Below are 227,867 nucleotides of genomic sequence, written 5' to 3'. Positions count from 1 at the left end.
CTGCCGGTGCGCCGCCCGATGCGCCCGTCTCCGCCGCCGATCCCGCCGTGCCAGCTCCCGCTCCGACAGTGGCCAGTGCGCCGTCAGTGCGTAAACGGCTCACCACCGCCCTGGTGTGGGGACTGTTCCTGTTGGCGCTGGGCACCTGCGTGGCGCTGGTGGCGCTGTCGAGCATGGAATCGCGGCCGCCGGTCAACAAGGCGCGCCTGTTGCTTAATCCGCGCGATATCGATATCCACCTGGTGAATGGTAACTCCTGCACCAACTGGTCGTCGCAGCACTCCTACGCGGTCGGCCTGGCCAGCCTGATCACCACCTCGCTGAACACCTTCTCGACCTTTATGGTGCATGACAAAACGGACTACAACATCAATGAGCCGAGCAGTTCCGGTAAAACGCTAACCATTGAGTTCGTCAATCAGCGCCACTACCGGGCGCAGCAGTGCTTTATGTCGGTACAGTTGGTGGATAATGCCGACAGCTCGACGATGCTCGATAAGCGCTACTTTGTGACCAATGACAACCAGCTCACCATCCAGAACGATCTGATGAACAGCCTGTCGGATGCCCTGACGCAGCCGTGGCCGGCGCGGATGCAGGCGATGCTCAGGCAGTATCAACCCTCGCAAAGCGTGGCGTTAACCTATTTCTACCAGTCGCATCAGCTGTTAATGAAGGGCGATGTTGACTCATTAAGCAAGGCCAGCAGCCTGCTGGATGACGTGATTAAACGGGCGCCTGATTTTATTTATGCGTATGCCGAAAAGACGCTGGTGGATGTATTACGCCATTCGCAACAGCCGCTGGATGATAAACAGCTGGCAGCCCTCTACAGCGAAGTTGAGCGGGTAGGGGAGATGCCAGGTATTAAAGACATGGCGATTTATTATCAAATAAAAGCGGTGGATTTGCTGGGGAAGGGCAAAGTCGATGAAGCGAATACCGCGATTAACAGTGCGATCGATTTAGAGATGTCGTGGCTGAATTATGTGCTGTTAGGCAAAGTCTATGAGATGAAAGGTGAGAACCGGCTGGCAGCAGATTCTTACATTACGGCGTTTAATTTACGCCCCGGGGGAGACACATTGTACTGGATTGAAAACGGGGTTTTCCAGACGTCGGTCAACCGGGTGGTTCCGTATCTCGATAATTTCCTCTCTTCAGAATAAGTAAACCCTCATCGTGTACAAGGTTTTGGGCATGATGAGGTTAAATTTATGTTTCTCATGAAGCCTCTTGTTGTTATTTGTATTTAGCATTCAGGAGGCTTTAAATAACAGTTCGGCAACACACTGCATCTGGTTTAAGTGCATGTAAAACAACAATGTTTATCTTTTTATGACACCCTGTTGTCATGTTTATATGTTAAGCGAAAAAGGTCAAAATATCATTTGTCTGATGTTTGTTGTTATTTCACTTTATCTTTAGGACTTATCTCGTACAAATCAGTAATCTTGTTGGCAGTTGGTCGGGTCAATTAATGGTTCTGTATCATGATCTGTACCTCCCAAATAAACTTAGGAGAAAAACAACCATGAGTTCTGCCAAGAAGATCGGGCTATTTGCCTGTACCGGTGTTGTCGCCGGTAATATGATGGGGAGCGGTATTGCATTATTACCTGCGAACCTGGCCAGCATCGGTGGTATTGCCATTTGGGGCTGGGTGATTTCAATTATTGGTGCGATGTCTCTGGCTTATGTTTATGCCCGACTGGCCACTAAAAACCCGCAGCAGGGTGGCCCAATTGCTTACGCAGGGGAAATATCTCCGGCATTCGGTTTCCAGACCGGTGTGCTTTATTATCATGCAAACTGGATTGGTAACCTGGCTATCGGGATTACCGCGGTTTCTTATCTGTCTACGTTCTTCCCCATTTTAAATAACCCGGTGCCAGCAGGGATTGCCTGTATTGCCATCGTGTGGATCTTTACTTTCGTTAATATGCTCGGCGGGACCTGGGTCAGCCGTCTGACCACTATTGGTCTGGTGCTGGTGCTTATTCCAGTGGTGATGACCGCGGTCGTCGGCTGGCACTGGTTTGATGTCGCTACCTATCAGGCGAACTGGAACACCTCCAGCACCACCGATAGCCACGCGGTCATTAAAAGTATCCTGCTCTGCCTGTGGGCCTTCGTTGGCGTAGAATCCGCCGCCGTGAGTACCGGGATGGTGAAAAACCCGAAACGTACCGTACCGCTGGCTACCATGCTGGGTACTGCGATGGCCGGTATCGTCTATATCGCCGCGACTCAGGTTATCGCCGGTATGTATCCTGCTTCTCAGATGGCCGCGTCGGGTGCGCCGTTCGCGATTAGCGCCTCTACTATTCTCGGCGGCTGGGCTGCGCCGATGGTATCCGCTTTCACCGCCTTTGCCTGCCTGACTTCTCTGGGCTCGTGGATGATGCTGGTTGGCCAGGCCGGTGTCCGCGCCGCCAACGACGGTAACTTCCCGAAAGTGTATGGCGAAGTTGATAGCAACGGTATCCCGAAAAAAGGCCTGCTGCTGGCCGCAGTGAAAATGACCGCGCTGATGGTACTGATTACCCTGATGAACTCCGCCGGTGGTAAAGCCTCTGACCTGTTCGGCGAACTGACCGGTATCGCGGTACTGCTGACCATGCTGCCTTACTTCTACTCCTGTGTTGACCTGATTCGTTTTGAAGGCATCAACATCCGTAACTTTGTCAGCCTGATTTGTTCGGTACTGGGTTGCGTGTTCTGCTTCATCGCGCTGATGGGCGCAAGCTCCTTCGAACTGGCCGGCACCTTTATCGTTAGCCTGATTATCCTGATGTTCTACGGTCGCAAAATGCACCAGCGCCAGAACAACACATCGGATAGCAACAGCCCCGCTAACGCGCACTAATCAGTAACCCTTTTTCCTGAGGCTCCTTCCATCACCTGTCATAGCGCGACGGGAGGGGCTTTCTACATCTGGAGATTTGACTATGAACGTTATTGCAATCATGAATCACATGGGGGTTTACTTCAAAGAAGAACCCATCCGTGAACTGCATCGTGCTCTCGAACGCCTGGACTTCCGCATTGTCTACCCGAACGACCGTGACGACTTATTAAAACTGATCGAAAACAACTCTCGTCTGTGCGGCGTGATCTTCGACTGGGATAAATACAATCTCGAGCTGTGCGAAGAAATCAGCAAAATGAACGAGTACATGCCGCTGTATGCGTTCGCTAACACCTACTCCACGCTGGACGTTAGCCTGAACGATCTGCGCATGCAGGTTCGCTTCTTCGAATATGCGCTGGGCGCTGCGGAAGATATCGCGAACAAAATCAAACAGAACACTGACGAATATATCGACACCATTCTGCCGCCGCTGACCAAAGCGCTGTTCAAATATGTGCGTGAAGGCAAATACACCTTCTGTACCCCGGGCCACATGGGCGGTACCGCCTTCCAGAAAAGCCCGGTAGGCAGCATCTTCTACGATTTCTTTGGCTCCAACACCATGAAATCCGATATCTCGATTTCGGTTTCTGAACTGGGTTCCCTGCTGGACCACAGCGGCCCGCACAAAGAAGCGGAAGAGTATATCGCTCGCGTATTCAATGCTGAACGCAGCTATATGGTGACCAACGGCACCTCTACCGCCAACAAAATCGTCGGTATGTACTCCGCGCCGGCCGGCAGCACCGTATTGATTGACCGTAACTGCCACAAATCGCTGACTCACCTGATGATGATGAGCGACATTACGCCGATCTACTTCCGTCCGACCCGTAACGCCTACGGCATCCTCGGCGGTATCCCGCAGAGCGAATTCCAGCACGCGACTATCGCCAAGCGTGTGAAAGAGACGCCGAACGCGACCTGGCCGGTACACGCGGTGATCACCAACTCGACTTACGATGGTCTGCTGTACAACACTGACTTCATCAAGAAAACCCTGGATGTGAAATCCATCCACTTTGACTCCGCGTGGGTGCCTTACACCAACTTCTCGCCGATCTATGAAGGCAAATGCGGGATGAGCGGCGGCCGCGTCGAAGGGAAAGTGATTTACGAAACCCAGTCCACGCACAAACTGCTGGCGGCGTTCTCTCAGGCGTCGATGATCCACGTGAAAGGCGACGTTAACGAAGAGACCTTTAACGAAGCCTACATGATGCACACCACCACCTCTCCGCACTACGGGATCGTGGCGTCCACCGAAACCGCGGCAGCGATGATGAAAGGCAACGCCGGTAAGCGCCTGATCGACGGCTCTATCGAACGTTCCATCAAGTTCCGTAAAGAGATCAAACGTCTGAAAGGCGAGTCTGACGGCTGGTTCTTCGACGTATGGCAGCCGGAACATATCGACGGCCCTGAATGCTGGCCGCTGCGCTCCGACAGCGCATGGCACGGTTTCAAAAACATCGATAACGAACACATGTACCTCGACCCGATCAAAGTCACGCTGCTGACTCCGGGGATGAAGAAAGACGGCACCATGGATGACTTCGGTATTCCGGCAAGCATCGTGGCGAAATATCTCGACGAACACGGCATCGTGGTGGAGAAAACCGGTCCGTACAACCTGCTGTTCCTGTTCAGCATCGGTATCGACAAAACCAAAGCGCTGAGCCTGCTGCGTGCGCTGACCGACTTCAAACGCGCGTTCGACCTGAACCTGCGGGTGAAAAACATGCTGCCGTCGCTGTACCGTGAAGATCCTGAATTCTATGAGAACATGCGTATTCAGGACCTGGCGCAGAACATTCACAAACTGATTGAGCACCACAACCTGCCGGATCTGATGTTCCGCGCCTTCGAAGTGCTGCCATCGATGGTGATGACCCCGTATGCCGCGTTCCAGAAAGAGCTGCACGGTCAGACGGAAGAAGTGTACCTCGAAGAGATGGTCGGCCGCGTCAACGCCAACATGATCCTGCCGTATCCTCCGGGAGTGCCGCTGGTGATGCCGGGTGAAATGATCACCGAAGAGAGCCGTCCGGTGCTGGAGTTCCTGCAGATGCTGTGCGAAATCGGCGCCCACTACCCGGGCTTCGAAACCGATATCCACGGCGCCTATCGTCAGGCGGATGGTCGTTACACCGTTAAAGTGCTGAAAGAAGAGAATAACAAGTAATAGACGCACACCAGGGAAGTGGCTTGCCACTTCCCTTTTTCACGCTGCAAGGAGAACACATGAAAACACCCTCACAGCCGCGCGCGATTTACTACATCGTTGCGATCCAGATCTGGGAGTACTTCAGCTTTTACGGCATGCGCGCCTTACTCATCCTCTACCTCACCCACCAGCTTGGCTTCGACGACAGCCACGCCATCAGCCTGTTCAGCGCTTACGCATCTCTGGTTTACGTTACCCCTATTCTCGGCGGCTGGCTTGCCGACCGCCTGCTCGGCAACCGCACGGCGGTGATTGCCGGGGCGCTGTTGATGACTCTCGGCCACGTGGTGCTGGGCGTTGAGTCGACCTCCGCATGGAGCCTGTACGTCGCGCTGGCGATCATTATCTGCGGCTATGGCCTGTTCAAATCCAATATCAGCTGCCTGCTTGGCGAACTCTACGCCCACGACGATCCGCGTCGCGACGGCGGCTTCTCGCTGCTGTACGCCGCCGGCAATGTCGGCTCCATCGCCGCGCCCATCGCCTGCGGGCTGGCGGCCCAGTGGTACGGCTGGCATATCGGCTTCGCCCTGGCGGGAATCGGTATGTTCATCGGACTGATGATTTTCTTAAGCGGCAGCCGCCATTTCCGGCATACCCGCGGCGTCGATAAACCGGCGCTGCGGGCGGTGAAATTCGTGCTGCCGACCTGGGGTTGGCTGCTGGTGATGCTATGCCTTGCGCCGGTGTTCTTCACACTGCTACTGCAAAACAACTGGTCCGGCTATCTGCTGGCGATCGTCTGCTTGTTTGCCGCCCAGATGGTGGCGCGGATCATGATCAAAGCGCCCGAGCATCGTCGCGCGCTATGGCAGATCGTCCTGCTGATGCTTGCCGGGACGCTGTTCTGGGTGCTGGCTCAGCAGGGCGGGAGCTCGATTAGCCTGTTTATCGACCACTTTGTTAACCGCCGCCTGCTGAACTGGGAGGTGCCGACGGCGCTGTTCCAGTCGGTTAATGCGGTGGCGGTGATGGCGGCCGGCGTGGTACTGGCGTGGCTGATGCGCCCGGAAGGCAGCGTACGTTCGGTGCTGCGCGTCTGGTTGAAATTCGCTTTCGGCCTGCTGCTGATGGGCGGCGGCTTTATGCTGCTGGCGCTTAATGCCCGCCACGGCGCCGCTGACGGTCAGGCCTCGATGGGCATGATGGTCGCCGGGCTGGCGATGATGGGCTTTGCCGAACTGTTTATCGACCCGGTGGCGATGGCGCAAATCACCCGCCTGAACATGCCCGGCGTCACCGGGGTGTTGACCGGGATCTACATGCTGGCCACCGGCGCGGTGGCCAACTGGCTGGCGGGCGTGGTCGCCCAGCAGACCACCGAATCGCAAATCAGCGATACGGCGATTGCCGCCTATCAGCATTTTTTCTCGCAGATGGGCGAATGGACCCTCGGCTGCGTGGCGGTGATGGTGATTATCGCCTTTGCCGCAGCCTGTAGCGTCGGCAAACGCCGCGCGGCGGCTGGCGAACTTCCCGGCGGCGGCGCCTGATGCGCGTCCCGGCGGGCTATCGGCCAGCGCGATTTATCGCCCCGGTAAGCGCAGCGCGACCGGGGGTATTCCATCAACAGCGGAGCGCAAAGCCGCTCCTTGCACAGCGTAGTGAACAGGAGGAGGATATTCTGGCAGGCGCGGAAGCCAACGATAAAAAATACCGTTAGTGAAGGCATAGCTGAGTGAGATCAGCTTGAAGTGAAGCCAGATTCGTTACTCTTGTTCTTCGGTGTAAAGCCGGAGACAGGCCGCGCGGAAGGGTGACCTGGTTCAATTTATCGAAGCTAGTTTGAAAGCAAGGTTATGAGGAACCCATATGTCTGAACAACAAGCACAAGGTGCCGATGAGGCCATTGACCTTAATAATGAACTGAAAACTCGTCGCGAAAAACTGGCTGCGCTGCGTGAGCAGGGCGTAGCTTTCCCCAACGATTTCCGTCGCGATCATACCTCTGACCAATTGCACGCTGAATTCGATGCGAAGGATAACGATGAACTCGCTTCCCTGAACGTTGAAGTTGCGGTGGCCGGCCGGATGATGACCCGCCGCGTGATGGGCAAAGCCTCCTTCGTCACCCTCCAGGACGTCGGCGGCCGTATCCAGCTGTACGTGGCCCGCGATGACCTGCCGGAAGGCGTCTACAACGAACAGTTTAAGAAATGGGATCTCGGCGACATCATTGCCGCCCGCGGCAAGCTGTTCAAAACGCAAACCGGCGAACTCTCCATCCACTGCACCGAGCTGCGCCTGCTGACCAAAGCCCTGCGCCCGCTGCCGGATAAATTCCACGGCCTGCAGGATCAGGAAGTCCGCTATCGCCAGCGCTATCTGGATCTGATCGCTAACGAAGAGTCGCGCCATACGTTCCGCATCCGCTCGCAGATCCTCGCGACCATGCGTCAGTTCATGGTGGCTCGCGGCTTTATGGAAGTGGAAACCCCGATGATGCAGGTGATCCCTGGCGGCGCGTCCGCCCGTCCGTTTATCACTCATCACAACGCGCTCGATCTCGATATGTACCTGCGCATCGCGCCGGAACTGTATCTGAAACGTCTGGTGGTCGGCGGTTTCGAACGCGTGTTTGAAATCAACCGTAACTTCCGCAACGAAGGGATCTCGGTACGTCATAACCCAGAGTTCACCATGATGGAACTGTACATGGCGTACGCGGACTACAAAGACCTGATCGAACTGACCGAGTCGCTGTTCCGCACCCTGGCGCAGACGGTGCTGGGCAAAACCGAAGTGCCGTATGGCGACCAGGTGTTTGACTTCGGCAAGCCGTTTGAAAAACTGACCATGCGCGAGGCGATCAAAAAACATCGTCCGGAAACCAACATGGCGGATCTGGATAACTTCGACGCGGCGAAAGCGCTGGCGGAATCTCTCGGCATTCAGGTAGAGAAAAGCTGGGGTCTGGGGCGCATCGTCACCGAAATCTTCGATGAAGTGGCGGAAGCGCACCTCATCCAGCCGACCTTCATTACCGAATACCCGGCGGAAGTCTCCCCGCTGGCGCGCCGCAACGACGTGAACCCGGAAATCACCGACCGCTTCGAGTTCTTCATCGGCGGCCGCGAAATCGGTAACGGTTTCAGCGAGCTGAACGATGCGGAAGATCAGGCGCAGCGTTTCCAGGATCAGGTCAACGCCAAAGCGGCGGGCGATGACGAAGCGATGTTCTATGACGAAGACTACGTCACCGCGCTGGAGTACGGCCTGCCGCCGACCGCCGGTCTGGGCATCGGTATCGACCGCATGGTGATGCTGTTTACCAACAGCCATACCATCCGCGACGTAATCCTCTTCCCGGCCATGCGTCCGCAGAAGTAATCTGTTGCACTCCCTCCCGGCCCGCGCCGGGAGGTCTCCCCGCATGCGTCACATCACATTGCTTGCCTGGCCGGACGAACCGGTCACCGCAGTCTATCGGCATGGTGTGCCCACGCTGGGGAGCAGGGAGTTTACTCTATTTTTTGCAACGTGCCGCGCTGGCTGCCGTTTGTCCAGTTGCCGTTAAAGGCGTCGTTGAGAGTAAAGGTTGAGTTTTTCACCCGGAAAGTCAGCTTACCCTGGCTCGCTTTCGCGTCCTCCGCCAGATGACCATGAGTTTTCACCGTTTTAGCGGTGACGGTAATCTCATCAATTTTATCGCCATATTCAGTATAAACATACCAGGTGCCCAGCCAGGGGCCGAAGCCGCTGCTGGCCTGCTGCGCGGCGGCGGCATTCTCGGCTTTGGTTTTATGAATATCGCAGGTGGTCCCGTCGGTCATCTGCGTACAGCCGGAGCGTTCAAGCTGCTCCCGGTATTTCGCGCTAATGGCGTGGGCCGGCGCGGCGGCGACCAGCGCCAGGGTGAGGGTGGTGAAAAGCCAGGTCTTATTCATCTTATTGTTTCTCATTGCGATAGCGGCGCGCATTGTCATAAAGGTTGATACACATTGGTGTATTCTCCGGGGGCGTCAGAATAAATATAACCGCAGCCATTCCTGTCAAATAATGAGCAGAAAGGCGAAGGGTTATTTATTTGTAAAAACATCATTACCCTGATTTTATTTATCACCGTATCTTCCCGCTGCTTGTCATATTATTGCAGAGAGAATGTTAAGTAATTGATGTTTTAAAAGCGATTATTTGTCACTTACGCAAATAACAGCAGGCCAGGCCTGGGCGCAGGGCTAAAGCCCGCGCTGGTGCGGTATTGAGTTTTTTTCATATTGCTATCATCATATTTCGAATGAAAGGGATAACCTCTGAAACGGGTTATTAAGCCAGTAATTTTTATCTGCAAAATAAGCCTGCGGCAAGCATTATTTCCATTAATTTTTCAGGGCTACTGGCGACAACGGATATTCCGCCCGCGGCAATGATGGATTTCCATCATTTCTCCGTTTTCATCGCTGGTCGTCGCCTGCTTATAGTGACGGCACACCAGACGACTGGCTGAAAAGGAGATAAACATGGCGACAGAGCACCTGCAGTGGGGCATTAGCCCCCTGTGCTGGACCAACGATGTGCTGGAGGATTTAGGCGGCGATATCCCTCTCGACACCTGTCTGCGCGAGGCGCGGGAGGCGGGATTTCAGGGCATTGAGTTAGGGCGCAAGTTTCCCCGCCAAACGGAGACGCTGGGGCCTCTGCTGGCGGCGGCTGACCTGCGGCTGGCGTCCGGCTGGTACAGCGGCTTACTGGCTGACCGCAGCGTGGAAGCGGAGCTGGAGGCGGTGCGGGGCCACGCGCAGCTCCTCCAGCAGCTCGGCGCCAGGGTCATGGTCTATGGCGAGTGCGGGCAACTGCCCGGTGAAACGCCGCTTGATGAGCCGATCTCGCTCTCACCGCCGTTAAGCCGCGTCAGTCTGACGGCGTATTGCCATAAGCTGAATACCTTTGCCGACCTGCTTCTGCGGGACTACGGTCTGCGGCTGGCCTATCACCATCACCTGATGATGCTGGTGGAGCACGACGATGAGCTGGAGCGGTTTCTGTCACAGACCCATGACAACGTCGGGCTGGCGTTTGATACCGGACACGCCTTCGTCGCCGGGGTCGATATCCCGCGCGTGCTGGAAAAATATGGTCACCGTATACGCCATCTGCATCTGAAAGACGTCCGTCCGCAGGTGCTGGGGCGCCTGTATCGCGAAAACCTGAGCTTTAACGAGGCGGTGCGCGCGGGGCTGTTTACCATCCCAGGCGACGGCTGCATCGACTATGCGCCGATCCTCGACTTTGCCCGCGACAGCGACTACCGCGGCTGGCTGATTATCGAAGCCGAGCAGGACCCGGCGATGGCGCCGCCGTTGGCCACCGCCCGCCGCGCCTTCGCCTGGCTGGCACACCATTTCTCGTCCCCTTCATCATCAGAGGAGCACGCATCATGAGCGCGCGGTTAAATATTGGTCTCATCGGCTCCGGTTTTATGGGCCAGGCGCACGCCGACGCTTACCGTCGCGCGGCCATGTTCTATCCCGATCTGCCGAAGCGCCCCTATCTTTACGCGCTGGCGGATCAGGATCAGGCGCTGGCCGAACGTCATGCGGTGAAGCTGGGGGCGGAGAAGGCTTACGGTGACTGGCGCGAACTGGTGAACGATCCGCTGGTGGACGTGGTGGATATTACCTCGCCGAACCATCTGCACTACACGATGGCGATGGCGGCGATCGCGGCGGGTAAACATGTCTATTGCGAGAAGCCGCTGGCGGTTAACGAGCAGCAGGCGCAGGAGATGGCGCAGGCGGCCCGGCGCGCGGGGGTGAAGACCATGGTGGCCTTTAATAACATCAAAACCCCGGCGGCGCTGCTGGCAAAGCAGATTATCGCACGGGGCGATATTGGCGAACCGGTGCGCTTTCGCGGCACCTTTGATCAGGGGTTTTATAACGACCCGAACCTGCCCTGGTCCTGGCGCTGCTCGAAAACCCTCGGCGGCAGCGGGGCGCTTGGCGACCTCGGCGCCCATACCCTGTCCGTCGCCCAGTTTTTGATGGGCGGGATCCGTGAAGTGACCGCCAGCGCGCAAACCTGTCTGCGCCAGCGTCCGGTACCGCAGACCGATGCCGGGTATGCCAGCCGGGTCGCGGCCGATGCCGAGTGGCGGGAAGTGGAAAATGACGATCAGGTTCAGTGTCTGGTCAATTTTGACAGCGGCGCCGCGGGGGTGATTGAAGCCTCGCGCATCGCCGCCGGGCGCATCTTCGGCGTCTTTTGGGAGGTCTCCGGCACCGAAGGCACGCTGTATATGGACGGGGAGCGCTTTAACGAACTGCAGGTCTATCGCTTCCGCGATGACAAACACGACCGCGGCTTTAAAACGCTGTATGCCGGGAGCCAGATCCCGGCCTATGCCGGCTTCTTCGGCTTCGATTTTGGCGGCGGCGGGCTGGGCTATTTTGACGTCAAGGTGATTGAAGTGCATGACCTGGTGCAGGGGATTTGCGGGGACGACGACTGCTATCCCAGCTTTGAATTTGGTTTACAGAATCAGCGTGTGCTGTCGGCGATTGAAGCCTCGATGGTCAGCCGTCGCTGGGTTAACGTGGTTAAGGATTAAGGAGCCGCTATGTTTCCCTCACAATTACCGACCCCGCGCCGCCCGGCGGCGCAGAGCATTCCCTCCCTGCGCTGGGGCATCATCGGTCCAGGCTGGATCGCCGAGCGCTTTGTGCACTCATTGAAAACCCAGAGCCGGCAGCAGGTGGTGGCCGTTGCCTCCCGCAGCCAGGCGAAGGCCGACCGGGTAGCTGCGGAATGGGGGATCCCCCAGGCTTACGGCCATGTGGCGGAGATGCTGGCGCGTCCGGATATTGATGCGGTGTATATTGCGACGCCGCACAACCATCACTTTCCCGACGGCATGCAGGCGCTTAAGGCGGGCAAACACGTGCTGATTGAGAAGCCCTTCGCGCTCAACCTTGGCGAAGGACGTGAACTGCAGGCCGAAGCCGCCCGCCAGGGAAAACTGGCGCTGGAGGCGATGTGGTGCGATTACGCGCCGAAGTATGATGTGATCCGTCAGCTGCTGGAGGATGGGGTACTCGGCGACCTGCATACCCTGCTGGCCGATCACGGCGAGTATTTTACTACTGACCACCGCATCTTTAATGCCGACCTTGCCGGCGGGCCGATGATGGATCTCGGCAGCTATCTGACCTCGTTTGCGCTAATGGTGGGCGGTATGCCGCAGGAGATAGTCGCCCGCGGCAGCGCGACGGCAGAGGGGCTTAACGGTCAGACGTCGATGCTGTTCAGCTGGCGGAACGGGATGCAGGGGCTGTTAAACACGACGTTGTTCAGCAACACGCCGGGCGGGGCGGTGGTGGCCGGACGCCAGGCGACCCTGACGATCGACGGTCAGTTTTACGCCCCCGGCGGGTTCACCCTCGCTGCCAGCCAGGGCGGGCAGGCGCTGCGCTGGGAAGAGCCGCGCAATCGCTACGACCAGCTGTTCTGGCAGGCGGAGCATTTTGCCTGGTGCGTCGGTCAGGGGCTGCAGGACTCGCCGCTGCGGCCGCTCAGTCGGGTGCTGCAGAATCTGCAGGTGATGGATGAGGTGCGGCGCCAGGTGGGCGCGGTGTTTAACGAAGAACGCTAAGGGGCCGGCCGGGCTTTGGTTTGCAGGCAGCGCGAGCGTGTCCGCCATTGCCCGGCAGCGGGACGCGCACGGTGCCGGCTGTCCTTGCCCGGCGGCGCTGCGCTTGCGCGGGCCTGGGATATCTATGCAACCATTTGATATTAAAGCAGATTAATGCCTGTGTTATGTAGGCCGGGCAAGGCGTTGCCGCCGCCCGGCATAAAGGCAGGTTCAGAGCCTGATAGCTGGTGCCACGCAACCCCTCATCGACAGTCGTCGACGGCGACAAACTGGCCGCGCTGCAGAGACTGAACCGCCGCTTCGGCAATCGCCTGCGCCTGCAGGCCGTCCACCAGGCCGGGCAGGTCGGCCACGGTTTCGCCATTCAGAGCGCGGATAAAGGCGTCAAGATGCTGGTAATAAGATCCTTGCACCCGGCTGAACCAGTCCGGCCACAGGCCTGGCTCAATGCGCTGATTGCCGCGCCACAGGGTAGGGCCCACCGGCGACTGGCTGCCGGACTCCAGCGCGCCCTCTGCGCCCAGCAGGGTGATCCGTTCATCATACCCGTGGCCGGTGCGGCGGGTGTTGTCCAGCTGCGCCAGCGCGCCGCCGCGCATCTGCATCATCAGGATGGAGGTGTCAACATCGCCAAATTCGGCGATTTCCGGCAGGGCCAGCGCCGCGCCCATCGCCGCCACGGTATGCACTTCATCGCCGGTGAGAAAGCGCAGAAGGTCGAAGAAGTGAATCGCCTGATCGCGCATCTGACCGCCGGAGCTGCGCAGATAGTCGAGCGGCGGCATGCTGGAGGCGCGGCAGACCATCTGCACCAGCTCCACCCGACCGATCGCGCCCTGCTCCAGCTGGCGGCGGAGCTGCTGATGGCTGCTGTCGAAGCGCCGGTTAAAGCCGACGGTGACCGGCACGTTCAGGGGAAGCACCCGCTCCACCACCTCGCGGGCGCGCGCCAGGGAGAGGTCGATCGGTTTTTCGCAATAGACCGCCTTGCCCGCCCGGGCGGCGGCTTCCAGCAGTTCGGCATGCGACGGGGTCGAGCTGGCGATCAGCACAGCGTCGATGGCGTCGCTACGGAGAGCCTCGCTCACCGTCACCGCCCGGGCGCCATAGCGGGCGGCCAGCGCCTGGGCGCGCTCCGGCGCGACATCGGCTACCATCGTCAACTCGCTCCCGTCATGACGGGCGAGGCTGGCGGCATGAACCTGACCGATAAAACCACTGCCTACCAGGGCAAAACGTTTGCAATTCATTATTTTTCTCCAGAATGGCGAAGGGACGGTGCCCACCATAATCGGTTTGCTAAACTCACTGACACTGCCGTTTTGATGTATTTCCATCATTGAAGAGAGGGGCGATGAAAAACATGTCACTGGCGATGCTGGCCAGACAGATTGGCGTCGGCGTGGCCACTGTGGACCGGGTGCTGAACGAACGCGGCGGCGTATCGCCGCAGACCACGCGCAAAGTGCTGCAGGCGGCGCGGGAGGCGGGGCTGAAGCGGATCCTGCCGGAGGAGCACCGCTTTCCGTGGCAAATTGAGCTCTTTCTCAGCAGCAATGACTCGTTCTTTTTTCCGCAGCTGGCGCAGGATTTCGCCGCCGTCGCGGATAGCCTCGGCTATCGCCGTCTGACCCTGCACCGCACCTTTGTCCCGGAGTCGCAGCCGGCGACCCTGGCCCGGCGCATTATGCGCAGCTGCCAGCAGCGTCAGGGGATCATCGTCTTCGGCAATGACCACCCTGTGGTGCATGACGCGCTGCGCCGCTGCCGGGAAGCGGGCGTTCCCGTCATCACCCTGGCGACGGATCTGCCCGGCGCCGACCGGCTCTGCCACGTCGGGATCAATCAGCTGCAGGCTGGCCGCACCGCGGGATTAATGATGGGGAGAATGACGCCGCGGCCCGGGGAGGTGCTGATGGTGAGCGGCCGGGAGGATTACAGCGCGCATCGCCTGCGCATCCAGGGGTTCCGCGAGGTGCTGAGCCAGCGCTTTCCCCACCTGCAGCTTAATGAGGTGCTGGCGGGCGAGGAGCGGCGGGAGCAGATCACCCGCCTGCTGGAGCAGGCTCTGTGCCGCAGCCGGCATATTGTCGGGATCTATAACACCGGGCTTGGCAATACTCAGATTGCCGAGGCGCTGGCTCGCCACCGCCGCGAAAGCGACGTCTGCTGGATCACCCATGAGCGCTACAATACCACCCGCCAGCAGCTGGCCCGGGGCAGCCTGGCGTTAACGCTCGATCAGAACACCCGCCAGCACGCCCAGCTGGCGATCGACCTGATGCTGCGCCATCTGGAGTCCGGCTATCAGCCGCAAACCTATGCCGACGGGAAAGTCGACTTTATCCTCTACAGCGCCGAGAACGTGGACTAAGGCGTGCGGCGCCTCCCTTCCTGACAACACGGATTTCCCCGGCGGGTAAATGCCAACCCCGCCGGGGGCGATCGCTTTAAAGCGTTGTCTGCCTCTCATTTTTCGCTCATTTATGCAGCAATGTTAGATGTCTGTCAAAATTCTGTTACTGCATAGTTTTAAAATTTTCATTTCAGTTATTTACTTATAAAAGTTTCAAATGTCTTGTTAATGAAATAAATGGTCTGGAATTCACGGTGTGGCATAAATGGACTGATGTTTCAAAAAAGTGATGATAAAACAGCCATTATTTGTGATTCCGATCACGACGAAATGCGGAAAACCCCGCAGCGCCGTCGCCGTTACAACAGACATTTGTCGCAACCTGACTGAAATTAATTTTTCATTTTGTTTCATTCACCGGCGTACCTACAAAATCAAGGATCAACTATGAATATTAAGAAAACGATTGTTGCCTCTTTGTTAGCCTGCATGCTGCCTGCGGTGGTTATGGCAAAAGATGTCTCCATTGGCGTCTCGATGGCGCTGTTTGACGATAACTTCCTGACGATCCTGCGTACCTCGATGCAAAAAGAGATGAAAAAAGATGGGGTGAAATCGCAGATCGAGGACGCGAAAGGGGATGTCTCCCAGCAGCTGCAGCAGGTGCAGAACTTTATCGGCCAGGGGGTGGACGCCATTATCGTTAACCCGGTGGATACCAATGCGGTGAAACCGATCATGGATCAGGCCACCAAGGCCGGGATCCCGCTGGTATTTGTGAACCGTCGCCCGCAGGCGGAGCTGACCGACAAGATGGCCTATGTGGGGTCGGACTCGATTCTCGCCGGCCGTCTGCAGATGGAAGCGCTGGCGAAAGCGATGAACGGCAAGGGCAATGTGGCGATCCTGCTCGGCGACCTGGCGAATGAATCCACTCGCGACCGCACCAAAGGGGTGGAAGAGGTTGTCGCCAAATACCCGAACATCAAAATCGTGCAGAAGCAGACCGCGAAATTCACCCGCAATGACGCCGTGGACGTGGTCAGCAACTGGATGACCAGCGGCGAGGATATCCAGGCCATCGCCTCCAACAACGATGAAATGGCGATCGGCGCCCTGCAGGCGCTGGGTAAAAACCCGAACCATATTCTTATCGCCGGCGTGGATGGCACCCCCGATGCGCTGCAGATGCTGAAGAGCGGCAAGATGATCGCCACCATCTTCCAGGATGCGAAAGGCCAGGGTGAGGGCGCCGTAGACGCGGCCATCAAGCTGGCGAACGGTGAGAAAGTGGAGAAAATCATCGACGTGCCGTATCAGCTGATCACCAAAGAGAACATGGCTGAATTTACCAATCGTAATCAGAAATAATCCTGGCCAACCCGCTGTACGGAGGTGGATGTATGAACGCTTTTGCCCTTGAAGCCGAAGGTATCAGTAAGTTCTTCCCCGGCGTGAAGGCGCTCGATAATGTCTCATTACGCGTGCGCCCGGGAACGGTGCACGCCCTGATGGGTGAGAACGGCGCCGGTAAATCCACGCTGATGAAGTGCCTGATCGGTATCTATCGCCCGGATAAAGGATCGATTCGCGTGAAAGGTGAGCCGGTGGAGTTTACCGACACCATGGATGCGCTGCGCTCGGGGATATCGATGATCCACCAGGAGCTGAATCTGGTGCCGCATATGACGGTGGCGGAGAATATCTGGCTGGGGCGCGAGCCGATGAAGTACGGCTTTGTCGACCACGGCCAGCTGACCCGCCAGACCCAGGCGCTGCTGGATAAGCTGAATATTCGCTTAACCGCCGACCGGCTGGTGGGCGACCTGAGCATCGCCGCCCAGCAGATGGTGGAGATTGCCAAAGCGGTCTCATGGAACGCGGATATTGTGATCATGGATGAGCCCACTTCGGCGCTGACCGAAGGCGAGGTGGCTCACCTGTTCACCATCATCCGCGACCTGCGGGCCCAGGGCAAAGCGATCATCTATATCAGCCATAAAATGGATGAGATCTTCGCTATCACCGATGAGATCAGCGTCTTTCGCGATGGGACCTGGGTGGGGAGCAAAAACACCACCGAATTTACCCGCCAGTCGCTGATCACCCAGATGGTGGGCCGCGAATTAACCCAGCTGTTCCCGAAATTTAATAACACCATCGGCGAAGAGGTGCTGACGGTGCGCAATCTGACGCGCCAGGGCGTGTTCCATGATGTCAGCTTTACCGTGCGTCGCGGCGAGATCCTCGGCGTGGCTGGGCTGGTGGGCGCCGGGCGCAGCGAGGTGATGGAAAGCCTGTTTGGCATGGAACGCTTCGACAGCGGCGAAGTGCTGATCGACGGGGCGCCGGTGACCATTGATTCCCCCTCCGTGGCGATTGAAAAGGGAATGGCGTTATTAACCGAAGACCGTAAAAAGTCGGGCCTGTTTCTGGTGCTGTCGGTGCTGGAAAATATGAGTATCGTCAAAATGCCGGAATATATCGGCAAGAGCGGTTTTGTCCAGCACGTGAAAATGGCCGAAGACTGCATGGAGCAAATCCGTCGGCTCAATATTAAAACGCCGACGATGGATCAAATTATTAATAACCTGAGCGGGGGGAATCAGCAAAAAGTTCTGATTGCGCGCTGGCTGTTAGCGCAACCGAAAATCTTAATTCTCGATGAGCCGACCCGCGGCATCGACGTCGGGGCGAAGGCGGAAATTTATCATCTTATCAGTGAACTGGCGAACCGGGGGGTGGCGGTCATTATGGTCTCCTCTGAGCTGCCGGAAATCCTTGGCATGAGTGACCGGGTCATGGTGATGCATGAAGGCCGTATCACCGGCATCCTGGAAAAAGACGAAGCCGACCAGGAAACCATTTTGTCGTTGGCATCCCATTGAGGCACAGAGAATGAGTAATATGAAATTAACGGCGGCTCCGGCCAGCGAGGGTTCCTCCTTCTTCGCTAATTTGCGGCATAAAATGCCGAAAGATACCGGCATCTTTGTGGTGATGCTGGTGATTGCCCTGACCTTTGAAATCGCCGGCTGGTATGTTCGCGACCAGTCGTTCCTGCTCAATACCAACCGCCTGGTGCTGATTGTGCTGCAGGTGGCGATCATCGGCATCATCGCCGTCGGCGTCACCCAGGTGATCATCACCACCGGGATTGACCTCTCCTCCGGCTCGGTTATCGCCCTCGCGGCGGTGGTGGCGGCGAGCCTGGCGCAAACCTCCGACAGCCTGTCGCCAATGTTCCCGGCGCTGGTCAACCTGCCGGCGGTGATCCCGATTTGCGCGGGGATCGGCGTCGGCCTGCTGTGCGGGCTGACCAACGGTTTCCTGGTGACGCGAACCGGCATCCCGCCATTTATCGCCACCCTCGGGATGATGGTCTCGGCGCGCGGTCTGGCGCAGTATTACACCCAGGGCAATCCGATAAGCTTCCTCTCCGACAGTTTTACGGCGATAGGCCAGGGGGCGATGCCGGTGATCATCTTCTTCGTGATTGCCGCAGTGTTTCACATTGCGCTGAAGCATACCCGGTATGGCAAATATGTGTATGCCATCGGCGGCAACATGACCTCGGCCAAAGTGTCCGGCATCAACGTGAATAAATACCTGGTGATCGTCTACACCATCGCCGGGGCGCTCTCCGGGCTGGCTGGGGTAGTGCTGGCGGCGCGCGTCAGCAGTGGCCAGTCGAGCATGGGGATGTCCTACGAGCTGGACGCGATTGCCGCGGCGGTGATCGGCGGCAGCAGCTTAATGGGTGGGGTGGGGCGCATTACCGGCACCCTGATTGGCGCGATGATCCTTGGCCTGATCAAGAGCGGCTTTACCTTTGTCGGCGTCGATGCCTACGTGCAGGATATTATTAAAGGGATCATTATCGTCGCGGCGGTGACCATCGACATGCGCCGCAACCGGAAAAAACGCTAATCTTATCAACTGGCGGCAACGGCGAAGCGCGTCGTTGCCGCCAGCCCTGTCCAGAAATAAACAAAATACGTCCCGCCAGGCGCCGGCTGTCTATTTTTCCCGCGCTGCGCATCCTGTACAGTTTCGCGACTTTTGTTGTCCATTCGCCAGGGGGCCACGCCTTGCCCCCTGTTTCTGGAGTCGTATGAATACACCATCCTTAATCAAATCCTCGCCGCTCTCGCGACCGGGGAGAAGGGGCATTATCGTCAGCCTGCTGGCGGGACTGGCGATCCTGATCCTCAGTCGGGGCGTGAACCTGCCGGCCAGAGAGGTTTACCGTGAGATGCATACCCGGCAGCTGGAGGAGGATGCGCGGTGGGTGGCGGAACGACTTGAACAGCGGATGAACACCCCCGCTCCGCAGCGGGAAGCGACCTGGCCGCTGGCGGTGATGCGCGCCGATCTGCATACCCTGGCCCGGCAGCGGCATTATCGGCTACTGCTGGTGAATGGCGACGGGCATCTGCTGGCGGCATCGCATGCGCTGCCGGCCAGCGTGCTGGCCCAGGTGCAGGCACAGTTCCCGCGGGAGATGCAGCCGCCGCTGTTCGGCAGCCATTACCAGACCATTCAGCCCTTCGCCCCGCATCAGCGGATGTTAAGCCGGGCGCTGAACGGCAATGCCGGCCTGGCGGGCTGGAATCTCGTGATGCTGGCGCCGGACGGCGGATTGCCCTCGCTGCTGATGGCTTACCGCTGGCAGGTAACAATTGGCCTCGGCGTGGTGCTCGCCAGCGTGCTGCTGACGCTGAGGCAGGCGGCGCGCGCCCGGCGAAAACGCTAATCGCCGCCGGCGCCGTCAGGCATGGCGAAACTGCAGGGTAGCGGGCAGATAGCGCTGGAGCGGCTCCGGCGCCTGGCCGTCGATCAGCTGGCTGAGCAGATCGTAGCAGTGCCAGGCCAGCTGGCGATTATCCTGCTGCACGGTATCAATGCGCAGGGAAAGTGAATCGTACAGATAGTGATCGTCGAAGCTGGCGAGATGAATATTGGAGTCCAGCAGATGGTGCTGGCTCATATAGCGCAGGACCCCTTCCAGCAGGCCGCAGGCCGCGGTGAACAGCGCCTTCGGCGGCCGTCCCAGCCGCGCGCAGAGCGCGGCGAACATCTCGTAGCCGGAGCTGGGGTGATAGTTGCCGTTGATCACCCATTCGGGACGCAGCGTAACCCCCGCCTGAGCCAGGCCTTGGGTGAATCCCGCCAGCCGGTCGCGCGAAGGCGATAGCCGCGGCTGGCCGCCGAGAAACCAGAACTCGTCCGCATGCTGAGGGGCGATGCGGGAGATCAGTTCGGCCGTTGGGGTGACCGAGTCAGTCATCACCAGCGGCAGGGCGCTGTCGCTGGGGGAGCGGTCAAACAGCACCACCGGCAGCTGTTCGCTGAGCTTCAGGTAGTCGGCATCGCTGTGCATGCACGAGGCGACGATCAGGCCGTCGACCTGGCGGGCAATCATGTTATTGACCACCACGCTCTCCTGGCCGGGGTTTTCGTCGGTGCAGGAGATAAGCAGCTGCACGCCGGCTTCCCGGCAGAGCGTCTCAAGCTCATGGGAGAAAACGGCAAACCCGTAGTTGGTGATTTCCGGCACCACCAGGCCAATGGTATGGCTGCGGTTATCACGCAGCGAGCGCGCGTGAATGCTCGGCTGATAGTGCTGCTCGCGGGCGATCGCCAGCACGCGCTCGCGCGTCTCCTGCGCCACGCGCAGCTCTTTGCCACGACCGTTGAGTACCAGGCTGGCGGTCGCTTTGGAGACGCCCGCCAGTTCGGCGATATCTTTGATAGTTACGCGTTTGGTTTTCATCAGCACTCGGGAGCCTGAAAGCAAAACGCTTATTCTACCATGCATGGCCGCAGCAGCCAGCGGCAGAATGCCACCGGCGTCGCACCGCTGAAGATGAGCTGCCCCGGATAGCCCGGGAAGAAGCGGCTGCTCATTACCCCTTCGCCATCGTTGATGAAAATTTCCACACTGGAGCGGTCGATAAAGATCTGCAGCCGCCGCGCCTCGCCGCGCCAGTAGCGATGATGCATCTCCGCCGTCTGCAGGCCGCGGCGCGACAGGCGCAGGCCGTCGCGGTTGACGGTGAGCTGCAGGGCGCCGGCAAAATCCAGCCCCAGCGTGCTGTTGGGGGCGATGTCAAAGGCCAGCTCCATCGGGGCGAGGGGCAGGGTCTGCCCGCGCCAGCCCTGGGCTTCCCCGCGCAGGGCGGTCAGTTCGCGCAGCGGACGCTGATACAGGGCACCCGACCGCCACTCCAGTTCGCGCACGCAGGTCATCTGGTGGATCCATCCCTGCGCGCGTGTGGGCTGATGCATCTCTTCCCCGTCCGGGACGCCCATCCAGCCGACCAGCAGGCGGCGGCCATCTTCGGCCAGCATGGTCTGCGGCGCGTAGAACTCAAATCCGCTGTCCAGCTCGTGCAGCGGGCCATGGTCGAAGGCGCCGCGTTCGGCGTCGAAACGGCCTGCCATCCACACCGCAGGATAGGTATTGAGAAAACGCTGTGCTTCGCGGGCCAGCCCCTGCGGGCAGCAGATCAGCAGGTGGGTGTCCGCCAGCGGAAACAGGTCCGGGCACTCCCACATGTAGCCACCGTTCGCCAGGCCGTTAACGTCATGCCCGGCTATCTCGCCCACCAGGCGCCAATCCCGCAGGTCGCTGGCGGTAAACAGCAGCACTTTGCCGCGCTGGTGCACATCCTGCGCCCCGAGGACCATGTACCAGCGCCCGTCCTGGCGCCACACCTTAGGGTCGCGTACATGGCCGGTGTAACCGTCAGGGAGCGGCAGCACCGGCCCCAGCTTGCGGAAGGTGCCATCGGCATTCTCTGTCGCCAGGCACTGCCAGGCGGTGCGCCCGCCGTCGGGGAATTTCACGTTGCCGGTGTAGCACAGGGTCAGGGTACCCTCGAACTCGACTGCGCTGCCGGAGTAGCAGCCGTTGCGGTCATACTCTTCATCCGGCATCAGGGCGATAGGTTCATGCCGCCAGTGCAGCAGGTCGGCTGAGCTCCAGTGTCCCCAGCACTTATAGGTGTGGTCGCAGGCGAGCGGGTTCCACTGATAAAACAGGTGATAACGCCCGGCGACCTGGCAAAAGCCGTTGGGATCGTTCAGCAGTCCGCTGACCGGCGCCAGATGCCATTGCGGGTAATGGTCGTCGGCCAGCGCCTGCGGCTGGCCCTGCATAACGGCCTGCAGGATCGCAGGCAGGCGTGACGGTAATGACATTATTCAGCGTCCGTTTTGTATTTCAGCGTCAGAGAGAGTACGAATGCCACGGCGAAGGCGATCGCCATCCCGATAATGTAGTTCAGCAGCGAACTGGCCTGCACGATGGCCATTCCCGGGATCGCCGTCAGGCCCACCGCGGTCATGTAGACGTGCATCGACACCACCCAGGCGCCGCCGGCGGCACCGCCCACCAGCGCGGCGATGAACGGTTTCACAAAGCGCAGGTTAATCCCGAAGATCGCCGCCTCGGTGATCCCCAGCATCGCCGAAAACGCCGACGGCAAGGTAATGGCTTTGATTTTGGCATCTTTGGTTTTAAACCACACGGCAAAGCAGGCGCCGCCCTGAGCGACGTTGGCCATCGCCCAGATAGGCAGCAGGAAGTTGACGCCGATCGACGGATTGCCGAGCAGACCCGCCTCAATGGCATGGAAGCTGTGGTGGATACCGGTAATGACGATCACCGAATAGAGGCCGCCGAACAGCAGGCCCGCCAGCCAGCCGGCATGGCTGATAAGCGTGCTGAGGATAAACGAAATGCCGTCGCCGAGCGCGCGGCCGGCCGGGCCGATCAGCAGCAGGGCGATAAAGCCAGAGATAATCACCGTCAGGAACGGCGTGAGGATCAGATCCAGCGCGTCAGGAATAACGCGGCGCAGCCGTTTTTCGACAAGGCTCATAAACCACACCGCCAGCAGCACCGGGAAGACCGTGCCCTGATAGCCGATCATCGCCACTTCGATGCCGAAGAAATTCATGGTGTGGAAGCCGGCGGCGACGCCCCAGGCGTTGGTCAACGCCGGGTGGGTGAGGATCCCGCCGAGGGTCGCGCCCAGATAAGGGTTACCGCCAAATTCGCGGGCGGCGGTAAAGCCGATCAGGATTGGCAGAATAATAAACGCCGCCGAGCTGCACATATCCAGCATGATATAGATAGCGTTGCCCGGGTCGACCCAGCCGTAGGTTTTCACCATCCCCAGCAGGCCCATCAGCAGGCCGGAGGCGACGATGGCGGGAATAATCGGCACGAAGATGTTGGACAGCAGGCGGGCAATGCGCTGGAACGGGTTCAGCTTTTTCGCCGCCAGGTCGGCGGCTTCGGATTTGCTCGATTCGCTGATGCCCGCCGCCTGGATAAAGGCAGCATAGACTTTATTGACCACCCCGGTGCCGAAGATGATCTGCATCTGTCCGGCATTACGAAAGCAGCCTTTCACGCCGTCGATTTTGCCAATCGCCTGCTGGTCGGCGAGCGCGTCGTCGACCAGCACCAGCCGCAGCCGGGTGGCGCAGTGCGCGGCGCTGGCGATATTTTCCTTGCCGCCCAGCAGGGGAAGCAGTGAGCGGGAAATCTGTTCAAAATCCATAGTACCCTCTGAATGCATGATGATATGGCGTGGGCGGCGCCGGCCATGGCTGGCACCGCGAACCTTATATTTATGTTTTACTTACCCTGTCGCCCGGGTTCACGTCAGAACCAGGTCTCCATTTGCATACCGAACGACCATTCGCCGCCCGATTTGAACCCGTTGCTGCCTAACGCGTCGTCGTTGGCGTAGTTATCCAGCTTTTTGCTCCAGTCCATCCACGATGTATAGAAGCGGATCTCCGGGCGCGAGAAGAAGTCGCCGATGCTGCCGACCTTGAAGGTCGGGGCGAAGGTCAGCTTGTAGAAGCTGCCATTGACCGCATGGCGATCGTTGTAGCCTTCAGGCTGCAGATCCATGTACTGATAGCTGCCCTCCCAGGCGAGGGCGAAGTTCTGCGTCACTTCCTGAATCAGACGCAGGTTGAGAGTGGCCCACTGATAGCTGTCGCCATCGACATAGCGATCTTTACTGCTCTGCGCCAGCACGGCCGGGGCAATAAACCAGCGATCGCTCAGCGGGGTGGTGCCGTAGCTGGCGAAACGCCAGGTGTTGGCTCCCGGACGCAGCGCGCCGTCGGAGCCGATGCCTTTGACCTCGGCGCCCAGGCCGTGACCGTACAGCAGGGCCGTTTTGCTGGTCCCGTCGCGCAGGCCATAGAAGCTCTCATTGTGCAGACCCAGCAGGGCATGAACCCCGGTGTTAGCGGCATCGCCTTTCACCAGATTGCCGTTTGCGTCCTGGCGGTCGTCATTATCTTTCGCCCGCATCCCGCTGACCATCATCTGCACCGGGCCGGCAAAGTTATTCATGCTGACGATATAGTTCTGCACGCTGTTGCTGCTGTCGGCGATATCGCCAAAGTTGCGGCCGTATAACGAGAAGTTGCTGCGCAGGCTGTCGTTCCACTTCACGTCGTAGATCCCGCCGCCGGTCCCGGCGAGGAACACCACATCCGAGTCAATCCAGTGGATATCGAAGTTGTCGCGGTCAAAGCGCTTCCCGGCCCACAGGGTCGAGCCTTTGAACGGACCCTCGAAGGTCGGCAGGTTGCCCAGCTCGACGAACGCCTGGCGCACGTTCAGGTCGCTGCTGCTCGCCGTCCAGTCGTTATAGGTGGTTTGCCCATCGGCCACCATCACTTTGAACCGGGTGGTCGCCCCGTTGTCCAGGGTCTGCTTATGTTCGAGGTTCATTTCCACATAGGTATCGGCCTGGTTGCCCAGACGACCAATGGCGCCGCCGGTTTCCCCGGCGGGGGTCATATAGGCCCCGGATTTCGTGCTGGCGGCGGAGTCGTTCATGATCACCCCGGAGCGGGCGTAGCCGTGGAACTCAAAGCCGCCGGGCCGTTCGGCTTTTTCTTCCAGTTGGGTGGTGCGTTTGGCCACCTGCTGGGTGGTGGCCTGGGTTTGTTGCTGCTGCTGGGTTAGCTGCTGAACTTTCTGCTCCGCCGAGGCGGCGCGGCTTTCGGCAGTGCTGGCGCGAGTCTCGGCATCCTGCAGACGTTTTTCCAGGGCGGCGAGACGCGCTTCAATGCTGTTCAGGTCTGTCTGCCCATGGGCGGCGGCGGCGCCGGTTAGCAAAGCAATAAGAATGGCTAACTTCCGTTTTTTATACATGTTGGTGACATCCAAAGGTAAATCAGTGAGTGTGCTAACGTTTGCTAAACCGGTTTAGTTAATATGGTAAACATGTCGGTAATGCGGTGAAAATAAAAATTGCTAAACCGGTTTAAGAATTGTGATGTCGCCAGCAAAGTGGGCCGTTAGCCGGCCCAACGGGATCACAGCGAGCGCTGAAGATCGTCCCTGTAGGGCAGGGCGGTCATGGCGCCTTTGGCGGTGGTGGCCAGCGCGCCGCAGGTTTGCGCCAGCGTGAGGTCGGGAGCCAGGGCGGCGAGGTTGTCAGGGATACCATGGGCGGCGAGTCCGGCGAGCAGCCCGGCGACAAAGGCATCGCCGGCGCCGGTAGTATCGACGGCGACCACCGGGCGGGCAGGGAAGTGGCTAACCTGCCCGCGCAGCGCGGCCTGCACCCCCGCTTTGCCCTGGGTCACCAGCAACAGCGTCGGCTGGTAGCGGGCGTTCAGCCGGGCGATGCCGCTGACGATGTCGTCGCTGCCGCTGATAAAAGCCAGCTCCTCTTCCGAGAGTTTTATGGCGTCGGCGAGGGCCAGCGCCCGGTCGAGACAGTCGCGCAGTTCCTGCGGATCCTGCCACAGGTCGCTGCGGATATTGGGGTCGAAGCTGACATAGCCCCCGGCGCGCTTTATCGCCTCCATCGCCGCGAATGCCGTGCTGCGGCTCGGCTCCGCGCTGAGAGCGATAGAGCAAACGTGCAGCCACTGACCCGCGGAAAACGGCGGAAGATCCTCAGGCGCAAGAAACAGGTCGGCGCTCGGACGGACCATAAAGGTAAAGGTGCGCTCCCCGTGGCGATCGAGATCGACCACCACCGTGGAGGTGCGCTGCGCCGCATCGAGGCGCATATAGTTCACATCCACCTTCTCCTGCGCCAGGGTGTGACGCATAAAGCGGCCGAAGGGATCGTCGCCGACGCGGCCGATAAACCCGCTATCGCCGCCGAGCCGCGCCACGCCGACCGCGACGTTGGCCGGCGCGCCGCCGGGGCATTGCAGCAGGCGGCCCTCTCCGTCGGGCAGGAGATCGACGACCGCATCGCCGAGTACCCAGATTTTACCATTCATAGGACTAGTTCCTCTTAGCTAAACTTTGTTAAACCGTTTTAGCTAATTAAAGCACAGCCTGGCGGCAAGCGGAACGATTGGCGGACGAAAGGGCGGGGCGAGGGTGAAAAATGTGAGCCAGGCGGAATATTTCGCCACTCCAGATCTGGACTTTTCCTTCCTGACCCGCTTAGGTATAGTTCCACAGGCCGCGGTTAGCCCCGCCGCGGTGATAAAAGGTGAAGGAGTGCGTAGCGCGATGAACCCCAGTTTTGGCGATATTTACGATCGGTACCAGAAGCTGACGCTGACCACGCACCTGCCGGCGGTGATCGCCTGCAGTGAAACCCTGAGCCTGAGTAAAGACCAGCCGTTTCTGCCGCAGCCGGGCTATCTCTATTTTTTGCTGCAGGGGCAAATGACGCTGGCCTTTGGTGACGAGCAGAACCTGATCGGGATTGTTATCGCGCATATGCCGTTAGGGTTGCTGGAACATTATTGTCCGTCGGTGGCGCTCTATTATCAGTGTCTGGGCGAATGCCAGCTGGCGAAAATATCCGCCAGCGATTTTGAACGGATATTCTTTCATTCGTCGCCGGGCTATATGCAAGAGCTGACCACGATCCTGGCCTATATGGGTATATTTGCCCTTGATGCCCACTATGAACGCGGCAGCCAGACTAGCTTTCAGACTATTAAGTCGATGCTGTCGCGCTATTTATATCGCGGTGAAATCGATGGTGGGCAACATGAAAGTCTGTCGGCATTTATTATTAAACGGACCAATCTCTCGCGCAGCTATGTTTATCAGGTGCTGGCCGCCCTGCGCGAGGGGGGATATATCACGGTGAAAAAAGGCAAACTGATTTCCATCGACCGCCCTATTCCTGAGAAATTTTGATTCAGATTCGTCGGTTCCCCGACATAACGTCGCTAAAACCCGCCCGGGGAAAGCGCTAAGCGCGCGTTTTCTCCCGGCCCTGCTACGCCTGAATCTGGCCGTTTTATTTATTTAACCTTGCACTCTGGAGTTATTTTATGACCCTGGACTATGTGGCGCTGGCGATTCTGATCGCCGTGGCCTTAATACTTTTTTATGGCGTGATTGTTATTCACGATATTCCTTATGAAATCGCCAAAGAGCGGCGCCATCCTCATCAGGATGCGATTCATTATGCCGGCTGGGTCAGCTTATTTACCCTGCATGCCCTGTGGCCCTTGTTGTGGATCTGGGCGACGCTGTGGCGCGAAGACCGCGGATGGGGGATGCGCCGCATCGCCGACGACCAGCAGGTGCTGCATCAGCGTCTGGAAACGGTGGTCCAGCGGCTGGAGCAGGTGCAGCGCGAAGTGGACCTTCTGAAAGCGAAGGAGGCAAAATAATGGAAACGTTAATGTTGCTGACCTACGCCGCGCTATGCATCGTGGTGTTTAAAGTCTTCCGCATCCCGCTCAATAAGTGGACCGTGCCGACGGCGGTGCTCGGCGGTATCGCCCTGATTGGCGCGGTGATCTTCGGGATGAATTACAACTTCCCCTATACCGACGTCGGCAATCAGGTGTTTCGCACCGTACCGATTGTGTCGCAGGTGCGCGGTCGGGTGCAGAGCGTACCGGTGAGACCTAACCAGAGGCTGCATAAGGGCGATGTGCTGTTTACTCTCGACCCGACGCCGTTCCAGGCAAAGGTGGACGATCTGCAGGCGCAGATTAAAGCGGCCAGCCAGGATGCGCTCTCCCTCAACGCCGCGTTAAGCCAGGCGGAGGCCGAGCTGAGCAGAGCGGTGGCTCAGCGCGACCAGTCGCGGCGGGAGTATGCCCGCTTTCGGGAGGGGCATGCCCAGGGCGCCTTCTCCGATCAAATGGTCGATACCCGTCTGCAGACGTGGAAAGCCGATGAAGCCAGCGTCAGCGCGGCTCAGGCGAAAGTGGTTCAGGCGCGTAACGCGCTGGACTCGGTGGTGAAGGGCAAAAATACCACCGTGGCCTCCCTGCTGGCGCAGCTGCAGAAGGCGCAGTTTCAGCTGGATAACACCGTCGTCCGCGCCCCGGAAGACGGCTATGTCAGCACCGTCGGCTTACGCCCTGGCACCATGTCCACCGCGCTGGGAATGCTGCCGCTGATGACCTTTGTGCCGTTGGAGGGCGACGCCTCGCGGGAGTATGTCGCGGCATTTCGCCAGAACGCCCTGCAGCGTCTGTACAAAGGCGAGCCCGCGGAGCTGATGTTTCCGGCCATCCCGGGCACCGTCTTCCGCGGGGAAGTGGCCGATGTGCTGCCGGCGATTGGCGAGAGTCAGTTTCAGGGCCAGGGCAAACTGCTGACCACGGACGCGCTCAATACCCATGGCCGGGCGCTGGTGGTACTAAAGGTGACCGATCCACGTTTTGCCGAATACGCTCTGCCGCAGGGTGCTACCCTCGAGGCGGCGGTCTACTCAGATCACCTGAAAGAGCTGTCGCTGATCAGGAAGATCCTGATCCGCATGAAGAGCTGGGAAAACTACATCTATCTCGATCACTAAGCTGGCGGGCGCGGGGAGGACCAACCATCCCCGCGCCGCGGTCAGGCCTCGCGGTCCACCAGCCCGTCAATAATCACCTGCCGTACCCCCTGCGAACAGGGTTCAATACGGCCGCGCACGCCATAGACGGCCGCCAGGGTCTCAGGGGTGATGACCGTGGCCGGGGTGCCGTCGCCGAGCAGCTGGCCCGCTTTGAGCATCAGCACGTGGTCGGCGTGACGCAGGGCAATATTGATGTCGTGCACCACCACCAGAGTCACGATGTTGCGCCGCCGGGTCTCCCGGCGCACCAGATCCATCACGTGAAACTGGTAGTTGAGGTCAAGCGCGCTGAGCGGTTCATCGAGTAGTAGCAGGCGCGGCTGGCGAATCAGCGACTGGGCGAGACCCACCAACTGTTTTTGCCCGCCGGAGAGCTGATCGAGGTAGCTCATCGCCAGGTGGGCAATTCCCAGCTGTCGCAGCAGCGCCATCACCTCTTCCTGCTGCTGGGCGCTGTGGCGTCCCCCGGCGGCGCGCTGGGCCACGATAATCGACTCCAGCACATGCAGATGCACGCCGGCGGGCAGCGTCTGCGGAAGATAGACCACCTGTTCTGCGCGACGTGAGAACGGCTGCGTCAGCAGATTTTCTCCCTCCAGGCGCAGCTCGCCGCGGCAGGGGCCCAGTCCCGCCATCGCTCGCATTAACGTCGATTTACCGCTGCCGTTTGGCCCCAGCAGCGCGGTGATTTTCCCCCGCGGCAGATGGGGAACTGTCAGGTTCTCGATCACCTTACGTCTGGGGTAGCCAGCGCTGAAGTGAGACAGCGACAGCCCGGATAACGTCTGGTCGCTCATACTTGCCCCCGGTGACGTAAAATAATGCTCAAAAAGAACGGGACCCCTACCAGGGAAGTGACGATCCCCACCGGAATAATGGCCCCCGGTATCAGGTTCTTCGAGGCGATGGAGGCCAGGGAGAGCACCAGGGCGCCGATCAGCGCGCTGGCGGGCAGGTAAAAGCGATGATCTTCGCCGAAGAGCATCCGCGCAATATGCGGCGCCACCAGGCCGATAAAGCCGATTGGCCCGACAAAGGCCACCGAAAGCGCCGACAGAATGCTGATCCGCAGCAGCGTGGTCAGGCGCAGACGGCGAACGTTAATGCCAAAGCTGATGGCCCGGTCCTCGCCCAGCCTTAGGGCGGTCAGCGCCCACGCGCTGCGCAGCGACAGGGGCATCACCAGCGCCAGGGCGACCAGCAGGATGGCGACTTTGCTCCAGGAGGCGCGGTCGATGCTGCCCATGGTCCAGAACACCAGCCCCTGCAGAGTGTCTTCATTGGCGATGAACTGCAGCATCGAGACCAGGGCGTTAAAGGTAAAGACCAGCGCGATGCCGAACAGAATGACGCCGGAGGTAGCCACCTGGGTCCAGCGGGTAATGCCATCCAGCAGCAGGGCCGCCAGCAGGGCGAAGATAAAGGCGTTGGCCGAGATAAACCACTGGCCGGGAATACCGGGCAGACCAATACCCAGCACAATCGCCAGCGCGGCGCCAAACGCCGCAGCCGAGGAGACGCCCAGGGTAAACGGGCTGGCCAGCGGGTTATTGAGGATGGTCTGCATTTCGGCACCAGCCAGTCCCAGCGCCAGACCGACGATAATCGCCATCACCGCATAGGGTAGGCGGATATCCCAGACGATGGCGCGAATGCCCGGATCGGCGCTGGCCGGATCGGTTAACGTCTGCCACAGGCTCTGCAGCGGCAGTCCGGAAGGGCCGAGCATAAAATCGAACAGCAGTGAAGCGACAATCAACAGCGCCAGCAGCAGCAACAGCAGCAGGCGGCGACGCACGATATGGCGATAATGATCCATCACGCCAGAAGTCCCGGCGGGCAGCTCGTCGAGCACGGAGTCGGAGGTTAAACGCATGCCGGATTACTCGCTCTGCTGCCAGGAAAAGACGAACGGCTGGTCCGGCAGGTCGGTGAAGTGACGCACGATATAATGGTAAGTCTCATCGGGGTTGAGATCGCGGAAGGCCTGCGGATAGATATCTTTCGCCAGATATTCCATGCCGACAATATTCCACGGATGGTTATAGAAGTGGTGATAGACGCCATAGGCCCGCTTTTCCTGCACCGCCGGGATCTGGCTGACCCCCGGTCGCGCCAGCAGCGTCTGCGCCTGGGCTTTCACCGCCTCCGGCTTAACCTCATAGCCGAGGGGCAGCACCTGGCTGTTTCCGCGCTTCGAGCCGGTCATGATCCAGGCGTCGGGCTTCATGCTGATGATTTTCTCCAGCGAGACGAACCCGGAGGCGCCCGGCAGCAGCTGCGAACCGATATTGTTCGCCCCGACCGCCTCCACCAGCCCGCCCCAGCCGCTGTGGCCGTGAGTAAAGCAGCAGGCGTCGCTGTTGCCGGCCAGCGCTTCCACGAAGACGTTGGCCTTCGGCGTGATGGTCGCGGTTTTCTGGCGAATCGACTGCAGCTGCTGACGATAGTAATCGGTAAAGGCTTTGGCCTGGCTCTCGCGGTTGAGGACTTTGCCCAGCAGGTCGATGCTGGGAGCGGTATCTTTCGCCGGGTCGATCTCATAGTCGACAAACAGCACCGGAACGTGCAGGGCGCTGAGCTTGTCGATGACGCCGCTCTCCATCAGCGCTGGCCTGGCGCGCAGCTGGGCGATCATCAGATCCGGCTGGCGGGCGATGACGCTTTCAAGATCGACATTCCCCTTGTCGCTGAAGCCCATGTCAAGGATCGTGGCCGACTGCGGCCACGTCGTTTTCAGCATCTGCCAGGTGGCAACGTCCTGCTTTTTCGCCAGATTATTCCATGCCACCAGCCGCTTAAACGGATTGTCCCGGTCCAGCAGGGCGAGGGTCATAATGTCGCGGCCATCCTGCAAAATAATACGCTGCGGCTCTTTAGCCAGGGTGACCTGCCGGCCGTCAAGGTCGGTAACCGTCAGAGGATATTGGGTCGCATAGCTGAGGAAGGGAGTCGCGATCAGCGCAGTAAGCAACAGCGATCTTACTGATTTTCTTGCCATAAAATGAGTTCCGTTTGCCAATTTATAAATATAATGATTCTGAGAATTATTCTCGAGTAAACGTCAACGGCAAGTATATCAAGCGCAAATTTCACGAAATGTAACAAACATGATGGAAATTATGCCAACGCCGACAGGGTGCGCAGCGGCAGCATTTTCTGCCATGGTTGCAGGTCGAAGACGTTTTTCAGGCTAATTCCTAATGTCATCCCCGGTTCGTTGTGCCATCCTGAATACGACTCATAACACGACACGTGAGAGAGGATATTATGAAAAAAGCAATGATTGCGTTATCGGCTATTCTGGTTGCGGCTCCGGTTTTTGCTGCGACAACACATGCAACAGATGATACCGTCGCGGCGGCCAATGCCAACGCCAACACCGCCAAAGAGAAGCTGCATCAGGCCCAGCACGAAGGTGAAGAGCAGCAGCTGAAGGCGAAACATGCGGCCGAAGGCAAACAGGATAGCGTCGGCAGCCAGGTGAGCGAAGGCGCGCAGAAGACCTGGAACAAGACCAAAGAAGGGACTGAGAAAGGTTGGGATAAGACCAAAGAGGTCAGCGAAAAAGGCTGGAACGCCACCAAATCCGGCGCAGAAAAGGGCTGGGATAAAACCAAAACCGGCGCTGAAGAGTTAAAAAATAAAGTGACTGAGTAAGTCCTGATATCAGTCTGAATAAAGGTCGCGAGAGCGGCCTTTTTTATTGCTCGTACTCCCCCATAATGCCTTCCCCGACAGCAGAAACCCCAGATGCCAGGAATCGTCCTGGTTAAGCGGATACTCACTCTTTCTTCACATTTTCCCGTTACAAAGAACTTCAATCAGGAGGTGTACGATGAAAAAGATGATTTCTCTGGCGGTAATATTATCCACTGTGCTGAGCGTCCAGGCCTTTGCCGATGGCCCAAACGACGGCCATCGTCCGGGGCAGCCAACGGTGTGGCAGAACGGTTCGGATCATCATGGGCATGCGCCGCAGGGCGGACCTGACGCGCATCATCAGGGTGACCATGACCAGCGTGGCCCGGATCGTGACGGGCATGACAAACGCGATCAGGCACGGCATGAGCAGGACCATTTCGCCTGGCGCGGTAACGATTTCCGCAAAGGCCACCCGGCTCCGGCGCCGTTCCGTGGCGATGAGTATCGCGTCCGTGACTGGAGCGACCGCGGCCTGCCGCCCCCGCCGGAGGGCCATCACTGGTCCTATATCGACGGTAACTATGTGCTGATCGCCGCGGCGACCGGGATCATCACCTCGATTCTGGTGAGCGGCGCCCTCGGCCACTAAATGCACGTCTCCCAACGCCGGGCAGGGAACACCTGACCCGGCGATGGATCACCGCCGGGGCTACGGGTTCAGTTCGTCATCCGGCCAGTATTTATAGCCATTGACCATCGCCTGGGCGGCCAGCCCCTTGTCGGTGATTTCATAGACGTTCACTTTTGACGGCAGCGAGGAGGTGTCCTTCGCTACGCCGTTCGCGGAGGCGGCGATCGGCGCGATGCCTTTGTCATCATATTTCGCCGCGGCGTTCGCATCGGCGCCGACCATATATCCCTGGCGGATAAAGGTCTCCAGGGCCGCTTTATCATGGAAAACCAGCACCGTGCGTTGCTGTTTAATCCCCATCCCCAGGCCGGCGCCGCCCTGGGCCATTTTCATATAGGTGTCCTTCCCGGTGGCCTTATCCCGCACCACGCCGTAGCCGCTGCCAAATCCGAACAGCAGGATCTTGCTGCTGTTGTTGGCGAAGACCGCATAACCCTTCGCATGCTGAATATCGCTGCGGGCCTCGGGCTGCAGGGTGTAAAGTTTATTGAGGGTTTCGTTGCGCATCTTCTGAATACTGGCCCGCTGCTGGCTGGCGGTATCCCCCTGCGCGCTGCAGCCCGCCAGCGCGGTCATGGCGACGAGGAAAAGCGTCTGTAATCTCATAGAGTTTTTTTATTTAAATCTGAATACGGCCGGAAATAGTAGGGTAAATAACGGTTAATCCTCCATAAAATAAACGTTTATTTTTAAATTTCACCGTTTCGAATGCTTTTTTCACTGCCGCGAACGCATTATTAAATAAGATGCCGTCATTTCCGATATTAGAAATCCTGCTTGCATAAAGTTTTCACCACGCTACCGTGTTAAGTCCTTACGATATTTCCCGGAGAGCGGCATGAGTGATTATGTAATTCCAGAAATTAAAGCGACGGAAGCGGAAATGATTTCTCTGCGTCATTATTTACATGCCAATCCGGAATTAAGTCTGGAAGAGTTTAATACCAGCGAACTGGTCGCCAGCAAGCTGACCGAGTGGGGCTATCAGGTGACGCGCGGCCTCGGCAAGACCGGGGTGGTCGGCAGCCTGAGCAAAGGCGATTCGCCGCGCACCATCGGCCTGCGCGCCGATATGGACGCACTGCCGATCGAGGAAACCACCGGTTTACCCTGGGCCAGTACGGTATCGGGGAAAATGCATGCCTGCGGTCATGACGGCCATACCACCATTCTGCTGGCGGCGGCGAAATACATCGCCTCGCCGGCCTGTCAGTTCAATGGCACGGTGCATCTGATTTTTCAGCCGGCGGAAGAGGCTATCGGCGGCGCCGATTTAATGATTAAAGACGGCCTGTTTGAGCAGTTCCCCTGCGAACGCATTTTCGGTCTGCACAACATGCCGGGGTTGCCGGTGGGTAAGCTGGGCTTCTATGCCGGCAACTTTATGGCCTCGGCGGACACCGTCAAAATCACCCTTACCGGCTACGGCGGCCACGGCGCCCATCCGGAGCGCACCGTCGACCCGATCGTCGCCGGCGCGGCGCTGGTGATGGCCCTGCAGAGCATCGTGGCGCGCAACGTGCCGCCGGGCGAAACGGCGGTGGTCAGCGTCGGCACCTTCCAGGCCGGTATCGCCTCCAACGTCATTCCGGAGAGCGCGGTGATGGAGCTCAGCGTGCGGGCGATGAAGCCGGAAATCCGCGACCTGCTGATCAAACGTATTCACGAGCTCAGCGAATTTACCGCTAAAAGCTATGGTGCCAGCAGCGCGGTGGAGGTTTACGACTCCTACCCGGTATTAACCAACAGCCCTGAAGAGACTGACTTCGCCCGGGCGCTGGCTCTGGAGGTGTTTGGCCGCGAAGGGGTGCTGGAGTCGGTCTCGCCGATGAACGCCAGCGAGGATTTCGCTTTTATGCTGCGCGAACGTCCGGGCTGCTACTTCCTGCTGGGCAACGGCGAGAAGGGGGAGAAAGGCGGCTGCATGGTGCATAACCCCGGCTACGACTTCAACGATGACATTATCACCACCGGCGCGACGCTGTTCGCCCGTCTGGTGGAAAAGCACTGCCGTTAACCTCTGGAGAAGAACTGGAATGAAAAAATCACTACTGCTATGGCTGGCGTTAATGGCGTCGACGTCGGCGCTGGCCGAAGGGGGAAAGGCGATCCGCTTTGGCGTCGACCCGACCTTCGCGCCGTTTGAATGGAAGGATCCGCAGGGCAAGCTGGCGGGGTTTGATATCGATTTAGGCAACGCCATTTGCCAGCAGCTGCAGGCGAAATGCGTGTGGGTGGAAAGCAATTTCGACGGCATTATCCCGGCGCTGAAGGCGCGGAAATTCGACGCCATCCTTTCCGGGATGTACATGACCGAGAAGCGTAAAGCGCAGATTGCCTTTAGCGACAAGCTGTATAACGGGCCGGTGTTCCTCGTGGCGCGTAAAAATACCCTGAAAGGCAATACGCCGGAGCAGCTGAAGGGCAAAACCATTGGCGTCGAGCAGGGCTCGGCGCAGGAGACTTACGTTAATCAGCACTGGCGTCCGCAGGGGATCAACATTGTGGCCTACCAGGGGGCCGATAGCGTGGTGCGCGATCTGGAGTCCGGGCGCATCGACGGCGCGGTGCTCTCCGGCATGATGGCCGACTACAGCTTCCTGCAGCAGCCGCAGGGTAAGGAATTCGCCTTTGTCGGCGGCCATCTGCAGGATGATACGCTGTTTGGCGCCGGGGCGGCTATCGGCTTACGTAAAGACGATGAGGCGCTGCGTCAGGAAATAAACGGCGCGATTGCGAAGATCCTTGCCGACGGCACCTATAAAAAATTAGCCAGCAAATATTTTAGCTTTGATGTTTATTCCGGGACATAATGTCTGAGTGTACCCGCGGGCATGGATCGCCCGCCGTAAGATTCCTTTTCTGATTATCCAATCGACCTCCTCTCCTGACCCCTGTGGTTACCTGAGGGAAGCAGAATATAAGCTAAGGAGTACTCGGCATGATGACACGTCCCTTGGGCAAAACCGGATTTTCCATCGCCCCGTTAGTGTTTGGCGGTAACGTCTTTGGCTGGACCATTGATGAAAAAACCAGTTTTGCCCTTCTTGATGCTTTTGTTGACCACGGCTTTGACGCTATCGATACGGCGGATGTTTATTCCCGCTGGGCAGAGGGCAACCAGGGCGGCGAATCCGAAACCATTATTGGCCGCTGGCTGCAGGCGCGCCCCGGCATGCGCGATAAAGTCAAAATTTTCACCAAAGTCGGCTCCGATCTCGGCCTTCCCGGCCATAAGGGACTCAGCAAAGCCTGGATCCAGCAGGCGGTAGACGACTCCCTGCGCCGCCTCAATACCGACTACATCGACCTCTACTTTTCCCACTGGCCGGATCCGCAAACACCGGTAGCGGAAACGCTGGAGGCTTTCCACAGCCTGCAACAGGCGGGGAAAATTCGCGCGATGGGGGCCTCTAACCTCGATGCAATGCAGCTGGCGGGGGCGCTGGAGGTAGCGCGCAAGGGCGGCTTGCCTGCCTGGCAGGTGCTGCAGCCGGAATATAACCTCTATCACCGCTCCGCGTTTGAAGGCGCGCTGTGCGATCTCTGCGTCAGCCGCGATATCGGGGTGGTGACCTACTACAGCCTGGCCTCGGGATTTTTAACCGGTAAGTACCGTCAGCCGTCGGATCTGGCGCAGAGCCAGCGCGGAGGGGGGATTGGTAAGTACCTGAATCCGCGCGGGATGCGGATTATCGATACCCTGGTGGCGGTCGCGGATGAGCAGGGGGCGAAGCCGGCGGAAGTGGCCCTCGCGTGGCTGATCGGCCGCGAAGGGGTGACCGCGCCGATCGCCAGCGCCACCAGCGTGGCCCAGGTGGAAAGTTTTGCCCGCGCGGTGGCGCTGAGCCTGAGCGCGGAGCAGGTGGCGCGACTGGACAGCGCTAGCGCCTGAGTCACGCCCTCTTCCCGGCGGGGAGAGGGTGGACAAATGGCGCGGACCGCAGGTCGGGTAAGGCGCAGCCGCCACCCGGCGAAATAACGGCACAATCGTCAATTTCCCTGTTTGCAATGCGCCTGGCAGGGCTACAACTTCTATGTGATTTCCGGACAGATTGCGCTCCCGATATGTCTTTCATGGCGCAGGGAGCGCACAGGGGGCGGCCAGTCGCCGCCGCCCCCTGTACCCCCGGGCTCCGGCCAGCAAAATCGCCGCTGCGCGGTCCCTTCGACTTATCCCTGCAGGCTTCGGGTCGGGCCGAGGCAGCGTCCGTGCAAAACACGGCCCTCAGCCCGCATCCATGCGGGCTGCCCCGGCCTTCCGGGAACGTCTCAGCGATTTTGAGGCCGTCAGCACTGGCAGTTTCAGTCGTGCAAGTGGGTAAATCAAGGACAGGTCGCACGAACCCTGTAGGCCGGGTAAGGCGTAGCCGCCACCCGGCAACATGACGGGCAGGGGGCCTGAAAGCGTGCCCGGCGGCGGCCCTTTATTCCTGATGGCGGGTGAGATTGAGGATCTTCGCGCTGGCGCCGACCGGGAAATTGCTGAGGGCGCCGAAGTCGCTGCCCTGATAGCCCATGATCTTGCCGTCGGTGCGCATCTGCTGAAGATCGATGAGGATCACCCCCAGCGTGGGAATGATTTTCTCGCGCCAGACGAACAGATAGAGATCCTCCGCCACCTGCACGTAGTGGCAGCGGTCGACATCCGCCAGCCCCTTTTCCACGCCGTCCAGACACTGCCAGGCGTAAAAATTATCGTTGAGATAGATGTGCTCATAGCGCTCAGTCGGGCTGTAGGTGTACTGATTGCGCATGCCGACCAGCGCATCGGTAAAGCCCGGCAGCGGCCCCGGCTGCGCATCCAGGCGGGCGAAGACAAAGCGCGCTTCTACCGCGGTCAGCGGCAGGCCTCGCTCTACCCGGCTGAAAGCGTCCAGCCGCGCGGCGGCTTCGTCCGGCAGCTGGCCGTAGACCAGGGTGGCGTTGCGCTGCGTCAGGTTGCATACCGCGCTGACGCTGGCGTTATCCCGCTCCGGGTCAAGGAAGTCGATAAACAGAATATCCGGGCGCAGGGCGGTCGCCCGCCAGGGGGCGCGCTTGCCGTTCCAGCTTAGCGTCTGCTCATCTTCGATGATCAGCTGCTGCGGCTCACTTCCGGCGACATAAAAGGTAAAGCGCTCGCCTGCGGGCAGGCTGGCGGTGGCGAGTAAATTACCGTGTGGCGCAAAACCATCGGCCAGCGCGCCGACCTGGATAAATACGGCTTCTGAAGTCATAGGGGCTCCTGAACAGAGTAGGGCGTTAGGCAAACGCCAGAGTGGGAACATCGACGATACTGGCGCCGCCGTCGGCGACCAGCGTGGCGCCGCTGATGATGGCGGCCTGCGGCGAACAGAGAAACTGACAAGCCTCGGCTATCTCCTCGGGGCTGGCGGGGCGGCGCAGCGGAACGTCGCGACAGACTCGCTGATAAGCCTCAGTCAACGATAGCCCTTCCGCCTGCATCAGCGGGAGCATCTCTTCATCCGCCATCGGCGTGGTGACCCAGCCGGGGCAGACGGCGTTGGCGCGCACCCCCTGGGGACCGTAATCGCGGGCGACGGAGCGCATCAGGCCGATTAAGGCGTGTTTGGCGGTGACGTAGCCGCAGGCCTGCGGACCGGCGGCCAGCGAGGCGATGGAGGCGACAAACAGCACGTTGCCACGGCGGGTAATCAGCGAGGGCAGGCAGGCGCGAACGCTGGCGAAGGCGCTGGTGAGATTGCCGTCCAGCGCCTCGCGCCACTGGCGGTCGCTGGTCTCGGCGGCGGGGCTGTTGCCCATCCCGCCGGCGCTGCAGATGAGGACATCAACACCGCCGCTCTGGTCGAGAATGGCCGGCAACAGCCGCTGGCGCCACACCTCGCCGTCGGCGGCATCGCCCATCAGCGCCGTGGCGCCGGTCTCATCGGCGACAGCCTGCAGCGGCGCCTCGCGCCGTCCGGTAATAAACACCCGGTCGCCCGCGGCGCGCATCAGCCGCGCGCAGGCGGCGCCAATTCCGGTTCCGCCGCCGGTGATCACCACGACTCTCGCCATTCGCTCTCTCCTGTAATGGGGTTTCCGATTACCTTAAAAAGCGCGTCAGCTCCCGGCTATCGCCCGGAAGAACGATAGCCGCGGGGTTAATGGATCTCGCTCACCGGGATCGCCTGCGGCGCCGGAACCGGCTTCATGGTGGCGGGATCGACCGCCAGATAGCGCCCGGTTTTGCTGTCGATACCGACGTAATCGATCATCTTGCCCTGCGCCCGGGTGACCATGGTGCGTCTGGCGAACGCCTCGTAGGCCTCGCTCATCGCTTTGACCCGATCGGGATGTTGGGCCGCGACGTCATGGGTCTCCAGCGGGTCGTCGTGCAGATTAAACAGCTGCCACGGCGCGTCACCGGCAGTGAGGCCCCGCGGCACCAGCCGCCGCAGCTTCCATTCACCATCGACCCACGCCGCCTGATGGTGCAGCTCAACGCCGTATTTCCCGCGCGGCGGCGCCTGTACTTCGCCGGTGAGATAGCGCTTAAAGCTGACGCCGATCATCGGCAACACCGGCTTCTTCGCCAGCGATTTGTTCGGATCGATACCGGCGAATTCATACAGGGTCGGCGCTACGTCGTACACCGCCATCGTCGAGGCGTCGATGTGACCGTGGCGCGTGATCCCGGGACCGGCGATCATAAAGTCGGTGTTAATCCCGCCCTGGGCGCTGGTGGTCTTATGGTAGTTGGCGTAGGGGGCGTTGCTGACGTTGGCCCAGTGCGGGCCGTAGGAGACAAACGAGCCTTTGCGGCCGATGTTGTCATAGCGGTTATCGAACTGCTTCCAGAATTCCGGGGTAGATTCGTAGTAGAAACCCTGCGCCGGGTTGGCGCCGTTATCGGTTAAAAAGACCAGCAGGGTATTTTTATCGCGCCCGGTTTGTTTCAGCGTCTCCATCAGGGTGCCGATTTGCGCGTCCATATTGGCGATCATCGCCGCATACACCTGCATCACTTTCGCCGTATATTTCTGCTGCTCTAGCGTTAGCGCCTCCCACTCTTTATCCAGCTCCAGATGCGGCAGCGGGGTATCGTCATGGATAATTCCCAGCGCTTTCAGGCGGGCGATGCGCTGGCGATAGACCTCGGCGTAACCCTGCTCATACTGGCCTTTGAAGCGCTTAATCCACTCGTCGGGGGCCTGCAGCGGGTCGTGCGGGGCGGTGAAGGCCAGCCAGGCGAAGACCGGTTGTTCCGGCGGCGTATCTTTAATCCAGCTATTCATCTGCCGGGCGTAGGCCTCGCTGGAGTAGAAATCGTCCGGCAGGGAGACGCGCTCGCCGTCGCGGGTGTAGTAGGTGTGGAAGGCTTCAACGGTCCCGAGCGGGACGGCGTCGTTAAAATGGCTGGTGCCGCCGCCCATAAAGGCGAAGGAGTGGTTAAAGCCGCGGTCCTTCGGCGTGGCGCCGGGAACAAAACCGAGGTGCCACTTGCCGGCCATCAGGGTGTTATAGCCCGCGTCTTTAAAACGCTCGGCCATGGTGGTGACGCGGTCGGTCAGCCGCAGCTCGTAGCCCTCCTTGCCAATGGTGCTGTCGTACCACCACATACCGCCCATCCCGGCCTGCTGGTTGCTGTTACCGGTGAGCAGCATCGAACGCGCCGGGGCCGACATCGGCGAGGTGTAATACTGGCTCATGCGCATCCCCTGCTCGGCCATCGCCTGCAGGTTGGGGGTGGGGATTTCGCCGCCGAAGGGGCTGATGTCAGAGTAGCCCATATCATCGGCGATAATCACGATGACGTTCGGACGCTCTTGCTGGGCGGCGTGCGCGCCACCGGCGAGGATCACACTGACCGCCGCGGCCATGGCTGTTTTATTCACAACGGATTCTCCTGTTTCTGCGGGTATCACTTTCAGAGCAATGGGCTACGCCGGATGCGCGGCCCCGACAAACGCGGCCCGCCAGGCTTGTAGCCCTTGAAGGTCGCGGGAAAAGGGGCGCACGGGCGCCAGAATTTCGCTAAAGAAGCGGTAGTAGCCGCCGCAGAGGCGGTTGTTGCCCGCGGCGTTCAGATGCGCCGGGCAGCCGCCCTGGCAGACCATTTTGACCGCGCAGGTCTGGCATTCGCGGCGCAGGCTTTTCTGCTGACCGAAAGGCAGCTGCACCGAGGCGTCGACCGCGTGCGCCAGCGTCATGTCGTCAAGGCGGCCCAGCCGATGTTCGGCGTTGATCAGATGGTCGCAGGCGTAGAGCTCTCCGTCGGGCTCCATCACCAGATTGCTGCCGCAGCGGGCGCTGTGCACGCAGCTGCCGCTGGTGTGAGTGAAGTACTGCGCCCACGCCTGCTCGATATTGATGACGAACACCCGCCCCTTGTCGCAGCGCTTCTGCCACTGCCGCCAGATGCCGACCATAAAACGCCCCCAGTTATCGGCACTCAGCTGATAGCCCTCGCGCAACGCTGCGCCTTCGCTCATCAGCGGCTGAAACTGTAGATAGCGCGCGCCGAGGCTGACCAGCCGGTCATAAATCGCCGCCGCGTGGGCCGCCATCTCGTTATGCACCACCACCAGCAGGTTAAAATCCACCTGATGCTGGTGGAGAAAGCCGATGCCGCGCAGTGCCGCCGGCCAGCTGGCCCGGCCGCGTTTATCCGGACGATGCTGGTCCTGTAGCGCTTCGCTGCCTTCGAGGCTCAAGCCGATAATAAAGCGATGCTCGCGGAACAGCCGGCACCAGGCGTCGTTGATCAGCGTGCCATTGGTCTGCAGACTGTTGCTGATGGTGACGCCGTCGGGGGCATAACGCGCCTGCAGGGCGAGCGCTTTTTTGTAAAAGCTCAGGCCGGCCAGCAGCGGCTCACCGCCCTGCCAGACAAAGTTGATTTCCCGCGCGCCGACGGGCTGGGCCGCGATGTAGCGGCGGATAAACTGCTCCAGCCGCGCCTCGTCCATCTTGTTGACCGGCGTTTCATCCTGGGGGTAATAGCAGTAGCGGCAGGCGAGATTGCAGGCGGGGCCAATCGGCTTCATCAGAATATGAAACGGCACCGGCGAGCGCGGCTCAGCGGCCAGCGGAATTTGCTGCTGGCGCAGGGCGGCGATATTCAGCATCGGCTTATCCTCGGTTAATGACCGGCGCTGTTGCTATTATTTTGGCAACAGCGGGTCAGGCGTAATCACATGATTAAGCCGCGGCGAAAATTAATGGCATCCTGTTAAGGGTATAAGTGAAAAAAAACAGAAATCCATCGTTCTTAAGGATGAGAGAGACGCGTCCGGGATAGGGTTTTTTTATCACCAGAGGCAGGTACGCCGGGTATTAATCTTTTTTGTTTATGTTTTAACGCCGCTATCGTAAGGCATGGCGAGTGTGTTTTTTAAATGCTTTATATAACAATGCATTGCTGAAAATTTTGTAACGGCTATCACATTGTTAATATGTTAATGATTGTGTTACTTAAATGTGAAATGTATGCTTCAATTATCGGTAGTCATCCATGTGTCATGCACCATCATCTCGACGGGGAGGCCCTATCATGTCTGCTTTGTTAAAAGCCAGCCGTAATGATGCGATAATAGCCCGTTGTTTACAGACTATTTCTCAGTTAATTCCACTGACTTCAGCGGTGTTTTATCGAGTAAATAACCGGTTAAAACCCGAAAACTATATATTGCATAATATTTCCGATAATACGCACCAACAATATCTGGAAAACTTCCAGCCGCTGGATCCGCATTTACCGGCGCACTTTAGCCACCAGAACACCACCGTGGCGGCGATGACGCCGCGGCTCTGCGATCGCAACCGGCATTATTATCATGAATTTATGTTGCCGAATAACGTGCGTGACATGACCGAGATCTTCATCCGCCGCGAGCGGCGGATCATCGCCGGTATCTCGCTGATGCGCGACGTGCCTTTTTCCAGCGAAGAGCGTCATCGGGCCCAGGCGGTGCTGCCGCTGGTGGAGTTGGCGATCCGCGACTGCCTGCAGGAAGAAGATGACCTGCCCGCTATCCTGACCGCCAAAGAGCGGGAAATCGTCGGCATGGTGCGCGAAGGGGCCAGTAATAAGCTGATTGCCCGCCAGCTGGATATCTCGCTCTCGACGGTGAAAACGCACCTGCGCAATATCTTCGCCAAGACCGAAGTGGTCAATCGTACCGAACTGGTTTCCCGAACCTGGATGCCGGCTGCTCAGCGTACGCTGCATCTGTGATCTGACTTTCACATCCCGCGCGCGCCGTGGCAACACGGCGTTTTCCTGATGCCTGTGGGTATCACTCCCTGGAGGATCCTCCGGGGGGAGGCTTTTTTGACCGGAGCACGCCCTACGATGTCGAGTACACCTGTCACTGATAATGCGCTTTCCCGGCCCGCCGGGCTGGTGGTGTCCCTGCGTTTGCTGGCGGCGATTGTGATTTTTGCCGCTATTGCGCCGGGTATTCTGATGACCGCGCCGGCGGTGGCGGCGCAGCTGGCCAGCGAATGGCAGCTAAAACCCGGGCAGGTAGGCTGGCTGTTCTCAGCGGAGCTGGGGGCGATGAGCCTGGCGACGCTCCCGGCGTGGTGGTGGATGAGTCGCCTCGACTGGCGGCGGGTCGCCCTGATGGCCGGGGCGGTGTTTCTGACCGCCAACCTCGCCTCGGCGGTGGTCACCCAGTATGAGACGCTGCTGGCGGCGCGCTTTATCGCCTCACTGGCGGGCGGCACGCTGATGATTCTGTGCATCAGCTGCGCGGCGGGAACGCCGAACCCGTCGCGGGTCTACGCCTTTTGGGTGCTCGGGCAACTGCTGTTGGGGATGCTTGGCCTGCTGGCGCTGCCCGGCCTGTTCGCGACCTTTGGCCTGAAGGTGGTGTATCTGATCCTCGCCGCCATCATGCTCTGCTGCCTGCCGCTGGTGTCCGCTTTCCCGCCGCGCTTTCAACCGCTCTCTGCCTCCCGCCAGCAGCCGTCGACGGCGCTGTGGCGTCAGGCGCTGGCGGTGCTGGCGGTGCTCACTTTCTATATCAGCCTCAGCGCAGTGTGGACCTTTATCGGCACCATCGGCAGCACGGCGGGGCTGAGCCCGACGCAGGTGGGGCTGGTGCTGGCGGCGGCGACGGTTTGCGGCATTATCGGCGCCGGCGGCGCGGCCCTGCGCGGCACCCGGCGCGCCGATCGCTTACCGGTGTGGTTGGGCTATGGGCTGCTGATAGTCAGCGTCGGGCTGCTGGTTGGCCAGCCGCTGCTGGCGCGCTACGCCATCGCGGCGCTGCTGTTTAAGTTCACCTGGACCTTCGTGCTACCCTTTATTCTCGCCCGCGTCGCCGGGCTCGATAACAGCGGTCGGCTGATGAACAGCATCAATCTGGTGATCGGCGGCGGCATGGCGGCCGGCCCGGCGCTCGCGGGGGCCTTACTGCAACACTTCGCCAGCGCCGACCCGCTGCTGGCGGCGGCAGGTGTCTGCGCGCTGCTGTCACTGATTTTAATTGTGGCGGCTTCCGCCGCCGGGAAGGGTTAGCCCACGGGAGGATAGAGTGAAAAGAAAAACCGGTTTCTTCTTTGATGAACGTTGTTTCTGGCACAGTACCGGGCTGCACGCAGTGACGCTGCCGGTGGGCGGGTGGGTACAGCCACCCGCCGGCGGCGGTCATGCCGAATCGCCGGAGACCAAACGGCGGATGAAAAACCTGATGGATGTCTCCGGGCTGACGCCGCAGCTGGCGCTGCGCAGCGCGGCGCCGGCGAGCCTTTCGGACCTGCGGCGGATCCATCCCGACAGTTATCTGGAGCGCTTCAAGGCGATAAGCGATAACGGCGGCGGCATGCTCGGCAAAGAGGCGCCGCTGGGGCCGGGCAGTTATGAAATCGCCTGTCTTTCCGCCGGGCTGGCCTGCGCGGCGGTGGAAGCGGTGCTGAAGGGAGAACTGGATAACGCCTATTCGCTGTCGCGTCCGCCCGGACACCACTGCCTGCCGGACCAGTCGATGGGCTTCTGTTTTCTCGCCAATATCCCCATTGCCGTGGAGCGAGCGAAAGCGCTGCTCGGGCTCGGCAAGGTGGCGATCATTGACTGGGACGTTCACCACGGCAACGGCACCCAGCATATCTACCTGCAGCGCGACGACGTGCTGACTATCTCCTTGCATCAGGACGGCTGCTTCCCGCCGGGCTACTCTGGCGAGGAGGATCGCGGCGTGGGGGCGGGGGAGGGTTACAACATCAATATTCCGCTGCTGGCCGGCGCGGGGGATGACAGCTGGCGCTATGCGCTGGAAACCATCGTTATTCCGGCGCTGGCGCGCTTTGAGCCGGAGCTGATTATCATCGCCTGCGGCTATGATGCCAACGCCATGGATCCGCTGGCGCGCATGCAGCTGCACAGCGACAGCTTCCGGGCGATGACTGAACAGGTCCAGCAGGCGGCGGATCGCCTGTGCGGCGGGAAACTGGTGATGGTGCACGAAGGCGGCTACGCCGAATCCTACGTGCCGTTCTGCGGCCTGGCGGTGATGGAGGCTCTGAGCGGCATCCGCACCGAGGTCCAGGATCCGCTGCGGGAATTTATTCAACAACAACAGCCGCGGGCGGAGTTTGCGCAGTTCCAGAGGCAGGCTCTCGATCGGCTGGCGCAGCAGTTTGGCCTGCAGTAGTCGCTCCCGCTCACGTTGATCCCTAAAGTCCCAATATGGGACTTTTACTTTGCTTAGTCCCGAAATGGGACTAGTCTCTGCACATGAAGATAATCTCAGTGAAAACCTTAAGGGACTTCTGGGCGGAGAATCCCGACGCTGAACAACCGCTAAAGGCCTGGGTAGACGAAGCGACAAAAGCCGACTGGAAAACCTCGGCGGAGATAAAGGACCAATACCGCAGCGCAAGTATTCTGAAAAATAAGCGGGTGGTATTCAACATTAAAGGAAATGATTACCGGTTAATCGTAGCCGTTGCTTATCTGCGGGGGTGGGTGTTCGTTAAGTTTATCGGTTCGCATAAGGAATTTGACGAGATAAACGCTGAGACGATAGAGAGGAAGTAAATGATGAATGTGAAGCCTATCCGCACTGAACAAGATTACGAAGCCGCGTTAAGCGCGGTCGAACCTTTTTTTGATAATGAACCTGCGCCGGACACGCCGGAAGGGGATTTTTTTGAGGTGATGTGCCTGCTGATTGCTGAGTATGAAAAAAAGCACTATCCCATCGAGCCGCCGACGCCGATAGAGGCGATCAAGTTTCGCATGGAGCAGCAGGGGCTGACCGTCAAAGATCTGGAGCCGGCGATTGGTAAATCTAATCGCGTGTATGAAATTCTCAATGGTACGCGTAACCTGACGCTCCCGATGATTCGCCGACTTCACGCACAGTTCGGCATTCCTCTGGAGAGCCTGATCGGCGCGTGATGGCGCGGGCATCCGGCTCATTCATGCATCCACTGACTTACCGCCTGATTAATCATCGCCAGCACGCTGAGCAGCAGCATCCGCTGCTGCGCTTCCAGCCGCAGATAACGGCGCAGCGGCGGCATTTTACAGACCACTTCGCTGGCGGCCAAGGGTTCAATGCTGCAGCGCCAGCCGCGACCGTTAAAGGTCAGCGAAAAGCGGCGGTAGTCCAGCTCGCTTAAGGTCTGCTGGAGATTAGGGAAACCATTGAGATAGCCGGCGAGTGCCTCGCTGCCTTTGCCGCCGATAAAGCGGATCGGCTGGCGTTTCCACCAGCCGGATTGATGGGCGCGAATTTTACCGCGTACGGGCCGGGTCACCGGCCCCTCGACGACAAACTCGCAGCTGTGAATGCTGGCCATAAACAGCCGCTTCTGACGCACGCTGAAGGTCACGGCGGTGGCGTTGTTCAAGCGCAGCAGCGCGCTGCGCTCGCTCAGCTTTTCGCAGGGCCAGCCGGCCAGATCGCGCTGCACCGCGTTCATTAACGGCGTTTCAAACCAGGGGACGGAGGACATCTGGCGTCATCTCCCCGCGGGTCTGTTTTTCGTAGTTGTTGATGGCGCGCTCCACTACCTCTTCCACCACCAGCGGCTTGAACGGATTGACGCGCTGCACGCACACCGTCCAGAACAGGGCGTAGGCGGCGGTCAGGCCGAGCATAATGCCGAACGGCACCAGCACCTGGCGACTGTCCATCCCCGGCGGGGTGATATTGACGATAGCGATGATAATGCCGACGCTGGAGATAATCTGCGGCAGTGGGAACCACGGCGAGCGGTAGGCGCGCGGCAGGTCCGGGCGGCGAATGCGCAGCATCACCACCGACAGCGTCACCAGCAGATAGGCGACGCCCCAGGCGCAGACCGCGGCGAGGATCAGCGGCACGATGCGGTCCAGATCGCCGTTCAGATACCAGGCGTGCAGGCAGGGGATCGCCACCCCGATGGCGATGGCGATTACCGGCGTTTTAAAGCGCGGATGCAGCCAGGTCAGGAAGCGGGGCAGCGCGCCGTCCAGCGCCATACCGTAGATAATGCGCGGCACGGCGGCCATCAGCGTATTGATGGTGGCGCAGCCCGCCAGCAGCAGCCCGACCCCCAGCCAGTACTGGCCGGCGTGGCCCATCACCCGCTCGGCGAAGGCCGGGATCGCCATCGGCGTATCCAGCAGATGGACGTTGTTGGCCGCGTCGAGCACGGTATTCTCCACCTGGCGGTTGATCGCCGCACCGTAGATAAACATGCAGCTGGCGACCCCCAGCAGGCCCAGCGCCATCGCCCGCGGTATGGTGCGGTGGGCCTGTTTGATCTCCGGCGCCATCGGCGTCACCAGTTCGCAACCGACGAACATAAACATCGCCATGCCGATATAGCCGAACAGGCCGTTGATATCGCTAACGTTCAGCGGCGTGCCGAACCAGCCGGAAAGATGAGTCACCGGCGCCATAAAAATGCCGCACAGGCCGAAAATGGTCAGCGTGGTCCACATGCCGAAGGTCAGCACCACTTCGACCTTGCCGAAGATTTCCACGCCGATGGCGTTCAGCAGGCCGAAAATCACCACCATGCCGACGCCCACCATCCAGGTGTTTTGGTGAGCGGCCATTTGGGCGTTGATCGATTCGAAGTTCACCAGCGCCATAATGCCCGCCAGGATCGTCTCCGCCGTCCCGGCGAAAATATGGACGATCAGATAGGCGCACAGCGCGCCGGTGATAGCGAAAAAGCGGCCCATGCCGCAGGAGATATAGTCGTACACCGAACCGGTGGTGGGAATGAGCGTCGCCGCCTCGGCAAAGGTGGTGACCTGCGCCTGCATCATAATAAAGGCCAGCAGCACCGCCAGCGCGAAGGTATCGCCGCCCATGCCGAAGCCGCTGGTCACCGTCAGGATCACCGGGCTGGCCATAATCAGCCCGACGGAGCTGGCGAGGGTGGTCGGGAAGCCGACGACGCCGCGCTCAAGATGGCTGGCAAGTCTGTTACTAAACATAGTCAACCTCTGCACAATAATGGGGTAGGGCAGGGAATAGCCAGCGCCACTCCCGGATAGTCATAATTTAGGCGGGCATCCTGCTCAACGAATATCGTCCGGAAGGTGGAGGGTGGCGCATGATTCTGTGACGCAGTCCATGAATGTGAGGGTGGATAAACAAGATGACCCCGAAAACCGGGGCCATCCGTCTTGCCACGTTGCGCCTGTTTCTGCCGGGTGGCGGCTAGCGCCTTAGCCGGCCTACGGTCCGCGCGGCCTGCCTTTAATGTATTCACCATGCTGACTGAAACTGCCGGTGTTGGCGGCCTCAAAACCCCCGGTGACGCTGCCGCTTACCGGGGCTACAGCGCTGTGCGATTTGGTAGCCCGGAGAAGGCGCAATGCGCCGCCTCCGGGGCCCCCCCTGCGCCGCCGGGCAGTATCAGCGCGTTAGCGCGTCTCGACGTTCGCCAGGTAGTGCTTCACAAAGCGCGGCGTCAGGATTTTCCACTCCACTTCGGTGCCCTGTTTAACAAACCAGCTATCGCCTGGCGCAAAGCGCTGCGGTTCACCGCCGGCGACGGTCAGCTCTACTTCGCCTTCCAGCACGGTGGCGTGTTCGGTAAACGGATAGGTCATGGTAAAGCTCCCCTCAGTGGACGAAAACAGTCCGCAGGTAAAGGCATCCTGCGGCTCGCCGTAGATCATCGCCCCGGCCACCTGCGGGTCGCCGGCGGTCGGCGTCGCGCCGAGCAGGCTGACGCTGCCGATTGGCTGCAGGTCGGGCACCGGGTGTTTAAGTTTAAAAGCGTGCATAGCGTTCTCCTGGTTAACTCCGGCCTTTCCAGAAACCGGCGGTTTGATGCATCAATTTTCCGGCGGTGACCAGCAGCAGGCGCAGGCTGTCACGGCCGTGGATGGTCGCGTGGGGGATGCTGCTCAGCAGACGATAGCGGTCTGAACCGCCGTTGATCCCTTCGGCGAGGATTTTGCACACGATGTGCGATGGGGTGACGCCGAAACCGGAGTACCCCTGGACGTAAAAGACGTTGTTGTGATCGCGTAGCGTGCCGATCTGTGGAAACAGGTTGGCGCTACAGGCCATTGGCCCGCCCCAGGCGAAATCGATCTTCACATCCTTCAAATAGGGGAAGACCTCCGCCAGCAGGGTGCGGTTCCAGGCGGCGAAATCGTTCGGCGTATACTCCACAAAGCGGGTGGCGCTGCCGAACAGCAGGCGGTTTTCCCGGGTGACGCGGTAGTAGTTAATCACCGGGCGAATATCGCTGAAGGCGCCGCGCAGCGGGCTGATGCGCTCGATCAGTTCATCGGAGAGCGGCTCGGTCGATACCTGATAGGAGTAGGTGACCAGCGTTTTGTTGTAGATCTCCGGCTCCATATTGTTGAGGAAGCTGTCGCAGGCCCACAGCAGTTTGGCGGCTTTGACGCTGCCCATCGCGGTACGTACCCGCACCTGTTTGCCGTAATTCACCTCCACCACCGGCGAGGATTCGAAGATCTTCACTCCCAGCGAATGGGCGGCCTGCGCCGAGCCGAGGAGCATATTGAGCGAATGGATCTGGCCGCCGCCCATATGTTTCAGCGCGCCGCAGTAGACCTCGGAGCCCACCACCTGCTGCACCTCTTTCCCGGTATACAGCTCGATCTCTTCATCCGGGGTGGCAGCCTTAAACTCCTTCTCCCACTGGCGCAGCGTTTTCAGTTGCCGCTGGTTATAAGCGAGATAGCCATAGCCGGGGACGAAATCGGCGTCGATATTATATTTGCGGATGCGTTCGCGAATGATGCCCGCGCCAAGGTTGGCGATTTTAAACAGCGTTTCCAGCCCTTCTTTGCCGACGTGCTTTTTCACCGCTTCGATGTCGTGACCGATACCGGCCATCACCTGGCCGCCATTGCGCCCGGTGCCGCCATAGCCGAGATGGCGCGCTTCCAGCACCACCACGTTGGTGATGCCCTGTTCCGCCAGCTCAAGGGCGGTGTTAATACCGGAGAAGCCGCCGCCGATAATCACCACGTCGGCTTCAATATCTTCCCGCAGCGCCGGAAAATGGAGGTGGTATTTCTTCGTCGCGCCGTAGTAGTTCAGCGCATCGATTTTGATGTTCATCGCGTTACCCTGTGGTCTTGCCTCGCTCAAGTGCCTCATCACAGCACGCCGCGCGGGCGTTGAATATCGTCCGGAAGAATGACGTTCTTTAGAACGATAGGCGGCGGCGGGAAGCCGTGCTGTGATGGGCCAACGTTGCTGAAAAAACGGGTACTGACGATGAGCGAGATAACCTTACTGGCGGAAGTGACCGCCTTTTTACGCCAGCCGCACGGGCAGTTTATCGCCGGTGAGCGAGAGGCGGGCCGCGGCGCGCCGTTTGCGGTGATCAACCCTGCCACCGGGCGGGCGATCGCCGAGGTCACCGCGGCGGATAGCGACCAGGCGGATCGCGCGGTAGAGAGTGCCCGCCAGGCGTTTAATCAGTGGCGCGAAATGCCGACGCTGGCGCGCGGAACCTTGCTGCTGAAGCTGGCGGATGCCCTGGCTGAGCATCGCGAAGCGCTGGCGCAGCTGGAAAGTCTCTGCTCCGGCAAGACCATCACGCTGGCGCGCATGCTCGAGCTGGATCAATCGGTCGCTTTCCTGCGCTACTTCGCCGGCTGGGCGGGGAAAGTCACCGGCGAAACCCTGAATGTGTCGCTGCCGTCGATGGCCGGGGAGAAATATACCGCCTTCACTCGCCGTCAGCCGCTGGGGGTAGTGGTGGGCATCGTGCCGTGGAACTTCTCCATCATGATTGCCGTCTGGAAGCTGGCGGCGGCCCTGGTCTGCGGCTGCACCATTGTTCTCAAGCCGAGCGAGTATACGCCGCTGACGCTGCTGCGCGTGGCGGAGCTGGCGAAAGCGGTAGGTATTCCGGACGGGGTGATTAACGTGGTCAACGGCGCCGGCGGCGAGATTGCTCAGCGGCTGATTACCCATCCGGCCTGCGCCAAGGTGAGCTTCACCGGCTCGGTGGCCACTGGCGAGAAAGTCCAGCGGTCGGCCAGTGCGTCAGGTAAACGGGTGACCCTTGAGCTGGGGGGCAAAAACGCCGCGCTGTTCCTGGATGATCTGACGCCGGAGGCGATGGTCAACGGCATTCTGGAAGCCGGCTACCTGAACCAGGGGCAGATTTGCGCCGCCGCGGAGCGCTTTTATCTGCCGCAGGGTAAACTGGATGCGGTGCTGGCGCTGCTGAAAGATAAGCTCAGCGCCTTCGCGCCGGGATCGCCGCTGGATGAGCGCACGCTGATGGGGCCGCTGGCCAACCGCCAGCAGTATGACAAAGTGTTGCGGCTCATTCAGACCGCGCGCGACGAGGGCGATACCATCGTCTGCGGCGGTGAAGCCCTGCCGGGGGAGGGCTATTTCCTGCAGCCGACGGCGGTTAAAGTGCGCAGCGAAGAGAGCACTCTGATGCGCGAGGAGACCTTCGGTCCGGTGTGCAGCTTTATCGGCTATCACAGTGAAGACGAAGCGCTGGCGCGGATCAATGCCTCGCCGTATGGCCTGGCGGCCAGCGTCTGGTCGGATAATATTCGCCTGGCGCTGCGCTACTCGGAGGCGATTGAGGCCGGCATCGTGTGGGTCAATATGCATACTTTCCTCGACCCGGCGGTACCGTTCGGCGGCATGAAGGGCTCGGGCATCGGGCGCGAATTCGGCAGCGCGTTTATCGATGACTACACGGAGCTGAAGTCGGTGATGGTGCGCTATTAAGTTTTGTCGGTGGAGGTAGCCTTAACCGGGCTTCAGGCGTCTGCGTAGGCCCGGTAAGCGCAGCGCCTCCGGGCAAGGACAGCGGATGGACAGCCGCGAATGTGCCAGGCGACGACGGCGCCTTGCACGGCCTGAGTCCGTGCAAGCGAAGGTTAATGTCGCCGCCGCCATAACCCCTCGCAACTTGCGACAATCCCCCCTTAGTGATAAAAGGTGCCCCTTCGCAAAAACACACAGGGGAACGACGTGAAAGACGCGTCAACGTCGTCGGATGCCGTAGAAGAGAGCGGCCCGACGCTTCATCGCGGTTTACAGAACCGACACATTCAACTTATCGCCCTTGGCGGCGCGATTGGCACCGGGCTGTTTCTCGGCATTGGTCCCGCTATCCAGATGGCCGGTCCGGCGGTATTACTGGGTTACGCCGTTGCCGGGATTGTCGCTTTTCTGATCATGCGCCAGCTGGGCGAAATGGTGGTGGAAGAGCCGGTATCCGGCTCCTTTGCCCACTTTGCCTACAAATACTGGGGCCCGTTCGCCGGCTTCCTTTCCGGCTGGAACTACTGGGTGATGTTCGTGCTGGTGGGAATGGCGGAGCTGACCGCCGCCGGGATCTACATGCAGTACTGGCTGCCCGACGTCCCGACCTGGATCTGGGCGGCGGCCTTCTTCCTTATTATTAACGCCGTCAATCTCGTCAACGTGCGCCTGTATGGCGAAGCGGAGTTCTGGTTTGCGCTGATAAAAGTGCTGGCGATTATCGGCATGATTGCCTTTGGCCTGTGGATGCTGTTTGGCGGCCACGGCGGCAGCAAAGCCGGGTTCGACAACCTGTGGAAACACGGCGGCTTCCTCGCCACCGGCTGGCACGGTCTTATCCTGTCGCTGGCGGTGATCATGTTCTCCTTCGGCGGGCTGGAGCTTATCGGCATCACCGCCGCTGAAGCGCAAAACCCGGAAAAGAGCATTCCAAAAGCGGTCAACCAGGTGGTTTATCGTATCCTGCTGTTCTATATCGGTTCGCTGGTGGTGCTGCTGGCGCTCTACCCGTGGGTGGAGGTCAAATCCGACAGTAGCCCGTTCGTGATGATTTTCCATCATCTCGACAGCAACCTGGTGGCCTCCGCGCTGAACTTCGTCATTCTGGTGGCCTCGCTGTCGGTGTATAACAGCGGCGTGTACTCCAACAGCCGGATGCTGTTCGGCTTGTCGGTGCAGGGCAATGCGCCGACGTTCCTCGCCCGCGTCAGCAAGCGCGGCGTGCCGGTGAACTCTCTGCTGCTCTCGGGGATTATCACCTCACTGGTGGTGGTGCTGAACTACCTGCTGCCGCATGAAGCGCTGGGACTGCTGATGGCCCTGGTGGTGGCGACGCTGCTGCTGAACTGGATCATGATCTGTATGGCGCACCTGAAGTTCCGCGCCGCCCAGCGCCGCAAAGGGCGTGAATCGAAGTTTAAAGCGCTGCTGGCGCCCGCCAGCAACTACTTCTGCATTGCTTTCCTTGGGCTGATTCTGGCGCTGATGTGCACTATCGACGGGATGCGCCTGTCGGCGATCCTGCTGCCGGTGTGGATCCTGTTCCTGTTTATCGCCTTCAAACTGCTGCGCCGCCCGGCGTAAGCGAGATGCCCCGCCGTCCGGCGGGGCTGCCTGGCTTTTTATTGTGATCCTCTTCGCAGGTGGGGCATTTGCCTGGCGATCTTCTTTTTGTAATCGATTACTTTTGTTTGGAGCGATTTTGTAATCGATTACTTTTCTGAGGGCGAGCAACATGGTCACAACAACAGAAGGTCGGGAAAGTGTCCGCGTGAGCCACCGTTTTCTGGTGCCGCGGCTGTCGTTAATGATGTTTATGCAGTTCTTTATCTGGGGCAGCTGGTCGGTGACCCTGGGGCTGGTGATGACCCGCTATGAGATGTCATTGCTGATCGGCGATGCGTTCTCCGCCGGGCCGATCGCCTCCATCCTGTCCCCCTTTGTGCTAGGGATGCTGGTGGATCGCTTTTTCGCCTCGCAGAAGGTGATGGCGGTGATGCACCTGGCCGGGGCGGCGATCCTGTGGTTTGTCCCCCAGGCGCTGGTGGCGCAGAATGGCGCGCTGCTGATTGGCCTGCTGTTCGGCTATACGCTGTGCTATATGCCGACCCTGGCGCTGACCAACAATATCGCCTTCCACAGCCTGGCTAACGTCGATAAAACCTTTCCGGTGGTCCGCGTGTTCGGCACCATCGGCTGGATTATCGCCGGGATCTGCATCGGGGTGACCGGCATCTCTGACACCACCGGCATCTTCACCGTGGCGGCGCTCTGTTCGGTGGCGCTGGCGATCTACAGCCTGACGCTGCCCCACACCCCGGCGCCGGCCAAAGGCATGCCGGTTCAGTTTCGCGATCTGCTGTGCGCGGACGCCTTCGCGCTGCTGAAAACCCGCCATTTCCTGATTTTCTCCCTCTGCGCCACCTTAATTTCCGTGCCGTTAGGCACCTATTACGCCTATACCGCGTCGTATCTGGCGGATGCCGGCGTTAAGGATGTCAGCACCGCGATGTCCTTCGGCCAGATGTCAGAGATCGTCTTTATGCTGGTGATCCCGCTGCTGTTCCGTCGCCTCGGGGTGAAATACATGCTGCTTATCGGCATGGCGGCGTGGTTTGTTCGCTATGCCTTTTTCGCCCTCGGGGTCAGCGAAGAGGGGCGCTTCCTGCTCTATCTGGGTATTTTGCTGCACGGCGTGTGCTATGACTTTTTCTTTGTCGTCGGCTTTATCTACACCGACCGCGTGGCGGGCGAGAAGGTCAAAGGCCAGGCGCAGAGCATGATTGTGATGTTCACCTACGGGATCGGCATGCTGCTGGGCTCGCAGATCTCCGGCGCGCTGTATAACCATCTGGTGGCCGGCCAGAGCGTGCCGCAGGCCTGGGTGACCTTCTGGTGGATCCCGGCGGTGGCCGCCGCGGTTATCGCGCTGATTTTCCTTTTCTCTTTCCAGTACAACGAGAAAGAGCCGCACTAATTTTACAGGAGGGGGTATGAAAACGATCAAGGGACCGGGCATTTTTCTGGCGCAGTTTATCGGCCCGCAGGCGCCGTTCAACACCCTGGCGGGGATGGCGCAGTGGGCCGCCGGCCTGGGGTACAAGGCATTGCAGATCCCCTGCAACCACCCGGCGATTTTCGATGTCGAGCGGGCGGCGGCGAGCCAGACCTACTGCGACGAGGTCCGCGGCACCCTGGCGGAGCATGGGCTGGTCATCAGCGAGCTGTCCACTCATCTTGAAGGACAGCTGGTGGCGGTGCATCCGGCGTATGACGCGGCGTTTGACGCCTTCGCCCCGGCGGCGCTGCACGGCGATCCGCAGGCGCGCCAGCGCTGGGCGGTGGAGAAAGTGCGCCAGGCGGCGGTGGCCTCCGGCCGCCTGGGGCTGCAGGCGCATGCGACCTTTTCCGGGGCGCTGGCATGGCCCTTTTTTTATCCGTGGCCGCCGCATAATCAGTCGCTTCTGGATGAGGCCTTTGCCGAGCTGGCCCGGCGCTGGCGGCCGCTGCTGGACCTCTTCGACGAGCAGGGGGTCGATGTCTGCTATGAGATCCACCCCGGCGAAGACCTGCACGATGGCGTGACCTTTGAGCGTTTTCTCGCGCGGGTGGATAACCATCCGCGCTGCAATATGCTCTATGACCCGAGCCACCTGCATCTGCAGCAAATGGATTACCTGACCTATATCGATATCTATCATGCGCGTATTAAGGCGTTTCACGTCAAGGACGCCGAATTTCGCCGCAACGGGCGCAATGGCGTCTACGGCGGCTATCAGCCCTGGCAGCAGCGGGCTGGCCGTTTCCGCTCTCCCGGCGACGGGCAGATCGACTTCAAAGGGGTGTTCAGTAAGCTGACCGAATATGATTTTGACGGCTGGGCGGTGCTGGAGTGGGAGTGCTGCCTGAAGGATGCCGAGACCGGCGCGCGCGAGGGCAGCGAGTTTATTCGTCGCCATATCATTCCCGTTGCCGGACGGGCCTTCGATGACTTTGCCGCCGGTGGGAGGGAATAACATGATTCAGGTCGCGATTATTGGGGCTGGGTTTATTGGCCCGGCGCATCTGGAGGCGCTGCGGCGGCTGGGGGATATCGAGGTGGTGGCGCTGTGCGACAGCAGCCTTGAGGCGGCGCAGCGCAAGGCGCAAGCGTTGAATATTGCCCATGCCTACGACAGCGTGGCAGCGCTGCTGGCCCATCCGGGGCTGCAGGTGGTGCATAACTGTACTCCGAACCATCTGCATGCCCAGATTAACCGGCAGATCCTCGCCGCCGGGCTGCACGTCTTCTCCGAAAAACCGCTGTGTATGACGGCGGAGGAGGCGCGGGAGCTGGTGGCGCTTGCCGCCCGGGCCGGCGTGGTGCATGGCGTCAGCTTCGTCTATCGCCAGTTCGCCATGGTCCAGCAGGCGGCGGCGATGATCCGCCATGGCGAGGTCGGCAGAATCTTCGCGGCGCACGGCAGCTATTTACAGGACTGGATGTTGCTGGAGACCGACTACAACTGGCGGGTTGATTCGGCGCAGGGCGGCGCATCGCGGACGGTGGCTGACATCGGCTCCCACTGGTGCGATACCGTGCAGTTTATGACCGGTCGGCGGATTGTCGAGGTGATGGCGGATCTGTCTATCGTCTGGCCGACGCGTAAAGCGCCGGTCAATGGCAAAGCGACCTTCAGCGCCGTTCACGAGGCGCAGGGATATGAAACCCGGCCTGTCGATACCGAGGACTTTGGCTCGGTGCTGTTGCGTTTTGACGATGGCAGCAAAGGCAGCTTTATGGTTTCTCAGGTGAGCGCCGGGCGGAAAAACCGTCTGGCGGTGGAGGTTAACGGCAGCCGCTGTTCTCTGGCCTGGGATCAGGAAGTGCCCCAGCGGCTGTGGATCGGCCACCGCGAGCAGCCGGATCGGCGGCTCAGCGACGACCCCAGCCTGCTGCGGCCGGAGATCGCTGACAGCGCCCATTACCCTGGCGGCCATATTGAGGGCTGGCCGGACGCCTTTAAGAATATGATGGAGCATTTTTATCAGGCGGTGCGCGCCGGGAAGATGTCGGAGGCCGGGGCCCGGCGCTTCGCCGCTTTCGACGACGGCGCCGATGTGATGTACATCATCGAGGCGATCGTCAAAAGCCATCAGCAGCAGCGCTGGGTGAGCGTCGAACGCTGAGGGCGGGGGAGCGAAGGATTATTTCACCCCAAGATAGCCGTCGAGATAGGCACCGGAGAGTTCGTTGCCGAACAGGACGGCATCTTTATTTTCCATTGCATTATCCCATTTGTCGCTGGCGTTGCCGGTAAAGGCGTGCTCGGTGCGAGTGCCCTGCGCCGCCTGCTGTTTGATGGCCTCCGCGGTGCGGCGGGCGTCGCTTTCGCTCATGCCAGCGGCTTTATCCTGCTGGCCGCGGGCGTACATCGCCGTGAAGGTCGGCAGGTTTAAACGGTAATTTTCCTGACGGTTGACGGTGAAGTTGCCGCCGACAAAATCGGAGCGGTGGGCGACGAACGCGTAGGCGTGGCGTTCCGGTGACGATTTTGACGAGGTGCAGCCGGTGATCGTTGCCAGGGCACAGCTGAGGGCGAGAATCGCGGTGGAGAGCCTCATGGGGATATCATCCTTAATCATAAAAGCACAAATGGGGCGCAGGCGGTCTGTTGCGCCTCCTGCGCTAATGAGAATATGAAACGGCAAAAGGATGCGCGTTATCGGGGCGGGAGAGAAGCCCTGATTATTAATAGTGTCCCGAGACGCCGTCTCACTGAGCCACGCTTTCGCGCCAGGCTGGCAGGCCAACCAGAGCTCATTTATGATAGCCTGCAGGATCCACCTCTATCGCAGGAAGTGCAGGGTTTATGTCTATTCAGAAAATTGCTCGTCTGGCCGGCGTTTCGGTGGCCACGGTGTCGCGGGTGCTGAACAACAGCGATACGGTAAAAGCCAAAAACCGTGAGCGCGTGCTGCAGGCGATCAAAGAGAGCAACTATCAGCCGAACCTGCTGGCGCGTCAGCTGCGAACCGCCCGCAGCAATATGATCCTGGTGATGGTCTCCAATATCGCTAACCCTTTTTGCGCCGAGGTGGTGAAAGGGATAGAAGAAGAGGCGGAGAAGAACGGCTACCGCATTCTGCTGTGTAATTCCGGGTCGGATCTGGCCCGCTCGACCTCGGGCCTGCAGCTGCTCTCCGGCAAAATGGTCGACGGCATTATTACCATGAACGCGCTCTCCAGCCTGCCGGAACTGACCACCATGATTGGCGATGCACCTTGGGTGCAGTGCGCGGAGTATGCCGATACCGGCAGCATCTCCTGCGTCGGGATTAACGACGTCGAGGCGGCTCAGGGGGCGGTGTCCCGACTGGCCGACGGCGGCCGCCGCCGCATCGCGCTCATTAATCACGACCTCAGCTATCGCTACGCCCGCCTGCGCGAGCGCGGCTATAAAAGCGTGCTGCACGTGCATGGCCTGGCGTATCAGCAGGTGACCTACGCGCAGGATCTTAGCGCGGCGGCCGGTAAACGGGCGATGGAGCAGCTACTGTCGCAAGACGAGAAGCCCGACGCGGTGTTTGCCGTTTCGGACTCCCTTGCCGCCGGGGCGCTGCGGGCAATTGACCAGGCTGGACTGCGGGTGCCGGAGGATATCGCGGTGATCGGCTTCGACGGCACCGAGCTGGCGGAAGTGGTCTCCCCGCAGCTGACCACCGTCGAACAGCCCTCCCGGGCGATCGGCCGTACGGCGGTGGATCTGTTAATGAAACGCATCGACGATCCCGACGCTGCCGTCGAGCGGGTGATGATGGACTGGCGCGTGATAGCCCGCGCCAGCGCCTGAGGTCAGCGGGAGAAGGCGCCCGCCAGCGCGCGAATGTCGTTGCCGGTGGGCGTCTGATGAATGCGTAAGCCAAACTCCTCCACCACGGCGAAGACATGATCGAAAATATCCGCCTGGATCCCCTCATATTCCGCCCACACCACGGTGTTGGTGAAGCAATAGATCTCGATCGGCAAGCCGTTGGCATCCGGCGCCAGCTGGCGCACCATCAGGGTCATATCCTGGCGGATGCGCGGATGATGACGTAAATACTCCTGCAGATAGGCGCGGAAGGTGCCGACATTGGTCATTCGCCGCTCATTGAGAACCGACTGTTCCCCGGCATACTGCTGGTTCCAGGCGCTAATCTCCTCGTGGCGCGAATCCATATAGGGTTTAAGCAACTTCGCCCGGATCAAGCGCTGCTGCTCCTGTTCATCGAGGAAATGAATGCTGGTGGTGTCGATGTTGAGGCTGCGCTTAATGCGGCGGCCGCCGGAGGCCGACATGCCGCTCCAGTTTTTAAACGAGTCGGAGACCAGCGACCAGGTCGGAATGGTGGTGATGGTATTATCCCAGTTACGTACCTTGACCGTAGTGAGGCCGATATCGATCACCGCGCCGTCGGCGCCGTACTTCGGCATCTCCAGCCAGTCGCCAAGCTTGAGCATATCGTTGGCCGAGAGCTGGATACCGGCCACCAGGCCAAGGATCGGATCTTTAAATACCAGCATGAGCACCGCGGCCATGGCGCCGAGCCCGCTAATCAGGATCGCTGGCGACTGGCCTATCAGCAGGGAAATAATCAGGATGCCGATAATAATCGCCGTCACCAGCTTAATTCCCTGGAATATCCCCTTCAGCGGCAGCTGAGAGGCGGCGGGAAATTTCTGCGCCAGCTTTAAGATCACATCCAGCAGCGAGAAGAAGGACAGCATGGCATATATCATCACCCATAGCTGAGCCACGGTGGTTAATATTTCTGCGGCCTCGCTGCCTTTTTGCAGCCACAGCACCGCCTGCACGTTGACGATGATCCCCTGCAGGGTAAAGGCCAGTCGGTGAAAGAGTTTATTCTGCGTGATGATTTGCAGCCACAGATGGCTGCTGGCCAATGCCCGTTTTTCAAAAGCGCGCAGCACCACTTTGTGCAATATCAGATGCACGACGACGGCGGTGAACAAGATAATGCCGAAGATAATCATCAGCGAGCGGGTGGGAGTTATTTCGATTCCTAAGGCGGCAATTTGCGATATTAATTCCTGCATAACGTCTCCTGAATATCCAGCGGGTATGATGACCGCTGGATAACGATTATGCAAATCACCGCCGCCGGTATTACGACGCTACCGTCGCCGGCTGTCGGTTGAGATGATGACGCAGCCACAGCGCGATGGCCCCCAGCAACAGCATCATAGCCACCTCGACCAGCAGAAAATCAATCAGCGCCTGCGGATAGTTTCCGCCGCCGCGACGGGCCAGCGCCAGGAACAGCGAGCCGAGGATAGCCGGCCCAAGGCCGAGAGTCGCCTGCTGCAGGGTACTGAGGATGGCGCTCCCGGCCCCGGCGTCGCAGGCGCTGATATCGCGCATGCCAATCCGGTAAAAGCTGTTGACGATCAGCGCCTGGCCGTAGCCGATCAGCGCCGTGGCGGGGACCAGCGTCAGGGCGGTGGTGGCGATCCCGAAGCGGGAGAAGGTGGCGCACAGCAGCAGTAGACCGGCGATCTGCACCGCCAGACCGGTCAGCAGGATCCGCCCCATGCTGTAGCGGGCGATAAGCCGCGGGGCATACAGCGCCGAAATAAAATAGGCCACGCCGAGGGCGATAAAGCTATTGCCGGACTGCCACGGCGCCATCCCCAGCCCCTCCTGCATGGTCAGCGCCATGCAGAACATAAAGCCGGACCAGGCGCTGAAAAACAGCAGGGCGATGGCTATCCCGAAGCGGATGCTGGTCAACTGCAGCAGACGCGGCGGCAGCAGGGGATGATCGCCGCGCTGCTGCTGGCGCAGGGCGCTCTGACGCATGGCGAACAGCAGCGGCAGGACCGCCACCAGCATCAGCTGCAGCCACAGCGGCCAGCGCAGCTCCGGACCGAGGGCCATCGGGAACAGCAGGCAGCAGAGGATGAGGGCGAGGTACAGCGTGCCCTGCCAGTCAATCCGCGACGGCGTCTCACGACGGGTTTCCGGCACATAGCGGCGGCTCAGGGCCAGCACCAGCAGGCAGATCGGCACATTGATAAAAAAGGCGTTGCGCCAGCCCAGTCCGGCGATGTCCGCCGATACCAGCCAGCCGCCGCCCATCTGTCCGACAATAAAGGCGATCCCGCCGATCCCGCCGTACAGGCTGATAGCCCGGGCGTGGGCCGGGCCTTTGAGGGTGACGTGCAGGGTGGCGAGGATCTGCGGCACAATCAGCGCCGCACCGGCGCCCTGCAGAGTGCGGGCGGCCAGCAGGGCGCTGATGCTGTTCGCTATGCCGCACAGCAGGGAAGCAATGCCAAAGAGCGCGACGCCCCACATAAAGAGGCGCCGGCGGCCATAGTTATCGCCAAGCTTACTGCCCATCGCCAGGCAGACGGCAAAGGCGACACCGTAGAGCGCGACGATAAGTTCCAGCTGCGTGGCGCTGGCCGCCAGGGTATGGGTGATGGCGTCCAGCGCCACATTGGTGATCGAGGTATCAATAAGCGGCAGCATCTGGCCGCCCAGCAGCAGCAACAGACCGGCGCGGCCGGGTGAAACAGCAGACGTTTTCATGGGAATCTCCATTGCGTCATTCAGCAGACCGACGTAGCATTACCGATAAATTAAACGGGTACCAGTTCCTGTCTATACTGGTACTGGAACTACCATGCTGGAGGGGTGATGACCACGATGCCGCAACGGGAGTCGACGTTCGCCGTGCCGGACGATCGGCGCAAACAGCTGGGGGCGTTTCTGCGCGCCCGCCGTGAAAGCCTCGATCCGCAGCGCCTGGGGTTACCCCGGGTGGGCCGCCGACGCACGCCGGGTCTGCGCCGGGAAGAGGTGGCGATGCTCGCCGACGTCGGCGTTACCTGGTACACCTGGCTGGAGCAGGGGCGGGAGGTGAATCCGTCGGAGGCAGTGCTGGTGGGGGTGGCGAATGCCCTGCAGTGCAGTCCGCTGGAGACCCGGCATCTGTTCGTGCTCGCCGGGCTGACCCCGCCGGAAGCCACCCAGGTGACGGCGTGCGAAGGCATCAGCCCCGGCACCCGCCGCATGCTGGACAGCCTGATGCCGCAGCCGGCCAGCATTCAAAAACCGAACTTTGATATTGTGGCCTGGAACGACAGCTTCTGCCGCCTGATGGGTGTCGATTTCGCCACCCTTGCGGAAGAAGATCGCAACTGCATTTATCTGTATCTGACCCATGAGACCTGGCGCAGCCGGATTGAAAATCGCGATGTGCTGCCGACTTTTGTCTCCTATTTCCGCGCCGCGATGGCCGAGCACCGTGGCGATCCGGCATGGGAAAACAAACTGGCGCGCTTTTTCGCCGCCTCGTCGGAGTTTGAAGCGCTGTGGCATCAGCGCTACGAGGTGCGCGGCGTGGAAAACCAGATTAAACATTTTAACCACCCGCAGCTCGGGCGATTCAGCCTGCAGCAGATGTACTGGTATTCGGCGCCGCGCAATGGTTCGCGTCTGCTGGTCTACCTGCCGATGGACGAGGCGGGCGAGCAGGCGCTGGCGTGGCTGGACCAACATTCATGACAAGGACTCAGATGGTTGAGAATGTGCCATCTTCGGGTATTGCCCGGCCGGGCTGCTGGACGGTTCCCTCTCCCTCCGGGAGAGGGCCAGGGTGAGGGAAAGCACTGCAGGGAAGTCTTTTATGTTATCTGCGACTTCAGCGCACATTGCGCTCCCGGTTAGTCTTCTGCGTTATATCTCTCATGGCGCAGGGAGCGCACAGGGGGCGGCCAGTCGCCGCCGCCCCCTGTACCCCCGGGCTCCGGCCAGCAACATCGCCACTTCGTGGTGCCTTCGACTTATCCCTGCAGGCTTCGGGTCGGGCCGAGGCAGCGTCCATGCAAAACACGGCCCTCAGCCCGCATCCATGCGGGCTGCCCCGGCCTGCCGGGAACGTCTCAGCGATGTTGAGGCCGCCAGCACCGGCAGTTTCAGCAGCCCCAGGACCCGCGGTGATTTGGGTTTGTAGGCCGGGTAAGGCGTACGCCGCCACCCGGCAAAAAGGCGAGCACATTAGCGAAAACAGGTTTGTCATCAGTCTCAAGGAATGCCTATGAACGTAACCCGAAAAGAGCAGCGCATTATTCAGCGCGCGCTGAACGCCTGGCAGGCCAGCGGGGAGTTAACCCCGGCGGACAGTCAGCGGCTGGCGCACACGCTGCGCGTCTCCCCCTTCGACTGGCGGCGCCTGAGCCGCTATGCCTTCTGGACCGCGCTGGCCTGCGTGCTGATTGCTCTGGGCAGTCTGTTTGCCGACAGCGAACTGGTGGCGTGGCTGCTGAGCCTGTTCAGCCACTCGGCGCTGACGCGGATCCTGCTGCCTGCACTGCTGGCAGTCGCCTGCTACGGCTGGGGTTTTCGCCGCCAGCAGCGGGAGACGCAGTGGCACTACAGCACCGAGGCGATTTTGTTTCTGGGCGTCGTCTTTACCGCGGTGGCGCTATGGCAGTTGGGTGAACGGCTGGATAACGGCAGCGGCCATATCGCGCCGCTGTTTCTGGCCGGATGCATGATTTACGGCGCTATCGGCTATGTTGCCCGCTCCGGGCTGGTGTGGCTTTTTTTTCTGCTGGCGCTGGGTAACTGGTTTGGCGCAGAAACCGGCTACGTCTCGGGGTGGGGCGCCTACTGGCTGGGCATGAACTACCCGATTCGCTTCGTCCTGTTCGGCGGCGCGCTGCTGGCGCTCTGCTACGGCGCGCAGTCCCTGCTTCGCCAGCGGCAGCTGTTTACCGTCAGCAAGGCGATGGGCCTCACGTATCTGTTTATTGCGCTGTGGATCCTGTCGATTTTCGGCAATTACGACGCTGACAGCTGGTACAACGTAAGCCAGGCGCGACTCCTGCCGTGGGGGCTGCTGTTTGCCGCGGCGGCCGGCGTCTGCATTTTTATCAGTCTGAAAACCGATGACGCAATGCTGCGCGGCTTTGGGTTAACCTTCCTGGCGATCAATCTCTATACCCGCTTCTTTGAGTTTTTCTGGAACGGGATGCACAAGGTGCTGTTTTTCCTGATCCTTGCCGTCTCGCTGGCGGTGATTGGCCGCTATGCCGAGCGCATCTGGCACGCGGGGAACGTTAAGCCATGAAAAATTAAGCGCTTTTAAAGAAGTGTGGCTGACGGCAGCGACGTCCTGCGCGAATTGTCGTATAAGCGAATTTTACGCTTTTGACAGGGGAGCGAGATGAACAAGGAGTCGATTTTTCGCCAGCTAGAACAACGGATCGCCGGGCGAGCGCTGACGGCGGAAGCGCTGGGCGAGTTTAACGCTATGGCCATTGCCGATAGCTTGAAGCAAAAACGCAGCATCATCAGCCATCATCTGAATAATCTCCATCGCGAGCAGCGGGTGGTCAAAGTGAATGGTCGCCCGGTGCTGTTTTTACCCGTTACCGTTCTGCGCGATCATCACCGCCTGGCGGTTCGGCACGGCGAATACGCCTCCATTCAGGCGCTGTGCGCGGAGCGTCAGGATAGTCTGGCGCAGCTGATTGGCGCGCAGGGCAGCCTGCAGGAAGCATTGCGCCAGTGCAAGGCTGCCATCAGCTACCCTGGCGCAGGTCTGCCGCTGCTGCTGCGGGGCCCTACTGGCACTGGGAAAAGTTTTCTAGCTCGCCAGCTCTGGCACTACGCAATAGATGAAGGCATTTTACCTGCCGATGCGCCTTTTACCGTATTTAACTGCGCCGAGTACGCGAATAATCCAGAACTACTGACCTCGAAGTTATTTGGTCATGCGAAGGGGGCCTTTACCGGCGCCGATAAAGCCGTTCCTGGTCTTATCGAGACCAGCAACGGTGGGGTGTTGTTTATCGATGAGGTTCATCGGCTGCCGCCCGAAGGTCAGGAAAAGCTGTTTCATTTTATGGATAACGGTAGCTGGCGCCGGCTGGGGGAGAGCACCGATGAGCGCAGCGCCACGGTGCGGCTAATTTTTGCTTCAACCGAGGATCTGGAAAAACATTTCCTGGCGACCTTTATTCGCCGTATTCCGGTAATTGTAAAAATTCTGCCGATCGCTGAACGCGGCCAATTCGAGCGGCTGGCGTTTATCCACCACTTTTTCCGCCGTGAAGCCCAGCGTTTGAACCACGATCTGGCGCTGGATGGCGAAATCGTCAGCCAGCTCATGCGTGAAACGCTTGAAGGAAATGTCGGTGGGCTGGAAAATTTGATTCGCAATATTTGCGCCAGCGCCTGGACATTTGGCGAACGTGATAGCGGTCTTTTACACATAAAAGCGGGTTTGCTGCCCGACCGATTACTGGCGGATGCGCCTTTTTCCCTTCAGCAAAATAGCGAGCGGGTTATGATTTACCGCGATGGCGACGCGCAGCCTCTTTTTTCTGGTCGTCACCATGAATACCAACGGCTAACGGAAAATATTTGTAGCCTGTGCGAGGAGTTGGCTCAGGATAATATTAGCGTGCGGACCTTTGAAAAGCTTATTTATCAGAACGTGACGCTCTATCTTGATGCGCTGATGAATCAGGAGAGTACGGTCTCTCTGCAGGACAAACGGCTGCGCTTTATTGAAGATGTGGGCAAAGCAATCGCTGTCAATTATGACCTTCAGCTAAATGTCGAATTCGCTTATCTTACCGGCCGCTACCTCACCAGCCTCCCTCTGGCGCCGCGTAGCGTTGCTGAGCCCGTGCGTCTGGTGATGCAGCGCTGGCTGGACTCCTCGGCGGGGCTGGCGCAGCGTATCGCGGAGAAACTACTGGATGTCGTCAATAATAAATACGATCTGCTCATCGATACGCTTGACCGCCTGGCGGTTGCCGCTATCGTCAGCAATGCGATTGATGCGACCAGCGGCGGAAAAGTGAAAGCGCTGATAATCGCCCACGGTTATTCGACCGCCAGCAGCATTGCCGGCGTTGCCAACCGCCTGATTGGCGAGAAGATCTACCAGGCCATGGATATGCCGATGGAGGTGGCGTTTAACGATGTCAGTCGCGCCGTGGTTGATTATCTCCAGCATACGGACACGCGTGCGGGTGTGATGGTGCTTATTGATATGGGCTACACCAAGGAGATTGCCGATGCGCTTTTGTCGGTGATTCACGGCCCGCTGGTGGTGGTGGATAACGTCACGACCCGCATGGCGCTGAACGTTGCCAGCGAGATCGCGCTGGGAAAAAACATCGAACAAATCGCCGAAGAGATCGTGCCGCTTAATCAGTCGCGTTGGGATGTGTTCTGGCCCGCAGAAAAAAAAGAGCGTGCGCTGTTGGTGACCTGTATTACAGGTATCGGTACCGCATTTAAATTTAAAAATCTGATGGAGAAGAGCCTGCTCAACGATTTTGATATTAACATCATCGCCTGCGAGTATACGCGCTTAAAAAACAGTCGTACGGCGGTATCGTTGCTCCACCAGTATGAAGTTATTGCGGTCGTGGGTACCCACGACCCGCAGCTGGCCGGAGTGCCCTGGGTTGGCATTGAGGAACTACTTGGCGAGCAGGGACATCGACATCTGAGTCAGCTCTTAAGCGGCTATCTTAATGAAAAGCAAATTGCGCTGATTAATAAAAATATGGTTCGTGAGTTTTCGCTGCATAACGTTGTCAACTCTCTGACGATACTGAATGCCGGAAAAACCATGGGGCATATCGAAACCATTATCGCTGAGTGGCAAAATACGCTTGGTTTTCATTTTAATAATAACTTAATTATCAGTTTATATGTGCATCTCAGCTGTATGATTGAGCGTCTGGTAATGCGTAATGAAATTAGCCATTATAAAGATCTTGAGCGATTTACCCGCCAGCATGGCGAATTTATTGCCATGGTGAATCACTCGTTCCAGCGTCTGAAAATACTCTATAACGTGGCGCTACCGGTAGCGGAAATTGGCTATATTCACGATATTTTTGAATTGCGTATTGAAGATTTTAGCTGGTAATTCTCAACGCAGCCCCGGAGAGTTACGCCGGGGCTGGCAGGCGGTTAGCGAATCAATATTCGACTTTCCACATATAGCGGCGGGTGGTCAGCGGGTGGTTGCGGGCGGTGGCCAGCGCCAGGTTGTAAACATCCAGTACGCAGTTGTGCAGCAGGCCGCAGAAATATTCGCGCACGCTGGCGTGCAGTGTGTCGATTCCCACCTTTTCCACGTCAATAATCTGCAGTTTTCCCTGGTAACGTTCGATAAAGCGGATCGCGCGGTCATCCAGCGGGCGTGTGCGGCCGCTGCTTTTTAATAAAATAAACGGCGTTCCCGCTTCGGTAATCTCAAAGGGACCGTGGAAATACTCGCCGCTATGGATGCTCGCGGAGTTAATCCACTGCATCTCCAGCAGAATACAGATGGATTCCTGATGCGCGGCGCCGAATGAGGGGCCGCTGCCCATCATGTAGATGACCTTTTCGCTCTTCCAGGCTTCGGCAAAATGGCGCGCATCCGCCTGAACCTGCTGCTGAGCGCCGCGTACCACGGATTCAAAACTGGCAAAGGCGCTGACCATCTCATCGTAATGGGCGTATCCCTCAGTTTGCGCAAGCACTTCCAGCGCCAGCCACAGGCTGTATGCCGCTTTTTGCTGCGTCGGATCGACGGTTTCGGGATAGCGCGCCCAGCAGTATTCAATAGTGTAATCGCTGTGTTCGCACAGCGGCGTGCCGGGGGTATATACCAGTCCAATAGTGGCGGCGCCTTTCTGACGCGCGATGCGGGCGGCTTCCACCGTTTCAGCGGTGTTGCCCTGCTGCGAGGCGAGGATCACTACGCTGTTTTTACCTAACGCGTTCGGCGTCGCGTGGACAAATTCATTACTGGTAACATAGCCGACAGCCAGCTTTTTAGCTTCACAATCGAGAAAATATTTCCCCGGCCAGAAACCGGTTAATGAACCACCGCAGCCAACAAACCATACGCGCTCAATGTGCTGCTTAGATAAAATATCGCGAATAATAGTATGTGCGTTTTTATGAGCTATAGACATATTGGTCTCCTTGAGATGTAACGGGTCCTCCGCTGAATAGCGGATAACTTTTACTATGCGTCAATTAATTGGGTTGTTTACTTTTCATTTTCTGGTGGAACTGCGGATCCTTCGGTATCGCGGGATCGATGCCCTTCACTGGTGGCAGTCGGGCACAAACCATTTGTAACGGAATGATATATTCAAAGACCGCAAAGTCGGGATCGTTAATAAATGCGAAGGGCATATTTTTGCCGTTATTTTCGACTTGTGGACCAATGCGATAAATATGCTGAGTCCAGCCGCCAAGTATTTCCGCCAGGCGATCCTGACGCTCATCGGGAAACGGATCGAGCATGATCAGGGTAGAGCGCTCGTCGAAGGCGTTATAGATCCCGTGGATGAACTCCTCAAATTCGTAACCGGCAACCGGACAGCGTAGCGTTTCAAGCATCTTTAGCGCACCTTCCTGAACGGTGCCAAACAGCCTTGCCGGACCGGTCAGGCGAATGTCCGCGCTGTCGATAAGCGGTCGGGCATGGTTGAGAACCCACGCCTGCGAGGCCTCAATGAGCGTCGGCAAATGATTAAACGTGGTATCCATGCGGATGAGTAGCGCTTTGCGCTCCTCATCGCTCAGGCGCCGCTGGCGACTGGCGACAGCAAGCGCCAGCAGCATCAGATTAAGTATGGTGCAGTGATACCCTTTGGTTTTAGCGCCAGCCCGCTCTTCTCCACAGGGTACTGTTAAGACCAAATCTGCCGCCCGGTCGATAACGGCTGGCGCTTCCCCGGCCATGGAAGCGGTGAGATGCCCGGCTGCCCGGGCGCGTTCCATTGCGGCGAGGGTAGAGAGGCTGCCGCCTCCCTGAGAAATGCCGATGACCAGCGCTTTGTCGCTGAGGGTCAGCGCCGAATCATCCAGCAGAAAAGGCCAGTAGACATCAACGGGTAGCCCGCACCACTGCTGCATAAACGAGCGGGCGGTCAGCGCGCCGTGATAAGAGGTACCGGAGCCGGTCAGGATAATACGCGTGATGCCGCGCTCCGTTAGCGCTTTCGCCGCCTGCCAGAGATCTTCCCGCGTCTGCGTCAGCATAGCGAGCAAACGGGCGGGTGTTTCATTCATATAGTCTTCTACGTGCATGGGTGATATTCCTCTTCTTAAAGCAGGCCTAGCGCGCTGGCCGCCATGCCAAACGCGACGGTTCCTAGCAGGATCCAGTTAATATTGACTCCCTTACGGATCAACTTGTACATCCCGAGGGTGAAAAGCAGCGGCAGCAGCGAAGGAAGAATTTTGTCAATAAACTCCTGCGCCTTCATGGTGGTCTGCCCGGCGGTAAAGCTGAGCGGGGTGGTGATATCTATCATGCTGGCGGTCATCGCGCCGACGACCATGAGGCCAACAATTGATGCGATATAGGTCACCCGGTCCATAAGGCCGCTTTGGTAAATTCTCATCAGCCAGGTCGTACCCGCCCGGTAGCCGAGCTTCAGGCCATACCAGCGGCACAAAAGATGCGGCAGGTTATAAACTAACAGCGCCAGTATCGGTCCCAGCAGGCTGCCCTGCTGGGCGAAATAGATACCCATCCCGGCGGCGATAACCTTTAATGATCCCCAGAAAATGGAGTCGCCGATGCCCGCCAGCGGTCCCATCAGGCTGGTTTTAATCGCGTTTATCGACTCCTCATTAAATTCGGGGTTACGCTGGTTCTCTTCTTCCATGGCAATCGACAGGCCGAAGATAAAGGTCGAGAGATGGGGCGTGGTGTTAAACAGCACCAGATGACGCTGCAGGGCGCGCCCCAGCTCCGTTGGGTCCTGATAGATACGCTTCAGGGCTGGTGACATGGCAAAGGCGTAGCCCATATGCTGCTGGCGCTCGTAGTTCCACGAGCCCTGTAGCGTAAAGGAGCGCCAGAACACGCTGCGTAAATCGCGGGCGGTGATGCGGCTTGCGTCATCGCTTTGCGGCTGGTTAGCGCCAGTCACAGTTTGCGTCATTTCGCTCATGATTAGCTCTCCTGCTGCTTAAGATTAAGGAACTGGCTGATGATAAATGCCAACACCACAGCGAATAGCGCAATGGCGATGATATCCAGTTTGGTATATGCCGCTATCAGAAATCCCAGACCGAGATACGGCATCAGTTTGCTGCTGAGCATCATGCTGATCAGCAGGGCGAAGCCGAGCGCTGGCAGGATCTTACTGGCGACGATCAATCCGTTGGTTATCACCGGTGGAATGGCCTCCAGGAACCAGCTTACCGCCGAAGAACCAAGCAGAATGGCAAAAAAAACCGGTAGAAATCCGTTTAAAAAATAGAGTAGCGTCGGACCGGCGAGGTGCATCAGGCCGACCATTCGGGTATTACCCTGTGCCGCATAGCGATCCGCCAGATGACCAAAGCGGGCGTTCACCACGCGCACCAGGATGCCCAGCGTCTGCGCCAGCATTGAGACAGGGATGGCGATGGTGAGCGCAGCCTCCGGACCGCGGCCGGACATGATCGAAAACGCGGTGGCCAATACGGAGCCGGTCACGATATCTGGCGGGTGCGCGGCGCCGATGGCGACGTTGCCGAGGAAAATAAGCTCCAGCGTAGCGCCAATCAGAATCCCCTCATGCAAATTACCGCAGACCAGACCGGTGAGGGCGCACATCACCAGCGGTCGATCGATCATTGATACCCCAAGCAGGCGGCCATCAAGTATCCCCAGAGCGGCGATCAGGCCGAGTAACGTTGCGGTGAGCAACATAGTGACCTCCGAAGTTAAAGTTGGTCGTTAAGGAGTTCAGCCGAGTGGGCGGGTACCTGACGCATCTCCAGCCGAATGCCTTTTTCTTTTAGCGCTCTGCTATGGGCGATTTCCTCGTCGGTCAGATAGATGGCCTTGCCGAATTGTCTTGCCCCTTCCTTCTGTGGCAGACCACCGTAATTAATTGCGCTAATTTCCGGGATTTTTTCCACTAGCGCGAGGGTTTCCGCAGTATTGCCAAGGACCACCATGACTTTTTTATGATCCAACTTGCCGCTGTTAAGCTTTTCCGCCGCTTGTTCAACGGTGGCGATGTCCAGCGTGACGCCCGCTGGCTTTGCCAGGTTAAGCGACATCGTAATGAAGGCATCCGCCGCGGCTTTGGCGTTGGCGACGATGATATGGTCGATATCCAGCGCTCGGGTCCAGGCAAAAACCACCTGGCCGTGCAGCAGCCGATAATCAATGCGCACGAGTTTAATCATGAGATTCTCCCTGTGGGTCAGAGGATGGTTGTGTTATTAGAGGATTGATGAAAACAATGGATTCACGCGCCGCGCTGGTGGCGTAGATAATCGCGGCCTCGGTAGTGGCTTCTTCGCACAGCAGAAACTCCAGCAGCAGAGTCAGATTGATGCCGGCGACCACGAAAACGTTGCGATGTCGCATCAAGACGCTCACGGCGCTATTGTTAATACTGCCGCCAAGCAGGTCGGTGAAGATCACCACTTCATCACCATTCGCCTGGACGATGAGATGCTCCAGGGTTTGCTCCAGCTGTTCGGTGGTCACGATATCTTCGTCATAGGCGCAGACCGGGATAACGCCGTGTTCATCGCCAATCAGCAGCGACAAACTGTTCACCAGTCCGCGAGCAAAATGGCCGTGGCTGGCCACATAGATATGTTTCACCCGGTTTCTCCTTCATCCAGATAGCGGTATCTGTTAAGAGCAAAGGGCGTGCCAGAAATAAAAAATATTATTTATCAATTAATTAAACCAGCTGGTTCACACTAAAGGCGTTATTCCTGGCACAAGCGGGCTCATTAGCGCCAGAAACCTGGCACAAACGGCAGAAAAAGAGGGGAAAGAGTGGGGGAAGAAAGTCCCGGGCGAGACGCTGCTGCGCCATGGCCCGGGCGTTCCCGGCAGAAGGGAATTAAATCTCGGTAATGGTCGTCGACTGCGGCAGACGCGACTTCGGCAGGGTAGCGTTGAAATCCTCCACGCTATGGTGGCCAACCGGGACCACCACCAGGCTGGTGTAGCCCTTGGCTTTCAGGTCAAACTCCTCATCGAGGATCGCAAAATCAACCCCTTCGATCGGCACGGCGTCGAGGCCCATCGCCGCTACGCCCAGCAGGAAATTGCCGACGTTGAGATACACCTGCTTCGCCATCCACTGATCGTCATCTTTCAGCTCTTTGCGGTGCATATCGGCAAAGAAGGTGCGACCCTTGTGGTTAGCGGCTTTTGCGTCAGGAGTGGCGAAACGGCCATCGGCCTCTTCCTGATCCACGACGCGCTGCAGCCAGGCGTCGTCCATCGCGGTTTTCGCGCAGAACACCACCACGTGCGAGGCGTCAAGAATTTTACGTTCGTTGAACACGTAGGTACCGCTGGCGGCTTTCGCCACGCGGGCTTTGCCTTCATCGGTGCTGGCAACGATAAAGTGCCACGGCTGGGAGTTGGTGCTTGACGGGCTGTACTGCAGCAGCGTTTTCAGCTGTTCCGCTTCCCCGGCAGTCAGCTTTTTCGTGGCGTCAAAGGCCTTGGTGGAATAGCGCTTCAAAGCGACCGATACGATATCCATAACTCTTCCTCACAGTTTACAGCACCTTACCGGTGCGTTCAGGAGAGGAAGAGTACAGCGAAGATCGCAAAATGATAAGGGTGAAAAATGCGATAACACTTATCGCGTTTGGCTGAAAATCAGCGCGGACGCAGGCGCTGCTGCGCCTTTTTGCTCAGCTTGTTCACCACCTGGTGCCACGAATCGTCAATCAGCTCGGCCAGCAGATCCTCGCTGATGTCGTCGCCCGGCACCACCGTGATCCAGTGTTTCTTGTTCATATGGTAGCCGGGTTCGATACTGCGATAAATTTCCTGATTGAGCAGCGACTTCTGCGGCTCGGCCTTCAGGTTGACCAGCGCCCGCCCGCGAATGGTCATGGTGATCATAAAGATGCGGCCGTCGACCTTAAACACATCGTACTCCGGCCCAAAGGGCCAGCAGTGTTCGGTAAACGGGTAGGTCAGGGCGATACGGTGAGCGCAGGGATGCAGTGTTTCCGGCGTCATTAGGCGTCCGCCTCATGCAGGGCGTTCCACATGGCTTCAAAACCGAGGGCGATAATCTCCCGGGCGCGCTGCGGATCGTGGCTGGCGAATTCGATGGTGGTTTCCGCCAGCGACAAAAACAGGGCGTCGCCAAAGGCGCGATACGCCTCGCTGAGGAATATCTCTTTCACCGACAGCTGGCACATTTCGTTGAGCTCCGGAAAGCTCTCTTTCACCTGGCGGCGGGTTTCGTCAGTGATGCGCTCGCTGAGCGCCATACGGCGGATCGCCTTGTGCTCCATCGGGTTGCGCACGCCCCAGTCGATATAGCTGTTCCAGATATTGCGCGCATTCTCTTTCGGGCGCTTCTCGTCCGGATCCAGCCCGGCGATCATGGTGCGCACCAGGCGCAGCTTAATGGCGAGGTACAGTTCGTTGAGCAACTCATCCTTGGTAGCGAAATAGCGAAACAGCGTCCCCTCGGCCACACCGGCGCTGCGGGCGATGGCCGACGTCGAGGCGGCGATGCCGGACTGGGCGAAAGCCGCGGTGGCAGCTTCCAGTAACGCTTGCTTTTTATCTTCACTCTTTGGACGAGCCACTACTTTTTTCCTCATGCAGGTTTAAACAAACCGCCGATCTTTGCACGTCTGACCTGGTTGCTGCAACGGCGGAACGCAAAAATTGAAAATCGTCTTGACGACTTTCATCACATTCCTAATAATGAGTGCGTACTCACTCATAATCAAGTTATATCATAAAGCCTCCGGGATGGGGGCTTTTGTCTGGTCAGGATATGAACCGTGTCACTTTCAGCGTGGTCGCCATCATGTTACTCGCAGTAGCAACGACATTGCCGTTTGTCCTCAATGCCGGTTTTGGTAAGGCGCCGCAGGGGGCACAGCTTAGCCAGGTGGAAGCGTCCCCCCACTACCGGGATGGCCAGTTCCATAACCAGCTGCCCACGCCGGGGTTCACCGGGCAAAAAAATATGCTGGCGGCATGGTGGGATTTCCTGATGACTAAACGGGAAAACGCCCGTCCCGCGCAGCCGCTGCCGCTGGTGAAGACCGATCTGGCGACGCTGCCCCTCGGGCAGGACGTGATGGTCTGGCTCGGCCACTCCTCCTGGTATCTGCAGCTGGCGGGAAAACGCATCCTGATCGACCCGGTGTTCAGCGATTACGCGGCGCCGTTCTCCTTTATTAATAAAGCTTTTCCCGGCGACTATCCGTGGCGGGCGGAAGGGATGCCGGAGATCGATCTGCTGATCATCTCCCACGATCATTACGACCATCTGGATTACGCCACCATCCGCGCTCTGCTGCCGAAAATTAAGCGGGTCATTACGCCGCTGGGGGTTGGCTCGCACCTGCGTTACTGGGGGATGGACGGGGCGCTGATTACCGAAGCGGACTGGCAGCAGGCGATTCCGGTTAACGACGAGCTCACCGTCCACGTCCTGCCGGCGCGGCACTTTTCCGGCCGTGGGCTGAAGCGCAACCAGACGCTGTGGGCCAGTTTTCTGTTCGTTACCCCGCAGCAAAAGATTTATTACAGCGGCGACAGCGGCTATGGGCCGCACTTTAAAGCGATAGGCGATGAATTTGGTCCGGTCGATCTGGCGATCATGGAGAACGGGCAGTATGACCAGGACTGGAAATATATTCACATGATGCCGGATGAAACAGCTCAGGCCGCCGACGACCTGCGCGCTCGCGCGGTGCTGCCTGGGCATGCAGGACGATTCGTTTTGGCGAAACACAGCTGGGATGAACCGTATCAACGGCTGGCGGCTGCCAGCGAAGGAAGGGCCTGGCGTCTGCTGACGCCTGTGCAGGGCGAGCCGGTGTGGGTCGCCGATAAGACGCAATCATTTAACGCCTGGTGGCGCTAAGCGCCAGTGCAGTATCAGAGGAGAGAGCATATGACGATTTCCGCTCAGGTGATTGATACTATCGTCGAGTGGATTGATGACAACCTGCATCAACCGCTGCGTATTGATGATATCGCTCGCCATGCCGGGTATTCGAAATGGCATCTGCAACGGCTGTTTTTACAGTATAAAGGGGAGAGCCTGGGGCGCTATATTCGCGAAAGGAAGCTGCTGCTGGCCGCCCGCGATCTGCGTGACACCGATCAGCGGGTCTACGATATCTGCCTGAAGTATGGCTTCGATTCGCAACAGACCTTTACCCGCGTCTTCACCCGGACCTTCAATCTGCCGCCGGGCGCCTACCGTAAAGAGAACCACAGTCGCGCCCACTGAGGCGCGCCCTTCCTGGTTTAGCGTTCGAGCGAAAACCAGCGACGCCACACCCAGCGCAGCACCAGATACTCAATGGCGCCCAGTGCTAAGAACCACAAACAAAACAACACCGTATAAAGCTGGTTGAGATCCATCATATGGAATGTCTCAACCAGCTTTTGCGCCAGCGTCAGGCCCAGCGACGGCGCGGGCAACAGCAGACAGGAGAGCAGAGCCAGGAGCAGGATCCCGGCGGCGGAGAGGAGCGTTTCCAGCGGATGTTTCATGTCATGTTAATCATCAGTTAAAAAACATATTGTCCGGCAAAATAATCCCTAACGCAATATGCTTTGTATTTTACTCGCCTTAATGCGCTTCTGTTTAATATTATGGCCTGCCTTTTATTCCCATGTTAATTAATCTGAAATAATTTGTAATTAAATTAAAATCAGTCTCCTGTAAATTACTGTCATTATTATGCCAGCGCTTTTACAAAACTATAAGTGCTATATCCCACCAGCGTGGCAGCGATGATGGCCAGCAGGATGTACAGCGCCAGACGGCGTCCGCGGTAGATTCCAAACATATTTAACCTCGTTTAGTTTTGGTTTATTAATATTCTGTAATAGTTGGCTCGTGGAATTAACTTACCACATATTTTTTATTTTGCGAAAAATTTAGGCTTGTATTGGTTCACATTTTTATCGGCTTTTTCGCCACCTTTTACTGCATTGGCCAGGAATGATTTCAGGCTTTCCGACTCACGGAATTTATAAGGAAAATGTAATTTGACCAAGATGAATAACCCAAAGTTTACGACGCCCTCGGGCGACACCGCGCCACGGCAGGTCTGGCAGCAGACCGTTGACGCAGTGCTGGCGCAGACCAAAAGCCAGGCCGCTGGGTTAAGTTCCGCAGACGCCGCCGAGCGCCTGAATAGCTGTGGGCCGAACGCGCTGCCGGAAAAGAAAGGGAAACCGGCCTGGCTGCGCTTTCTTGCCCACTTTAACGACGTACTGATTTACGTGCTGCTGGCCGCCGCGGCGCTGACTGCCATCATGGGTCACTGGGTCGATACCCTGGTGATCCTCGGCGTGACGGTGATTAACGCCCTGATCGGCCATATCCAGGAGAGCAACGCCGAAAAGTCCCTGCAGGGGATCCGCAACATGCTCTCCAGCGATGCCCGCGTCCAGCGTAACGGCAAACATGAGACTATCCCGACGCGCGACCTGGTTCCGGGGGATATCGTTATCCTGCGCGCCGGCGACCGCGTGCCGGCGGACATGCGGCTAATTGAAACGCACAACCTGCGGGTGGAAGAGGCGATCCTCACCGGCGAGTCGACGGTGGTGGATAAAATCACCGACGCGCTGGAAGGCGACCTGCCGCTGGGCGACCGGGTGAACATGGTCTTCTCCGGGACCACCGTCAGCGCCGGCGGCGGCGTCGGCGTGGTGACCGCCACCGGCGCGCAGACCGAACTCGGCCACATTAACCAGATGATGGCGGGCATTGAGAAGCACCGCACCCCGCTGCTGGTGCAGATGGATAAGCTCGGCAAAGCGATTTTCGTCATTATCCTCGCCATGATGGTGGCGCTGTTTATCTTCAGCCTCGCGCTGCGGGATATCCCGATGGGCGAGCTGCTGCTGTCGCTGATTAGCCTGGCGGTGGCCGCGGTACCGGAAGGACTGCCGGCGATCATCTCAATTATTCTGTCGCTCGGCGTGCAGACGATGGCGCGCAAGCGGGCGATTATCCGTAAGCTGCCGACCGTGGAAACCCTCGGCGCCATGACCGTGGTCTGCTCGGATAAAACCGGCACCCTGACGATGAACGAAATGACCGTCAAGGCGATCATCACCGCCGACTGCTGCTACCGGGTGGAAGGCGACAGCTATGAGCCGCAGGGGCGGATCTTCCTTGAGGGGAGCGATGAGCCCGTGCAGGTTCAGCCGGGTACCGTGCTGGAGACCTGGCTGCGCACCATCGACCTGTGCAACGACAGCCAGCTTATCCAGGATGAGCGCGGCCTGTGGGGGATCACCGGCGGGCCAACCGAAGGGGCGCTGAAGGTGCTGGCGGCGAAAGCGCAGCTCCCGGCGGTGGAGGCCCGTCTGGTGGCCAAGATCCCCTTTGACTCGCAGTACAAATATATGTCCACGCTGCAGCACATCGATGGCGATGCCCGGGTGTTAATCACCGGTGCGCCGGACGTCATCTTCGGCATGTGCCGTGAGCAGATGAGCCGCCAGGGCGCGGTGCCGTTCGAGGCGCAGTACTGGGAAGAGGAGATGGCGCGCTTCGCCCGTCAGGGGCTGCGCATGGTGGCGGCGGCCTGTAAGCCGGCCAGCCTTGATGCCACCACGTTGAACCATGAGGATCTGCAGGAGGGACTGATTTTCCTCGGCATCGCCGGAATGATGGATCCGCCGCGTCCGGAAGCTATTGACGCTATCCACGCCTGCCAGACCGCCGGCATCCGCGTGAAGATGATCACCGGCGACCACCCGCAGACGGCGATGAGCATCGGCCAGATGCTGGGGATCACCAACAGCAGCCAGGCCATGACCGGCTACCAGCTGGAGCACATGGACGATGCGGCGCTGGCGAAGGCGGCGGTGGAGTACGACATCTTTGCCCGCACCAGCCCCGAGCATAAGCTGCGCCTGGTGAAAGCCCTGCAGGATAACGGCGAAGTGGTCGGCATGACCGGCGACGGCGTCAACGACGCGCCGGCGCTGCGCCAGGCCGACGTGGGTATCGCGATGGGTATCAAAGGTACCGAAGTCACCAAAGAGGCGGCTGACATGGTGTTGACCGATGATAACTTCGCCACCATCGCCAGCTCGGTAAAAGAGGGCCGTCGGGTCTATGACAACCTGAAGAAGACCATCCTCTTCATCATGCCGACCAACCTGGCGCAGGGGCTGCTGATCATCATCGCCCTGCTGGCGGGGAACATGATTCCGCTGACCCCGGTGCTGATCCTGTGGATGAACATGGCGACGTCGGCGACGCTCTCCTTCGGCCTGGCCTTTGAGGCCGCGGAGCGCAACGTGATGAACCGCCCGCCGCGTAAAACCGGCCAGCACGTGATGGATGGTTTCGCCGTGTGGCGGGTGGCTTTTGTCGGGTCTATGATTGCTATTGCCGCCTTTATCCTTGAGGCCTGGCTGGCGCCGCGCGGCCACAGTCCGGAGTTTATCCGCACCGTGCTGCTGCAGATGCTGGTGACGGCGCAGTGGGTCTACATGATCAACTGCCGCAGCAGCGACAGCTTCTCCCTGAGCATGGGCCTGCTGCGCAACAAAGGCATCTGGCTGGTGACCGGTGTCCTGCTGCTGATGCAGCTGGTGATTATCTATGTCCCGCTGATGCAGAACATGTTTGGCACGGAAGCGCTGCCGCTGCGCTACTGGTTTGTCACCCTGGTCATCGGCATCGCCATGTTCCTGGTGGTGGAAATCGAGAAGCGTCTGACGCGCCGGTTCCGCAAAACGGCCTGATCGATCTCGCGCGCCTCGCCGCAGGCGCGCGTTACTGTCGCAAGGATCCCCTATGATTAAAACCTTCCGCTTTGCGCTGCTGGCTAGCGCCCTGGCCAGCAGCGCCCTGACGGCCACCGCCGCGCCGGCGGTGCCGGTCCGCGTCGCCACAGCCGAACTGGCTCCTCATGCTGAAGAACGCGCCATCCCCGGACGGGTCGAGGCAATCCGCGCCGTCGACATTCGCGCGCGCACCGAAGGGGTGATTGTTCAGCGCCACTTCCAGGACGGGCAGTATGTGACCGAGGGCGACCTGCTGTTTACCCTCGACGACGCACAGCCCCGCGCGGCGCTGGCCCTGGCGCAGGCCGAGCTGAAAAGCGCAGAGGCCTCATTACGCCAGTCGCAACAGCTGCTCACTCGCTACGAGCGACTCATCAACAACCACTCCATCAGCCGCAACGACGTCGACACAGCCCGGATGCAGCGCGACGTCGCCGCCGCCGCTGTGCAGCAGGCGAAAGCCCGCGTCGAGGCCCAGCAGATTGTGCTCAGTTATACCCGGATTGCGGCGCCGGTGACCGGACGGGTGGGCCACAGCGCCTTTCACGTCGGGACGCTGATTAACCCATCCAGCGGAGTGCTGGTGGACATTGTGCAGCTGGATCCGGTGCGGGTCTCGTTCGCCCTCGACGAAGCCGCGTTTTTCAGCAAAACCGGCCAGCATGCCGACATCCACGCTCTGAAGCAGGCGTGGCTGGCGCAGATTGACGTGGATGGCAAACGGCGCGATGGGGTGTTGACCTCCATCGATAACCGGATTGATGCCCGCACCGGCAGCGTGGCGGTGCGGGCTGAGTTCGCCAATCCGCAGCACCGTCTGCTGCCGGGGGGCAGCGTAACAATCCTGTTCCGTCCGCAGGAGCTGCAGTCACGGGTGATGATCCCGGCCGCCGCCGTGCAGCAGGATCCGCAGGGCTTTTTCAGCTGGGTGCTGAAGCCGGACCATACCGCCGGGCAGCGTCGTCTGACCCTCGCCGGGCAGCAGGGGCAGCAGTTTGCGGTTGAGAAAGGGCTGCAGGCGGGCGAGCAGGTGATCACCGACGGCGCGCAGCGTTTACGCGAAGGCGCCGCGGTACAGGTGCTGAACTAAGTAAGGAGAAGGGATGCTGACCTTTTTTATCCGTCGTCCGCGATTTGCCATGGTGATCGCGCTGCTGCTGACCTTTGTCGGCGCGGTGTCGCTGAAGCTGATCCCGGTGGAGCAGTACCCGGCGATCACGCCTCCGGTGGTGAACGTTACCGCCAGCTGGCCAGGCGCCAGCGCGTCAGACGTGGCGGAGGCTATCGCCGCCCCGCTGGAGACCCAGCTCAACGGCGTCGATCATATGCTGTATATGGAGTCCACCAGCTCGGATGAGGGAACGTACCGTCTGAGTATTACCTTCGCGGCGGGCACCGACGCCGACCTGGCGGCGATCGACGTGCAAAACCGGGTGTCGCAGGCGCTGGCTCAGCTCCCGGCGGAGGTGCAGCAGAATGGGGTCCAGGTACGCAAGCGCGCCAGCAACCTGCTGATGGGGGTGAGCCTCTACTCGCCGCTGGGCACGCTGTCGCCGCTGTTTGTCAGTAACTACGCCAGCACCCAGGTGCGCGAGGCGCTGGCGCGCCTGCCCGGCGTCGGCGAGGTGCAGATGTTTGGCGCCCGGGATTACAGTATGCGCATCTGGCTGCGTCCGGACCGCATGAACGCCCTCAACATCACCACGGATGACGTTGCCCAGGCGCTGCGCGAGCAGAATGTGCAGGGCGCGGCGGGGCAGGTGGGCACCCCGCCGGTATTCAACGGTCAGCAGCAGACGCTGACCATCAACGGGCTGGGGCGTCTGAACGAGGCGGCCAGCTTTGGCGAGATTATCCTCCGTCGCGGCGCGCAGGGACAGCTGGTGCGCCTCACCGACGTGGCGACCATCGAGCTGGGCGCCCGCAGCTACAGCTCCGGCGCGCAGCTCAACGGTAAAGCGTCGGCCTATCTGGGTATCTACCCGACGCCCACCGCCAATGCCCTGCAGGTCGCCAGCGCAGTGCGCGCTGAGCTTAACCGCCTGCACACCCGCTTTCCGGCGGATCTCACCTGGGAGGTGAAGTTCGATACCACCCGCTTTGTGGCGGCGACGATCAAAGAGATCGGCGTCTCGCTGGCGCTGACCCTGCTGGCGGTGGTCGTGGTGGTGTCGCTGTTCCTGCAGAGCTGGCGGGCGACGCTGATCGTAGTGCTGGCAATCCCGGTGTCACTGATCGGCACCTTTGCGGTGCTCTATCTGCTGGGCTACAGCGCCAACACCCTCAGCCTGTTCGCGATCATTCTCGCCCTGACGATGGTGGTGGATGACGCCATTGTGGTGGTGGAGAATGTGGAAACCAAAATGGCGGAAGGGCTGGATCGCCTGCAGGCCACCGCCCAGGCGCTGCGGCAGATCGCCGGGCCGGTGATCGCTACGACCCTGGTGCTGCTGGCGGTGTTTGTGCCGGTGGCGCTGCTCCCGGGGATCGTCGGCGAGCTGTACCGGCAGTTTGCCGTGACGCTCTCCACCGCGGTGGCCCTGTCGAGCCTGGTGGCGTTAACCCTAACCCCAGCCCTCTGCGCGCTACTGCTGCGCCCGCGTCCCGCCCGGCCGGCGGCGGTGTGGCGGGCGTTTAACCGTCTCCTCGACGGCACCCGCGACGGCTATGGCCGGCTGGTTGGCTGGATGAACCGCCGCCCCTGGCTGGCGCTGGCGGCGACGGTCGCGGCGGGCGCGCTGGTGGCGTTCAGCTTTAGCTCAATGCCGAAAGGCTTCCTGCCGCAGGAGGATCAGGGCTACCTGTTTGCCAGCGTGCAGCTGCCGGAAGCGGCGTCGCTGGAGCGTACCGAAGCGGTGATGGCCCAGGCGCGCAAGCTGCTGATGGCTAACCCGGCGGTGGAGGATGTGATTCAGGTGTCCGGCTTCAACATTCTCAACGGCACCAGCGCCGCTAACGGCGGGTTTATCTCGGTAATGCTCAAGGACTGGCATCAGCGGCCGCCGCTGGATGCGGTGATGGCGGATATCCAGCGCCAGCTGCTGTCGCTGCCGGAGGCGACGATCATGACCTTCGCGCCGCCGACCCTGCCGGGCCTGGGCAATGCCTCGGGATTTGACCTGCGCATCCTGGCGCAGGCCGGTCAGTCGTCGGCGGAGCTGGAGCAGGTGACGCAGGAGATCCTTCAACTGGCGAACCAGCATCCGCAGCTGAGCCGGGTGTTTACCACCTGGAGCAGCAACGTGCCGCAGCTGACCCTGACGGTCGACCGCGATCGGGCGGCGCTGCTGGATGTGCCGGTGGCGCAGATCTTCAGCAGCCTGCAGACGGCGTTCGGCGGCACGCGCGCCGGTGATTTCAGCCTTAACAACCGTGTCTATCATGTGGTGATGCAAAATGAGATGCAGTGGCGCGAGCGGGCTGAGCAGATTAGCGAGCTGTACGTCCGCAGCCGCGACGGCGAGCGGGTGCGGCTGAGCAATCTGGTCACCATTACGCCGACGGTGGGGGCGCCGTTTATTCAGCAGTACAACCAGTTCCCGTCCGTGTCGGTGAGCGGTTCAGCGGCCGAGGGGGTCAGCAGCCGTACGGCGATGGCGGCTATGGAGCAGATTCTGCAGGCCCATCTGCCGCCGGGGTATGACTACGCCTGGAGCGGCATCTCCTGGCAGGAGCAGCAGACCGGCAATCAGGCGGTGTGGATCGTGCTGGCGGCGGTGGCGATGGCGTGGCTGTTCCTGGTGGCGCAGTATGAGAGCTGGACGCTGCCGGCGAGCGTCATGCTTTCGGTGCTGTTCGCCATCGGCGGAGCGCTGCTCTGGCTGTGGACGGCGGGCTATGCCAACGATGTGTATGTCCAGATAGGACTGGTGCTGCTGATCGCCCTGGCGGCGAAGAATGCGATTCTGATCGTTGAGTTTGCCCGCAGCCGGCGCGAAGAGGGATTGTCGATAGTCGACGCCGCGCGCGAGGGCGCCACCCGCCGCTTCCGCGCGGTGATGATGACCGCGGTGTCGTTTATTATCGGCATCATGCCGATGATGCTCGCCACCGGCGCCGGGGCGCAGAGCCGGCGGATCATCGGCACCACGGTGTTCAGCGGAATGCTGGTGGCGACGATGGTTGGCATCCTGTTTATTCCTTCGCTGTATGTTCTGTTTCAGCGTATGCGCGAGTGGGCGCATCGGCGGGGGTAAGCGCGGCGTTACCGGTCGGTAACGGGGATACTCCAGGCTGCAACGACTACCGGGCGGTCCCCTCTCCCTTAGGGAGAGGGAGAGGGGGAGGGTGAGGGGGGGTTTTGCGTTCACGTTGCGTTTGGGCGTGAGCCCCGCCTTATCTGCCGACCTCCGGTTCGCCGATTTCAGCGGGAATCGGCCCTGCTGCACGCCCGTAGATTTCAGGGGCCATATCATAGCGAACAGACTCTGTAGGCCCGGTAAGCGCAGCGCCACCGGGCAAGGACATCGGGCACGGCGGCAATACCTTGCCCGGCCTGCCGTTAATTTATTCACTCTCCTGGCTGGAATGGCCGCCCCCAAACGCGCCCGCTATTTCCTCTCCACCGTTATCATGGTCACGAACGGATGATATTGCCACGGCACGCTGCCGCCTTTGCGGTACATCTTCGACAGGGTGCCGTCGAGATAAAGCATCTGCCGCACCCCAAGCTTTGACTGCGCATAGCAGGCAAAATCATAGAAGTTGGTCTCGCGATCGCTGAGCATAAACACCACCCGGCCTTGCTTATCGATGCCAACCCCGTTGCGCAGTTTGCGCGAGCTGGCGGAGGGCTTCAGCCGCCAGTTGATGACGCCATTCTCAATCAGCATCGGGCCGGACTGCACCGCATAGCGGATGGCGGGAGAGCGTTTGTACGCCGGCAGCGGCACGATTTTTGCCCGGCCGTTCTCCACCAGGAATACGCCGCCGGGGCGGATAAAGAAGTTCCCGCCGCCGGCGGAGCGGTTTACCGGCGTCAGGCGTTTGCCGTCTTCGATATACAGCCCCAGCGGCGCGTAGGCCTTATCGTAAATGCCGCCGTTCATCGCCATCTGCACCCGGCCATCGCCATCGATACCCGCCAGCAGCGAACGCAGGGAACCCCAGGCTTTACCGTGCCGATCCAGCCAGTACATTGCAATGCGCTCTCTCTGCGCATCCACCCGATAGCTCTGCAGGGTTAGCGTCGGGTCGGTGAGGGTACAGGCGGCGCTGGCGACGGCGGCCAGGGGCAGCAGCGCCAGGGGGAGCAGGCAGCGTAATAACATGGGCAATCCTTTCTATGGTCTGCGCCGAGTATACCCGCCTCGCTGTCTTATGCCGCCCAAATCTCACAGTGTTTTTGCACCAGCCCGGAAAGCGAACCGCCGTTGGCGATAAACTCGCGCATCTGCTGCGCCTCGCTGTACGGCGATTTCGCCTGGCGAACCACCGCCTCCAGCGCCGCCGTCGCCTTCAGCTGATGGGCGAAAGGTGCCAGCCGGTCGGCGAGCTGCAGGATCTCCTGGCGGATGCTGCGCTGCTCCCCGCTGCGCACGTCGGTAAGGGTCCCGTCCAGCCCGTAGCGGCAGGCCTGATAGCGGTTAAAAGGATACAGCAGATAATCGTCAGGCTGGTGCTTAAAAGGACGCTCCGTCAACAGCCAGCAGGCCAGGGTCTGAATAAAGCCGGCGATATGGATCGCCTGGGCGAGGGTCAGGGGGGTGTCCATCACCCGCACCTCGACGGTACCAAACTGCGGGCTGGGGCGAATATCCCAGTGCAGATCTTTCATGCTGTCGATCATGCTGGTGTAGCTCAGCTGGCGGAACAGGCGACGAAACCCCTGCCAGTCGGCCACCCACGGCATCGGACCGTTGTCGGGATAAGAGGAGAAGCGGTTGAGGCGCGAACAGGCGAAGCGGCTGTCGGTGCTGTCGAACCACGGCGAGGCGGCGTTGAGGGCGATGAAGTGCGGCACAAAGCGCGACAAGCCGTGCAGCAGATAGATGGCGTCGTCGCCGCTCTGGCAGCCGACGTGCACATGCTGGCCAAAGACCGTCGCCTGTTGCGCCAGATAGCCAAAATGCTCGACGGTTTTGACATAGCGCGGATTGTCGCTGATCTGCTGACGCTGCCAGGCATGAAAGGGGTGGGAACCCCCGCCGCAGATCTGCAGATGATGATGCAGCGCCGCGCGCTGGACCGCCTGCTGGATGGCGCTGAGCTGGATTTGCGCATGGCTGATGTCGCGGCACACCCCGGTGGCGATCTCCAGCATGCTCTCGGTGATATCGTGCTTGGCTTCTCCCACGGTCAGCTCATGCTGGACGTCGGCAATCAGCGTCGAGGCATCCTGGCTGAGGTCGTAACCCGGCGGGTTCACCACCTGCAGCTCCAGTTCGATACCGAGGGTAAAAGGATCGGAGCGGTGAAAATCGGCTAAAGGCATAGTCTCTCCCGGTCGATGTGTTCCCTGAAGTATAGAAGGGATTGATCCCGACGGAGAATACGCCGCGGCGGAGGACGGGGATGAATAAAAAAGTGACGCAGAGTGATTATTTGAAATTTGCCATATAGCGGCTGGTGCAATTCTGCAACATATTTCCCGCTGGCGGTGCGACGGAATAAGGTGCAATTATTTTCCCATAATTATCATGGTGATAATATAAGTCCTTCTTATTTTACCGGTCGGTTTTGGCCTATTATCGCCCGCGTAAGAGCTGGTACGCATTTTGCCTGTTAATCCGTGACACTTTATTTAACAGGGATCATGTGATGCACAAAAAGACGTTATTTTCGCGTGCCGGTCGTCTCGCCGTGGCGGTGAGCGGCGCACTGGCCCTGGCGGGCGCCGCCTTACCTGCCAACGCCTCCACGCTGCGGATCGCCATGACCGCCGCGGATATTCCGTTAACCCTCGGCCAGCCGGATCAGGGCTATGAGGGCAACCGCTTTACCGGCATCCCGCTGTACGACGCGCTGGTGGAGTGGGATCTGTCGCAAGGTGAAAAGCCCAGCGGTCTGGTGCCGGGGCTGGCGACCGAGTGGCACATCGATCCGCAGAACACCAGCCGCTGGATTTTCACCTTGCGTCCGGGCGTCAGGTTCCATGATGGGACGGAGGTGAACGCCGACGCCATCGTCTGGAACGTGGATAAGGTGCTGAATAAAGCAGCGCCGCAGTACGCCCCGGGGCAGATCGGCAACACCCTGTCGCGGATGCCGACCCTCACCGGCGCGGAGAAAATTGACGACCACACCGTGGCGCTGACCACCTCGGAACCGGACGCGCTGCTGCCGTACAACATCACCAACCTGTTTATTGTCTCGCCCACGGCGTGGCAGAAGCAGTATGACGCGGTGCCGGCCAGCGCGGGGGATAGCGCCGCGCGCAGCAAACAGGCATGGACCGCCTTCGCCGCCCATGCGGTGGGCAGCGGCCCGTTCAAACTGGAGAAGCTGGTGCCGCGGCAGCAGCTGATCCTCGCGAAAAACCCCGACTACTGGAACAAAGATCGCATTCCCCGGGTGGATAAGGTGGTGCTGATCCCTTTGCCGGAGGCCAACGCCCGCACCGCGGCGCTGCTGTCGAAGCAGGTGGACTGGATTGAAGCCCCGGCGCCGGACGCCATCGATCAGATCAAGTCTCAGGGTTTTCACCTTTACGCCAACACCCAGCCGCACCTGTGGCCCTGGCAGTTCTCCTTTGAAAAAGGATCGCCGTGGCAGGACATTCGGGTGCGCAAAGCGGCCAACCTGTGTCTGAACCGCGCCGAGCTGAAGAGCTACCTCGGCGGCTACATGACCGAGGCCACCGGGGTCTACGAGGCCGACAGCCCGTGGCATGGCAAACCCACCTTCCAGATCAAATATGACCCGGACGCCGCCCGTCAGCTGATGACCGAGGCTGGATACAGCGCCGGCAAGCCGCTGCACGTCACGGTGGCCACCTCGGCCTCCGGCTCCGGGCAGATGCAGCCTTTGCCGATGAACGAGTATATCCAGCAGAGCCTGAAGAGCTGCTTCTTCAATGTGGATATTAAAGTGGTGGAATGGAACACCCTGTTCACCAACTGGCGCCTGGGCGCCCGGGATCCCTCGGCAAAAGGGATCGACGCGATCAACGTCAGCGCCGCGGTCAACGATCCCTATTTTGGCCTGATCCGCTTCTCGACCGCCAAAGCGTTTCCGCCGGTGGCGACCAACTGGGGCTACTTCGCCACCCCAGAGACGGAAAAACTCGCCGCCGCCGTCAAGCACGCCTTTACCCCGGAAGCGATGAATAAAGCCGCCGGCGATCTGCACGCCGCGCTGGTGGATCAGGTGCCGTTCCTGTTTGTCGCCCACGACGTCGGGCCGCGCGCGATTTCGCCCGCGGTGACCGGAGTGGTGCAACCGCAGAGCTGGTTTATCGACCTCAGCCTGGTGAGCAAAAAAGAGTAATCGCGAAAGGGGCAACCGATGATCAATACGCTGCTATACCGCATTCTGCTGGCTATCCCCACCATGCTTGGGGTGGCGGTGATCTGTTTCATGCTGGTGCAGATCGCGCCGGGCGACCCGCTGGTGTCGGTGATGCCGCCGGACGCCTCGGAGGCGCTACGCCAGACGCTGATGCAGGCCTACGGCTTTGATAAGCCGCTGCCTCTGCAGTTTATCCACTGGCTGTGGCGGGCACTGCACGGCGACCTCGGTATGTCGGTCGCCACCGGCCGCCCGGTGATAGACGAGGTGATGACCGCAGTGGCTTACTCCCTGCGCCTGGCGCTGCTGGCGACGGCGATCGGCTTCGTCCTCGGCAGCCTGTTTGGCTTTGTCGCCGGCTATTTTCGCAACAGCGTCATTGACCGTCTGGCCTCGGTGTTGTCGGTGTTTGGCGTCAGCGTGCCGCATTACTGGCTGGGGATGCTGTTGGTGATCCTCTGCAGCGTCAAGTTCGCGCTGCTGCCGGCCACCGGCGGCGGGCCGATAGGCGAGGTGGGCTGGCAATGGGACTGGGCGCACCTGCAGTTCATGCTGCTGCCGGCCATCACGCTGTCGGTGATCCCGACCGGGATTATCGCCCGCACCGTGCGCTCGCAGGTAGCCGATATCCTCAGCCAGGAGTTTATCGTTGGCCTGCGCGCCCGCGGCCTTAACGAATCGCGCATCTTTGTCCACGTCATGAAAAATGCCGCGCCAACCGCGCTGGCGGTGATGGGGCTGCAGGTGGGCTATCTGATGGGCGGCTCGATCCTCGTGGAGACCGTCTTCTCCTGGCCGGGGACCGGGCTGCTGCTCAACACCGCCATCTTTCAGCGCGACTTGCCCCTGCTGCAGGGCACTATCTGGGTGCTGGCGCTGTTTTTCGTGTTGCTCAACCTGTTGGTGGATATTCTGCAGGCCACCCTCGACCCGCGCATTAAGAGGAGCTGACCATGGTGGATACGGCAACGACGAAAGCGGTCCCGGCCGCGCCGGCCAACGCTTCCCGGCAAGGTTACTGGCGCGGCGTGCTGCGCCGCTTACTGCGCGATCCCGGCGGCGTGGTGGTGGGGGTAGTGATCCTGCTGCTGCTGGCCCTGGCGCTGTTAGGGCCATGGCTTATCGTCAAAGACCCCTATCAAACGTCAATGTTCCTGCGCCTGAAGCCCATCGGCAGCGACGGCTTCCCGCTGGGCTCTGATGAGCTGGGGCGCGACATGCTGTCGCGACTGATTCTCGGCACCCGGCTGTCGCTGTTTATGGGGATTGTCCCGGTGGTGTTCGCCTTTTTTATCGGCGGCGCCATCGGGATCATCGCCGGCTACATGGGCGGCAAAATCAATACCGTGATTATGCGCACCGTGGATGTGTTCTATGCCTTTCCCTCGGTCCTGCTGGCGATTGCGCTGTCGGGGGCGCTGGGGGCGGGCATCGGCAATGCGCTGCTGTCGCTGACCCTGGTGTTTGTCCCGCAGGTGGCGCGGATTGCCGAGAGCGTGACCGCCCAGGTACGGCATATGGACTATATCGACGCCGCCCGGGCCACCGGCGCCAGCGCATTGACCATTATCCGCGTCCAGGTGCTGGGTAACGTGCTCGGGCCGATCTTCGTCTTCTCCACCGGGCTGATTTCGGTGTGCATGATCCTCGCCTCCGGCCTGTCGTTTCTCGGCCTCGGCGTGCGGCCGCCGGAGCCCGAGTGGGGGCTGATGCTCAATACCCTGCGCACGGCAATCTATACCCAGCCGTGGGTGGCCGCCCTGCCGGGCCTGATGATTTTTATCACCTCCATTTCGTTCAATATCCTCGCGGACCGCCTGCGTGCGGCAATGGCGATTAAGGAGTAAGCGATGCAACCCTTTATCAATATCGATCTCGGCGGGCCGGCGCAGCCGCTGCTGAAGGTCAATCACCTGCTGAAGTACTTCCGCGGCGGCAAAGGCCGGGAGGTGGTCCAGGCGGTGGACGATATCAGCTTCACGGTGATGAAAGGTGAAACCCTGGGGGTGGTCGGCGAGTCGGGCTGCGGCAAATCGACCACCGCCCGACTGCTGATGCAGCTGCTCACCCAGGACAGCGGCGAACTGATCTTCGACGGCCTGGAGGTTGGCTCGTCGCGTCTGCCCATGAAAGCCTACCGTCGCCAGGTGCAGATGGTTTTCCAGGATAGCTATGCCTCGCTCAATCCGCGCATGACCATGGAGGAGAGCATCGCCTTCGGCCAGCGCGTCCACGGCGTCAGCGCCAGAGAGGCCAGCGAATACGCCCGCTATCTGCTGGCGCACGTCGGCCTTGAACCGGCGCGCTTTGCCGACCGCTACCCGCATGCGCTCTCCGGCGGCCAGCGGCAGCGGGTGAATATCGCCCGCGCGCTGGCGATGAAGCCGCGGCTGGTCATTCTTGATGAGGCGGTGTCGGCACTGGATAAATCGGTGGAAGCCCAGGTGCTGCAGCTGCTGCAGGAGCTAAAACGCACCCTCGAGCTGACCTATGTGTTTATCAGCCACGATCTGCACGTGGTTCGCTGGCTGTCGGATCGGATCCTCGTTATGTACCTTGGCGAAGTGGTAGAGATCGGCCCGGCGGAGCAGCTGTTTACCGCCTCCGCCCACCCCTATACCCGGGCGCTGTTAAGCTCCATGCCCTCCATGGACCCGGAACACCGCACCCTGACCTCGCCGCTGAGCGGCGATCCCCCCAGCCCCATCGCGCCGCCGAGCGGCTGTCGCTTTCACACCCGCTGCCCGCATGCGAAGGCGGTCTGCGCCGAAGTGAAACCGCGGCTGGAGGCGGTCGGGGAGGGGCACCAGAGCGCCTGCCTGATGGCGCAGCCGGCCTCGCTCTGGCATCAGAGCATCCCCCTAAAGGAGGTCAGCCATGTCGGATAACGCCTTTGTCCATGTGCGCGACCTGCGGGTCGTCTTTCGCCGCGACGGGCAGACCATCAACGCGGTCAACGGGGTCTCCTTTGACGTACAAAAGGGGGAGGTGATGGCGCTGATTGGCGAGTCGGGTTCCGGCAAGAGCGTGACCCTGCGGGCGCTGATGCGCCTGCACCCGCCGGGGAGCAGTGAGCTCTCCGGCACCCTGCGGGTGGGTGACGACGCGGTGCTGACGATGAGCGCCAGCCAGCTGCGGCGCTACCGCGGCGGGCGCTGCGCGATGATTTTTCAGGAACCGCTACTGGCCTTCGACCCGGTCTACACCGTTGGGCAGCAGATTATTGAAGGGCTGCGTCGCCACGAAGGGCTGTCGCGCCAGGCGGCCCGGGACAGGGCACTGGAGGCCCTGCGCCAGGTGCGCATTCCCAGCCCCGAGCGGCGGCTGGACGCTTACCCGCACGAGATGTCCGGCGGGATGCGCCAGCGGGCGATGATCGCCCTCGCGCTCTCCTGTAACCCGCAGCTGCTGCTGGCGGATGAGCCGACCACCGCCCTCGACGCCACGGTGCAAATCCAGATCCTGATCCTGCTGCGCGAGCAGCAAAAGCAGCGCGGGCTGTCGATCGTGTTTGTGACCCACGACATCGGCGCCGCGGTGGAGATCGCCGACCGGGTGGCGGTGATGTACGCCGGGCGGATCGTCGAGGAGGCTTCTATGAGTGAGATCCTGCGCCACCCACGCCATCCTTATACCCGGGTGCTGCTGGGCAGCCGGCCGAAAGAGGGGCTTAAGAAAGGCGATGCCCTGCACTGCATTCCCGGCGCGCCGCCGGATCTGGCGCGCTTGCCGCCCGGCTGCGCCTTTGCCGAGCGCTGCCCGCACCGTCGCCCGGTCTGCGAGCAGAGCCTGCCGCCGACGGAATCCGTCGCGGAGCGCCACGCGGTGAGTTGCCACCGCTGGCGCGAGCTGGCGATTGACGCCAACGCGCAGGCCCTGGCCGTCTGACCGGCGGCAACACACCACGATGAAGACCAGGCGCTGATGCCTTTTTTCCCACCGCCGGTTGCGCTGGCGGCGACCTTGATGTCAGGAGACCACCATGAGCTGTGATGTACTTTTTACCCCCGCGACCGACACCACCGGCTGGCGCATCAATGGCGACCGCCTGTGGGCGTCGTTAATGGATCTCGCGCAGATCGGCGCCACGCCGAAGGGCGGCTGCCGCCGTCTGACCCTCACCGACCTCGACCGTCAGGGGCGGGACCGGGTGATTGGCTGGGCGCGGGAGGCCGGGATGAGCGTCACCATCGATAAAATCGGCAATGTGTTTATGCGTCGGGAAGGGCGCAACCCCAGCTTGCCGCCCATCGTCTCCGGCAGCCATATCGACACCCAGCCCACCGGCGGCAAATTTGACGGCAACTACGGCGTGCTGGCGGCGCTGGAGGTGGTGCGCACGCTCAACGATCTGCAGATTGCCACCGAGGCGCCGATTGAGGTGGTGTTCTGGACCAACGAAGAGGGGTCGCGCTTTGTGCCGGTGATGATGGGCTCCGGGGTCTTTGCCGGGGTCTTCCCGCTGGAGGAGACCTGGGCCGTCACGGATAAAGAGGGCGTCAGCGTCGGCGAGGCGCTGGCGCAGATCGGCTATATCGGCGAGCAGACCCCGGGAGAGCATCCCGTCGGCGCCTATTTTGAGGCGCACATTGAGCAGGGGCCGATTCTCGAAGATGAAGCGAAAACCATCGGTATCGTGCAGGGCGTGCTGGGGATCCGCTGGTACGACTGCGTGGTGACCGGTCAGGCGTCGCATGCCGGGCCCACGCCGATGCGCCTGCGTCAGGATGCCCTGCAGGTGGCGACCCGCATTATGCAGGAGGTGGTAGCCATTGCCGGACGCAGCGAAGAGGGACGCGGCACCGTCGGCAGCGTGCAGGTGTGGCCCAACAGCCGCAACGTGGTGCCCGGAGAGGTCACCTTCTCCATTGATATGCGCAATCTCAGCGATGCGCTGGTGGATGAAATGGATCGCCAGCTGCGGGCGTTTATCGCGGAGGTTGAGCGGGAAAGCGGTCTGCAGGTGGCCCTGAAGCAGGTGAGCCACTATTCGGCGGCGCCCTTCGATGGCGAATGCCAGCAGGCCATTGCCGATGCCGCGCAGCGGCTGGGCTACCCGGCGCGGCCGATCGTCTCCGGCGCCGGGCATGACGCAGTGTATATGAGCTACCTGGCGCCGACCGGGATGATTTTTATCCCCTGCAAGGATGGGATCAGCCATAACGAAATGGAGTATGCCTCGCCGGAGCACGTCGCCGCCGGCGCCAACGTGCTGCTGCAGGTGATGCTCCAGTACGCGCGGCCGCTGTAGGCGGTCGCCCTCCCCGGCGGGGCGACCTGTTTCCAGCCGTTTGTCATGCGGTAGCCCGGGTCAGCGGTTACGCCGCCGAAACCCGGGACGGCGGATGTAGGGGCGGTCAATCACTGCTCCTGCTCTCTGCGCTAACCCGCCGGCGGCCACATTTGCGCGAGCCCACCACGCACAGCACCACGCCGAGGGTAACCGCCAGCATCAAGGGGCTGACGGTTTCGTGCAACAGCGCCGCCGACAGGCCAAGCCCGAAGAACGGCTGCAATAGCTGGAGCTGGCCGACGGCGGCGATCCCGCCCGCGGCCAGCCCTTTGTACCAGAAGATAAAACCGATCAGCATACTGAAGAGCGACACATAGCCGAGCGCGGTCCAGGAGGAGGCCGATATGGCATGCCAGGACGCAGGCTGAACCATCAGCGAGGCGGGGAGCATCAACGGCAGGGCAATCACCAGCGCCCAGCAGATCACCTGCCAGCCGCCGAGCTCCCGCGTCAGCTTCGCCCCTTCCGCATAGCCGAGGCCGCAGGCGATAACCGCCGCCAGCATCAGCAGATCGCCGCTGAGCGACGTCGCCGCGCTTTGCGTCAGGGCGAATCCCATCACCAGCAGACTGCCCAGCAGCGAAAAGATCCAGAAAGCGCGCTGCGGACGCTCGCCGCCGCGCAGCACGCCAAAAATAGCGGTCATCAGCGGCAGCAGACCAATAAACACAATCGAATGCGCCGAGGTGATGCGCTGCAGGGCCAGCGCCGTGAGCAGGGGAAAGCCGATCACCACCCCTGATGAGATGATGATCAGGGGGACAAGCTGCACCAGGCGCGGGCGTTTCTGGCGAAAGCCGACCAGCAGGGCGACGGCAAGCAGCCCGGCGATGGAGGCGCGCAGAAAGGTCAATAACAACGGATCCATATCCTGCACCGCCAGCCGCGTCGCGGGCAGGGAACCGCTAAAAATAATCACCCCCAGTAAACCATGAAACCATCCGGACCAGGGGCCGGGCGCCGATTTATCCAATATTGCATCTACCACGTTAACCTCGCGTTATCTGATTGGGCTGCGCCCGCTTGAGCATCGTCAGTGGCGATGGTAATGTGGCTAATCTGATACAATCAAATTATTGTCATAGATACATTTCACGATGAAAGCTCGATACAAAGCCGTTGTCGACCGATACGCGCAGGCGATCCGCAGTGGGCAGCTGTCCGCCGGCAGCCGTCTGCCAACGCACCGTACCCTTGCCGCCGATGAACGCCTCTCGCTGGCCACCGCCACCCGCGTCTACCGTGAACTGGAAGAGATGGGGCTGGTTAGCGGCGAAACCGGCCGCGGCACCTTCGTGCGCGACCTCGCGCTGCCGCCGGGGCATGGGGTCGATCAGCAGGTGGTGGCCGCTGACGTCGTGGATCTTAACTTCAACTACCCTTCGCTGCCGGCGCAGGGCGATGCGCTGCGCGAGGCGCTCAGGCAGCTGGCGATGGCGGGCGATATTGATTCGCATCTGCGCTATCAGCCTCACGCCGGGCGGCTCGCCGAGCGGGACATTATCGCCCGCCATTTGACCTGCCGACACTTTGCGCCGGCCGCGGAAAATGTCCTGATCGTTAACGGCGCACAGCACGGGCTGGCGGTGACCGTTATGGGGCTGTTACGTCCGGGCGATGTGGTGGCGGTTGATGCTCTGACCTATTCGGGCTTCAAGGTGCTGGCGGCGCTCTATCATCTGGAGCTGGCGGCCATCCCCTGTGGGGCCGAGGGGCCGGACCTGCAGGCGCTTCATGCGCTGTGCCAGCAGCGGCGAGTGCGGGCGGTGTATACCATGCCGACGCTGCACAATCCGCTGGGCTGGGTGCTCAACGCCGGGCAGCGGCAGGCGCTGGCCGACCTCGCGCGCCAGCACGATCTGCTGATTATTGAAGATGCGGCTTACGCCAGGCTGGTGAGCCGCCCGCCGCCGCCGGTGGTCAGCTATGCGCCGGAAAGAACGGTGTATGTCACCGGATTTTCGAAAAATATCGCCACCGGGCTGCGCGTGGGAGTGGTGATTTCTCCCCCGCGCTATCGGCCGGAGATTGAGCGCGCCATCCGGGCCACGACGTGGAATACGCCGACGCTGATAAGTTCGCTGATCTGCGCCTGGATTGAAGATGGCACGGTGGCCCGCTTTGAAACACAGAAACGCCAGGATGCGCGGCAGCGGCAACAGGTGGCCCGCGAGGTGCTTTGCGGGCTTCCCGTCGTCAGTCATCCCGATTCGTACTTCGTCTGGCTGCCTCTGGGGGAAGAGAGCCGGGCCGATCGGCTGGCGAACGCGCTGATGGAACAGCGTATTTCGGTGTCGACCGCCGAGCCGTTCTGCGTCTCCGCCACGATTCCACAGGCGCTGCGCATTGCGCTCGGATCGGTGCCTTTCGACAGTCTGCGCCCGGCGTTGCTCAGCGTGCGCGATGCCGTTGAGTACGAACAATTTCGCTAACCCATCTGCTCCAGCTGGCCGCGCAGGACCTCCACCCCCTGGGCGATGGCGTCGGGGTTAATGGCGTGGAATCCCATGCGAAAGTAGTTATCCGGCGGCGCGGCGCTGAGAAAATGGCGCGCCCCGGGCTCAATCAGCACGCCGGCGTGGGCGGCGCGCCAGGTAAGCTGCTGGGTGTTGATCTGCGCCGGGGTCTGCAGCCAGAAGGCGTTAGCGTGTTCGCTCCCCGCCAGCGCGCGGCACGACGGCAGATAGCGCTGCAGGGCGGTGTGCAGGCGCTCCCAGCGCTGGGCGGAGTCGTAGTGGTAGCGCCGCAGATGGGTTTCATAATGGCCCTGGGCGAGGAAATGGGCCATCTGGTACTGAATGTTGGTCGGCGGATGGCGATAGACCAGCCGGCGCAGGGCGCGCGCCTCGTCGATCAGGTCCGGGTCGGCGACCATAAATCCCAGCCGCAGCCCCGGCGATAGCGCCTTTGACAGGCTGCTGACATACACCACCCGGCCGCTGCGGTCGCTGGCCTTCAGCGCCGGCAGCGGGTTGAGGGTAAAGTTACTCTCCGAGTCATAATCATCTTCAATGATCACCGCGTCATGGCGGGCGGCATGATCCAGCAGCTGGCGGCGGCGCGCGCTGCTCATTGCCACCCCGGTGGGCACCTGGTGGCCGGGGGTGACATAGTAGTAATCGCAGGGACGTTCGTTAAGCACGATCCCCTCTTCATCCACCGGGTGCGGCACCACCTCGGCGTCGGCGAGCAGAAAGGTGTTGATGGCTTCGCGAAAGCAGGGGTTTTCGACGCCAATGCGGGTGGTGGAGGAGAGCAGCAGCCGGGTCAGCAGGTAGAGGGCGTTTTGCGAGCCCAGGGTGATGAGAATTTCGTCCGGGGCGGCGACAATGCCGCGCTTGGGCAGCACCCGGGTGCGGATCTGCTCGATGAGCATCGGCACATCCTGGTCAATATGGTCGATGACCCACGCCGGGTCGCGCACCCCGCCGTGCAGCCAGTTCGCCGCCGAGCGCCAGGTGGCCAGCGGGAATTGCCGGGTATCGGGCTGGCCGTAGATAAACGGGTAGCGGTAGTGCATCCAGCCCGCCGGTTTGAGGATCGACTCCTGCTGGCTGGGGGTCATCTGCAGCCGGTCGCCCCAGCGTGGTGCAGCCGCTTCGCGCTGCGGTGCACTCTCGACCGCGGCAGGTGAAGCATCGTGATAGTCGGGGTGCAGGTAGTAACCACTTCGCGGGCGGCTAATCAGGTAGCCCTCGTTGACCAGGCTTTCGAACACCAGGGCGGTGGTGTTGCGCGAGACGCGCAGCTGGCTGGCCAGCTGGCGGCAGGAGGGCAGCGGGGTGTCGGCGGCGAAGATCCCGCTGAGAATGGCATTCACCAGCGTCTCTCGCACCTGTTCCTGCAAACCGCGGCCAGGCTCAAAATCAACGTGTAACAGGTGACGGATCATACGGGGCTCCTCTGGCAATAACGCATCGCGACCACCCGCTAAGCTCAGCAAATTCCATACCACCCTTCCGCCATCTGACACAGCGATGCGGCCCATCTGGCTCTATACGGAATTGCAAAACGCTCCCACATTAAAAACGCATTCAGCCGCCGTGGACCGGAACCTCCCGGCCTCTATTTTGCATAAACCTTTTCGCGTTCTGGAATGAACCCGTCTGGCCAATCCATCAGGGGTGAAATAATGAAAAAATCATTGGCATCAATATGTCTGAGCGCTGTATTAACGGTTGCTTTTTCTTATCACGCCGTCGCGGCCGATCTGCCGGAAATAGAAAAATCCGGCACCCTGAAAGTGGCGACGGAAGATGATTATGCGCCGTTTAACTTTATGAATAATGGCCAGGCCGATGGCTTTAACAAAGATATGCTTGAGGAGTTACGTAAATACGCCAAATTTCATGTCGACCAGAGCATATTACCGTGGACCGGATTATTAGCGGCTGTCTCCACCGGACAATACGATATGGCCTTAACCGGGGCGGTTATTACCGATGAGCGGCTGAAAGTCTTTGATTTCACCCCACCATGGGCCTCCGCGCAGCACTATTTCGTCAAACGCGCTGGCGATACCTCGCTAAATACCATTGCCGATCTCAGCGGCAAAAAAGTGGGCGTGCAGGCAGGCAGCGCGCTGCTGGCGCGTTTGCCGGAGCTGAAGGCGATGCTGGAGAAGACCGGCGGCAAGCTGGGACCGGTGGTGGAGTACCCCTCCTATCCGGAAGCCTACGCCGACCTGGCGAATAAGCGGCTGGATTACGTGATTAACGTGGTTATCTCGGTAAACGACCTGGCGAAAGCCAAACCGAAGGTCTTCGCCAAAGGGCTGGCCGTCTCCGGACCGGGCTATATGGCGTGGCCGATCCCGAAAAACTCGTCGCAGCTGCTGGCCTATATGACCAAGTTTATGAACCACATGAAGGAGACCGGCAAGCTCGCCGAGCTGCAGAAAAAATGGTTTGGCGAAACCTATGACAACCTGCCCACCGAGGCGATCACCAGCCCGGAACAGTTTCATAAGCTTGCCGGTCTGTAATGTTCCGCGGCGGGCGACCGCCGCCTGTTGCTGAGAAGGAGGGCCTCATGGATGCAATTTCCTGGCAGTTATTAATCGAAGGCGCATGGACGACCCTCTGGATTTCGGCCATCGCTATCGCCTTCGGGGTGGTGGCGGGGCTGCTGATCGCCCTGGTGCGGATGCTGCGTCTGCCGGTTATCGACCAGCTGCTGGTGGTCTATATCAGCCTGGCCCGCGCGACGCCGCTGGTGACGCTGGTGCTGTTTCTGTTTCTTTCGCTGCCCACGATGGGTATTAACCTCGACAAGAACGTGGCCGCGATTGTGGCGCTGACGCTTAACACGTCGGCGTTTAACGCTGAGATCTGGCGCAACGCCTTCCGTACCTTTCCGCGCGAACAGCGGGAGGCGGCGGAGTCGGTGGGAATGCGCCGCTGGACCTACTTCCGCTACATCATGCTGCCGCAGATGTGGATCGAGAGCCTGCCGGCGCTGGTCAATGAGATGTCGTTTTTGATCAAAGGTAGCCCGGCGATCGCCGTGATTGGCGTGGTGGATCTTACCCGGGTGACCAACCGTATCTCCTCGGTCACCTACGAGCCGCTGTCGCCGATCCTCGCCGCCGGCCTGCTGTATGTGGCGATCATCGGCTGTTTATTGAAGCTGCAGGGGATCGCGGAACGGAAAGCCAGGCGCCTGGCGCGCTAGCAACGGGAGGTAGTATGAATCAGTGGGGCGTTATCTGGTCGGTACGCGATAGCTTTATTGCCGGGTTATTCGCGACCCTCGAACTGTTTATTACCGCCGCCCTGGCGGCACTTATTATCGGTATTGCGCTGTGCTATTTGAGTGAATATCAAAAGAAAGTCCTTAACCGGGTTATCATTGGCTTTGTCAGCCTGATGCGCGCGATCCCTTTTTTGATCCTCGCTTATCTGCTGTATTACGGACTGCCGCAGCTCGGTATTAGCATGGAGCCGTGGACCGCCGGTTTATTGGCCCTGATTATTTATCATGGCGCCTACTTCTTTGAAATATTGCGCAGCCAGCGGCGGGTATTTTCCGGCGGGTATATTGAAGCGGCGATTGCTCAGGGCTTTTCTCGCTATGCCATTTTTCGGCGGATTATTTTACCCAATATCGTCTCTTCCGCCTTACCGCTGATCGGCAATCAGCTGATTATCTGCCTGAAGGACACCGCTTTCCTGAGCATTATTACCGTTCAGGAGATCACCGCCGCCGCCAACAGCGTCCAGGCGACCTATTTTATTCCGTTTAACGCCTTTATCGTCGCCATTGGGCTTTACTGGGCGATCAGCATTCTGCTGGAACTGCTGATTAAGCGCCTGACCGCCTGGGGAGCCAAACGAGGAATGAGCCATGCCTGAGTCTATTGCCGTAAGCGTCAAAAACGTCTCCAAGCAGTTCGATAATGTGGAAGTCCTGCGGGATATTAACCTGACGGTGGAGAAGGGGACCGTGGTGAGTATTCTCGGCTCGTCCGGGTCGGGAAAATCCACCCTGCTGCGCTGTATGAACTGGCTGGAACAGCCGGACCGCGGTGAAATTCATATCGGCGGTCAGCGGCTGGGGATTGATGAACAGCGCGGCCGGGCGATGTCGCACCGCCAGCTGGCGAAAATCCGCGAGCGGGTGGGGATGGTGTTTCAGAGTTTTAACCTGTGGCCGCATCTGACCGTGCAGCAGAACGTCAGCGAGGCGCTGCTGCGCGTTAAGGGCATGAAGCGGGACGAGGCGAAGGCCATGGCCATGCAGCAGCTGGAGAAAGTCGGCATGGCGCACAAAGCCGATGTCTACCCGATCACCCTCTCCGGCGGGCAGAAGCAGCGGGTGGCGATCGCCCGTTCGCTGGCGATGTCGCCAGAAGTCATCCTCTTCGATGAACCGACCTCGGCGCTGGATCCGGAGCTGGTGAACGAGGTGTTAGGAGTGATGAAAGCCCTTGCCGCCGAGGGCTACACCATGGTGGTGGTGACCCACGAGATGGATTTTGCCCGCCAGGTGTCCAATGAGGTGGTGTTTCTGGAGAAGGGGCTGCTGATTGAGAAGGCGCCGCCGGAGAAGTTCTTCACGCAACCTGACTCCGAACGCGTCAGGCAGTTTCTGCAAAGCAGCCGCTAGACCGGCCTGTCCCCCCTGCCGGCAACGCGGCAGGGGAAGCGTCGGGCTTCTCTTAATCCCGATCGATGGCGAACGGCTGCCACGCCTGACGCACCGGCATCACCTCTACCCGGTTAATGTTCATATGCGCCGGCAGCGTGGCGATATAAAACATCTGCTCGGCGATATCGCGCGCGCTCAGCGGCGTGGTGCCGCGATAGAGCTTATCCGATGCCGCCTGGTCGCCCTTAGTGCGCACCAGGGTAAATTCGGTCTCGGCAATCCCCGGCGCCAGATCGGTGACTCGCACGCCGGTGCCAAGCAGATCGCAGCGCAGGTTATAGCTGAACTGTTTCACGAAGGCCTTGCTGGCGCCATAGACATGGCTGCCGGGATAGGGCCACTGTCCGGCGATCGAGCCGATATTGATAATGCTCGCTCCGGCGCCATGGCGAATCAGCGTCGGCAGCAGGGCGTGGGTGACCGTCACCAGACCGGTGACATTGGTGTCGATCATCGTTTTCCAGTCCTCTAGCGCCACCTCCTGCGCCGGCAGCGGCGACAGCGCCAGCCCGGCGTTGTTGATCAGGGTGGTGACATCGGCGAAATCGGCGGGCAGCGACGCCACGGCGGCAGCCACTGCCTCGCTGTCACGAACGTCAAGCTCAATAATATGCACCGGCACCTTAGCGGCGAGGCTGTCCTGTAAGGCCTTCAGTCGCGGATAGCGGCGCCCGCTCAACACCAGCGACCAGCCCGCGTCGGCAAACACCTGCGCTGCCGCTTCGCCAAAACCCGAGGTCGCCCCGGTGATAAACACTACGTTGCTCGTTGCCATCTCATTCTCCTGTGCGGTTGTCTCTTCACTATAAAAACGCCGGACGGCAAGGCACAGGGCCAGACGACGGGCGGGGATGTGACACCGTGTCACATCGTTTTGCGCGCACTGGCTCTATCCGATTTGCGCGGCCGCGGCCAATGATGAAGCCAACCACTACGACATGAGAGAGGGCAGGGTATGAAGCTGGCAATTCACAACGAGGTCGCGGTAAGCAATGACGAAGTTCGGCAATTGGATCGCGCCTATGTGTTTCATTCATGGTCGATGCAGGGCAATCTCAACCCGCTGGTCATCGCCGGGGCGCAAGGCTGCGAGCTGTGGGATTATGAGGGGAATACCTGGCTCGACTTCAGCAGCCAGCTGGTGAACGTCAACATTGGCTATCAACATCCCCGGGTGCTGGCGGCCATGAAAGCTCAGCTGGAGACCCTGGTCACCATCGCGCCCGCCACCGCCAACCTTGCCCGCGGCGAAGCGGCGAAGCGCATCGTCGACCTGGCGCCGGCGGGCTTCAGCAAGGTGTTCTTCACCAACGCCGGGGCGGATGCCAATGAGAACGCGATTCGCATGGCGCGGCTCTATACCGGGCGCGACAAGGTGCTCTCGGCCTATCGTTCCTACCATGGCAACACCGGCAGCGCGATCGCCGCCACCGGCGACTGGCGCCGGGTGCCGAATGAGTTCTCCCGCGGCCATGTACACTTCTTCAACCCCTACCTTTACCGCAGCGAGTTCAACGCCGCGACCGAGGAAGAGGAGTGCCAGCGCGCGCTGGCGCATCTGCGGCGGATCATTGAATGCGAGGGGCCGACGTCCATCGCGGCGATCCTGCTGGAGTCCATCCCCGGCACCGCCGGGATCCTCGTGCCGCCGGCAGGCTATATGCAGGGCGTGCGCGCTCTGGCCGACGAGTTTGGCATCGTGCTGATCCTCGATGAGGTGATGGCCGGCTTTGGCCGCACCGGCAGCTGGTTCGCCTTCGAACAGGATGGCGTGGTGCCGGATCTGGTGACCTTTGCCAAGGGGGTTAACGCCGGCTACGTGCCGGCGGGCGGGGTGCTGATTAGCGAGCCGATTGCCCGCTACTTTGACGACCACTTCTTTGCAGGGGGGCTGACCTACTCCGGCCATCCGCTGGCGATGGCGGCGATTGTCGCCACCATCGACGCGATGAAAGAGGAGAAGGTGGTTGAGAACGCGGCCTATATCGGCAATGAGGTGCTGCGACCCGGCCTCGAGGCGCTGGCGGAGAAGCACGCCATTATCGGCGAGGTGCGCGGTCGCGGCCTGTTCCAGGCGCTGGAGCTGGTAAGCAGCCGTAAACAAAAAACGCCGTTGACCGCCGCCGACATGGCCGCGATCAAAGGGGCCTTAACCGAGGCCGGACTGTTGGCCTTTGTGGTGGAAAACCGCATTCACGTGGTGCCGCCGTGCACCATTACTGCTGAGCAGGTGGCGCAGGGGCTGGCGATTTTTGATGCGGTATTCGCCCGCTTTGCCAGCCTGGCGAAGTAGGGGAGGGGGCCGGATACTGTTGCCCGGCGGCGCTGCGTTTGCACGGGCCTACGGGGTATGAGCCTGTGTGTGGATCCCGTAGGCCGGGTAAGGCGCAGCCGCCACCCGGCGAAATAACGTCACAACTGAATATTTCCCTGTTCGCGCTGCGTCTGGCAGGGCTACAGCTTCTGTGTTAATTCCGGGCAGATTGCGCTCCCAATATTTCTTCTGCGTTATGTCATTCATGGCGCAAGGAGCGCACAGGGGGCGGCCAGTCGCCGCCGCCCCCTGTACCCCCGGGCTCCGGCCAGCAACATCGCCGCTGCGCGGTACCTTCGACTTTTCCCTGCAGGCTTCGGGTCGGGCCGAGGCAGCGTCCCTGCAAAACACGGCCCTCAGCCCGCATCCATGCGGGCTGCCCCGGCCTTCCGGGAACGTCTCAGCGATTTTGAGGCCGCCAGCACCGGCAGTTTCAGCAAGGCTGGTGAATAAATTAACGGCAGGTCGCACGAATCCCAGGTCGGGTAAGCGAAGCGCCACCCGACAAAGCAACGGCGCATCGGGCTAAGGCGCCGGGCAGCGGGGACAGGGTGCGCTCTGTTGCCCTCACCCCGGCCCTCTCCCACAGGGAGAGGGGGAAAACCGAGCCTCACTCCGGCCCTTCATACATAGGGAGAGGGGGAAAACTGGCAGTTTCAGTCGCCGCAAGTGGGTAAATTAACGGCAGGTCGCACGAATCGTAGGTCGGGTAAGCGAAGCGCCACCCGACAAAACAACCGCGCATCCGCTGCCTTCACCTCATTCGGTGTTCCCCGTTGACCAGCGCGTCGCGATCGAAAAAGCGCTGGATCACGCCCTCCGCCATAAACGCTGCCCGATCGGACATATGGGCGATGACGTCGGCATCATGGCTGACCAGCAGATAGGTCATGCCGTGCTCCTGTTTCAGGCGGTTTAGCAGATTGAGGATTTCCGCCTGTACCGACATATCCAGTGCCGAGGTCGGCTCATCCAGCAGCAGGATCTGCGGGCGCAGCAGCAGGGCGCGGGCAATGGCCACGCGCTGCCGTTGACCGCCGGAGAGCTGATGCGGATAGCGGCGCGCGGCGTCGGCGGCCAGACCCACTTGCTCAAGGGCGGTGGTCACCCGCGGGGCAACGTCGCGGATGCCGTGGATCTGCAGCGGCTCCGCCAGGGTGCGCCACAGGGTATGGTTGGGATGCAGCGAAGCATACGGATCCTGAAACACCATCTGCACGTTGCGCCGCAGCTCGCCCTGAAAGCGGGCGCCCGGCGTAATGGCCTGGCCGAGCAGATCCACGCTGCCGCGCCATTCGCGCTGTAATCCGGCGAGCACGCGCAAAATCGTCGATTTACCGCAGCCCGAGGCGCCGATCAGGCTGAAGGTTTCCCCGGCGTCGACACGGAAACTGGCGGCGGAGACCGCCGTCTTCGCGCCGAATGTTACCTGTAAATCCTGAAGATTAACGATCGCCATGGGCCGTCTCCGTAAAGTCCTGAGTTCTGTCGAGGGTCGGCAGCATCTGGCCGTAAGTATGCGCATTCGGCCGGCAGGTCCACAGGGTGCGGGTATAAGGGTGCGTCGCCGTCGGTAGCGCCCGCGCTGGCATCTCGTCGACCTGTCTCCCCTGGTACATCACCAGCACGCGATCGCAATGCGCGGCCACTAACGGCAGATCGTGGCTGATCAGTAACATGGCCATCTGCCGCTGCGCGCACTGCTCCACCAGCAGCTCGAGGATCTGGTTGCGCAGGCGGGCGTCAAGGGCTGAGGTCGGCTCGTCGGCTATCAGCACCTTCGGGTTATTGAGCAGCGCGAGGGCGATCATTACCCGCTGCCCCATCCCGCCGGAGAGTTCGCCGGGATAGCGGCTGAGGACCGGGAGATCCAGACCGACGGCGGCGATAGCGTCTTTGACCGCCTCGGCGCGCCCGCGGCGGCTGAGACGCTGATGCAGGGTTAACGCCTCTTCCAGCTGCGTCTGAATAGACTGCACCGGATTCAGCGCATAGCGCGGGTCCTGCAGCACCATAGCGATATCGTTGCCGCGCAGCTCGCGCCAGCCGCGGGCGCTAAGGGTCAGCACATCACGCCCCAGCACCTCCAGCCGTTCGGCGCTCACTATCCCGGGCTTGCGCACCAGGCCCATCAGCGCCCGGGCGGTCATTGATTTGCCGGAGCCGGATTCGCCCACCAGCGCCAGCCGCTCGTTGCCGAGGGTGAAGCTGACGTTGTCCACCACCCGGGCGGTGGGGTAGTCGACAGCGAGTCCCTGCACGGTCAGTCGGATGTCAGTCATGTTGCGGCTCCAGAATATCGCGCAGGCCATCGCCCAGCAGGTTAAACGCCAGGCTGGCGAGCAGGATCGCCGCGCCGGGGATGGCAGCGATCCACCACTGGTCGAAAATCACCTGCATCCCGTCGGCAATCATCGCTCCCCACTCCGCCATCGGCGGGCGAGCGCCAAGGCCGAGAAAGCCGAGCCCGGCGGCGGCGAGAATAATACCCGCCAGATCGAGCGCCAGCCGGACAATTGCCGACGGCAGACATAGCGGCAGAATATGGCCGACCAGCAGCCGCCCGCCGCGGATGCCCAGCATCTCCGCCGCGGCGAGATAGTCGCTATGGCGCAGGCGCTGAATTTCGCTGCGCGCCTGACGGGCATAGGCCGGCCAGGTAGTCAGGGCTAACGCCAGCGCGCCGTTGACCAGCCCCGGGCCGAGCATCGCCACGAACGCGAAGGCGAGGATCAACCGCGGCATCGACATCACCACGTCGGTAAACCGCATCAGTATTCGCTCCAGCCACCCGCCATAGTAGCCGGAGAGGATACCCACCAGCAGCCCGACGGGCAGGGTAATGGCGGTTACCAGCGCCACCAGACCCAGCGCCGGACGTGCGCCGTAGAGCAGGCGCGACAGCAGGTCACGGCCGTAGCTGTCGGTGCCGAGCCAGTGCCCCGCGCCAGGTCCCTGCAGACGGGCGGCGGCATCCTGCCAGTTGGGATCGTGCGGCGCCAGCCACGGGGCGAATAGCGCGGTCAGCACCAGCAGGATCACCAGGGCCAGGCCGCTGAAGGCGGCGGGTGATCGGCGCAGACGGCGTAAAAACAGATAAGTCGGCATCAGCGCACCCTCGGGTCGGTTAACCGCACCAGCAGGTCGGTCAGGTTATTGATCAGCACAAAGCTCACGCCAATCAGCAGCGTGCCGCCCATGATCGCCGTGGTATCCCCCGCGAATAGCGCCGTAGTGAGGTAGCGGCCGATCCCCGGCCACGAGAAGACGGTTTCGGTGAGCACCGCCCCTTCGAGCATCGAGGTCCAGGCGAGGGCGGTCACCGTCAGCAGAGTGCCGCGGATATTGGGCAGGACGTGGCGCAGCAGAATTGTCATCTCACCAGCCCCTTTGGCCCGCGCCAGCAGAATGTACTCTTTGTTCATCTCGCTCAGGCAGGCGGAGCGGGTCAGGCGGGTGATGCTGGCCAGCGAGTAATAGGCCAGCACCAGCACCGGCAGCAGCAGATGGCCGATGGCATTTTTAAACGCCGCCATATCGCCGGAGAGCCAGGTGTCGATCAGCGCAAAACCGCTGCGCGGCTCGACGGTGTACTGATAAATATCGTCGAGGCGACCTGGGCCCGGCGCCCACTGTAGCCGGGCGTAAAACAGGGCCAGCATCAGCAGGCCGAGCCAGAAAATGGGCACCGAGTTGCCCAACAGGGTAAAGGTGCGCACCGCCAAATCCCACGGCGAACCGGCGTAACGGGCGCACAGTACCCCGGCGACGATGCCCAGTACCGCGCCGACGATCAGCGCCAGGGTCGCCAGCTCAAGGGTTGCCGGAAAGACCGCCAGCAGGTCGTGAAGCACCGGCTGGCCGGTGGCGCTGGCGATGCCAAGATCGCCATGGGACAGGTTGACCAGGTAGTGCCAGAACTGGACCGGCAGCGGTTGGTCGAGACCCAACTGATGGCGAACCTGGTCGTAAGTCGACTGACTGGCATGGTCGCCGACGATCTGCAGCACGCGGTCGACCGGCGACAGCGCGGAGAGCGCGAAGGTGACCAGCAGCAGCCCGAACAGCGTCAGCAGCAGGGTAAACAGCCCCTGCAGCAGGCGGGTAAAATGAGTGGAAAACGATGGCATGGAAAATGGAAATTCCTGGTATATCAACATGGTTCCCGGCGGCGCGACGCCCACCGGACCCGGGTGGCGAAACGGTCATCCGGGCAGGGCGAGGCCGCCATGCCCGGTGACATAACCCGCTTACTTGGTGACGTTATCGTACCAGACCATATCGGCGTTCAGCCCCTGCTGATAGCCCTTCACGTTGTCGCGCACCACGATCTGGGTTTTCCCCTGGTCAATAAAGACGTATGGCGAATGCTGCAGCAGGGTTTCCTGCATCGTTTTGTACAGGTCGAGGCGTTTCGCCGGGTCCGGCTCCGCCACCGCGGCGAGGGTGGCTTTATTCAGCTCAGGGATCTGCCAGCCGTTGAGCCCGGCCACGGTGCTGGATTTACCATCGTTCCATGCAAAGGCGCTGGCGTTGGAATGGGCATCAAAGTAGTCCGGGATCCACAGGCGGATCGCCGCCTGATGCTGCTTCGCGCGCACCCGGGCATAGACCTGGCTGCCGGCGGCGGGTAGCAGATCCACCTTCACCCCACCCTGGGCAAAGCTGGCCTGCAGCGACTGGGCGATGGTGATAAACGGCGGTTTGTTCTCCACGTCGAGGGTGAAGTGGGCATCCTTAATGCCCGCTTTATCGAGGATAGCCTTAGCTTTTTGCGGGTTGAAGGTGAACGGATTGGTCTCCAGCGCCCCCGGCAGTCCGGCCGGCAGGAAGCTTTGATGAATAAAGTACTGTCCTTTCAGCAGATTTTTGGTGATGCCTTCATAATCGACCAGCCAGCGCGCCGCCTCCCAGAAGGCCGGATTATTCAGCAGCGGGTTGGCGCTGTTGGCGGTATTAAACACCAGGTAGTTTTGCTCGGCGGACGGGATGCTCAGCACCTTCACGCCGGGTTTATCCTGCAGGGCGGCTATCTGGTCAGCGCCGAGGTCGCGGGCCACGTCGGCATCCCCCTGCTGGATCAGCAGGCGGCGGGAAGCCGGGTCGGGGACGTTTTTAATAATAATGCTTTTGATCTTTGGCGCGCCGGTGGGGGAGCTGGCGTTGGCCTCCAGCACGATGGCCTGATGCGGCTGGTAGACGCGCATTTTATAGGCCCCGCTGCCCGCCGAGTGCATCTTCAGCCAGTCGTTGCCGAAGTCGTTATTTTTCGCGTTCGGCGCCACCTGTTTTTCATCAACGATGGAGGCGATGGGGGTGGAGAGAATATTCAGCGCCACCGCCGGGCTGACGTCGGCGGTCCAGTGCAGCGTCAGGGTATGATCGTCAACTTTTTTCAGCTGGCTGGCGATGTTGTCCGGCTGCCAGCCGAGCACGTTGAGAATAAACGCTGGCGATTTATTCAGCGTCACCGCGCGGGTGTATGAGAAAATCACATCTTCCGGGCGCAGCGGATTACCGGAGGCGAATTTGGCATCCGGCTTCAGTTTAATGGTCAGGGTTTTCGCCGCCGGATCGGCCTGCCAGCTTTCGGCGAGAATCGGTACGATTTTTTCAGGGTTGTTGCGGTCCGGCTGCACCAGACGCTGGTAGAGGCTGGGGACCGTCTGAATGCTGGAGAGTTCGTTTGCTTCCGCCGGGTCGAGGCTGACGATATCGTCGAGACCCTGGGCGACCACCAGCGTGTTGGGCGGCGTGGCGGCATGCGCGGCGGTGGAGAGCGCCGTCAGTACCAGTAAAGGCAACAGTTTTTTGGTCATGTGCAATCCCTGAAAAATGGTTATTTTAATTTTTTATGCCTCGCTACGTTAGGCCGCTTGCCAAAAGGCGTAAAGTCAAAATAAGGATATTCTTATGCTAAAAACGCATAATCAAGAACGACAGGTTATTGCCGGTCGCGCAGAAGCGCCTTTCTCCGCTGCGGGCTTCTTGCTATAACGCATTGTCTATTGCGAGGAGGTGGGTGTGCCGGAAATCAATGAGTTTGGCCAGCAGGTGAACGACCTTGTCCCAGGCTGGCAGGGGGCGCGAGTCCTGCGACGGACGGCGTTAAATGGCCGTTTTTGTCGACTGGAGCCGCTGGACGTTGACCGTCATGCGGCGGATCTGTTTGCCGCCTATGCGCTCGGTGACAACAGCGACTGGACGTGGCTGGCGTCTACGCGGCCGGAGAGCGTGGCGGCGACCGCCCACTGGATCGCGGGCAAGGTGAATGATGATGCCCTGGTGCCGTATGCGGTGGTTGACCTGCGCAGCGAGCAGGCGGTGGGCATCGTCAGCTATATGGCGATCGAACGGGAAATGGGCACGGTTGAGATCGGCCATGTCACCTGGTCGCGACGGATGAAAAACACCCCGCTGGGTACCGAAGCGGTCTGGCTGCTGCTGAAGAACGGCTTTGACCATGGCTATCGTCGGCTGGAGTGGAAATGCGATTCGATGAATGTCGCCTCGCGCCGCGCCGCCGAACGGCTGGGCTTTAGCTGGGAAGGACGTCTGCGGCAGAGGCTGGTGCGTAAAGGGCGGACGCGCGACAGCGATATGCTGTCCATCATCGACGGCGAGTGGCCTGCGCGCGATGCGGCGCTGCGGGCGTGGCTGGCGGCGGAAAACTTTACTGCCGACGGGCAGCAGATCAAACGCCTGGAGGCGTTTCGCTAACTCTGCAAAGTGAATGGGCAGAGCGCATCACGCCAGCTCTGCCCATACAAAGGCTATTTCTCGATCATCTGAATAATTTGATCCCGGTTAATGGCATGTTCATTTCCCGCGATATCCTCATAGGTGATTAACCCAGTATCGTCATCGACCTCCGGTTTTCCGTGGGTGATAATCATCTCACCATTTTTTTTCTCTAATACATAATCGCTGGAACACCCCGCAACGGTGAACGTTAATAATGCCAAACCGAATACTGCAACGAACTTTTTCATTGTGCTACCTGTTGTAAGAAAGCCACGGTGGGCCGCAGAATATGACAGACTAACCAGTTATCGAAAGTGGGTCATAATTAACACCGAATAAAGTATTAACATGGCGACTAACGTAATAACCACAATACGACGCTCAAGGGGCGTGGCTTTTTTCTTAGATTCATCATCTGGTTTTGTTAACATAATATTCTCTCTGTTAGCCCTGTCAGTGCTCCCGATTCCGACACCGGCAGAGGTGAGTTCTCGGCAATATTGTCGGGATGAACGACTTGCTAGTTGTTATTTAATACCCAGAGTTAAAGTAACGATTCCAGTGATAACCATTCAAAGACCCGTTCAGGCATTTTTGGCTAACACAACATTAAAAATCTCATTTTTATGGCTGAAGCTGGCTATGCCTGCCGCAGACTCTGTTGCGCAGGCAGCACGCTTATTATCTTTTCGCACGTAACGGATAAAAAATGCCTGTTGTAATCAATGCTCCGGGGCTGGAAACGGCAAACCCCGGATGACGTTATTAAATGATTCTCACCAAAATATTAATGAGGCCTATTTAAGATGATGAGAATCACAATTCGCCATTAAGCTAATATAATTTAGCAAATAAGCTATAGATTCGTCGGTTTACAAAATAAAGGTACCTTCAATAACCAGACAGGCTTCGCCTGAGAGTTCAACACGTCCGTTATCTTTGATGTGGCAGAAGAGTTCTCCCTTACGGTTACCACCTTGCTGGGCATGAAGCGTTTTTTTCGCCAGTTTCTCACTCCACAGCGGCGCCAGAAAAGTATGTGCCGAACCGGTGACCGGATCTTCGTTGACTCCCACCTGCGGACCGAACCAGCGAGAACGAAAATCGAAGGTCCGTGATGCGGCCGTGACCACCACGCCACGGGTGTTGAAGGCATTCAAGGCGTTAAAGTCGGGTTTAAGCGCGTCCAACAGCGCTTCGTCATCAATGACGACAATAATATCGGAGGCTTGCCAGGTTTCACCTGCGTCTTCAGCCAGTCCCAGCGCCTTGAACAATCCTTGCGGCGCGGCGATGGGTGACGGAACAACCAGCGGAAAATCCAGGGTATATTTTCCGTCATGCAACGTGACGTCCAGCGCGCCGCTGCGGGTGAAAAAACGCACCCGATCGCGCGCTTGTTGATTGAGCAGCACGCTGGCCGCAGCCAGCGTGGCATGACCGCAGAGATCGACCTCGACGGCTGGGGTAAACCATCGCAATCCGAAACCGTCAGGCTGCCTGACAACAAAGGCCGTTTCCGACAGGTTGTTTTCCGTCGCAATGCGCTGCAGCACGCTATCTTCAGGCCACGCCTCCAGCAAACAAACCGCGGCGGGATTGCCGGTAAAGGGGCCTTTTGAGAAAGCATCGACCTGATAAAAGCGAATGCGCTGCTGTGAATTATTTTTCATTCATCACCTCAAGGTCATTATAAACCGTATATCGTGTTACCCCCAGGGCCTGAGCCGCCTGCTGCACGCCCCCGCGCATTTTAAAAATACCTTTCGTATGCATTTCAGCGACAATTTTCAAACGCTGCGCTTTTTGTATTTTTTTACCCGGCACTGAATATTTATCAATGATTTCCTGGATTGACTGATCGATCAATCCGCCTAAATTAAGATCGACCGCCTCTGCGGCCTCCGCCGGCGATGGCAGCAGCGCGTCAAGGCTCTTGCGTATTTGCTCATAAGGCGAGGGGTCGACATTAATACAGAAGGCGATAAGCGGATATCCCTCTTCGCTGTAATAAATTGTCGATGCGCTATTGAGCGTTTTCCCTGAAGCGGTGACGGTTTTATAATCGCTTATGGTTCTCGGCTTGTTGTTATTCGTCTTCTGCAGAAGCAGCGCAAAACCGGTATCTTTTTCCGGGCCGGCTAATAAATGATCGCCATTACCCCTGCCGCTAACATGACCGTTAATAATTTTGATAATGGAATGTTCAGGGGTAGTGAGATTATGCAACACCACCTCCTGATTCGCTGATAACGTTCCCGCCATGGCGTCCATGGCTGCTTCAAGCGGCCCGGCGATCTGTGCAACCTGCTGTGTGTACTCTGATGTCATGGATGATCCTCTGCTGGAATCGTGGTCAGGAAGCGACCCCGGAACGCTATTTTACCATGGGAGATTCGCTGACAGGATTAAGTTATACGCACAATGTTTAATTATCAACAAAAAGTTGAATTTTTAGCGCTGGCAGCGTAAATTCCGCTGCGCAAAGCGTCAGCGCTCATGTCGGGTGCGTCTTTATGTTATGGAAATATAATGAGAATTTTTGGCTTGATAGCCATTGCCGTTCTGCTGGTGGCCTGCGGAGTCATTCACCCCTTCGGCGACAAAACCATCTATCAGACTTATTCGGTATCCGATCGGCTGGGGCTGCACTGGCGCTATGACTGCATACGCAGCGCCCTGAAGCCGCATGGCTATGAGGTTGAGCGCATCATCCCCGAGCAGAATGCGCCAAACTTCTTTGATATTTCGCAGCATGGCACACGAGTCGCCCAGATCGATATGTATCAGGTGGCTGGGGCGAGGGCGATAAGTATCACCCTGATATCCGGTGCAAAACAGGTGAATGCTGCTGTTGATAGCATTATTCAGCCGTGCCTTGAGCGCTAAGGGATGCTGGAAAGGTGAGGAGTGTCCTTTCCGCACGGGAAAGGACAAGCGTGGCCTAAACGGTTAGCGGCGAACCGGCGCGTCGCCAGCGACATAATACGCCGCGGTGCTGCGCGGCAGCGGCTGGCGGCCGCGAATAGCGTCAGCCATCTTCTCGCCGATCATAATGGTGGTGGCGTTCAGGTTGCCGGTGATGATCTGCGGCATAATCGACGCATCGATCACCCGCACGCCTTCCAGACCGTGGACCCGGCCTTCGCCGTCGACCACCGCCATCTCGTCGTAACCCATCTTACAGGTCCCGCATGGGTGGAATGCGGTCTCGGCGTGGTTGCGCACAAACTCATCCAGCTCGGCATCGCTCTGGCAGTCAATACCCGGGCTGATTTCGCGGCCGCGATACTTATCCAGCGCCGGCTGGTTCATGATCTCCCGGGTAATGCGAATGGCGTCGCGGAACTCCTGCCAGTCCTGCTCATGGGACATATAGTTAAACAGGATCGCCGGGTGGGCGTGCGGGTCGCGCGACTTCAGGCGCACGTGGCCGCGGCTGGGAGAACGCATCGAACCGACGTGGCACTGGAAGCCATGCTCTTTCACCGCGTTGGAGCCATTGTAGTTAATCGCCACCGGCAGGAAGTGGTACTGAATGTTCGGCCAGGCGAACTCGGCGCGGCTGCGGATAAAACCGCCCGCTTCGAACTGGTTACTGGCGCCGATCCCGGTGCCGCCGAACAGCCACTCGGCGCCGATCTTCGGCTGGTTCCACCACTGCAGCGCCGGGTAGAGCGACACCGGCTCTTTGCATTCATATTGCAGATACATCTCCAGATGGTCCTGCAGGTTCTCACCCACGCCGGGCAGATCGTGCACCACCGGGATATCGAACTGCCTGAGCAGCTCGGGATTGCCGACGCCGGAGCGCTGCAGGATCTGCGGCGAGGCAATCGCCCCGGCGCACAGCAGTACCTCTTTGTTGGCCGTCGCTTTTGACGGGATAGTGCTTTCCCCCTCCAGCCACTCGACGCCCACCGCGCGCTTGCCGGCAAAAATAATATGATCGGTCAGCGCATGGGTGCGGATGGTCAGGTTGGGGCGACCGCGCGCCTGGTCGAGATAGCCGCGGGCGGTGCTGGCGCGACGGCCCTGCGGCGTCACGGTGCGGTCCATCGGACCAAAGCCTTCCTGTTGGTAACCGTTAAGATCGTCGGTGCGCGGATAACCCGCCTGCACCCCGGCTTCAACCATCGCCTCGAAGAGCGGATTATTGCCCGGCTTCGGCGTGGTGACGCTCACCGGGCCATCGCCACCGTGGTAGTCGTTGGGCCCGATATCACGGGTTTCCGCTTTCCGGTAGTAGGGCAGGCAGTCGAGATAGCTCCAGTGTTCCAGCCCTGGCGCGGCGGCCCAGTTATCGAGGTCCAGGGCGTTGCCGCGTATGTAGCACATGCCGTTGATCAGCGACGAGCCGCCGAGCCCTTTGCCGCGTCCGCACTCCATGCGGCGATTGTTCATGTACGGCTCAGGTTCGGTCTCGTAGGCCCAGTTGTAGCGCTTGCCCTGCAGCGGATAAGCCAGCGCGGCGGGCATCTGGGTGCGGAAATCGAACCGGTAGTCCGGGCCGCCGGCTTCCAGCAGCAGGACGGTGGTGTTTGGATCTTCAGTCAGTCGTGTCGCCAGAACGTTGCCGGCGGAGCCGGCGCCAATAATGATGTAGTCAAATTGCAAAAAAACCTCCCGGTTAAAATATGGACTGGAATTTACCCATCTCAACCTGGATGGACTTCACCTGGGTGTAACTCTGCAGGGTCATCACGCCGTTCTCGCGGCCAATGCCGGAGTGCTTATAGCCGCCGACCGGCATCTCCGCCGGGGATTCCCCCCAGGTGTTGATCCAGCAGATACCCGCTTCGAGCTGATGAATGGCGCTGTGGGCGCGGTTCAGGTCGGCCGTGACGATACCCGCCGCCAGACCGTAGTCGGTATCGTTGGCGCGGCGGATCGCTTCTTCATCGGTGTCATAGGTGAGGATGGACATCACCGGGCCGAAGATCTCCTCGCGCACGATGGTCATCTCATCGCTGCAGTCGGTAAACACGGTCGGGGCCACCCACGCGCCGTTGTCAAAGCCTTCGCCCTTCAGCACGTCGCCGCCGCACAGCAGGTTCGCGCCTTCTGCTTTGCCTTTGGCGATGTAGCGCAGCACATTGTCACGGTGCGGGAAGCTGACCAGCGGGCCAAAGTTGGTGCGTTCATCGAACAGATCGCCCGCACGGATGCGGCCCACGCGCTCAACGATTTTCTGCTCAAACGCCGCCTTAACCTTCGCGGGGACGAACACCCGGGTGCCGTTGGTGCACACCTGTCCGGAGCTGAAGAAGTTGGCCATCATGGCGATGTCGGCGGCGAGATCGAGATCCGCATCGTCGAAAATAATCAGCGGCGATTTGCCGCCCAGCTCCATCGTCACCTCTTTCAGGGACGAGCCCGCCGCGTTGGCCATCACCTTTTTGCCGCTGGCGACGCCGCCGGTAAAGGAGACCTTAGCGATACCCGGATGCTCGGTCAGGTACTGGCCGGTCTCCGCGCCCACACCCGGCAGGACGTTAAACACGCCGTCCGGCAGACCCGCTTCGGTATAGATTTCGGCAAGTTTCAGGGCGGTGAGCGGGGTCACTTCGCTCGGCTTGAAGATCATCGCATTGCCGGCGGCCAGCGCCGGGGCGGATTTCCACAGAGCGATCTGGATCGGGTAGTTCCATGCGCCAATCCCGGCCACCACACCCAGCGGTTCGCGGCGGGTGTAGACGAACGACGTCTCGCGCAGGGGGATCTGACTGCCTTCCAGCGCCGGGATCAGCCCCGCGTAATACTCCAGCACGTCCGCGCCGGTGACGATATCCACGGTTGAGGTTTCGGAATACGCTTTACCGGTGTCGAGGGTTTCCAGCTTTGCCAGCTCGTCGTTCCGTTCGCGCAGGATATCGACGGCGCGACGCAGGATGCGCGAGCGTTCCATGGCGGTCATCGCCGCCCAGATTTTTTGCCCACGCCGCGCGCTCTCGACGGCGCGGTCGACATCCTCGCGTCCGGCAGCCTGTACGCTTGCCAGGACTTCACCGTTGGCCGGGTTAATGGTCTCGAAGGTGCGACCGCTGGTGGCGGATGTATAACCACCATGGATATAAAGCTGCTGTTCTGCCATTCGGGACATAAATTCTCCTCGGTTATTCGGTCGGTAAATGCTGGCTGATGAAGTGGCTGGTCAGCGACTGCGCCAGCGTCTTATCCAGCGGTTTGCCGCTCAGGGCGGCGCGCAGCCACAGGCCGTCTATCAGCGCCGCCAGCCCGTAGCCGGCCTCCTGGGCCTGCTGGCGCGGCAGCTCGCGGCGGAACTCGTACACCAGGTTCGACAGCAGGCGGCGGCTGCTCACCTGCTGCAGGCGGTAGAGCATCGGCTGGTGCATGCTGCTGGCCCAGAAGGCCAGCCAGGCCTTCATCGCCGCGCTGCTGATCTGCGTCTCATCAAAGTTGCCGCCGACTATCGCCTGCAGGCGCTCTCCGGCGCTGCCGTCCGGCAGAGCGTGCAGACGGTTGAGCACCGCGTCGCGTAGCTGGCTGGTGATGTCGCGCATGGTCGCCTCCAGCAGACCATTTTTGTCTTTGAAATAGTGACTGATGATCCCCGTCGACACGCCCGCCCGTCGGGCGATCTGCGCGATGGTCGCGTCGTGCATTCCGACTTCATTTATTGCGTCCAGCGTGGCGTCGATCAGTTGCCTGCGCCGGATTGGCTGCATCCCCAGTTTGGGCATTTTTGCCACTCCATTCATCAGCGTTGGTTAACTATTAAAGCGGTTTTTGATTGGACGTTCAATATAAAATGTGTCTTAATTGTTACGTGATTGAATTTTAATAGTTACAAAAACAGTGGGGATACTGGATGACAGATCTTTCGCAAAACAGAGAAAAGGACAAAATCAATCCGGTGGTTTTTTACACCTCTGCCGGACTGATTTTGTTGTTTTCCCTGATGACGATCTTTTTTCGCGATTTTTCTGCCGAGTGGATTGGACGCACCCTGGGCTGGGTGTCGAAAACCTTCGGCTGGTACTATCTGCTGGCGGCGACGCTGTATATCGTCTTCGTCGTCTGCATTGCCTGCTCGCGCTTCGGATCGGTGAAGCTCGGGCCGGAGCAGTCCAAGCCCGAGTTCAGCTTGCTGAGCTGGGCGGCGATGCTGTTCGCCGCCGGGATCGGCATCGACCTGATGTTCTTCTCCGTGGCCGAGCCGGTGACGCAATACATGCAGCCGCCGGAAGGGGCGGGGCAGACCATCGAGGCGGCGCGCCAGGCGATGGTCTGGACCCTGTTTCACTATGGCTTAACCGGCTGGTCGATGTATGCCCTGATGGGCATGGCGCTGGGATACTTTAGCTATCGTTATAATTTGCCGCTGACCATCCGCTCGGCGCTGTACCCGATTTTCGGCAAACGGATCAATGGGCCCATCGGCCACAGCGTCGATATCGCGGCGGTGATCGGCACCATCTTCGGCATCGCCACTACCCTCGGCATTGGCGTGGTGCAGCTCAACTACGGTCTGAGCGTGCTGTTCGATATTCCGGACTCGCTGGCGGCGAAAGCGGCCCTGATTGCGCTGTCGGTGATCATCGCCACCATCTCGGTCACCTCCGGGGTGGACAAGGGCATCCGCGTGCTCTCTGAACTGAACGTCGCCCTCGCGCTGGGGCTGATCCTGTTCGTGCTGTTCATGGGCGATACCTCCTTCCTGCTCAATGCGTTAGTGCTCAACGTCGGCGACTACGTCAACCGCTTTATGGGCATGACGTTGAACAGCTTCGCCTTCGACCGCCCGGTAGAGTGGATGAACAACTGGACGCTCTTTTTCTGGGCGTGGTGGGTGGCCTGGTCGCCGTTCGTTGGCCTGTTCCTGGCGCGCATTTCGCGCGGGCGCACCATCCGCCAGTTTGTGATGGGCACCCTGATCATTCCGTTCACCTTTACCCTGCTGTGGCTGTCGGTGTTCGGCAACAGCGCGCTGTATGAGATCATCCACGGCGACGCGGCCTTTGCCGAGGAGGCGATGCTCCACCCGGAGCGCGGCTTCTACAGCCTGCTGGCGCAGTATCCGGCGTTTACCTTTAGCGCCTCGGTGGCGACCATTACCGGTCTGCTGTTCTACGTCACCTCCGCCGACTCCGGCGCGCTGGTGCTGGGGAATTTCACCTCGAAGCTGAAGGACATTAACAGCGACGCCCCGAACTGGCTGCGCATCTTCTGGTCGGTAGCTATCGGCCTGCTAACCCTCGGGATGCTGATGACCAACGGCATCTCGGCGCTGCAGAACACCACGGTGATCATGGGGCTGCCGTTCAGCTTTGTGATTTTCTTCGTGATGGCCGGACTGTATAAATCCCTGAAAGTGGAAGATTACCGTCGGGTCAGCGCCAGCCGCGACACCGCCCCGCGCCCGATGGGCCTGCAGGACCGGCTGAGCTGGAAGAAGCGCCTGTCGCGGCTGATGAATTACCCGGGCACACGCTATACCAAACAGATGATGGAGACGGTGTGCTACCCGGCGATGGAGGAAGTGGCCCAGGAGCTGCGGCTGCGCGGCGCCGCGGTGGAACTGAAGAGCCTGCCGCCGGAAGAGGGCGAGAACCTTGGCCACCTCGACCTGCTGGTGCACATGGGCGACGAGCAGAACTTTATCTACAAGATCTGGCCGCAGCAGTACTCGGTGCCGGGCTTTACCTATCGGGCGCGCAGCGGGAAATCCACCTATTACCGGCTGGAGACCTTCCTGCTGGAGGGCAGCCAGGGTAACGACCTGATGGACTACAGCAAAGAGCAGGTGATCACCGATATTCTCGACCAGTACGAGCGGCACCTGAACTTTATCCATTTGCACAGGGAAGCGCCGGGGAACAGCGTGATGTTCCCGGATGGCTAGCCAGGGAGCCCCCGTCGGCGAAAGACTGACGGGGGCGACGGGCGGTTACTGGTAGTTAAAGGCGTCCGGATGGTTGTCGAGGCTACCGCTGAGGGCGGCAAACAGCACGGTTTTGCCATCGATGGACAGGGCGTCGCTGACGTTAAGCCAGGTCAGCTTCTCCTGGTCGGTTTTTTCATCGACCACCGAGTAAACGCCTGACATCTGTTTGCTTTTCTCCGACCAGATCACCGCGATACGCTCGTGGCCGCAGTCGTGGGGTTTGCAGGCGCTTAACACCTGCCAGGATTCGCTGCCCAGCTTCACCGTCTGCGCCGGCGAACCGGTGCCGCCGGTGGTCACCCAGGCGGGCAGCTGATGGCCTTTGACCATCTGGTTAAACGACGCCCGGGTGGCGCTATCGTGGGCCAGACTGTTCAGCGTGACGTCGCCTTGCGCCATAACGCTGGCGGAGGCGGCTAAGGCGATAATAGCGGTAAGCGTTTTAAACATGTTTCCTCCTGGACTTATTCCGTCCTGATAACAAGCCTCTTTATAGTGAGCGTAGATAATGATTAATGCAAACTTTGACATATATCTCGTGAATGATTAGCGGCGGTGCGCGCATGGACGTTACGCTAAGCGATATGCCATGATGCGGATTGATTAACTTTTTCCAATATATGCCCTTGTGATAAAGCAGTTAGCGAAATGGCATAGTTATTCAGGCGATAAAGCATGGAGTATGTGAATCATCTACTGACGTTTATTGAGAGTAATCCGGCGCTGGCGGTGGGATTTAACCTTATTCTGCTGCTGCTCTCCGGCATATTTGCCCACCTTTTATGCAAGTTCTTGCTGATTAAAGTGGTGCGTAAGGTCTTCTTTGGTAGCCATAAACAGGACGTGCCGCTGGAGAAGGATCGACGCATCGCCGAAAAGCTGTCCAATTTCATTCCGGTTATTATCGTCTATTACGTTCTGCAGTTTATGCCGGCGATGCCGGCATCGCTGGTGACGGCGATTAATACCGTCTGCGGGATCTTGTTTTTTATTTTTATGTCGGTGTTTTTCAACGAGATGCTGGATATTGTTAACAGCTCTTATCTGCGAAAAACCAAACGTAAAAATCATTCCATTAAGGGCTATATCCAGATAGGCAAAATCTTAGTTCACATCCTGGCGGCGATTATGATCCTCGCCGTGATGTCGAATAAATCGCCGATTATTATTATCTCCAGTTTGGGGGCGGTGGCGGCGGTGCTGATGATCGTGTTCCAGCATACCCTGCTGTCGCTGGTGGCGAACGTTCAGCTGTCGTCCAACGACGTGCTCCAGCTGGGGGACTGGATTGAAATGCCTGACAAGAACCTCAGCGGCGAGGTGACGGATATCGCGCTGCACACCATTACCATCCGCAACTGGGACAATACCATCTCCCGTATTCCCACCAAGAATTTCCTCACCGAGACCTATACCAACTGGCAGGCGATGTTCTCCTCCGGGGCGCGGCGGATCATGCGCAGTATCGCCATCGATCAGCACTCGGTGCGTTTTCTCGACCAGGAGATGCTCTCCTCGATGCTGGCCATCCGCGGGGTGAATGAGCCTTTGACCACGTTGCTTGACGGCCGGGATCCCGGCGGCGTGGCGGACCGCTGGTTTGTCGATAACGGCCTGACCAACCTGACTCTGTTTCGCCACTACCTGATGCACTATCTCGCCGAGCGGCCGGATATTATTAAGGAGATGTACATTGTGGCGAGAACGCTGAAACCGTCGCCGTCGGGTATCCCACTGGAGATTTACTGCTTCACCTCCTCGACGCTGTGGAAAGACTACGAAAACACCCAGTCGGCGATATTTGAGTACATTACCGCGGTGGCCGGGCAGTTCTCCCTGCGACTTTATCAGTATCCTGCCGGGCACGATTTCTGGCGTCTCTCCCAGGAGCACGCCGCCCGGGCGGGCCTGCCGCCATCGGCCGAAGGCTAAGCGCTGATCTGCTGGCGCCAGAGGACGATCTCCTCTTCCAGCCAGGCGATGAACCGGGCGATTTCCGGCCGGTTCTCCGCCTGCGGGGAGACGGTCAGCCAGTAGTGCCAGGGGTAGGGGACGGTGACGGCGGTGAGCTGCACCAGCTCGCCGCGGGCTATGGCTCCCGCCACCAGCGAGCGCCGCTCCAGCGCCACGCCGGCCCCCAGGCGAACCGCCTCCAGCACCAGGTTGGAGTCGTTCAGGCGCAGGCCCGCGGGGACGATGATCTTTTCCAGCCCCGCCTGGCTGCACCAGGCGTGCCACGACTCCATGGAAAAAACGATATCGCTGGCGGCGATCGCCTGCGGGGTGGTCGGCAGGTCGCCGCCGCGATAGTGCGGCGCGGCCACCACCAGCTGTTCATCGGCAAACAGATGCCGGCTTTCCATCCCCTCCCAGTCGCCTTGCCCCATGCGAATGGCCAGATCGATACCCTCCTGCTGCAGGTTGACTACCGCCAGGCTGGTAAGCAGGCGCACCGCGATCTGCGGATGTCGCGCCTGAAAGCGCGCCAGCCGCGGCAGCAGCCAGTGGCAGCCAAAGGAGGGGAGGGTCGCCAGGGTCAGTTCCATGGTGCGGGGTTTGATCTGCACCATCCGCGTGGCGTCGGCGATGTGCTGTAACGCCTCGCGGATTTGCAGGGCATAGAGCCGCCCCTCTTCCGTGATGCGCACCCCGCGGCCGTGGCGGACAAACAGTGAGACGCCGACCAGGGCTTCCAGCTGTTTGATGTGCTGGCTGACCGCCGAATGGGTCACGCTCATTTCGTGGGCGGCCTGCGTCACGCTGCCGAGGCGCGCCACCGCCTCAAAGCTGCGCAGGCTGGCGACAGGGGGAAAATCTGCCATGGTGATCTCTCAGTCTGTGAGTCGATACGTTAACGTTACTACCGGGTTAGCGGGTTTTATAGCCGCCGTGAACAGGCTGTCGAGGGGATGCAGGCTGTCTCAGTCGGTATAGCACAGGGGAGACAGGCGGACTACCCCGTGGCGCCAGTTTGTTAGTTTTCCTAACCATTGCGGTAAGCATCCCCTGATATTCGCGGGGCGGGTTTTCCAGTAAGGTAAGCCAGCAACCCCTTTATCGCAGGCAGGAGTGACGATGAAACTCATTGGTATGATGGATTCACCTTATGTAAGACGCGTGGCGGTTTCTCTGGCGCTCTATGGCGTGGAATTTGAGAGCCTGCCGCTATCGGTCTTTAGCGGCTTTGACGAATTCTCCCGTATTAATCCGGTGGTCAAGGCGCCGACGGTGATTCTTGATAACGGGACGCAGCTGATGGACTCCACGCTGATCCTCCATTATTTCGAAACGGCCAACCCCGCCGGGCGTCGGCTACTTCCCGCTCATCCCGAGGCGCTGGCCCACGACCTGCACCTGCTGGGGGTGATCCTCGCCGCCAGTGAAAAAGCGGTCCAGCATGTTTATGAGCACCGTCTGCGGCCGGAAGAGAAGCAGCATCAGCCGTGGATAGCCCGGGTGACCGGCCAGCTGCTTGCCGCCTGTCGGGAATGGGACGCCCGGCTGGCAGACCGCGCTGTCGCCGCGCATCCGGACCAGGTGATGGTCACCAGCACGGTGGTCTGGTCCTTTATCCAGTTGATGATCCCGGCGGTGGTGCCGGCAGCGGAGTTTGCGCATATTCGCGCGCTGGCGCAGAAGGGGGAGGCGCTGCCGGCGTTTCAACAGTATCCTCTGGCTTAACGGCGGGGATGGAGAGGGGCGCCGCAGCGTGGCGCCCTGAAGCAGGAAATGATCACCAGCAGACAAACCCGCCGTCGACCACCAGGTCTACGCCGGTGCAGAACGAGGCGGCGTCGCTGGCGAGGAACAGCGCCGGGCCGGCCATCTCTTCCACCTTCGCCATCCGCTGCATCGGCGTCTGGCTTTCAAACTCGCGGGTTTGGTGCACCATCTCCGGGCGGGTATTCATCGGCGTGGCGGTATATCCCGGGCTGATGGAATTGACGCGGATCCCTTTGCCCACCCACTCCATCGCCAGGCTTTTCGACAGATGGATCACGCCGGCTTTGGAGCAGTTGTAATGCGCCTGGTCGAGGCCGCGGTTAACGATAATCCCCGACATCGAGGCGATATTGATAATCGACCCGCCGCCGGACTCCAGCATCAGCTCCGCTTCCGCTTTGCAGGAATTCCACACCCCGGTGAGATTGATATCGATCACCCGCTGCCATTGCTCGCTCTCCATCTCCAGCGCCGGATTGGCGTTGGCGATCCCGGCGGCGTTAACGGCGATGTCGAGGCGGCCAAAGCGGCTTTTGGCCAGCGCGACGGCGGCGCGCAGGTCGGCCAGCTGGCGGACATCGCCGGTGTAGGCGCAGGCCTGGCCACCAATGGATTCAATATGACTGACCGTTTCCGCCAGCCCACCGTCGTCGCGAAGATCAAAACAGACCACCCGCGCGCCGGCGCTGGCGAGACTGCAGGCGATGGTCTGGCCAATGCCGCTGCCGGCGCCGGTGACAAAGGCGACGCGATCCCGCAGGCTAAACAGCTGTTGTGCAAAGTCTTTACCGATCATAATGATTATTCTCTTCAATATAGTGTCGAACATCGGGAGCCAGGCTTCCCGGTTGGCGGCGCGCCGCGCCTTAACCGGGCTACCGTGCTCAGGACATAATCAAACCGCCATCGATGTTAATGGTCTGTCCGGTGAGATAGCGGGCGTCGTCGGAGGCGAGAAACGCCACCAGCCCGGCGACGTCTTCCGGTTTGCCGGCGCGCTTCATCGGAATGCCCTCGACCCACTCCGCCATCAGCTCGCCTTTGCCGTAGCGCTTCTGCTCGGTGCTGAGAATTTCGCCCCACACGCGGTCGTTGTAATCCCACATTTCGCTTTCAATAATGCCCGGGCAGAAGGCGTTGACGGTGATATTCCACGGCGCCAGCTCATGAGCCAGGCTTTGGGTAATGCCGATCACGCCCATCTTGCTGGCGGCATAGTGCGGGGTATAGATGAAGCCCTGGCGCCCCTGACCGGATGAGGTGTTGATCAGGCTGCCGTGATTCTGTTTCACCATATATTTGGCCGCCTCGCGGCAGCACAGCCAGACGCCGGTGGTGTTGACCGCCAGCACTTTTTCGAAATCGGCTTTTGGCATCCGGTCGTAGTAATCGATGGTGATCACCCCGGCGTTCTGAATCGAGACGTCAATGGTGCCGAAGCGGGCGGCGGCCTGCTCATACAGCCCCTGCACCTGGGCTTCGTCGGTCACATCGACCTGCAGCGATAAAATGTCCGCCTGATAGCGCTGACGCAGGGTTTCGGCGGTCTCATGAACCCGTTCGGCGTTGGAAACCATTACCAGGTTCGCGCCGTCGCGGGCGAAGCGCTCGGCAATACCCGCGCCGATGCCGCGGCAGGCGCCGGTGATCACCACCGTTTTGTTCTGGAAATCTCGTTGCATATGTTGTTCCCTTTCGCTGAGCCGGGCACCAGGCCCGGCGGAAGATATGAATCGTTGCCGGTTAGCTGGAGGTGGCGCCGTTGGGGGGGATGGCGGCCAGTTTCTCCTCATGGCGGCGCATCAGGATGACCTTGCTCTGCAGCTTCTGCTGGAACTGGTCGACGACCACGGCGGTGACGATCACCACGCCTTTAATCACCATTTGCCAGAAATCGCTGACGCCCATCATCACCATGCCGTCGGCAAGGAAGACGATCACGAAGGCGCCGATAATCGAGCCGGTTACCCGACCACGGCCGCCGGCCAGCGCAGTGCCGCCGAGCACGGTGGCGCCGATGGCGTCCATCTCAAACATGTTGCCGGTCATCGGGTGCGCGGTTTGCAGCTGTGATGCGACGATCAGGCCGACAAAGGCCGCGCACAGGCCGGAGAAGGCATAGACGAATATTTTCGCTTTCACGATCGGCACGCCGGCGAGGCGGGCGGCGGACTCGTTGCCGCCGATGGCGTAGATGTAGCGGCCAAGCGGCGTTTTGGTGGTCAGCCAGTAGCCCAGCACGAGGAAGCCGATCATCAGCCAGATGGGCAGATAGACGCCGAGCAGGGTGCCGGAGCCGAGGGTAGCGAAACCGGTGTTGCCCAGCGCTTCCATGCCGTTGAGATTCGGGTAGGTGCTCCCGTCGTTAAACAGCAGCGCGGAGCCGCGGGCGACGTACATCATGCCTAAGGTGCAGATAAACGGCGCCACGCCGAAGCGGGTAATCACCGCGCCGTTCACCAGGCCGACCAGCACGCCGAAGATCGCTACGCAGAGGATCACCTCCGGGACGTTAAAGAAGAGGATGTCGCCGTTCCACAGCGGCAGGCCGTTGGTCAGCAGCGCGCCCGCCACCATGCCGCAGATCCCCGCCACCGCGCCGACGGACAAATCAATGCCGCCGGTGAGAATGACCAGCGTCATGCCGATGGCCAGCAGGCCGGTGATCGCCACGTGCTGGGTCATGATCAGCAGGTTAGAGGCGGTCAGGAAGTTGGGTACCATCACGCTGAAGAATGCGATCACCAGCAGCAGGGCGATAAAGGTGCGGGCCTTCAGCAGGTACATATAAATCATATATTTCTGGTTCATGATGGATTCCAGCCTGATTAATCTTGAGGAGTTGAAGCCGCGATTAACTGTTCGCGGGTCACCGCATGACGCGGTAGATCGGCGGTAATGCGGCCATCGGCCATCACCAGGATGCGGTCGGCCAGGGCCATCACCTCATCCAGTTCAGAAGATGAAAACATCACCGCCAGCCCCTGCTGGGCCATTTTGCCGATCAGGTGGTAGACGTCGGTTTTCGCACCGACGTCGATGCCGCGCGTCGGTTCGTCGAGGAACACCACCTGCGGCTGGGTCATCAGCGCTTTACCCAGCACCACTTTTTGTTGATTGCCGCCGCTCAGCGAGGTGATGGGCAAATTGGCGTCGCTGACCTTGATCGCCAGCTGCTGGATCATCGCTTTCACGCAGGTCTCTTCTTTTTGCGGATTCAACCAGCGCCAGGCGCGGCGAAAACCCTGCAGGCTGAAATCAGAGAGCGTCATGTTGGCCTGAATTGACATCATCTGCACCACGCCTTCGCCCTGGCGGTCCTCCGGCACCAGCGCCAGCCCTTTTTTCAGACGCTGCTGAAAGCGTGTTTTGCCGATGCTTTCGCCATTGAGGTGCACCTCGCCGCGCTGGCAGGGCATCAGGCCCACCAGGCCTTTGAACAGCTCGGTGCGTCCGGCCCCCAGCAGGCCGTAAATACCGATCACTTCGCCTTTTCTGAGGGTGAAGGTGACGTCATTGAGCTTGTAGCCGCCGCTGGGATGCAGCGCGGTCAGTCCCTTGACGTCAAGCACCGCGTTGCCTTTTGGCGCCGGTTGATAATCGAAATGTTTTTTCTTATCGCCGACCATCTGCTCGATGATCCACGGCACGCTGGCGTCGCTGACGTGACGCTCGCTGATAAAGCGGCCGTCGCGGAAAATGGTGATGTGGTCGCCGATCTCCATCAGCTCTTCGAGGCGATGCGAGATATAGATAATGGTCACGCCGCGGCGCTTAAGCTGCGCGATCACCTTGAACAGCACTTTCACCTCAGACTGGCTCAGCGCCGAGGTGGGTTCGTCCATGATCAGCACCCGGGTGTCTTTCGACAGCGCGCGGGCAATCTCGACTAATTGTTGGTGGCCGATACCGAGTTCGCCCAGCGGGGTGTAGGGATCGACATCCAGCTCCAGTCGCTCCAGCAGCGATTTGGCCAGCGCGTACTGATATTTTTCGTTGATGCGTCCTTTCTGAAAGAATTCATTTGCCATGAAGATGTTGTCCATCACATTCATATTGGGAAATAAATTCAGTTCCTGGAAAATAATGCTGATGCCGAATTTCTCTGCCTGATGGGTAGAGTTTAAAGTCACCGCCTCGCCATCGAGAATAATTTGCCCGGAGGAGGGTGTTTCCACACCGGCAAGCATTTTCATCATGGTGGATTTACCCGCACCATTTTCTCCGATCAGCACGTTGACCTTATTTCGATAGACCCGGTAATTGACATTATCCAGGGCGGTCACGCCGGGATAGACGCGCGACAGGCCGCGAGTTTCGATAATCACTTCAGACTCAACGGGCTGGGGAGCGACGAGATCGTGCGGCGCCATATTATTGCCCCCCCGCGTGAACGATTTTCGCCGGGGTAATTTCCGGGAGGGTTGGCGGAATATCCCACGCCGAGAAGACGCCGTACACATCCACGCTGTCGCCGGTTTTGATGTTGGCTGTCTGAATCATTTTGACCGCCTGGCTGTTGATATTCTTGCTGTACTCGCCGAACAGCACCTGGTCGTTAAAGTCCTGATAGCTGGCGCCGCTGTAGCCGTCGCGCAGCTGGGTGCCGCGCAGGGTGGGGCCAATTTGCACCGTCACATTGCCGACGCTGGCGTCGGACAGGGTCATCTTGCCGCTGCGCGAGGCGGTATCGAGCTTGCTGACAGTACCTGAAACCTTGACGTAGAAGATGCAGGGGTTTTCGTCCTGCGCGCGGTAGCCAAGGGCTTTGCAGGCGCTATCGATATCTTTTGCCGCCTTGAGCGCGCTCATCAGTTCCGCCGCCGGGCGCGCTTTCGCCACCACCTGGGGTACGATGCTCTGCTGCCAGGTTTTATCCATGTTCGCCATATGCGGGTTGGGCGGCGATTTCAGATCTGCCAGCTCCTGCTGCGAGACGATGCGACAGCCCCCAAGCGCCAGTACGGCCAGCGTCAGACAGGTTTTCTTAAACATAATGCTCTCCTCTGCGCCCCCGCGGGGGCGCAACCACCCGAACTCAGGACTTAATGTTGAAATCCTGGACTTTATCGGCGTTATCCTGGGTAATCAGAATGCCGCGGAACATCACGCGCTGTTTGGCCGGCTTTTCGCCTTTTTGCAGGTAATTATCCAGATCGGTGACGCCCTGAGCGGCGATGGCCTGCGCTTGCAGCATCACGGTCGCCTGCAGGGTGCCGGCTTTCACGGCGTCGCGCTCATCGTTGCTACCGTCGATGCCGACGACGATCACATCGCTACGGTTGGCCGCTTTCAACGCTGCAATCGCGCCGAGGGCGACCGGCCCGTTGCCGCAGATCACGCCTTTCACGTCCGGGTGAGCCTGCAGAATGCTGTCCATGATGCGCTTGCCGTCGATCAGGGTGCCTTTGGCATCCTGTTTCGCCACGCTGACCATATCCGGATACTGGTCAATGACCTGATGGAAAGATTTAGAACGGGTGACGCAGTTATTATCGGCGAGGTTGCAGGTCAGCTCGGCGTATTTGCCTTTCTCCGCCATCTTCTCGACGAAGACGTTGGCGACCTCGGAGCCGGCCTGGAAGTTATTGTGGGTAATTTGTTCCAGCGCCACATCATCAACCGGAATTTCACGGTTAATTAAGACCACCGGAATGCCGGCTTTTTTGGCCTTTTCAATGGCGGCGACGCTGGCGGTGGAGTCGGCGTTATCAAGAATAATGCCCTGCACCTTTTTACCAATGGCGGTGTCGATAAGCTCATTCTGCTTTTTGACATCTTCGCCATGGGACAGCACGGTGGTTTTATAGCCGAGCGCCTGGGCTTTTTCGCTGGCGCCTTTGGCTTCCGAGGCGTAATACGGGTTATCCAGCGAGTTGACCATGATCATAATGGTGCCTTTCTCCGCGGCGTGCGCGGCAAAGGAGAAGGCGGTCAGGGTAGCAGCGGTTAAAAGGGTTATACGTAATTTCATGACTCTGTTCCTGTATTTTTATATTCGAACAAATGAGCCCCTGAGCGGGCAGGCTTTTACGGTCTGAAATTTCCCCTGAATACATTCGGGGATAGCGATATCGTTATGGGCCGGGTTTCTCCTGTGATAAGTGAATGCGTGTCGTCGCGCAGTCTGGCGTTCAGGCTGGCGAGTCCGGTTTCCATAATGTTCGGTCGACCGCATGGCGCCACTCCTGCCAGCGCGTTTGCAAGCGCTGGTGGCGGGCCATGTCGGGCTGAAAGGCGCTGTGTTCGGTTAAGAAGGCCTGCAGGTCGGCGGTCGACCCGGGATGGAGCGCTTTACGCGCCAGCAACGCCGCGCCGATGGCGGACAGCTCCGGCACGTCGCTGCGCATCACCGGGCAGCCGAGCAGATCGGCCTGGTATTGCATCAGCCAGTCATTGTTGGTCGGCCCGCCGTCCACCATCAGCGCCGTCAGGGTGAACTCCTCATGCTGACGCATCGCCACCACCACGTCGGCAATCTGATAGGTGATGGACTCCAGCGCCGCGCGGATCAGATGCGCGCGTTTCACCCCGCGACTCAGACCGCAGATCACGCCGCGGGCGCTATCGTCCCACCAGGGGGCGCCGAGACCGGTCAGCGCCGGCACGAAGTACACCCCGAGGGTCGAGTCGACGGAGGCGGGAAGGGTGTTCAGCTCATGGGCCAGCTCGGCGGCAGAGAGCTCGCTCAGGCCGGTGCTGTCCGCCATCCAGGCGACGGCATCGCCGGTGTGGGGAATATTACCTTCCAGCCCCCACACCAGCTGATCGCCATCGTGCCAAGCGACAGTGGTCGCCAGCGCCTCGATATCGCACTGCGCCGATTTGACCGGCGCCATCACCGATGAGCCGGTGCCGTAGGTGGCTTTCACGCAGCCCGCTTCGCCGAGCGCGTGGCCGAACAGCGCCGCGTGGGAGTCGCCGATCATCGCCATAATGGGAATACCGTCTGGAATAGCGGCCAGCCCTTTGGTATGGCCGAAGAGGCCGCTCGACGGTTTAATGTCCGGCAACGCCGCGCGCGGAATGCCGAACAGCGCTAGCATCTCGTCGTCCCACTCGCCGCGGTGCAGATTCAACAACTGGGTGCGGGCGGCATTGGAGTAGTCGCAGCAGAAGGCTTCTCCGGCGGTCAGATTCCACAGCAGCCAGCTGTCGATAGTGCCGAGGCAAATCTCGCCGCGTTCGGCGCGCAGGCGGCCATCGGCAGTCGCATCCAGCAGCCAGCGCATTTTGGAGGCCGAGAATAGCGGGGCGATCGGCAGGCCGGTGGCCTGTTTAATACGCTGTTCCTGACGATCGTGACGCAGCGTGTCGCAGAACGCGGCGCTGCGGGTGCATTGCCAGGTAATGGCTGCGTTAATCGGTTCGCCGCTGTCGCGATACCAGCCGATGGCGGTTTCCCGCTGGTTGCTGATGGCCAGCGCGGCGACGTTTTCCGCGCCGACGTGGGCCACCGCGCTGGCGATCACCGCCAGCGAGGCGGCCACCAGCGCCTCGCCCGACTGCTCCACCCAGCCGTCGCGCGGCGTTTGGAGCGCCAGCGGCTGCGAGAATTTGACGATAACCTTGCCCCGGCTATCCAGCACCACCGCTTTGGCGTTGGTGGTGCCTTCATCCAGGGCGATGATGAACTCTTTTGCTGTCGCCTGCATCGTGCTCTCCTCGGTCACCCGGTGTCCTGGAACAGCGGAGACGGGATATCTTCCACCGTCTCATGCGTTTACGCAGGCCATGATGTGACATTTCGTTATCATCTTCTTAATCACTGAATATATATTCGATAGTGATTATTTATTTGATACCTTAAGCCACAAACCCGGTGACGGGCTACCGGAAAAATCATCAATTGTGCTGGCAATCACATTTCGCCGATCGGCGAAAGCGGCGGCAGGCGACTGGAGTGGTAGATTAACTCATTGAATTTCAATGCATTAACTGAGGCAGCCCTGAGGCTAAAAAAGCGCGTCAGGGCGGCAGAGAGGAAAAACAGCGCGGCAGGTTAGTCGCTGACCAGCATGCGGGCGGTAGGATAATCGGTGATTAAAACGTCAATGTAGCCGCCGGTGAGGGCGCCTTTGATGGCCGCGACTTTGTCAGTGCCGCCGGCCAGCGCGACCACGTTCGGGCATTTTTTGACCTTCTCCAGCGCCATGCCGATCACCGGATCTTCATCATCGCGTAACACCGGATGGCCGTTTTTGTCGTAGTAGTGCAGGCAGATATCGCCCACCGCGCCGCGCGCCGCCAGCACCTGCAGCATATCTTCGTGATAGTAGTTCCCGGAGGTTTTCAGCAGCTGGGAGGGTTCGAGAATGCCGATGCCGACGATGGCGATATCCACCTCGTCAAAGCGCGACACTACGTCCGCGACGTCCTTGCTGGCCAGCAGCCGGTTGCGCTCCTCCATGGATCCTTCGATGCTCTGTGACGGCAGCAGCCAGGCGTCGCAGTTCAGGCGCTGGGCGAGGGTCTGGGTAAGAATCGTCGCCTGCACGTTACCGTTGGGCCCGACGCCGCCGAGCAGCTGGATCACGCCGCTGGCCTTCAGGTTCTGCGCATGAACTTCATCGACCATCGCGCGAATGGTTGAGCTCCAGGAGGAGACGCCAATCAGATCTTTTGGCCGCAGACGGGTTTCCAGGTAGTGGGCGGCGGCGGAGCCAATCGCCCGCTTAATGGTGTGATCGCTGGCCTCTTCCTCGGTATCCACCACCACCGCCTGCTTAAGACCGTAGCGATCCTCAAGCCCTTTTTCGAGCTTCAGAAAAATGTTTGACGGCTGTACGACGCTGATTTTGACGACGCCCTCTTTCTGGCAGCGGGTAATGGCGCGGGAGACAAATGACTGTGAGAGCGAGAGAAGTTGGGCGATATCAGACTGCTTTCGTCCTTCCAGGTAGTAAAGCGTGGCAATCTTAACCAATAGCCGTTGTTCATCCTGCTTAGCCATATTAATCCTCGAAAATCATTTATCGCCTGTGTTCAGACGCTTAGCGACAGCCATTTTATTTAGGGTATAGAGGCTTCTATCATACGCGAAAAAAAATCACACTTAAGTGTGACAGGCATCTAACTTTTGCCAATCCTCAAAATCGACTATGGACAAAAACAAAACAGCCAGGTCATAATCGAATAAAGAATCATCATTGAATATATATTCAAGGCGATTCCAAGTCAACGTGTTTCTCCGGGCTAAGTCCGGAGCGGGAGGCAGAATGTTCCTGAGTAGGGCGCTGTGGCAGAAGGCTTACCACCCGGCATAGGGATATCTGGTTTTTTTAGTTCTTGCTGGAATAAATATTCCATACTGAAAATAAATTCAGAGGTGTGAAATGAATCCCTACAGATTTGATATTCAGACGCTGGAGCGTAAAGCCCGCGCGGTGCGGCGCCACATAGTGCGCTTAAACGCCAATAGTCCGGCCGGCGGCCACACCGGGGCCGACCTCTCGCAGGTCGAATTGTTAACCGCACTCTATTTCCGCGTTCTCAACGTCGCGCCGGATCGGCTCGACGACCCGCAGCGCGATATCTATATCCAGTCGAAAGGCCACGCGGTGGGCTGCTACTACTGCGTCCTGGCGGAGGCCGGCTTCTTCCCGGTCGAGTGGCTGGAGACCTACCAGCATGCTAATTCTCATCTCCCGGGCCACCCGGTGCGGCAGAAAACGCCGGGTATTGAGCTGAACACCGGCGCGCTGGGCCACGGTTTGCCTGTTGCGGTGGGGCTGGCGCTGGCCGCGAAGAAAAGCAACAGCACCCGCCGCATTTTTTTGATCACTGGCGACGGCGAACTGGCGGAAGGCAGCAACTGGGAAGCCGCCCTGGCAGCGGCGCATTACGGTCTGGATAACCTGGTCATTATTAATGATAAGAACAATCTCCAGCTGGCCGGGCCGACGCGCGAAATCATGAATACCGATCCGCTGGCCGACAAATGGCGCGCCTTCGGCATGGCGGTCAGCGAATGCCAGGGGAACGACATGGCCTCGGTGGTCGCGGCCATCGAGGGGCTGCAGCAGAAGGGTAAACCAAACGTCATTATTGCCAACACCACGAAAGGCGCGGGGATCTCCTTTATCCAGGGGCGCCCGGAGTGGCACCACCGGGTGCCGAAAGGTGAAGAGATCGCTCTGGCGCTGGAGGAACTGAAAGATGAGTAATGCAGAACACCTGGCTAACGTCATGGTCGAGGCCTTTATCGCCGCCGTGGAAAGCGGTGTCGATCTGGTGCCGGTGGTGGCCGACTCCACGTCGACGGCCAAAATCGCCCCCTTTATTAAGCAGTTTCCCGGCCGGCTGGTGAACGTCGGCATCGCTGAGCAGAGTATGGTCGGCACCGCCGCTGGTCTGGCGCTGGGCGGCAAAGTGGCGGTGACCTGTAACGCCGCGCCGTTTCTCATTTCGCGGGCTAATGAGCAAATCAAAGTGGATGTCTGTTACAACAACACCAACGTGAAGCTATTTGGCCTTAACGCCGGGGCCAGCTACGGTCCGCTGGCCAGCACCCACCATGCGATTGACGATCTGGCGGTGATGCGCGGCTTCGGCAATATCCAGATCTTCGCCCCCTCCACGCCGCGCGAATGTCGGCAGATTATCGACTATGCCCTTGCTTATCAGGGCCCGGTCTATATTCGCCTCGATGGCAAGGCGCTGCCGGAGCTGCTTGACGAGTCGTATCGCTTTGTTCCCGGCGCCGTGCTGACCCTGCGCGAAGGCGAGGACGTCGCGCTGGTGGCCACCGGTTCGACGGTGCATGAGGTGGTGGAGGCAGCGCAGCGGCTTGCCGACCTCGGCGTTCAGGCGAAAGTGGTCAGCGTGCCGTCGATCCGCCCCTGCGATACCGCGGCGCTGCTGGCGGCGCTTCGGCCGTGCGGCTCGGTGATCACCGTGGAAGAGCATAACGTCAACGGCGGTCTGGGCAGCCTGGTGGCGGAGGTGCTGGCGGAAGCAGGCGTGGGCATTACTCTACAGCGCTTGGGGATCCCGGACGGGGAGTACGCCGCCGCCGCCGATCGCGGCTGGATGCGCCAGTACCACGGGTTTGATGCCGCCGCCATCGTCGCCCGGGTGCAAAACAGGGGCTGATGGCCTGAACGCCCGTCGCGTGAAGCGCGCGGGCGTTTACTGCTGCAATGCGCAAAGCGTGATGACCTGCTCCTCCGACGCGGTCCAGTGCAGCGGATAGCATTGCCCCGCAAACCGCAGCGCTACGGTGCTTGCCGTTACCTCCACGATCTGAAAGTCGTCGAACCCCAGCGCGCGCTGGCTTGCCGTCGGCGTCGCCTTAAACCCACTCTCTTTCGCCGAAAACGCCAGCGTCAGCGCCAGCGGGAAGGGCAGGCCGCTGTGTAACAGCACCTTTTTTTCCACCTCGTTGATAATGCTGCTCTCCAGCTCCGCCGCCAGCGGTGGCGTAAACCGGCGCTCGATATCGACCCCCACCGGCCGGTCAGTCACTACCGCCAGCGCGCGCTGGCCGCAGTGGCTGATGCTGCCGAACCAGGGCGCGGGCCACAGCGGCTGGCGCCGATCGCCGATGGCGGGAGGCTGTTTTTCCCCGACCTCGCGCAGGGCGTAGACCGCGGCGATGCGCCCGGCCAGGTGCTCCGCCTGCCGCTTGCGGCCCCAGCCGCTCAGGCTGGCGTGGTAGGGCAGCCACAACAGATCTTCAGGCTGGAAAGTCGCCGGGTCGAAATCGATCTGCTGCAGCGTATAGCCGGCCAGCGGCAGGGTGGCGTGATGGATGCGCATAGGGCAAGAATACCGTGGTTGTCCCCGCCCTTTATCCTGCAAGGGCGGGGCAGGGAGAACCCGCTATCAGAAGTGGGTGTTGACGCTCAGGTACCAGGTGCGGCCCGATTCGTTGTAGGTCTCGGCGCCGGCGCCGTACATCGTGCCGGTGGCACCCCCAGTGGTCTGGGCGTTGCCCGCGCGCCAGTGGCGCTTGTCGAAGACGTTATCCACGCCGCCGGTCAGACTAACGTATTTGGTGACGTCCCAGGTCGCGCTCAGGCCGAGGATGCTGTAGGGGCTGACCTCGTTCTTCTCGCTGCCGGTAACCGGTTGACCCTTATAGTTGTACTTCTTCGGCTCCTGTTTGCCGTACCAGGTAAAGGTCGATTGCAGCGAAACATCATCGCGTACCTGCCAGCTCAGCGTGGAGTTTAGCGTGTATTCCGGGATAATCGACAGACGATCGCCGGTCTCTTTGTTCTTACTCTGCAGCATATAGGTGATGTTGTTGGTCCAGTTGACGGTCTCGCTCACCGGGACGTTGAGCGTGCCTTCCAGGCCTTCCACTACCGCTTTCGGCACGTTTTCCCACTGGTAGAGATCGGTACCTTTACCGTTTTGATAGACCGGAGCATAGCCTGCCTCAATCTTGTTGCGGTAATCGTTGCGGAACCAGGTCACGCCCGCCAGCCAGCCGTCGCGTTTAAACTCAAGGCCAATCTCTTTGTTGATGCTGGTCTCGGCTTTTAAATCTTCATTCCCCTGCAGATAGCAGCCGTCTTTGCTGGCGTAGCAGCCCTGGCCTTTGCTGTAGAGAATGTAGTTCGGGTTGGTCTGATACAGGCTCGGCGCTTTATAGGCGCGGGCGATGCCCATCTTCAGCGTGAAGTCGTCCCACAGCCCTTGGGACAGGTTAAGGGACGGACTCCAGTTGTTGCCGACGATGCTGTGGTGATCGAAACGCAGCGCCGGGGTCAGCATGGTGGTGTCGGTCAGCTCCATGTTGTTCTCAGCGAACAGGGAGAAGATCTCCGCCTGCGAGTACGGGCTGCGGCCGGTGCTGTCGTAGCCCGGAATTTCTCCTCCCGACAGCGCCTGGGTATTGGAGGCATTATCCTTCATCCGCTGCTGGTTCCACTCGCTGCCCAGCGTCAGGTTCTGATTAACCAGATAGTCGAACGGGATGCTGACTTCGCTGTGCAGCATCACATCCGCCAGATCGATATCGGTGAACTGGTTGCTGTTGAAGATCCCCTCGGTACCCCCGGCCAGACCTTCGCCTTTGCGCGAGTTGCGGGTGCGTTCGTACTGCGCCCAGTTGCTGGTGGTCACGCCGTTGTCCCAGGCGCCGTTCCAGGTGACCGAGTAGGTGTTGCGGTACAAACGGTTGGTCTCTTTGCCGTAGTTCTCTTTCACCAGGTCGTTGGAGTTGGTGTTCTGAGTGTCGCCGGCATAGAGGTTCCCCTGGCGGCTGTAGCCGGCCTCAAACTCCAGCGACTGCATCGGGGCGAATTCCCAGCGCACCAGACCATCGATGTTTTTATTTTTTACCCCTTCGCGCCCGGCCGGCAGGGTGTCGGCATAGATCCCGGTGCGTTCGGACTGATGACCCTGGTTGATGTCCCAGGCGTCGGCCTGCGTTTTGTCGAGGTTACCGAACAGGCGGAAGCTGAAATCGCCGCCCAGCGGGCCGCTGAGGCTGAAGTTGGTGCGCTTGGTGGAGCCTTCGTCTTTGTGCTCCGGGGCGTTCATATAGGTGTTCCAGGAGCCGTGCCACTCATCGCCGGTTTTTTTGGTGATGATATTCACCACGCCGCCGGCGGCGCCGTTACCGTAGCGGGCGGCGGCCGGGCCGCGAATCACTTCGATGCGTTCGATCATCTCCGGCGGCACCCAGCTGGTGTCGCCGCGGGTGTCGCGCTCGCCGCGCCAGCCGAGACGCACAGAGTTGCGGCTGGTGACCGGCTTGCCGTCGATCAGGATCAGGGTGTTTTCCGGGCCCATGCCGCGGATATCAATCTGGCGGTTATTGCCGCGCTGGCCGCTGGTGGAGTTGCCGGTCAGGTTGACCCCCGGCATGGTGCGAATGATCTCCGAGACGTCGCGCGCCGGCGGACGCTTGCGGATCTCATCGGCGGTGATGGTGGAGACGCCCGGCGCCTGCAGGTTCTGCTCGGCGGCGGTGACCACCATGGTCTCTTCCGCGGCGCTGTTTTTATCGTCGGTGGCGGTTTCCGCTGCGCTTAACGGAAAAGCAACCCCGTAAATTCCCAGATTGACCAGCAAGGCCAGGGATTTGATCCTGTTATTCATTGTTATTCCTGCTTTTTTGTCGCCACGTTCCCCAAACGCCCCTTCCCACCGGGAGGGGAGGCGGCATAAATGTTGCCGGAAGAGGGCAAAGGCACTCCGTCGCTAGCTGAATAAGCTCTCTTCGACATGTGTTGTGAAAGACGCGCTTCCCACGGCGCGCTAATACGCTATTGCAAATGCAAATAGTTATCAATAATATTATCAATAAAGAATGACAATTAATTAAAAAAGTCACGCGATACATAGGGTTAATGACAGAATGTTAAGGACAGGAAGCGAGGAGTGGTGGCAAACCCTGCAGGGGCCGCAGTGCCGCGCAGTGGATGGCGCCATCGAGGTGACGTTCTGGTGGCGGGATCCGGCAGGGGATGAAACGCGTTCTCCACGCCGTCGGGTATGGCTCTATATCACCGGCGTGACCGACCACCATCAAAATGCGTGGCCGCAATCGCTGCAACGTCTGCCCGGGACCGACGCCTGGTGCTGGCGAACCACGCTGTCGCCGACCTGGCGCGGCAGCTACTGCTTTATTCCTTCCGACCGTGACGATGATTTTTCCCCTGAGGTGTTCAGCGCTGATAAGCCGGACCGCGCGCTGCTGCGCGAAGGCTGGCGCAAACTGCTGCCGCGGGCGATAGCCGATCCGCTGAACCCGCACAGCTGGCGGGGTGGACGCGGCCATGGGGTCTCGGCTCTGGAGATGCCGCAGGCGCCGGCGCAGCCCGGCTGGGACCAGCTTAATGCAGCGCATCCTCCCGCTCGTTGCCTTGAGTGGCGCAGCGCGCGTCTGGGCAACCATCGCCGGGTCTGGATCTACACCCCCGGCGAGGCCGTCGATCCGCAAACACGGCCGCTGGCGATCCTGCTTGACGGCCAGTTCTGGGCCGAAAGCATGCCGGTGTGGTCGCCGCTGGCCGCGCTGACCCGCGAGGGGAGACTGCCGCCGGCGGTCTACCTGCTGATCGACGCGATCGATAACCAGCGCCGCGGGGTTGAGCTGCCCTGTCATCGCGATTTCTGGCTGGCGGTGCAGGAGGAGCTCCTGCCCCTGGTCCGCGGCCATGCCCCGTTCAGTGACCGCCCGGATCGGACGGTGGTGGCCGGGCAAAGCTTCGGCGGCCTGGCGGCGATGTTCGCCGCCCTCAACTGGCCGCAGCGATTTGGCTGCGTGCTCAGCCAGTCAGGCTCCTACTGGTGGCCGCATCGCGATGGCCGCGGGGAGGGCTTTATCGGCGAACGTCTGCGCCAGGGCGAGGCGTCCGCGGCCGGGCTGCGCATCTGGCTGGAGGCGGGCCAGCGTGAACCGATTATTTTTCGCGCCAACCAGGCGCTGCTGGCGCAACTCACCACCACGCAGCAGACAATTTTCTGGCGTCAGGTTGACGGCGGGCATGATGCGCTCTGCTGGCGAGGCGGGCTGACGGCAGGGCTTATCCAGCTCTGGCAGCCTCTGCTGTCGCCCCCTTAGCACAGCGCTTTACGACAGGAGTTTGATATGCAATTCAGTAACCCCTTCGACAATCCGCAAGGGCAGTTTTACATTCTGCGCAATGATCAGCAGCAGTACAGCCTGTGGCCGGGGCACTGCGCGCTGCCTGCCGGATGGACGGTAGTGTGCCCTCCGCAGTCGGTTGAGGCGTGCAACGCCTGGCTGGCGGCTAACTGGCCGACACTGACCCCCGCTCATCATGCGGCATAAGGAGCTGACCATGACCACTCGTTTACCGCTGGTTGCCGCGCAGCCGGGGATCTGGATGGCCGAGCGCCTCTCCACTCTGCCTGGCGCCTGGAGCGTGGCCCACTATGTTGAACTGCGCGGCGCGCTCGACCCCGCGCTGCTGGGTAAGGCGATTGTCGCCGGTCTGCAGCAGGCAGACACCCTCAGCCTGCGCTTTGAGGAACAGGAGGGGGAAGTCTGGCAGTGGGTAGCGGCGGAGCGCACCTTTGCCGAACCGCCCATCATTGACCTGCGTACGACGCCGGATCCGCATCGTGCCGCCACGGAGCGGATGCAGGCAGATCTGGCGCAGGATCTGCGCGTCGACGGCGGTAACCCGCTGGTGTGCCATCAGCTGCTGCGCGTCGGCGACGACCGCTGGTACTGGTATCAGCGTTATCACCATTTGCTGGTGGATGGCTTTAGCTTCCCGGCGATAACCCGGCAGATCGCCGCCATCTACCGCGCCTGGCAGCGCGGGGAAGCCACTCCTGAGTCGCCTTTCACCTCCTTCGCCGAGGTGGTGGACGAGTACCAGCGCTACGCCGGCAGCGAGGCCTGGCAGCGGGATAAAGCTTTCTGGCAGGCCCAGCGTCAGGCGTTACCGGCTCCCGCCTCACTCTCTGCCGCGCCGCTGGGCGGACGCGCCGCCGGGAGCGATATCTGGCGGATGAAGCTGGAGATGAACGCCGACGCCTTCCGCCGCCTGGCCAGCCATGTGCCGCAGTGTCAGCCCGCTGATCTGGCGCTGGCGCTCACCACGCTGTGGCTGGGCCGCCTGTGCAACCGGATGGACTACGCGGCGGGCTTTATCTTTATGCGCCGGATGGGCTCAGCGGCGCTGACCTCGACGGGGCCGGTGCTCAATGTCCTGCCTCTGGCGGTGCATATTGACGCCCAGGAGACGCTGGCGGACCTGGCGATGCGCCTCGCCGCTCAGCTGAAAAAGATGCGCCGCCATCAGCGCTATGACGCCGAGCAGATCGTCCGCGACAGCGGCAAAGCGGCAGGGGACGAACCGCTGTTTGGCCCGGTGCTGAACGTCAAAGTCTTTGATTACCAACTGGATATCGACGGCGTCGAGGCGGTGACCCATACTCTCGCCACCGGCCCGGTCAACGATCTTGAGCTGGCGCTGTTCCCCGATGAGACCGGCGGCCTGTCGCTGGAGATCCTCGCCAACAAGGCCCGGTATGATGAAGCCGAGCTGCGTCGCCACATGGCGCGACTGACCGCGCTGCTGGCGCAGTTTGCCGCCGATCCGACGCTGCGCTGCGGCGACGCGGAGATGCTCTCCGCCGACGAGCTGACCCGCCTGACGGCGGTCAACGATACCGCTATGCCGCTGCCTGCCACCACCCTCAGCGCGCTGGTGGCCGACCAGGCGCGGAAGACTCCTGATGCCCCAGCGCTGGCGGATGCAAACTGGCAGTTCAGCTATCGCGAGATGCGTCAGCAGGTGGTGGCGCTCGCGCAGCTGCTGCGTCAACGCGGCGTGAAGCCGGGCGACAGCGTGGCGGTGGCCCTGCCGCGCTCGGTGTTCCTGACCCTGGCGCTGCACGGCATTGTCGAAGCGGGGGCCGCCTGGCTGCCGCTGGACACCGGCTACCCGGACGACCGTCTGCGGATGATGCTGGAAGACGCCCGGCCGTCGCTGCTGATCGCCTCGGAGGATCAGCTGGCCCGCTTCAGCGATATCCCCGGGCTGGAGAGCCTCTGCTACCAGCAGCCGCTGGCCGTTGCGGATGACGCGCCGCTGGCGCTGTCAAAACCGGACCATACCGCCTACATCATCTTTACATCGGGCTCCACCGGACGGCCGAAAGGGGTGATGGTCGGCCAGACCGCCATCGTCAACCGCCTGCTGTGGATGCAGGATTGCTATCCGTTATCTGCCGACGACGTGGTGGCGCAGAAAACACCGTGCAGTTTTGACGTGTCGGTGTGGGAGTTCTGGTGGCCGTTTATCGCCGGCGCGCGGCTGGTGATGGCCGAGCCGGAGGCGCACCGCGACCCGCAGGCGATGCAGCAGTTCTTCGCCCACTACGGCGTGACCACCACCCACTTTGTGCCGTCGATGCTGGCGGCGTTTGTCGCCTCGCTGGATGCCGACAGCGTCGCCGCCTGCCGCACGCTGCGGCGGGTATTCTGCAGCGGCGAAGCGCTGCCGACGGAATTGTGCCGCGAGTGGGAGCGCTTGACCGGCGCGCCGCTGCATAACCTGTACGGCCCGACGGAAGCGGCGGTGGACGTCAGCTGGTATCCGGCCTGCGGGCCTGAGCTGGCGGCGGTGACCGGCAGCAGCGTGCCGATTGGCTGGCCGGTATGGAACACCGGGCTGCGCATTCTGGATGCCGCGATGCGCCCGGTGCCGCCGGGGGTGGCGGGGGATCTTTATCTCACCGGCATTCAGCTGGCTCAGGGCTACCTGGGGCGTCCGGACCTCACCGCCAGCCGCTTTATCGCCGACCCGTTTGCCCCCGGCGAGCGGATGTATCGTACCGGCGACGTGGCGCGCTGGCTGGCGAACGGCGCGGTGGAGTATCTTGGCCGCAGCGACGATCAGCTGAAGATCCGCGGGCAGCGCATCGAGCTTGGCGAGATTGACCGGGCGATGTCGGCCCTGCCGGACGTGGCGCAGGCGGTGAGTCACGCCTGCGTCTTCAACCAGGCGGCGGCGACCGGCGGCGATGCCCGGCAGCTGGTGGGCTATCTGGTCTCTGACTCCGGCCTGCCGCTGGATACCGCGGCGCTGAAAGCGCGGCTGGCGGAACAGCTGCCGCCGCATATGGTGCCGGTGGTGCTGATGCAGCTCGCTGACCTACCGCTCAGCGCTAATGGCAAACTGGATCGCAAAGCGCTGCCGCTGCCGACCCTCGGCGGCGAGCGCAGCGGCCGGCCGCCGGAGCCCGGCATGGAAACTCTTGTCGCCGCCGCCTTCAGTCAGCTGCTGGGCTGCGAGGTGAATGATATCGACGCTAATTTCTTCGCTCTCGGCGGCCATTCGCTGCTGGCGATGCGCCTGGCGGCACAGCTTAGCCGCCAGCTGGCGCGACAGGTGACCCCGGGGCAGGTGATGGTGGCCTCGACGGTGGGCAAACTGAGCGCGCTGCTGGCCGCCGATCTCAGCGATGAGCAGGCTCAGCGCCTGGGGCTGGATACGCTTCTGCCGCTGCGCGAGAGCGACGGTCCGACGCTGTTCTGCTTCCATCCGGCCTCCGGCTTCGCCTGGCAGTTCAGCGTGCTGGCGCGCTATCTCAGCCCGCGCTGGTCAATTACCGGTATTCAGTCGCCGCGCCCGCAGGGGCCGATGGCCAGCGCCGCCAGCCTCGACGAGGTCTGCGAGCATCATCTGCAAACGCTGTTGGCGCAGCAGCCGCACGGCCCTTATTACCTGTTCGGGTATTCGCTGGGCGGCACCTTAGCCCAGGGCATTGCCGCCCGCTTGCGCCAGCGCGGCGAAGCGGTGGCCTTCCTCGGCCTGCTGGATACCTGGCCGCCGGAGACGCAAAACTGGGCGGAGAAAGAGGCGAACGGGCTGGATCCGGCGGTGCTGGCGGAAATTGCCCGCGAGCGCGAAGCGTTCCTCGCCGCCCAGCAGGGGCAAGCCTCCGGCGAGCTGTTCAGCGCCATCGAAGGCAACTATGCCGACGCGGTGCGGCTGTTAACCACCGCGCACAGCGCGAAGTTTGACGGCAAGGCGACGCTGTTCGTGGCGGAGAAGACGCGGCAGGTGGGGATGGATCCGCAGGTCGTATGGGGCCCGTGGGTGGGCGAGCTGGAGGTGTTCAGCCAGAACTGCGCCCATGTCGACATTATCTCCCCGCAGGCCTTTGAAGCCATCGGTCCGGTGGTCAAGGAGATTCTGGGATAACGGTTGAGTTCGGGCTACAGCAGGTAGCCCGACTCAGGGTAGCGCAAGCCGGGGAAAGGGAGAATTACCGGCGGCCCAGCGGCACCACCAGCGGCGTATGTGCCACCGGATCCTCAATGATCGTGCAGCGCAGGCCGTAAATCCGTTCAATCAGTTCCGCCGTGACGATCTCCTTCGGCGCCCCCTCGGCGACGATCTTGCCGTCGCGCAGGGCGATCAGGTGGGTGGCGTAGCGGCAGGCCTGGTTAAGATCGTGCAGCACCGCCGCCAGGGTATAGCCCTTCTCGCGATTCAGCTCGCTCAACAGCTCCAGCAGGTCGATCTGATGGCTGATGTCCAGCCAGGTGGTCGGCTCATCCAACAGCATAATCTCTGTCTCCTGGGCCAGCACCATCGCAATCCACGCCCGCTGGCGCTGGCCGCCGGAGAGCGTATCGACGCTCTGCAGCGCCAGGTCGCTGATTCCGGTAGCCCGCATCGCGTTGTTTACCGCCGCTTCATCTTCTTTGCGCCAACGGGTGAACAGCGGCTGGTGCGGGTAGCGCCCGCGGGCCACCAGCTCCTGCACCGTAATATCGCCAGGAGTGGTGGCATTCTGCGCCAGCAGTCCGATGCGGCGGGCAACCTCTTTCGTGGCATATTGCTGGATCTGCGCGCCGTCGAGCCAGACGTGGCCGCTGGCCGGCGTCATCAGGCGGCTGAGGGTGCGCAGCAGCGTCGATTTGCCGCAGCCGTTGGGGCCGATAATGGCGGTGAAGTGGCCGTCAGGGATGGTCACGTTCAGCGACTCGGCGATAGTCTTGTTCCCGTAGGCCAGGGTTAACTGCTCGCCGCGCAAACGGGAGGGGACAGCACTCATTTTTTGCGGGACTCCTGAATCAACAAAGCAATAAGGTAAATACCGCCGAGGCTGACGGTTAGCACGCCCACCGGCAGTTGCCAGGGCATAAACAGCCGCTGGGCGCCGTAATCGGCCAGCGCCAGCAGCAGCGCGCCGCACAGGGCAGACTGGGTTAATCCCCAGCGGGCCGTGCCGCTCAGGCGGCGGGCGATATGCGGCGCCACCAGCGCGATAAATGAGATTGGCCCGGCCAGCGCCGTCGAGGCGGCGGTGAGCACTACTGCCACCAGCATCAGCAGCAGGCGCGAGCGTTCGACCTGCACCCCCAGCGCGCAGGCGGTATCGTCGCCCATCTCCAGCAGCCGCATCCGGCGAACCAGCAGGGCGCTGCCCACCAGCATCAACAGGATCAGCGGCGCTGACGGCCAGGTTTTACCCCAGGTCAGGCCGTTAAGTGATCCGGCGTTCCACAGGCCCGCAGAAAGGGCGGTCTCCAGCGAGGCGCGCAGCAGCAGCCAGGTGTTGAATGCCACCAGCATGGCGCGCACGCCGATGCCGATAATGATCAGGCGGAAGGTTTCGATCCCGTTGCGCCAGGCCAGCAGCCAGACCACCAGCGAGGTCAGCACCCCGCCGGCCATCGCCGCCAGGGCGATCGCCGTCAGGTTCTGGCCGAAGAGCACCATCGCCACCAGCACGCCGCTCCAGGCGCCGGTGTTAAAGCCCATCACGTCCGGGCTGCCGAGCGGGTTACGGGTCAGCGACTGGAAAATGGCGCCGCTGACGCCGAGCGCGGCGCCGATGAGCAGCGCCATTAACACCCGCGGCAGCCGCCATTCGTTTACCACCATCGCGACGTTGCGCGGCGCGTCGCCGAACAGCGCCGAGAACACCTGGTCAATCGTTAGCGGCACCGGGCCTTGCGCCAGCCCGAGCAGGGAAATCAGCAGGCTGGCGGCCATCAGCAGCAGACAGCTGGCTATCAGGCGGCGGGACGGGGCAATCACAGGCCACCTCCCCGCGGCTGGCGGCGCACCAGCCAGATCAGCACCGGCGCGCCGAGAAAGGCGCTCACCACCGATACCCGCAGTTCGCCGGGCACCAGCAGGCGGCCAATCACGTCGGCAAACAGCAGCAGCGCCGGGGTGGCGAGCAGGGTGACCGGCAGCGACCAGCGATGATCGTCCCCCACCAGCCAGCGCGCCATATGCGGCATCATCAGACCGATAAAGGCGATAGGGCCGACGACGGCGGTGGCGCTGCCGCACAGGACGGTGATAACGATCAGGCCGATCAGCTGGGTGCGGGCGACGCGGCTGCCGAGGGCGGTGGCGGTATCGTTGCCGAGGCTCAGGCTGTTAAGCGCCCGGCTCAGCAGCAGGGCGGCGATCCCCGCCACCACCACCGGCAGCAGGACAATTTTCAGCGTCTGCAGGGTGCGGATATCCAGCGAACCGGCCTGCCAGAAGCGCAGCTGATCGTAGACGTCGGGGTTGAGCAGGGCGATGCCGTTGGACAGCCCTTCCAGCACCGCCGCAAGGGCGACCCCGGCGAGGGTGAGGCGCACCGGGCTCAGCTGGCCGCCGCCCTGGCTGCCGGTGAAGGCCACCAGCAGCGAGGCGCAGAGCGCGCCGCAAAACGCCAGCAGCAGCTGCTCCTGTGGAGAGGTGATCCCGAACAGCGCCGCGCCGAGGACGATGGCGAAGCTGGCGCCGGAGTTGACCCCCAGCAGGCCGGGGTCGGCCAGCGGGTTACGGGTGAGCGTCTGCATCAGCGCGCCGGCGAGACCGAGGGCGATGCCCGCCAGCAGACCGGCCAGGGTGCGCGGCAGGCGCGCATCCAGCACGATGGTGCAGTCGGCGCTTTGACAGGTTCCGCTAAAGGCGGTGAATACCGTGCCGATCGGCAACGATTTGGCGCCGATGGTCAGGCTAAGCGCGGCGGCTAAGGCGAGTAATAGCAACAATCCGGGCACGGCGACAGAGCGTACCGCGGTCGTAGAAAACGACATAACTGACATCCCTGATATGATAATGATAGTAATTATCGTTATCGATTTTATTCAGCTATGGTAGCATGACCCACAGGAAAAAGGGTATTAAAAATAACGACAAGGCGCTGTAATGAACCGACAATCCTGGCTGCTCAATCTCAGCCTGCTGAAAACTCACCCGGCGTTTCGCGCCGTTTTTATCGCTCGCTTTATCTCTATTCTATCGCTTGGCCTGCTGGGCGTGGCCATTCCGGTCCAGATCCAGATGATGACCCATTCGACCTGGCAGGTCGGGCTGTCGGTGACGCTGACCGGCGCGTCGATGTTTATTGGCCTGATGGTGGGGGGCGTACTGGCTGACCGCTATGAGCGCAAACGCCTGATCCTGCTGGCGCGCGGCACCTGCGGCGTGGGCTTTGTCGGCCTGTGTCTGAACGCCCTGCTGCCGGAGCCGTCGCTGGCGGCGATTTATCTGCTGGGGATCTGGGACGGTTTCTTCGCTTCTTTAGGTGTGACCGCGCTGCTGGCGGCGACCCCGGCGCTGGTGGGGCGGGAAAATCTGATGCAGGCCGGGGCCATCACTATGCTGACGGTGCGCCTGGGCTCGGTGATTTCGCCCATGATCGGCGGCCTGCTGCTGGCCTCCGGCGGCGTGGCGTGGAACTTCGGCCTGGCGGCGGCGGGGACGTTTATCACCACCTTAACCCTGCTGCGTCTGCCGCAGCTGCCGCCGCCTCCGCAGCCGCGCGAGCATCCGCTGCGTGCCCTGCTGGCGGGGCTAACCTTCCTCTGTCAGAGCCCGCTTATCGGCGGGATTGCGCTGCTCGGCGGCCTGCTGACCATGGCCAGCGCGGTGCGGGTGCTCTATCCGGCGCTGGCCGGGAGCTGGCAGATGTCGGCCGGACAGATTGGCCTGCTGTACGCCGCGATTCCGCTCGGCGCGGCGCTGGGGGCGTTGACCAGCGGCCAGCTGGCCCAGACCGTGCGGCCGGGCGCGCTGATGCTGGCGACGACGGTGTGCTCCTTTGTCGCCATTGCGCTGTTCAGCCTGATGCCGCACTGGGCGTTGGGCGCGCTGTGCCTGGCGCTGTTTGGCTGGCTGAGCGCTATTAGCTCGCTGCTGCAGTACACCCTGATCCAGACCCAGACGCCGGAACATATGCTCGGGCGGATTAACGGTCTGTGGACCGCCCAGAACGTCACCGGCGACGCCATCGGCGCGGCGCTGCTCGGCGGGTTAGGGGCGGTGATGACGCCGGTCGCTTCCGCCAGCGCCAGCGGCTGGGCGCTGGCCCTCGTCGGCGTGCTGCTGGTGGGGCTGCTACGCGAGCTGCGCCGCTTCCAGCGCCCGGAAATCGTCAAAGAAAGTTAAGTAGGGGGCGATTGCCCGGTGGCGGCTGCGCCTTACCGGGCCTGGGGGCGCGGGCATTGTAGGCCGGGCAAGCGCAGCGCCGCCCGGCAAAGCGTTCAGGCTGGGTTCCCGTCCTGATGGCACAGCCCGCGCTAGCCGAACAGGCTGGAGAGACGCTGGAGCACCAGCAGGGCGCTGTAGTAGTCAAGACGGAAGGTCTCGGTGCCCAGCGGGTAGACGCGTTTCCCTTCGACCGCCGGGAGATGCGCCAGCAGCGGGTTGGCGTAGATGGCATCGACATCTTTCTGGTCGCCAGCGAACAGGAACAGGCTCTGGCCGTTCAGTCCGGCCGCCAGGTTCTCCCCGCCCAGCTGCACGATATCGTGGCGTTTGCCCTGGCTGTGGCTGGCAGGCAGGCCGCCTGGCAGCGTCGCCAGACTAAAGCCCAACTGCTGGAGCATCTGCCCCTGGGCCGATTCCGGCGTCCAGATATTGGCGCTGTGCGCGGCCGCGGTATAGACGAGGGCGGTGACCGGCTGCGGCGGCAGCTTCATTTTTTCTTTTAACGAAACGAGCTGTTTATTGAAGTCGGCGATGCGCGCGCTGGCCTGCTGCTCATGGCCGGTGATCTGCCCCAGCTGGGTGAGCAGCGTTTGCCAGCTTTTATCGTCATAGTTGATGACCAGCGTCGGGGCGATCGTTTTGAGCTGATCGTACAGCGGCAGTGCGGAGTCGCCGCCGGTGGCGCTCACCAGGATCAGATCCGGCATCTGGGCGGCCACCGCTTCCGCGCTCGGTTCGCCGATATACAACCGCGCCAGCTTGCGGGCTTTGGCGACCTCGCTCCACTGGCGCAGAAAGCCCTGGCTATCGGCCACGCGGTTGTTCGGGGTGGTGGCGCCGCTGGCGACCACCGGCGCGTCGATCGCCAGCAGCGAGCCGGTGAGGGTCACGCTGGTGGAGACAATGCGCAACGGCTGGCTCGGCAGGGTGTGCGTCCCGTAGCTGTCGGTGACCTGGCGCGGCCAGTCCGCCGCCTGGGCTGAGGTAATTCCTAAAAACAACAGCATGCCGGTCAGCGCACCGCGGCGGCAAAAAGAAGAGAAGTTCACGTCATCGCATCCTGATTCGAAGGGTAATAAATGCGTCTCATTTTCAACTTTGCGTTGACAGGATGCAAGCCAAAGTGGCGGCGCGATGACGTAACGCGGTTGACATGGCGGGCAATACCTTTTAGGTTAGCCAACCAAAATACAAATGATAATTATTCGTAATATATTTATCGTTTTTGGAGGATGATATGGAAACGTCACTGGCTGAGGATGTACAGAAACCTACCCGGACCTTGTCGCCGGACAGCTTCTTCTTTATGTCGCCGTACCGCAGTTTTAGCACCTCAGGCTGCTTCCGCCGCCTCTCAGCGCCCGCCGTCGGCGGCGATGCGCTGAACGGCGAGTTCCAGCAGCAGATGGCCGCCGCCTTTGCCGGGGCCCGGGCGGCGGGGATCCGCAAGCCGGTGATGGTCGGGGCCATCCCGTTCGACACCTGTCAGCCTTCCGAGCTTTATATCCCCGAGCGCTGGGAAGCGTTCTCGCGACCGGAAAAACAGCGTTCCGCCCGCTATGCCGCGCCGCTGGAGGCGATGGCGGTGGTGGAGCGCCGGGAGATCCCGGAGCAGGACGCGTTTCTAGCCATGGTTGAACGCGCCGCCGCGCTGACCGCCACCCCGGAAGTCGACAAAGTGGTGCTATCACGACTAATCGATATCACTACCCGCGATCCTGTCGATAGCGGCGCCCTGATGGAGCGCCTGATCGCTCAGAACCCCGCCAGCTTTAACTTCCATGTGCCGCTCGCCGACGGCGGCGTGCTGCTGGGCGCCAGCCCGGAGCTACTGCTGCGTAAAGAAGGGGCGCACTTCAGCTCACTGCCGCTGGCCGGCTCCGCCCGCCGCCAGCCTGACGATGTGCTGGACCGCGAAGCGGGCAACAGGCTGCTGGCGTCCGGCAAAGATCGCCATGAGCACGAGCTGGTGACCCAGGCGATGAAGAGCGTGCTGGGCCCGCGCAGCAGCCAGCTGTCGCTGCCGTCATCGCCGCAGCTGATCACCACCCCGACGCTCTGGCATCTGGCGACGCCGATCGAAGGCACGGCGCTGGCGGAAGAAAACGCCATGTCGTTGGCCTGCCTGCTGCACCCGACTCCGGCGCTGAGCGGCTTCCCGCACCAGGCGGCGAAGCGCCTGATTGCCGAACTGGAACCCTTCGACCGTCAGCTGTTCGGCGGCATCGTCGGCTGGTGTGACGATGAAGGCAACGGCGAATGGGTGGTGACCATCCGCTGCGCGCGTCTGCAGCAGCGTACGCTGCGCCTGTTTGCCGGCGCGGGCATTGTTCCGGCCTCCTCGCCGCTGGGCGAATGGCGCGAAACCGGCGTCAAACTGACCACCATGCTTAACGTATTTGGCTTGAATTAAGAGGCAAGGATGATTGCATTTACCCGTTGGCCGGATGAGTTCGCGGCCCGCTATCGTCAAAAAGGCTACTGGCAGGATCTGCCGTTAACCAATCTGATCACCCGTCACGCAGAAAACGACGCCGTGGCGATTATCGATGGCGATCGACACATTAGCTACCGCCAGTTTAACCAGCGGGTGGACAACCTTGCCTGCTCTCTGCAGCGTCAGGGACTGAAGCGCGGAGAAACCGCGCTGGTGCAACTGGGCAACGTCGCCGAGTTTTACATCACCTTCTTCGCGCTGCTGCGCATCGGCGTCGCGCCGGTGAACGCGTTGTTCAGCCACCAGCGCAGCGAGCTTAACGCCTACGCCGCGCAGATTAAGCCGGCGCTGCTGATCGCCGACCGCGAGCACGCGCTGTTTGCCGACGATAGCTTCCTCCATGCGTTTATTGCTGAACATGCTTCCCTGCGCGTGGCGCTGCTGCGTAACGACGGCGGCGAGCGCGATCTGGCGACGGAGATTAACCGCCCGGCGGATAACTTTATCGCCAACCCAACCCCTGCCGACGAAGTGGCCTTTTTCCAGCTCTCCGGCGGCAGCACCGGGACGCCGAAGCTGATCCCGCGCACCCATAACGATTACGACTACAGTATCCGCCGCAGCAACGAGATCTGCGGGATCAACGCTGAGACGCGCTACCTCAACGCGCTGCCGGCGGCGCATAACTATGCGATGAGTTCCCCGGGTTCGCTCGGCGTTTTCCTCGCCGGCGGGCGGGTGATCCTCGCCGCCGACCCGAGCGCCACCCTCTGTTTCCCGCTGATTGAACAACATCAGATCAACGTTGCCTCGCTGGTGCCGCCGGCGGTCAGCCTGTGGCTGCAGGCCATTCACGAATGGGGCAGCAACGCGCAACTGCAATCGCTGCAGCTATTGCAGGTCGGCGGCGCGCGCCTGTCGGCGACCCTCGCCGCGCGCATTCCGGCGGAAATCGGCTGCCAGCTGCAGCAGGTGTTCGGCATGGCGGAGGGGCTGGTGAATTACACCCGCCTTAACGACAGTCCTGAGCGGATCATCCATACCCAGGGCTGCCCGATGTGCCCGGACGATGAAGTGTGGGTGGCAGATGCCGAGGGCAACCCGCTGCCGCGCGGCGAAGTGGGCCGCCTGATGACCCGCGGGCCCTACACCTTCCGCGGCTACTACAACAGCCCGCAGCATAACGCGGAGGCCTTCGACGCCGAGGGTTTCTACTGCTCCGGCGATCTGATTTCGATCGATGAAGACGGGTATATCACCGTTCAGGGCCGGGAAAAAGATCAGATCAACCGCGGCGGCGAGAAGATCGCCGCCGAAGAGATCGAAAACCTGCTGCTGCGCCATGAGGCGGTGATCCACGCCGCGCTGGTCAGCATTGAAGACAATCTGCTGGGCGAGAAGAGCTGCGCTTACCTCGTGGTGACCTCGCCGCTGCGCGCCGTCGCGGTGCGCCGCTTCCTGCGCGAGCAGGGGGTGGCTGAATTTAAACTGCCGGACCGCGTGGAGTGCGTAGCCGCTCTGCCGCTGACGCCGGTGGGCAAAGTCGATAAGAAACAATTACGTCAGTGGCTGGCCGAAGGCAAGCTGGGCTGAAGGAGAACAGAAAATGGCAATCCCTAAATTACAGGCTTACGCGCTGCCGGAAGCCAGCGATATTCCGGCGAACAAAGTCAGCTGGGCCTTTGAACCTTCCCGCGCCGCGCTGCTGATCCATGATATGCAGGAATACTTTCTCAATTTCTGGGGCGAAAACAGCGCGATGATGGAGACAGTGGTGGCCAATATCGCCGCCCTGCGCGACTTCTGCAAACAGAACGGTATTCCGGTGTACTACACCGCCCAGCCGAAAGAGCAGAGCGATGAAGACCGCGCCCTGCTGAATGATATGTGGGGGCCGGGGCTGACCCGTTCGCCGGAGCAGCAGCAGGTGATTGCCGCCCTGGCGCCGGACGAAGACGACACCGTGCTGGTGAAATGGCGCTACAGCGCGTTTCATCGCTCGCCGCTTGAAGAGATGCTGAAAGAGAGCGGCCGCGACCAGCTGATCATCACCGGCGTTTACGCCCATATCGGCTGCATGACCACCGCCACCGACGCCTTTATGCGCGATATCAAACCGTTCTTTGTCGCCGACGCGCTGGCGGACTTCAGCCGCGAAGAGCACCTGATGGCGCTGAAATACGTCGCCGGCCGTTCCGGCCGCGTGGTGATGACCGAAGAGCTGTTGCCGCTGCCGGCCAGCAAAGCGGCGCTGCGCGCGCTGATCCTGCCGCTGCTCGACGAATCCGACGAACCGCTGGATGATGAAAACCTGATCGACTACGGTCTGGATTCGGTGCGGATGATGGCCCTCGCCGCCCGCTGGCGCAAAGTGCACGGCGATATCGACTTCGTGATGCTGGCGAAAAACCCGACCATCGACGCCTGGTGGGCGCTGCTTTCCCGCGAGGTGCAATAATGGCGGCGCTGGATTTTCGCGGCCAGACCGTGTGGGTGACCGGCGCCGGTAAAGGCATTGGCTATGCCACCGCGCTGGCTTTTGTGGAGGCCGGGGCCAACGTCACCGGTTTCGACCTCGCCTTTGACGGCGAACGCTACCCGTTTGCCACCGAAACGCTGGACGTCGCCGATGCCGACCGGGTACGCGAAGTGTGCCGCCGCCTGTTGGCGAACACCGAGCGATTAGACGTGCTGGTGAACGCCGCCGGGATCCTGCGCATGGGCGCCACCGACCAGCTGAGCGCGGAAGAGTGGCGGCAGACCTTCGCGGTCAACGTCGGCGGGGCGTTTAATCTGTTTCAGCAGACGATGGCCCAGTTCCGTCGCCAGCGGGGCGGGGCCATCGTCACCGTCGCTTCCGATGCCGCGCATACGCCGCGTATCGGCATGAGCGCCTATGGCGCCTCGAAAGCGGCGCTGAAAAGCCTGGCGCTAACCGTCGGCCTTGAGCTGGCGGGCAGCGGGGTGCGCTGTAATCTGGTGTCTCCGGGCTCTACCGATACCGATATGCAGCGCACGCTGTGGGTCAGCGACGATGCGGAGCAGCAGCGGATCCGCGGTTTCGGCGAGCAGTTTAAGCTCGGCATCCCGCTGGGTAAGATTGCCCGCCCACAGGAGATCGCCAATACCATTTTGTTCCTCGCCTCTTCTCACGCCAGCCATATCACCCTGCAGGATATCGTGGTAGACGGCGGCTCGACGCTGGGGGCGTAAATGACCTGGAAACGAGCGCTCACGCTGGCGGCGCTGAACGCCAGTAGCGAAAACACCCTGGTGGCGCATCTGGGGATCGTCTACACCCGGCTGGAAGCTGGGCTGCTGGAGGCGGAAATGCCGGTGGATGCCCGCACCCATCAGCCGTTTGGCCTGCTGCACGGCGGGGCCTCAGCGGCGCTGGCGGAGACGCTGGGGTCGATGGCCGGCTGGCTGATGACCGAAGAGGGGCAGTGCGTGGTGGGCACCGAGCTGAACGCCACCCATCACCGGGCGGTCTCCAGCGGGAAAGTGCGCGGCGAGTGCCGCCCGCTGCATCTTGGCCGGCAGAGCCAGAGCTGGGAGATTGTGGTGTATGACGAGAAGGGGCGGCGCTGCTGCACCTGTCGTCTGGGCACCGCGGTGCTGGGCTAAGGAGCCGCTGTTTCCCCGGCTCGCGCTACGCTTAGCCGGGCTACGGTTTTGACGCCCGGCGGCGCTGCGCTTGCGCGGGCCTACGGTCTGCCCCGGCCTTCCGGGAATGTCTCTGCGATGTTGAGACCGCCAACACCGGCAGTTTCAGTCAGCATCGATGCCGTTGTAGGCCGGGTCAGCGCAGCGCCACCCGGCAAAATCATGGCGTAACTGGACCGATTCGGTCATCGACTGGCAACCCGCATAATCCTTTCATTCATTTTCCTGCCTTAAGTGATCTCGCTAGCAATGTGAGACAAATCTCTGTGGGTGGACGGCATCTGCGCTGTTTCGATGTTGTTAAATTCTGCGTTGTGATCTAGAAACAAAATGTAACATCCTGATTACCCTACCGGTGGACCACAACAATGAATAATTCAGGGAAATACCTTATCTGGGCACTGCTCTCCGTGATCGGAGCCTTTGCCCTCGGCTACATTGCTTTAAACCGGGGTGAGCAGATCAACGCGCTGTGGATTGTCGTCGCGGCAGTCTGCGTTTATCTGATCGCGTATCGTTTTTACGGCCTGTATATCGCCAAAACCGTGCTCGGCGTCGATTCGACGCGCATGACGCCCGCGGTGCGGCATAACGATGGCCTCGACTATGTCCCGACTGACAAAAAAGTGCTGTTCGGACACCATTTTGCCGCCATCGCCGGCGCGGGGCCGCTGGTGGGCCCCGTGCTTGCCGCGCAGATGGGCTATCTGCCGGGGATGATCTGGATCCTCGCCGGCGTGGTGCTGGCCGGGGCGGTGCAGGACTTTATGGTGCTGTTCGTTTCCACCCGTCGCGACGGCCGTTCGCTGGGCGAACTGGTGAAAGAGGAGATGGGGGCGACCGCCGGGGTGATTGCCCTGGTGGCGACCTTTATGATCATGGTGATCATCCTCGCGGTGCTGGCGATGATCGTGGTGAAAGCGCTGACCCACAGCCCGTGGGGGACCTACACCGTCGCGTTCACCATTCCACTGGCCATTTTTATGGGGATCTACATTCGTTACCTGCGTCCGGGACGCATTGGTGAGGTGTCGGTCATTGGTCTGGTGCTGCTGGTATTCGCCATTATCTCCGGCGGCTGGGTAGCGGAAAGCCCGACCTGGGCGCCGTTCTTTGACTTTACCGGCGTCCAGCTCACCTGGATGCTAGTGGGCTACGGCTTTGTCGCCGCGGTGCTGCCGGTCTGGCTGCTGCTGGCCCCGCGCGACTACCTCTCCACCTTCCTCAAAATCGGCACTATCGTCGGTCTGGCGATCGGCATTCTGATTATGCGTCCGACCCTGACCATGCCGGCGCTGACCAAATTTATCGACGGTACTGGCCCGGTATGGACTGGCAACCTGTTCCCGTTCCTGTTTATCACTATCGCTTGCGGCGCGGTGTCGGGCTTCCACGCCCTGATTGCCTCCGGTACCACGCCGAAGATGCTGGCGAATGAAAATCAGGCCTGCTTTATCGGCTACGGCGGCATGCTGATGGAATCCTTCGTGGCGATTATGGCGCTGGTCGCCGCCTGTATCATTGACCCGGGCGTCTACTTCGCGATGAACAGCCCGATGGCGGTGCTGGCGCCGGCGGGAACCACCGATGTGGTGGCGTCGGCGGCGCAGGTGGTGAGCGGTTGGGGCTTTGCGATTACCCCGGAAACGTTGACGCATATCGCTAATGAGGTGGGCGAGCAGTCCATTATCTCCCGCGCCGGCGGGGCGCCTACGCTGGCGGTGGGCATGGCCTACATTCTCCACGGCGCGCTGGGCGGGCTGATGGACGTCTCGTTCTGGTACCACTTTGCCATTCTGTTTGAAGCGCTGTTTATCCTGACGGCGGTGGATGCCGGCACCCGTGCGGCGCGCTTTATGCTGCAGGATCTGCTGGGTGTGATCTCCCCGAACCTGAAGCGTACTGATTCGTTACCGGCTAACCTGCTGGCGACGGCGCTGTGCGTGCTGGCGTGGGGCTACTTCCTGCATCAGGGGGTGGTCGATCCGCTGGGCGGTATTAACACCCTGTGGCCGCTGTTCGGTATCGCCAACCAGATGCTGGCGGGGATGGCGCTGATGCTCTGCGCAGTGGTGCTGTTCAAGATGAAACGTCAGCGCTATGCGTGGGTGGCGCTGGTGCCGACGGCCTGGCTGCTGATCTGTACCCTCACAGCCGGCTGGCAGAAAGCCTTCAGCCCGGACAATAAAGTGGGCTTCCTGGCGATTGCCAACAAGTTCCAGGCGATGATCGACAGCGGCAAAATTCCGGCGCAGTACACCGAGTCGCAGCTGTCGCAGCTGGTGTTTAACAACCGTCTCGATGCCGGGCTGACCATCTTCTTTATGATCGTGGTGGTGGTGCTGGCGCTGTTCTCGATTAAAACCGCGCTGGCGGCGCTGAAGGAGAATAAACCGACGGCGAAAGAGACACCCTATGAGCCAATGCCTGAAAACCTGGACGCGATGGTGACCCAGGCGAAAGGGGCGCATTAACCTGTGTGCCGGGTGGCGGCTTCGCCTTACCCGGCCTGTCTTTCTGATCCTCCCTCTCCCTTTGGCAGAGGCTCGGGGTGAGGGAAACAAAAGAGAAATGACTTATGTTTGACACCCTTTCCAAAGCAGGTAAGTACCTGGGCCAGGCCGCCAAAATGATGATCGGCGTGCCGGATTACGACAACTACGTCGAGCACATGCGCGTCAACCATCCGGATCAGACGCCAATGACCTGGGAAGAATTTTTCCGCGAACGCCAGGACGCTCGCTACGGCGGCAAGGGCGGGGCGAAGTGCTGTTAACCCTCTTTCGGCAGATAGAGGCTGATCTGCTCCTGCTTACAGCCGTAGAGCGCCGCCAGCTTTTCGCGGGTGCGCTTCTGCGGCCGGGAGTCCAGCGCTTCCAGCTGTGACACGGCGGACTGGCTGATGCCCAGTTTGTCGGCCACCTCCTGCTGGGATAACCCACGCAGGATACGCCACGCGGCCTGCAGGCTGACGTTCTCGCTATGCATGATGTCGCACACTTCACCCGGTAAACCTACGTTATCGTAGATATCTGATTCGTAAGGGATGTCTTCCCAGTCGTTTTCATCATCGTCATCATACTCAAGCATGGCTAAACGCATGCGAAAATATTCACCGTAGGGAATGACAACATACTGTTTTTTTCCTTCTTCATCCTTGATGAACTGAATAGTCATATTCCGTATGCTCCTCATGAAGGTAGGTGGTGGTTGTCCGGCGTTTTACCGCCACTACGTAACAGGTATCACCCGGCGGGTCTCCGAAGGTGTAAATGACCCTGTAATCACCTAATCGCAACCTGTAGTGGTTTTCGGGAGAAGATAATTTCTTGATATCCGCGACAGGTGATGTTTTATCATCCATCTTCTCCAGCCTGAATTTAATGCGGTTCTGATATCGCGTATCGATTTTAGAAAATTGCTTCTCTGCTGTTTTTGACCAGACAATCTTCATCCGTACCTCCACTGTACGCCCACACAGAATATAAGGAAATAATAAGACTATTAGATAAATTCCGAATTTCTAATGGGTTACTGTAGAGCGGAGAAAAACCGGGAGAAAGCGGCAAAACGGGAACCGTCGAGGGTGCTCGGGAAGGCCTCTGCCGGACGACAGAGGCTTGCAGGAAATGTGCGATCAGGCGTTCAAACCACCGTCCACATCGAGACCGGTGCCGGAGATCTGCCCGGCGGCCGGGCTGGCGAGGAAGGTGACCGCCGCGGCGATGTCTTCCGGCTGGCCGTAGTGGCCTAACGCAATAAGTTGACGCTGAGCATCGGCCTGCTCGCCGTCTTCCGGGTTCATATCGCTGTTGGTCGGGCCGGGATGGACGAGGTTAACGGTGATACCGCGGGGGCCTAAATCGCGCGCCAGGCCGCGGGTCAGGGAGTTGAGAGCGGACTTGGTCATTGAGTAAACCGCGATGCCCGGCTGCGCCACGCGGTTAGCCAGACAGCTGCCGATGTTGATGATGCGGCCGCCGTCGGACATATGCACCAGCGCCTCCTGGATAGCGATAACCACCCCACGAATATTGACGTTAATAAGCGCGTCAATGTCCGCCAGCGTCATGGACTCCAGCGGGCCGCCGCGCGCGATCCCGGCGTTGTTGACCAGAATATCCAGCCCGCCGAGGGAACGCGCCGCATGGGTCACAGCATCCTGTATCGCCTGCGCGCTGGCGCTGTCGGCCTGCACCGCTTCACCGTGCCTACCCAGCGCCTTTATTTCCTCGGCGACCGCCTGGGCTTTATCGGCCGATTTTTCATACGTTATAACCACATCGGCGCCGGCGCGCGCCAGCGACAGCGCGATAGCGCGCCCCAATCCACGGCTGGCGCCGGTAACCAGCGCCTTCTTACCTGTTAAATCGATCTGCATGATGACCTCGTTGCGAGAGTGGTGAGCATCATCATTAGGTATAGACGGTCGGGGTGATTAACGGCTGAAGTATTCCACCTTCTCAAACGCCGCGCGCAGAACCCCAGGGGTTAAGGTCACCGGTAAATAATGAATCGACTCGCCCGGGCGCAGGGTATGGGCAATGACCCGGTCAAGCTCTGCGCGGTTATTGATATCAACCTCCAGCGCCGCCAGCGTCGCCGGCAGGTTAAAGCGCTGCCAGGCCTGCACCAGCTTCGCCAATACCTCATCCTGACCGAGCAGGGCGCTTTGCACCAGAATGCCGTAGGCCACCTTGGTGCCATGGAGGAATTTATCCGTCTGCGGCAGCACCGTCAGCCCGTTGTGCACCGCATGGGCGGCGGCGACCCGGGTGTAGCGTTCCCCCAGCCCGCCAACCATCCCGCCGCCGGCGATAACAGCATCCACCACATCGCGAAACGCCTGGGTCAGCTCGCCGCGGCGCTGGTCCGCCAGCGCCGTTTCGCTGCTGTCCAGCAGCACGTCGCGGATCGCCAGCGCGCCGTTAATCCCCAGCCGCACGGTGAGCGGCAGAGCCTCCGGCTGCGGCGCCAGTACCACGGCCTCATACCATTTGGCTAAGGTGTCGCCAATGCCCGCCAGCAGGTACTCCGCCGGGGCGTTGAGAATGATGCGCGGCTCGACCAGCACCAGGAAATTCGCGTCATCGAACATCTCAAAATTCAGCGCCTGTCCGGCGTCGCTGTACCACACCGACAGCGGCGTCCACGCCGCGCAGGTGGCGGCGATGGTCGGGATGGCCACCAGCGGAACCCCCAGGCGGCGGGCCAGCACTTTCGCGCTGTCGAGCAGCGCGCCGCCGCCGACGCCAATCACTACCGCCCGATCGTCACCTGAGGCCTGCACCAGACCCGCCACGTCGCGTTCGCTGCAGTGGCCGGTAAAGCGGATCTTTTTCGCTTCCGGCAGGTGGAAGGCCGCCGGCAGAAAAGGCTCGGCGCCGGCCAGGGCGCGCTCGCCATAGACCCACACCGCCCGCGACAGCTGGTCGGCGTTAAAAAAATCGCTCAGCCGCTCAAGGCTGCCAGGATGGGAGAAATAGTTGGCCGGGCCGGGCACGACGCGGATATCGCTGTTGCTCATGGGTGCTGTCCTTATTGGTGTTGGGCTAACCTGATGTTATGTCTGGACATCCAGATGGCTAATATTATTTCGTTGTATCTTATGCTTTTTACGCAGTTGTCAGCCAGCGGCGGCTATGAAAAATTCGTTAAATCAGAAGATTAATTGCCGCACGGGAGCAGTGATGAGCGCGAATCGCCTTGAGATGCATAACATTAGCCTGGCCTTCTCCGGCTTTCAGGCGCTGAACAAGGTGGCCTTCACCCTTTATGGCGGGTCGGTGCATGCCCTGACCGGCGCCAACGGCGCGGGTAAGTCGACGCTGATGGCCGTGTTGTGCGGCACCCACGCCCACTATGAAGGCGAGGTGACGATCAACAACCAGCCGGTCACCATTCGTTCGCCGCGGGATGCCAAACAGCTGGGGATCCACCTGGTGCAGCAGGAGGTGGACGTGGCGCTGGTGCCGGGCCTGAGCATTGCCGAAAACATCATGCTGGACAGGCTGGCTGAGCCGGGGACGACCTTCCGCTGGGCGCGGGTTCGGCAGCTGGCGCGCGAGGCGCTGGCGCAGCTGGACGTGGCGCTGGACGTCAGGCGCTCTATTGATAGCTGCACCCTTGCTGAAAAACAGCAGATCCTGCTGGCCCGCGCCCTGTCGCACCATTGCCGCTTTTTGATTCTGGATGAACCCACCGCGCCGCTGGATCAGCATGAAAGCGAACGCCTGTTTGCGGTGGTGCGCCGTCTGCAGCAGCAGGGGATCGGGGTGGTGTTTATTTCGCACCGTATTCACGAGCTGAAGGCGATCTGCGACACCCTGACGGTGCTGCGTGACGGGCGGTTGATTGAGAGCGGCCCGATGGCGCCGCTGAGCGGGGAACAGATTGTCGAAAAGATGCTGGGCCACGAGCTGAGCGATATCTTCCCGCCGCCGCGACCGCCGCACGGTGAAGAAGTGCTGCTGCAGGTAGAAGGGCTGCACGATGAGGCGCTGCTGCAGGATATCTCGCTGCGCCTGCGCAAGGGGGAAATTCTTGGTATCGCTGGGCTGGCCGGCGCGGGCAAAACTGAGCTGTGCAAAGCGCTGTTCGGCGCCAGCAAAAGCCGGGTACAGCGCGGCGAGCTGAACGGCCAGCCGTGGCGGCCGCGCGATCCGGCCGATTCGGTAGGGCGCGGCCTGGCGCTGGTCCCGGAGGAGCGGCGCAAAGAGGGCATTTTCATCGAAGAGCCGATCGCGATGAACCTGGCGGTCAGCGCCGATAACCACTTTTCGCGCTGGAGCCTGTTCGGCCATCGGCAGGCCTGGCGCTGGGCGGAGGAGGCGATTGCCCGCCTCGGCGTGCGCGCCACCGGTCCCGGTCAGACGCTGCGCCGTCTTTCCGGCGGCAATCAGCAGAAAGTGGCCATTGGCAAATGGCTGCGCAGTCATGCCAATGTTTTGATTTTTGACGAACCGACCAAAGGTGTCGATGTGAAAGCGAAAACCGATCTGTTCATGCTGATCGATGGTCTGGCGCGGGAAGGCAAAGGGGTGATTTATGCCTCGGGTGAATTCGCCGAGCTGGTCGGTTTATGCGACCGCATCTGCGTACTGTGGGACGGACGGATCGTGGCGGAGATCCCCGGCGCGGAAGCCCGGGAAGAGACACTGCTTTATTATTCAACCGGAGGAGCGGCAGCGTGAGCAAGGCCCTGGCAGTGAACGCGACGGTATCGGGCCGTCAGCGATTTTTTGATTTTCTCTATAAGTGGGGCATGTTGCTGACCGTGGTGCTGCTGGTGGCGGTCTTTGGCCTCGCCTCGGACAATTTCCTTGACCCGTTCAACATCATCAACATTCTGCGCTCGATTGCCATCGTGACGGTGATTGCCATTGGGGTGTCGATTTCCCTCACCATCGGCGGCTTCGATCTGTCCGTCGGATCGACGGCATCGCTGGCCAACGCCCTGGTGATCTCCCTGTTCGTCTGGCATGGCCTGGGGACCACCGAAGCAATCCTGATCACCCTCGTGCTCTGCACTCTGGTAGGGCTGTTTAACGCCTTTCTGATCGTGGTGCTGCGCATCCCCGACATGCTCGCCACCCTGGCCAGCCTGTTTGTGATTCAGGGGGTGGCGATGACCTACAGCTACGGCGGGTCGATTACCGAAAACATGGTGCTGCCGAGCGGCGAGATGGCGGAAGGCACCATCCCGGCGGCGTTTGGCGCGCTGGGCCAGGTGCCGACTATCGTCATCATCATGCTGGTGGTAACGCTGATCGCCCAGCTGGCGCTGTCGTTCACCACCCACGGCCGGCGGATGTACGCCATCGGCGGCAACCCGGAGGCGGCGCGGCTCTCCGGCCTGCGGATCACGCGTTATAAAGTGGCGGCGTATGTGATTGCTTCGCTGCTGGCCGGGCTGGGCGGCATTCTGCTGGCCTCGCGTATCGGATCCTCGCAGGTTAATGCCGGCGGCGGCTATCTGATGGACGCGGTGGCGGCGGCCTGGATCGGCTTTTCGCTGGCCGGTTCCGGGAAACCGAACGCCCTGGGGACGCTGGTGGGGGCGGTGATCCTCGGCGTGCTCTCCAACGGCCTGGTGATGCTCTCGGTGCCGTATTACGCGATGGACATTATTAAAGGGCTGGTACTGGCTGGCGCGCTGGCACTGACCTATTTTCAGCGCCGTACTTAACATTTTACAGGGTAAACCGCATGAAAAAGATCGCACTCTCTCTCATTACGCTGGGTCTGCTGCAGTCGACGGCGGCGCTGGCCACCGCCCCGACGCCGGTGCCGGCGGCCATTGCCGAACACAACGGCCCGATCCGCATTGCCGTGATCCGCAACCTGGGGTCTGACGATAACACCACCCAGTTTGTCGCCGGGGCGCTGCAGGAAGGCAAAAAGCTCGGTTTCAAAATCAGCACCTTCCTGAGCAACGGCGATGACGCCAAGTTCCAGGACTTCGTCAACCAGGCGATCAGCCAGAAATATGACGGCATTATTCTCTCCCAGGGGCGTGACCCCTATTCGACGGCCCTGGTGAAGAAGGCGGTGGACGCCGGGATCAAAGTGGCGGTGTTCGATACTGCGGTGAGCGGTGAGATCCCGGGAGTGACGGTCAGCCAGCAGGATGACGCCTCACTGACCGAGCTCTCCTTTGGCCAGCTGGTGAAAGACTTCAACGGCAAGGCCAACATCGTCAAGCTGTGGGTGGCGGGCTTCCCGCCGATGGAGCGCCGTCAGGCGGCTTACCAGACACTGCTGAAGCAAAATCCGGGAATTAAAGAGCTGGAGTCGATCGGCGCCGTTTCATCCGATGTGCAGGGCGACACCGCTAACAAGGTGGGGGCGATCCTCGCCAAGTATCCGAAAGGGAAAATCGACGCTATCTGGGGCACCTGGGATGCCTTTAGCCAGGGGGCCTATAAAGCGCTGAAAGAGAACGGCCGCACCGAGATCAAACTCTACAGCATTGATATTTCCAACCAGGATCTGCAGCTGATGCGCGAAGCCGGCAGCCCGTGGAAGGTGAGCGTGGCGGTGGATCCGAAGCTTATCGGCGCGACCAACGTGCGGCTGATCGCTAATAAGATCGCCGGCGAGCCGACGCCAGCCACCTACGACTTCAAGGCGGCGGCTATCCCGCAGGCGCTACTGGCGGCCCAGCCGGGGGCGGTGAACGTGGCCTCGCTGGGGAAAATCATTCCGGGCTGGGGCCAGACGGAAGACTTTATCGCCCCGTGGTTCGCGACGCTGGAAGCGAAAAACAAATAAAACGAAGCCGGGTGGCGGTGGGGCGGTCTGGTGCCCTCACCCCGGCCCTCTCCCGCAGGGAGAGGGGGAACACCAACTGCACCCGTAGGCCCGGTAAGCGTAGCGCCACCGGGCGTAAGGAATCCACTATGTCAGCATTACCTTCCCCCGAATACAGCCGCAATATGCGGCTGGTTGGCCATAGCGACCAGGGCGGTCGTCCGGACGGCGTGCAACTGATGGTGCACCGCGGATTCGCCTATATCGGCCATATGGTGTCGCAGGGTTTTTCCGTGGTCGATGTTCGCGATCCAACCCGGCCCACTACGGTCAACTATATTGCCGCGCCGTCGGGCACCTGGAACGTGCACCTCCAGGCGCATGACGATCTGCTGCTGGTGATCAACGCCCGGGACCTGTTTGCCGACGCCCGTTTTGCCGATGAGAAGGTGTACTACACCCGATCGGTGGGTGACACAGTCAGCGATGTGCAGGACAAAGGCTGGAGCGCCGGGCTGCGCGTGTTTGATATCTCCACGCCGGATAAGCCGCGTGAAATTGGCTTTCTGTCGCTTAACGGCATCGGTATTCACCGCATCTGGTACGTCGGCGGCCGCTGGGCGTATGTGTCCGCGCTGATCGACGGTTTTACCGACTACATCTTCCTGACCATCGATCTGGCCGATCCGCGTAAACCGGAAGTGGCCGGGCGCTGGTGGCTGCCGGGAATGCACCAGGCAGGCGGCGAAACACCGGACTGGCCGCAGGGCAAACGCTATGCGCTGCACCACGCCATTATTGCCGGGGATATCGCCTACGGCAGCTGGCGCGACGGCGGCCTGACGCTGCTGGACGTCAAAGACCGAACCCAGCCGACGCTGATTAGCCATCGCAACTGGAGCCCGCCGTTTGGCGGCGGAACGCATACCGCGCTGCCGCTGCCGGATCGCGATCTGCTGGTGGTGCTGGATGAAGCGGTGCTCGACAACCAGGAGGACGGCGAGAAGCTGATCTGGCTGTTTGATATCCGCGAGCCGGCGAACCCGGTGAGTATCTCGACTTTCCCACAGCCGGATGAAATCGACTATGTGGCGAAAGGGGCGCATTTTGGCCCGCACAATCTGCATGAGAACCGGCCGGGGAGCTTTGTCAGCTCAACGCTTATCTTCGCCACGTATCAGAATGCCGGCGTGCGGGCGTACGACATTTCTAATCCTTATCGCCCGGTGGAGACCGGGGCGCTGGTGCCGGCTGCTCCTGAGAGAATGATGGATACCCGTCCCGGCCGCCCGCGGGTAATTCAGTCCTGCGATGTGTTTGTCGATGCCCAGGGAATTATCTACAGCACCGATTACAACGGCGGGCTGTCGGTGATTGAGTATCTGGGGTGAGGGCAAGGTCAACGCAAAATTGTGCCCGCATTTCTGCCGGGTGGCGGCTTTCGCCTTACCCGGCCTACGAAAGACTGCAACATCAAACCGTTATGCGGTTATCTGTAGGCCCGCGCAAGCGCAGCGCCGCCGGGCAATCCCAGAAAATTGCACTTTTTTAGGGCTTGCTCCCTCTCCCTGTGGGAGAGGGCCGGGGTGAGGGAAAACAGGCCGCACTCAGCTGTACTGGCGCACCCGCGCCAGCAGCTCGTCGACGCTGTCGATACGCTCGGCCAGCACGATCAGCGCTCTGCCGAGGGTAATGGCGTGGCGCAGGCACTCATGACGCATGGCGTCGTCCTGGATAGTGTCGATATCCGCGACGTGCGACAGTCCGACGCTGCGGCGGATCAGTTCGCTGCCGCAGAAGCCGACCGCGTCCGCCCACACCTTTTTCAGAAAGGCGGAGGCATAGCCGGGGTAAGCCAGCGCCGCGTCGCGGGTTTTCTCCGCCGCCAGCGCCTGGAAGCGCTCGGCAAAGGTGGTCCACAGTTGGTGGATGTCGTTCAGCCGCTGCTCGCGCGCGGCGGCGGCATCGCGAATGCCGAGCTGGCCCGGCAGGCCGCAGTAGTTCAGCAGCAGGTTGCCGATGGCGGTGCCGATATCGAAGCCGATGGGGCCGAAGTAGCCGAACTCGGCGTCGATGGCCTTCAGGCTGCCTTCGGCAACGAAGATCGACCCGCTGTGGATATCGCCGTGCAGCAGCGCTTCCGCATGGGCAAAGAAACGGTGCTTCAGCGCCGCCACCGCCAGCTTAAGCTGGGCGTCGTCGCGCAGGGCGGCGACATCGGCCTCCAGCTCCGCCGGGTAGTTATTGCGCTCGTGGATCTGATACGGGTCGTTAAAGAACAGATCCTCGGTGATCTCGCACATCGCCGGGTTAATAAACTGCGCTACCTGCGCTTTTTTCTCGTGGGGATGAAGATAGAAATCGCTGGTGTGAAACAGCACCTGCGCCAGATAGTCGCCAAGCTGGCGGGCCGCCTGAGGGTAGTAGACGTTAGCGATAAGCTCCCCGCGCCAGATGCGGTGGTCGGAAAGATCTTCCATCACCATCACCGCCAGCTCGGGATCAAAGTGATGGATTTTTACCGTGTGCTGCGGGCTGTGCTGATAGTGGGCGACCAGGGTCTGCGCTTCGAGACGGGCGCGGTCGAGGGTCAGCGGCCAGGATTCGCCGACGCAGCGCACGTAGGGCAGGGCCTGTTTGACGATCGCCCGGCTGACGCCCTGGCGATCGAACACTTTAAACACCAGATTGAGGTTGCCATCGCCCACTTCCTGCGCGCTGACCAGCTCAGATGGGTTGTCGATGCCGGCGAACTGCTGCGCGTAAGCCACGGCGTCATGGGCGGTGAAGGTATGGTATTGCGACATTGCCTCGATCCTCGAATTCTGATTAAGCCGTTCAGACGTCTATACTTCTGGATTCCATCCTGACACAATGTGATACAACAACGCAACAGGGATTTAACGACATGCAGACATTACAGACCACCAGCCTGCGGGTGAGTGAAAATCAGCTTTTTATTCTCGACCAGCAGGCCTTGCCGCAGGAAAAACGCTGGCTGGCGGCGGATAACGTTGCGCTGCTGGTGGACCATATTCACGCCCTGCGGGTGCGCGGCGCGCCGTTGATTGGCCTGTCCGCCAGCCTGCTGCTGGCCCTGCTGGCCCAGCGCGGCCTGAGCCGGGATGAACTCCAGCAGGCGCTGGAGACGCTGCGCGCGGCGCGGCCGACGGCGGTCAACCTGATGAATAATCTGGATCGCATGAAGCAGGCGCTGGCCCGGGAGGATTATCCGCAGGCGCTGGAAGCGGAAGCCTTGCGTCTGGTCGAAGAAGATAAACAGCTGTGCGACCGGATCGCTGAGGCGGGCAGTGCGCTGGTGAAGCCCGACAGTCGACTGCTGACCCACTGCAATACCGGTGGCCTGGCGACCGCCGGGGTAGGTACCGCCCTGGGGGTCATTGCGCTGGCGCATCAGCAGGGAAAAGTGGCCAGCGTGTGGGTCGATGAAACCCGGCCGCTGCTGCAGGGCGGTCGTTTAACCGCCTGGGAGCTGGGCGAGCTGGGCGTGCCCTATCAGCTGATCGCCGATTCAATGGCCGCCAGCCTGATGGCGCAAGGGAAGGTGGATGCGGTGTGGGTCGGCGCCGACCGCATCGCCGCCAACGGCGACGTGGCGAATAAAATCGGCACCTATTCCCTGGCGGTATTGGCCCATTACCACCAGATCCCGTTTTACGTCGCTGCGCCGCAGACGACCCTCGACCGCCATTGCCCGAACGGGGCGGCCATTCCCATTGAGCAGCGCGCCGCGGCCGAAGTGACCGGAGTGGCGGGCAGCTTTGGCGCGGTACAGTGGGCGCCGACCGGGGCCGCCGTGTACAATCCGGCGTTCGATGTCACGCCTGCTGGGCTGATAAGCGGCTGGGTGCTGGACAGCGGGGTGGTCACCCCGGCGCAGGTCTCCGCCGGGGCGTTTGCGCCGGATAACGGATAACGGACGCCGTGCCGGGCCTGGAAAAAACGGCTTTCCCGGGCCCGGCAAACGCCGCTACGGCAGGACCATCGCTACCGTCGGGGCGGAGGGCCGATCGATACGCTGACCCAGCGCGGTGATGGCCGCCTGGAAGGGGCACAGCGTACCGACGTCGGTCTGACGGCAGCCCGGCTGACGCCACTCCTGACGCAGCATCGGGTGCTGCGCGTCCGGCGTCTGCAGACGACGCAGGTCGTCGAGGCCTTGCGCCTGGAAATAGACCCGCAGATAGCGTTCCCCGCTCTTCGCGTCGCGCCAGCGCTCCAGCACCAGGCTACTGCCCGGCGGGATATTCCCCCGGCTGTAGCCCGGCAGCTGCCAGCTAAAGTTCATCAGCGTGCGCACCATGGCGATGTTGGTGTCATGCGCCACCAGCAGCAGCCAGCGTACGTTCGGACTCGCCTCTGGTTTGACGCCGTCGAGCATGGCGTTGAGCAGCACCGACCCGCGTTTTTGCGCGGTATACAGCACGTCGTTACTCAGATCGTAGTTTTCCGTTAACAGCGGCAGCAGGGCCGTGATCTGACTGGCCTGGGCGATCTTGCCCCACGCTAGCTGGCTGAGAGGCAGGTTTTCACTCCAGCCGAGACGCAGCGTTTCCACCATATTGGCCATCACGCTCAGTCCGCTAATGGTGGTCTTGCCGCTTTTGCTCTGCTCGACCTGCCATGGGGTATCGAAGATCGGGCAGGGCTTATCGGCCTGGCAAACCGCCTGTTTCAATAGCTGGATAGTCGGCGCCAGCGCCTGCCGACGCTGCGCCAGATCCCCGGCCTTCTCTTTCACCGCCGCCAGCTGGCGGGCGGGGTCGGTTTGCGTGGCGGCGAACTTGTCGGTCTGAAACAGCGGATCGGCATCCCCGCTGACGTAATGGATAGCGACGCCACAGCCGGGGAAGGCGCCATCCACCAGCGCCTGGGCGGTCGCCCGCGTCCGCTGCAGCGGGCTGGCGCGCACGTAAATCGACTCCGCCGTCGGGCATCCCGCCTGCAGCAGGCCGAGCTGGCGATAGTGCTGGCCTTCCTCACGCCCTTTGTTGACCACGGCGGCATAGCCATGACCGGTGAGCTCGCCGTCATGGGTGGTCCACTCGGTCCATGGGCGTCCGGTGGCGGCCTCGATGGCTTCCCGGTTGCCGGCCGTCGGCGGACGAATGCCGTGGCGGCTAAGCTCCACCACTTTCTCCAGCTGCCAGTCTGCGGCGGCGGCTGATTGCAGCGCCAGCAGCGGCAGCGCGCAGGCGATAAACAGGCGTAACAGCCCCTGATGTCTTGCAGGCATCATATCTTCTTCCTTAATTCGTTAATCGGTTATGAGGAGAACGAGGTCTGCCGTTCGACGGCATGGCGCCGGGCGACGATGGCGGCAGTGGTAAAACAGAGTAGCGCGGAACCCAGACCGGTACCCACCCAGAACAGCGCCAACGTGCTGAAATCATACAGCGTTTTGCCGTTCTCAAGGATAGCTGTTTTATCAATAATGATCCCGGTGAGAAACTCGCCCAGGCCGGCGCCGGCGTAGCTGGCGATGCCGATGGTGCCGAGCGCGGCCCCCGCCGCTTTGCGCGAGGAGATATCGACGGCGATCAGCCCGCCGAGGAAGCAGGTCAGAGCGCCAATGGTGGCCCCGAAGATAATCATCGCCAGAATATCAGTGTAATAATTGTGCGGCGACCAGAGCATCAGGGCGAAGCCGGCGGTGTTCAGCAGGCTGATAAAGCCGGCCATCACGCTGCGGTTGCGCGGGAAAAAGCGGTCGGAGAGCATGCCGGCAATGATGGTCCCGGCGATGCCGGCGATGGCGTTGACGCCAATAATCCCGGACGCCTCCAGCGTGGAATAGGCTTTATCCTGCTCGAGGAAGAAGATCCCCCAGGAGTTGACGGCGTAGCGGTCGATGTACATAAAGGCGGAGGCGAGGGCGAGGGTCCACAGCGCCGGGTTGCGCAGCGCCAGCAGCTGGTTTTTAAACACCGAGCCGCGGGCTTCGACCTCCTCCTGCGGTTCATCGCGGATGACGTTGATGGACGGGAAGCCGCTGCTCTGCGGCGAATCGTGCATGAACAGCACCAACAGCACCACGCCGGCGGCACCGAGCGCGGCGGTGGACAGGTAGCCCATCTGCCAGCCAAACCCGGCGATCACCGCGGCGATCACCATATAGGTGACGGCCTCGCCGATATTATGCGCCGTCGACCAGATGCCATAGAAGGTGCCGCGCTCTTTAACGCCGTACCAGCGCGCCAGCGAGACCGCGCAGGGGCCGACGCCCATCGACTGCGCCCAGCCGTTGATCCCCCAGAAGATGGCCAGCAGCAGGGCGTTGGTAGTCATCCCCATCATCAGGTTCATCCCGGCGCTGAGCAATAAACCGAGGCTCATATAGCGCACCACGTTGGCGTGATCGGCGATAAAGCCATTGACCAGCTTGCCGATGGCGTAGCTGAAGAACAGAGTGGAGCCGATCATGCCGAGCTCCGTCGGGGTGATCCCCAACTCCACCAGCGCGCTTTTGGCGACGGTGAAGGATAACCGGCAGACGTAAAAGGTGACGTAAGCCAGGGTCATGGCGATAAAGGTTTGCCAGCGCACCCGGCGAAAACGCTGTTCATCAAACGCGGCGCCCGCTTTCGGCGGCGACGCCCGGAAAAAAGCGATAATTCCAGACATAGGTGGTTCTCCGCAGGTCGGAGGCCTGACTGATTGATGTGGTTCGTCCGTGAATGAAGTTATCGTTACTGTGTAGAGTACATAATCAGAAATAGCCTGACCCGTAAGGGTTAATGTAATGGTTGTGGGATCATCTTTTTCAGCTGCGGGTAGAGCGTTGAGCTGGCCAGCAGCAGCGGGTTGCCGCGCTGGATCCCCTCCTGCGCCAGAAAATCGTTGCTGGCGCCGCCCGCTTCGCGCATCAGCACCAGCCCCGGCAGGGCGTCCCACGGGTTCATGTGCGGCTCGTAGTAGCCAATCAACCGGCCTGCCGCCGCCCAGGCGCTCATCAGCGCGCCGGAGCCGTTGCGGATAAACATGCCGCCGTCGCTGAGCAGCGCCTGCAGAAACGGCAGAAAGTCCGCCGGGGTGACGCGATGCGAGGTGCCGACGCCCATCACTCCCTCCCTGACCGTCGCCGCGGGGTGCGGACGGATCGGGGCGTCATTGAGCCAGGCGCCATGACCCCGCAGGGCGTGAAACAGCTCGCGATGGTTGGGGTCGTAGACCACGCCGATGACCGGTTCGCCGTCGGCGACGATCGCCAGCGACAGGCACCAGGTGTGCAGGCCGTTGAGGAAACAGCTGGTGCCATCGATGGGGTCGACCACCCACAGCACTTGCGCGTCGGGCAGGCGGGCGCCGCTCTCTTCGCCGAGAAAGCCATCCTCCGGAAACGCGCTCTGAATACGCTGTTTCACAAAGGCCTCCACCCGCTTATCGGCCACGCTGACCACGTCCTGCAGGTCGTCGCCTTTATGGTCGACGGTCAGCGCTTCGCGTTGCTGATAGTATTCAAACGCCAGCTCAGCCCCTGCTTTCGCCAGCTCGCAGGCCAGGCGGTAGCGGGCCTGTAGCGCTTCTGATTCCTGAGATTGCATATTGACTCCCTATTTTGCACACGTGTGCATTTTGCGTGAAAAAAACAGCCCCGAAGGGCCGAATGAGTGTGGCCGGGTTTCGCAGAAGATTCTGTGATCGCTCCAGCATAAAATGATTTTTTCATTTCGCACTTTGACGAATAATTAATTTCACCGGCACTTCGCGATGGCGCGAGGGCAGGCTGAAGCGGGCGATCCGCGTCATTAACAGATCCACCGCGTGGTGGGCCAGCAGGGCGGTATTCTGCTGAATGGTGGTAAGCTGGTAGGGTTGCCAGTCCGCCTGCGGGATATCGTCAAAGCCGACGATGGCCGGCAGCGGGGCAGCGGCGTCCCGCAGGCCGTCCTGGGCGCCCAGCGCCAGCATATCGGTAGCGCAAAACAGCGCTTGCACCCCGGGGTTTTCAGCAACGATTTCTCTGGCAGCCTGGTAGCCAGCCTGATAGCCGCCGCCGTCGCAGAAGCGGCTGGTCACCGTCATGCCCGACGTCTGCGCGATGAAAGCGTCATAACGCTGGCGGGTGCTGAAGTTCTCGCGATTTTCGCCTATAAAGCCAACCTGCCGCCAGCCTCGACGACTGAACAAGTCCGCCACCAGCTTCGCCCCCTGGGCGTTATCGCTGCACACCCGGTCGCAGCCGGCGAGATCCGCATGACGGTTGATCAGGGTGACGGGGATCTTGCGCGCCAGATACTCTTCCGCCAGCGACAGCGGCGGCGCGCCGGAGGTGATGATCACCCCGGCGACGTGGTAGCTCAGCAGCTGCTTAAGCGAAGGGGCGAGCTGCTGCGGATCGTCAGCGTTCATCAGCAGCGGTATAAAGCCGTTGAGCGCCAGCTGATGGACCAGCGGCGCCAGCAGTTTGCTGCGAAACGGATTGTCGAAACCGGCGGTGACGATGCCGATAAAATTACTGCTGCCGGTGATCATCGTCCGGGCGATGATATTCACCTGATAGCCCAGAGCTTCCGCGGCGTTCAGCACCTTCTGCCGGGTCTTCTCCGACACCGAGGCGCCGGGGGTGAAGGTGCGGGAGACCGCCGAGCGCGAGACCCCGGCCAGTCTGGCCACGTCCTCGGCCTTAATCCATTTTTTATCGCTCATCGTCGTTTCGCGCCGTCTGTTTTCCAGGAAGCCGACGCCCGGACGGGCGTCGGTCACGCACACTGCCTGAAAAGGTATCACAGAAAGGCGCCGACGCGCAGCGCCTTGCGCCTTATGCCGGATAGCGGATGTGCTCCACCTCACGCTGCAAAATCACCTTGCCGTGGCGAATGGAGGTCAGCACCCGCGCCTGGCGGCGGACGGCCTCGTAGTCGTTTTCCGCATCGAGGATCAACAGGTTAGCCGGGCGGCCTTCGGCGAGGCCGTAGTTATCGCCCAGACAAAGCGCCCGGGCGCTGTTGTCGGTGACGAAGTCGAGACAGCGCTGTAGATCGTCATAGCCGAGCATATGGCAGATGTGCAGTCCGGCATCCAGAATGCGCAGGATATTGCCATTCCCCAGCGGATACCACGGATCCTGAATCGAGTCCTGAGCAAAGCAGACGTTGATGCCGGCGCGATCCAGCTCCGCCACCCGGGTGACGCCGCGCCGTTTCGGCCAGCTGTCAAACCGGCCCTGCAGATGAATGCTTTCGGTCGGGCAGGAGATAAAGTTGATCCCCGAGGCTTTCAGCAGGCGAAACAGCTTCGAACAGTAGGCGTTATCATAAGAGCCCATCGCGCAGGTGTGGCTGGCGGTAACCTGCGCCCCCATACCGCGCACCCGGGCCTCTTCCGCCAGCACTTCGAGGAAACGCGACTGCGGATCGTCGATTTCATCGCAGTGGACATCCACCAGACGGCCGTAGCGCTGGGCGAGGTCCATCAAAAACATCACCGAGCTGACCCCTTTGTCGCGGGTATTCTCATAGTGCGGAATGCCGCCCACCACGTCGGCGCCCATCTCGATGGCGCGCGTCATCAGCTCCCGGCCGTTGGGATACGATTCGATCCCCTCCTGCGGAAAGGCGACAATCTGTAGATCGATGAGATCGGCGGCCTCTTGTTTCACCGCCAGCAGCGCCTGCAGGGCCGCCAGCGACGGGTCGGTGACATCCACATGGGTCCGGACGTGCTGAACGCCGAAATCGCGCAGCATGCCGATGGTTTTCAGCGCCCGCTGGCGGGTGTCCTCCGGGGTAATGCTCGCTTTGCGCTGGCTCCAGCGGGTGATGCCTTCAAACAGGGTGCCGCTGCGGTTCCACTCCGGCTCGCCTGCGGTAAGGGTGGCGTCAAGATGGATATGCGGCTCGACGAAGGGCGGGATCGCCAGCCGACCCTGGGCGTCGATATCCCCGGTGTCGGCGGTCCGCATCGCGGTTTGGGCGGTCATGCCGCGAATGATGCCGTCCTGCAGCTCAAGGGTAAACAGCGCCTCCTGGCGGCGCAGGCGGGCGTTAACAATTTTCATGGTTGGTCCTGTAAATGGTTTTGCGATAAACGCCAGATCACCAGCGCGACCGAGGCGTTGAGATGAAACTGAGGGTGGCTGACCGGGTAGCCGGTCAGTTTTTCAATACGCTGGATGCGCTGATGCAGGGTGTTGCGATGGAGACCCAGCCGGTCGGCGGCTCGCACAACGTTGCCGTTCTCCTGCAGCAGCGTCTCGAGGGTCTCCAGCAGCAGCCACGGCGCTTTACGGCCCGGCTCGATCAGGCAGCCCAGGGTGTCGTGCATAAAATCGTTGAGCAGCGCCGGGTCGCTGACCGCGGACAGCAGTTTGATAAACCCCAACTGCTGATAGTCGCTGATGCGCTGGGTCGGCCGCAGGGTTTCGCACAGATCCAGCGCCTGGCGCGCCTGCGACAACGCCCGCGGGTAGCCCTGCAGCTGCCTGACCGGTGCCGAGAGGCCGCAGAGCAGTGACAAACGCTCTTCCCCCTCCGCCAGCGTCTGCAGCCACTGCTGCAGCCACTTTTTCTGCTGAAAGTCTTCCCCCTCCTCATCCGGCAACAGGAAAAGGAACATGTTGCTGCGTTCCAGAAGCGGGAAGGGGTTGCCCTGCTGGTTGAGCTGCTGCTGCAGCTGCTGGCGCACGCTGCGGTGGGCCTGCTGCAGCCAGGCTTCGGCCTGTTCGGGCGGGAACTGGCGAAACAGGCGGGACAGCCCCTCCAGGCGCAGCGCCGCCAGCCGCAGCGGGCGGGTAAAATCGAGCTGCTGGTGGAGGGCGCGCTGGTGAAGCATCTGCAGGTCCGGATAGTCGCCGGTGACCAGCTGCATCAGGATGTCGCGCTGCGACTGCAGGGCGTTTTCGCTGCGGACCAGCGCGGTGCCGACCCGCTCGGTGACAATCACCATCTTCAGCAGGTAGGGCTGCTCGATCAGCGGAATGCCCAGCTCGTCGGCGAGGGCGATCAGCGTGGCGGGAATGGCGTGGATATAGGCCTCGCCGGTGAGGATCACCATCCCGGCGATGCCGCGCTGTTTGCCCTCCATCAGCAGCTGGATCAGGTTGGCTTCATCCCGGGGATGGTTGATGCCGGTGATAAAGACCAGCTCGCCGCCCATGATCCACTCGGCGATATGCTCATTTTCCGCCACGTAGTACCAGCGTACCGCCCGCTGCAGCCCTTGCTTTCCCGCCCGCAAACGCAGGGCGGAGAGTCCCTCAAGGGCCAGCAGTTCGCTGACCGTCAGGCTCATGGCTCTTGCTCCGCGACGGCGGCAGGCTGACGTTTGCTGACCATGGTCAGGGCGATATAGACCAGCGCGGAGACGGTGATCCCCACCAGCGGCGCGATCCACGGTGACAGATAAGCCACCACCGCGCCGGCGGCGTAGGCGCCGAGTCCCAGCCAGTTAAAACGCGGCAGGCAGGCGTTCTGCAGCAGGGGATAGCGCCCGCCGCGGGCGAACCAGTAGTCGGCGAGAATCACCCCGCCGATGGGCGGGATAATGCTGCCCAGCAGCACAAGGAACGGGATCAGCATTTCGTACATTCCGCCAATGGCCAGCACAATGCCCACCCCGGCGGCGGCGAGGGTCAGCGTGCGGCGGCGTTCGCTGCGCAGCAGATGGCAGGCGGCGGCGGAGACGTTATAGATGGTGGGGCCCTGGATGGTCAGCAGGTTGAGACACAGCATGATCACCGCGGCGACTGACAGCCCCTGCAGGATCAGCACTTCGACGATATCGGCCTGTTGATAAACGATGGCGCACCAGGCGCCGGCGACGATCATCAGCCCGTTGCCGATGAGGAAGCTGCCCATGCTGGCGAGAATGGCGGTCCGGCTGGAGTTGGCCAGCCGGGTCCAGTTTGTCGCCTGGGTGGCGCCGCTGGCGAAAGTGCCAAAGACCATGGTGATGGCCGCCGACCAGGTCATGGTGTCGCTCGGCGCAATGCGGGTCATCGCCTGCCAGCCGCCGGCGTGGTGCAGCGCCAGATACATGGAGACCACCAGCAGCACGAACATCAGCGGCACCGACAGGCGCGACAGCGCGTCCAGCCCCTTGTAGCCCACCAGCGCGGTGACGCAGAACAGAATGCCAAACAGCACCATCAGCGGCTGGGTCAGCGCCTCGGGCAGGGCGAGGATCTTCACCAGCGAGATAGCGACCGTGGCGGTCCCCCAGGCGTACCAGCCCAGCTCGGCAAAGCCAAGGATAAAATCGGCCAGCTTGCTGCCGATCTCCCCGAAGCAGAACCGGCCCATCAGCACCGTATTCAGGCCGCTGCGCGCGGCAATCCAGCCCAGCGATGCGGCATAGAGAGCCAGCAAGGCGTTGCCGATGACGGCTATCCACAGCAGATTAACGATGGAAAAGGAGACGCCGAGTTTGCCGCCGGCAAACATCGTGCCGGTGAAAAAGGTAAAACTGAATAACACCATGGCGATGGAAAATACGCCTTTACGTCCGGCGGTGGGCGCTTCGACGAGGGGAAAATCATTGCTGTTTGACATCCTGGAACCTCTGGCTGGTAGATGAGCGGTGATTGCCGGAAGTAGCAAGAGATGTGCCAGGAAAAACCGGGCACGGGGAATAGCGCGCGGTGTGCAACATGCACAGTTTTTGAAGGATCCAGGAGGAGTAATGCCATTTTAGTGTGCATCCTGCCAGGTTTTGCACCAGTCCGGGGCAGAGGAGGGCGGCGAGGGTATTTCTGGCGCAGAAGGAGAATTTCAGCCAGCACAATCCGCCAGCGTTGTGGCGCCAGGCAGCAGGGGATCGTAGCGGATTCACTGCGGTTGGTTAAATTGCTGTGAATAAAGGTTATTTAATATGCATTTATGATATAACCATTTGTCTTATGTGTGTTTCCTGAAATATTGTCCCCTCCGGTTAGCGGTGTTAGTATCGGATAAATAGCCATTTAGACGGCTAAACAAATCATCGCTAACCTAAGGAACTGCTATGTGGCAAGAAAGACTCGCGCAACTGGTCACCACCTGTCATTGGATCGGCGCGAAAGGCTGGGCGCCGGCGACCGGCGGCAATATGTCGGTGCGTCAGGATGATACCTGGTGCTGGCTAAGCGAGTCGGGCCGCGATAAAGGCAGCCTGACGACCGAGGATTTTCTGCAGGTGGAGATCGCCACCAACCAGGCCCCTTCCGGACGGAAACCGTCGGCGGAGACCGGCCTGCACACCCTGGTCTACCGCCTGTTCCCGGAGGCCAACGTGGTGCTGCATGTGCATACCGTCAATGCCACCGTGCTGTCGCGCATCGAAAAAAGCGACACGCTGGCGCTGCAGGGGTATGAAATGCAGAAAACCCTCAGCGGGCAGCACAGCCATCTCGATACCGTTCCGGTCGCCATCTTCGATAACGATCAGGATATTGACGCCCTGGCGGCGCGGATTGCCGATTATGCGCAAACCCGCCCGCTGCGTTACGGCTTTCTGCTGCGCGGACATGGCCTGACCTGCTGGGGGAAAGATATTCAGGAGGCCCGCCGGCAACTGGAGGGGCTGGAGTTCCTGTTCGAGTGCGAGCTGATGCGCCGCCGCTACGAGCCCTGAGCCGGAGCAGGTATGGATTTTTATCTTGGTATCGATATCGGCACCTCCCGGGTGAAAGCGGTGCTGTTTGATCAGCATTTCACCGCGCGCGCCAGCGCTGCGGAAAACACCTCCCCCCGCCTGTCGGCCAATGGCTACGCGGAACAGGATATGACCCAGCTGTGGCATTCGGTGCTGGCTATTCTGCGCCAGATTGCCCGCCACCCGGCGCTGCAGGAGGGGCGGCTGCGGGCCATCGGCCTCGCCGGGCAAGGGGAGGGGGTCTGGCTCAGCGATGCGCAGGGCGAACCGGTGGGGCCGGGGATCCTGTGGAGCGATACCCGCAGCCACGAGCTGATGAGCGACCTGCTGCGCCGGCCCGGTTTTGACCGCCGCTATTTCGCCGATACCGGCACCCACCTGCAGCCCTGCAATACCAGCCTGCAGCTGTACTGGCTGAAACAGTATCAGCCGGAGCGGCTGGCGGCCGCGCGCTATCTGTTTTTCGCCAAGGACTGGATCCGCTTTCGCCTGACCGGCGTGGCGGCGCTGGAGCTGACGGACGCCAGCAGCTCATTACTCAATCAGCAGAGCGGCAGCTGGTCCTCGGTGGTGATGAACGAGATGGGGCTGGACGAACTGCTGCCGCTGTTTCCCCCTCTGCTGGCCCCGGACGCTCCGGCCGGTACGCTGAGCGACGCGGTGGCGGCGCTGACCGGACTGCCCGCCGCGACGCCAGTGGCCGCCGGGGCGCTGGATGTCTGTAGCGCCGCGCTGGGCTGCGGCGCGGTCAACGAAGGGGATATCTACACGATCCTCGGCACCACCTGCTGTACCGGAATCGTTTGCCGCGGTCCGCAGACGGTGAACGAGGCGACGCGCTTCGTCACTCACACCGAAGCCGGGCAGGTGATCTCGCTGTTTCCGATGCAGGCCGGTACGCCAAACATTGACTGGCTGCAGCAGCATATTTCGCTGGACGCCGATCTGGGTCGGCTGGAGCAGGCGATCGCGGAGGTGGAGCCAGGCAGCGGCGGCGTCTTCTGGCAGCCGTATCTCAATGGCGAACGCGCGCCGTTTTACAGCCCTGATGCGCGGGCCGGCTTTATCGGCATTAGCCCGCACACCACCCGCGCCGAACTACAGCGCGCGGTGTTTGAAGGCCTGGCCTTCGCCATTGTCGATGCGCTGCAGGGTTATCCCCAGGGCGGCGAGCTGTATCTGACCGGCGGCGGCGCAGCCTCGGCCACCTGGCTGCAGATTATCGCCGACTGTACCGGGCGCACGGTGGTCTCCAGCGCCTTTAATGAACTAAGCGCGCGCGGTGCGGCGATTCTGGCGGCCCGCAGCGTCGCGGCGCTGGCCGAGACGCCTCCGCTGGCGCAGGCCCGCTATCAGCCGCGCCCTCAGGCGCATGCCCGCTACGCGGCGCTGTATCCCGTTTATCGCCTGCTGCGTGAGCAGATGCTGCCGGTATGGCAGGCCAGGCAGGCCGCTCTTCAACGTCTTTCTCAGGAAGTACAACCATGAAAATCGTTTTTACCGCCGAGCATGCTGGCGACCTTAGCGCCTTCCACCAGCTGGGTGAGCTGCTGGTGGAGGGGTGGGCGCTGGGCAAACCGAAACTCAGCGCCGGTCAGCTGATTGAGCTGGCCCACGACGCTGAGGTGCTGGTGACCAGCTATGATGAGGTGACGGATGCGGTGATGGCCGCCTGTCCGCGCCTGCAGGTGATCGCCTGTACCCGCGCGAATCCGGTGAATATTGATACCCAGGCCGCGCAGGCGCGCGGCATCCGGGTACTCTACACCCCGGGGCGCAATGCCGATGCCGCCGCGGAGCTGACGCTTGGCCTGATGCTCAGCCTGGCGCGCCATATTCCGCAATCCCATGCGGCGCTGAAGCGGGGGGAATTCACGCAGGCTGACAATGCCGCCGCCGCCACCCAGCAGGGGCTGCGCCGGGATGTGGTCTGGGACGTGAGTCCGGAAAGCCCCTATGAAGTGTTTAAGGGCAGTGAACTGCGCAATAAAACGCTGGGCCTGGTGGGGTATGGCAACATTGGCCGCCGGGTGGCGCGTATCGCCCGGGCGTTCGGTATGGCGGTGCGGGTGGTGGATCCGTTCGTCGCCGCAGAGGATATCAATGAGCCAGGGTTACAGAAAACCACCCTGGAGGCGCTGTTCCGAGAGGCGGATATCGTCAGCCTGCATCTGAGCAGCGGGCCGCACAGCGACGGGCTGGTGAATGCGGCGCTGTTAAACAGCATGAAGCCCGGCGCGCTGCTGATCAATACCTCCCGCGCGGCGGTGGTCGACGAAGCGGCGCTGATTGAGGCTCTGCGTCACGGCCCGTTGGGCGGCGCGGCGCTGGACGTGTATCATCGCGAACCGCTGTGGCGCGATCACCCTTTTGTCACCGAGTTCGATAACGTGATTATCACGCCGCATATCGCCGGGGCCACCCGGGAGAGTATCGCCAAACACACGGCGATGATTGCCGCCGATCTTCAGCGCTATGTCGCCGGGGAGCCGCTGCTGTACCAGTGGCGTTAAGCCGCTTGCGTCGCCGCGGCGGCGCGGGCCCGGCGTCAGGGGCGATGGGCCGCCATAAAAGCCTGGGTCTGTTCCCAGTCTACCACCCCGGCATCCGAGCCCATCCCGGTCGCCACCAGCGCGGCCACCGCCGAGGCGACGTCGCACGCCGCTTTCACGCTGAGCCCGCGCGCCATCGCGGCAATAAACCCGCCGCAGTAGCTGTCGCCGCAGCCGGTGGTATCCACCGCCTCGACGGGCCACGGCGCAATATGCTCCAGCGCGCCATCGCGGCCGATAAGCCAGGAGCCGTTCTCGCCGTCTTTCAGAATGCAGGTGCCCACGCCCAGCGCAAAGAAGAAGCGGGCGATGGCCTCCGGCTGCGTCTCCCCGGAGAGAAAGGCGGCTTCCTCCAGCGAAGGCATAAAATAATCCACCGACGGCAGCAGGGGCCGCAGCAGTTCCAGGGTGTGTTCATTCGGCGCGATAAGGTCAAAGCTGGTGGTGACTCCACGCGCTTTGGCCGCCTGCAGCAGCCGTGCGCTCTGTCCCTGGTCCATTGCCGCCAGCAGTCCGCTCCCGCCGTGATGCAGGAAGCGACAGTCAAGGACGGCGTCAAATTCCGCTTCACTGACGAACAGGGCGTCAGACGCGCCCCGGCAGTGCAGGGCCGGACGTTCGCCGTTGGGGCGAATCGGCAGGATCGTCGCCGAGGTCTCCTTCAGCGCGGTGCGCTGGATAAGCGAGCAGTCAATGCCCAGCCGGGCATAGCTGGCGAGGATAAAGTCGGCCTTTTCATCTTCGCCCAGGCAGGCCACCGCCGCGGTGCGGATCCCGAGCTTCGCGGCGTTAATATTAGCCCCCGCAGCGGTGCCGGCGGGGTTGAGGCGAATTTGCTCAATAAAAGCGACGCCACCGCGCGGCGGGATCGCCACCACCGGGCGCCCGGCAATATCCAGAATAGTCAGGCCGACAAATACGGCGTCAAAGGTTGCCATCGTTCTCCCGTTTAGCGATGCGTTTGGCGCAGACGCGCCTGCCAGAAGGATAGGGCGAGGGCCACCACCAGAATCACGCCGACCAGCGCGTCCTTCACCAGATAATTGAGGCCCATCAGGTTCAGACCATTATCAATAATGGCGAGGAACAGCACGCCGCCGAGGGTGCCGGCGATGCTGACCCGGCCCAGACGGTTAAAGGCGGTGCCGATAAACACCGCCGCAATGGCGTCCATCAGGTAAGACTGCCCGGCCAGCGGGGTAAATTGCCGCAGGTTGGCGGAGAGGATCACCCCGCCGACGGCGCAGAGGGCTGAGGCGGCCACCAGCACGCCGAGCATGGTCAGGCGATCGCGGATCCCGGCGATGCGCGCCGCTTCGCTGTTCTGACCGATGGCGCGGATATATTTGCCCCACAGGGTGCGCTCGGTCACCAGCCAGGCCGCCAGCCACAGCGCCAGCACGATCGCTACCGGCGTGGGGATCCCGCCAAGGTTACCCACCGCCAGGTCGTGATACTCGGGAGCCATCCGCCGATAGGCTATCGCGCCGCCGCCATCGGTATAGATACGTTCGGCGCTGCTGGCGATAAACCAGGTGCCGAGGGTGGCGAGGAAGGGGCGGATCCGGCAGATGAGGATCAGAAAGGCATTGAGCAGGCCAATCAGCACCCCGCCGAGCAGGGCGCAGCCCACCGCCGCCTGCCACGGCAGATGCCAGGTTTTCAGGGCGACGAGAGCGAAGGCGGCGCCGAAATCGAGCGCCACGCCCACCGACAGGTCAATCGCCCCGGCGCTGACAATCAGGGTCATCGCCATCGCCACAATCAGCAGGATCGCGCTGCCCTGCAGCAGGTTGGCCCAGTTATCCACGGTTAAAAATACTGGATTCGCCCAGCCGAACAGGGCGATGGCCAGCAGGGTGATGATGCCGAATCCGGCCCGCGACAGCCAGGCCAGCGGGCTGCTGGCCGTCTGTTCCGCGGTAGCTGGGGTTTTCAGAGTGATTTGGCTCATGCCTCGCCTCCTTTGTGTCTGACCGCCGAGGCCGCCAGTACCACCAGGATCAGGCCGCCTTTAATGGCGCCCATCCAGAAGATATTGACCCCCAACAGGCCGAGTCCGTTAGAGAGGGCGTTAACCAGAATCGCCCCCAGCAGCGCGCCCCAGATGGTGACTACCCGACGGCGGGAGAAGGCGGCGCCGATAAAGGTCGCGAGCACGGTTTCCAGCAGCAGCGGCGTGGCCGTTCCGCTGGAGCTGCCGGAGCCCTGGCTGAGCAGCGGCAGAATAGCCAGCCCGGCGGCGATGCCGGCTAACAGCCAGACCTGCAGGGTTAAGCGGCGCACGTTCAGGCCGCTCATTTGCGCCATATCGCGATTGCCGCCCACCGCCTGCACATGCTGACCGAAGCGGGAGTGATGGAGCAGGAACTGGAACAGGATAAATACCCCCAGCAGATAGACCAGCGGCCAGGGCAGGCCGAGGAGGCTGTTATCGCGAAAGGCGACCATCAGCGGATCGCTGACCGCGATGCGCCGCTGGCCGGTCAGCAGGTCCGTCAGGCCGGTAAACGCCACGGAGGTCGAGAGGGTAGCCAGCAGCGGCGGCAGGCCGGCCGCCAGCACCAGGAAGCCGTTGATCGCCCCGCAGAGCAGGCAAACCGCCGCCAGCAGCGCCAGCAGCAGGAGATACGGTGTGTGCCATTCGGCCAGCCCGAGGCTGAGCAGCGCGACGCCGAGCACCGCCGTCGCCGGCAGGGAGAGGTCGATGCCGCCGGAGACCACGTCATCTCCGCCAACGGCGATGACGCAGACCAGGCCGAAACAGAGGATCGCCAGCGGAACGCTCTGGACCAGCATCAGGCTGATATTTTGCCAGCTGAGGAAGTAGGGCGACTGCACGCTCAGCCACACCAGCAGCGCCAGAAACAGGATCAGGGGGAATTTTTCAACAAGCGTCGCCAGGCCCGGACGGCCGCGACGCTGGATAGCGGTATTCATGGTGAAGGCTCCTGTCCGCCGTTGATCGTCACCAGCAGGGCGTCGAGGGTCAGCCCGCGGGTGGGCAGATTGGCCGCCAGCGCACCGCGCCAGAGGACGAGGATCCGGTCGCATAGTCCGAGCAGTTCGGTGGCGTCGCTGGAGGAGACCAGCACCGCCCGCCCTTTATCGGCCAGCTGGCGCGTACGTTGATAAATATCGCGGCGGGCGCCGATATCAACCCCGAGGGTGGGTTCATCGAGAATAAACAGCCGGGCATCGGTGCCGAGCCAGCGGGCGAGGATCGCTTTTTGCTGGTTGCCGCCGCTCATGTAGCGTACCGGCAGTGCCGGGCGACCCGGGCGGATCGCCAGCTGTTCTATCCAGTCGCGCGCTTTCCTCTCGGCGATCCCCCGCCGCTCCCAGCCAAAGGTGGCGGTCTCCGGCAGCGAGGCGAGATTAATATTGTCGGCGGTAGTGAAGGAGAGGATAAGCCCCTGATGGCGGCGGTCGCGCGGGACCAGCGCCATTCCGGCGCGGATCGCCTGCTTTGGCGTACGGATTCGTCGCGGCAGGCCGTCGAGATGGATAGTGCCGCGCTCCGCCGGACGCAAGCCGTAGAGTAAGTCCACCAGCACATCGCGCCCGGCGCCGAGCAGGCCGGCGACGCCGACGATCTCCCCCGGGTGAATATCAAAAGAGAGATCCTGCAGCTGCCGTCCGTCGCTCAGCTGGCGCACCGAGAGCAGCGGAGCCTCCCCGTTGTCTGCCGCCGGGCGCTGGCGCGGAGTATACAGCTGGTCGATTTCCCGGCCGACCATCATGGCGATCAGCGCCTCGGTATTCTGCAGCAGGTCGCGGTCGGGATAACCGACCACTTCCCCGTTGCGCAGCACAGTGCCACGGTCGCAGAGGCTGGCTATCTCATTGAGATAGTGGGAAATATACAGAATGGCAATGCCCTGGTCGCGCAGGCGCAGGATGGCGGAGGTGACCAGACTGGCCTCCTGGGCCTCGAGGGGGGCGGTGGGCTCGTCGAACACCACCAGCCGCGCCGCGCCGTCGATCAGCGCGCGGGCAATCTGCACCAGCTTGCGCTCGGCCAGGCTCAGGTCTCGCACCAGACGTTCGGGGTCGATCGCCAACTGCCAGTTTTGCTGGAAAAATTGCGCCGTGGCGGCCTTCATCCGTCGGCGATCCAGCGCCCCCCAGCGGGTGCGATACTCCTGGCCCAGAAACACCGATTCCGCGACGGTAAAGTGCGGGATCAGGTTGAGCTCCTGGTGGATAACGCGGATGCCGGCGGCTTCGATGGCTGCCGGGTTGCCGAGGGGCAGCGGGCGACCGTCGAGGGTCGCGCTGCCGCTGTCGGCCTGATAAACGCCGGCGAGGATCTTGATCAGCGTCGATTTACCGGCGCCGTTCTCGCCAATCAGGCCATGAATCTCCCCCGGATTGAGGCGCAGGGTAACCGCATTAAGCGCCATTACGCTGGCAAAACGTTTGCCGATCTGGTCCATGACCAGACCCGCGGCGGGGCGCTCCCCGCCAGGGTGTTGATTTATCACTGCAGTTCGCCGTATCCCAACTGTTTATACACCGCTTTCGCTTCCTGCGGACCTTTCACCGGTATCACCGGGATAAAGGTTTGCACCGGCAGTTTCTGACCGGCAAAGTAGCGGGCCACGTTGTCGGCGGAGGTCTGGCCGATCAGATGCGGCTGCTGCGCGACGTTAGCCACGAAGGGACTGCCGGGCTCCGCCATGATCTCCAGCGTTTCCGGACCGGCGTCGATGGCCGTCACTTTCACGTCCTTATCACGGCCGGTCTCTTCCAGCGCCTGGACGATACCGATGGCCGGTTGATCCCAGCAGGCGACATGGATGGCGTCCAGTTTGCCTTTCGGATACTGGCTGAGTAATTCGAGGGTTTTCTTCCGCGCGTCTTCCGGCGAGTTGGCGAACTGTTCCGCGAGCTCGGGCTGGATAATATGAATATCCGGGTAATCCTTAAGGACATATTTCCACTGATCGTAACGAATTCCGCAAATACGCAGCGCGCTGGAGAACGCGTTAAATACAGCGACGTTGCCTTTACCGCCTAATTCGTCCGCCATGTAGCGACCGATGGTGGAGCCCAGAGTGTAGTTATCGGAGGTGGTATTATTGACCGAATATTGTGAAACATGATCCACGGTGAATACCGGGATACCAGCATCACGCAATGCTTTAAATTTGGGTTCGACGGCGCTGTCGCCGAGAATACTAATTACCGCATCCACCTTGCGTGACAGTAAAATATCGTGATTATTGGCATGAACCTGATTATCCCGGCCGCCATCGACGCCAATGACTTTGCCTCCCAGTTTCTCCACTTCCTCTGTCGCGCCTTTAAAAGCTTCGCGATCCCAGAAATGCTGGGTGCCTACTACGGCAACGCCAATGGTTTTTCCCTGTAAGGAGAGGGTATCAGCGGCAGTGACGCTCAGCGAGGCAAGGGAAAGCAGTCCCAGCGCGGCAGGCAATAATTTTCTCTTCTGCGACATTGTTATTATGATCCTGTGATGAAGGTGGTTGCGGACCGGTAGCATGACAAGAAGCACCTCGCCACCTCAAATACAAAATAAGTCTAAGTTATGCCGGCAATGTTATATCGCGGAAACGCCAGAGAAAAAGTTTATTTTGTCATGAAGAACCTGAAAATATTTCATGATGGCGGATAGGCCTTTTTATTTTGTGGTTTTATTTTTGGCTTGTTCCGTGTTTATTTAGCAGATAAAGACAATTTTCTGTTTATTATGAGTGTATGGGAAATACGGCATCTACAGAGAAAAAGAGAAGATTGCGCGGGCTAAAGCTTTTTTTAGCAGCGCAATGTCTGGCCGGGTAAGCAATATTACCGCATTTCCCCGCTTTATTTTAACGAACCTTAGGCTGAGAAGAACGCGGGCGCTATGAAGAAACAGCATAATTATACGGTGATGCACTGGGGAACCTGGCAGGTGGAGAGCCGCGAGGGCGAGATCGTGGCGGTTAAGCCGGTGCCCTGGGATAAAAAACCTTCACGCATCGGTCAGTCGCTCCCCGACGCGGTGACCAGCCAAACGCGCATTCGTCGCCCGGCGGTACGCGCCGGCTATCTGCAGCACGGGCCGGCGTCACGAGAAGGGCGAGGCAAGGAGCCCTTTGTCGAAGTCAGCTGGGAGGTGGCCCTGGACCTGGTGGCTCGCGAGCTGCGCTCGGTCAAGGCGCGCTGCGGCAATGAGGCGATTTACGGCGGCTCCTACGGCTGGGCCAGCGCCGGGCGCTTTCACCATGCGCAGAGCCAGCTGCACCGCTTTCTTAAGGGCTTTGGCGGGTATACCGCCAGCACCAATACCTATAGCAGCGCCGCGGGCGAGCGCATTCTGCCGCATATCCTTGGGCCGCTGAGCCCGCTGCATCGTCAGCATACCCATTTTTCCGAGCTGGCGCGGGAGTGTCAGCTGTTTGTCGCGATTGGCGGTCTGCCGCTGCGCAATGCCCAGGTCAACGGCGGCGGCGCCAATGACCATATGTTGCCGTACTGGCTGGATAAGATGCAGGCCAACGGCACGCGGTTTATTAATATCAGTCCGGTGCGCAATGACCTCAGCGCGGTGCCCGACGCCGAGTGGCTGGCCATTCGGCCGGGCACCGATACCGCACTGCTGCTGGCGCTGAGCTATGTGCTGATCGCTGAGTCCCTCTACGACCAGGCGTTTATCGCCAGCCATACCGTCGGGTTTGCCCCTTACCGCGCTTATCTGTTGGGCGAGCATGACGGCATAGCGAAAACACCGGCGTGGGCGGCGGCAATTACCGGCCTTGACGCCCAGCGCATCGCCGAGCTGGCGCGGGAGATGGCCCGCCACCGGACGATGGTGAATATCTCCTGGTCCATCCAGCGCGCCCGTCAGGGGGAGCAGGCCTACTGGGCGACGGTGGCCCTGACCGCGCTGCTGGGACAGATCGGCACGCCGGGCGGCGGCCTCGGGTTTGGCTATGCCTGTACCAACCTGGCGGGGGCGGTGCGAAAAGCGTTTTCCGGCCCGCGCTTGCCCGCCGGCGAAAATGCGGTGGACAGCGTTATCCCGGTGGCGCGGCTGTCCGATATGCTGCTGCACCCGGGAGAAGCCTATGAGTTCGACGGTCAGCTGCTGCATTATCCCGACATCCGTCTGGTCTACTGGGCGGGAGGCAATGCGTTTCACCATCACCAGGATATTAACCGACTGTGCGAGGCCTGGCGCCGTCCGGAGACGGTGGTGGTGCATGAGCAGTACTGGACCGCGCAGGCCAAATTCTCTGACATCGTTCTGCCGGCTACCACCTCGCTGGAGCGAGAGGATATCGGCAGCGGCGGTCACGACGGATTTATGATTGCCATGAGCGCGCAGATCCCGCCGGTGGGCGAAGCGCGTGACGATTACGCTATTTTCCTCGATCTTGCCGGGCGGCTGGGCTTCGGAGAACCGTTCAGCGAGGGGCGGGACGCCGGGCAGTGGTTGCGCCATCTCTATGAGGAGTCAAGGCCGCGGGCGCAGGAGGAGGGCATTGCGCTGCCCTCGTTCGAGGATTTCTGGCAGCAAGGGGTGCTGGAGTACAGTGCGCCGGAGCGGCCGCAGGTCTTTCTCGCCGATTTTCGCGCCGATCCGCAGCGCTATCCGCTTTCCACGCCCTCCGGCAAGATTGAACTCTTTTCCGCTACCGTCGCCGGGTTTGGCTATCGCGAATGCCCTGGCCATCCCTGGTGGGATGAGGAAGAGGCTGCCCGGCAACGACAGGAGGCGGCGCGCTGGCCGCTTCATCTGCTCTCCAGTCAGCCGCGCGCCCGCCTGCACAGCCAGTACGACCACGGCAGCGTCAGCCGGGCGACGAAAATTCAGGGACGCGAGCCGCTGTGGATGCATCCGAGCGATGCGCAGGCAAGAGACATCCGCGAAAGCAGCGTGGTGAAAGTGTATAACGACCGCGGGGCGATTCTGGCGGGCGTGCATTTGAGTGAACAGATTTTGCCGGGGGTGGTACAGATGTCCACTGGCGCCTGGTATGACCCTCTGGATCCCAATGAAAAAGGATCCCTTGATAAGCACGGTAATCCCAACGTGTTAACTGAGGATCGCGGCAGTTCGCGCCTGGGGCAGGGCTGTAGCGCCCAGAGCTGTTGGGTGGAGATCGCCCCGTGGCGAGAGGAACTGCCGCCGATCACTGCCTTTGACCCGCCGAAGTTTATCGCGGTTTAGGAGTCGGGGATCGCCGGCGGCGGGGCGGGTAGTCCGGAGGAGGCGCGGTATGCGCCGCCTCCGGCAAAGTGCGCGCCTGGCGGTTTAAGACTGACGACAGTTTGACGTTACGCCAGCCGTGGGTAGGCGCTGGCGATATCGTCGCCGGTAAACTGAGCGATCCAGCCTTCCGGGTTATCAAAAATGCGAATGGCGGTGAAGTTCGGTTCTGAACCCATATCAAACCAGTGCGGAGTGTGGGCGGGAACCGAAATCAGATCGTTCTTTTCGCACAGCACCTGGAACACCTCGTCGCCAATGTGCAGGCAGAACAGGCCGGCGCCCTCGACAAAAAACCGGACCTCGTCTTCGCCATGGGTGTGCTCGTTGAGGAATTTTTCCCGCAGCGCCTCTTTCTGCGGGTTATCGGCGCGCAGGCTGATGACGTCCCAGCTTTGATAGCCCTTTTCGGCGACCAGTTTGTCAATCGCATGCTGATAGGCGGCAATCACCGTATCTGCGCTGGGGTCTGCACCGAGGTCGCGGTCGGCCTGCCAGCGTTCGAAGCGGACGCCTTTGGCGTTAAGCTGCTCCTGAATCGCTTTGGCGTCGGTGCTGTGCCAGACCGGCGTTTGCGGATCGGTTACGGAAAATAGGGTTAATGCGCTCATGCTGGGATCTGCTCCGGATGAATGTCGTCAAAACGCTGAACCTGAGGGTGGTGGCTTGCCGGGTCGCGGTCGCCGCGTACCAGCTGGACAGTGCGCAACCCCGCGGCTTCAGCGGCGTCGAGTTCCTGATGGATATCCGACAGGAACAGGATGGCCCCGGGGGCGTGGCCCAGGTGTTCAGCAATGTTGCGGTAGGACTGCGCTTCGCGTTTGGCGCCTACCAGGGTATCGAAATAGCCCGTAAACAGATGAGTAATATCACCTTCATCGCTGTAGCCAAATAACAATTTCTGCGCTGCCACGGAGCCAGAAGAATATACATACAGATCAATGCCCTGCGCTTTCCATTTCTCCAGCGCCGGCAGCACGTCCGGGTAGAGATGACCGGTAAAGTCGCCGTTGAGGTAGCCATCGCGCCAGATGATCCCCTGCAGCGCCTTCAGCGCAGTGGATTTACGGTCTTCGTCCATAAAGGCGAAGAGGGTAGCAATCAGGTCGGCGGTGCTGGCGGCGGGGGCGTCTGTCTCGCGGCGCAGGTTGTCGAGTATCGTTCTCACCGGCTCAGCGTGCTGTTGAGCGGTCACAAAGCCGGCCAGTCGTTCGCGGGCGTAGGGGAACAGCACGTTATGCACGAAGCGGATATCGCTGGTGGTGCCTTCGATGTCGGTCACGATGGCGCGGATCATGGTTTCTCCAGAGTGGGCGTAGCGTGGAATAACATTAGCATTTAGACGTCTAAGCGTCTTGATTGCCAAATATTAACATCGTGTTATAGTGGCTTCAACAACAGCATTACAATCGGTAAAACAAGAATGAGCAATAACCCGTTGATTCCAGAGAGTAAACTCCCGGCGCTCGGTACCACCATTTTTACCCAGATGAGCGCTCTCGCCCAGCAGCATCAGGCCATTAACCTGTCTCAGGGCTTTCCCGATTTTGACGGCCCGCGCTATCTTCAGGAGCGTCTGGCGTACCACGTGGCGCAGGGGGCGAACCAGTATGCCCCGATGACCGGCGTGCCGGCGCTGCGCGAGGCGATCGCTGACAAGACGGCGGAGCTGTATGGATATCGACCCGACGTCAACAGCGATATCACGGTTACCGCCGGGGCGACGGAGGCCCTGTACGCGGCGATCACCGCCCTGGTGCGCCGTGGCGACGAGGTGATCTGTTTCGATCCCAGCTACGACAGCTATGCTCCCGCGGTGGCGCTGGCCGGCGGCGAATTACGCCGTATTGCCCTTCAGCCGCCGCATTTTCGCGTCGACTGGCAGCAGTTTGCCGCGACGCTGAGCGACAAAACCCGGCTGGTGATCCTCAATACCCCGCACAATCCATCAGCCACCGTCTGGCAACGCGAGGATTTCGCTGCCCTGTGGCAGGCGATTGCCGAACGCGAGATCTATGTCCTCAGCGATGAGGTCTATGAGCACATCTGCTTTGCCGAGGGCGGCCACGCCAGCGTGCTGGCGCATCCCCAGCTTCGCGAGCGGGCGGTGGCGGTCTCTTCGTTTGGCAAAACGTTTCATATGACCGGCTGGAAGGTTGGCTACTGCGTGGCCCCGGCGGCCATCAGCGCGGAGCTGCGTAAGGTTCATCAGTATCTGACCTTCTCGGTGAATACCCCGGCGCAGCTGGCGATCGCCGATATGCTGCGCGAGGCGCCAGAGCACTATCTCGAGCTGCCGGCGTTTTATCGTGAACGCCGCGATCTGTTTATTGAGGCGCTGCGCCCCAGCCGGCTGAAACTCCTGCCATGTGAGGGCACCTACTTCCTGCTGGCGGACTACAGCGCCCTCTCCGATCTTGACGACGTGAGCTTCTGCCGCTGGCTGACGACAGAGGTTGGGGTGGCGGCGATCCCGCTCTCCGTCTTCTGCGCCGACCCGTTCCCGCACAAGCTGATCCGTTTGTGCTTCGCTAAACAACCGGAGACCCTGCTGGCCGCGGCGGCGCGTTTGTGCCAGCTATAGTTATTTAATGGTCCATGCCTGAGAGAACTGGCGGCCGGCGAACATTTCCGTCAGGCCGCTGATTTGCTTCAGACGCAGTACCTCATCGGCATCCATCCCCAACTCTTTGCCGATCTTTTGCGGTGTCCAGCCGAGCCGGGTCAGCTCGCGCACAATCTCCGACATGGCGTGGATTTGGTGACGTCCCCGCGCCCGGTTGTGGCGTATGGTTGCCGCCATCAGCCCATCGCGGGAGGCGGTTTCATTCGGCAGACAGGTCACCGGCAGATAGCCATGCAGGGCATTTTTCAATGACGCTTTGCTGCAGGCCAGTTCATGACGGTGAAAACCATCGACAATGGTATACGCCTGCGGACCCTGGCGGATGACCACCACCGGCTGGGTAAAGCCATCGGCTTCCAGCGAGGTCTGCAGCAGACGTTTTTCCGGCGGCGCCACGTTGTTCGGATTGTAGTCATTGGGGGCGACCTGCTCCTGTTTGACCCACAGCACGCAGTCAACCGGCTGGGAGCGGAAGGGACTGCGCTGGTGGAGCACATGGCGAAACGCGTTGATAGCCTCGATGCGCGCTTCATCATCCAGCGTTTGCAGGAAAGCGTCCAGCGCCTGCGTTAGTTGTTGTTGCATAATATCCCCCATTGTTGACGATGTTTTTCCATACGTTTTCGGTAGCGCTGATAGTGGCTGCTTTTGGTCGGACTGAACGAGAGCTGACGGCACCAGTAGTCGTTATTGAGCAGCACTTTGCAGACTCGTCGCCAGGAGGGGATATCCTTTGTGCCAATGTCCCCGGGCTGGGTGTCGGGAATATCTTCCATCCCTTTTTTCTGATACCAGCGCAGGTAGACGGCGATTTTATTGCGATAGTGCTCGGCGGTGGTTTCCGGCATGCTGTCGAGCAGGAAAAGAGCATAGCTTTTCCATGTCAAATGGTCGGGTTTGTCGATTTTTCGGTGACCGTAGAACTGATTGTCATGCCCGGCATAGACGCCGCCGCTGTGCGCGCCGCTGACCCGCTGACACATCGCGGCCCAGCGTTCCGGCTCCAGCACATGGTACAGCCACAGCCCCTGGCGCTGCTCCGGACCGAAGGGTTCGCAGATGCGCATGTAGCGCAGCGGCACTCCGGCCTGATACATCAGATCGTACAGCGGATTATAGGGCTGGCCGCTTCTGGCAAACCAGGTCCAGATATCGGCGGTTTTCCAGTCATAGAGCGGATAGATGTACCAGGCGTGCCCTCCCGGCGCCGAGGTGGTCCACGGTTTATCGTCAGCGAAGCGCTGTTTGCGCTGGGAAGAGATGGTCATAAAGCGATTCAGCGACTCATCAGCCCGAATGCCCACCAGCACGGCGGCGGGCCGCCGCTGGGAAAACCACTCGGCAAAATGGCTGACGAAGGCCTCAAAGCTCATTCCGGGTTGGTAGAAGGGGAAATAATCCGGGTGGGCGATCGCCCCTGGCGGCGGCTGGCGGACCCAGCGGGCTCCGGGCTCCCAGCATTGCCATTGCGGCTTATACTGCGTCAGGGCATTTTGGGTCGTGAGCGGCAGGGCGACCCAGTAAAAGGTGTCGATGACATCCTGATACAGGGCGCGCAGTTTTTCACAGTGGGCGATGGTGCAAGAGAACTGTGCTTCCCAGTCAATAAACAGTACGCTGATTTTCTTGCCCTGTAACCGAGCTGCCTGCGCGGTTAAATGCAGCATAACGGTGGAGTCTTTTCCGCCAGAGAAAGAGACGCAAACGCGTGAAAAATTATCCAGAACCCATTGGATCCGCTGCTCCGTCGCCTGCAGCACCGACTCCGGTAAGGGATATTTAATAAACGACATGGCCATTAATCCTTTAATACGAGATATTCCCATTTGGTCAGTATAAACGATGAGGGCCGGGAGTTTAATGGTCGTTTTTTTATTCGGACAATGTGGGGTAAATAGTGGATATGTTATCCATTGTTATTAATTTGTGGTTGTGATGCTACTCTATCATCCATTAGAATGCTGATTAATTCAGATAAGAAATGATTCTGCGAAGATGAATGATGGTGGTTAATGTATATTGTGATATCCGGGAAGAGATTGTCTATATTAATGACGTGAAGCTGCATAGTGGGTGAAATAAAATCAAATAAATAGGAAGGAACGAAGCCAATTAAGTCGGTTTTACTGATCATATTAAGAATGGTCATAAACGAGTCACTGCGAAAGGCGATATTGTTCGGGTTCAGCCACGGCATGCTGCTCTGCTGAACGCGCTGAATCACGGGATCGTTGGTGATGTAGTGGGTAAAAAACTCCTGCGCCAGCGCTTCAACCGATGTGAGTTCCTCACGCCGCGGATGGTCCCTCCGGCACAACGCCAGCGTCTGCACCGTCTTATAGGGCTGACAAATAGTAGCGCGGTTGTTGATGGGCATTCGGGTGAATACCAGATCCGCCTGGCGATACGCCAGCAACTCCTCCGCCGATTCCGTGGTGGTCAGGTTATGGTGCTCAATCTGTAAATTAGCCTGATGACAGAGCTGGTTAATCATAAAATGGCTGTTTACTGAACAGAACAGCGGCGGGCCATATATCACAATACGCTTTCGCAGTTCGGTGCGTTTATTGAGATTGATTGTTTTTTCCAGTTGTTCAAGGTTTTGTTGCAGATGATAATGAAGATTGACGGAGGCGGTGGTGGGCGTCATGCCTTTCCCGACCCGAACAAATAGCGGATCATTTAATTGTTGGCGCAGACGCTGCAATGACTGACTCACCGCCGACGGGGTGATAAATAACGTCGCCGCCGCTTTGCTGATGCTTAAATGTTGATATATACACTCAAAAATAACCAATAGGTTTAAATCGAACTTTTTCAGGTCGTAAAGATTTGCCATTAATGCAGCCCTGTGTATTATCAGTGCGAATTGAAATATTCATAATAAGAATGTTGAATGGCTTAATATGCGTGGTGTGAATTTATTTTTGGCCAGTAATATTAAGCTTTGCTTAATATATCTTATTGTCGATAGCGGCGCCAGCGGTGGTTGTTGTCTGGCGCCACTCCACAATAAGATTATTTCTTTTCACCCATCATAATTTGTAGCTTCTCTTTATCCGGCAGGCCGACCACCTGCTGCAGCATATTGTCCTTATTCATATAATAAATGGCTGGCGTGACGTTGGCCCCCAGATCGTCCATCAGCTGCTGATTGACGTTGAGCATTTTCATTTTCTCGGGCGGGATAGCCTTCGGTATCGTCAGGGCTATTTTGCCGTTCGATTGCTCGTAATCATGCCAGGTTTTCGCCGGATCTTTACTGGCGAGAATCGCTGCGGCAGTGACCGGGCTCTCCGGCTTGATCACGCCCACCAGCAGGGTGCGGATCTGCACTTTACCGGCGTCCACCCAGGGACGGGACTGCTGCCAGAACTGTTTGCAGTAAGGGCAGAAGGGGTCGGCAAAGACATACAGCACGATGGGGGCGTCTTTGTTGCCATCCTGCAGCCAGTGGGCGCTGGCCATCTTCTTCCACATCTCTTGTCCCGCCGGCGTGTAGAGCTCTTTTTGAAACAACTGCTCGCTGAGGTTGTTGCCGTTCTCGTCATACATATAGCCGGAAATGGCATGTTTGCCGTCTGGCGTGAGGTAGATGGCGACGCCCATATCCTGGTATTTACCCAGCCAGCCTTTCATTCTCCCCGGCGCGTCAAAGGGTTTGATGATAGTAATGCCTTGTTTTTCAATAGCTTTTACCGGGGCGGGTAGTTCTTCCGCATAGCTGCAAAAAGGCAAAAGGCTGAGCAACAGCAGACGTTTTAACATGAGTATTCCTTGTAAAATCAGCAGGAAAGGAAGAAAGATTGCCAAACCTATTACAGTTATAGGCAGGATCAGCAGAACGACGGATTGCCCTTTCCTGGCGTGGGTGATGTAATCCTGGATGCTGTTACATTAAGGTAATGTAGAGCGCAACACATAGCCAGTCTGACTGGCGCTGAACCTACCTTCGGGTATTTCAGGTAACGGGGCCGCCTGAAAAGGTGGCCTTTTTACTTTTGTCGCGGCAAATGATGCGAAAAACAGCGAACAGCGCTGAACGCGTCGCCAGGTTCACAAAGTTGTCTTGTTCCGGTTGTTAGATAACGCTTATTGATTCGATAATGTAAACGCATTGGTCGGGTCAGGAAAAATTCGTTAACTTACACCTCAACGAAAACACGGAGGAAGTATAGATGTCCTTAATTAACACCAAAATCAAACCGTTCAAAAACCAGGCATTCAAAAATGGTGAATTCATCGAAGTCACCGAGAAAGACACCGAAGGCCGCTGGAGCGTCTTCTTCTTCTATCCGGCTGACTTCACCTTCGTCTGCCCGACCGAACTGGGCGACGTGGCTGACCATTACGAAGAACTGCAGAAGCTGGGCGTAGACGTTTACTCTGTTTCTACCGATACCCACTTCACCCACAAAGCGTGGCACAGCAGCTCTGAAACCATCGCGAAAATCAAATACGCGATGATTGGCGACCCGACTGGCGCCCTGACCCGTAACTTCGACAACATGCGTGAAGATGAAGGTCTGGCTGACCGCGCCACCTTCGTGGTTGACCCGCAGGGTATCATCCAGGCAATCGAAGTTACCGCTGAAGGTATCGGCCGTGATGCGTCTGACCTGCTGCGTAAAATCAAAGCGGCGCAGTATGTTGCTTCCCACCCAGGCGAAGTGTGCCCGGCGAAATGGAAAGAAGGCGAAGCGACGCTGGCTCCATCTCTGGACCTGGTCGGTAAAATCTAAATTTCCGTCGCCTTTCACGCTATAGCGGCGTTGGCGTTGCCTGCTCACCCCGGTCACTTACAGGTGTAAGCTCCCGGGGTGAGCAGGCTAGCCGCCTTGCTCTGGCGCGAAATGCTTAGGAAATTGCGTAGATTATCAGGGCGCTTTGGCGCCCATTTTATTCCAACACCATGATGCAAGCGCATTCAGGCAGCCTGACAAGGCCGCTTGCATGATGATGTTTTAAGCCCAGGAGATAACAATGCTCGACACCAACATGAAAACCCAGCTCAAGGCCTATCTTGAGAAGCTGACTAAGCCTGTTGAGCTGATTGCCACGCTGGATGACAGCGCTAAATCGGCAGAAATCAGGGAACTGCTGGCTGAAATTGCTGAACTGTCAGACAAAGTCACCTTTAAAGAAGACAACACGCTGGCGGTACGCAAGCCATCGTTCCTGATTACTAACCCAGGTTCCGACCAGGGCCCACGCTTTGCGGGCTCCCCGCTGGGCCACGAGTTTACCTCGCTGGTGCTGGCGCTGCTGTGGACCGGCGGTCATCCGTCGAAAGAGGCCCAGTCTCTGCTGGAGCAGATCCGCGATATCGATGGCGACTTTGAGTTTGAAACCTACTACTCGCTCTCCTGCCATAACTGCCCGGACGTAGTCCAGGCGCTGAACCTGATGGCGGTGCTCAACCCGCGTATCAAACATACGGCGATTGACGGCGGGACGTTCCAGAATGAGATCACCGAGCGCAACGTGATGGGCGTGCCGGCGGTGTTCATGAACGGCCAGGAGTTTGGTCAGGGACGGATGACGCTGACGGAAATCGTCGCCAAAGTGGATACCGGTGCGGAAAAACGCGCAGCGGAAGAGCTGAATCAGCGTGACGCTTACGATGTGCTGATCGTCGGTTCCGGCCCGTCCGGCGCGGCGGCCGCGGTTTACTCTGCGCGTAAAGGGATTCGTACCGGCCTGATGGGCGAACGCTTCGGCGGCCAGGTGCTGGATACCGTGGATATCGAAAACTACATTTCGGTGCCGAAAACCGAAGGCCAGAAGCTGGCCGGGGCCCTGAAAGCGCACGTTAGCGACTATAACGTCGATGTGATCGACTCCCAGAGCGCGACCAAACTGACGCCGGCGGCGACAGAGGGCGGCCTGCACCAGATCGAAACCGCCTCCGGCGCGGTGCTGAAGGCGCGCAGCGTCATCATTGCCACCGGGGCGAAATGGCGCAATATGAACGTGCCTGGCGAAGATCAGTATCGCACCAAGGGCGTAACCTACTGCCCACACTGCGACGGTCCGCTGTTTAAGGGCAAACGCGTGGCGGTAATTGGCGGCGGTAACTCCGGCGTGGAAGCGGCTATCGACCTGGCGGGCGTCGTGGAGCACGTGACCCTGCTGGAATTCGCACCGGAGATGAAGGCCGACCAGGTGCTGCAGGATAAAGTCCGCAGTCTGAAGAATGTCGATATCATTCTCAATGCGCAGACTACGGAAGTGAAAGGCGACGGCAGTAAGGTCACCGGTCTGCAGTACCGTGACCGGGTGAGCGGCGATGAGCATCATGTCGCGCTGGCGGGGATTTTCGTGCAGATCGGCCTGCTGCCTAACACCACCTGGCTGGAAGGCGCGGTTGAGCGTAACCGTATGGGTGAGATCATCATCGATGCGAAGTGCGAAACCAACGTCAAAGGCGTATTCGCCGCCGGTGACTGCACCACTGTGCCGTACAAGCAGATTATTATCGCGGCAGGGGAGGGGGCGAAAGCGTCGCTGAGCGCCTTTGACTACCTGATCCGCACGAAAACCGCATAACAAGTCAGACAATAGACCTGCATAACCAAGAGGCTACCCTGGGGTAGCCTCTTTTTTTATGCTCTTTTTCCTCCCCCTTACCTGACGACCATCACCGGGATATGGGCATGACGGATGACGCTCGAGGCGTTGGATCCCAGCAGGTGGGTACTGATGGAGGGATTGCGTGAGCCAATCACCACCACGTCGGCGTTTATTTCACTGGCCAGTTCGTTGACCATGTCGCGCACGCTGCCGAAACGCACATGCAGCTTGATACGTGAGGGGTCAATGCTGAAATGGCTGACCATGGTCTGCAGGCGGGTTTCCGCCTCATGCTGCAGATGCTCCTCAAAACGCCGCAGGTCGGCGGTAAACCGGCTCATGGTGAAGCTCGCTGAACCGGGTAATACGTGGAGCAGATGGATTACCCCGTCCTGCTGGGCCAGAAACTCCGCGTGCCGGACGGCTTTATCGCTCAGCGCCATCTCAAAGACATCAACCGGCATAATGATAGTCTTATACATATGCAATCCTCCTTGTTCGTTTGCGTCTATATCAACATATTATATGCGGATATTGTGTCATTCAGGTCGCAAAACTGTCAGTCAGGCAGGCGCAAAGCGTAAAAAAAGGTTAGCGGGGGGCAAGACAGCAGAAAGAGGATGTGTGGACATCCTCTGAATAAAGCGCGATACGCCTCAGGCAGCGGAGATTAGCGGTGGAATTCGCCAGCGGCTTCCGGCTGGTACAGCAGCGCCAGCACTTCCAGGTGCGTTGACGCCCCGCCCGGCAGCTCCCAGTGAATGGTGCTGCCGACCTTGAGGCCGAGCAGAGCGGCGCCCACCGGCGCGAGGACCGAGAGCTGGCTGGCGCTGTCGGTCACCTGCGACGGAAACACCAGCGTCCGCACGCGCTCTTCACCGCTGGTTAAATCGCGGAATTTAACCGTACTGTTCATGGTGACGACATCGTGCGGCATCGCTTCCGGCGCCAGCATTTGCGCGCGGTCGAGCTCGTCGTTCAGGGCATCGGCAACCGGCGAGCTGGCGAAAGCTGGCTGCTCCAGCAGCCTGTCGATACGTTCGGCATCCAGTTCGTTAATGATGATTGCGGGTCTGGTCATTGCATACTCCATGTTATCCAGGAACCTGTCCGTAAAAGAAAACCCTCGCCGAAAAAGGCAAGGGTTAAGGTTCTCCCATCATACTGAGAGTTGCCGGCAGTTTGAAGTGATGAAACGCACAATCAGCGCGCAACGCCCCCCCGGCGAACGACGTTTTCTGGTCAGCACGCGGCGTCGCGCTAGTGGCCAACCTTATCGAGGATAAACTGCGCGCCGCAGTTACCTGGGTGAGGCTGAGGCAAAAAGGCGGAAGTGGCCAGCGGGGCATTGATGGTCGCGGCGTTGAGCGAGATTTGCATCTCGGTCAAATAGGCCGGATTACCGTTACAGGTTAATTTAAACGCCTTCACGCTCTGCGGACCCCAGGCGCGGGCCACAGCGGCGTCGAAGTCGGCGCGGCTAACGGTTTGGCCATAGTGTTTGGCAAGGAAATCGCCCACCGGGCTGCGCTTAATTTCTCCATTCAGGCGCACCATGGTGCCAAAATAGCTGTCGGGATCGAAGCCGAAGCAGACGCCATGTTTGGCGTATTCGTAACGTTCGAGGCAGGAGGTGCCGCCCGCGCCCGGCATCACGCTATTCAGTTTGTTGGCCATCTCCAGCGACAACCCGGTCTCCGCCGCCTGACATTTGCGGTTCGCTTTCACCTCCGGCATGTCGGGCACCGGGCGCGTGGCGCAGCCGTAGCGCATCCAGCGTCGTTCATCCACTCCGCGCGCGGCAATGGACTTTGGCAGCCCGGGCCACAGGCCATGCACGGTCAGAAAATCGGCTTTATTCGCGGTTTCCTGCTGCAGGCGACACTCTTCCGGTTCGTTGCGGTTACGGTCATACATGCTCTGACAGAATCCGGTTTGCCAGGAGAGGGCCAGGACATAGCGGTCAAAATCAGCGTATCGCGTCGCGGTGAGCGGTTCAGCGCCGGCCTGAGTGGCGGTAAGCACAAGGGCAAGCGCGGCGAATTCCTTCCTGAACATGTTTATTCCTGATTGTGGATGGCAAAAGATAACGGGGGGTTATTAAAGCATAAAAAAGGCGCCTGCTGGCGCCTTTTCACGTGGTTAGACCATTAGTGGACCGCGCTGCCGGGGACGAGGATCTCGGTCGCGACGATCACCACCAGCAGGCCAACCATCACCGGCACCGAGGTGCGTTTGACCACTTCGAACGGGGAAATCTTCGCCATCCCGGCGACGGCCACCACCACGCCAGAGACTGGCGATATTGTGCGGCCAAGGTTCGAGGCCTGCAGCATCGGGATCGACAGATAGGCCGGATTGATGCCGGAGGAGTGCGCCAGCTTGGGGATCATCTCGACAAAGGCGTAGAACGGGGCATTGCCGGAGCCGGTGGTCATCGCCGCCAGCATGGTCAGGATCACCAGCACCAGCATCAGAATAATACTGGCCGAGCCGAAGGAGGTAGCGATGGAGATCAGACCATTGATGAAGCCGATGGTGCTTAATCCCTGAGCAAAAACGCCGGCGGCGACCAGCAGCATCACCACGCCGGCGAAGGCGTCAGCCATCCCGCGGTAGGCGACTTCCAGTCCGCTGAAGACGTTTTTGGTGTTGAACCCGCGCAGGAATTCGAGGATCGCCGCCAGCAGCATGCAGCCGACGAGGATGGTAATAATGTGCAGTTCCGGTCCCCATTTGCCATCGAAGATCAGCACGCCAATAATCGGCGTAAACGGCAGGATGGCGTACAGCGCCGGAGCGTTGGTGGTGATCTCGTTGACGTCGAGCATTTCGTGGGAAATGTTCTCTTTTTTATCCAGGTAGCGCTGCCAGAAGAAGTGGGCGATCGCCATGCAGATGATAGCGGCGATGGAGATCGGCAGCGTGGTCTTAAAGGCAAAGTCGATCAGCGGCATTTCGGCCGCTTTGGCCGCCAGCACGACGTCGCCCGAGGTGGGCGAAAGGATAATCGCCGCCGGCGAGGCGCAGATGGCCGCCGCCGCCCCGCGGCTGATACCGACGTTTACCATCACCGGGAACAGGGTCGCCATCAGCAGCACGCCGAGGCCGGTCGCGGAGGAGACGGCCAGTGACATCAGGCAGGCGACAAAGTAGGCGGCAATCATCAGCAGATAGGGCGAATTGATATAGCGCAATGGCTTTGAGGCTAATTTCACCACCATATCATTGGCGCCAATATGAGTCATATAGGTGGCGAAGCCGCACAGCATCATGATCATCATACCCAGATCGCCGCCACGGCTCATGAGGAGAATCTTAATGTATTCAATAATGTCAGTGGCGGAGTAACCGGTGCCCGCGGTATTGCCTGGTAAGATTTTATGTCCCAGCAGGGCGCTGACGATCAATAAGATTAAGCCCCCGACGAACAGCACCCCGGTGGCTGAGTAGCCTTTGATGATATAGCGGGCGACGCCCACAATGACCACGATCCCGATCAGGATCTCAATAAACGTCAGCATTTATTACCCCTAAGCCCAAAGAATATGTAGTGAAAAAGCGTCACACCAAATTTTAATGTGCGAATGTGCCGAAAAAACGGACGAAACTCGCTGATGCAAATCAATAAAGCGACAAGAACTACGCGTCCCCGTTACGCCTGGATATAATCACCAGATGGATAGTTAAGTGGTTCTGATGGTCAGCGGGCGAAAATCAGGAGTTTGCCTTATTTCGTTCAACCTGTATTGAGACTATCTTTGCTATTTTAGGTGGCTTTTAAATGAAAGTGGTAATAGAAAAGTGTTGATGTTACGTCGTTTTTCATTGTTTTCTCTTGGTTTTTTAGGATGGTTATTGGTGTCCGGAAACGCCAGCGCGTCGTTTTCATCGACCCTTAGCGAAGGTTACCATACCTTAAGTAATAACGTTGCGCAGACCTGGAATGAGCCAGAGCACTATGATCTGTACGTTCCAGCCATCACCTGGCACGCGCGCTTTGCCTACGATAAGGAAAAGACGGATAAGTATAACGAACGTCCGTGGGGGGCCGGTTTCGGCGTCTCCCGCTGGGATGAGAAAGGGAACTGGCACGGTCTGTACCTGATGGCGTTTAAAGACTCTTTCAATAAGTGGGAGCCCATTGGCGGCTACGGCTGGGAGAAAACCTGGCGCCCGCTGACGGATCAGAACTTCCGCCTCGGTCTCGGCTATACCCTTGGGGTGACGGCGCGCGATAACTGGAACTACATTCCGATTCCGGTGATCTTGCCATTAGCTTCAATAGGTTACGGTCCGGCAACGTTCCAGATGACCTACATTCCCGGCACCTACAATAACGGTAACGTTTACTTCGCCTGGGCTCGCATACAGTTTTAATTCGCTAAGTCTTAGCAATAAATGAGATAAGCGAGGCGTCTTGTGGAAAAACAAGGACTAAAGCGTTACCCACTAAAAAAGATAGCGACTTTTATCACTTTTTAGCAAAGTTGCACTGGACAAAAGGTACCACAATTGGTGTACTGATACCCGACACAGCATTAGTGTCGATTTTTCATATAAAGGTAATTTTGATGTCTAAGATTAAAGGTAACGTTAAGTGGTTTAATGAGTCCAAAGGATTCGGTTTCATTACTCCGGAAGATGGCAGCAAAGATGTATTCGTACACTTCTCTGCAATCCAGTCCAACGGTTTCAAAACTCTGGCTGAAGGTCAGCGCGTAGAGTTCGAAATCACTAACGGTGCCAAAGGCCCTTCTGCTGCAAACGTAATCGCTCTGTAAGCAACGCGTCAGTAGAATATAAAAACCCGCTAAACAGCGGGTTTTTTTTTGCCTGTTGATTACGCCTTTAGCGGCTGGCGGCCTGCGAGAAGAGCCAGAAGGCGACAGCCGTCATGGCAAACGAACCCAGCAAGTTCACCGCAACGTTGAGGAGCGCCCAGCTCACTCGCCCCTGCTGCAGAATAAACACCACTTCCGCAGAGAAGGTGGAAAAGGTGGTCAACCCGCCGCAGAAACCCGTGGTGATCAGTAGCTTCCACATCGGGTCAATGCCGGTCAGTCGATTAAACCACGCCAGCCCGGCGCCGATCACAAAGGCGCCTAACAGGTTGGCAGTCAGCGTTCCAATAGGGATAGCATGGTGCACAGGATTGAGCTTCATGCCGAGCCACCAGCGCAAAACGCTGCCGGTGCCGCCGCCAATAAAAACGGCGCAAAGAAGTTGAAACACGGTCGTTTCCTGCTATTTGATGTAAGAGAGTGTCAAGTGTAGCGCGCAACGGGCGCAATTGGCTATTCATAACCTGACGGGAGAAAAACATGCGGGTAGCGGCAGGGCAGTTTATCGTCACGCCAGTATGGCAGACGAATGCGCACACTTGTGTGGCGATGATGCAGCAGGCGGCGCGTGAAGGGGCGGCGCTGCTGGTGCTGCCGGAGGCGTTGCTGGCACGTGATGACAACGACCCGGATCTGTCGGTGAAATCGGCCCAAACGCTGGATGGGGCGTTTTTGCAGCTGCTGCTGGCCGAGAGCGCGCGTAACGGCCTGACGACGATCCTGACGCTGCATGTGCCGTCGGGGGAGGGAAGAGCAACCAACACGCTGGTGGTATTGCGTGAAGGGAAAATCATTGCCCATTATCACAAACTTCATTTATACGACGCCTTCGCAATGCAGGAGTCCCGGCGGGTGGATCCCGGCCGGCAAATTCCCCCGGTGATTGAGGTGGCGGGATTTCGCGTTGGCCTGATGACCTGTTACGATCTGCGTTTTCCGGAACTGGCGCTTTCGCTGGCGCTGAACGGTGCGCAGCTGCTGGTGCTGCCCACCGCATGGGTGAAAGGGCCGCAAAAAGAGCATCACTGGGCGACGCTGCTGGCGGCGCGCGCGCTGGACACGACCTGCTACGTCGTGGCGGCAGGCGAATGCGGGACGCGTAACATCGGGCAGAGCCGCATCGTCGATCCGCTGGGAACCACCGTGGCGGGCGCGGGGAGCGAGCCGCAGCTGATCTATGCCGATATTTCCGCAGACTACCTTACGCGGGTTCGCGAGCGTTTGCCGGTGCTGCAGAACCGACGGTTTGCGCCACCGCAATTATTGTGACGTTTTTTTAAACAAGGCTTGATTCACCTTGTTACAGATTGCTATTGTGTCCGCGCGCCAAATACCCGTATTGTTTATCCCAATAATTCGCTGTGCACGTCAGGACGGACACCCCAGCGCTCACTCCCGGAGGGGAGGCCTCGGGCTGAATCACGCGGCCCGCGCACAGGTGGATTACAATATGACGGATAAATACGTGTATGATGGCGTATTCGCAGCTTGTATAGAGAAGAAGGTTAGCTATGGGTGAGATTAGTATTACCAAACTGCTGGTCGTTGCAGCACTGATTATCTTAGTGTTTGGTACCAAGAAATTACGTACGCTGGGCGGCGACCTGGGTTCGGCTATCAAGGGCTTTAAAAAGGCCATGAACGAAGATGACGATAGCGCGAAGAAAACCACCGCTGAAGACGAAGTACCGGCGCAGAAGCTCTCTCATAAAGAGTAATTCTCCGGCTGCGTCCCCTGGCGGGATGCGGAAGGTTCGGCGAAGAGGCCGCGACGTTTACGTTGCGGCCTTTGTCGTTTTTATCGACGCCGCGCAGGAAAGATGCAACTAATTGTTACGGGAAGGCGAAGCGGATGAAGCGGAGAGCGCCGCTGCGCCGGGAAGTGACGCAGCGGGAGAAGCGGCAGGTTATTTAACTTCCATCCCTTTAGCCTGCAGGTCGGCATGATAGGAAGAGCGAACGAAGGGGCCGCAGGCGGCGTGGGTGAAGCCCATCGCCATGGCTTCTGCTTTCATCTCTTCAAACTCTTCCGGGCTAACGTAACGCTGCACTGGCAGGTGGTGACGGCTCGGCTGCAGATACTGGCCTAACGTCAGCATGGTGACGCCATGACGGCGCAAGTCGCGCATGACTTCGATGATCTCGTCGTTGGTTTCGCCCAAGCCCACCATCAGGCCGGATTTTGTCGGGATCTCCGGGTGCGCTTCTTTAAAACGCTCCAGCAGCTTCAGCGACCAGTTGTAATCCGCGCCCGGACGCACCTGACGATAGAGGCGCGGTACGTTTTCGAGGTTGTGGTTGAAGACGTCCGGCGGGGTCACCGTCAGAATCTCCAGGGCGCGATCCATGCGGCCGCGGAAATCCGGGACCAGCGTTTCGATCTTAATCGTCGGGTTTTTCTCGCGAATGGCGCTGATGCAGTCGGCAAAATGCTGTGCGCCGCCATCGCGCAGGTCGTCACGGTCCACCGAGGTGACCACCACGTAGCGCAGCCCCATATCGGCGATAGTTTGCGCCAGCTTCTGTGGCTCGTTCGCATCTGGCGCGACCGGGCGGCCATGCGCGACGTCGCAGAATGGGCAACGGCGGGTACAGATCGCGCCGAGGATCATAAAGGTCGCGGTACCGTGGTTGAAGCATTCTGCAAGGTTCGGGCAGGAGGCCTCTTCGCATACGGAGTGCAGGCCGTTCTTACGCATCGCTGCTTTGATTCCCTGGATACGGGACGAGTCTGCCGGAAGTTTGATTTTCATCCATTCCGGTTTTCTGAGCAGAGCTTCACGCTCAGTTGCCACGTTCTTCACCGGGATAAGGGCCATTTTATCGGCGTCGCGGTACTTAACACCGCGTTCCATCACAATGGGTTTACTCATAGCGTGCGTGTTCCAGTTGCGAGTCACGAAGGAAAGCGAATTAATTCAATGAAATGTTGCAATTATCAACTATTTTTGAATCAAGAGCAGGCAGTATACCATTGAAAAGGGGCAGAAAGCAGCCTGCCTGCCCGGCAAATTGTAAAATAGTTGTTGTTTTATCCTTTTCCCTTCCGTGCGCTACGCCTTAAACGCCTGGATCACGGTCTCAATGATCTCTTTCAGCAATGGCTCTTTCCCGCTCTGCTTATTGAAGTGCAGCGCAACATCAATCTGTTCTTCCCGCAGGGAGGGAACATCCAGGGTTTGCAGCGGCCAGAGACGGGATACCATGGCGAACAGGCGCTCGGTGGTTAGCCCCAGCATATCGCTCTCGGCGATCATTGCCGCCTGGGTCAGCAGGTTGAAGGTGCTGAAACCGCAGCGGCGCTCGCCCATCTCCTCCTGCAGTCGACGATGCAGCGTAGGGTAGCGCTGGCCTTCAGGCAGCAGCAGCGCAAACTCGTATTGCGCGAGGGCGGATTCATCTTGTGGACCGTCCAGCGCAGGATGCCCAGCGCGGCAGTACATCTGCACCCGATCCTGATACAGCACGTGATGGCTTAGCGCCTGACCGCTGTGCAGATGGGTGTCGATTAACAGATCCACCTGGCGCTGGTCGAGCTGCCGCGCGGCGTCGGTAAGGGCGATGTTGTGCAGCAGTATCTGCGGAAAGGCCGGCTTCAGCGCGCTGGCCAGGCAAGGCATCAGCAGCGCCCCCATGGCTGGCGTAGTGGCGATAGTGATCACCCGCTGCTGGTCCGGGCTGCCGGTGATATCCAGCGCGCTAAGGAAAGCCTCCATACCGCGGCTGATGTACTGGTGAAGGTGGGTGGCATAGGCGGTGGGCGTCACGCCCTGGCCTTTGCGGATAAACAGCGGATCGGGGAACAGCGCCCGCAGTTTGTTAATTGACTGGCTAATGGCCGACGGCGTGATATTGAGTATCTTCGCGGCATTGACGATACCTTTGTGTACATACACGGCTTCGAAGATGGTCAACAGATTGAGGTCAATATTACGCAGGATGCGAAACATCTGACGGTCGTAACGTTCGTCCTGTCTGTCAGGAGATTCTGACGGCGGCGTATTCTCTGGCACGCGATGAGTCCGGTTGGGAATGATAGGCCAAGTATAGCGGCCCGCGGCGTTGCCGTGCGTGACAATTGATTGCAAAAATAATGTGTTACTTGTTCAGCCCCCCGCCGTCAGCGGGGCGCTGATCTGCCGCTTAACCCTGAGGCAGGTATTCGTGCGGGGGATGGTTCAACAGCGCCAGCAGATTGGCGACCAGCCGCGGAGCGACAGTCTCCGGGGTTGCTTCCGGTAGCCACTGGCGCATTTGCGTCATCTCCATACCGGCATAGCCGCAGGGGTTGATACGCAGAAACGGCGTCAGATCCATCGCGATATTGAGCGCCAGGCCGTGGAAAGAGCAGCCTTTACGGATCCGCAATCCCAGAGAGCAGATTTTGCGATCGCCGACGTAGACGCCAGGGGCATCGGCGCGGGGGTGCGACTCAATCCCATATTCGGTAAGGGTATTGACGACCGTTTGCTCCAGCAGCGTCACCAGTTCACGCACCCCCAGCTTGCGGCGCTTGAGGTTCAACAGGACGTACATTACCTGCTGTCCCGGGCCGTGATAGGTTACCTGGCCGCCGCGATCGCTTTGGATCACCGGAATATCACCGGGCACCAGCAGGTGTTCCGCTTTGCCGGCCTGACCCTGGGTGAAGACCGGGTGATGTTCTACCAGCCAGATCTCATCGAGGGTATCTTCATCACGGGCGTCGGTAAATTCATGCATCGCCTGCGAGACGGGTTCGTAAGGTTGCAGGCCAAGCTGCCGGATTAGAATTTTATTATGCTGCAAAACAACATCTCCGCCGGGAAGAGAGAATTCAGGTCGGGGAGTATATCACAGCCGTGTGAAAGGGAATGAGAAGACCCGGCACGGCGGCCGGGTCAGGGAAAGGGTTACAGCACCATCCGAACGATATCGATATTGCCTAACTCTTCGTACAGCGTTTCCACTTGTTCAATGTGGGTGGCGTTGATGGTGATGGAGACCGAGTGGTAGTTACCTTTGCTGCTCGGTTTTACTGACGGCGAGTAATCACCAGGCGCATGGCGCTGTACCACTTCCACCACCTGATCAACCAGCTCAGGCAACGCCTGCCCCATTACTTTGTAAGTAAATGGCGTAGGGAATTCAAGCAGTTCGTTAAGTTTGGTTTTCATGTCAGCTCCGGTGTTACGACAAAATAATAACTCCCACCAAGGGCGGGAGTTATCAGGTTACTTGGATGAATAGTATATGGGGATGGAAATCACACTTTCAAGCGTTCGATTTTTAACCAAACCAGTGGTGGAACATTAATTTAATGTAATCAATAATTTTACCGAAGAAATTACCTTCCGGAATTTCCTGCAGCACCACCAGCGGGCGCTGGTCAATGGTTTTACCATCCAGCTGGAAGTTAATGGTGCCGACGACCTGGTTTTTCTGCAGCGGGGCATGCAGCTCAGTGTTATTCAGCACGTAGCTGGCTTTCAGATCTTTCATCCGGCCGCGCGGGATGGTCAGGTAGACGTCTTTATCCACCCCCAGCGAAGCGCGATCGCTGTCGCCGAACCAGGCTGGTTCGGATGCAAACTCTTTGCCGGCTTTAATCGGGTTGACGGTTTCGAAGAAGCGGAAGCCCCAGGTCAGTAGTTTTTTGCTTTCCGACTCACGCCCTTTGAACGTCCGGCCGCCCATTACCGCCGAGATCAGACGCATCTGGCCTTCGGTGGCGGAAGCGACGAGGTTGTAGCCTGCTTTGTCGGTGTGGCCGGTTTTGATGCCGTCGACGTTCAGGCTGTTATCCCACAGCAGGCCATTACGGTTCAGCTGGCGGATGCCGTTGAAAGTGAACTCTTTCTCACGATAGATCGAGTATTCGTTCGGCACATCGCGGATCAGCGCCTGGCCAATCAGCGCCATGTCGCGCGCCGAGCTGTACTGGCCGTCAGCGTCGAGGCCGTGAACGGTCTGGAAATGTGTGTTTTTCAGGCCGAGGGCGTTGACGTAGTTGTTCATCAGGCTGACGAAGGCATCCTGGCTGCCGGCGACATAGTCGGCCATCGCCACGCAGGCATCGTTACCGGACTGCAGGTTGATACCGCGGATCAGCTGGGAAACCGGCACCTGCATCCCCGGTTTGAGGAACATCAGGGAAGAGCCTTTGAATACCGGGTTGCCGGTGGCCCAGGCGTCGTTGCCGACGGTGACCAGATCGGACTCTTTGAATTTGCCCGCTTTCATCGCCTGACCAATAACATAGCTGGTCATCATTTTGGTCAGACTGGCCGGGTCGCGGCGGGAGTCGGCGTTGTTTTCAGCCAGCACCTTGCCAGAATTGTAATCGATAAGGATCCAGGATTCGGCGTCAATCTGCGGGGCGCCTGGGATCATCGTTTTGATATTCAGGTCATCGGCGCGGGCAGCGGAGGAGAGCGCTGCAACGGAGAGCGCCGTGATGAGTAAACGAGCGGTGAAAGAGGTCTTCATGGTCAGAACAACGGCATCCGTGATGGAGTTAAAAAAAGTGCCTTACTATAGCAAATGCTCTGCGGGCCAGCATCCGACATTGCGCATGAGTTTGTTAATGACTTTTACATGCGCAAGGTGAACGGGCTGCCCGCGGCCTTTAGTTGGCGCGAGTAATAAAGGACTGCAGCTGCGCTTCGCTTTGCAGGCGCTGCTGAACGGCGCTGGCCTGCGCCTTGTCGGCAAATGGTCCCAGCTGAATACGCCACACCGCGCCGTTTTGCATGACCCGGCCTGGCACAGAGAACTGCTGGCTCAGACGCTGCTGATACTGCTGCGCCCGCGCCTGGTCGCTCACTGCGCCCACCTGGACGACAAAGTTACCGCTGGCGCTGGAGGTGGCGGAAGAGGAAGCGGCAACGGCGCCGGCGGCTGCGGCCGCTGCGGGCGCGACGCTACCCTGGATGGAGCCGGGGGCGGTCACCGGCGCTGCTGGCGTGGCGCCGGCGGCAGGTGCGGTCACGGTGGCGGCCGCGGGTTCGCTGCTCTCCAGCACGCCGCTGTTCAGCGGCGTCGGGGCGCCGAGGAAACCGCCGCTGTTCACCGGAGCGCCAACGCTATCTTCCGGCTTCAGCGTGCTGTTGCTGATCGGGCGAACGTCAGTGGGCGCAGGCTGGTTCATGCCAGCAGCGTCACCGCCGTCCAGATTCGGACGGGCGGGCAGAGCGTAAGTCTGTTTGGCGACGGTGGTACAAGCCATTCCCGGGCCGGAAAGCGAACCGTCAGGCGCGACGATGATGGGGTCGATACGCACTTTGGTGTTGTTCGAGGTGTTCAGGCGGTCGGCGGACGCGCGAGAGAGCGAGATAACCCGATCGTTGCCGTAGGGACCGCGATCGTTAATCCGCACGACGATCATGCGCCCGTTGGCGAGGTTGGTGATCCGCGCATAGCTCGGGATCGGCAGCGTCGGGTGCGCCGCGGTCAACTGCGTCGGGTCGAAGGTTTCACCGCTGGCGGTCAGGTTGCTGTTGGGTTCCGCGTCATAGATCGCCGCGAAACCGGCCTGAGTAAAGTTTGCCGGATCCTGGACGATTTTGTAGCGCTTACCGTCGCGCTCATAATCCTGATTCGCCGTCGCGTTCGGCGTTTCATACTGCGGATCGGCGCCGCTGATCTCAACCGTCGGGCCATTACAGACGGCCGGCTGTGGAGTACTGACCGTCTTTTGTTGCACGTCATCACTCGAACATGCCGCCAGCAGCCCCGCTGCTATGCAGATCCCCAGCCATTGCTTACGCATTGCGAACCCCTTTAAACGCTTTTCGACAACATTTTTCTGTGGGTATGGATCGACATCACGATACCAAACCCGGCCATCAATACGATCAGGGCGGAGCCCCCGTAGCTCACCAGCGGCAACGGTACGCCCACCACCGGTAAAATACCACTCACCATACCAATATTTACGAAGACATAAACGAATAAAATCAACATTAAACCACCGGCCATGACCCGGCCAAAGGTGGTCTGCGCCTGAGCGGCGATCCACAGTCCGCGCATGATCAGCAGAATATAGAGCGCCAGCAGGATCAGCACGCCAATCAGGCCCAGCTCTTCGGCGAGAACGGCGAAGATAAAGTCGGTATGGCGTTCCGGCAGGAACTCCAGCTGCGACTGGGTGCCGTGCAGCCAGCCTTTGCCGCGCAGACCGCCAGAGCCAATGGCAATTTTAGACTGAATAATATGATACCCCGCGCCCAGCGGGTCGGTTTCCGGATCGAGCAGCATCATCACGCGCTGGCGCTGATAGTCGTGCATCAGGAAGAACCACAAAATCGGGATAAAGGCGGCGACCAGCACCACCGCAATGCCGATCAGTCGCCAGCTGAGGCCGGAGAGGAACAGCACAAACAGACCGGAGAGGGCGATCAGAATCGAGGTCCCGAGGTCAGGCTGCGCCGCTACCAGCAGCGTCGGCAGAAAGATCAGCACCAGGGCAATACCGGTGTTCTTCAGCGAAGGGGGGCAGACGTCGCGGTTAATAAAGCGCGCCACCATCAGCGGCACGGCAATTTTTGCAATCTCCGACGGCTGAAAGCGGACGATACCGAGATCCAGCCAGCGCTGCGCCCCTTTGGAGATGGCGCCGAAGGCGTCGACGGCCACCAGCAGAATAATACAGAAAATATAGAGATAGGGCGCCCAGCCTTCATAGACCCGCGGCGGGATCTGCGCCATGACGATCATGATCACCACGCCCATGGCGATCTGGCCGATTTTACGCTCCATCATGCCGACGTCCTGACCGCTGGCGCTCCAGATAACCAGTGCGCTGTAGGTCAGCAGCGCCAGCAGGATCAGCACCATGGTGGGGTCAAGATGGATCTTATCCCACAGCGATTTTTTGTTCGGATTATCCGTCATTATTGATCCTCCCCTGCGGTCACCGCCGGGTTTTCGCTTGGTAGCGTGGTGTTGTTATCGCCCAGCATGATGTGATCGAGGATTTGGCGCATAATCGTACCGACCGCCGGGCCGGCACCGCCGTTTTCCAGGATCATCGCCACGGCAACCTGCGGGTTGTTATAAGGCGCAAACGCCGTCATCAGTTTATGGTCACGCAGACGCTCAGAGATTCGGTGCGCGTTATAGGTTTCGTTGGCCTTCAGGCCAAACACCTGGGCGGTACCGGACTTGGCCGCGATTTTATACGGCGCGCTGGCGAAATACTTGTGCGCGGTGCCGTTGCCGCGGTTGGCCACGCCGAACATGCCGTCTTTGGCGATTTCCCAGTAGCCGGAATGAATGTCGCCTACCGGCGGCTCATGAGGCTGGACCCACGGAACGGGCTTGCCGTCTTCCACGGTGCTTTGCAGCAGGTGCGGCACTTTCACCACCCCGTCGTTAATCAGGATCATCAGCGCTTTGTTCATCTGGATCGGCGTGGCAGTCCAGTAACCCTGGCCGATGCCCACCGGAATAGTGTCCCCCTGGTACCAGGGTTTCTTAAAGCGTTTGAGCTTCCATTCGCGGGTCGGCATGTTGCCCGAGCGCTCTTCGGCGAGGTCGATACCGGTATAGTGGCCGTAGCCGAACTTGCTCATCCACTCCGCGAGGCGATCGATGCCCATGTCATAGGCGACCTGATAGAAATAGGTATCCGCGGACTCCTCCAGCGCTTTGGTGACGTTCAGGTGGCCGTGGCCCCATTTTTTCCAGTCACGATAGCGTTTTTCTGAGCCGGGCAGCTGCCACCAGCCCGGGTCAAACAGGCTGGTATTGCGGGTGATCACCCCGGCGCTCAGCGCCGAGACGGCGACGTACGGTTTGACCGTCGATGCCGGCGGATAGACCCCTTGCGTCGCACGGTTGACCAGAGGCGTGTTCGGATCGTTGAGCAGGCCAGAGTAATCTTTACTGGAGATGCCGTCGACGAACAGGTTCGGGTCGTAGCTCGGCGTCGAAACCAGCGCCAGAATGGCGCCGGTACGCGGGTCGGTGACCACCACTGCGGCGCGGCTACCAGCCAGCAGCGTTTCGATATACTGCTGCAGCTTGAGGTCGAGGGTGAGGTAGATGTCGCGCCCGGCCTGCGGCGGCACCTCTTTGAGCTGACGAATCACGCGGCCGCGGTTGTTCACTTCAACCTCCTCGTAGCCGGTCTGACCGTGCAGGACGTCCTCGTAATAACGCTCAATACCCAGCTTACCGATGTCGTGGGTCGAGGCGTAGTTGGCCAGTTTGCCCTCTTTATCGAGGCGGTCGACGTCTTTATCGTTAATTTTCGAAACGTAGCCGATGACGTGCGTCAGCGCCGAGTTATAGGGATAGTAACGGCGCTTGTAGCCTTTGACTTCCACGCCGGGAAAGCGGTACTGGTTGACGGCAAAGCGGGCCACCTGCACTTCGCTGAGGTTGACCTTTACCGGAATCGAGGTAAAGCGATGGGAGCGGGCGCGCTCCTTTTTGAAGCCGGCGATATCATCGTCGGTTAAATCGACGACGTCGCGCAGCGCATCCAGCGTTTGCTGCACGTTATCGACTTTCTCCGGCATCATCTCCAGCTGATAAATGGTGCGGTTAAGCGCCAGCGGAGTGCCGTTACGATCGTAAATAATGCCGCGGCTCGGCGGGATCGGCACCAGCTTGATGCGGTTTTCGTTCGAACGCGTCTGATAGTCGTCGAAGCGAACGATTTGCACATTGTACAGGTTGGCGATCAGAACGCCGGTAAGCAGCAAAATCCCCAAAAAAGCGACCAGCGCCCGGCGCACGAACAGCGAGGATTCAGCCGTATAGTCGCGGAAAGAATTCTGTAATTTCATTCGCTGCTCAGTCTACCCTGATCATCATTACTCACGGTGGTACGGATGGTTGGTGGTAATGCTCCACGCCCGATACAGGCTCTCGGCCACCAGTACGCGCACCAGCGGGTGAGGTAAGGTGAGGGTGGAGAGCGACCAACTCTGTTCCGCCGCTGCTTTACAGGCTGGAGAGAGGCCTTCCGGGCCGCCGACCAGCAAACTGACGTCGCGCCCGTCCTGTTTCCAGCGTTCCAGTTCGCGCGCCAGCTGCGGCGTATCCCATGGTTTACCCGGAATATCCAGGGTCACGATGCGGTTTTTACCGGCAGCGGCTAACATCATCTCGCCCTCTTTTTCGAGGATGCGCTTGATATCAGCGTTCTTGCCGCGCTTACCGGCTGGGATCTCCACCAGTTCGAACGGCATATCTTTGGGAAAACGGCGCAGATACTCGCTAAAGCCGGTCTGTACCCAGTCCGGCATTTTGGTGCCAACGGCCACCAGCTGCAACTTCACGCATTAACTCCAGAGTTTTTCCAGCTCGTACAAACGACGGCTCTCTTCCTGCATGACGTGAACCATCACGTCGCCGAGGTCGACGACGATCCAGTCGGCGGCGGCTTCCCCTTCAACGCCCAGCGGCAGCATGCCGGCGGCGCGGGATTCCTGAACCACGTGGTCGGCGATGGACATCACATGACGCGTGGAGGTGCCGGTGCAGATAATCATGCAATCGGTGATGCTGGATTTGCCATGTACATCAATGGCAACGATGTCCTGACCTTTCAGGTCATCAATTTTGTCGATAACAAAATCCTGGAGTGCTTTACCCTGCAAGTGTTCCCCCTGGGTGCGTGAAGATTGATAATCATAAAGAGCCTGACAGTATACCTGAACTGATGAAAAAGTCGGGTGAAATGTCTGTCGGCAGGCGTTCGCGGCGGGGTATCATCCCATCCCTCGCCGAGGATTGCATCGCCATTTTTGTAAAACAATTTTCTGCAAAGCGGCTTTGGCGGATGCTGCCTGGCAGCGGAGAATAGCAGCCTGCTCTGGCCTGTCAATGGTTCGGCGGGAATTCTTCTTCCGACTGCCAGACGGCCTGGCTATTTAATACCCGCAGGGTGGTGAAATCGTGGCGGATTTCGAGCAGGCTCCAGGCGCCATGGGCTATCGGAAAGTGCCACATCGCCGCGGCGGGCATCTGCAACAGCAGGGCGGTCAGCAGGCTCAGAACGCCCTGATGGCCGACGATCAGCAGATGGTCAAGATGGCGGCAGTCGGTCAGCGTGGGGATAAACTCGCTGACGCGGCGGGCAAAACGCTGAAAGCTTTCGCCGTTAGTAGGGGCCGCGTGCTGCCAGTCAGCACACCACGCGGCATAGTTTTGCGCATCTTCTCGTTGAAGGTCGCGATGATGACGCATCTCCCAGTCGCCGAAAAACATCTCATTGAGCGCGGCATGGCATTCGCGCGGGATAGCGCGATCGCCAAGCAGCAGATCGGCCGTTGTCCCGGTCCGCGCCAGCTCGCTACAGAAGACTTTATCGAAAGGCACCGCGCGCAGCCGTTCGCCGAGCGCTCGCGCCTGAGCGACGCCTCGCGGCGTCAGGGGCGTTGGGGCATGGCCGCTGTATAATCCGGCAACGTTGGCTTCGGTTTCGCCATGGCGAACTAACCATAATTTCATGAACAGGCTCTGACGGGCGATGGAGAGGTGGCGTTACCATAGCGCTTTTTTCGCGTCAGGCCCAGCGCGGGGTCAGCAATAGAGACCCTGCTCGCGGATGTAGTCCAGCACCGCGGCCGGCAGCATCTCGGCGCAGGACTCGCCGCGCTCGAGGCGCTGGCGAATGATCGTCGCCGAAATATCGAACCACGGTGTCTCAGCCAGGTAGATCACGCCGGAAGGGCGGCGATGCAGAGATTCCACATCGTGGGTTAAATGGCGATCCAGCCAGCGCTGATCGGCCTCATGGGCCATGGTCAGTGGGTAACCCGGCCGGCGGCAGACAATCAGGTGGACATTGTCGAGGATGGTTTCATAGCGGTGCCAGGTGGGAAAGGTGAGCAGCGAATCCTGGCCAATGATAAACGCCAGCGGCTTGTGCGGCCCCTGCTCCTGGCGCCACTCCTGCAGCGTTTGCGCCGTCCAGGAGGGGGTATCGCGCTGCAGTTCGCGTTCATCGAGCGTGAACAGCGGCTTATCGGCAATCGCCAGCTTCAGCATGTGCACGCGCTGGGCGCTGGTGGCTTCCGGTTGTGGACGGTGCGGCGGGACGTTATTAGGCATGATGATGACCTTGCTCAGGCCAATCTGATTCGCCAGGATCTCGACCGGCTTGAGGTGACCATAATGCACCGGATCGAAGGTGCCGCCATAGATTGCCTGTAAGTGAGTCATATCAACCATCAATAAAAACGTCCGCCAGGGCTTTGTGGCAGAGCAACAACGAAAGACTTTCCAGTTCGGGCCAGACGTCGTACCCGTAATCCTGTTTAAAGGTCAGTTCCGCGCGGGTCAGAAGAGTCACCGCCTGGCGAAGCTGTTCGCCGCTCAGTCGGGCGAGGGCGTCGCTGAGCAGCTGACGGCGGTTTTGCCAGACCCGATGTTTATCAAACAGCGAACGCAGCGGCGTCTGTGCCGACTGGCGCTTGAGGGTCACCAGCAGCAGCAGCTCCCGCTGTAGCGTACGCAGCAGGATCGCCGGCTCGCAGCCTTCAAGACGGAGCTGCTGCAGGACATGCAGCACGCGCTTACTTTTGCCTGCCAGTAGGGCATCGACCCAATGGTAAGGGGTAAAGTGCGCGGCATCGTTCACCGCCTGCTCAACGCGGGGCAGCGTCAGCTTACCGTCCGGCCAGAGTAGCGCCAGACGCTCCAGCGCCTGCGCCAGCGCCAGCAGATTGCCTTCGTAACAGTAGCACAGCAGCTGGCTGGCCGCGTCGTCGAGCTGCAACTGATGCTGTTTGGCCCGGGCGGCAAGCCAGCGCGGCAGCTGCGCGTATTCCGGCGTCTGGCAGCTGACCTGGACGGCGCGCTGCGCCAGCGCGGTGAGCCACGCGGCATTCTCCTGGGCTTTGGTCAACTTACTACCGCGAACTATCAGCAGCAGGTCGTCGTGCAGCAGACCGACCAGCGTCGCCAGCTGTTCGTTGATCGCCGCGTTGGGGCCATTCTCTGGCAGGATTAGCAACAGGGTTTGCCGGCTGGCAAACAGGCTCATCGCCTGGCTTAAGGCGAAAAGCGCCTGCCAGTCGGTGCTGTTGTCGATAGAAAAGGTATGGTGTTCGGTAAAGCCTTGTGCGGCAGCGGCTTCGCGAATAGCGTCCTGGCTTTCCTGCAATAGCAAAGGATCGTTGCCAAGCAGCAGATAGGCCGCGCGCAGCCCTTCAGTGAGCTGCGCGCGGAGCTGTTCCGGGTACAACCGAATCATCATTGACCCAGCGTGGTGGAGACGCGGTTACCCGAGGACGCCGGCGCGGTGCTGCCCGCGACCGGTTTTTCTTCCTGCTGGGTGGCTTCAACATCCGCTACCTGAACGCTTGGTAGTTTACGAATCAGCTGTTCCGCCGCTTTATCGTACATTTCCTGGATAATCATATCCTGCTCGGCGTCTTTGGCTAACGCCGCCTGCGGGTTATCAAAGAACGAACGATAGACCTTAGTGGTTATCGGATAGATATCGTGACCCGGGATCAGAACGCTGGCATGGACGGTCATGACCATCTGATATTCCGCCGTACGACCGTCCTGGAACACCGAGGCCGTATCTTTCTGAATCGACGAACCATCGAGGCGCAGAGAAGGGACATCTTTACGCAGCGTGCTGGCGTCGATCAGTTCCACGCCGTTAAGACGCAGCTGATTGCGCACCGCGCGGCTTAATGGGCCATTCGGATCGCTCGACTGGAAAATCATGGTTTTCATGGTGGTGGGCACCTTGGTAGTGCTACGCAGATGCCAGCCACAGCCGGCGGTGGCAAGCACCGCCAGAGATAACAACATTGTTACCAGATATCGCACGCTTCCTCCCGCGCTTAGCCAACGACCAGATTGAGCAGTTTACCCGGGACGTAAATCACTTTACGCACGGTTTTGCCGTCGAGATACTTCGCCACCAGATGCTCCTGGCCGGCGCGCTCGCGGACCTGCTCTTCAGTTGCGTCTACCGCAACGGTAATTTTACCACGAACTTTGCCGTTGACCTGGACGACGACGAGGGTGCTGTCTTCCACCATCGCGCTTTCATCCGCCACCGGCCACGGCGCGTTGTCGATATCACCTTCGCCGTTCAGCTCACGCCACAGGGTGAAGCTGACGTGCGGGGTGAACGGGTTGAGCATACGCACTACCGCCAGCAGGGCTTCCTGCATCAGGGCGCGATCCTGCTCATCTTCTTGCGGCGCTTTCGCCAGCTTGTTCATCAGCTCCATGATCGCCGCGATGGCGGTGTTGAAGGTCTGACGACGGCCGATGTCATCGGTCACTTTGGCGATAGTTTTGTGGATATCGCGACGCAGCGCTTTCTGATCTTCACTCAGCGCCGCCACGTTCAGGGCCGCAACGTCCCCTTTGGTGGTGTGTTCGTAGACCAGCTTCCAGACGCGTTTCAGGAAACGGTTCGCCCCTTCGACGCCAGATTCCTGCCACTCGAGGGTCATATCCGCCGGGGATGCGAACATCATGAACAGACGGACAGTATCCGCGCCGTAGCGCTCAACCATGACCTGCGGATCGATGCCGTTGTTTTTCGACTTGGACATCTTGCTCATGCCGGTGTACACCAGCTCGTGACCCGCCGCGTCTTTCGCTTTCACGATGCGGCCTTTTTCGTCACGTTCGACGATGGCGTCAACCGGGGAGACCCAGTTACGTTCGCCGTTTTCGCCTACGTAGTAGAAGGCGTCAGCCAGCACCATGCCCTGGCACAGCAGCTGTTTCGCCGGCTCATCGGAGTTGACCATCCCCGCGTCGCGCATCAGCTTGTGGAAGAAGCGGAAGTAGAGCAGGTGCATGATCGCGTGTTCGATGCCGCCGATGTAGATATCGACCGGCAGCCAGTAGTTGGCCGCTTGCGAATCCAGCATCCCTTCCTGATACTGCGGGCAGGTGTAGCGCGCATAGTACCAGGAGGATTCCATAAAGGTGTCAAAGGTGTCGGTTTCGCGCAGCGCCGGCTGGCCGTTAACCGTGGTTTTGGCCCATTCAGGATCGGCTTTGATCGGGCTGGTGATACCGTCCATGACTACGTCTTCCGGCAGGATCACCGGCAGCTGATCTTCCGGGGTCGGCAGCACGGTGCCGTCTTCCAGGGTAACCATCGGGATCGGCGCGCCCCAGTAGCGCTGACGGGATACGCCCCAGTCACGCAGGCGGTAGTTAATTTTACGCTCACCTACGCCCATGGCAGCCAGTTTGTCAGCAATAGCGTTGAAGCCCGCTTCATAATCGAGGCCGCTGAATTCGCCGGAGTTAAACAGGACGCCTTTCTCGGTCAGCGCCTGCTGGGAAAGATCCGGCTCGGAGCCGTCGGTGGCGAGGATCACCGGCTTGATGTTCAGCCTGTATTTGCTGGCGAACTCGTAGTCGCGCTGGTCGTGGCCCGGAACGGCCATCACCGCGCCGGTGCCGTACTCCATCAGCACAAAGTTAGCCGCCCATACCGGAATTTCTTCACCGGTCAGCGGGTGGATAGCTTTAAAGCCGGTATCGACGCCTTTTTTCTCCATCGTCGCCATGTCGGCTTCCGCCACTTTGGTGTTGCGGCATTCGTCGATGAAGGTGGCCAGCGCCGGATTGTTCGCCGCAGCCTGCTGCGCCAGCGGGTGACCCGCAGCGACCGCCAGGTAGGTACAGCCCATAAAGGTGTCCGGGCGGGTGGTATAGACGGTCAGCTTGTCGGCGTAGTTATTGACGTCAAAGGAGATTTCCACCCCTTCAGAACGGCCGATCCAGTTGCGCTGCATGGTCTTCACGGTGTCCGGCCAGTGGTCCAGCTTATCCAGATCGTTCAGCAGCTCATCGGCGTAGGCGGTGATTTTAATAAACCACTGCGGGATCTCTTTACGCTCGACTTTGGTGTCGCAGCGCCAGCAGCAGCCGTCGATAACCTGCTCGTTGGCCAGCACGGTCTGGTCGTTCGGGCACCAGTTCACTGCGGAGGTTTTTTTGTACACCAGGCCTTTTTTATACAGCTCAGTGAAGAACTTCTGCTCCCAGCGGTAGTATTCCGGGGTGCAGGTTGCCAGCTCGCGGCTCCAGTCATAGCCGAAGCCCAGCATTTTGAGCTGGTTTTTCATGTAGGCGATGTTGTCGTAGGTCCACGGCGCTGGCGCGGTGTTGTTTTTTACCGCCGCCCCTTCCGCCGGCAGACCGAACGCATCCCAGCCAATTGGCTGCAGGACGTTTTTACCCAGCATGCGCTGATAGCGGGCAATCACGTCGCCGATGGTGTAGTTACGCACGTGACCCATGTGTAGTCGACCAGAAGGATAAGGAAGCATCGACAGGCAGTAATACTTCTCTTTGCTCTCGTCTTCAGTTACTTCAAATGTACGATTTTCGTCCCAGTGAAGCTGGACTTTCGATTCTATCTCTTCCGGGCGGTATTGCTCTTGCATGGCAGCCAGTGGTCCTGTTTTCAATACAGCTACAAAATGTAGCCAATGGATGTGTTATTTCAGATCGGCATAGCATAGCCCAAACGCCAACGTCAAAACAGCTTTTCGCACATCAACATCGGCAAAAGCTGGGCAGATTATTTCGCGAGTCTGTGGCTTGTCAGACACAGCGGGAGAGGAATAAGGTCTATTATCAGAAGACGTTAACCACACCGGAGGCGAAATGATGAACAAGGTTGCTCAATATTACCGTGAACTGGTCTCCTCGCTCAGCGAACGGCTCCGCCATGGAGAACGCGATATTGACGCGCTGGTGACGCAGGCACGCGATAAAATTGTCCGCGCCGGCGATCTGACGCAGAGCGAGATTGAGTCGGTGATAGCCGCGGTCAAGCGCGATCTTGAGGAGTTTGCCCGCAGCTACGAAGAGAGTCATGAAGACGAGAGCGACAGCGTGTTTATGCGGGTGATCAAAGAGAGCCTGTGGCAGGAGCTGGCCGATATCACTGACAAAACCCAGCTTGAGTGGCGGGAGGTTTTTCAGGATCTGAATCACCACGGCGTATACCACAGCGGCGAAGTGGTCGGTTTAGGCAACCTGGTGTGTGAGAAGTGTCACTATCACCTGGCGGTGTATACCCCGGATGTGCTACCGCGCTGTCCGAAATGCGGCCACGATCAGTTCCAGCGCCGGCCATTTGAACCCTGATGCATCCGGCCCGGTGCGTATTAATAGCATCGGGCCTGATTAAAAACGACCTATCATTGCATTAACGAGATAGATAAACGTCTTCCCTGTGATTGTAAAATATCTCAGCTGTCTCTTTTACCCCTGATCACTTCGCGCTTCATATAATCATTATGAGCGAGCAGAGCACTCGTCCTCAGCATGAATGCGGCTTGATGATTACTATCTCGTGATAGATCTTTCCGCGCGAATGGAAAGCGTGTGCCAGCATGGTGCGCCATAATAAAATGACTACCGGCGATGCGCTGACATCAGCGCATCGCCTGCTCTTACCGCTTGGTCGTGATTTCAGCTTGTTTAAACTGCTGATGACCGCCCATCTCGGAAACATAGTTGTGCGCGGAGTTCAGCACCAGTTTGTTAGTGGAGATAGAACCAACATTACAAGTTGAAAGCTTCAGGAAACCACAGCGATAGCCGCCATTATAGACTTTATTAGCGATAATCGTCAGATTCTCTCCTGCCTGAAGAGTGCCGTAGTTGGTGATATCGGCAAAATTTTTCGTATCCAAGGTGAGATCTTTGGCTGCGATGATTTGGCCTTCATTTTTCATACCATAATAAGCGATGATATTCGCATCGACACTATCAATAGTTGCCTTATTGTGAACGTTATTACTCTCAATCTGTACGGATTTTCCGTAAACGTAGTTGTTATTTTTGAACTGGACGCTTTTAACCGTCATAGAGTTTCCGCTAACAAGGTTACCGTCCTGGATGATATCGCCATTAGTGATAAGCGATATATCGATACCAGAAATTCGCCCTGTATTATGGATGTTGCCTGAACTGACGTTGCTATCCTTTGCCGACACGATAGCCAGATTAGTGTAGCCCCAAAGGTTACCGGTGACGGTGAGATTATCCCCGCTAAACTTGACGTTGGTGATTTCGCCCCACATTGTACCGCCGTTGTTGATATTGTGGGCAGAAATATTTAACTGGCCATCGGCGTTAATCGTTGAACCATAGGTGGTATTGATATCGCCGAGGGTGGTTAAGGTTAATGCCTTGGTGCCATTAATTCTGACGGTATTGACGAGGTTGCCGGCGGCGCTCACGTTAAGCGTTTTGTCACTGGTAATCGTGCCTTCATTGGTCAATGTGTTCAGAGTGGTGACCTGAGTGGCGAGGGCGCTGCTGTTAATGCTGCCCTTATTTTTCATCTCACCTGCTGAGACGATTTGCGTCGCGATGCCTTTCCCAGTGATAGCGCCTTCATTAATCAGTGAACCGTTGCTGGTCATGGTGAGAAGGGTGTTTGCAGCCATCGTGCCTTTATTCCGGACGCCGAAACCCAGATTATTACCAGTCATGGTGATACTGTTGGCCTTGATTCCGCCTAGTTGGCTAATATCAATGCTGTATTCCGGATATAATATTTGTTTGGCTGTGGCTGCTTTTCCAAGGCTGGTCATCTTTCCGGTTTTGTTATCAAACGTTAAGTTGCCCGCGCCCACCATAGCGTTGGCTGCCGTCATTGTGCCGTTAATCGCGATGGCGTCGGCCAGCAAGGCTGCATAGCTGTTAGACGCGTTCATACCTTTATCGTCAATGGTGATTTTACCCTGCGTGACCGTATAGCTATCAATCGCGCCGGTATCGCTCAGATTGACCTGGCCTGTCGTCAGCACTGCTTTGTTAGTATTAATAAAACTGCACCCGGAGCAGGTGATGCCGTTAGGGTTGGCGATAACGACATCGGCTTTTTGTCCGTTAACTTCGATAAAGCCCTGCAGATTACTCATTTTATTGGAGGTGACTTCATTTAAAATAACGGAAGCGCTGCCGTTGGTCAGATTATTATTCTTAGCGATATTACCGTGAGTGCTGTGGTTCACGTCGCTGGCGCTGTTGTTTAAAATAGTGCCGTTAGGGCCGACGTTGAATTCGCGATATAAGTTATGCGAGACGCCAGCGGCATTAGGAGCTTCGATATCAATAACATTTGCCCCTGATCTATGCGTATAGCTTGACGGATCGGCATAAACAACGGATGAACTTAGCGCTGCAGCCAGAGCAACATATGAAACCTTGAATTTAAACATGTAATTTATTCCTTTAAATAGTAAAAAATGAATCAGTAAATTGCAGTAATGCGCCGATGAAAACTAATACCTCCACTGTAATGAAAAGCCCAGGTTCATGGCATCGCTATGAAAGTCATCAGGTTTACTGATGGGCGTGCCGATAAAAAAATCATATTGCGTAGACGCTATTTCTCCGCGGACGCCGCCGACTGCGCCTGAAAGGCTTTTTCCCTGCCTGGCGCGCTCGGTACCAATGATCCTGCCGAAGTCAAGGCCAAGATATACCTGCTGGTCGGGGGTGGGAATATTCCAGCTAAAATCATTGCGCCAGTACCAGCCTTGATTGGCCGAAAGCGTATTTTCACCGTCAAAGCCGCGAACCGTCCAGCGATTGCCGATATTAAACTGGTTGTCCGAAGATAATCTATCCGGGCTGAACTGGGCATGGAAACGCGGCATCCAGCTAAACTTATCGCCGGTTGCGGCAAACTGCATCAAGGCCTGTATATCGGCGTGAACAATGCGCGATTGATGGCTATATAAACCGCCTTTTTCCTCGGGGGTGGGGACGGAGCTCAGCCACGGCAGGCTGCGCTGAACACCCAGGCTTGCGTCGATAATTTTCCTGTTGAAATAGTGCTGATGGCGCACGGTAAATTCCCAGACAGGATTTTGTTTACGCATCACATACAACTCATCGCCGCCAAAGAAATAGTGCGAACTGCTCTTCGCTATGCGCAGATCGGCGGTCGTTTTTTGTTGTCGGGTATGCGAAAGCAGGCGGCTAAGGGTCGCGCTGTAATAACGGTTTTTACTTTTATAGTCGATGCTTGACCATCTTCCTTTAAACAGCTGGCGGTACTGGCTGTAGGAGCCGTACAGGCTCAATGACCAGTAACCGAAAGGCACGGAGTAGTAAAGGTTGCCGTTATGGTTGCCGTCGTTGTGCTGGTTGAATTCAACGTCGCCGCCTGCCGAGATGGAAAGAATATCGTTCAATGAAGATAAATCGTAAAGGTATAGCGCGCCGCCACCCTGATAGCGACCGCTGGCGCGGCTGCCTGCGTCATCAAGCCAGGCGCCAACCTGCCACTGTTTATCCATTACCCGGGCGATTTCAATATCACTTTCGCCAATGTGTTCCCCGGGCCGCAGCTTCATATGGGCGCTGGCGCCAGGCAGGCGCTGCAGGTTAGCCATCCCTTGTTCAAGATCGCTGAGGCGCAGGATTTTACCGGTATGGGTGGGCATGGAGGTCCACAGGTTCGTCACGGCACTATTTGGCGCAAAATCAATATGCCCCGTTTTGCCATAAGTCAGCGTTATTTTGAGAATGCCCCCTTCTAGTGACTGAGAAGGGATATCGATCAGGGAAGTAATATACCCTTGTGTTATCAGTTCATTTTGTAGGGCGTTCGTCAGCAGGCGAATCCCTTCTATTCCGAGGCAATGGCCGGGCGCCTGGGCAGCGATCTTCCCGAGGAGGGCGGTGGTTTTTGCGTTGTCCTCGGAGGCAATATCAACTTTCGTGATGTACCGACAGGTCGCTTCCTCGGGAAATATCAAGGTTTGCGTTTTCGCATAGGTGCGAGAAGATTGGTATTGCTGCTGATGGGGCATTAATGCGCTTTCACGGGCTTTATCCTGTTCTACCTGGTTTACCGTGGCGGAGTCAATACCCGCCCGCGCGGTAAAGCAGGTGAGCAAATTTAAACACAAAATAATGGCCAGTCCGTTAGTGTTAGTCCGCATGAAGCAATATCCGTTTGTTTCATTGAGTAAGATTATAATTAATGGTTGTGCACGGCATGAAATAGCCTGCGCGGCGTATAGCAAGTCAATTGAAATATTATTTCAAGAAATTTAAACTCACGGGGATTATTACAAGATGCCGTATGCTAACGATGACGTGGCGGTTAATCTATTCTACGGCCCCTGAATTCTTTGTGAAATTTTTACTTCACGTTGTGAAGCTGTCGCTTTGAGATGAAGCAATTGAAAAGGGGAAGGGCTGACAGGCGCGCACGGTGATATCGTGCGCGCCGCAGAAGTTAGTGCAGAATTTTGGCGAGGAAATCTTTAGCGCGATCGGATTGTGGATTGGCGAAGAAGGCCTCTTTATCGGCATCTTCGACTATCTTTCCTTCATCCATAAAGATCACCCGGTTGGCCACCTTACGGGCGAAGCCCATTTCATGGGTAACCACCATCATCGTCATCCCTTCGTTGGCCAGTTCCACCATGACGTCCAGTACCTCGTTGATCATCTCCGGGTCGAGCGCTGAGGTGGGCTCATCAAACAGCATAGCGATCGGGTCCATACACAGGGCTCGGGCAATGGCCACGCGCTGCTGCTGGCCGCCGGAGAGCTGCGCCGGATATTTTTCCGCGTGCGCCGCCAGGCCAACGCGCTCCAGCAGCTTGAGGCCCTTCTTGCGCGACGACGCTTTGTCACGATTGAGAACCTTAACCTGCGCCAGCGTCAGGTTGTCGATAATCGACAGGTGCGGGAACAGTTCAAAATGCTGAAACACCATTCCGACGTGAGAGCGCAGTTTGGCAAGATTGGTCTTTTTATCGTTAACCACGGTGCCATCGACGATAATCTGCCCCTGCTGCACCGGCTCAAGGCCGTTCACGGTTTTAATCAGCGTGGATTTACCGGAGCCTGACGGCCCGCAGACCACCACGACTTCGCCTTTTTTCACTTCCGTGGAGCAATCGGTCAGCACCTGAAAGTGACCATACCATTTTGAAACGTTTTTCAGGGTAATCATTACACAGTCCTTTTCTTCAACCAGCTGACCAACAGCGAGGCGCTGAGGCTAATCACAAAATAGACGCCGCCCGCAAACAGGATCATTTCGACCTGGGTCCCGTCACGCTCGCCAATCGTGGAGGCGGTACGGAAGAAGTCGGCGAGGCTCAATACATACACCAGCGAGGTATCCTGGAACAGGACGATCCCCTGGGTTAACAGCAGCGGCACCATGGCGCGGAAGGCCTGCGGCAGGATCACCAGCCGCATCGACTGCCAGTGGGTCATTCCCAGCGCCAGCGCGGCGCTTGACTGGCCGCGGGAGATGCTCTGGATACCGGCGCGGATAATCTCTGAATAGTAGGCGGCCTCGAACATCGAAAAGGCCACCATCGCCGAGATCAGGCGAATATCCGTTTTCGGCGACAGTCCCAGCACGTTCTGCAGGAAGCCCGGGACAATCAGGTAGAACCACAGCAGAACCATCACCAGCGGGATAGAACGGAACACGTTAACGTAGGATTTAGCAAACCAGGCCAGCGGCAGAAAGCTGGACAGGCGCATGACCGCCAGCAGGGTGCCCCAGACGATGCCGACCACGATGGCGATCACCGTAATCTTCAGGGTGATCACCAGCCCTGCCAGCAGGTAGGGCATGGAGGGAACGATCGAACTCCAGTCAAAATCGTACATTATTTACCTCCCATATTGCCAGGCAGGCGAACCTTACGCTCGACCACATACATAATCAGCATAATCACCGCGTTGATGAAAACATAGGCCAGGGTGATGGCGGTAAAAGACTCCCAGGCATGAGCTGAGTAGTCCAGCAGTTTGCCCGCCTGCGCGGCCATATCGGCCAGACCGATGGTGGAGGCGATGGCCGAGTTTTTCACCAGGTTCATCATCTCCGAGGTCATCGGCGGCACGATAACGCGATAGGCGTTCGGCAGCAGCACGTAGCGGTAGGTTTGCGGCAGGGTCAACCCCATCGCCAGACCGGCGTTCTTTTGCCCGCGCGGCAGCGACTGGATAGCGGCGCGTACCTGCTCGCAGACGCGAGCGGCGGTAAACAGCCCCAGGCACAGCATGGAGGAGACAAAGAACTGAATGTTTGGGTCCAGCTCCGATTTAAACCACATGCCGATATTTTCCGGCAGGAATTCCGGCACCACCAGGTACCAGGTAAAGAACTGCACGATCAGCGGCACGTTGCGGAACAGTTCGACATAGCAGGTGCCAATGCCCGAGAGGAAGCGATTGGGGACCGTGCGTAAAATGCCGAACAGCGAGCCGACGAGAAAAGCGATGATCCAGGCCGAGATGGAGAGGGCGACGGTGATCTGAAAACCGCTCCACAGCCAGCCCAGGTAGGTAGTGTTGCCGAAGGGGGCCTGTTGCAGGAATATCCCCCAGTTCCAGTCTATTGACATACATTACTCCTGGAAAAAAAAGGGTAGCCATTGCTACCCTCGAAGACGGTTGTCCAGCTTGTTTCGGTATTCGCGGCGGCTGGGGAACGACCAGCCGCCGTATAGTCTGTCCGTGCTGTGACAATCATCGGGAGGGCAGGATATCCCGCCCCTGGTTGTTATAATTAGTTCAGTGCTTTGTCATTAGGTGATTTGAACAGCGCTTTCATGTCGTCCGACAGCTCGAAGTTCAGGTTAAGATTTTTTGGCGGAATCGGGTTTTTGAACCATTTGTCGAACCACTTCGCCGCTTCGCCAGAGGTCTGGGCCTGGGCAACGGTTTCATCGACCAGCGCCTTGAAGGCCGGATCGTCCTTACGCAGCATGCAGCCATAGGCTTCTTTCGACTGCGCGGTGCCGACGATTTCCCAGTTATCCGGTTTCTTCGCCTTGGCGCGTTCGCCAGCCAGCAGGGCATCATCCATCATAAAGGCCACCGCGCGTCCGCTCTCCAGGGTGCGGAAAGAGTCGCCATGATCTTTGGCGCTGATAATGCGCATATTCATTTTTTTCTCATCGTTCAGCTTGTGCAGCAGGATCTCTGAGGTGGTTCCGGAGGTGACGACGACCGCTTTATCCTTCAGGTCAGGGAAATCTTTAATCGGGCCGCCTTTCTTCACCAGCAGACGAGTGCCGACGACGAAGATAGTATCGGAGAAGGCCGCCTGTTTCTGGCGCTCAAGGTTGTTGGTGGTAGAGCCGCACTCGAAATCAAAGGTGCCATTCTGCAGCAGCGGAATACGATTCTGCGAGGTGACCGGGATCAGTTTGACCTGCAGATCGGGTTTGTTCAGTTTTTTCTTGATGGCATCGACGATGGCGTTGGAGTAGTCCTGAGAGTAACCCACAACCTTCTGTTGGTTATCGTAGTAAGAGAAAGGGACGGAAGATTCGCGATGGCCGACAACGATAACGCCATTTTTCGCGATCTTATCCAGAGTGCTCTGGCCAGCCGCCGGGGCAGCATCTTCCGCCTGCGCCAGACCAGCGGTCATTCCCATTACCAGCATTGCCGTGGCCAGTTTACGTAATTGCATATCCAACTCCTTATCCGCAGCGTCACCGACGCTATTGATACCCATTGTGATTGTGTGTGTTGTTATTAGGGGCACGCATCCACGTGCCGCATTTGTATGTGTTTGTTAGCATTTAGTTTGGCTTAATGTAAATATTTTGCTGCTTTATTGTTTATTTTTGCGAAGCGCTCCGCACCAATGGGAGGCAAATATCTTCCATTGCACCAAAATAGCGCGACCACCGATCGTTTATGGTGCAACCCGGTTGCACTGGGCCGGAGGACGGCGCTACCCGATTAAATAAAGCAATGACTGTGCCAGGGTGGCAAATGACGGGAAGAAAAAAGCCGGCGACGGGCGTCGCCGGTAGAGAACTTATCGGCGACGCTGACGCAGGCTCATCAGCAGCGCACCGAAGCCGAGCAGCGCCGTCAGCGCCCACAGCGGCCAGTTGCCAGTGCGAGCGTAAGGGGTCATGCCGCTGGTGGGCGTCACGGTGGTGGTCAACACCTCACGGGTAAACTGCGGGATCATCTTCTGGATCTCGCCGCGCGGGCCGATCACGGCGGTAATGCCGTTGTTGGTACTGCGCAGCAGGGGGCGGGCCAGCTCCAGGGCGCGCATCCGCGCCATCTGGAAGTGTTGCCACGGGCCGATGGACTTGCCGAACCAGGCGTCGTTAGAGATGGTCAGCAGGAAGTCGGTATCCGGACGGAAGTTATCCCGCACCTGTTCCCCGAGGATGATCTCGTAGCAGATGGCCGCGGTCAGCTTCAGGTTATGCGCCATCAGCTGCGGCTGCACGTAGGGACCGCGGCTGAAGGAGGACATCGGCAGGTCGAAGAATGGCGCCAGCGGACGCAGAATCGACTCCAGCGGTACAAACTCGCCGAACGGCACCAGATGGTTCTTGTTGTAGCGGTTGGTCGAGTCGTAGCGGTACGGGTTATCTTTGCCGAGGGTAATGATGGTGTTGTAGGTGTCGTAGCGATTCTGCTTATTAAGACGCGCGTCGACGATGCCGGTGATCAGCGAGCTGTCTTTTGCGCGCAGCAGATCGTCCATCATGCTGAGGAACTGCTGCTGGTTGATCTCCAGATCCGGGATCGCCGATTCAGGCCAGATAATCAGCTGCGAGTGGCCGATATGCGGCTGGGTCAGCGCCAGGTAGGTTTTCAGGGTATTAACCAGCTGTTTCTCGTCCCACTTCATGGCCTGCGGGATATCGCCTTGCACCAGCGAGACCTGCGTCGCGCGCTCCGGCAGCAGCTGATACCACTGGATATAGCGCAGCGGGAACGGCAGGGCGAACAGCACCGCGGCGATCACCAGCGCCTTCCCGTTGCGCTGCACGAGGGCCAGAGCCAGCAGGCCGCTAACCATCATCAGCAGGAAGTTGATCGCCTCAACACCCATCACCGGCGCCAGGCCTTTCAGCGGGCCGTCGATCTGGCTATAGCCGAACTGCAGCCACGGAAAGCCGGTCAGCACCCAACCGCGCAGGAACTCGGTGATCTGCCAGACGACGGGGGCGGCGATCGCCATCCGTAGCCAGCTGGTTTTGGGCCAAAGCCGGGCGAGCAGGCCGGCAAACAGGCCGGTGTAGAGCGACAGATAGGCCGCCAGCAAAACGACGAGGAAGACGTTAACCGGACCCGGCATACCGCCAAACTGCGCGATACTGACATAAACCCAGTTGATTCCCGTGCCGAACAGGCCAATTCCCCAGAAATAGCCGATGCCGGCGCTTTGCAGCGGGCGGCGGTTAAGGGTTAACGCCTGCAGACCGACCAGTGAAATAATTGCCGCGGGCCAGAAGTCGTAAGGTGAAAAAGCCAGCGTTCCGCTGGCTCCGAATAGCAGCGCCAGCAGCAGACGTACGCGCTGGCGTTCAAGAAGAGAGGCAAATACCATTTAGGCTAATCGTCCCGTAAATTAACGCCTGTTGCCACAGGCTATGCTGTTTGCCAGCCGGGGAGGGGACAACCGAGTATCGCCACGGTCTGTCTCCCGGCTGGCCGTGACCTTCAGCGCCGCCGCTTACTCTTCCAGCTTCGGCTGGGGAGCATCATCCGGCAGCTTAACATGCACCTGAATGATACGACGACTATCTGCCATTGCTACCTTGAATTGGTAACCATCAATGTCGATAGATTCGCCGCGAGCCGGCAGGTGGCCAAAGGCCTGCATTACCAGCCCGCCAATGGTATCCACTTCTTCATCGCTGAAGTGCGTGTCGAAGGCGTCGTTGAAGTCTTCGATGGAGGCCAGGGCGCGTACCGTCCAGGTATGGCGGCTCAGCTGGCGGAAATCGATATCTTCTTCTTCGTCGTACTCGTCTTCAATTTCCCCGACGATGAGCTCAAGGATATCCTCGATGGTCACCAGACCGGAGACGCCGCCGAATTCGTCAATAACGATCGCCATATGGTAGCGCTGTGAGCGAAACTCTTTCAGCATGCGGTCGACCCGCTTGCTTTCCGGAACGACAACCGCCGGCCGTAACACTTTTTCCATGCTGAAGGCTTCGGCGTCGCTGCGCATAAACGGCAGCAGATCCTTGGCCATCAGAATCCCTTCGATGTGATCTTTATCCTCACTGATGACCGGGAAGCGCGAGTGAGCGGATTCGATGATGACATCGAGGCACTCGTCCAGCGTCTGATTGCGTTTCAGGGTAATCATTTGTGAACGGGGGATCATAATGTCGCGGACCCGCTGGTCGGCGATATCCATTACCCCTTCGAGCATGTCACGCGTATCTTCATCGATAAGGTCGTTCTGCCCGGAATCACGGATCAGCGCCAGCAGTTCATCGCGGTTTTTCGGTTCCCCGTGAAAGAGCTGGCTGAGTAACAGGGAGAAAAATCCCTTTTTGCTGTTTACTGTGTCACTACTGTGTGAATTGTCGTCGCTCATGGCGTCGTTTGGGTTCTCATGTTGATTTAATGTCGCTCGTCGCGCGTAAACT

The 227,867-nt window shown here is 59.9% G+C and carries 201 protein-coding genes and 1 pseudogene (1 of these 202 cut by a window edge); 87 read left to right on the top strand and 115 right to left on the bottom strand.

Features of this window, described 5'->3' with window-relative positions; all coding sequences use genetic code 11:
- The 5 genes from cadC to lysS form a co-directional block, all read left to right on the top strand.
- Positions 1-1,169 carry the 3' portion of a lysine decarboxylation/transport transcriptional activator CadC gene (gene cadC, locus ACLEXF_RS12910; RefSeq protein ID WP_017898812.1) on the top strand. Its footprint begins 400 nt before the window's first position, so 1,169 of the gene's 1,569 nt are visible here — the last part of the coding sequence; its start codon lies off the left edge, out of view; it ends in the stop codon at positions 1,167-1,169.
- 365 nt (positions 1,170-1,534) lie between these two features.
- Positions 1,535-2,869, top strand: a complete 1,335-nt coding sequence (gene cadB, locus ACLEXF_RS12905; protein ID WP_004202389.1) for a cadaverine/lysine antiporter — start codon at positions 1,535-1,537, stop codon at positions 2,867-2,869.
- An 82-nt stretch (positions 2,870-2,951) separates the two neighbouring features.
- Entirely contained in the window at positions 2,952-5,099 is a 2,148-nt protein-coding gene (gene cadA / locus ACLEXF_RS12900) for a lysine decarboxylase CadA (RefSeq protein ID WP_002892486.1), read from the top strand.
- Positions 5,100-5,158: 59 nt separating this feature from the next.
- Positions 5,159-6,634 carry a dipeptide permease DtpD gene (gene dtpD / locus ACLEXF_RS12895; RefSeq protein WP_004202391.1) on the top strand — a complete coding sequence of 492 codons (1,476 nt, stop codon included), beginning with the start codon at positions 5,159-5,161 and terminating at the stop codon, positions 6,632-6,634.
- Positions 6,635-6,953: 319 nt separating this feature from the next.
- Positions 6,954-8,471, top strand: coding sequence for a lysine--tRNA ligase (lysS, locus tag ACLEXF_RS12890; protein WP_004202393.1), 1,518 nt, complete (start codon positions 6,954-6,956; stop codon positions 8,469-8,471).
- 131 nt (positions 8,472-8,602) lie between these two features.
- Here lysS and ACLEXF_RS12885 read toward each other — a convergent pair whose 3' ends face one another.
- The gene (locus ACLEXF_RS12885) at positions 8,603-9,028 is read right to left on the bottom strand and encodes a hypothetical protein (RefSeq protein WP_260206442.1); all 426 of its coding nucleotides are present in this window, start codon (positions 9,026-9,028) and stop codon (positions 8,603-8,605) included.
- Positions 9,029-9,601: 573 nt separating this feature from the next.
- On the opposite strand from ACLEXF_RS12885, the gene iolE reads away from it, so the two are divergent.
- The 3 genes from iolE to ACLEXF_RS12870 are packed head-to-tail and all read left to right on the top strand — an operon-like array spanning position 9,602 to position 12,732.
- Positions 9,602-10,522 (top strand): myo-inosose-2 dehydratase, encoded by a 921-nt coding sequence (gene iolE / locus ACLEXF_RS12880; protein ID WP_004202396.1) that lies wholly within the window; start codon positions 9,602-9,604, stop codon positions 10,520-10,522.
- The gene (locus tag ACLEXF_RS12875; protein ID WP_004202397.1) at positions 10,519-11,691 is read left to right on the top strand and encodes a Gfo/Idh/MocA family protein; all 1,173 of its coding nucleotides are present in this window, start codon (positions 10,519-10,521) and stop codon (positions 11,689-11,691) included. The genes iolE and ACLEXF_RS12875 overlap by 4 nt, the downstream gene beginning before the upstream one ends.
- A 9-nt stretch (positions 11,692-11,700) precedes the next feature.
- The gene (locus ACLEXF_RS12870) at positions 11,701-12,732 is read left to right on the top strand and encodes a Gfo/Idh/MocA family protein (protein ID WP_023319879.1); all 1,032 of its coding nucleotides are present in this window, start codon (positions 11,701-11,703) and stop codon (positions 12,730-12,732) included.
- Between the two features lie 242 nt (positions 12,733-12,974).
- On the opposite strand, the gene ACLEXF_RS12865 is transcribed toward ACLEXF_RS12870, so the two are convergent.
- A complete protein-coding gene (locus ACLEXF_RS12865; protein ID WP_004202399.1) occupies positions 12,975-13,982 on the bottom strand; it encodes a Gfo/Idh/MocA family oxidoreductase in 1,008 nt (335 codons plus the stop codon).
- 104 nt (positions 13,983-14,086) lie between these two features.
- Here ACLEXF_RS12865 and ACLEXF_RS12860 point away from each other — a divergent pair, with 104 nt between their 5' ends.
- The 5 genes and pseudogenes from ACLEXF_RS12860 (at position 14,087) to ACLEXF_RS12840 (ending at position 19,806) form a co-directional block, all read left to right on the top strand.
- Positions 14,087-15,106, top strand: a complete 1,020-nt coding sequence (locus ACLEXF_RS12860; protein WP_004202400.1) for a LacI family DNA-binding transcriptional regulator — start codon at positions 14,087-14,089, stop codon at positions 15,104-15,106.
- A gap of 429 nt (positions 15,107-15,535) precedes the next feature.
- Positions 15,536-16,459, top strand: a complete 924-nt coding sequence (locus tag ACLEXF_RS12855) for a sugar ABC transporter substrate-binding protein (protein WP_002892597.1) — start codon at positions 15,536-15,538, stop codon at positions 16,457-16,459.
- 32 nt (positions 16,460-16,491) lie between these two features.
- Complete coding sequence (locus ACLEXF_RS12850) at positions 16,492-17,976, top strand: sugar ABC transporter ATP-binding protein (RefSeq protein ID WP_004202401.1); 1,485 nt, start codon at positions 16,492-16,494, stop codon at positions 17,974-17,976.
- Positions 17,977-17,995: 19 nt separating this feature from the next.
- Positions 17,996-19,018 carry an ABC transporter permease gene (locus ACLEXF_RS12845; protein WP_025999105.1) on the top strand — a complete coding sequence of 341 codons (1,023 nt, stop codon included), beginning with the start codon at positions 17,996-17,998 and terminating at the stop codon, positions 19,016-19,018.
- Between the two features lie 184 nt (positions 19,019-19,202).
- A pseudogene (locus ACLEXF_RS12840) lies at positions 19,203-19,806 on the top strand (hypothetical protein).
- 53 nt (positions 19,807-19,859) lie between these two features.
- Here ACLEXF_RS12840 and ACLEXF_RS12835 read toward each other — a convergent pair.
- The 5 genes from ACLEXF_RS12835 to ACLEXF_RS12815 form a co-directional block, all read right to left on the bottom strand.
- Positions 19,860-20,870, bottom strand: coding sequence for a LacI family DNA-binding transcriptional regulator (locus ACLEXF_RS12835; RefSeq protein WP_017898803.1), 1,011 nt, complete (start codon positions 20,868-20,870; stop codon positions 19,860-19,862).
- A gap of 23 nt (positions 20,871-20,893) precedes the next feature.
- A complete protein-coding gene (locus ACLEXF_RS12830) occupies positions 20,894-22,294 on the bottom strand; it encodes a sucrose-6-phosphate hydrolase (RefSeq protein ID WP_407259897.1) in 1,401 nt (466 codons plus the stop codon).
- Positions 22,294-23,664, bottom strand: a complete 1,371-nt coding sequence (locus ACLEXF_RS12825) for a sucrose-specific PTS transporter subunit IIBC (RefSeq protein ID WP_004202407.1) — start codon at positions 23,662-23,664, stop codon at positions 22,294-22,296. Before ACLEXF_RS12825 ends, ACLEXF_RS12830 begins: the two co-directional genes overlap by 1 nt.
- Before the next feature lie 104 nt (positions 23,665-23,768).
- Positions 23,769-25,286 (bottom strand): carbohydrate porin, encoded by a 1,518-nt coding sequence (locus ACLEXF_RS12820; RefSeq protein WP_004202408.1) that lies wholly within the window; start codon positions 25,284-25,286, stop codon positions 23,769-23,771.
- Positions 25,287-25,450: 164 nt separating this feature from the next.
- The gene (locus ACLEXF_RS12815) at positions 25,451-26,374 is read right to left on the bottom strand and encodes an aminoimidazole riboside kinase (protein ID WP_348843119.1); all 924 of its coding nucleotides are present in this window, start codon (positions 26,372-26,374) and stop codon (positions 25,451-25,453) included.
- Between the two features lie 238 nt (positions 26,375-26,612).
- Between ACLEXF_RS12815 and ACLEXF_RS12810 the strand changes: the two genes are divergently transcribed.
- The 3 genes from ACLEXF_RS12810 to ACLEXF_RS12800 all read left to right on the top strand — a co-directional run bounded on the left by ACLEXF_RS12810 (position 26,613) and on the right by ACLEXF_RS12800 (position 28,878).
- Positions 26,613-27,254, top strand: coding sequence for a Crp/Fnr family transcriptional regulator (locus ACLEXF_RS12810; RefSeq protein ID WP_072206897.1), 642 nt, complete (start codon positions 26,613-26,615; stop codon positions 27,252-27,254).
- Between the two features lie 137 nt (positions 27,255-27,391).
- Entirely contained in the window at positions 27,392-27,736 is a 345-nt protein-coding gene (locus tag ACLEXF_RS12805; RefSeq protein WP_004202413.1) for a DUF3302 domain-containing protein, read from the top strand.
- Positions 27,736-28,878, top strand: a complete 1,143-nt coding sequence (locus ACLEXF_RS12800) for an HlyD family secretion protein (RefSeq protein ID WP_423265771.1) — start codon at positions 27,736-27,738, stop codon at positions 28,876-28,878. Before ACLEXF_RS12805 ends, ACLEXF_RS12800 begins: the two co-directional genes overlap by 1 nt.
- Before the next feature lie 41 nt (positions 28,879-28,919).
- Here the strand turns inward: ACLEXF_RS12800 and ACLEXF_RS12795 are convergent, their stop codons facing one another.
- The 3 genes from ACLEXF_RS12795 to ACLEXF_RS12785 are packed head-to-tail and all read right to left on the bottom strand — an operon-like array spanning position 28,920 to position 31,921.
- Entirely contained in the window at positions 28,920-29,717 is a 798-nt protein-coding gene (locus ACLEXF_RS12795; RefSeq protein WP_017898796.1) for an ABC transporter ATP-binding protein, read from the bottom strand.
- A complete protein-coding gene (locus ACLEXF_RS12790; protein ID WP_072140534.1) occupies positions 29,714-30,742 on the bottom strand; it encodes a FecCD family ABC transporter permease in 1,029 nt (342 codons plus the stop codon). Before ACLEXF_RS12790 ends, ACLEXF_RS12795 begins: the two co-directional genes overlap by 4 nt.
- Before the next feature lie 60 nt (positions 30,743-30,802).
- Positions 30,803-31,921 (bottom strand): ABC transporter substrate-binding protein, encoded by a 1,119-nt coding sequence (locus ACLEXF_RS12785; protein WP_032455661.1) that lies wholly within the window; start codon positions 31,919-31,921, stop codon positions 30,803-30,805.
- A 269-nt stretch (positions 31,922-32,190) separates the two neighbouring features.
- On the opposite strand from ACLEXF_RS12785, the gene ACLEXF_RS12780 reads away from it, so the two are divergent.
- Positions 32,191-32,580: a hypothetical protein gene (locus tag ACLEXF_RS12780; protein WP_002892699.1), complete on the top strand. Its 390-nt coding sequence runs from the start codon at positions 32,191-32,193 to the stop codon at positions 32,578-32,580.
- A gap of 178 nt (positions 32,581-32,758) precedes the next feature.
- Positions 32,759-33,214: an RcnB family protein gene (locus tag ACLEXF_RS12775; RefSeq protein ID WP_023319887.1), complete on the top strand. Its 456-nt coding sequence runs from the start codon at positions 32,759-32,761 to the stop codon at positions 33,212-33,214.
- Positions 33,215-33,274: 60 nt separating this feature from the next.
- On the opposite strand, the gene ACLEXF_RS12770 is transcribed toward ACLEXF_RS12775, so the two are convergent.
- The gene (locus tag ACLEXF_RS12770; RefSeq protein ID WP_017898792.1) at positions 33,275-33,862 is read right to left on the bottom strand and encodes a YSC84-related protein; all 588 of its coding nucleotides are present in this window, start codon (positions 33,860-33,862) and stop codon (positions 33,275-33,277) included.
- A gap of 232 nt (positions 33,863-34,094) precedes the next feature.
- On the opposite strand from ACLEXF_RS12770, the gene ACLEXF_RS12765 reads away from it, so the two are divergent.
- From ACLEXF_RS12765 to ACLEXF_RS12755, 3 genes are all read left to right on the top strand, one after another.
- The gene (locus ACLEXF_RS12765; protein WP_004202432.1) at positions 34,095-35,273 is read left to right on the top strand and encodes a M20 aminoacylase family protein; all 1,179 of its coding nucleotides are present in this window, start codon (positions 34,095-34,097) and stop codon (positions 35,271-35,273) included.
- Positions 35,274-35,292: 19 nt separating this feature from the next.
- Complete coding sequence (locus tag ACLEXF_RS12760) at positions 35,293-36,069, top strand: ABC transporter substrate-binding protein (protein WP_004202434.1); 777 nt, start codon at positions 35,293-35,295, stop codon at positions 36,067-36,069.
- 128 nt (positions 36,070-36,197) lie between these two features.
- The gene (locus ACLEXF_RS12755) at positions 36,198-37,151 is read left to right on the top strand and encodes an aldo/keto reductase (RefSeq protein ID WP_004202435.1); all 954 of its coding nucleotides are present in this window, start codon (positions 36,198-36,200) and stop codon (positions 37,149-37,151) included.
- 532 nt (positions 37,152-37,683) lie between these two features.
- Here the strand turns inward: ACLEXF_RS12755 and ACLEXF_RS12750 are convergent.
- From ACLEXF_RS12750 to ACLEXF_RS12735, 4 genes are all read right to left on the bottom strand, one after another.
- Entirely contained in the window at positions 37,684-38,475 is a 792-nt protein-coding gene (locus ACLEXF_RS12750; protein WP_004202437.1) for a MoaF C-terminal domain-containing protein, read from the bottom strand.
- 25 nt (positions 38,476-38,500) lie between these two features.
- On the bottom strand, positions 38,501-39,277 hold the full coding sequence (locus ACLEXF_RS12745) for an SDR family NAD(P)-dependent oxidoreductase (protein WP_004202438.1): 777 nt from the start codon (positions 39,275-39,277) through the stop codon (positions 38,501-38,503).
- Positions 39,278-39,363: 86 nt separating this feature from the next.
- Positions 39,364-41,097, bottom strand: coding sequence for an arylsulfatase (locus ACLEXF_RS12740; RefSeq protein WP_087771443.1), 1,734 nt, complete (start codon positions 41,095-41,097; stop codon positions 39,364-39,366).
- Between the two features lie 45 nt (positions 41,098-41,142).
- Positions 41,143-42,330, bottom strand: a complete 1,188-nt coding sequence (locus ACLEXF_RS12735; RefSeq protein WP_017900833.1) for an anaerobic sulfatase maturase — start codon at positions 42,328-42,330, stop codon at positions 41,143-41,145.
- A gap of 425 nt (positions 42,331-42,755) precedes the next feature.
- On the opposite strand from ACLEXF_RS12735, the gene ACLEXF_RS12730 reads away from it, so the two are divergent.
- From ACLEXF_RS12730 to ACLEXF_RS12710, 5 genes are all read left to right on the top strand, one after another.
- Positions 42,756-43,439, top strand: a complete 684-nt coding sequence (locus ACLEXF_RS12730; protein ID WP_004202446.1) for a response regulator transcription factor — start codon at positions 42,756-42,758, stop codon at positions 43,437-43,439.
- A 117-nt stretch (positions 43,440-43,556) separates the two neighbouring features.
- On the top strand, positions 43,557-44,729 hold the full coding sequence (locus ACLEXF_RS12725; RefSeq protein ID WP_023319895.1) for an MFS transporter: 1,173 nt from the start codon (positions 43,557-43,559) through the stop codon (positions 44,727-44,729).
- 16 nt (positions 44,730-44,745) lie between these two features.
- Complete coding sequence (locus ACLEXF_RS12720; protein WP_065696686.1) at positions 44,746-45,861, top strand: class II histone deacetylase; 1,116 nt, start codon at positions 44,746-44,748, stop codon at positions 45,859-45,861.
- An 83-nt stretch (positions 45,862-45,944) separates the two neighbouring features.
- Positions 45,945-46,247, top strand: a complete 303-nt coding sequence (locus ACLEXF_RS12715; protein ID WP_087771441.1) for a type II toxin-antitoxin system HigB family toxin — start codon at positions 45,945-45,947, stop codon at positions 46,245-46,247.
- Positions 46,248-46,610 carry a helix-turn-helix domain-containing protein gene (locus ACLEXF_RS12710; protein WP_023341146.1) on the top strand — a complete coding sequence of 121 codons (363 nt, stop codon included), beginning with the start codon at positions 46,248-46,250 and terminating at the stop codon, positions 46,608-46,610.
- A 17-nt stretch (positions 46,611-46,627) separates the two neighbouring features.
- On the opposite strand, the gene ACLEXF_RS12705 is transcribed toward ACLEXF_RS12710, so the two are convergent.
- The 4 genes from ACLEXF_RS12705 to ACLEXF_RS12690 form a co-directional block, all read right to left on the bottom strand.
- Positions 46,628-47,170, bottom strand: coding sequence for a DUF3156 family protein (locus ACLEXF_RS12705; protein ID WP_087771440.1), 543 nt, complete (start codon positions 47,168-47,170; stop codon positions 46,628-46,630).
- Positions 47,148-48,647: an APC family permease gene (locus tag ACLEXF_RS12700; protein WP_002892820.1), complete on the bottom strand. Its 1,500-nt coding sequence runs from the start codon at positions 48,645-48,647 to the stop codon at positions 47,148-47,150. Before ACLEXF_RS12700 ends, ACLEXF_RS12705 begins: the two co-directional genes overlap by 23 nt.
- A 432-nt stretch (positions 48,648-49,079) precedes the next feature.
- Positions 49,080-49,445, bottom strand: a complete 366-nt coding sequence (locus tag ACLEXF_RS12695; RefSeq protein ID WP_002892824.1) for a cupin domain-containing protein — start codon at positions 49,443-49,445, stop codon at positions 49,080-49,082.
- 13 nt (positions 49,446-49,458) lie between these two features.
- Positions 49,459-50,760, bottom strand: coding sequence for an NAD(P)/FAD-dependent oxidoreductase (locus tag ACLEXF_RS12690; protein ID WP_017900836.1), 1,302 nt, complete (start codon positions 50,758-50,760; stop codon positions 49,459-49,461).
- A 159-nt stretch (positions 50,761-50,919) separates the two neighbouring features.
- Here ACLEXF_RS12690 and ACLEXF_RS12685 point away from each other — a divergent pair, with 159 nt between their 5' ends.
- The 5 genes from ACLEXF_RS12685 (at position 50,920) to ACLEXF_RS12665 (ending at position 57,612) form a co-directional block, all read left to right on the top strand.
- Entirely contained in the window at positions 50,920-52,404 is a 1,485-nt protein-coding gene (locus ACLEXF_RS12685; RefSeq protein WP_049004398.1) for an aldehyde dehydrogenase family protein, read from the top strand.
- Between the two features lie 246 nt (positions 52,405-52,650).
- Positions 52,651-54,027, top strand: a complete 1,377-nt coding sequence (pheP, locus tag ACLEXF_RS12680; protein WP_032455670.1) for a phenylalanine transporter — start codon at positions 52,651-52,653, stop codon at positions 54,025-54,027.
- 187 nt (positions 54,028-54,214) lie between these two features.
- Positions 54,215-55,420, top strand: coding sequence for an MFS transporter (locus ACLEXF_RS12675; protein ID WP_025999301.1), 1,206 nt, complete (start codon positions 54,215-54,217; stop codon positions 55,418-55,420).
- A 16-nt stretch (positions 55,421-55,436) separates the two neighbouring features.
- A complete protein-coding gene (locus tag ACLEXF_RS12670; RefSeq protein ID WP_004202459.1) occupies positions 55,437-56,459 on the top strand; it encodes a sugar phosphate isomerase/epimerase family protein in 1,023 nt (340 codons plus the stop codon).
- Between the two features lies 1 nt (position 56,460).
- Complete coding sequence (locus ACLEXF_RS12665) at positions 56,461-57,612, top strand: Gfo/Idh/MocA family protein (protein WP_205425950.1); 1,152 nt, start codon at positions 56,461-56,463, stop codon at positions 57,610-57,612.
- An 18-nt stretch (positions 57,613-57,630) separates the two neighbouring features.
- Here the strand turns inward: ACLEXF_RS12665 and ACLEXF_RS12660 are convergent, their stop codons facing one another.
- Positions 57,631-58,047: an Exc2 family lipoprotein gene (locus tag ACLEXF_RS12660; protein ID WP_004202462.1), complete on the bottom strand. Its 417-nt coding sequence runs from the start codon at positions 58,045-58,047 to the stop codon at positions 57,631-57,633.
- A gap of 248 nt (positions 58,048-58,295) precedes the next feature.
- On the opposite strand from ACLEXF_RS12660, the gene ACLEXF_RS12655 reads away from it, so the two are divergent.
- Positions 58,296-59,276 carry a LacI family DNA-binding transcriptional regulator gene (locus ACLEXF_RS12655; RefSeq protein ID WP_017900840.1) on the top strand — a complete coding sequence of 327 codons (981 nt, stop codon included), beginning with the start codon at positions 58,296-58,298 and terminating at the stop codon, positions 59,274-59,276.
- A gap of 2 nt (positions 59,277-59,278) precedes the next feature.
- Here ACLEXF_RS12655 and ACLEXF_RS12650 read toward each other — a convergent pair whose 3' ends face one another.
- Positions 59,279-60,523, bottom strand: coding sequence for a mechanosensitive ion channel family protein (locus tag ACLEXF_RS12650; protein WP_004202471.1), 1,245 nt, complete (start codon positions 60,521-60,523; stop codon positions 59,279-59,281).
- Between the two features lie 70 nt (positions 60,524-60,593).
- The gene (locus ACLEXF_RS12645; protein WP_423265770.1) at positions 60,594-62,021 is read right to left on the bottom strand and encodes an MFS transporter; all 1,428 of its coding nucleotides are present in this window, start codon (positions 62,019-62,021) and stop codon (positions 60,594-60,596) included.
- 108 nt (positions 62,022-62,129) lie between these two features.
- Between ACLEXF_RS12645 and ACLEXF_RS12640 the strand changes: the two genes are divergently transcribed.
- From ACLEXF_RS12640 to ACLEXF_RS12630, 3 genes are all read left to right on the top strand, one after another.
- Positions 62,130-62,999: a helix-turn-helix transcriptional regulator gene (locus tag ACLEXF_RS12640; protein WP_017900842.1), complete on the top strand. Its 870-nt coding sequence runs from the start codon at positions 62,130-62,132 to the stop codon at positions 62,997-62,999.
- A gap of 532 nt (positions 63,000-63,531) precedes the next feature.
- Positions 63,532-64,566, top strand: coding sequence for a hypothetical protein (locus ACLEXF_RS12635; RefSeq protein WP_049092047.1), 1,035 nt, complete (start codon positions 63,532-63,534; stop codon positions 64,564-64,566).
- 96 nt (positions 64,567-64,662) lie between these two features.
- On the top strand, positions 64,663-67,392 hold the full coding sequence (locus ACLEXF_RS12630) for a sigma 54-interacting transcriptional regulator (protein WP_080847302.1): 2,730 nt from the start codon (positions 64,663-64,665) through the stop codon (positions 67,390-67,392).
- Between the two features lie 52 nt (positions 67,393-67,444).
- On the opposite strand, the gene ACLEXF_RS12625 is transcribed toward ACLEXF_RS12630, so the two are convergent.
- From ACLEXF_RS12625 to ACLEXF_RS12585, 9 genes are all read right to left on the bottom strand, one after another.
- A complete protein-coding gene (locus tag ACLEXF_RS12625) occupies positions 67,445-68,431 on the bottom strand; it encodes an SIS domain-containing protein (protein WP_004202478.1) in 987 nt (328 codons plus the stop codon).
- 64 nt (positions 68,432-68,495) lie between these two features.
- Positions 68,496-69,557, bottom strand: coding sequence for a glutamine--fructose-6-phosphate aminotransferase (locus ACLEXF_RS12620; protein WP_004176977.1), 1,062 nt, complete (start codon positions 69,555-69,557; stop codon positions 68,496-68,498).
- A gap of 17 nt (positions 69,558-69,574) precedes the next feature.
- Entirely contained in the window at positions 69,575-70,429 is an 855-nt protein-coding gene (locus tag ACLEXF_RS12615) for a PTS system mannose/fructose/sorbose family transporter subunit IID (RefSeq protein ID WP_064188085.1), read from the bottom strand.
- A 2-nt stretch (positions 70,430-70,431) separates the two neighbouring features.
- Positions 70,432-71,175 (bottom strand): PTS mannose/fructose/sorbose/N-acetylgalactosamine transporter subunit IIC, encoded by a 744-nt coding sequence (locus ACLEXF_RS12610; RefSeq protein ID WP_004183295.1) that lies wholly within the window; start codon positions 71,173-71,175, stop codon positions 70,432-70,434.
- Positions 71,176-71,189: 14 nt separating this feature from the next.
- Positions 71,190-71,660 carry a PTS sugar transporter subunit IIB gene (locus ACLEXF_RS12605; RefSeq protein WP_004202482.1) on the bottom strand — a complete coding sequence of 157 codons (471 nt, stop codon included), beginning with the start codon at positions 71,658-71,660 and terminating at the stop codon, positions 71,190-71,192.
- Positions 71,653-72,087, bottom strand: coding sequence for a PTS sugar transporter subunit IIA (locus ACLEXF_RS12600; protein ID WP_002893017.1), 435 nt, complete (start codon positions 72,085-72,087; stop codon positions 71,653-71,655). The genes ACLEXF_RS12605 and ACLEXF_RS12600 overlap by 8 nt, the downstream gene beginning before the upstream one ends.
- Before the next feature lie 247 nt (positions 72,088-72,334).
- Positions 72,335-72,988, bottom strand: coding sequence for an oxygen-insensitive NAD(P)H nitroreductase (gene nfsB, locus ACLEXF_RS12595; protein WP_004202485.1), 654 nt, complete (start codon positions 72,986-72,988; stop codon positions 72,335-72,337).
- A gap of 119 nt (positions 72,989-73,107) precedes the next feature.
- Positions 73,108-73,476 carry an MmcQ/YjbR family DNA-binding protein gene (locus tag ACLEXF_RS12590; RefSeq protein ID WP_004202487.1) on the bottom strand — a complete coding sequence of 123 codons (369 nt, stop codon included), beginning with the start codon at positions 73,474-73,476 and terminating at the stop codon, positions 73,108-73,110.
- A complete protein-coding gene (locus ACLEXF_RS12585) occupies positions 73,476-74,057 on the bottom strand; it encodes a TetR/AcrR family transcriptional regulator (RefSeq protein WP_017899014.1) in 582 nt (193 codons plus the stop codon). Before ACLEXF_RS12585 ends, ACLEXF_RS12590 begins: the two co-directional genes overlap by 1 nt.
- A 179-nt stretch (positions 74,058-74,236) precedes the next feature.
- On the opposite strand from ACLEXF_RS12585, the gene ACLEXF_RS12580 reads away from it, so the two are divergent.
- Complete coding sequence (locus ACLEXF_RS12580; RefSeq protein ID WP_407259896.1) at positions 74,237-75,352, top strand: MBL fold metallo-hydrolase; 1,116 nt, start codon at positions 74,237-74,239, stop codon at positions 75,350-75,352.
- 30 nt (positions 75,353-75,382) lie between these two features.
- Positions 75,383-75,724, top strand: a complete 342-nt coding sequence (locus tag ACLEXF_RS12575) for a RamA family antibiotic efflux transcriptional regulator (RefSeq protein WP_004202492.1) — start codon at positions 75,383-75,385, stop codon at positions 75,722-75,724.
- A 17-nt stretch (positions 75,725-75,741) separates the two neighbouring features.
- On the opposite strand, the gene ACLEXF_RS12570 is transcribed toward ACLEXF_RS12575, so the two are convergent.
- Positions 75,742-75,990, bottom strand: a complete 249-nt coding sequence (locus ACLEXF_RS12570) for a DUF1158 domain-containing protein (RefSeq protein WP_002893037.1) — start codon at positions 75,988-75,990, stop codon at positions 75,742-75,744.
- Positions 75,991-76,491: 501 nt separating this feature from the next.
- Between ACLEXF_RS12570 and ACLEXF_RS12565 the strand changes: the two genes are divergently transcribed.
- From ACLEXF_RS12565 to ACLEXF_RS12555, 3 genes are read left to right on the top strand one after another with little or no spacing between them, the layout of a single operon-like run.
- Entirely contained in the window at positions 76,492-79,215 is a 2,724-nt protein-coding gene (locus ACLEXF_RS12565; protein WP_017899015.1) for a cation-transporting P-type ATPase, read from the top strand.
- A 52-nt stretch (positions 79,216-79,267) separates the two neighbouring features.
- Positions 79,268-80,347 (top strand): efflux RND transporter periplasmic adaptor subunit, encoded by a 1,080-nt coding sequence (locus ACLEXF_RS12560; protein ID WP_004202498.1) that lies wholly within the window; start codon positions 79,268-79,270, stop codon positions 80,345-80,347.
- Positions 80,348-80,360: 13 nt separating this feature from the next.
- Entirely contained in the window at positions 80,361-83,453 is a 3,093-nt protein-coding gene (locus ACLEXF_RS12555; protein WP_371331935.1) for an efflux RND transporter permease subunit, read from the top strand.
- Positions 83,454-83,807: 354 nt separating this feature from the next.
- On the opposite strand, the gene ACLEXF_RS12550 is transcribed toward ACLEXF_RS12555, so the two are convergent.
- Positions 83,808-84,527: a phosphodiester glycosidase family protein gene (locus tag ACLEXF_RS12550; protein ID WP_064178045.1), complete on the bottom strand. Its 720-nt coding sequence runs from the start codon at positions 84,525-84,527 to the stop codon at positions 83,808-83,810.
- Between the two features lie 47 nt (positions 84,528-84,574).
- Complete coding sequence (locus ACLEXF_RS12545; RefSeq protein ID WP_316938508.1) at positions 84,575-85,690, bottom strand: YbdK family carboxylate-amine ligase; 1,116 nt, start codon at positions 85,688-85,690, stop codon at positions 84,575-84,577.
- Positions 85,691-86,016: 326 nt separating this feature from the next.
- On the opposite strand from ACLEXF_RS12545, the gene ACLEXF_RS12540 reads away from it, so the two are divergent.
- From ACLEXF_RS12540 to ACLEXF_RS12515, 6 genes are all read left to right on the top strand, one after another.
- On the top strand, positions 86,017-87,684 hold the full coding sequence (locus tag ACLEXF_RS12540; protein ID WP_048323285.1) for an ABC transporter substrate-binding protein: 1,668 nt from the start codon (positions 86,017-86,019) through the stop codon (positions 87,682-87,684).
- Between the two features lie 18 nt (positions 87,685-87,702).
- Positions 87,703-88,656 carry an ABC transporter permease gene (locus ACLEXF_RS12535; RefSeq protein ID WP_017899019.1) on the top strand — a complete coding sequence of 318 codons (954 nt, stop codon included), beginning with the start codon at positions 87,703-87,705 and terminating at the stop codon, positions 88,654-88,656.
- 2 nt (positions 88,657-88,658) lie between these two features.
- Positions 88,659-89,552 (top strand): ABC transporter permease, encoded by an 894-nt coding sequence (locus ACLEXF_RS12530; protein ID WP_032455678.1) that lies wholly within the window; start codon positions 88,659-88,661, stop codon positions 89,550-89,552.
- Between the two features lie 3 nt (positions 89,553-89,555).
- Positions 89,556-90,593: an ABC transporter ATP-binding protein gene (locus ACLEXF_RS12525; protein ID WP_017899021.1), complete on the top strand. Its 1,038-nt coding sequence runs from the start codon at positions 89,556-89,558 to the stop codon at positions 90,591-90,593.
- On the top strand, positions 90,583-91,593 hold the full coding sequence (locus tag ACLEXF_RS12520; RefSeq protein WP_017899022.1) for an ABC transporter ATP-binding protein: 1,011 nt from the start codon (positions 90,583-90,585) through the stop codon (positions 91,591-91,593). The genes ACLEXF_RS12525 and ACLEXF_RS12520 overlap by 11 nt, the downstream gene beginning before the upstream one ends.
- Positions 91,594-91,687: 94 nt before the next feature.
- Positions 91,688-92,956 carry a Zn-dependent hydrolase gene (locus ACLEXF_RS12515; RefSeq protein ID WP_069135125.1) on the top strand — a complete coding sequence of 423 codons (1,269 nt, stop codon included), beginning with the start codon at positions 91,688-91,690 and terminating at the stop codon, positions 92,954-92,956.
- A 106-nt stretch (positions 92,957-93,062) separates the two neighbouring features.
- On the opposite strand, the gene ACLEXF_RS12510 is transcribed toward ACLEXF_RS12515, so the two are convergent.
- Positions 93,063-93,971, bottom strand: coding sequence for a DMT family transporter (locus tag ACLEXF_RS12510; RefSeq protein WP_094309539.1), 909 nt, complete (start codon positions 93,969-93,971; stop codon positions 93,063-93,065).
- Between the two features lie 124 nt (positions 93,972-94,095).
- Here ACLEXF_RS12510 and ACLEXF_RS12505 point away from each other — a divergent pair, with 124 nt between their 5' ends.
- Positions 94,096-95,430 (top strand): PLP-dependent aminotransferase family protein, encoded by a 1,335-nt coding sequence (locus tag ACLEXF_RS12505; RefSeq protein WP_048294359.1) that lies wholly within the window; start codon positions 94,096-94,098, stop codon positions 95,428-95,430.
- Here ACLEXF_RS12505 and ACLEXF_RS12500 read toward each other — a convergent pair.
- The gene (locus ACLEXF_RS12500) at positions 95,427-96,890 is read right to left on the bottom strand and encodes a PLP-dependent aminotransferase family protein (RefSeq protein ID WP_094334185.1); all 1,464 of its coding nucleotides are present in this window, start codon (positions 96,888-96,890) and stop codon (positions 95,427-95,429) included. The two genes, ACLEXF_RS12505 and ACLEXF_RS12500, sit on opposite strands and share 4 nt — an antisense overlap.
- Positions 96,891-97,130: 240 nt before the next feature.
- Between ACLEXF_RS12500 and ACLEXF_RS12495 the strand changes: the two genes are divergently transcribed.
- The 4 genes from ACLEXF_RS12495 to ACLEXF_RS12480 are packed head-to-tail and all read left to right on the top strand — an operon-like array spanning position 97,131 to position 100,105.
- A complete protein-coding gene (locus ACLEXF_RS12495; RefSeq protein WP_423265769.1) occupies positions 97,131-97,982 on the top strand; it encodes a transporter substrate-binding domain-containing protein in 852 nt (283 codons plus the stop codon).
- Between the two features lie 47 nt (positions 97,983-98,029).
- Positions 98,030-98,671 carry an amino acid ABC transporter permease gene (locus tag ACLEXF_RS12490; RefSeq protein ID WP_002893187.1) on the top strand — a complete coding sequence of 214 codons (642 nt, stop codon included), beginning with the start codon at positions 98,030-98,032 and terminating at the stop codon, positions 98,669-98,671.
- 14 nt (positions 98,672-98,685) lie between these two features.
- Entirely contained in the window at positions 98,686-99,351 is a 666-nt protein-coding gene (locus ACLEXF_RS12485; protein ID WP_004885631.1) for an amino acid ABC transporter permease, read from the top strand.
- Complete coding sequence (locus tag ACLEXF_RS12480; protein ID WP_004151676.1) at positions 99,344-100,105, top strand: amino acid ABC transporter ATP-binding protein; 762 nt, start codon at positions 99,344-99,346, stop codon at positions 100,103-100,105. The genes ACLEXF_RS12485 and ACLEXF_RS12480 overlap by 8 nt, the downstream gene beginning before the upstream one ends.
- Before the next feature lie 52 nt (positions 100,106-100,157).
- Here the strand turns inward: ACLEXF_RS12480 and ACLEXF_RS12475 are convergent, their stop codons facing one another.
- Positions 100,158-100,922, bottom strand: coding sequence for an SDR family NAD(P)-dependent oxidoreductase (locus ACLEXF_RS12475; RefSeq protein ID WP_004885636.1), 765 nt, complete (start codon positions 100,920-100,922; stop codon positions 100,158-100,160).
- A 180-nt stretch (positions 100,923-101,102) separates the two neighbouring features.
- Here ACLEXF_RS12475 and ACLEXF_RS12470 point away from each other — a divergent pair, with 180 nt between their 5' ends.
- Entirely contained in the window at positions 101,103-102,440 is a 1,338-nt protein-coding gene (locus ACLEXF_RS12470) for an aspartate aminotransferase family protein (RefSeq protein WP_004885639.1), read from the top strand.
- 775 nt (positions 102,441-103,215) lie between these two features.
- Here ACLEXF_RS12470 and ACLEXF_RS12465 read toward each other — a convergent pair.
- The 5 genes from ACLEXF_RS12465 to ACLEXF_RS12445 form a co-directional block, all read right to left on the bottom strand.
- The gene (locus ACLEXF_RS12465; protein ID WP_049004470.1) at positions 103,216-103,920 is read right to left on the bottom strand and encodes an ABC transporter ATP-binding protein; all 705 of its coding nucleotides are present in this window, start codon (positions 103,918-103,920) and stop codon (positions 103,216-103,218) included.
- On the bottom strand, positions 103,907-104,743 hold the full coding sequence (locus ACLEXF_RS12460; protein WP_023319923.1) for an ABC transporter ATP-binding protein: 837 nt from the start codon (positions 104,741-104,743) through the stop codon (positions 103,907-103,909). The genes ACLEXF_RS12465 and ACLEXF_RS12460 overlap by 14 nt, the downstream gene beginning before the upstream one ends.
- The gene (locus ACLEXF_RS12455; RefSeq protein WP_004885647.1) at positions 104,736-105,569 is read right to left on the bottom strand and encodes an ABC transporter permease; all 834 of its coding nucleotides are present in this window, start codon (positions 105,567-105,569) and stop codon (positions 104,736-104,738) included. The genes ACLEXF_RS12460 and ACLEXF_RS12455 overlap by 8 nt, the downstream gene beginning before the upstream one ends.
- Positions 105,569-106,591 carry an ABC transporter permease gene (locus ACLEXF_RS12450; RefSeq protein ID WP_064178052.1) on the bottom strand — a complete coding sequence of 341 codons (1,023 nt, stop codon included), beginning with the start codon at positions 106,589-106,591 and terminating at the stop codon, positions 105,569-105,571. The genes ACLEXF_RS12455 and ACLEXF_RS12450 overlap by 1 nt, the downstream gene beginning before the upstream one ends.
- A 120-nt stretch (positions 106,592-106,711) precedes the next feature.
- Entirely contained in the window at positions 106,712-108,280 is a 1,569-nt protein-coding gene (locus tag ACLEXF_RS12445; RefSeq protein ID WP_004885652.1) for an ABC transporter substrate-binding protein, read from the bottom strand.
- 205 nt (positions 108,281-108,485) lie between these two features.
- Here ACLEXF_RS12445 and ACLEXF_RS12440 point away from each other — a divergent pair, with 205 nt between their 5' ends.
- Complete coding sequence (locus ACLEXF_RS12440; RefSeq protein ID WP_004885654.1) at positions 108,486-109,181, top strand: GNAT family N-acetyltransferase; 696 nt, start codon at positions 108,486-108,488, stop codon at positions 109,179-109,181.
- A 53-nt stretch (positions 109,182-109,234) separates the two neighbouring features.
- On the opposite strand, the gene ACLEXF_RS12435 is transcribed toward ACLEXF_RS12440, so the two are convergent.
- The 3 genes from ACLEXF_RS12435 to ACLEXF_RS12425 all read right to left on the bottom strand — a co-directional run bounded on the left by ACLEXF_RS12435 (position 109,235) and on the right by ACLEXF_RS12425 (position 111,536).
- Entirely contained in the window at positions 109,235-109,453 is a 219-nt protein-coding gene (locus tag ACLEXF_RS12435) for a YgdI/YgdR family lipoprotein (protein ID WP_004885657.1), read from the bottom strand.
- A 624-nt stretch (positions 109,454-110,077) separates the two neighbouring features.
- Positions 110,078-110,878, bottom strand: coding sequence for a PhzF family phenazine biosynthesis protein (locus tag ACLEXF_RS12430; RefSeq protein ID WP_004885659.1), 801 nt, complete (start codon positions 110,876-110,878; stop codon positions 110,078-110,080).
- Positions 110,868-111,536, bottom strand: a complete 669-nt coding sequence (locus tag ACLEXF_RS12425) for a helix-turn-helix transcriptional regulator (protein WP_023319927.1) — start codon at positions 111,534-111,536, stop codon at positions 110,868-110,870. Before ACLEXF_RS12425 ends, ACLEXF_RS12430 begins: the two co-directional genes overlap by 11 nt.
- A 201-nt stretch (positions 111,537-111,737) precedes the next feature.
- Here ACLEXF_RS12425 and ACLEXF_RS12420 point away from each other — a divergent pair, with 201 nt between their 5' ends.
- On the top strand, positions 111,738-112,094 hold the full coding sequence (locus tag ACLEXF_RS12420; RefSeq protein ID WP_064187567.1) for a hypothetical protein: 357 nt from the start codon (positions 111,738-111,740) through the stop codon (positions 112,092-112,094).
- 63 nt (positions 112,095-112,157) lie between these two features.
- Here the strand turns inward: ACLEXF_RS12420 and betA are convergent, their stop codons facing one another.
- From betA to betI, 3 genes are read right to left on the bottom strand one after another with little or no spacing between them, the layout of a single operon-like run.
- Positions 112,158-113,822, bottom strand: a complete 1,665-nt coding sequence (betA, locus tag ACLEXF_RS12415; RefSeq protein WP_017899036.1) for a choline dehydrogenase — start codon at positions 113,820-113,822, stop codon at positions 112,158-112,160.
- Positions 113,823-113,835: 13 nt separating this feature from the next.
- On the bottom strand, positions 113,836-115,308 hold the full coding sequence (gene betB, locus ACLEXF_RS12410; protein ID WP_004885669.1) for a betaine-aldehyde dehydrogenase: 1,473 nt from the start codon (positions 115,306-115,308) through the stop codon (positions 113,836-113,838).
- A 13-nt stretch (positions 115,309-115,321) separates the two neighbouring features.
- On the bottom strand, positions 115,322-115,909 hold the full coding sequence (gene betI, locus ACLEXF_RS12405; protein ID WP_017899038.1) for a transcriptional regulator BetI: 588 nt from the start codon (positions 115,907-115,909) through the stop codon (positions 115,322-115,324).
- Positions 115,910-116,037: 128 nt separating this feature from the next.
- On the opposite strand from betI, the gene betT reads away from it, so the two are divergent.
- Complete coding sequence (betT, locus tag ACLEXF_RS12400; RefSeq protein ID WP_004885674.1) at positions 116,038-118,071, top strand: choline BCCT transporter BetT; 2,034 nt, start codon at positions 116,038-116,040, stop codon at positions 118,069-118,071.
- Positions 118,072-118,116: 45 nt separating this feature from the next.
- Here betT and ivy read toward each other — a convergent pair whose 3' ends face one another.
- Positions 118,117-118,563 (bottom strand): Ivy family C-type lysozyme inhibitor, encoded by a 447-nt coding sequence (gene ivy, locus ACLEXF_RS12395; RefSeq protein WP_017899040.1) that lies wholly within the window; start codon positions 118,561-118,563, stop codon positions 118,117-118,119.
- A gap of 225 nt (positions 118,564-118,788) precedes the next feature.
- Here ivy and ACLEXF_RS12390 point away from each other — a divergent pair, with 225 nt between their 5' ends.
- Positions 118,789-120,045 (top strand): mechanosensitive ion channel family protein, encoded by a 1,257-nt coding sequence (locus ACLEXF_RS12390; protein ID WP_065696701.1) that lies wholly within the window; start codon positions 118,789-118,791, stop codon positions 120,043-120,045.
- Here ACLEXF_RS12390 and ACLEXF_RS12385 read toward each other — a convergent pair.
- Positions 120,042-120,935 (bottom strand): LysR substrate-binding domain-containing protein, encoded by an 894-nt coding sequence (locus tag ACLEXF_RS12385; protein WP_065696702.1) that lies wholly within the window; start codon positions 120,933-120,935, stop codon positions 120,042-120,044. The two genes, ACLEXF_RS12390 and ACLEXF_RS12385, sit on opposite strands and share 4 nt — an antisense overlap.
- A gap of 253 nt (positions 120,936-121,188) precedes the next feature.
- Between ACLEXF_RS12385 and ACLEXF_RS12380 the strand changes: the two genes are divergently transcribed.
- Positions 121,189-121,794, top strand: coding sequence for a glutathione S-transferase family protein (locus tag ACLEXF_RS12380; RefSeq protein WP_023319931.1), 606 nt, complete (start codon positions 121,189-121,191; stop codon positions 121,792-121,794).
- Positions 121,795-121,846: 52 nt separating this feature from the next.
- Here ACLEXF_RS12380 and ACLEXF_RS12375 read toward each other — a convergent pair whose 3' ends face one another.
- From ACLEXF_RS12375 to ACLEXF_RS12340, 8 genes are all read right to left on the bottom strand, one after another.
- The gene (locus ACLEXF_RS12375) at positions 121,847-122,632 is read right to left on the bottom strand and encodes an SDR family oxidoreductase (RefSeq protein ID WP_023319932.1); all 786 of its coding nucleotides are present in this window, start codon (positions 122,630-122,632) and stop codon (positions 121,847-121,849) included.
- A gap of 88 nt (positions 122,633-122,720) precedes the next feature.
- Positions 122,721-123,518, bottom strand: coding sequence for an SDR family oxidoreductase (locus ACLEXF_RS12370; RefSeq protein WP_002893589.1), 798 nt, complete (start codon positions 123,516-123,518; stop codon positions 122,721-122,723).
- A 61-nt stretch (positions 123,519-123,579) separates the two neighbouring features.
- Positions 123,580-124,647: an ABC transporter permease gene (locus ACLEXF_RS12365; protein ID WP_002893591.1), complete on the bottom strand. Its 1,068-nt coding sequence runs from the start codon at positions 124,645-124,647 to the stop codon at positions 123,580-123,582.
- 17 nt (positions 124,648-124,664) lie between these two features.
- On the bottom strand, positions 124,665-126,209 hold the full coding sequence (locus ACLEXF_RS12360; RefSeq protein WP_108450617.1) for a sugar ABC transporter ATP-binding protein: 1,545 nt from the start codon (positions 126,207-126,209) through the stop codon (positions 124,665-124,667).
- Between the two features lies 1 nt (position 126,210).
- Positions 126,211-126,831: a DUF2291 family protein gene (locus ACLEXF_RS12355; RefSeq protein WP_182971392.1), complete on the bottom strand. Its 621-nt coding sequence runs from the start codon at positions 126,829-126,831 to the stop codon at positions 126,211-126,213.
- 43 nt (positions 126,832-126,874) lie between these two features.
- Positions 126,875-127,810 (bottom strand): D-ribose ABC transporter substrate-binding protein, encoded by a 936-nt coding sequence (locus tag ACLEXF_RS12350; RefSeq protein ID WP_004176926.1) that lies wholly within the window; start codon positions 127,808-127,810, stop codon positions 126,875-126,877.
- Between the two features lie 160 nt (positions 127,811-127,970).
- The gene (locus ACLEXF_RS12345) at positions 127,971-129,491 is read right to left on the bottom strand and encodes an FGGY family carbohydrate kinase (protein WP_023319934.1); all 1,521 of its coding nucleotides are present in this window, start codon (positions 129,489-129,491) and stop codon (positions 127,971-127,973) included.
- 347 nt (positions 129,492-129,838) lie between these two features.
- Positions 129,839-130,789 carry a sugar-binding transcriptional regulator gene (locus ACLEXF_RS12340; RefSeq protein ID WP_002893602.1) on the bottom strand — a complete coding sequence of 317 codons (951 nt, stop codon included), beginning with the start codon at positions 130,787-130,789 and terminating at the stop codon, positions 129,839-129,841.
- Positions 130,790-131,171: 382 nt separating this feature from the next.
- On the opposite strand from ACLEXF_RS12340, the gene ACLEXF_RS12335 reads away from it, so the two are divergent.
- On the top strand, positions 131,172-132,002 hold the full coding sequence (locus ACLEXF_RS12335; RefSeq protein WP_017899047.1) for a transketolase: 831 nt from the start codon (positions 131,172-131,174) through the stop codon (positions 132,000-132,002).
- The gene (locus ACLEXF_RS12330) at positions 131,995-132,930 is read left to right on the top strand and encodes a transketolase family protein (RefSeq protein ID WP_064189901.1); all 936 of its coding nucleotides are present in this window, start codon (positions 131,995-131,997) and stop codon (positions 132,928-132,930) included. Before ACLEXF_RS12335 ends, ACLEXF_RS12330 begins: the two co-directional genes overlap by 8 nt.
- A gap of 36 nt (positions 132,931-132,966) precedes the next feature.
- On the opposite strand, the gene entD is transcribed toward ACLEXF_RS12330, so the two are convergent.
- On the bottom strand, positions 132,967-133,596 hold the full coding sequence (entD, locus tag ACLEXF_RS12325) for an enterobactin synthase subunit EntD (protein ID WP_023319936.1): 630 nt from the start codon (positions 133,594-133,596) through the stop codon (positions 132,967-132,969).
- 66 nt (positions 133,597-133,662) lie between these two features.
- Positions 133,663-135,891 (bottom strand): siderophore enterobactin receptor FepA, encoded by a 2,229-nt coding sequence (gene fepA, locus ACLEXF_RS12320; protein ID WP_017899050.1) that lies wholly within the window; start codon positions 135,889-135,891, stop codon positions 133,663-133,665.
- Between the two features lie 259 nt (positions 135,892-136,150).
- Here fepA and fes point away from each other — a divergent pair, with 259 nt between their 5' ends.
- Genes fes through entF form a run of 3 tightly spaced genes read left to right on the top strand, consistent with a single transcriptional unit; the run spans position 136,151 to position 141,482 of the window.
- Positions 136,151-137,359 carry an enterochelin esterase gene (gene fes, locus ACLEXF_RS12315; RefSeq protein WP_407259894.1) on the top strand — a complete coding sequence of 403 codons (1,209 nt, stop codon included), beginning with the start codon at positions 136,151-136,153 and terminating at the stop codon, positions 137,357-137,359.
- Positions 137,360-137,386: 27 nt separating this feature from the next.
- Entirely contained in the window at positions 137,387-137,590 is a 204-nt protein-coding gene (locus tag ACLEXF_RS12310) for an MbtH family protein (RefSeq protein WP_017899052.1), read from the top strand.
- Between the two features lie 10 nt (positions 137,591-137,600).
- Complete coding sequence (gene entF / locus ACLEXF_RS12305; protein WP_423265768.1) at positions 137,601-141,482, top strand: enterobactin non-ribosomal peptide synthetase EntF; 3,882 nt, start codon at positions 137,601-137,603, stop codon at positions 141,480-141,482.
- A gap of 64 nt (positions 141,483-141,546) precedes the next feature.
- Here entF and fepC read toward each other — a convergent pair whose 3' ends face one another.
- Genes fepC through fepD form a run of 3 tightly spaced genes read right to left on the bottom strand, consistent with a single transcriptional unit; the run spans position 141,547 to position 144,334 of the window.
- A complete protein-coding gene (gene fepC / locus ACLEXF_RS12300) occupies positions 141,547-142,341 on the bottom strand; it encodes an iron-enterobactin ABC transporter ATP-binding protein (protein WP_004885728.1) in 795 nt (264 codons plus the stop codon).
- A complete protein-coding gene (gene fepG, locus ACLEXF_RS12295) occupies positions 142,338-143,330 on the bottom strand; it encodes an iron-enterobactin ABC transporter permease (RefSeq protein WP_004147521.1) in 993 nt (330 codons plus the stop codon). Before fepG ends, fepC begins: the two co-directional genes overlap by 4 nt.
- Positions 143,327-144,334 (bottom strand): Fe(3+)-siderophore ABC transporter permease, encoded by a 1,008-nt coding sequence (gene fepD, locus ACLEXF_RS12290; RefSeq protein ID WP_146411383.1) that lies wholly within the window; start codon positions 144,332-144,334, stop codon positions 143,327-143,329. Before fepD ends, fepG begins: the two co-directional genes overlap by 4 nt.
- A 112-nt stretch (positions 144,335-144,446) precedes the next feature.
- Between fepD and entS the strand changes: the two genes are divergently transcribed.
- On the top strand, positions 144,447-145,688 hold the full coding sequence (entS, locus tag ACLEXF_RS12285) for an enterobactin transporter EntS (protein ID WP_017899055.1): 1,242 nt from the start codon (positions 144,447-144,449) through the stop codon (positions 145,686-145,688).
- Between the two features lie 131 nt (positions 145,689-145,819).
- Here entS and fepB read toward each other — a convergent pair whose 3' ends face one another.
- Entirely contained in the window at positions 145,820-146,779 is a 960-nt protein-coding gene (gene fepB, locus ACLEXF_RS12280; protein ID WP_004885740.1) for a Fe2+-enterobactin ABC transporter substrate-binding protein, read from the bottom strand.
- 188 nt (positions 146,780-146,967) lie between these two features.
- Here fepB and entC point away from each other — a divergent pair, with 188 nt between their 5' ends.
- From entC to ACLEXF_RS12245, 7 genes are all read left to right on the top strand, one after another.
- A complete protein-coding gene (entC, locus tag ACLEXF_RS12275) occupies positions 146,968-148,143 on the top strand; it encodes an isochorismate synthase EntC (protein ID WP_049093695.1) in 1,176 nt (391 codons plus the stop codon).
- 9 nt (positions 148,144-148,152) lie between these two features.
- A complete protein-coding gene (entE, locus tag ACLEXF_RS12270) occupies positions 148,153-149,760 on the top strand; it encodes a (2,3-dihydroxybenzoyl)adenylate synthase EntE (RefSeq protein WP_057213923.1) in 1,608 nt (535 codons plus the stop codon).
- A 13-nt stretch (positions 149,761-149,773) separates the two neighbouring features.
- Positions 149,774-150,625, top strand: a complete 852-nt coding sequence (entB, locus tag ACLEXF_RS12265) for an enterobactin biosynthesis bifunctional isochorismatase/aryl carrier protein EntB (RefSeq protein ID WP_017899057.1) — start codon at positions 149,774-149,776, stop codon at positions 150,623-150,625.
- An 8-nt stretch (positions 150,626-150,633) separates the two neighbouring features.
- The gene (entA, locus tag ACLEXF_RS12260) at positions 150,634-151,380 is read left to right on the top strand and encodes a 2,3-dihydro-2,3-dihydroxybenzoate dehydrogenase EntA (RefSeq protein WP_186731160.1); all 747 of its coding nucleotides are present in this window, start codon (positions 150,634-150,636) and stop codon (positions 151,378-151,380) included.
- Positions 151,381-151,794 carry a proofreading thioesterase EntH gene (gene entH, locus ACLEXF_RS12255; protein ID WP_017899059.1) on the top strand — a complete coding sequence of 138 codons (414 nt, stop codon included), beginning with the start codon at positions 151,381-151,383 and terminating at the stop codon, positions 151,792-151,794.
- A gap of 407 nt (positions 151,795-152,201) precedes the next feature.
- Positions 152,202-154,307, top strand: coding sequence for a pyruvate/proton symporter CstA (gene cstA / locus ACLEXF_RS12250; RefSeq protein ID WP_226548692.1), 2,106 nt, complete (start codon positions 152,202-152,204; stop codon positions 154,305-154,307).
- Positions 154,308-154,411: 104 nt separating this feature from the next.
- On the top strand, positions 154,412-154,609 hold the full coding sequence (locus tag ACLEXF_RS12245; RefSeq protein WP_004885759.1) for a YbdD/YjiX family protein: 198 nt from the start codon (positions 154,412-154,414) through the stop codon (positions 154,607-154,609).
- Here the strand turns inward: ACLEXF_RS12245 and ACLEXF_RS12240 are convergent.
- The 4 genes from ACLEXF_RS12240 to ACLEXF_RS12225 form a co-directional block, all read right to left on the bottom strand.
- Positions 154,606-155,010 carry a helix-turn-helix domain-containing protein gene (locus ACLEXF_RS12240; RefSeq protein ID WP_004885761.1) on the bottom strand — a complete coding sequence of 135 codons (405 nt, stop codon included), beginning with the start codon at positions 155,008-155,010 and terminating at the stop codon, positions 154,606-154,608. The two genes, ACLEXF_RS12245 and ACLEXF_RS12240, sit on opposite strands and share 4 nt — an antisense overlap.
- Entirely contained in the window at positions 154,985-155,287 is a 303-nt protein-coding gene (locus ACLEXF_RS12235) for a type II toxin-antitoxin system RelE family toxin (protein WP_017899060.1), read from the bottom strand. The genes ACLEXF_RS12240 and ACLEXF_RS12235 overlap by 26 nt, the downstream gene beginning before the upstream one ends.
- A gap of 183 nt (positions 155,288-155,470) precedes the next feature.
- Positions 155,471-156,214, bottom strand: coding sequence for an SDR family NAD(P)-dependent oxidoreductase (locus tag ACLEXF_RS12230; protein WP_004885764.1), 744 nt, complete (start codon positions 156,212-156,214; stop codon positions 155,471-155,473).
- Positions 156,215-156,271: 57 nt separating this feature from the next.
- The gene (locus ACLEXF_RS12225; protein ID WP_407259892.1) at positions 156,272-157,360 is read right to left on the bottom strand and encodes an oxidoreductase; all 1,089 of its coding nucleotides are present in this window, start codon (positions 157,358-157,360) and stop codon (positions 156,272-156,274) included.
- Between the two features lie 163 nt (positions 157,361-157,523).
- Here ACLEXF_RS12225 and ACLEXF_RS12220 point away from each other — a divergent pair, with 163 nt between their 5' ends.
- The 4 genes from ACLEXF_RS12220 to ACLEXF_RS12205 all read left to right on the top strand — a co-directional run bounded on the left by ACLEXF_RS12220 (position 157,524) and on the right by ACLEXF_RS12205 (position 162,476).
- Positions 157,524-159,026: a sugar ABC transporter ATP-binding protein gene (locus ACLEXF_RS12220; RefSeq protein WP_208527296.1), complete on the top strand. Its 1,503-nt coding sequence runs from the start codon at positions 157,524-157,526 to the stop codon at positions 159,024-159,026.
- Positions 159,023-160,021 carry an ABC transporter permease gene (locus ACLEXF_RS12215; protein WP_062914492.1) on the top strand — a complete coding sequence of 333 codons (999 nt, stop codon included), beginning with the start codon at positions 159,023-159,025 and terminating at the stop codon, positions 160,019-160,021. The genes ACLEXF_RS12220 and ACLEXF_RS12215 overlap by 4 nt, the downstream gene beginning before the upstream one ends.
- Before the next feature lie 20 nt (positions 160,022-160,041).
- Positions 160,042-161,106: a sugar ABC transporter substrate-binding protein gene (locus ACLEXF_RS12210; RefSeq protein ID WP_004885784.1), complete on the top strand. Its 1,065-nt coding sequence runs from the start codon at positions 160,042-160,044 to the stop codon at positions 161,104-161,106.
- 128 nt (positions 161,107-161,234) lie between these two features.
- The gene (locus ACLEXF_RS12205) at positions 161,235-162,476 is read left to right on the top strand and encodes an LVIVD repeat-containing protein (protein WP_265241105.1); all 1,242 of its coding nucleotides are present in this window, start codon (positions 161,235-161,237) and stop codon (positions 162,474-162,476) included.
- 216 nt (positions 162,477-162,692) lie between these two features.
- On the opposite strand, the gene mtnK is transcribed toward ACLEXF_RS12205, so the two are convergent.
- Positions 162,693-163,892, bottom strand: coding sequence for an S-methyl-5-thioribose kinase (gene mtnK / locus ACLEXF_RS12200; protein WP_004151657.1), 1,200 nt, complete (start codon positions 163,890-163,892; stop codon positions 162,693-162,695).
- Positions 163,893-163,993: 101 nt separating this feature from the next.
- On the opposite strand from mtnK, the gene mtnA reads away from it, so the two are divergent.
- Entirely contained in the window at positions 163,994-165,022 is a 1,029-nt protein-coding gene (gene mtnA / locus ACLEXF_RS12195) for an S-methyl-5-thioribose-1-phosphate isomerase (RefSeq protein WP_023319948.1), read from the top strand.
- A 54-nt stretch (positions 165,023-165,076) separates the two neighbouring features.
- On the opposite strand, the gene ACLEXF_RS12190 is transcribed toward mtnA, so the two are convergent.
- The 7 genes from ACLEXF_RS12190 to codB all read right to left on the bottom strand — a co-directional run bounded on the left by ACLEXF_RS12190 (position 165,077) and on the right by codB (position 173,597).
- Entirely contained in the window at positions 165,077-166,345 is a 1,269-nt protein-coding gene (locus ACLEXF_RS12190; RefSeq protein ID WP_004885793.1) for a histidine phosphatase family protein, read from the bottom strand.
- Positions 166,346-166,371: 26 nt separating this feature from the next.
- Positions 166,372-167,730 carry an MFS transporter gene (locus ACLEXF_RS12185; RefSeq protein ID WP_023319949.1) on the bottom strand — a complete coding sequence of 453 codons (1,359 nt, stop codon included), beginning with the start codon at positions 167,728-167,730 and terminating at the stop codon, positions 166,372-166,374.
- A 110-nt stretch (positions 167,731-167,840) separates the two neighbouring features.
- Entirely contained in the window at positions 167,841-168,650 is an 810-nt protein-coding gene (locus ACLEXF_RS12180) for an inositol monophosphatase family protein (protein WP_017899069.1), read from the bottom strand.
- A 121-nt stretch (positions 168,651-168,771) separates the two neighbouring features.
- Entirely contained in the window at positions 168,772-169,722 is a 951-nt protein-coding gene (locus tag ACLEXF_RS12175) for a LacI family DNA-binding transcriptional regulator (RefSeq protein WP_407260000.1), read from the bottom strand.
- Between the two features lie 145 nt (positions 169,723-169,867).
- Positions 169,868-171,106 carry a cytosine deaminase gene (gene codA, locus ACLEXF_RS12170; protein ID WP_032455710.1) on the bottom strand — a complete coding sequence of 413 codons (1,239 nt, stop codon included), beginning with the start codon at positions 171,104-171,106 and terminating at the stop codon, positions 169,868-169,870.
- Entirely contained in the window at positions 171,103-172,338 is a 1,236-nt protein-coding gene (locus ACLEXF_RS12165) for a PucR family transcriptional regulator (RefSeq protein WP_049093803.1), read from the bottom strand. The genes codA and ACLEXF_RS12165 overlap by 4 nt, the downstream gene beginning before the upstream one ends.
- Complete coding sequence (codB, locus tag ACLEXF_RS12160; protein WP_053810651.1) at positions 172,335-173,597, bottom strand: cytosine permease; 1,263 nt, start codon at positions 173,595-173,597, stop codon at positions 172,335-172,337. Before codB ends, ACLEXF_RS12165 begins: the two co-directional genes overlap by 4 nt.
- 451 nt (positions 173,598-174,048) lie before the next feature.
- Here codB and ACLEXF_RS12155 point away from each other — a divergent pair, with 451 nt between their 5' ends.
- The 3 genes from ACLEXF_RS12155 to ACLEXF_RS12145 are packed head-to-tail and all read left to right on the top strand — an operon-like array spanning position 174,049 to position 177,191.
- Positions 174,049-174,657, top strand: a complete 609-nt coding sequence (locus ACLEXF_RS12155; protein ID WP_008805607.1) for a methylthioribulose 1-phosphate dehydratase — start codon at positions 174,049-174,051, stop codon at positions 174,655-174,657.
- A 12-nt stretch (positions 174,658-174,669) separates the two neighbouring features.
- Positions 174,670-176,166, top strand: coding sequence for an FGGY-family carbohydrate kinase (locus tag ACLEXF_RS12150; protein ID WP_315966798.1), 1,497 nt, complete (start codon positions 174,670-174,672; stop codon positions 176,164-176,166).
- Entirely contained in the window at positions 176,163-177,191 is a 1,029-nt protein-coding gene (locus tag ACLEXF_RS12145) for a 2-hydroxyacid dehydrogenase (protein WP_004885809.1), read from the top strand. Before ACLEXF_RS12150 ends, ACLEXF_RS12145 begins: the two co-directional genes overlap by 4 nt.
- A 35-nt stretch (positions 177,192-177,226) precedes the next feature.
- On the opposite strand, the gene ACLEXF_RS12140 is transcribed toward ACLEXF_RS12145, so the two are convergent.
- Genes ACLEXF_RS12140 through ACLEXF_RS12120 form a run of 5 tightly spaced genes read right to left on the bottom strand, consistent with a single transcriptional unit; the run spans position 177,227 to position 182,694 of the window.
- The gene (locus tag ACLEXF_RS12140) at positions 177,227-178,168 is read right to left on the bottom strand and encodes a carbohydrate kinase family protein (RefSeq protein WP_043521668.1); all 942 of its coding nucleotides are present in this window, start codon (positions 178,166-178,168) and stop codon (positions 177,227-177,229) included.
- A gap of 11 nt (positions 178,169-178,179) precedes the next feature.
- Complete coding sequence (locus ACLEXF_RS12135; protein WP_043521666.1) at positions 178,180-179,184, bottom strand: ABC transporter permease; 1,005 nt, start codon at positions 179,182-179,184, stop codon at positions 178,180-178,182.
- Positions 179,181-180,170 (bottom strand): ABC transporter permease, encoded by a 990-nt coding sequence (locus tag ACLEXF_RS12130; protein ID WP_004885817.1) that lies wholly within the window; start codon positions 180,168-180,170, stop codon positions 179,181-179,183. The genes ACLEXF_RS12135 and ACLEXF_RS12130 overlap by 4 nt, the downstream gene beginning before the upstream one ends.
- The gene (locus tag ACLEXF_RS12125; RefSeq protein ID WP_074186536.1) at positions 180,167-181,669 is read right to left on the bottom strand and encodes a sugar ABC transporter ATP-binding protein; all 1,503 of its coding nucleotides are present in this window, start codon (positions 181,667-181,669) and stop codon (positions 180,167-180,169) included. The genes ACLEXF_RS12130 and ACLEXF_RS12125 overlap by 4 nt, the downstream gene beginning before the upstream one ends.
- A 44-nt stretch (positions 181,670-181,713) precedes the next feature.
- A complete protein-coding gene (locus ACLEXF_RS12120; protein ID WP_004885820.1) occupies positions 181,714-182,694 on the bottom strand; it encodes a sugar ABC transporter substrate-binding protein in 981 nt (326 codons plus the stop codon).
- 408 nt (positions 182,695-183,102) lie between these two features.
- Between ACLEXF_RS12120 and ACLEXF_RS12115 the strand changes: the two genes are divergently transcribed.
- On the top strand, positions 183,103-185,412 hold the full coding sequence (locus ACLEXF_RS12115) for a molybdopterin-dependent oxidoreductase (RefSeq protein ID WP_335259056.1): 2,310 nt from the start codon (positions 183,103-183,105) through the stop codon (positions 185,410-185,412).
- A gap of 107 nt (positions 185,413-185,519) precedes the next feature.
- Here ACLEXF_RS12115 and ACLEXF_RS12110 read toward each other — a convergent pair whose 3' ends face one another.
- Together ACLEXF_RS12110 and mtnC are read right to left on the bottom strand one after the other, a co-directional pair.
- Complete coding sequence (locus tag ACLEXF_RS12110; protein ID WP_407259890.1) at positions 185,520-186,062, bottom strand: 1,2-dihydroxy-3-keto-5-methylthiopentene dioxygenase; 543 nt, start codon at positions 186,060-186,062, stop codon at positions 185,520-185,522.
- The gene (gene mtnC / locus ACLEXF_RS12105) at positions 186,059-186,748 is read right to left on the bottom strand and encodes an acireductone synthase (RefSeq protein ID WP_065882550.1); all 690 of its coding nucleotides are present in this window, start codon (positions 186,746-186,748) and stop codon (positions 186,059-186,061) included. The genes ACLEXF_RS12110 and mtnC overlap by 4 nt, the downstream gene beginning before the upstream one ends.
- 141 nt (positions 186,749-186,889) lie before the next feature.
- Between mtnC and ACLEXF_RS12100 the strand changes: the two genes are divergently transcribed.
- Positions 186,890-188,035 carry a pyridoxal phosphate-dependent aminotransferase gene (locus ACLEXF_RS12100; RefSeq protein ID WP_407259999.1) on the top strand — a complete coding sequence of 382 codons (1,146 nt, stop codon included), beginning with the start codon at positions 186,890-186,892 and terminating at the stop codon, positions 188,033-188,035.
- On the opposite strand, the gene ACLEXF_RS12095 is transcribed toward ACLEXF_RS12100, so the two are convergent.
- The 4 genes from ACLEXF_RS12095 to dsbG form a co-directional block, all read right to left on the bottom strand.
- Positions 188,036-188,662, bottom strand: a complete 627-nt coding sequence (locus tag ACLEXF_RS12095) for an IbrB-like domain-containing protein (protein WP_004885834.1) — start codon at positions 188,660-188,662, stop codon at positions 188,036-188,038.
- The gene (locus ACLEXF_RS12090; protein ID WP_004885837.1) at positions 188,647-189,870 is read right to left on the bottom strand and encodes a phosphoadenosine phosphosulfate reductase; all 1,224 of its coding nucleotides are present in this window, start codon (positions 189,868-189,870) and stop codon (positions 188,647-188,649) included. Before ACLEXF_RS12090 ends, ACLEXF_RS12095 begins: the two co-directional genes overlap by 16 nt.
- Positions 189,871-189,983: 113 nt before the next feature.
- On the bottom strand, positions 189,984-190,916 hold the full coding sequence (citR, locus tag ACLEXF_RS12085) for a DNA-binding transcriptional repressor CitR (protein ID WP_004885842.1): 933 nt from the start codon (positions 190,914-190,916) through the stop codon (positions 189,984-189,986).
- Between the two features lie 179 nt (positions 190,917-191,095).
- On the bottom strand, positions 191,096-191,845 hold the full coding sequence (dsbG, locus tag ACLEXF_RS12080; protein ID WP_064190109.1) for a thiol:disulfide interchange protein DsbG: 750 nt from the start codon (positions 191,843-191,845) through the stop codon (positions 191,096-191,098).
- A gap of 410 nt (positions 191,846-192,255) precedes the next feature.
- On the opposite strand from dsbG, the gene ahpC reads away from it, so the two are divergent.
- Complete coding sequence (gene ahpC / locus ACLEXF_RS12075) at positions 192,256-192,819, top strand: alkyl hydroperoxide reductase subunit C (protein WP_002894394.1); 564 nt, start codon at positions 192,256-192,258, stop codon at positions 192,817-192,819.
- Positions 192,820-193,060: 241 nt separating this feature from the next.
- Positions 193,061-194,626, top strand: coding sequence for an alkyl hydroperoxide reductase subunit F (gene ahpF, locus ACLEXF_RS12070; protein WP_017899084.1), 1,566 nt, complete (start codon positions 193,061-193,063; stop codon positions 194,624-194,626).
- Positions 194,627-194,703: 77 nt separating this feature from the next.
- On the opposite strand, the gene uspG is transcribed toward ahpF, so the two are convergent.
- The 4 genes from uspG to dcuC all read right to left on the bottom strand — a co-directional run bounded on the left by uspG (position 194,704) and on the right by dcuC (position 198,174).
- Positions 194,704-195,132 carry a universal stress protein UspG gene (gene uspG / locus ACLEXF_RS12065; protein ID WP_002894401.1) on the bottom strand — a complete coding sequence of 143 codons (429 nt, stop codon included), beginning with the start codon at positions 195,130-195,132 and terminating at the stop codon, positions 194,704-194,706.
- 188 nt (positions 195,133-195,320) lie between these two features.
- The gene (rnk, locus tag ACLEXF_RS12060; protein WP_004885849.1) at positions 195,321-195,731 is read right to left on the bottom strand and encodes a nucleoside diphosphate kinase regulator; all 411 of its coding nucleotides are present in this window, start codon (positions 195,729-195,731) and stop codon (positions 195,321-195,323) included.
- Between the two features lie 179 nt (positions 195,732-195,910).
- Positions 195,911-196,708, bottom strand: coding sequence for a ribonuclease I (rna, locus tag ACLEXF_RS12055; RefSeq protein WP_004885850.1), 798 nt, complete (start codon positions 196,706-196,708; stop codon positions 195,911-195,913).
- 92 nt (positions 196,709-196,800) lie between these two features.
- Positions 196,801-198,174 (bottom strand): anaerobic C4-dicarboxylate transporter DcuC, encoded by a 1,374-nt coding sequence (gene dcuC, locus ACLEXF_RS12050; RefSeq protein ID WP_217312137.1) that lies wholly within the window; start codon positions 198,172-198,174, stop codon positions 196,801-196,803.
- Between the two features lie 337 nt (positions 198,175-198,511).
- On the opposite strand from dcuC, the gene pagP reads away from it, so the two are divergent.
- The gene (pagP, locus tag ACLEXF_RS12045) at positions 198,512-199,030 is read left to right on the top strand and encodes a lipid IV(A) palmitoyltransferase PagP (RefSeq protein ID WP_004885852.1); all 519 of its coding nucleotides are present in this window, start codon (positions 198,512-198,514) and stop codon (positions 199,028-199,030) included.
- A gap of 194 nt (positions 199,031-199,224) precedes the next feature.
- Complete coding sequence (cspE, locus tag ACLEXF_RS12040) at positions 199,225-199,434, top strand: transcription antiterminator/RNA stability regulator CspE (protein ID WP_002439184.1); 210 nt, start codon at positions 199,225-199,227, stop codon at positions 199,432-199,434.
- Positions 199,435-199,501: 67 nt separating this feature from the next.
- Here the strand turns inward: cspE and crcB are convergent, their stop codons facing one another.
- A complete protein-coding gene (gene crcB / locus ACLEXF_RS12035) occupies positions 199,502-199,885 on the bottom strand; it encodes a fluoride efflux transporter CrcB (protein ID WP_407259889.1) in 384 nt (127 codons plus the stop codon).
- A gap of 89 nt (positions 199,886-199,974) precedes the next feature.
- Between crcB and ACLEXF_RS12030 the strand changes: the two genes are divergently transcribed.
- Together ACLEXF_RS12030 and tatE are read left to right on the top strand one after the other, a co-directional pair.
- Positions 199,975-200,763: a deaminated glutathione amidase gene (locus tag ACLEXF_RS12030; protein WP_060656332.1), complete on the top strand. Its 789-nt coding sequence runs from the start codon at positions 199,975-199,977 to the stop codon at positions 200,761-200,763.
- Positions 200,764-201,005: 242 nt separating this feature from the next.
- On the top strand, positions 201,006-201,212 hold the full coding sequence (gene tatE, locus ACLEXF_RS12025; protein ID WP_004885862.1) for a twin-arginine translocase subunit TatE: 207 nt from the start codon (positions 201,006-201,008) through the stop codon (positions 201,210-201,212).
- A 189-nt stretch (positions 201,213-201,401) separates the two neighbouring features.
- Here tatE and lipA read toward each other — a convergent pair whose 3' ends face one another.
- The 15 genes from lipA to leuS all read right to left on the bottom strand — a co-directional run bounded on the left by lipA (position 201,402) and on the right by leuS (position 216,872).
- Positions 201,402-202,367: a lipoyl synthase gene (lipA, locus tag ACLEXF_RS12020; RefSeq protein WP_004885864.1), complete on the bottom strand. Its 966-nt coding sequence runs from the start codon at positions 202,365-202,367 to the stop codon at positions 201,402-201,404.
- A gap of 180 nt (positions 202,368-202,547) precedes the next feature.
- Positions 202,548-203,507 (bottom strand): YbeF family transcriptional regulator, encoded by a 960-nt coding sequence (locus ACLEXF_RS12015; protein ID WP_017899088.1) that lies wholly within the window; start codon positions 203,505-203,507, stop codon positions 202,548-202,550.
- A 130-nt stretch (positions 203,508-203,637) separates the two neighbouring features.
- The gene (lipB, locus tag ACLEXF_RS12010; RefSeq protein ID WP_004885871.1) at positions 203,638-204,282 is read right to left on the bottom strand and encodes a lipoyl(octanoyl) transferase LipB; all 645 of its coding nucleotides are present in this window, start codon (positions 204,280-204,282) and stop codon (positions 203,638-203,640) included.
- A 104-nt stretch (positions 204,283-204,386) separates the two neighbouring features.
- A complete protein-coding gene (gene ybeD / locus ACLEXF_RS12005; protein WP_002894474.1) occupies positions 204,387-204,650 on the bottom strand; it encodes a DUF493 family protein YbeD in 264 nt (87 codons plus the stop codon).
- A 112-nt stretch (positions 204,651-204,762) separates the two neighbouring features.
- Complete coding sequence (dacA, locus tag ACLEXF_RS12000; protein WP_002894539.1) at positions 204,763-205,962, bottom strand: D-alanyl-D-alanine carboxypeptidase DacA; 1,200 nt, start codon at positions 205,960-205,962, stop codon at positions 204,763-204,765.
- A 139-nt stretch (positions 205,963-206,101) separates the two neighbouring features.
- Positions 206,102-207,244 (bottom strand): endolytic peptidoglycan transglycosylase RlpA, encoded by a 1,143-nt coding sequence (rlpA, locus tag ACLEXF_RS11995; protein ID WP_043521635.1) that lies wholly within the window; start codon positions 207,242-207,244, stop codon positions 206,102-206,104.
- An 11-nt stretch (positions 207,245-207,255) separates the two neighbouring features.
- The gene (gene mrdB, locus ACLEXF_RS11990; RefSeq protein ID WP_004885876.1) at positions 207,256-208,368 is read right to left on the bottom strand and encodes a peptidoglycan glycosyltransferase MrdB; all 1,113 of its coding nucleotides are present in this window, start codon (positions 208,366-208,368) and stop codon (positions 207,256-207,258) included.
- Entirely contained in the window at positions 208,368-210,269 is a 1,902-nt protein-coding gene (mrdA, locus tag ACLEXF_RS11985) for a peptidoglycan DD-transpeptidase MrdA (protein ID WP_004885880.1), read from the bottom strand. Before mrdA ends, mrdB begins: the two co-directional genes overlap by 1 nt.
- A 27-nt stretch (positions 210,270-210,296) precedes the next feature.
- A complete protein-coding gene (gene rlmH / locus ACLEXF_RS11980; protein ID WP_002894620.1) occupies positions 210,297-210,764 on the bottom strand; it encodes a 23S rRNA (pseudouridine(1915)-N(3))-methyltransferase RlmH in 468 nt (155 codons plus the stop codon).
- A gap of 3 nt (positions 210,765-210,767) precedes the next feature.
- A complete protein-coding gene (gene rsfS, locus ACLEXF_RS11975; protein ID WP_002894623.1) occupies positions 210,768-211,085 on the bottom strand; it encodes a ribosome silencing factor in 318 nt (105 codons plus the stop codon).
- A 223-nt stretch (positions 211,086-211,308) separates the two neighbouring features.
- A complete protein-coding gene (locus tag ACLEXF_RS11970; RefSeq protein ID WP_004885883.1) occupies positions 211,309-211,938 on the bottom strand; it encodes an adenosylcobalamin/alpha-ribazole phosphatase in 630 nt (209 codons plus the stop codon).
- Between the two features lie 72 nt (positions 211,939-212,010).
- A complete protein-coding gene (nadD, locus tag ACLEXF_RS11965; protein ID WP_023319968.1) occupies positions 212,011-212,661 on the bottom strand; it encodes a nicotinate-nucleotide adenylyltransferase in 651 nt (216 codons plus the stop codon).
- On the bottom strand, positions 212,654-213,685 hold the full coding sequence (gene holA, locus ACLEXF_RS11960; RefSeq protein ID WP_004885888.1) for a DNA polymerase III subunit delta: 1,032 nt from the start codon (positions 213,683-213,685) through the stop codon (positions 212,654-212,656). The genes nadD and holA overlap by 8 nt, the downstream gene beginning before the upstream one ends.
- Positions 213,685-214,275: an LPS assembly lipoprotein LptE gene (lptE, locus tag ACLEXF_RS11955; RefSeq protein ID WP_004885890.1), complete on the bottom strand. Its 591-nt coding sequence runs from the start codon at positions 214,273-214,275 to the stop codon at positions 213,685-213,687. Before lptE ends, holA begins: the two co-directional genes overlap by 1 nt.
- Positions 214,276-214,289: 14 nt before the next feature.
- A complete protein-coding gene (gene leuS / locus ACLEXF_RS11950) occupies positions 214,290-216,872 on the bottom strand; it encodes a leucine--tRNA ligase (protein WP_407259887.1) in 2,583 nt (860 codons plus the stop codon).
- 226 nt (positions 216,873-217,098) lie between these two features.
- Here leuS and ACLEXF_RS11945 point away from each other — a divergent pair, with 226 nt between their 5' ends.
- Positions 217,099-217,581 carry a zinc ribbon-containing protein gene (locus ACLEXF_RS11945; RefSeq protein WP_025999140.1) on the top strand — a complete coding sequence of 161 codons (483 nt, stop codon included), beginning with the start codon at positions 217,099-217,101 and terminating at the stop codon, positions 217,579-217,581.
- A gap of 308 nt (positions 217,582-217,889) precedes the next feature.
- On the opposite strand, the gene ACLEXF_RS11940 is transcribed toward ACLEXF_RS11945, so the two are convergent.
- From ACLEXF_RS11940 to corC, 8 genes are all read right to left on the bottom strand, one after another.
- Positions 217,890-219,668, bottom strand: a complete 1,779-nt coding sequence (locus ACLEXF_RS11940; RefSeq protein ID WP_423265767.1) for a filamentous hemagglutinin N-terminal domain-containing protein — start codon at positions 219,666-219,668, stop codon at positions 217,890-217,892.
- Between the two features lie 63 nt (positions 219,669-219,731).
- A complete protein-coding gene (locus ACLEXF_RS11935) occupies positions 219,732-221,402 on the bottom strand; it encodes a ShlB/FhaC/HecB family hemolysin secretion/activation protein (protein ID WP_017901432.1) in 1,671 nt (556 codons plus the stop codon).
- Positions 221,403-221,701: 299 nt separating this feature from the next.
- Complete coding sequence (locus ACLEXF_RS11930) at positions 221,702-222,427, bottom strand: amino acid ABC transporter ATP-binding protein (protein ID WP_004885898.1); 726 nt, start codon at positions 222,425-222,427, stop codon at positions 221,702-221,704.
- Positions 222,427-223,101: a glutamate/aspartate ABC transporter permease GltK gene (gene gltK / locus ACLEXF_RS11925; RefSeq protein WP_002894707.1), complete on the bottom strand. Its 675-nt coding sequence runs from the start codon at positions 223,099-223,101 to the stop codon at positions 222,427-222,429. The genes ACLEXF_RS11930 and gltK overlap by 1 nt, the downstream gene beginning before the upstream one ends.
- Entirely contained in the window at positions 223,101-223,841 is a 741-nt protein-coding gene (locus ACLEXF_RS11920; RefSeq protein WP_002894709.1) for an amino acid ABC transporter permease, read from the bottom strand. The genes gltK and ACLEXF_RS11920 overlap by 1 nt, the downstream gene beginning before the upstream one ends.
- A gap of 164 nt (positions 223,842-224,005) precedes the next feature.
- Positions 224,006-224,917 carry an amino acid ABC transporter substrate-binding protein gene (locus ACLEXF_RS11915; RefSeq protein ID WP_023288842.1) on the bottom strand — a complete coding sequence of 304 codons (912 nt, stop codon included), beginning with the start codon at positions 224,915-224,917 and terminating at the stop codon, positions 224,006-224,008.
- 354 nt (positions 224,918-225,271) lie between these two features.
- Positions 225,272-226,810: an apolipoprotein N-acyltransferase gene (gene lnt / locus ACLEXF_RS11910; RefSeq protein WP_065696718.1), complete on the bottom strand. Its 1,539-nt coding sequence runs from the start codon at positions 226,808-226,810 to the stop codon at positions 225,272-225,274.
- A 126-nt stretch (positions 226,811-226,936) separates the two neighbouring features.
- Entirely contained in the window at positions 226,937-227,815 is an 879-nt protein-coding gene (gene corC, locus ACLEXF_RS11905) for a CNNM family magnesium/cobalt transport protein CorC (RefSeq protein WP_004197606.1), read from the bottom strand.
- Positions 227,816-227,867 lie beyond the last annotated feature (52 nt).

Source organism: Klebsiella pneumoniae complex sp. WS1778, assembly GCF_049472055.1.
In the GTDB taxonomy this organism is placed as follows: domain Bacteria; phylum Pseudomonadota; class Gammaproteobacteria; order Enterobacterales; family Enterobacteriaceae; genus Klebsiella; species Klebsiella quasipneumoniae.
This window is presented reverse-complemented; position numbering and strand designations above follow the sequence as displayed.

Excerpts from the sequence above, each read along its gene's own strand:
- cadB (WP_004202389.1), top strand. The coding sequence starts at position 1,535 with ATGAGTTCTGCCAAGAAGATCGGGCTATTTGCCTGTACCGGTGTTGTC.
- cadA (WP_002892486.1), top strand. The coding sequence starts at position 2,952 with ATGAACGTTATTGCAATCATGAATCACATGGGGGTTTACTTCAAAGAA.
- dtpD (WP_004202391.1), top strand. The coding sequence starts at position 5,159 with ATGAAAACACCCTCACAGCCGCGCGCGATTTACTACATCGTTGCGATC.
- lysS (WP_004202393.1), top strand. The coding sequence starts at position 6,954 with ATGTCTGAACAACAAGCACAAGGTGCCGATGAGGCCATTGACCTTAAT.
- ACLEXF_RS12885 (WP_260206442.1), bottom strand. The coding sequence starts at position 9,028 with ATGAATAAGACCTGGCTTTTCACCACCCTCACCCTGGCGCTGGTCGCC.
- iolE (WP_004202396.1), top strand. The coding sequence starts at position 9,602 with ATGGCGACAGAGCACCTGCAGTGGGGCATTAGCCCCCTGTGCTGGACC.
- ACLEXF_RS12875 (WP_004202397.1), top strand. The coding sequence starts at position 10,519 with ATGAGCGCGCGGTTAAATATTGGTCTCATCGGCTCCGGTTTTATGGGC.
- ACLEXF_RS12870 (WP_023319879.1), top strand. The coding sequence starts at position 11,701 with ATGTTTCCCTCACAATTACCGACCCCGCGCCGCCCGGCGGCGCAGAGC.
- ACLEXF_RS12865 (WP_004202399.1), bottom strand. The coding sequence starts at position 13,982 with ATGAATTGCAAACGTTTTGCCCTGGTAGGCAGTGGTTTTATCGGTCAG.
- ACLEXF_RS12860 (WP_004202400.1), top strand. The coding sequence starts at position 14,087 with ATGAAAAACATGTCACTGGCGATGCTGGCCAGACAGATTGGCGTCGGC.
- ACLEXF_RS12855 (WP_002892597.1), top strand. The coding sequence starts at position 15,536 with ATGAATATTAAGAAAACGATTGTTGCCTCTTTGTTAGCCTGCATGCTG.
- ACLEXF_RS12850 (WP_004202401.1), top strand. The coding sequence starts at position 16,492 with ATGAACGCTTTTGCCCTTGAAGCCGAAGGTATCAGTAAGTTCTTCCCC.
- ACLEXF_RS12845 (WP_025999105.1), top strand. The coding sequence starts at position 17,996 with ATGAAATTAACGGCGGCTCCGGCCAGCGAGGGTTCCTCCTTCTTCGCT.
- ACLEXF_RS12830 (WP_407259897.1), bottom strand. The coding sequence starts at position 22,294 with ATGTCATTACCGTCACGCCTGCCTGCGATCCTGCAGGCCGTTATGCAG.
- ACLEXF_RS12825 (WP_004202407.1), bottom strand. The coding sequence starts at position 23,664 with ATGGATTTTGAACAGATTTCCCGCTCACTGCTTCCCCTGCTGGGCGGC.
- ACLEXF_RS12820 (WP_004202408.1), bottom strand. The coding sequence starts at position 25,286 with ATGTATAAAAAACGGAAGTTAGCCATTCTTATTGCTTTGCTAACCGGC.
- ACLEXF_RS12815 (WP_348843119.1), bottom strand. The coding sequence starts at position 26,374 with ATGAATGGTAAAATCTGGGTACTCGGCGATGCGGTCGTCGATCTCCTG.
- ACLEXF_RS12810 (WP_072206897.1), top strand. The coding sequence starts at position 26,613 with ATGAACCCCAGTTTTGGCGATATTTACGATCGGTACCAGAAGCTGACG.
- ACLEXF_RS12805 (WP_004202413.1), top strand. The coding sequence starts at position 27,392 with ATGACCCTGGACTATGTGGCGCTGGCGATTCTGATCGCCGTGGCCTTA.
- ACLEXF_RS12800 (WP_423265771.1), top strand. The coding sequence starts at position 27,736 with ATGGAAACGTTAATGTTGCTGACCTACGCCGCGCTATGCATCGTGGTG.
- ACLEXF_RS12795 (WP_017898796.1), bottom strand. The coding sequence starts at position 29,717 with ATGAGCGACCAGACGTTATCCGGGCTGTCGCTGTCTCACTTCAGCGCT.
- ACLEXF_RS12785 (WP_032455661.1), bottom strand. The coding sequence starts at position 31,921 with ATGGCAAGAAAATCAGTAAGATCGCTGTTGCTTACTGCGCTGATCGCG.
- ACLEXF_RS12780 (WP_002892699.1), top strand. The coding sequence starts at position 32,191 with ATGAAAAAAGCAATGATTGCGTTATCGGCTATTCTGGTTGCGGCTCCG.
- ACLEXF_RS12775 (WP_023319887.1), top strand. The coding sequence starts at position 32,759 with ATGAAAAAGATGATTTCTCTGGCGGTAATATTATCCACTGTGCTGAGC.
- ACLEXF_RS12770 (WP_017898792.1), bottom strand. The coding sequence starts at position 33,862 with ATGAGATTACAGACGCTTTTCCTCGTCGCCATGACCGCGCTGGCGGGC.
- ACLEXF_RS12765 (WP_004202432.1), top strand. The coding sequence starts at position 34,095 with ATGAGTGATTATGTAATTCCAGAAATTAAAGCGACGGAAGCGGAAATG.
- ACLEXF_RS12760 (WP_004202434.1), top strand. The coding sequence starts at position 35,293 with ATGAAAAAATCACTACTGCTATGGCTGGCGTTAATGGCGTCGACGTCG.
- ACLEXF_RS12755 (WP_004202435.1), top strand. The coding sequence starts at position 36,198 with ATGATGACACGTCCCTTGGGCAAAACCGGATTTTCCATCGCCCCGTTA.
- ACLEXF_RS12750 (WP_004202437.1), bottom strand. The coding sequence starts at position 38,475 with ATGACTTCAGAAGCCGTATTTATCCAGGTCGGCGCGCTGGCCGATGGT.
- ACLEXF_RS12745 (WP_004202438.1), bottom strand. The coding sequence starts at position 39,277 with ATGGCGAGAGTCGTGGTGATCACCGGCGGCGGAACCGGAATTGGCGCC.
- ACLEXF_RS12735 (WP_017900833.1), bottom strand. The coding sequence starts at position 42,330 with ATGCTGAATATCGCCGCCCTGCGCCAGCAGCAAATTCCGCTGGCCGCT.
- ACLEXF_RS12730 (WP_004202446.1), top strand. The coding sequence starts at position 42,756 with ATGTCTGCTTTGTTAAAAGCCAGCCGTAATGATGCGATAATAGCCCGT.
- ACLEXF_RS12725 (WP_023319895.1), top strand. The coding sequence starts at position 43,557 with ATGTCGAGTACACCTGTCACTGATAATGCGCTTTCCCGGCCCGCCGGG.
- ACLEXF_RS12715 (WP_087771441.1), top strand. The coding sequence starts at position 45,945 with ATGAAGATAATCTCAGTGAAAACCTTAAGGGACTTCTGGGCGGAGAAT.
- ACLEXF_RS12710 (WP_023341146.1), top strand. The coding sequence starts at position 46,248 with ATGATGAATGTGAAGCCTATCCGCACTGAACAAGATTACGAAGCCGCG.
- ACLEXF_RS12705 (WP_087771440.1), bottom strand. The coding sequence starts at position 47,170 with ATGTCCTCCGTCCCCTGGTTTGAAACGCCGTTAATGAACGCGGTGCAG.
- ACLEXF_RS12700 (WP_002892820.1), bottom strand. The coding sequence starts at position 48,647 with ATGTTTAGTAACAGACTTGCCAGCCATCTTGAGCGCGGCGTCGTCGGC.
- ACLEXF_RS12695 (WP_002892824.1), bottom strand. The coding sequence starts at position 49,445 with ATGCACGCTTTTAAACTTAAACACCCGGTGCCCGACCTGCAGCCAATC.
- ACLEXF_RS12690 (WP_017900836.1), bottom strand. The coding sequence starts at position 50,760 with ATGAACATCAAAATCGATGCGCTGAACTACTACGGCGCGACGAAGAAA.
- ACLEXF_RS12685 (WP_049004398.1), top strand. The coding sequence starts at position 50,920 with ATGAGCGAGATAACCTTACTGGCGGAAGTGACCGCCTTTTTACGCCAG.
- ACLEXF_RS12670 (WP_004202459.1), top strand. The coding sequence starts at position 55,437 with ATGAAAACGATCAAGGGACCGGGCATTTTTCTGGCGCAGTTTATCGGC.
- ACLEXF_RS12665 (WP_205425950.1), top strand. The coding sequence starts at position 56,461 with ATGATTCAGGTCGCGATTATTGGGGCTGGGTTTATTGGCCCGGCGCAT.
- ACLEXF_RS12660 (WP_004202462.1), bottom strand. The coding sequence starts at position 58,047 with ATGAGGCTCTCCACCGCGATTCTCGCCCTCAGCTGTGCCCTGGCAACG.
- ACLEXF_RS12655 (WP_017900840.1), top strand. The coding sequence starts at position 58,296 with ATGTCTATTCAGAAAATTGCTCGTCTGGCCGGCGTTTCGGTGGCCACG.
- ACLEXF_RS12650 (WP_004202471.1), bottom strand. The coding sequence starts at position 60,523 with ATGCAGGAATTAATATCGCAAATTGCCGCCTTAGGAATCGAAATAACT.
- ACLEXF_RS12645 (WP_423265770.1), bottom strand. The coding sequence starts at position 62,021 with ATGAAAACGTCTGCTGTTTCACCCGGCCGCGCCGGTCTGTTGCTGCTG.
- ACLEXF_RS12640 (WP_017900842.1), top strand. The coding sequence starts at position 62,130 with ATGACCACGATGCCGCAACGGGAGTCGACGTTCGCCGTGCCGGACGAT.
- ACLEXF_RS12635 (WP_049092047.1), top strand. The coding sequence starts at position 63,532 with ATGAACGTAACCCGAAAAGAGCAGCGCATTATTCAGCGCGCGCTGAAC.
- ACLEXF_RS12630 (WP_080847302.1), top strand. The coding sequence starts at position 64,663 with ATGAACAAGGAGTCGATTTTTCGCCAGCTAGAACAACGGATCGCCGGG.
- ACLEXF_RS12625 (WP_004202478.1), bottom strand. The coding sequence starts at position 68,431 with ATGTCTATAGCTCATAAAAACGCACATACTATTATTCGCGATATTTTA.
- ACLEXF_RS12620 (WP_004176977.1), bottom strand. The coding sequence starts at position 69,557 with ATGCACGTAGAAGACTATATGAATGAAACACCCGCCCGTTTGCTCGCT.
- ACLEXF_RS12615 (WP_064188085.1), bottom strand. The coding sequence starts at position 70,429 with ATGAGCGAAATGACGCAAACTGTGACTGGCGCTAACCAGCCGCAAAGC.
- ACLEXF_RS12610 (WP_004183295.1), bottom strand. The coding sequence starts at position 71,175 with ATGTTGCTCACCGCAACGTTACTCGGCCTGATCGCCGCTCTGGGGATA.
- ACLEXF_RS12605 (WP_004202482.1), bottom strand. The coding sequence starts at position 71,660 with ATGATTAAACTCGTGCGCATTGATTATCGGCTGCTGCACGGCCAGGTG.
- nfsB (WP_004202485.1), bottom strand. The coding sequence starts at position 72,988 with ATGGATATCGTATCGGTCGCTTTGAAGCGCTATTCCACCAAGGCCTTT.
- ACLEXF_RS12590 (WP_004202487.1), bottom strand. The coding sequence starts at position 73,476 with ATGACGCCGGAAACACTGCATCCCTGCGCTCACCGTATCGCCCTGACC.
- ACLEXF_RS12575 (WP_004202492.1), top strand. The coding sequence starts at position 75,383 with ATGACGATTTCCGCTCAGGTGATTGATACTATCGTCGAGTGGATTGAT.
- ACLEXF_RS12570 (WP_002893037.1), bottom strand. The coding sequence starts at position 75,990 with ATGAAACATCCGCTGGAAACGCTCCTCTCCGCCGCCGGGATCCTGCTC.
- ACLEXF_RS12560 (WP_004202498.1), top strand. The coding sequence starts at position 79,268 with ATGATTAAAACCTTCCGCTTTGCGCTGCTGGCTAGCGCCCTGGCCAGC.
- ACLEXF_RS12555 (WP_371331935.1), top strand. The coding sequence starts at position 80,361 with ATGCTGACCTTTTTTATCCGTCGTCCGCGATTTGCCATGGTGATCGCG.
- ACLEXF_RS12550 (WP_064178045.1), bottom strand. The coding sequence starts at position 84,527 with ATGTTATTACGCTGCCTGCTCCCCCTGGCGCTGCTGCCCCTGGCCGCC.
- ACLEXF_RS12545 (WP_316938508.1), bottom strand. The coding sequence starts at position 85,690 with ATGCCTTTAGCCGATTTTCACCGCTCCGATCCTTTTACCCTCGGTATC.
- ACLEXF_RS12540 (WP_048323285.1), top strand. The coding sequence starts at position 86,017 with ATGCACAAAAAGACGTTATTTTCGCGTGCCGGTCGTCTCGCCGTGGCG.
- ACLEXF_RS12535 (WP_017899019.1), top strand. The coding sequence starts at position 87,703 with ATGATCAATACGCTGCTATACCGCATTCTGCTGGCTATCCCCACCATG.
- ACLEXF_RS12530 (WP_032455678.1), top strand. The coding sequence starts at position 88,659 with ATGGTGGATACGGCAACGACGAAAGCGGTCCCGGCCGCGCCGGCCAAC.
- ACLEXF_RS12525 (WP_017899021.1), top strand. The coding sequence starts at position 89,556 with ATGCAACCCTTTATCAATATCGATCTCGGCGGGCCGGCGCAGCCGCTG.
- ACLEXF_RS12520 (WP_017899022.1), top strand. The coding sequence starts at position 90,583 with ATGTCGGATAACGCCTTTGTCCATGTGCGCGACCTGCGGGTCGTCTTT.
- ACLEXF_RS12515 (WP_069135125.1), top strand. The coding sequence starts at position 91,688 with ATGAGCTGTGATGTACTTTTTACCCCCGCGACCGACACCACCGGCTGG.
- ACLEXF_RS12505 (WP_048294359.1), top strand. The coding sequence starts at position 94,096 with ATGAAAGCTCGATACAAAGCCGTTGTCGACCGATACGCGCAGGCGATC.
- ACLEXF_RS12500 (WP_094334185.1), bottom strand. The coding sequence starts at position 96,890 with ATGATCCGTCACCTGTTACACGTTGATTTTGAGCCTGGCCGCGGTTTG.
- ACLEXF_RS12495 (WP_423265769.1), top strand. The coding sequence starts at position 97,131 with ATGAAAAAATCATTGGCATCAATATGTCTGAGCGCTGTATTAACGGTT.
- ACLEXF_RS12490 (WP_002893187.1), top strand. The coding sequence starts at position 98,030 with ATGGATGCAATTTCCTGGCAGTTATTAATCGAAGGCGCATGGACGACC.
- ACLEXF_RS12485 (WP_004885631.1), top strand. The coding sequence starts at position 98,686 with ATGAATCAGTGGGGCGTTATCTGGTCGGTACGCGATAGCTTTATTGCC.
- ACLEXF_RS12480 (WP_004151676.1), top strand. The coding sequence starts at position 99,344 with ATGCCTGAGTCTATTGCCGTAAGCGTCAAAAACGTCTCCAAGCAGTTC.
- ACLEXF_RS12475 (WP_004885636.1), bottom strand. The coding sequence starts at position 100,922 with ATGGCAACGAGCAACGTAGTGTTTATCACCGGGGCGACCTCGGGTTTT.
- ACLEXF_RS12470 (WP_004885639.1), top strand. The coding sequence starts at position 101,103 with ATGAAGCTGGCAATTCACAACGAGGTCGCGGTAAGCAATGACGAAGTT.
- ACLEXF_RS12465 (WP_049004470.1), bottom strand. The coding sequence starts at position 103,920 with ATGGCGATCGTTAATCTTCAGGATTTACAGGTAACATTCGGCGCGAAG.
- ACLEXF_RS12460 (WP_023319923.1), bottom strand. The coding sequence starts at position 104,743 with ATGACTGACATCCGACTGACCGTGCAGGGACTCGCTGTCGACTACCCC.
- ACLEXF_RS12455 (WP_004885647.1), bottom strand. The coding sequence starts at position 105,569 with ATGCCGACTTATCTGTTTTTACGCCGTCTGCGCCGATCACCCGCCGCC.
- ACLEXF_RS12450 (WP_064178052.1), bottom strand. The coding sequence starts at position 106,591 with ATGCCATCGTTTTCCACTCATTTTACCCGCCTGCTGCAGGGGCTGTTT.
- ACLEXF_RS12445 (WP_004885652.1), bottom strand. The coding sequence starts at position 108,280 with ATGACCAAAAAACTGTTGCCTTTACTGGTACTGACGGCGCTCTCCACC.
- ACLEXF_RS12435 (WP_004885657.1), bottom strand. The coding sequence starts at position 109,453 with ATGAAAAAGTTCGTTGCAGTATTCGGTTTGGCATTATTAACGTTCACC.
- ACLEXF_RS12430 (WP_004885659.1), bottom strand. The coding sequence starts at position 110,878 with ATGAAAAATAATTCACAGCAGCGCATTCGCTTTTATCAGGTCGATGCT.
- ACLEXF_RS12425 (WP_023319927.1), bottom strand. The coding sequence starts at position 111,536 with ATGACATCAGAGTACACACAGCAGGTTGCACAGATCGCCGGGCCGCTT.
- ACLEXF_RS12420 (WP_064187567.1), top strand. The coding sequence starts at position 111,738 with ATGAGAATTTTTGGCTTGATAGCCATTGCCGTTCTGCTGGTGGCCTGC.
- betB (WP_004885669.1), bottom strand. The coding sequence starts at position 115,308 with ATGTCCCGAATGGCAGAACAGCAGCTTTATATCCATGGTGGTTATACA.
- betI (WP_017899038.1), bottom strand. The coding sequence starts at position 115,909 with ATGCCCAAACTGGGGATGCAGCCAATCCGGCGCAGGCAACTGATCGAC.
- betT (WP_004885674.1), top strand. The coding sequence starts at position 116,038 with ATGACAGATCTTTCGCAAAACAGAGAAAAGGACAAAATCAATCCGGTG.
- ivy (WP_017899040.1), bottom strand. The coding sequence starts at position 118,563 with ATGTTTAAAACGCTTACCGCTATTATCGCCTTAGCCGCCTCCGCCAGC.
- ACLEXF_RS12390 (WP_065696701.1), top strand. The coding sequence starts at position 118,789 with ATGGAGTATGTGAATCATCTACTGACGTTTATTGAGAGTAATCCGGCG.
- ACLEXF_RS12385 (WP_065696702.1), bottom strand. The coding sequence starts at position 120,935 with ATGGCAGATTTTCCCCCTGTCGCCAGCCTGCGCAGCTTTGAGGCGGTG.
- ACLEXF_RS12380 (WP_023319931.1), top strand. The coding sequence starts at position 121,189 with ATGAAACTCATTGGTATGATGGATTCACCTTATGTAAGACGCGTGGCG.
- ACLEXF_RS12375 (WP_023319932.1), bottom strand. The coding sequence starts at position 122,632 with ATGATCGGTAAAGACTTTGCACAACAGCTGTTTAGCCTGCGGGATCGC.
- ACLEXF_RS12370 (WP_002893589.1), bottom strand. The coding sequence starts at position 123,518 with ATGCAACGAGATTTCCAGAACAAAACGGTGGTGATCACCGGCGCCTGC.
- ACLEXF_RS12365 (WP_002893591.1), bottom strand. The coding sequence starts at position 124,647 with ATGAACCAGAAATATATGATTTATATGTACCTGCTGAAGGCCCGCACC.
- ACLEXF_RS12360 (WP_108450617.1), bottom strand. The coding sequence starts at position 126,209 with ATGGCGCCGCACGATCTCGTCGCTCCCCAGCCCGTTGAGTCTGAAGTG.
- ACLEXF_RS12355 (WP_182971392.1), bottom strand. The coding sequence starts at position 126,831 with ATGTTTAAGAAAACCTGTCTGACGCTGGCCGTACTGGCGCTTGGGGGC.
- ACLEXF_RS12350 (WP_004176926.1), bottom strand. The coding sequence starts at position 127,810 with ATGAAATTACGTATAACCCTTTTAACCGCTGCTACCCTGACCGCCTTC.
- ACLEXF_RS12345 (WP_023319934.1), bottom strand. The coding sequence starts at position 129,491 with ATGCAGGCGACAGCAAAAGAGTTCATCATCGCCCTGGATGAAGGCACC.
- ACLEXF_RS12340 (WP_002893602.1), bottom strand. The coding sequence starts at position 130,789 with ATGGCTAAGCAGGATGAACAACGGCTATTGGTTAAGATTGCCACGCTT.
- ACLEXF_RS12335 (WP_017899047.1), top strand. The coding sequence starts at position 131,172 with ATGAATCCCTACAGATTTGATATTCAGACGCTGGAGCGTAAAGCCCGC.
- ACLEXF_RS12330 (WP_064189901.1), top strand. The coding sequence starts at position 131,995 with ATGAGTAATGCAGAACACCTGGCTAACGTCATGGTCGAGGCCTTTATC.
- entD (WP_023319936.1), bottom strand. The coding sequence starts at position 133,596 with ATGCGCATCCATCACGCCACCCTGCCGCTGGCCGGCTATACGCTGCAG.
- fepA (WP_017899050.1), bottom strand. The coding sequence starts at position 135,891 with ATGAATAACAGGATCAAATCCCTGGCCTTGCTGGTCAATCTGGGAATT.
- fes (WP_407259894.1), top strand. The coding sequence starts at position 136,151 with ATGTTAAGGACAGGAAGCGAGGAGTGGTGGCAAACCCTGCAGGGGCCG.
- ACLEXF_RS12310 (WP_017899052.1), top strand. The coding sequence starts at position 137,387 with ATGCAATTCAGTAACCCCTTCGACAATCCGCAAGGGCAGTTTTACATT.
- entF (WP_423265768.1), top strand. The coding sequence starts at position 137,601 with ATGACCACTCGTTTACCGCTGGTTGCCGCGCAGCCGGGGATCTGGATG.
- fepC (WP_004885728.1), bottom strand. The coding sequence starts at position 142,341 with ATGAGTGCTGTCCCCTCCCGTTTGCGCGGCGAGCAGTTAACCCTGGCC.
- fepD (WP_146411383.1), bottom strand. The coding sequence starts at position 144,334 with ATGTCGTTTTCTACGACCGCGGTACGCTCTGTCGCCGTGCCCGGATTG.
- entS (WP_017899055.1), top strand. The coding sequence starts at position 144,447 with ATGAACCGACAATCCTGGCTGCTCAATCTCAGCCTGCTGAAAACTCAC.
- entC (WP_049093695.1), top strand. The coding sequence starts at position 146,968 with ATGGAAACGTCACTGGCTGAGGATGTACAGAAACCTACCCGGACCTTG.
- entE (WP_057213923.1), top strand. The coding sequence starts at position 148,153 with ATGATTGCATTTACCCGTTGGCCGGATGAGTTCGCGGCCCGCTATCGT.
- entB (WP_017899057.1), top strand. The coding sequence starts at position 149,774 with ATGGCAATCCCTAAATTACAGGCTTACGCGCTGCCGGAAGCCAGCGAT.
- entH (WP_017899059.1), top strand. The coding sequence starts at position 151,381 with ATGACCTGGAAACGAGCGCTCACGCTGGCGGCGCTGAACGCCAGTAGC.
- cstA (WP_226548692.1), top strand. The coding sequence starts at position 152,202 with ATGAATAATTCAGGGAAATACCTTATCTGGGCACTGCTCTCCGTGATC.
- ACLEXF_RS12245 (WP_004885759.1), top strand. The coding sequence starts at position 154,412 with ATGTTTGACACCCTTTCCAAAGCAGGTAAGTACCTGGGCCAGGCCGCC.
- ACLEXF_RS12240 (WP_004885761.1), bottom strand. The coding sequence starts at position 155,010 with ATGACTATTCAGTTCATCAAGGATGAAGAAGGAAAAAAACAGTATGTT.
- ACLEXF_RS12235 (WP_017899060.1), bottom strand. The coding sequence starts at position 155,287 with ATGAAGATTGTCTGGTCAAAAACAGCAGAGAAGCAATTTTCTAAAATC.
- ACLEXF_RS12230 (WP_004885764.1), bottom strand. The coding sequence starts at position 156,214 with ATGCAGATCGATTTAACAGGTAAGAAGGCGCTGGTTACCGGCGCCAGC.
- ACLEXF_RS12225 (WP_407259892.1), bottom strand. The coding sequence starts at position 157,360 with ATGAGCAACAGCGATATCCGCGTCGTGCCCGGCCCGGCCAACTATTTC.
- ACLEXF_RS12220 (WP_208527296.1), top strand. The coding sequence starts at position 157,524 with ATGAGCGCGAATCGCCTTGAGATGCATAACATTAGCCTGGCCTTCTCC.
- ACLEXF_RS12210 (WP_004885784.1), top strand. The coding sequence starts at position 160,042 with ATGAAAAAGATCGCACTCTCTCTCATTACGCTGGGTCTGCTGCAGTCG.
- ACLEXF_RS12205 (WP_265241105.1), top strand. The coding sequence starts at position 161,235 with ATGTCAGCATTACCTTCCCCCGAATACAGCCGCAATATGCGGCTGGTT.
- mtnK (WP_004151657.1), bottom strand. The coding sequence starts at position 163,892 with ATGTCGCAATACCATACCTTCACCGCCCATGACGCCGTGGCTTACGCG.
- mtnA (WP_023319948.1), top strand. The coding sequence starts at position 163,994 with ATGCAGACATTACAGACCACCAGCCTGCGGGTGAGTGAAAATCAGCTT.
- ACLEXF_RS12190 (WP_004885793.1), bottom strand. The coding sequence starts at position 166,345 with ATGATGCCTGCAAGACATCAGGGGCTGTTACGCCTGTTTATCGCCTGC.
- ACLEXF_RS12185 (WP_023319949.1), bottom strand. The coding sequence starts at position 167,730 with ATGTCTGGAATTATCGCTTTTTTCCGGGCGTCGCCGCCGAAAGCGGGC.
- ACLEXF_RS12180 (WP_017899069.1), bottom strand. The coding sequence starts at position 168,650 with ATGCAATCTCAGGAATCAGAAGCGCTACAGGCCCGCTACCGCCTGGCC.
- codA (WP_032455710.1), bottom strand. The coding sequence starts at position 171,106 with ATGAAAATTGTTAACGCCCGCCTGCGCCGCCAGGAGGCGCTGTTTACC.
- ACLEXF_RS12165 (WP_049093803.1), bottom strand. The coding sequence starts at position 172,338 with ATGAGCCTGACGGTCAGCGAACTGCTGGCCCTTGAGGGACTCTCCGCC.
- codB (WP_053810651.1), bottom strand. The coding sequence starts at position 173,597 with ATGTCAAACAGCAATGATTTTCCCCTCGTCGAAGCGCCCACCGCCGGA.
- ACLEXF_RS12155 (WP_008805607.1), top strand. The coding sequence starts at position 174,049 with ATGTGGCAAGAAAGACTCGCGCAACTGGTCACCACCTGTCATTGGATC.
- ACLEXF_RS12150 (WP_315966798.1), top strand. The coding sequence starts at position 174,670 with ATGGATTTTTATCTTGGTATCGATATCGGCACCTCCCGGGTGAAAGCG.
- ACLEXF_RS12145 (WP_004885809.1), top strand. The coding sequence starts at position 176,163 with ATGAAAATCGTTTTTACCGCCGAGCATGCTGGCGACCTTAGCGCCTTC.
- ACLEXF_RS12140 (WP_043521668.1), bottom strand. The coding sequence starts at position 178,168 with ATGGCAACCTTTGACGCCGTATTTGTCGGCCTGACTATTCTGGATATT.
- ACLEXF_RS12135 (WP_043521666.1), bottom strand. The coding sequence starts at position 179,184 with ATGAGCCAAATCACTCTGAAAACCCCAGCTACCGCGGAACAGACGGCC.
- ACLEXF_RS12130 (WP_004885817.1), bottom strand. The coding sequence starts at position 180,170 with ATGAATACCGCTATCCAGCGTCGCGGCCGTCCGGGCCTGGCGACGCTT.
- ACLEXF_RS12125 (WP_074186536.1), bottom strand. The coding sequence starts at position 181,669 with ATGGACCAGATCGGCAAACGTTTTGCCAGCGTAATGGCGCTTAATGCG.
- ACLEXF_RS12120 (WP_004885820.1), bottom strand. The coding sequence starts at position 182,694 with ATGTCGCAGAAGAGAAAATTATTGCCTGCCGCGCTGGGACTGCTTTCC.
- ACLEXF_RS12115 (WP_335259056.1), top strand. The coding sequence starts at position 183,103 with ATGAAGAAACAGCATAATTATACGGTGATGCACTGGGGAACCTGGCAG.
- ACLEXF_RS12110 (WP_407259890.1), bottom strand. The coding sequence starts at position 186,062 with ATGAGCGCATTAACCCTATTTTCCGTAACCGATCCGCAAACGCCGGTC.
- mtnC (WP_065882550.1), bottom strand. The coding sequence starts at position 186,748 with ATGATCCGCGCCATCGTGACCGACATCGAAGGCACCACCAGCGATATC.
- ACLEXF_RS12095 (WP_004885834.1), bottom strand. The coding sequence starts at position 188,662 with ATGCAACAACAACTAACGCAGGCGCTGGACGCTTTCCTGCAAACGCTG.
- ACLEXF_RS12090 (WP_004885837.1), bottom strand. The coding sequence starts at position 189,870 with ATGTCGTTTATTAAATATCCCTTACCGGAGTCGGTGCTGCAGGCGACG.
- citR (WP_004885842.1), bottom strand. The coding sequence starts at position 190,916 with ATGGCAAATCTTTACGACCTGAAAAAGTTCGATTTAAACCTATTGGTT.
- dsbG (WP_064190109.1), bottom strand. The coding sequence starts at position 191,845 with ATGTTAAAACGTCTGCTGTTGCTCAGCCTTTTGCCTTTTTGCAGCTAT.
- ahpC (WP_002894394.1), top strand. The coding sequence starts at position 192,256 with ATGTCCTTAATTAACACCAAAATCAAACCGTTCAAAAACCAGGCATTC.
- ahpF (WP_017899084.1), top strand. The coding sequence starts at position 193,061 with ATGCTCGACACCAACATGAAAACCCAGCTCAAGGCCTATCTTGAGAAG.
- uspG (WP_002894401.1), bottom strand. The coding sequence starts at position 195,132 with ATGTATAAGACTATCATTATGCCGGTTGATGTCTTTGAGATGGCGCTG.
- rnk (WP_004885849.1), bottom strand. The coding sequence starts at position 195,731 with ATGACCAGACCCGCAATCATCATTAACGAACTGGATGCCGAACGTATC.
- rna (WP_004885850.1), bottom strand. The coding sequence starts at position 196,708 with ATGTTCAGGAAGGAATTCGCCGCGCTTGCCCTTGTGCTTACCGCCACT.
- dcuC (WP_217312137.1), bottom strand. The coding sequence starts at position 198,174 with ATGCTGACGTTTATTGAGATCCTGATCGGGATCGTGGTCATTGTGGGC.
- cspE (WP_002439184.1), top strand. The coding sequence starts at position 199,225 with ATGTCTAAGATTAAAGGTAACGTTAAGTGGTTTAATGAGTCCAAAGGA.
- ACLEXF_RS12030 (WP_060656332.1), top strand. The coding sequence starts at position 199,975 with ATGCGGGTAGCGGCAGGGCAGTTTATCGTCACGCCAGTATGGCAGACG.
- tatE (WP_004885862.1), top strand. The coding sequence starts at position 201,006 with ATGGGTGAGATTAGTATTACCAAACTGCTGGTCGTTGCAGCACTGATT.
- lipA (WP_004885864.1), bottom strand. The coding sequence starts at position 202,367 with ATGAGTAAACCCATTGTGATGGAACGCGGTGTTAAGTACCGCGACGCC.
- ybeD (WP_002894474.1), bottom strand. The coding sequence starts at position 204,650 with ATGAAAACCAAACTTAACGAACTGCTTGAATTCCCTACGCCATTTACT.
- dacA (WP_002894539.1), bottom strand. The coding sequence starts at position 205,962 with ATGAAGACCTCTTTCACCGCTCGTTTACTCATCACGGCGCTCTCCGTT.
- rlpA (WP_043521635.1), bottom strand. The coding sequence starts at position 207,244 with ATGCGTAAGCAATGGCTGGGGATCTGCATAGCAGCGGGGCTGCTGGCG.
- mrdB (WP_004885876.1), bottom strand. The coding sequence starts at position 208,368 with ATGACGGATAATCCGAACAAAAAATCGCTGTGGGATAAGATCCATCTT.
- mrdA (WP_004885880.1), bottom strand. The coding sequence starts at position 210,269 with ATGAAATTACAGAATTCTTTCCGCGACTATACGGCTGAATCCTCGCTG.
- ACLEXF_RS11970 (WP_004885883.1), bottom strand. The coding sequence starts at position 211,938 with ATGAAATTATGGTTAGTTCGCCATGGCGAAACCGAAGCCAACGTTGCC.
- nadD (WP_023319968.1), bottom strand. The coding sequence starts at position 212,661 with ATGGTTGATATGACTCACTTACAGGCAATCTATGGCGGCACCTTCGAT.
- holA (WP_004885888.1), bottom strand. The coding sequence starts at position 213,685 with ATGATTCGGTTGTACCCGGAACAGCTCCGCGCGCAGCTCACTGAAGGG.
- leuS (WP_407259887.1), bottom strand. The coding sequence starts at position 216,872 with ATGCAAGAGCAATACCGCCCGGAAGAGATAGAATCGAAAGTCCAGCTT.
- ACLEXF_RS11945 (WP_025999140.1), top strand. The coding sequence starts at position 217,099 with ATGAACAAGGTTGCTCAATATTACCGTGAACTGGTCTCCTCGCTCAGC.
- ACLEXF_RS11940 (WP_423265767.1), bottom strand. The coding sequence starts at position 219,668 with ATGTTTAAATTCAAGGTTTCATATGTTGCTCTGGCTGCAGCGCTAAGT.
- ACLEXF_RS11935 (WP_017901432.1), bottom strand. The coding sequence starts at position 221,402 with ATGCGGACTAACACTAACGGACTGGCCATTATTTTGTGTTTAAATTTG.
- ACLEXF_RS11930 (WP_004885898.1), bottom strand. The coding sequence starts at position 222,427 with ATGATTACCCTGAAAAACGTTTCAAAATGGTATGGTCACTTTCAGGTG.
- gltK (WP_002894707.1), bottom strand. The coding sequence starts at position 223,101 with ATGTACGATTTTGACTGGAGTTCGATCGTTCCCTCCATGCCCTACCTG.
- ACLEXF_RS11920 (WP_002894709.1), bottom strand. The coding sequence starts at position 223,841 with ATGTCAATAGACTGGAACTGGGGGATATTCCTGCAACAGGCCCCCTTC.
- ACLEXF_RS11915 (WP_023288842.1), bottom strand. The coding sequence starts at position 224,917 with ATGCAATTACGTAAACTGGCCACGGCAATGCTGGTAATGGGAATGACC.
- lnt (WP_065696718.1), bottom strand. The coding sequence starts at position 226,810 with ATGGTATTTGCCTCTCTTCTTGAACGCCAGCGCGTACGTCTGCTGCTG.
- corC (WP_004197606.1), bottom strand. The coding sequence starts at position 227,815 with ATGAGCGACGACAATTCACACAGTAGTGACACAGTAAACAGCAAAAAG.